This is a genomic window from Mesorhizobium sp. M8A.F.Ca.ET.165.01.1.1 (genome assembly GCF_004792065.1).
Classification (GTDB): Bacteria; Pseudomonadota; Alphaproteobacteria; order Rhizobiales; family Rhizobiaceae; genus Mesorhizobium.
In genome coordinates this window covers 458432-689117 of record NZ_SRTH01000001.1, presented here as the reverse complement: position 1 = coordinate 689117, position 230686 = coordinate 458432, and the positions used below count along the sequence as shown (strand labels likewise).

General features: G+C 62.8%; 208 protein-coding genes and 1 pseudogene (1 of these 209 only partly in view). 110 read left to right on the top strand and 99 right to left on the bottom strand.

Going from position 1 to position 230686, the window contains the following annotated elements:
- The 3 genes in view from EN808_RS03315 to EN808_RS03305 are tightly spaced (at most 54 nt apart) and all read left to right on the top strand, a layout consistent with a single transcriptional unit that may run on beyond the window.
- Positions 1 to 208, top strand: partial view of an NAD-dependent succinate-semialdehyde dehydrogenase gene (locus tag EN808_RS03315; protein ID WP_135915135.1) — the end only. It extends 1220 nt beyond the left edge of the window; 208 of the gene's 1428 nt are visible here — the last part of the coding sequence; the start codon falls outside the window, past its left edge; it ends in the stop codon at positions 206 to 208.
- 31 nt (positions 209 to 239) lie between these two features.
- A complete protein-coding gene (locus tag EN808_RS03310; RefSeq protein ID WP_135915134.1) occupies positions 240 to 983 on the top strand; it encodes an MBL fold metallo-hydrolase in 744 nt (247 codons plus the stop codon).
- Between the two features lie 54 nt (positions 984 to 1037).
- Positions 1038 to 1448: a RidA family protein gene (locus EN808_RS03305; RefSeq protein ID WP_135915133.1), complete on the top strand. Its 411-nt coding sequence runs from the start codon at positions 1038 to 1040 to the stop codon at positions 1446 to 1448.
- Between the two features lie 307 nt (positions 1449 to 1755).
- Here the strand turns inward: EN808_RS03305 and EN808_RS03300 are convergent, their stop codons facing one another.
- The 3 genes from EN808_RS03300 to EN808_RS03290 all read right to left on the bottom strand — a co-directional run bounded on the left by EN808_RS03300 (position 1756) and on the right by EN808_RS03290 (position 3990).
- Positions 1756 to 2487 (bottom strand): ABC transporter permease subunit, encoded by a 732-nt coding sequence (locus EN808_RS03300; RefSeq protein WP_135915132.1) that lies wholly within the window; start codon positions 2485 to 2487, stop codon positions 1756 to 1758.
- 1 nt (position 2488) lies between these two features.
- On the bottom strand, positions 2489 to 2977 hold the full coding sequence (locus EN808_RS03295) for an ABC transporter permease subunit (RefSeq protein WP_210235445.1): 489 nt from the start codon (positions 2975 to 2977) through the stop codon (positions 2489 to 2491).
- A 245-nt stretch (positions 2978 to 3222) separates the two neighbouring features.
- Positions 3223 to 3990: a transporter substrate-binding domain-containing protein gene (locus EN808_RS03290; RefSeq protein ID WP_135915131.1), complete on the bottom strand. Its 768-nt coding sequence runs from the start codon at positions 3988 to 3990 to the stop codon at positions 3223 to 3225.
- A gap of 289 nt (positions 3991 to 4279) precedes the next feature.
- On the opposite strand from EN808_RS03290, the gene EN808_RS03285 reads away from it, so the two are divergent.
- Positions 4280 to 5224: an ornithine cyclodeaminase family protein gene (locus EN808_RS03285; RefSeq protein ID WP_135915130.1), complete on the top strand. Its 945-nt coding sequence runs from the start codon at positions 4280 to 4282 to the stop codon at positions 5222 to 5224.
- A 50-nt stretch (positions 5225 to 5274) separates the two neighbouring features.
- Positions 5275 to 6618: a Zn-dependent hydrolase gene (locus EN808_RS03280; protein WP_245525026.1), complete on the top strand. Its 1344-nt coding sequence runs from the start codon at positions 5275 to 5277 to the stop codon at positions 6616 to 6618.
- Positions 6619 to 6843: 225 nt separating this feature from the next.
- Here the strand turns inward: EN808_RS03280 and EN808_RS03275 are convergent, their stop codons facing one another.
- Positions 6844 to 7755, bottom strand: coding sequence for an arginase family protein (locus EN808_RS03275; protein WP_135915260.1), 912 nt, complete (start codon positions 7753 to 7755; stop codon positions 6844 to 6846).
- Positions 7756 to 7949: 194 nt separating this feature from the next.
- Between EN808_RS03275 and EN808_RS36190 the strand changes: the two genes are divergently transcribed.
- Positions 7950 to 8417, top strand: coding sequence for a hypothetical protein (locus tag EN808_RS36190; protein WP_189524047.1), 468 nt, complete (start codon positions 7950 to 7952; stop codon positions 8415 to 8417).
- On the opposite strand, the gene EN808_RS03265 is transcribed toward EN808_RS36190, so the two are convergent.
- The 5 genes from EN808_RS03265 to EN808_RS03245 are packed head-to-tail and all read right to left on the bottom strand — an operon-like array spanning position 8414 to position 11970.
- The gene (locus EN808_RS03265) at positions 8414 to 8905 is read right to left on the bottom strand and encodes a succinylglutamate desuccinylase/aspartoacylase family protein (RefSeq protein ID WP_135915129.1); all 492 of its coding nucleotides are present in this window, start codon (positions 8903 to 8905) and stop codon (positions 8414 to 8416) included. The genes EN808_RS36190 and EN808_RS03265 overlap by 4 nt on opposite strands.
- A gap of 28 nt (positions 8906 to 8933) precedes the next feature.
- A complete protein-coding gene (locus EN808_RS03260; protein WP_135915128.1) occupies positions 8934 to 9686 on the bottom strand; it encodes an ABC transporter permease subunit in 753 nt (250 codons plus the stop codon).
- A 5-nt stretch (positions 9687 to 9691) separates the two neighbouring features.
- Complete coding sequence (locus tag EN808_RS03255) at positions 9692 to 10381, bottom strand: ABC transporter permease subunit (protein ID WP_135915127.1); 690 nt, start codon at positions 10379 to 10381, stop codon at positions 9692 to 9694.
- Positions 10382 to 10396: 15 nt separating this feature from the next.
- Positions 10397 to 11173: a transporter substrate-binding domain-containing protein gene (locus tag EN808_RS03250; protein ID WP_135915126.1), complete on the bottom strand. Its 777-nt coding sequence runs from the start codon at positions 11171 to 11173 to the stop codon at positions 10397 to 10399.
- A gap of 20 nt (positions 11174 to 11193) precedes the next feature.
- Complete coding sequence (locus EN808_RS03245) at positions 11194 to 11970, bottom strand: ATP-binding cassette domain-containing protein (RefSeq protein WP_135915258.1); 777 nt, start codon at positions 11968 to 11970, stop codon at positions 11194 to 11196.
- 83 nt (positions 11971 to 12053) lie between these two features.
- Between EN808_RS03245 and EN808_RS03240 the strand changes: the two genes are divergently transcribed.
- From EN808_RS03240 to EN808_RS03230, 3 genes are all read left to right on the top strand, one after another.
- Positions 12054 to 12962, top strand: a complete 909-nt coding sequence (locus EN808_RS03240) for a LuxR family transcriptional regulator (RefSeq protein WP_189524046.1) — start codon at positions 12054 to 12056, stop codon at positions 12960 to 12962.
- 74 nt (positions 12963 to 13036) lie between these two features.
- Complete coding sequence (locus EN808_RS03235) at positions 13037 to 13642, top strand: acyl-homoserine-lactone synthase (RefSeq protein ID WP_135915124.1); 606 nt, start codon at positions 13037 to 13039, stop codon at positions 13640 to 13642.
- A 35-nt stretch (positions 13643 to 13677) separates the two neighbouring features.
- Entirely contained in the window at positions 13678 to 14097 is a 420-nt protein-coding gene (locus tag EN808_RS03230; RefSeq protein WP_135915123.1) for a LysR family transcriptional regulator, read from the top strand.
- Here the strand turns inward: EN808_RS03230 and EN808_RS03225 are convergent.
- The 7 genes from EN808_RS03225 to EN808_RS03195 form a co-directional block, all read right to left on the bottom strand.
- Positions 14089 to 14316 carry a DUF2274 domain-containing protein gene (locus tag EN808_RS03225; RefSeq protein WP_135915122.1) on the bottom strand — a complete coding sequence of 76 codons (228 nt, stop codon included), beginning with the start codon at positions 14314 to 14316 and terminating at the stop codon, positions 14089 to 14091. The two genes, EN808_RS03230 and EN808_RS03225, sit on opposite strands and share 9 nt — an antisense overlap.
- On the bottom strand, positions 14313 to 15527 hold the full coding sequence (locus EN808_RS03220; protein ID WP_135915121.1) for a TrbI/VirB10 family protein: 1215 nt from the start codon (positions 15525 to 15527) through the stop codon (positions 14313 to 14315). The genes EN808_RS03225 and EN808_RS03220 overlap by 4 nt, the downstream gene beginning before the upstream one ends.
- Entirely contained in the window at positions 15524 to 16249 is a 726-nt protein-coding gene (locus EN808_RS03215) for a replication initiator protein A (protein ID WP_245525033.1), read from the bottom strand. Before EN808_RS03215 ends, EN808_RS03220 begins: the two co-directional genes overlap by 4 nt.
- A gap of 47 nt (positions 16250 to 16296) precedes the next feature.
- Positions 16297 to 16587 (bottom strand): helix-turn-helix domain-containing protein, encoded by a 291-nt coding sequence (locus EN808_RS03210; protein ID WP_135915119.1) that lies wholly within the window; start codon positions 16585 to 16587, stop codon positions 16297 to 16299.
- Between the two features lie 134 nt (positions 16588 to 16721).
- Positions 16722 to 17243 carry a DUF2285 domain-containing protein gene (locus EN808_RS03205; RefSeq protein WP_135915118.1) on the bottom strand — a complete coding sequence of 174 codons (522 nt, stop codon included), beginning with the start codon at positions 17241 to 17243 and terminating at the stop codon, positions 16722 to 16724.
- A gap of 70 nt (positions 17244 to 17313) precedes the next feature.
- Entirely contained in the window at positions 17314 to 17520 is a 207-nt protein-coding gene (locus tag EN808_RS03200) for a DUF6499 domain-containing protein (protein ID WP_135915117.1), read from the bottom strand.
- A gap of 140 nt (positions 17521 to 17660) precedes the next feature.
- Positions 17661 to 17939, bottom strand: a complete 279-nt coding sequence (locus EN808_RS03195; RefSeq protein WP_063170738.1) for a DUF2285 domain-containing protein — start codon at positions 17937 to 17939, stop codon at positions 17661 to 17663.
- 79 nt (positions 17940 to 18018) lie between these two features.
- Between EN808_RS03195 and EN808_RS03190 the strand changes: the two genes are divergently transcribed.
- Positions 18019 to 18246 carry a helix-turn-helix transcriptional regulator gene (locus EN808_RS03190; RefSeq protein ID WP_135915116.1) on the top strand — a complete coding sequence of 76 codons (228 nt, stop codon included), beginning with the start codon at positions 18019 to 18021 and terminating at the stop codon, positions 18244 to 18246.
- A gap of 221 nt (positions 18247 to 18467) precedes the next feature.
- Here the strand turns inward: EN808_RS03190 and EN808_RS03185 are convergent, their stop codons facing one another.
- On the bottom strand, positions 18468 to 19679 hold the full coding sequence (locus EN808_RS03185; RefSeq protein WP_135915115.1) for a DUF932 domain-containing protein: 1212 nt from the start codon (positions 19677 to 19679) through the stop codon (positions 18468 to 18470).
- Positions 19680 to 20084: 405 nt separating this feature from the next.
- Between EN808_RS03185 and EN808_RS03180 the strand changes: the two genes are divergently transcribed.
- On the top strand, positions 20085 to 20615 hold the full coding sequence (locus tag EN808_RS03180) for a MucR family transcriptional regulator (protein ID WP_135915114.1): 531 nt from the start codon (positions 20085 to 20087) through the stop codon (positions 20613 to 20615).
- Between the two features lie 87 nt (positions 20616 to 20702).
- On the opposite strand, the gene EN808_RS03175 is transcribed toward EN808_RS03180, so the two are convergent.
- The gene (locus tag EN808_RS03175) at positions 20703 to 21014 is read right to left on the bottom strand and encodes a DUF736 domain-containing protein (protein ID WP_135915113.1); all 312 of its coding nucleotides are present in this window, start codon (positions 21012 to 21014) and stop codon (positions 20703 to 20705) included.
- A gap of 867 nt (positions 21015 to 21881) precedes the next feature.
- A complete protein-coding gene (locus EN808_RS03170; protein ID WP_135915112.1) occupies positions 21882 to 23957 on the bottom strand; it encodes a ParB/Srx family N-terminal domain-containing protein in 2076 nt (691 codons plus the stop codon).
- Between the two features lie 793 nt (positions 23958 to 24750).
- Between EN808_RS03170 and EN808_RS03165 the strand changes: the two genes are divergently transcribed.
- The 5 genes from EN808_RS03165 to EN808_RS03145 all read left to right on the top strand — a co-directional run bounded on the left by EN808_RS03165 (position 24751) and on the right by EN808_RS03145 (position 31535).
- On the top strand, positions 24751 to 28458 hold the full coding sequence (locus tag EN808_RS03165) for a hypothetical protein (protein ID WP_135915111.1): 3708 nt from the start codon (positions 24751 to 24753) through the stop codon (positions 28456 to 28458).
- Positions 28442 to 29209 carry a hypothetical protein gene (locus EN808_RS03160; protein WP_135915110.1) on the top strand — a complete coding sequence of 256 codons (768 nt, stop codon included), beginning with the start codon at positions 28442 to 28444 and terminating at the stop codon, positions 29207 to 29209. The genes EN808_RS03165 and EN808_RS03160 overlap by 17 nt, the downstream gene beginning before the upstream one ends.
- 1 nt (position 29210) lies before the next feature.
- Positions 29211 to 29564 carry a MazG nucleotide pyrophosphohydrolase domain-containing protein gene (locus tag EN808_RS03155; protein ID WP_135915109.1) on the top strand — a complete coding sequence of 118 codons (354 nt, stop codon included), beginning with the start codon at positions 29211 to 29213 and terminating at the stop codon, positions 29562 to 29564.
- Positions 29554 to 30534: a hypothetical protein gene (locus tag EN808_RS03150; protein ID WP_189524045.1), complete on the top strand. Its 981-nt coding sequence runs from the start codon at positions 29554 to 29556 to the stop codon at positions 30532 to 30534. The genes EN808_RS03155 and EN808_RS03150 overlap by 11 nt, the downstream gene beginning before the upstream one ends.
- A 191-nt stretch (positions 30535 to 30725) precedes the next feature.
- Positions 30726 to 31535, top strand: coding sequence for a DUF3883 domain-containing protein (locus EN808_RS03145; protein ID WP_135915107.1), 810 nt, complete (start codon positions 30726 to 30728; stop codon positions 31533 to 31535).
- Here EN808_RS03145 and EN808_RS03140 read toward each other — a convergent pair whose 3' ends face one another.
- The 5 genes from EN808_RS03140 to EN808_RS03120 all read right to left on the bottom strand — a co-directional run bounded on the left by EN808_RS03140 (position 31536) and on the right by EN808_RS03120 (position 43181).
- Complete coding sequence (locus EN808_RS03140; protein ID WP_245525025.1) at positions 31536 to 32609, bottom strand: DNA cytosine methyltransferase; 1074 nt, start codon at positions 32607 to 32609, stop codon at positions 31536 to 31538.
- Positions 32610 to 32717: 108 nt separating this feature from the next.
- Positions 32718 to 34616 carry a DUF1998 domain-containing protein gene (locus EN808_RS03135; RefSeq protein WP_135915105.1) on the bottom strand — a complete coding sequence of 633 codons (1899 nt, stop codon included), beginning with the start codon at positions 34614 to 34616 and terminating at the stop codon, positions 32718 to 32720.
- On the bottom strand, positions 34617 to 38072 hold the full coding sequence (locus EN808_RS03130; protein WP_135915104.1) for a helicase-related protein: 3456 nt from the start codon (positions 38070 to 38072) through the stop codon (positions 34617 to 34619).
- Positions 38053 to 39786 carry an ATP-binding domain-containing protein gene (locus tag EN808_RS03125; protein ID WP_135915103.1) on the bottom strand — a complete coding sequence of 578 codons (1734 nt, stop codon included), beginning with the start codon at positions 39784 to 39786 and terminating at the stop codon, positions 38053 to 38055. The genes EN808_RS03130 and EN808_RS03125 overlap by 20 nt, the downstream gene beginning before the upstream one ends.
- Positions 39783 to 43181 carry a DrmE family protein gene (locus tag EN808_RS03120; protein WP_135915102.1) on the bottom strand — a complete coding sequence of 1133 codons (3399 nt, stop codon included), beginning with the start codon at positions 43179 to 43181 and terminating at the stop codon, positions 39783 to 39785. The genes EN808_RS03125 and EN808_RS03120 overlap by 4 nt, the downstream gene beginning before the upstream one ends.
- Before the next feature lie 339 nt (positions 43182 to 43520).
- Between EN808_RS03120 and vsr the strand changes: the two genes are divergently transcribed.
- The gene (vsr, locus tag EN808_RS03115; RefSeq protein ID WP_245525024.1) at positions 43521 to 43946 is read left to right on the top strand and encodes a DNA mismatch endonuclease Vsr; all 426 of its coding nucleotides are present in this window, start codon (positions 43521 to 43523) and stop codon (positions 43944 to 43946) included.
- Positions 43947 to 44628: 682 nt separating this feature from the next.
- On the opposite strand, the gene EN808_RS03110 is transcribed toward vsr, so the two are convergent.
- Positions 44629 to 45090 (bottom strand): hypothetical protein, encoded by a 462-nt coding sequence (locus EN808_RS03110; protein ID WP_135915101.1) that lies wholly within the window; start codon positions 45088 to 45090, stop codon positions 44629 to 44631.
- Positions 45091 to 45260: 170 nt separating this feature from the next.
- On the opposite strand from EN808_RS03110, the gene EN808_RS03105 reads away from it, so the two are divergent.
- Entirely contained in the window at positions 45261 to 46004 is a 744-nt protein-coding gene (locus tag EN808_RS03105) for a hypothetical protein (RefSeq protein WP_245525023.1), read from the top strand.
- Positions 46005 to 46108: 104 nt separating this feature from the next.
- A complete protein-coding gene (locus tag EN808_RS03100; protein ID WP_135915100.1) occupies positions 46109 to 46384 on the top strand; it encodes a hypothetical protein in 276 nt (91 codons plus the stop codon).
- Between the two features lies 1 nt (position 46385).
- Here the strand turns inward: EN808_RS03100 and EN808_RS03095 are convergent.
- Both EN808_RS03095 and EN808_RS03090 read right to left on the bottom strand, forming a co-directional pair.
- Positions 46386 to 46978 (bottom strand): annotated as a pseudogene (locus EN808_RS03095) (SOS response-associated peptidase).
- 102 nt (positions 46979 to 47080) lie between these two features.
- Positions 47081 to 47821 (bottom strand): DUF4145 domain-containing protein, encoded by a 741-nt coding sequence (locus EN808_RS03090; RefSeq protein ID WP_189524044.1) that lies wholly within the window; start codon positions 47819 to 47821, stop codon positions 47081 to 47083.
- A 707-nt stretch (positions 47822 to 48528) separates the two neighbouring features.
- Here EN808_RS03090 and EN808_RS03085 point away from each other — a divergent pair.
- Entirely contained in the window at positions 48529 to 49302 is a 774-nt protein-coding gene (locus EN808_RS03085) for an HAD-IIA family hydrolase (RefSeq protein WP_135915098.1), read from the top strand.
- 430 nt (positions 49303 to 49732) lie between these two features.
- Here the strand turns inward: EN808_RS03085 and EN808_RS03080 are convergent, their stop codons facing one another.
- Positions 49733 to 51778, bottom strand: coding sequence for a flotillin family protein (locus tag EN808_RS03080; RefSeq protein WP_135915097.1), 2046 nt, complete (start codon positions 51776 to 51778; stop codon positions 49733 to 49735).
- 650 nt (positions 51779 to 52428) lie between these two features.
- Between EN808_RS03080 and EN808_RS03070 the strand changes: the two genes are divergently transcribed.
- Positions 52429 to 53739 (top strand): Nramp family divalent metal transporter, encoded by a 1311-nt coding sequence (locus tag EN808_RS03070; RefSeq protein WP_135915096.1) that lies wholly within the window; start codon positions 52429 to 52431, stop codon positions 53737 to 53739.
- A 206-nt stretch (positions 53740 to 53945) separates the two neighbouring features.
- Here the strand turns inward: EN808_RS03070 and EN808_RS03065 are convergent, their stop codons facing one another.
- The 7 genes from EN808_RS03065 to EN808_RS03035 all read right to left on the bottom strand — a co-directional run bounded on the left by EN808_RS03065 (position 53946) and on the right by EN808_RS03035 (position 61495).
- Complete coding sequence (locus EN808_RS03065) at positions 53946 to 54692, bottom strand: SDR family NAD(P)-dependent oxidoreductase (RefSeq protein ID WP_135915095.1); 747 nt, start codon at positions 54690 to 54692, stop codon at positions 53946 to 53948.
- A 37-nt stretch (positions 54693 to 54729) separates the two neighbouring features.
- Positions 54730 to 55908 carry an alanine--glyoxylate aminotransferase family protein gene (locus EN808_RS03060; RefSeq protein ID WP_135915094.1) on the bottom strand — a complete coding sequence of 393 codons (1179 nt, stop codon included), beginning with the start codon at positions 55906 to 55908 and terminating at the stop codon, positions 54730 to 54732.
- 26 nt (positions 55909 to 55934) lie between these two features.
- The gene (locus tag EN808_RS03055; protein ID WP_127275679.1) at positions 55935 to 56741 is read right to left on the bottom strand and encodes a 4-pyridoxolactonase; all 807 of its coding nucleotides are present in this window, start codon (positions 56739 to 56741) and stop codon (positions 55935 to 55937) included.
- Positions 56742 to 56789: 48 nt separating this feature from the next.
- Positions 56790 to 57725 carry an ABC transporter permease gene (locus EN808_RS03050; protein WP_127869822.1) on the bottom strand — a complete coding sequence of 312 codons (936 nt, stop codon included), beginning with the start codon at positions 57723 to 57725 and terminating at the stop codon, positions 56790 to 56792.
- A 1-nt stretch (position 57726) separates the two neighbouring features.
- Positions 57727 to 58824, bottom strand: a complete 1098-nt coding sequence (locus EN808_RS03045; protein ID WP_127869823.1) for an ABC transporter permease — start codon at positions 58822 to 58824, stop codon at positions 57727 to 57729.
- Positions 58821 to 60389 (bottom strand): ABC transporter ATP-binding protein, encoded by a 1569-nt coding sequence (locus tag EN808_RS03040; RefSeq protein WP_135915093.1) that lies wholly within the window; start codon positions 60387 to 60389, stop codon positions 58821 to 58823. Before EN808_RS03040 ends, EN808_RS03045 begins: the two co-directional genes overlap by 4 nt.
- 77 nt (positions 60390 to 60466) lie before the next feature.
- The gene (locus EN808_RS03035) at positions 60467 to 61495 is read right to left on the bottom strand and encodes a BMP family protein (protein ID WP_127869825.1); all 1029 of its coding nucleotides are present in this window, start codon (positions 61493 to 61495) and stop codon (positions 60467 to 60469) included.
- A 100-nt stretch (positions 61496 to 61595) separates the two neighbouring features.
- On the opposite strand from EN808_RS03035, the gene EN808_RS03030 reads away from it, so the two are divergent.
- Positions 61596 to 62021 carry a hypothetical protein gene (locus EN808_RS03030; protein WP_135915092.1) on the top strand — a complete coding sequence of 142 codons (426 nt, stop codon included), beginning with the start codon at positions 61596 to 61598 and terminating at the stop codon, positions 62019 to 62021.
- A gap of 35 nt (positions 62022 to 62056) precedes the next feature.
- Here EN808_RS03030 and EN808_RS03025 read toward each other — a convergent pair whose 3' ends face one another.
- The 10 genes from EN808_RS03025 to EN808_RS02980 form a co-directional block, all read right to left on the bottom strand.
- Entirely contained in the window at positions 62057 to 63067 is a 1011-nt protein-coding gene (locus tag EN808_RS03025) for an ABC transporter substrate-binding protein (RefSeq protein ID WP_135915091.1), read from the bottom strand.
- A gap of 38 nt (positions 63068 to 63105) precedes the next feature.
- The gene (locus tag EN808_RS03020; protein WP_135915090.1) at positions 63106 to 63921 is read right to left on the bottom strand and encodes an ABC transporter permease; all 816 of its coding nucleotides are present in this window, start codon (positions 63919 to 63921) and stop codon (positions 63106 to 63108) included.
- Positions 63918 to 64748, bottom strand: coding sequence for an ABC transporter ATP-binding protein (locus EN808_RS03015; protein WP_135865500.1), 831 nt, complete (start codon positions 64746 to 64748; stop codon positions 63918 to 63920). Before EN808_RS03015 ends, EN808_RS03020 begins: the two co-directional genes overlap by 4 nt.
- 61 nt (positions 64749 to 64809) lie before the next feature.
- On the bottom strand, positions 64810 to 65739 hold the full coding sequence (gene fhmpcd1 / locus EN808_RS03010) for a 5-formyl-3-hydroxy-2-methylpyridine 4-carboxylate 5-dehydrogenase (RefSeq protein WP_135915089.1): 930 nt from the start codon (positions 65737 to 65739) through the stop codon (positions 64810 to 64812).
- Positions 65739 to 67376 carry a choline dehydrogenase gene (locus tag EN808_RS03005; RefSeq protein WP_135915088.1) on the bottom strand — a complete coding sequence of 546 codons (1638 nt, stop codon included), beginning with the start codon at positions 67374 to 67376 and terminating at the stop codon, positions 65739 to 65741. Before EN808_RS03005 ends, fhmpcd1 begins: the two co-directional genes overlap by 1 nt.
- A 101-nt stretch (positions 67377 to 67477) precedes the next feature.
- Positions 67478 to 68233, bottom strand: coding sequence for a class II aldolase/adducin family protein (locus tag EN808_RS03000; protein WP_245464240.1), 756 nt, complete (start codon positions 68231 to 68233; stop codon positions 67478 to 67480).
- Between the two features lie 36 nt (positions 68234 to 68269).
- Positions 68270 to 68728, bottom strand: a complete 459-nt coding sequence (locus tag EN808_RS02995; protein ID WP_127275690.1) for a YbhB/YbcL family Raf kinase inhibitor-like protein — start codon at positions 68726 to 68728, stop codon at positions 68270 to 68272.
- 30 nt (positions 68729 to 68758) lie between these two features.
- Complete coding sequence (locus tag EN808_RS02990; RefSeq protein ID WP_127275691.1) at positions 68759 to 69349, bottom strand: amino acid synthesis family protein; 591 nt, start codon at positions 69347 to 69349, stop codon at positions 68759 to 68761.
- Positions 69350 to 69417: 68 nt separating this feature from the next.
- A complete protein-coding gene (locus EN808_RS02985; protein ID WP_127869832.1) occupies positions 69418 to 70557 on the bottom strand; it encodes an NAD(P)/FAD-dependent oxidoreductase in 1140 nt (379 codons plus the stop codon).
- 44 nt (positions 70558 to 70601) lie between these two features.
- The gene (locus EN808_RS02980; protein ID WP_127870023.1) at positions 70602 to 71438 is read right to left on the bottom strand and encodes an alpha/beta hydrolase; all 837 of its coding nucleotides are present in this window, start codon (positions 71436 to 71438) and stop codon (positions 70602 to 70604) included.
- 64 nt (positions 71439 to 71502) lie between these two features.
- On the opposite strand from EN808_RS02980, the gene EN808_RS02975 reads away from it, so the two are divergent.
- Together EN808_RS02975 and EN808_RS02970 are read left to right on the top strand one after the other, a co-directional pair.
- Positions 71503 to 72279: a GntR family transcriptional regulator gene (locus tag EN808_RS02975; RefSeq protein WP_245525022.1), complete on the top strand. Its 777-nt coding sequence runs from the start codon at positions 71503 to 71505 to the stop codon at positions 72277 to 72279.
- 145 nt (positions 72280 to 72424) lie between these two features.
- Positions 72425 to 73981 (top strand): GMC family oxidoreductase, encoded by a 1557-nt coding sequence (locus EN808_RS02970; protein WP_135915087.1) that lies wholly within the window; start codon positions 72425 to 72427, stop codon positions 73979 to 73981.
- Between the two features lie 59 nt (positions 73982 to 74040).
- On the opposite strand, the gene EN808_RS02965 is transcribed toward EN808_RS02970, so the two are convergent.
- The 10 genes from EN808_RS02965 to EN808_RS02915 form a co-directional block, all read right to left on the bottom strand.
- Positions 74041 to 74589 carry an invasion associated locus B family protein gene (locus EN808_RS02965; RefSeq protein WP_135915086.1) on the bottom strand — a complete coding sequence of 183 codons (549 nt, stop codon included), beginning with the start codon at positions 74587 to 74589 and terminating at the stop codon, positions 74041 to 74043.
- 66 nt (positions 74590 to 74655) lie between these two features.
- The gene (locus EN808_RS02960) at positions 74656 to 75117 is read right to left on the bottom strand and encodes a DUF4189 domain-containing protein (RefSeq protein WP_027144313.1); all 462 of its coding nucleotides are present in this window, start codon (positions 75115 to 75117) and stop codon (positions 74656 to 74658) included.
- A gap of 46 nt (positions 75118 to 75163) precedes the next feature.
- Complete coding sequence (locus EN808_RS02955; RefSeq protein WP_135915085.1) at positions 75164 to 75856, bottom strand: hypothetical protein; 693 nt, start codon at positions 75854 to 75856, stop codon at positions 75164 to 75166.
- A 13-nt stretch (positions 75857 to 75869) separates the two neighbouring features.
- Positions 75870 to 76418, bottom strand: coding sequence for an invasion associated locus B family protein (locus tag EN808_RS02950; RefSeq protein ID WP_135915084.1), 549 nt, complete (start codon positions 76416 to 76418; stop codon positions 75870 to 75872).
- Positions 76419 to 76509: 91 nt separating this feature from the next.
- Positions 76510 to 81210, bottom strand: coding sequence for a YadA-like family protein (locus tag EN808_RS02945; RefSeq protein WP_135915083.1), 4701 nt, complete (start codon positions 81208 to 81210; stop codon positions 76510 to 76512).
- Between the two features lie 210 nt (positions 81211 to 81420).
- Positions 81421 to 81834: an AraC family transcriptional regulator gene (locus tag EN808_RS02940; RefSeq protein ID WP_245525021.1), complete on the bottom strand. Its 414-nt coding sequence runs from the start codon at positions 81832 to 81834 to the stop codon at positions 81421 to 81423.
- A gap of 1289 nt (positions 81835 to 83123) precedes the next feature.
- Complete coding sequence (locus tag EN808_RS02930; RefSeq protein WP_127869838.1) at positions 83124 to 83318, bottom strand: hypothetical protein; 195 nt, start codon at positions 83316 to 83318, stop codon at positions 83124 to 83126.
- A gap of 389 nt (positions 83319 to 83707) precedes the next feature.
- The gene (locus EN808_RS02925; RefSeq protein ID WP_127869839.1) at positions 83708 to 84670 is read right to left on the bottom strand and encodes a 3-keto-5-aminohexanoate cleavage protein; all 963 of its coding nucleotides are present in this window, start codon (positions 84668 to 84670) and stop codon (positions 83708 to 83710) included.
- Positions 84667 to 85614 carry a 3-hydroxyacyl-CoA dehydrogenase gene (locus EN808_RS02920; RefSeq protein ID WP_135915081.1) on the bottom strand — a complete coding sequence of 316 codons (948 nt, stop codon included), beginning with the start codon at positions 85612 to 85614 and terminating at the stop codon, positions 84667 to 84669. Before EN808_RS02920 ends, EN808_RS02925 begins: the two co-directional genes overlap by 4 nt.
- An 11-nt stretch (positions 85615 to 85625) precedes the next feature.
- Positions 85626 to 86432 carry an SDR family oxidoreductase gene (locus EN808_RS02915; RefSeq protein WP_135915080.1) on the bottom strand — a complete coding sequence of 269 codons (807 nt, stop codon included), beginning with the start codon at positions 86430 to 86432 and terminating at the stop codon, positions 85626 to 85628.
- Here EN808_RS02915 and EN808_RS02910 point away from each other — a divergent pair.
- From EN808_RS02910 to EN808_RS02845, 13 genes are all read left to right on the top strand, one after another.
- On the top strand, positions 86423 to 86638 hold the full coding sequence (locus EN808_RS02910; RefSeq protein ID WP_245525020.1) for an FCD domain-containing protein: 216 nt from the start codon (positions 86423 to 86425) through the stop codon (positions 86636 to 86638). The genes EN808_RS02915 and EN808_RS02910 overlap by 10 nt on opposite strands.
- Before the next feature lie 100 nt (positions 86639 to 86738).
- The gene (locus tag EN808_RS02905) at positions 86739 to 88202 is read left to right on the top strand and encodes a phosphatidylserine/phosphatidylglycerophosphate/cardiolipin synthase family protein (protein WP_135915079.1); all 1464 of its coding nucleotides are present in this window, start codon (positions 86739 to 86741) and stop codon (positions 88200 to 88202) included.
- Between the two features lie 121 nt (positions 88203 to 88323).
- Positions 88324 to 89124: an endonuclease/exonuclease/phosphatase family protein gene (locus EN808_RS02900; protein ID WP_135915078.1), complete on the top strand. Its 801-nt coding sequence runs from the start codon at positions 88324 to 88326 to the stop codon at positions 89122 to 89124.
- A 108-nt stretch (positions 89125 to 89232) separates the two neighbouring features.
- Positions 89233 to 89553: a hypothetical protein gene (locus EN808_RS02895; RefSeq protein WP_127275590.1), complete on the top strand. Its 321-nt coding sequence runs from the start codon at positions 89233 to 89235 to the stop codon at positions 89551 to 89553.
- A gap of 141 nt (positions 89554 to 89694) precedes the next feature.
- Complete coding sequence (locus EN808_RS02890; protein ID WP_135915077.1) at positions 89695 to 90294, top strand: ANTAR domain-containing response regulator; 600 nt, start codon at positions 89695 to 89697, stop codon at positions 90292 to 90294.
- Between the two features lie 2 nt (positions 90295 to 90296).
- Entirely contained in the window at positions 90297 to 91535 is a 1239-nt protein-coding gene (locus EN808_RS02885; protein ID WP_189524043.1) for a CmpA/NrtA family ABC transporter substrate-binding protein, read from the top strand.
- Between the two features lie 351 nt (positions 91536 to 91886).
- A complete protein-coding gene (locus EN808_RS02880; protein ID WP_135915075.1) occupies positions 91887 to 93203 on the top strand; it encodes a CmpA/NrtA family ABC transporter substrate-binding protein in 1317 nt (438 codons plus the stop codon).
- A gap of 67 nt (positions 93204 to 93270) precedes the next feature.
- Positions 93271 to 94161: a nitrate ABC transporter permease gene (gene ntrB / locus EN808_RS02875; RefSeq protein WP_127869845.1), complete on the top strand. Its 891-nt coding sequence runs from the start codon at positions 93271 to 93273 to the stop codon at positions 94159 to 94161.
- Positions 94162 to 94171: 10 nt separating this feature from the next.
- Positions 94172 to 94969, top strand: a complete 798-nt coding sequence (locus EN808_RS02870; RefSeq protein WP_127275595.1) for an ABC transporter ATP-binding protein — start codon at positions 94172 to 94174, stop codon at positions 94967 to 94969.
- Between the two features lie 4 nt (positions 94970 to 94973).
- On the top strand, positions 94974 to 97424 hold the full coding sequence (nirB, locus tag EN808_RS02865; RefSeq protein WP_127869847.1) for a nitrite reductase large subunit NirB: 2451 nt from the start codon (positions 94974 to 94976) through the stop codon (positions 97422 to 97424).
- A gap of 211 nt (positions 97425 to 97635) precedes the next feature.
- A complete protein-coding gene (gene nirD, locus EN808_RS02855) occupies positions 97636 to 97965 on the top strand; it encodes a nitrite reductase small subunit NirD (RefSeq protein ID WP_127275597.1) in 330 nt (109 codons plus the stop codon).
- Position 97966: 1 nt separating this feature from the next.
- Positions 97967 to 100675 carry a nitrate reductase gene (locus EN808_RS02850; RefSeq protein ID WP_135915074.1) on the top strand — a complete coding sequence of 903 codons (2709 nt, stop codon included), beginning with the start codon at positions 97967 to 97969 and terminating at the stop codon, positions 100673 to 100675.
- A 330-nt stretch (positions 100676 to 101005) separates the two neighbouring features.
- The gene (locus tag EN808_RS02845) at positions 101006 to 101920 is read left to right on the top strand and encodes a hypothetical protein (protein WP_127869850.1); all 915 of its coding nucleotides are present in this window, start codon (positions 101006 to 101008) and stop codon (positions 101918 to 101920) included.
- 271 nt (positions 101921 to 102191) lie between these two features.
- On the opposite strand, the gene EN808_RS02840 is transcribed toward EN808_RS02845, so the two are convergent.
- The 9 genes from EN808_RS02840 to EN808_RS02800 all read right to left on the bottom strand — a co-directional run bounded on the left by EN808_RS02840 (position 102192) and on the right by EN808_RS02800 (position 116032).
- A complete protein-coding gene (locus EN808_RS02840; RefSeq protein WP_135881278.1) occupies positions 102192 to 103706 on the bottom strand; it encodes an aldehyde dehydrogenase family protein in 1515 nt (504 codons plus the stop codon).
- A 200-nt stretch (positions 103707 to 103906) separates the two neighbouring features.
- Positions 103907 to 105181, bottom strand: a complete 1275-nt coding sequence (locus EN808_RS02835) for an RNA polymerase sigma factor (protein WP_135915073.1) — start codon at positions 105179 to 105181, stop codon at positions 103907 to 103909.
- On the bottom strand, positions 105178 to 105552 hold the full coding sequence (locus tag EN808_RS02830) for a YciI family protein (RefSeq protein ID WP_127275602.1): 375 nt from the start codon (positions 105550 to 105552) through the stop codon (positions 105178 to 105180). Before EN808_RS02830 ends, EN808_RS02835 begins: the two co-directional genes overlap by 4 nt.
- 107 nt (positions 105553 to 105659) lie before the next feature.
- Positions 105660 to 106751 carry a DNA topoisomerase IB gene (locus EN808_RS02825; RefSeq protein WP_135915072.1) on the bottom strand — a complete coding sequence of 364 codons (1092 nt, stop codon included), beginning with the start codon at positions 106749 to 106751 and terminating at the stop codon, positions 105660 to 105662.
- A 111-nt stretch (positions 106752 to 106862) separates the two neighbouring features.
- Positions 106863 to 107801 (bottom strand): glycosyltransferase family 2 protein, encoded by a 939-nt coding sequence (locus EN808_RS02820; protein ID WP_127275604.1) that lies wholly within the window; start codon positions 107799 to 107801, stop codon positions 106863 to 106865.
- Between the two features lie 245 nt (positions 107802 to 108046).
- Positions 108047 to 108931 (bottom strand): transglutaminase family protein, encoded by an 885-nt coding sequence (locus EN808_RS02815; protein WP_127275605.1) that lies wholly within the window; start codon positions 108929 to 108931, stop codon positions 108047 to 108049.
- Between the two features lie 12 nt (positions 108932 to 108943).
- The gene (locus EN808_RS02810; protein WP_135915071.1) at positions 108944 to 111355 is read right to left on the bottom strand and encodes a circularly permuted type 2 ATP-grasp protein; all 2412 of its coding nucleotides are present in this window, start codon (positions 111353 to 111355) and stop codon (positions 108944 to 108946) included.
- Between the two features lie 6 nt (positions 111356 to 111361).
- The gene (locus EN808_RS02805) at positions 111362 to 114721 is read right to left on the bottom strand and encodes a transglutaminase family protein (RefSeq protein ID WP_135915070.1); all 3360 of its coding nucleotides are present in this window, start codon (positions 114719 to 114721) and stop codon (positions 111362 to 111364) included.
- A 114-nt stretch (positions 114722 to 114835) separates the two neighbouring features.
- Positions 114836 to 116032, bottom strand: a complete 1197-nt coding sequence (locus EN808_RS02800; protein ID WP_135915069.1) for an acyl-CoA dehydrogenase — start codon at positions 116030 to 116032, stop codon at positions 114836 to 114838.
- A gap of 102 nt (positions 116033 to 116134) precedes the next feature.
- Here EN808_RS02800 and EN808_RS02795 point away from each other — a divergent pair, with 102 nt between their 5' ends.
- Complete coding sequence (locus EN808_RS02795; RefSeq protein WP_135915068.1) at positions 116135 to 117046, top strand: LysR family transcriptional regulator; 912 nt, start codon at positions 116135 to 116137, stop codon at positions 117044 to 117046.
- Here EN808_RS02795 and EN808_RS02790 read toward each other — a convergent pair whose 3' ends face one another.
- The 8 genes from EN808_RS02790 to EN808_RS02750 form a co-directional block, all read right to left on the bottom strand.
- Positions 117047 to 119371, bottom strand: a complete 2325-nt coding sequence (locus EN808_RS02790; RefSeq protein WP_135915067.1) for a Tex family protein — start codon at positions 119369 to 119371, stop codon at positions 117047 to 117049.
- Positions 119372 to 119703: 332 nt separating this feature from the next.
- Entirely contained in the window at positions 119704 to 120885 is a 1182-nt protein-coding gene (locus EN808_RS02780) for a serine hydrolase (protein ID WP_135915066.1), read from the bottom strand.
- Positions 120886 to 120918: 33 nt separating this feature from the next.
- Positions 120919 to 122115 (bottom strand): serine hydrolase, encoded by a 1197-nt coding sequence (locus tag EN808_RS02775; RefSeq protein WP_135915065.1) that lies wholly within the window; start codon positions 122113 to 122115, stop codon positions 120919 to 120921.
- A gap of 63 nt (positions 122116 to 122178) precedes the next feature.
- Positions 122179 to 123213: an extracellular solute-binding protein gene (locus EN808_RS02770; protein WP_127275697.1), complete on the bottom strand. Its 1035-nt coding sequence runs from the start codon at positions 123211 to 123213 to the stop codon at positions 122179 to 122181.
- 22 nt (positions 123214 to 123235) lie between these two features.
- Positions 123236 to 124036 (bottom strand): ABC transporter permease, encoded by an 801-nt coding sequence (locus tag EN808_RS02765; protein ID WP_127275698.1) that lies wholly within the window; start codon positions 124034 to 124036, stop codon positions 123236 to 123238.
- Positions 124029 to 124949 (bottom strand): ABC transporter permease, encoded by a 921-nt coding sequence (locus EN808_RS02760; RefSeq protein ID WP_127869861.1) that lies wholly within the window; start codon positions 124947 to 124949, stop codon positions 124029 to 124031. Before EN808_RS02760 ends, EN808_RS02765 begins: the two co-directional genes overlap by 8 nt.
- Positions 124949 to 126043 (bottom strand): ABC transporter ATP-binding protein, encoded by a 1095-nt coding sequence (locus tag EN808_RS02755; protein ID WP_127869862.1) that lies wholly within the window; start codon positions 126041 to 126043, stop codon positions 124949 to 124951. The genes EN808_RS02760 and EN808_RS02755 overlap by 1 nt, the downstream gene beginning before the upstream one ends.
- Before the next feature lie 139 nt (positions 126044 to 126182).
- On the bottom strand, positions 126183 to 127862 hold the full coding sequence (locus EN808_RS02750) for an amidohydrolase (protein ID WP_135915064.1): 1680 nt from the start codon (positions 127860 to 127862) through the stop codon (positions 126183 to 126185).
- A gap of 261 nt (positions 127863 to 128123) precedes the next feature.
- Between EN808_RS02750 and EN808_RS02745 the strand changes: the two genes are divergently transcribed.
- From EN808_RS02745 to EN808_RS02730, 4 genes are all read left to right on the top strand, one after another.
- Positions 128124 to 128777, top strand: a complete 654-nt coding sequence (locus EN808_RS02745; protein WP_127869864.1) for a TetR/AcrR family transcriptional regulator — start codon at positions 128124 to 128126, stop codon at positions 128775 to 128777.
- A gap of 23 nt (positions 128778 to 128800) precedes the next feature.
- The gene (locus EN808_RS02740) at positions 128801 to 129832 is read left to right on the top strand and encodes a histone deacetylase family protein (protein ID WP_135915063.1); all 1032 of its coding nucleotides are present in this window, start codon (positions 128801 to 128803) and stop codon (positions 129830 to 129832) included.
- A gap of 470 nt (positions 129833 to 130302) precedes the next feature.
- Positions 130303 to 131013, top strand: a complete 711-nt coding sequence (locus EN808_RS02735; protein ID WP_135915062.1) for a helix-turn-helix transcriptional regulator — start codon at positions 130303 to 130305, stop codon at positions 131011 to 131013.
- Entirely contained in the window at positions 131010 to 131780 is a 771-nt protein-coding gene (locus tag EN808_RS02730; RefSeq protein ID WP_127275705.1) for a helix-turn-helix transcriptional regulator, read from the top strand. Before EN808_RS02735 ends, EN808_RS02730 begins: the two co-directional genes overlap by 4 nt.
- On the opposite strand, the gene EN808_RS02725 is transcribed toward EN808_RS02730, so the two are convergent.
- Genes EN808_RS02725 through motA form a run of 6 tightly spaced genes read right to left on the bottom strand, consistent with a single transcriptional unit; the run spans position 131770 to position 136603 of the window.
- Positions 131770 to 132204: a hypothetical protein gene (locus EN808_RS02725; RefSeq protein WP_127275706.1), complete on the bottom strand. Its 435-nt coding sequence runs from the start codon at positions 132202 to 132204 to the stop codon at positions 131770 to 131772. The two genes, EN808_RS02730 and EN808_RS02725, sit on opposite strands and share 11 nt — an antisense overlap.
- Positions 132201 to 133283: a flagellar biosynthesis protein FlhB gene (flhB, locus tag EN808_RS02720; protein ID WP_127275707.1), complete on the bottom strand. Its 1083-nt coding sequence runs from the start codon at positions 133281 to 133283 to the stop codon at positions 132201 to 132203. Before flhB ends, EN808_RS02725 begins: the two co-directional genes overlap by 4 nt.
- 3 nt (positions 133284 to 133286) lie before the next feature.
- The gene (locus tag EN808_RS02715; protein WP_127275708.1) at positions 133287 to 134300 is read right to left on the bottom strand and encodes a flagellar motor switch protein FliG; all 1014 of its coding nucleotides are present in this window, start codon (positions 134298 to 134300) and stop codon (positions 133287 to 133289) included.
- Between the two features lie 43 nt (positions 134301 to 134343).
- Positions 134344 to 134730 carry a flagellar motor switch protein FliN gene (gene fliN / locus EN808_RS02710; RefSeq protein WP_127275709.1) on the bottom strand — a complete coding sequence of 129 codons (387 nt, stop codon included), beginning with the start codon at positions 134728 to 134730 and terminating at the stop codon, positions 134344 to 134346.
- Between the two features lie 17 nt (positions 134731 to 134747).
- Positions 134748 to 135695: a FliM/FliN family flagellar motor switch protein gene (locus EN808_RS02705; RefSeq protein ID WP_127275710.1), complete on the bottom strand. Its 948-nt coding sequence runs from the start codon at positions 135693 to 135695 to the stop codon at positions 134748 to 134750.
- Positions 135696 to 135727: 32 nt separating this feature from the next.
- Positions 135728 to 136603, bottom strand: coding sequence for a flagellar motor stator protein MotA (gene motA / locus EN808_RS02700; RefSeq protein WP_015315920.1), 876 nt, complete (start codon positions 136601 to 136603; stop codon positions 135728 to 135730).
- Positions 136604 to 136759: 156 nt separating this feature from the next.
- Here motA and EN808_RS02695 point away from each other — a divergent pair, with 156 nt between their 5' ends.
- The 32 genes from EN808_RS02695 to EN808_RS02540 all read left to right on the top strand — a co-directional run bounded on the left by EN808_RS02695 (position 136760) and on the right by EN808_RS02540 (position 166953).
- Positions 136760 to 137881, top strand: a complete 1122-nt coding sequence (locus EN808_RS02695; RefSeq protein ID WP_127275711.1) for a DUF1217 domain-containing protein — start codon at positions 136760 to 136762, stop codon at positions 137879 to 137881.
- A 2-nt stretch (positions 137882 to 137883) separates the two neighbouring features.
- Positions 137884 to 138609 (top strand): flagellar basal-body rod protein FlgF, encoded by a 726-nt coding sequence (gene flgF, locus EN808_RS02690; RefSeq protein ID WP_027144745.1) that lies wholly within the window; start codon positions 137884 to 137886, stop codon positions 138607 to 138609.
- Between the two features lies 1 nt (position 138610).
- The gene (gene fliI / locus EN808_RS02685) at positions 138611 to 140011 is read left to right on the top strand and encodes a flagellar protein export ATPase FliI (protein ID WP_135915061.1); all 1401 of its coding nucleotides are present in this window, start codon (positions 138611 to 138613) and stop codon (positions 140009 to 140011) included.
- Complete coding sequence (locus EN808_RS02680) at positions 139992 to 140825, top strand: hypothetical protein (RefSeq protein WP_127275713.1); 834 nt, start codon at positions 139992 to 139994, stop codon at positions 140823 to 140825. The genes fliI and EN808_RS02680 overlap by 20 nt, the downstream gene beginning before the upstream one ends.
- A 155-nt stretch (positions 140826 to 140980) precedes the next feature.
- Positions 140981 to 141361, top strand: a complete 381-nt coding sequence (gene flgB, locus EN808_RS02675; protein ID WP_135915060.1) for a flagellar basal body rod protein FlgB — start codon at positions 140981 to 140983, stop codon at positions 141359 to 141361.
- A 2-nt stretch (positions 141362 to 141363) separates the two neighbouring features.
- The gene (flgC, locus tag EN808_RS02670) at positions 141364 to 141780 is read left to right on the top strand and encodes a flagellar basal body rod protein FlgC (RefSeq protein ID WP_127275715.1); all 417 of its coding nucleotides are present in this window, start codon (positions 141364 to 141366) and stop codon (positions 141778 to 141780) included.
- Positions 141777 to 142100 (top strand): flagellar hook-basal body complex protein FliE, encoded by a 324-nt coding sequence (locus EN808_RS02665; RefSeq protein WP_189343701.1) that lies wholly within the window; start codon positions 141777 to 141779, stop codon positions 142098 to 142100. The genes flgC and EN808_RS02665 overlap by 4 nt, the downstream gene beginning before the upstream one ends.
- Positions 142101 to 142110: 10 nt before the next feature.
- On the top strand, positions 142111 to 142899 hold the full coding sequence (gene flgG / locus EN808_RS02660) for a flagellar basal-body rod protein FlgG (protein WP_127275716.1): 789 nt from the start codon (positions 142111 to 142113) through the stop codon (positions 142897 to 142899).
- A gap of 6 nt (positions 142900 to 142905) precedes the next feature.
- Complete coding sequence (gene flgA, locus EN808_RS02655; RefSeq protein WP_189524042.1) at positions 142906 to 143454, top strand: flagellar basal body P-ring formation chaperone FlgA; 549 nt, start codon at positions 142906 to 142908, stop codon at positions 143452 to 143454.
- Positions 143451 to 144692, top strand: coding sequence for a flagellar basal body P-ring protein FlgI (locus tag EN808_RS02650; RefSeq protein WP_127275718.1), 1242 nt, complete (start codon positions 143451 to 143453; stop codon positions 144690 to 144692). The genes flgA and EN808_RS02650 overlap by 4 nt, the downstream gene beginning before the upstream one ends.
- A gap of 2 nt (positions 144693 to 144694) precedes the next feature.
- Positions 144695 to 145276, top strand: a complete 582-nt coding sequence (locus EN808_RS02645) for a MotE family protein (protein ID WP_189524041.1) — start codon at positions 144695 to 144697, stop codon at positions 145274 to 145276.
- Positions 145273 to 145977 (top strand): flagellar basal body L-ring protein FlgH, encoded by a 705-nt coding sequence (flgH, locus tag EN808_RS02640; RefSeq protein ID WP_127281130.1) that lies wholly within the window; start codon positions 145273 to 145275, stop codon positions 145975 to 145977. The genes EN808_RS02645 and flgH overlap by 4 nt, the downstream gene beginning before the upstream one ends.
- A gap of 35 nt (positions 145978 to 146012) precedes the next feature.
- On the top strand, positions 146013 to 146507 hold the full coding sequence (locus tag EN808_RS02635) for a flagellar basal body-associated FliL family protein (protein WP_135915057.1): 495 nt from the start codon (positions 146013 to 146015) through the stop codon (positions 146505 to 146507).
- Positions 146504 to 147235: a flagellar type III secretion system pore protein FliP gene (gene fliP, locus EN808_RS02630; protein ID WP_027144757.1), complete on the top strand. Its 732-nt coding sequence runs from the start codon at positions 146504 to 146506 to the stop codon at positions 147233 to 147235. Before EN808_RS02635 ends, fliP begins: the two co-directional genes overlap by 4 nt.
- A 242-nt stretch (positions 147236 to 147477) precedes the next feature.
- Positions 147478 to 148464 (top strand): flagellin, encoded by a 987-nt coding sequence (locus EN808_RS02625; protein ID WP_127869874.1) that lies wholly within the window; start codon positions 147478 to 147480, stop codon positions 148462 to 148464.
- 277 nt (positions 148465 to 148741) lie between these two features.
- Positions 148742 to 149806: a flagellin gene (locus tag EN808_RS02620; RefSeq protein ID WP_127277944.1), complete on the top strand. Its 1065-nt coding sequence runs from the start codon at positions 148742 to 148744 to the stop codon at positions 149804 to 149806.
- A gap of 131 nt (positions 149807 to 149937) precedes the next feature.
- Positions 149938 to 151587: a flagellar basal-body MS-ring/collar protein FliF gene (fliF, locus tag EN808_RS02615; protein WP_135865559.1), complete on the top strand. Its 1650-nt coding sequence runs from the start codon at positions 149938 to 149940 to the stop codon at positions 151585 to 151587.
- A gap of 3 nt (positions 151588 to 151590) precedes the next feature.
- Positions 151591 to 152211 (top strand): hypothetical protein, encoded by a 621-nt coding sequence (locus tag EN808_RS02610; protein WP_135915056.1) that lies wholly within the window; start codon positions 151591 to 151593, stop codon positions 152209 to 152211.
- On the top strand, positions 152208 to 153578 hold the full coding sequence (locus EN808_RS02605; RefSeq protein WP_135915055.1) for a MotB family protein: 1371 nt from the start codon (positions 152208 to 152210) through the stop codon (positions 153576 to 153578). Before EN808_RS02610 ends, EN808_RS02605 begins: the two co-directional genes overlap by 4 nt.
- Positions 153575 to 154945 (top strand): chemotaxis protein MotC, encoded by a 1371-nt coding sequence (locus tag EN808_RS02600; protein WP_135915054.1) that lies wholly within the window; start codon positions 153575 to 153577, stop codon positions 154943 to 154945. Before EN808_RS02605 ends, EN808_RS02600 begins: the two co-directional genes overlap by 4 nt.
- A gap of 278 nt (positions 154946 to 155223) precedes the next feature.
- Positions 155224 to 156321: a flagellar hook-length control protein FliK gene (locus EN808_RS02595; RefSeq protein WP_245525019.1), complete on the top strand. Its 1098-nt coding sequence runs from the start codon at positions 155224 to 155226 to the stop codon at positions 156319 to 156321.
- Complete coding sequence (locus EN808_RS02590) at positions 156251 to 156838, top strand: transglycosylase SLT domain-containing protein (protein WP_167531313.1); 588 nt, start codon at positions 156251 to 156253, stop codon at positions 156836 to 156838. Before EN808_RS02595 ends, EN808_RS02590 begins: the two co-directional genes overlap by 71 nt.
- 223 nt (positions 156839 to 157061) lie before the next feature.
- On the top strand, positions 157062 to 157730 hold the full coding sequence (locus EN808_RS02585) for a response regulator transcription factor (protein ID WP_015315897.1): 669 nt from the start codon (positions 157062 to 157064) through the stop codon (positions 157728 to 157730).
- A 79-nt stretch (positions 157731 to 157809) separates the two neighbouring features.
- Entirely contained in the window at positions 157810 to 159069 is a 1260-nt protein-coding gene (locus EN808_RS02580; RefSeq protein WP_135881293.1) for a flagellar hook protein FlgE, read from the top strand.
- Positions 159070 to 159095: 26 nt separating this feature from the next.
- Positions 159096 to 160550, top strand: coding sequence for a flagellar hook-associated protein FlgK (flgK, locus tag EN808_RS02575; RefSeq protein ID WP_135915052.1), 1455 nt, complete (start codon positions 159096 to 159098; stop codon positions 160548 to 160550).
- Positions 160551 to 160553: 3 nt separating this feature from the next.
- The gene (locus EN808_RS02570) at positions 160554 to 161597 is read left to right on the top strand and encodes a flagellar hook-associated family protein (RefSeq protein ID WP_135915051.1); all 1044 of its coding nucleotides are present in this window, start codon (positions 160554 to 160556) and stop codon (positions 161595 to 161597) included.
- Between the two features lie 32 nt (positions 161598 to 161629).
- Positions 161630 to 161977 (top strand): flagellar biosynthesis regulator FlaF, encoded by a 348-nt coding sequence (flaF, locus tag EN808_RS02565; RefSeq protein WP_127869879.1) that lies wholly within the window; start codon positions 161630 to 161632, stop codon positions 161975 to 161977.
- The gene (gene flbT, locus EN808_RS02560) at positions 161974 to 162417 is read left to right on the top strand and encodes a flagellar biosynthesis repressor FlbT (RefSeq protein ID WP_127869880.1); all 444 of its coding nucleotides are present in this window, start codon (positions 161974 to 161976) and stop codon (positions 162415 to 162417) included. The genes flaF and flbT overlap by 4 nt, the downstream gene beginning before the upstream one ends.
- The gene (flgD, locus tag EN808_RS02555) at positions 162417 to 162824 is read left to right on the top strand and encodes a flagellar hook assembly protein FlgD (RefSeq protein WP_127280391.1); all 408 of its coding nucleotides are present in this window, start codon (positions 162417 to 162419) and stop codon (positions 162822 to 162824) included. The genes flbT and flgD overlap by 1 nt, the downstream gene beginning before the upstream one ends.
- A 12-nt stretch (positions 162825 to 162836) precedes the next feature.
- Positions 162837 to 163103, top strand: a complete 267-nt coding sequence (fliQ, locus tag EN808_RS02550) for a flagellar biosynthesis protein FliQ (protein ID WP_013893193.1) — start codon at positions 162837 to 162839, stop codon at positions 163101 to 163103.
- Positions 163104 to 163279: 176 nt separating this feature from the next.
- On the top strand, positions 163280 to 165148 hold the full coding sequence (gene asnB, locus EN808_RS02545; RefSeq protein WP_135915050.1) for an asparagine synthase (glutamine-hydrolyzing): 1869 nt from the start codon (positions 163280 to 163282) through the stop codon (positions 165146 to 165148).
- A gap of 161 nt (positions 165149 to 165309) precedes the next feature.
- Positions 165310 to 166953, top strand: a complete 1644-nt coding sequence (locus EN808_RS02540; protein WP_135865573.1) for an MFS transporter — start codon at positions 165310 to 165312, stop codon at positions 166951 to 166953.
- 22 nt (positions 166954 to 166975) lie between these two features.
- Here the strand turns inward: EN808_RS02540 and EN808_RS02535 are convergent, their stop codons facing one another.
- The 3 genes from EN808_RS02535 to EN808_RS02525 form a co-directional block, all read right to left on the bottom strand.
- Positions 166976 to 168757 carry a chloride channel protein gene (locus tag EN808_RS02535; RefSeq protein ID WP_135915049.1) on the bottom strand — a complete coding sequence of 594 codons (1782 nt, stop codon included), beginning with the start codon at positions 168755 to 168757 and terminating at the stop codon, positions 166976 to 166978.
- 154 nt (positions 168758 to 168911) lie between these two features.
- Entirely contained in the window at positions 168912 to 169421 is a 510-nt protein-coding gene (locus EN808_RS02530) for a cupin domain-containing protein (RefSeq protein WP_127869884.1), read from the bottom strand.
- Positions 169422 to 169445: 24 nt separating this feature from the next.
- Positions 169446 to 170174, bottom strand: a complete 729-nt coding sequence (locus EN808_RS02525) for an NAD(P)-dependent oxidoreductase (protein ID WP_135881300.1) — start codon at positions 170172 to 170174, stop codon at positions 169446 to 169448.
- Positions 170175 to 170236: 62 nt separating this feature from the next.
- Between EN808_RS02525 and EN808_RS02520 the strand changes: the two genes are divergently transcribed.
- Complete coding sequence (locus EN808_RS02520) at positions 170237 to 170716, top strand: MarR family transcriptional regulator (protein WP_135915048.1); 480 nt, start codon at positions 170237 to 170239, stop codon at positions 170714 to 170716.
- Positions 170717 to 170750: 34 nt separating this feature from the next.
- On the opposite strand, the gene EN808_RS02515 is transcribed toward EN808_RS02520, so the two are convergent.
- Positions 170751 to 171050: a putative quinol monooxygenase gene (locus tag EN808_RS02515; RefSeq protein WP_135915047.1), complete on the bottom strand. Its 300-nt coding sequence runs from the start codon at positions 171048 to 171050 to the stop codon at positions 170751 to 170753.
- A 114-nt stretch (positions 171051 to 171164) separates the two neighbouring features.
- Here EN808_RS02515 and flhA point away from each other — a divergent pair, with 114 nt between their 5' ends.
- From flhA to EN808_RS02500, 3 genes are read left to right on the top strand one after another with little or no spacing between them, the layout of a single operon-like run.
- Positions 171165 to 173252: a flagellar biosynthesis protein FlhA gene (flhA, locus tag EN808_RS02510; protein ID WP_127869888.1), complete on the top strand. Its 2088-nt coding sequence runs from the start codon at positions 171165 to 171167 to the stop codon at positions 173250 to 173252.
- Entirely contained in the window at positions 173249 to 174001 is a 753-nt protein-coding gene (gene fliR / locus EN808_RS02505; RefSeq protein ID WP_127869889.1) for a flagellar biosynthetic protein FliR, read from the top strand. The genes flhA and fliR overlap by 4 nt, the downstream gene beginning before the upstream one ends.
- 1 nt (position 174002) lies before the next feature.
- Positions 174003 to 174383: a hypothetical protein gene (locus tag EN808_RS02500; protein WP_135915046.1), complete on the top strand. Its 381-nt coding sequence runs from the start codon at positions 174003 to 174005 to the stop codon at positions 174381 to 174383.
- A 167-nt stretch (positions 174384 to 174550) separates the two neighbouring features.
- Here EN808_RS02500 and EN808_RS02495 read toward each other — a convergent pair whose 3' ends face one another.
- Positions 174551 to 175456 (bottom strand): LysR family transcriptional regulator, encoded by a 906-nt coding sequence (locus tag EN808_RS02495; protein ID WP_135915045.1) that lies wholly within the window; start codon positions 175454 to 175456, stop codon positions 174551 to 174553.
- 114 nt (positions 175457 to 175570) lie between these two features.
- Between EN808_RS02495 and EN808_RS02490 the strand changes: the two genes are divergently transcribed.
- The 6 genes from EN808_RS02490 (at position 175571) to EN808_RS02465 (ending at position 179117) form a co-directional block, all read left to right on the top strand.
- Positions 175571 to 175993 carry a DoxX family protein gene (locus EN808_RS02490; protein ID WP_135915044.1) on the top strand — a complete coding sequence of 141 codons (423 nt, stop codon included), beginning with the start codon at positions 175571 to 175573 and terminating at the stop codon, positions 175991 to 175993.
- A gap of 98 nt (positions 175994 to 176091) precedes the next feature.
- Positions 176092 to 176910: an NmrA family NAD(P)-binding protein gene (locus EN808_RS02485; protein ID WP_245525018.1), complete on the top strand. Its 819-nt coding sequence runs from the start codon at positions 176092 to 176094 to the stop codon at positions 176908 to 176910.
- A 168-nt stretch (positions 176911 to 177078) separates the two neighbouring features.
- Entirely contained in the window at positions 177079 to 177651 is a 573-nt protein-coding gene (locus EN808_RS02480; RefSeq protein WP_189521835.1) for a rod-binding protein, read from the top strand.
- Between the two features lie 13 nt (positions 177652 to 177664).
- A complete protein-coding gene (locus tag EN808_RS02475; RefSeq protein ID WP_127869892.1) occupies positions 177665 to 178090 on the top strand; it encodes a hypothetical protein in 426 nt (141 codons plus the stop codon).
- 29 nt (positions 178091 to 178119) lie between these two features.
- Positions 178120 to 178641, top strand: a complete 522-nt coding sequence (locus EN808_RS02470; protein ID WP_127869893.1) for a hypothetical protein — start codon at positions 178120 to 178122, stop codon at positions 178639 to 178641.
- A 191-nt stretch (positions 178642 to 178832) separates the two neighbouring features.
- Positions 178833 to 179117: an SCP2 sterol-binding domain-containing protein gene (locus EN808_RS02465; RefSeq protein WP_027144782.1), complete on the top strand. Its 285-nt coding sequence runs from the start codon at positions 178833 to 178835 to the stop codon at positions 179115 to 179117.
- Positions 179118 to 179198: 81 nt separating this feature from the next.
- Here EN808_RS02465 and EN808_RS02460 read toward each other — a convergent pair whose 3' ends face one another.
- Positions 179199 to 179774, bottom strand: a complete 576-nt coding sequence (locus tag EN808_RS02460) for an N-acetyltransferase (protein WP_135881308.1) — start codon at positions 179772 to 179774, stop codon at positions 179199 to 179201.
- Between the two features lie 98 nt (positions 179775 to 179872).
- Complete coding sequence (gene odc2 / locus EN808_RS02455) at positions 179873 to 181006, bottom strand: ornithine/lysine decarboxylase (protein ID WP_127275858.1); 1134 nt, start codon at positions 181004 to 181006, stop codon at positions 179873 to 179875.
- Positions 181007 to 181548: 542 nt separating this feature from the next.
- Between odc2 and EN808_RS02450 the strand changes: the two genes are divergently transcribed.
- From EN808_RS02450 to EN808_RS02435, 4 genes are all read left to right on the top strand, one after another.
- Positions 181549 to 182745 carry an amidase gene (locus EN808_RS02450; protein ID WP_135915043.1) on the top strand — a complete coding sequence of 399 codons (1197 nt, stop codon included), beginning with the start codon at positions 181549 to 181551 and terminating at the stop codon, positions 182743 to 182745.
- Positions 182746 to 182849: 104 nt separating this feature from the next.
- The gene (locus EN808_RS02445) at positions 182850 to 183749 is read left to right on the top strand and encodes a LysR family transcriptional regulator (RefSeq protein ID WP_127275856.1); all 900 of its coding nucleotides are present in this window, start codon (positions 182850 to 182852) and stop codon (positions 183747 to 183749) included.
- Between the two features lie 180 nt (positions 183750 to 183929).
- Positions 183930 to 184598 (top strand): DUF1007 family protein, encoded by a 669-nt coding sequence (locus EN808_RS02440; RefSeq protein ID WP_127275855.1) that lies wholly within the window; start codon positions 183930 to 183932, stop codon positions 184596 to 184598.
- Entirely contained in the window at positions 184595 to 185815 is a 1221-nt protein-coding gene (locus tag EN808_RS02435) for a nickel/cobalt transporter (RefSeq protein WP_135915042.1), read from the top strand. Before EN808_RS02440 ends, EN808_RS02435 begins: the two co-directional genes overlap by 4 nt.
- Before the next feature lie 35 nt (positions 185816 to 185850).
- On the opposite strand, the gene denD is transcribed toward EN808_RS02435, so the two are convergent.
- The 4 genes from denD to EN808_RS02415 all read right to left on the bottom strand — a co-directional run bounded on the left by denD (position 185851) and on the right by EN808_RS02415 (position 188833).
- Positions 185851 to 186828: a D-erythronate dehydrogenase gene (denD, locus tag EN808_RS02430; RefSeq protein ID WP_127275853.1), complete on the bottom strand. Its 978-nt coding sequence runs from the start codon at positions 186826 to 186828 to the stop codon at positions 185851 to 185853.
- Positions 186829 to 186840: 12 nt separating this feature from the next.
- A complete protein-coding gene (locus tag EN808_RS02425; RefSeq protein ID WP_127869897.1) occupies positions 186841 to 187053 on the bottom strand; it encodes a hypothetical protein in 213 nt (70 codons plus the stop codon).
- 89 nt (positions 187054 to 187142) lie between these two features.
- Complete coding sequence (locus EN808_RS02420; RefSeq protein ID WP_135915041.1) at positions 187143 to 188132, bottom strand: cation diffusion facilitator family transporter; 990 nt, start codon at positions 188130 to 188132, stop codon at positions 187143 to 187145.
- Positions 188133 to 188146: 14 nt separating this feature from the next.
- Positions 188147 to 188833 (bottom strand): GNAT family protein, encoded by a 687-nt coding sequence (locus EN808_RS02415; protein WP_127275851.1) that lies wholly within the window; start codon positions 188831 to 188833, stop codon positions 188147 to 188149.
- Positions 188834 to 188915: 82 nt separating this feature from the next.
- On the opposite strand from EN808_RS02415, the gene EN808_RS02410 reads away from it, so the two are divergent.
- Together EN808_RS02410 and EN808_RS02405 are read left to right on the top strand one after the other, a co-directional pair.
- Positions 188916 to 190100, top strand: a complete 1185-nt coding sequence (locus EN808_RS02410) for a pyridoxal phosphate-dependent aminotransferase (RefSeq protein ID WP_135915040.1) — start codon at positions 188916 to 188918, stop codon at positions 190098 to 190100.
- 151 nt (positions 190101 to 190251) lie between these two features.
- Complete coding sequence (locus tag EN808_RS02405; protein WP_135881315.1) at positions 190252 to 190626, top strand: YciI family protein; 375 nt, start codon at positions 190252 to 190254, stop codon at positions 190624 to 190626.
- Between the two features lie 33 nt (positions 190627 to 190659).
- Here EN808_RS02405 and EN808_RS02400 read toward each other — a convergent pair whose 3' ends face one another.
- The 3 genes from EN808_RS02400 to EN808_RS02390 form a co-directional block, all read right to left on the bottom strand.
- The gene (locus tag EN808_RS02400) at positions 190660 to 191415 is read right to left on the bottom strand and encodes an SDR family oxidoreductase (protein WP_127275848.1); all 756 of its coding nucleotides are present in this window, start codon (positions 191413 to 191415) and stop codon (positions 190660 to 190662) included.
- A gap of 303 nt (positions 191416 to 191718) precedes the next feature.
- Positions 191719 to 192459: a tellurite resistance TerB family protein gene (locus EN808_RS02395; protein ID WP_127869901.1), complete on the bottom strand. Its 741-nt coding sequence runs from the start codon at positions 192457 to 192459 to the stop codon at positions 191719 to 191721.
- Positions 192460 to 192573: 114 nt separating this feature from the next.
- Positions 192574 to 193506: a rhodanese-related sulfurtransferase gene (locus EN808_RS02390; RefSeq protein WP_135915039.1), complete on the bottom strand. Its 933-nt coding sequence runs from the start codon at positions 193504 to 193506 to the stop codon at positions 192574 to 192576.
- Between the two features lie 202 nt (positions 193507 to 193708).
- Here EN808_RS02390 and EN808_RS02385 point away from each other — a divergent pair, with 202 nt between their 5' ends.
- Positions 193709 to 194347, top strand: coding sequence for a 2-dehydro-3-deoxy-phosphogluconate aldolase (locus EN808_RS02385; RefSeq protein WP_127276952.1), 639 nt, complete (start codon positions 193709 to 193711; stop codon positions 194345 to 194347).
- 556 nt (positions 194348 to 194903) lie between these two features.
- Here the strand turns inward: EN808_RS02385 and EN808_RS02375 are convergent.
- Entirely contained in the window at positions 194904 to 196718 is a 1815-nt protein-coding gene (locus tag EN808_RS02375) for a DUF882 domain-containing protein (RefSeq protein ID WP_245464298.1), read from the bottom strand.
- A 409-nt stretch (positions 196719 to 197127) separates the two neighbouring features.
- On the bottom strand, positions 197128 to 198663 hold the full coding sequence (locus EN808_RS02370) for a sigma-54 dependent transcriptional regulator (protein WP_127276956.1): 1536 nt from the start codon (positions 198661 to 198663) through the stop codon (positions 197128 to 197130).
- Positions 198664 to 198889: 226 nt separating this feature from the next.
- On the opposite strand from EN808_RS02370, the gene EN808_RS02365 reads away from it, so the two are divergent.
- The 12 genes from EN808_RS02365 to EN808_RS02310 all read left to right on the top strand — a co-directional run bounded on the left by EN808_RS02365 (position 198890) and on the right by EN808_RS02310 (position 213179).
- Positions 198890 to 200728: a M3 family oligoendopeptidase gene (locus EN808_RS02365; RefSeq protein WP_189524040.1), complete on the top strand. Its 1839-nt coding sequence runs from the start codon at positions 198890 to 198892 to the stop codon at positions 200726 to 200728.
- 358 nt (positions 200729 to 201086) lie between these two features.
- Positions 201087 to 201866, top strand: coding sequence for a proton-conducting membrane transporter (locus EN808_RS02360; RefSeq protein WP_135915038.1), 780 nt, complete (start codon positions 201087 to 201089; stop codon positions 201864 to 201866).
- A gap of 176 nt (positions 201867 to 202042) precedes the next feature.
- A complete protein-coding gene (locus EN808_RS02355; protein ID WP_135915037.1) occupies positions 202043 to 203185 on the top strand; it encodes an aminodeoxychorismate synthase component I in 1143 nt (380 codons plus the stop codon).
- Entirely contained in the window at positions 203134 to 203796 is a 663-nt protein-coding gene (locus EN808_RS02350) for an aminotransferase class IV family protein (protein WP_135915036.1), read from the top strand. Before EN808_RS02355 ends, EN808_RS02350 begins: the two co-directional genes overlap by 52 nt.
- A gap of 3 nt (positions 203797 to 203799) precedes the next feature.
- Complete coding sequence (locus tag EN808_RS02345; RefSeq protein WP_135915035.1) at positions 203800 to 204729, top strand: DUF3445 domain-containing protein; 930 nt, start codon at positions 203800 to 203802, stop codon at positions 204727 to 204729.
- A gap of 151 nt (positions 204730 to 204880) precedes the next feature.
- Positions 204881 to 206326: a homospermidine synthase gene (locus EN808_RS02340; protein ID WP_127276966.1), complete on the top strand. Its 1446-nt coding sequence runs from the start codon at positions 204881 to 204883 to the stop codon at positions 206324 to 206326.
- Positions 206327 to 206513: 187 nt separating this feature from the next.
- Positions 206514 to 206891, top strand: a complete 378-nt coding sequence (locus EN808_RS02335; RefSeq protein ID WP_127276968.1) for a hypothetical protein — start codon at positions 206514 to 206516, stop codon at positions 206889 to 206891.
- Positions 206892 to 207079: 188 nt separating this feature from the next.
- On the top strand, positions 207080 to 209161 hold the full coding sequence (locus EN808_RS02330; RefSeq protein WP_135915034.1) for a bifunctional UDP-sugar hydrolase/5'-nucleotidase: 2082 nt from the start codon (positions 207080 to 207082) through the stop codon (positions 209159 to 209161).
- 137 nt (positions 209162 to 209298) lie between these two features.
- Entirely contained in the window at positions 209299 to 210363 is a 1065-nt protein-coding gene (gene hemH / locus EN808_RS02325) for a ferrochelatase (RefSeq protein ID WP_135915033.1), read from the top strand.
- A gap of 53 nt (positions 210364 to 210416) precedes the next feature.
- Positions 210417 to 211628, top strand: coding sequence for an FAD-dependent oxidoreductase (locus tag EN808_RS02320; RefSeq protein ID WP_135915032.1), 1212 nt, complete (start codon positions 210417 to 210419; stop codon positions 211626 to 211628).
- Between the two features lie 121 nt (positions 211629 to 211749).
- On the top strand, positions 211750 to 212700 hold the full coding sequence (locus EN808_RS02315) for an SPFH domain-containing protein (protein ID WP_127278883.1): 951 nt from the start codon (positions 211750 to 211752) through the stop codon (positions 212698 to 212700).
- Between the two features lie 14 nt (positions 212701 to 212714).
- Entirely contained in the window at positions 212715 to 213179 is a 465-nt protein-coding gene (locus EN808_RS02310; RefSeq protein WP_127278884.1) for an NfeD family protein, read from the top strand.
- 203 nt (positions 213180 to 213382) lie between these two features.
- On the opposite strand, the gene EN808_RS02305 is transcribed toward EN808_RS02310, so the two are convergent.
- Positions 213383 to 214384 carry a KpsF/GutQ family sugar-phosphate isomerase gene (locus EN808_RS02305; RefSeq protein WP_127278885.1) on the bottom strand — a complete coding sequence of 334 codons (1002 nt, stop codon included), beginning with the start codon at positions 214382 to 214384 and terminating at the stop codon, positions 213383 to 213385.
- A 248-nt stretch (positions 214385 to 214632) separates the two neighbouring features.
- On the opposite strand from EN808_RS02305, the gene EN808_RS02300 reads away from it, so the two are divergent.
- Positions 214633 to 216417, top strand: coding sequence for an outer membrane beta-barrel protein (locus tag EN808_RS02300; protein WP_189524039.1), 1785 nt, complete (start codon positions 214633 to 214635; stop codon positions 216415 to 216417).
- A gap of 158 nt (positions 216418 to 216575) precedes the next feature.
- Here EN808_RS02300 and galU read toward each other — a convergent pair whose 3' ends face one another.
- A complete protein-coding gene (gene galU, locus EN808_RS02295) occupies positions 216576 to 217490 on the bottom strand; it encodes a UTP--glucose-1-phosphate uridylyltransferase GalU (RefSeq protein ID WP_189343710.1) in 915 nt (304 codons plus the stop codon).
- A gap of 201 nt (positions 217491 to 217691) precedes the next feature.
- Between galU and EN808_RS02290 the strand changes: the two genes are divergently transcribed.
- Complete coding sequence (locus EN808_RS02290) at positions 217692 to 218915, top strand: lytic murein transglycosylase (RefSeq protein WP_127869905.1); 1224 nt, start codon at positions 217692 to 217694, stop codon at positions 218913 to 218915.
- Positions 218916 to 218946: 31 nt separating this feature from the next.
- Positions 218947 to 220179 (top strand): DUF459 domain-containing protein, encoded by a 1233-nt coding sequence (locus EN808_RS02285; protein WP_127869906.1) that lies wholly within the window; start codon positions 218947 to 218949, stop codon positions 220177 to 220179.
- Here EN808_RS02285 and EN808_RS02280 read toward each other — a convergent pair.
- Both EN808_RS02280 and gltB read right to left on the bottom strand, forming a co-directional pair.
- Positions 220176 to 221630 (bottom strand): glutamate synthase subunit beta, encoded by a 1455-nt coding sequence (locus EN808_RS02280; RefSeq protein WP_127869907.1) that lies wholly within the window; start codon positions 221628 to 221630, stop codon positions 220176 to 220178. The two genes, EN808_RS02285 and EN808_RS02280, sit on opposite strands and share 4 nt — an antisense overlap.
- A 141-nt stretch (positions 221631 to 221771) precedes the next feature.
- Positions 221772 to 226505, bottom strand: coding sequence for a glutamate synthase large subunit (gene gltB / locus EN808_RS02275; protein ID WP_127869908.1), 4734 nt, complete (start codon positions 226503 to 226505; stop codon positions 221772 to 221774).
- A gap of 486 nt (positions 226506 to 226991) precedes the next feature.
- Between gltB and EN808_RS02270 the strand changes: the two genes are divergently transcribed.
- Entirely contained in the window at positions 226992 to 228044 is a 1053-nt protein-coding gene (locus tag EN808_RS02270; RefSeq protein WP_127278509.1) for a low specificity L-threonine aldolase, read from the top strand.
- Positions 228045 to 228115: 71 nt separating this feature from the next.
- Here the strand turns inward: EN808_RS02270 and EN808_RS02265 are convergent, their stop codons facing one another.
- On the bottom strand, positions 228116 to 228583 hold the full coding sequence (locus tag EN808_RS02265; RefSeq protein WP_027142918.1) for an Hsp20 family protein: 468 nt from the start codon (positions 228581 to 228583) through the stop codon (positions 228116 to 228118).
- 479 nt (positions 228584 to 229062) lie between these two features.
- Here EN808_RS02265 and EN808_RS02260 point away from each other — a divergent pair, with 479 nt between their 5' ends.
- The 3 genes from EN808_RS02260 (at position 229063) to EN808_RS02255 (ending at position 230595) form a co-directional block, all read left to right on the top strand.
- Positions 229063 to 230040 carry an alpha/beta hydrolase gene (locus EN808_RS02260; RefSeq protein WP_127278508.1) on the top strand — a complete coding sequence of 326 codons (978 nt, stop codon included), beginning with the start codon at positions 229063 to 229065 and terminating at the stop codon, positions 230038 to 230040.
- 165 nt (positions 230041 to 230205) lie between these two features.
- Positions 230206 to 230361 carry a hypothetical protein gene (locus EN808_RS36185; protein WP_167531297.1) on the top strand — a complete coding sequence of 52 codons (156 nt, stop codon included), beginning with the start codon at positions 230206 to 230208 and terminating at the stop codon, positions 230359 to 230361.
- Positions 230362 to 230364: 3 nt separating this feature from the next.
- Complete coding sequence (locus EN808_RS02255) at positions 230365 to 230595, top strand: DUF1127 domain-containing protein (protein ID WP_127278507.1); 231 nt, start codon at positions 230365 to 230367, stop codon at positions 230593 to 230595.
- Positions 230596 to 230686: the final 91 nt, after the last annotated feature.

Below are 230686 nucleotides of genomic sequence, written 5' to 3'. Positions count from 1 at the left end.
TCTAGCTGCCTATGCCTACACCCGCTCGGCAAAAACCGCGGCCGCCGTGGGAGCGGCCGTCGAAAGCGGAATGGTGTCGATCAATCACCTTGGCTTGAGCCTTCCGGAAACGCCTTTTGGCGGGATCAAGGATTCTGGCATCGGGTCGGAGGGGGGCACGGAGGGAATAGACGCCTATTTGTCCACCAAATTCATCTCGCAAATCTAGGACCTGAGACGTTGATCACGGAGTGGTTTTGATGTTTCGGCGTTTCTCTCAGTTCACAAGTCAGGAATGGTACAGCTCGGATCGCGTGCATGAAAACATATGGAAAATCCGTGAATCGTACATAGACGAAGGTCACGGCTGCAATATGTGGCTGGTGCGGGGGCGCGACCGAAATCTGCTTTTCGACACGGGGTTTGGATTTGTTTCCCTGCGCCGCTTTATCGGCGAGGAGGTCAGCCGGAATGTCGTGGCGGTTTCAAGCCACAGCCATTGCGACCACATCGGCTGCAATCACGAATTTGAGTGCCGTTGCGCCCACTCCGCCGAGGCCGACGTCTTGGCGGACCCCACCGGAGCCAACACGATCTACGAGCCCTATGCGGTGCCGGAGATGGTTGGCGTTCCGATCGATCCCCTGGAGATCAAGGAACATAGGATCGCTCCCGCTGCGCCGACAAGGACCCTGGAAGATGGAGATGTCATTGACCTTGGTGATCGGGCGTTTGAGGTGATCCACGTGCCTGGACATTCGCCAGGATCGATCATGTTGTACGATCGCCGAGACCAAATCCTGTTTAGCGGCGATGCCATCCACAACGGGTCTCGCGGAATTGGGCGCACCAGGTGGTACAGCTCAGATCATGACCAGTATCTAGCGTCTTGCGAGCGGATCCGTGACTTGCCCGTACAAGCCTGTCATGCCGGGCATTACCCAAGTTTCGACGGCAAACGATATTTGCAGATCGTCGAAGAGTTTCTCGCCCGGCAAGAGTGAGCCGCGGTATTTCGATTTCAAATCCTACGGCAGCCGTTCAAAGAGGAGGGAACATTGGCGCATTTATGCATAAACCCTGAAGGGATAGATGCTCCCAACAACTACACCCATGTCATAGTCGCGCGAGGGAGCCGAATGGTGTTCATTGCCGGACAATATCCGGAAGACCCCAGCGGCAAGCTTGTTGGTAAAGGTGACATGGCGAAACAGGCGGCCCAGGCTTTCGCAAATTTAGGCTTGGCTCTGCGCGCTGCTGGTGCAAAGCCAGAGGACGTAACGCGGCTTGGCATCTATGTCGCAAACTACAAGCATGAATATCTGGCGATGATTGATCCAGGTCGTCGGGCGGTGTTCGGAAGCCATCATCCAACAGACGTGCTCGTAGGCGTGGAAACGCTCGCATACCCGGAATACTTGATTGAGGTGGAAGCGATTGCAGTGATCCAGGACGACGCGGCGCCATAACGACGTAGACCTCGCGCTCAGGTGCTAAGAACTCTGCATTTCTGCTGACATCTGCACGGCTTCTTTAGATTCGCAATGTCAGCAGGCTCAGCGTGCGGGAGCTGCGTAGTTGCCGCGTCGAGTTCGCCGAACGATTCTGACCTCGGCTTCCTTGCCCAAGGTTGTCACCGTCCTGCTACCGGCGAGCGGTCGGCGTTTGGTGGCCTCGGTCGCCGCCTTGCGCGTCGAAGCCCGACCGGTGCCGCGTCTTGATGGACATAGAATTCGTGCCGGCAAGAGGAGCTTCATTGACGCAAGCCCGGCTCTTTCACGATCGCGGTGATTGCAGATGTAAGAGATATTTGCGCTCAACCCGGCGGAAAACCGCGGTTATCAGAAAAGTGAGCGCCAGGTAGATGACGGCAGCGGTCAACAGGCCTTCGGAGGCGAGGTAATATTTATTGTTGAGCATCCTGCCTGCGCCGAGGATATCGATAATGGTGATCGTGCTCGCAACGACACTGCTATGCAGCGCGAAGATCACCTCGTTGGACAGAGACGGGAGAGACTGGCGCCAGGCTGAAGGGAAAACGATCAGCCGGAATTGTTGCAGGCCGGACAAGCCTAGTGCTTTGGCTGCTTCCACTTGGCCCTGCGGGACGTTCTCAATGGCCCCCCTTAGGATTTCCGTCAGATAGGCGGCCGAACAGGTCGCAATGGAAATAAAGGCACACCACCACGCCTCGCGGAGCACCGGCCAAAGAAAGGAGTGGCGCACGGCATCAAACTGGGCGGCGCCGTAGTAGAGAAGATATAGCTGAAGGAGCAGCGGAGTTCCGCGGAAGAAATAGGTATAACAAAACACCAGCGGGCTGAGGATGCGAACCTGCCGCGCCCGGATCACCGCCAGGGGAATGGCGAGCGCGGTAGCAAGCAGCAGCGGTATCGAAACAAGCAGAAGCGTGTTGACCAGGCCTCGAGCAAACAGCTGCCAATTGTCAAGGATCACTCTGAAGTCGATAGGCGAGACAGCTTGGAAGCGGGACCACGCATCTTCCATATCAGACGGCGCCCCAAACACGCAGCCGCCTCGTCAGGATACCCAGCCCCAGATCCGAGGCTGCTGTCATAGCCAGATAGACGACGAGGACGATAACGATGAACGAAAAAGGCTGATGCGTTGCCCGCCCGGCAGCGTTGGCTTTGTTGACGATGTCCTCCAGTCCCATCACCGAAGCCAGGGCCGTTGTTTTCATAAGGCTCAACCAATTGTTGGAAAAGCTCGGCAATGCGTAGCGAACGAGCTGCGGCCAGATAACCAGCCTGAAGAGTTGCCATCTGCTTAGGCCGAGAGCTTTGCCGCCTTCGCTTTGACCCCGCGGGATTGCCAGATAGGCGCCTCTAAAGGTCTCGGTCATGTAAGAGCCAAAGATCACGCCAATCGCCACAACGGCCACCGTAAATGGGTCGAGGTTCATCCGCGCCCACAGGCCCGTAGTGATGCCAATCCAGTTCGCGACCGCCTGCCCGCCATAATAGAGAAGCAGCATCAAGAGAGGTCCGGTACACCCCGGACCAGCGTTGTGTATGTCTCGGCCGTCCTTCGCAGAGCCGTGACCGGCGATGACTTGCCCCATGCGCCGACCAGTCCCAATACTGTCGCAACCACGAGCGAGCAGACGCTCAATGCGACTGTGACGTAGATGCCTCGCAGAACGAAAGGCAGGTAGTCGCCCGCGTTAGCCACGGTCGATCACCTTGCCCGCATGTTTAGCGCGTCGGAGTGCGGCTTGGTTCACTTGCCGTAGATGTCGTAGCTGAAGTATTTGTCGTTAATGGCTTTGTAGGTGCCGTCATCGCGGACTTCCTTGATGGCCTTGTTCAAGGCCTCGCGAAGCTCCTTGTCCTCTTTCCTGAGGCCGATACCGACGCCTTCGCCAAAACAACCCGGGTCGCTGATGGAATCGCCCTGGAAGCTGAACCCTTTGCCGCGCTCGGTTTTCAAAAGGCCAAAGTCGAGCTGGATCCTGTCTGAGAAGACGGCATCCAGCCGGCCCGAGCTGACGTCAAGGAACATCTCTTCGGAGTTCTGATAGACTTGGATGGAGGCGTTCGGGTAGGTCTTTTCGAGATAGCACTCCGACACTCCCGGAACCGTGCCAACCTTCAGCCCGCCTAGAGCCTTGTCGGAAAAATCGATCTTCGTCGCATCGGACGCAACAAAGGATGCGGCGGTTTGGTAGTATGCATCGGTGAAGTCGATCTGCTTCTTGCGTTCCTCGGTGATGGACATGGAGGCGAAGATGCCGTCAAACTTTTTCACCAGCAGCCCCGGGATCATGCCGTCCCAGTTCTGTGCTACGAATGTGCAGGTGCGATTCATCTTCTTGCACAGAGCCTGCCCAAGATCGATTTCAAAGCCCGCGATCGATCCGTCCGCGGCTCGGAAATTGAACGGCGGATACGCAGCCTCCGTGGCGAACGTTATGTCCGCGGCCGCTGCCACGATTGGGGTGAGAGCGATTCCGACAGCAGCGATGAGCCCGAGCAGTTTGTTTTTCATATCTTGTTCCCCTTAGGTTTAGGACCATTGCAGCAAGTCGGCGGTAGCGATTTTCTGCGCCGTCCCTTGAGTCCACCCGACGATTATCAGGCCGAATGCGTGCCTCCCTCTGCCTCGAAGGCTACTGGGCCGCTTCGGTCCCTATGCGGCTCCGAAGTTAGCCCAGCCCGCGTCGCGTGCGTTGACTAAATCCTGAAGCCAGGTTTCCAAACTGGGCAACTAACTGGCTAGGCCTTGTGCTAGGGCCGTGCGGGCCGACCGAATTGCGGTCTTGCCCGGGGAGACGAAGTTGACAAAGGTCGTGCCGCTTGAGCAGATTCTGGAAGCGCTGCCACACATCGATGTCGTGGCCGAAATCGAGCGTGGGTTTGTCGCCTTTACTGAGGGAAAGGTCGAAGTACCTCCTGTCGGCGAACTTCTCTTCCCGGATGAAAACGGCGAACTTCATATCAAATACGGCGCCGTGCGCGGTGACGACATTTTTGTCGTGAAGCTTGCAACGGGATTTTTCAACAATCCGCAACTGGGACTGCCGCCCTTCTCCGGCTGTATGCTGGTGCTCTCCGCAAAGACCGGGCAAGTCGTCTGTGTCCTGCTCGAAGAAGGCGAGCTGACCAATCATCGGACCGCGGCCGCGGGCGCCGTCGTAGCACGTCATCTTGCCCCGCCTGATCTGCAGACCATCGGCATTTGCGGCTCAGGCGTCCAGGCGCGCCTGCAGGCCGATTACCTACGCCGGGTGACGGATTGCCGAAACCTCGTTCTGTGGGGGCGCGACGACGCGAGAGCGGCAGAAGCAGTGCGCGACATCGGGCGAATGGGCTACACAGCGCGCGCCGTAGCAAGTCCGGCAGAAGTTGCCTCCTGCGCGCAGCTGATCGTCACGACAACCGCGTCCCGTCAGCCTTACCTGCTCGCCAGCTTCGTGAAGCCGGGCACCCATATCACCGCGATGGGTTCGGATACACCGGAAAAGAGCGAGCTCGATCCGATGCTTCTGAGAAATGCCAGCATGGTGGTTGCTGACAGCATACAGCAGTGTCTGCTCCGCGGAGAGATCCATACAGCGATAGCAGCCGGCGCCATAGACGGCGACCGCGTCGTCGAGCTCGGGAATGTCATTTCCGGAAAGGCTGGCCGGCGCTCGCGCGCGGACATCACGGTCGCCGATCTGACGGGTGTGGCGGTCCAGGACATCATGATCGCCAAAGCGGTTGTCGCCCGTACAGTCTAAATGGCCCGTATGAGAAGTCCGACTTTCGCCCCCCGAAAGAAGCAGACACGTTGCGAAAACGGCGTCGCTGTATTGATAGCGGGGGTTGGACCAATGGAAACGACGCACGTGCTAGCGGCATTCAGGGTTCATCGACAGCGAGGGAGAACGACATGGTAGAACTGATTCACATCGACCCTGAGCACATCGAACGATTGATCCTCGACCTAGGCAGGTTCGGTGCGCATGGCGGAACCGGTGTCTGGCGCACGGTTTATTCGCCAGAGTGGATCGAGGCCGCCAATCATTTCTCCGGCTGGTGCCGGGAATCAGGTCTTGCCGTGCATCAGGACGCCGTTGGCAATGTCTGGGGAAGGCTGGAGGGCAAGGAAGCCGGGCCTTCCATTGTATCGGGATCGCACATCGACAGCCAGACGCCCGGCGGGCGCTACGACGGCGCCCTGGGTGCGATTGCGGCGCTGGTCGCGATCGATGCGCTGAACAAGCAATTCGGCAAGCCTCGTCGCACTCTGGAGGTGCTTGCGCTTTGCGAGGAGGAGGGAAGCCGCTTCGCCGCCGCCAGCCTGTGGGGTTCGCGCGCTATAACCGGCTGCATCAAGCCGCGCGAGCTCGACGAACTGGTCGATGACGACGACGTCTCGATCGGCCAGGCCATGAAGGATGCCGGCCTGGATCCGAATGCCTTGGCGACCGCCGAGCGTAATGACATCGGCGCCTTCATCGAGCTGCATATCGAGCAGGGCCCCGTGCTCGAAGCCGAAGGCCTTGCGGTCGGTCTCGTCACAGCGATCAACGGCCTTCGCCACTACCGAATAGAATTGACCGGAGAAGCCAATCACGCAGGCGCCTTTCCGATGGATTCGCGCCGCGACCCGATGGCGGGGTTCGCCGAAATAGCAAGCGGCGTCATTTCAACTGCGGAGCGCTGGGGACGACCTGCCGTGACAACCGTGGGGCAAATCCGGGCGGAGCCGAACCTACCGGCCATCATCCCAGCGAAGATAACCTTCATGATTGACGCCCGGCATCCTGATCCTGAAGCCTTGAAGAGGCTTTATGCCTTGCACGAAACCCTGATCCATGAAGTCGCCAACCGCCGCGGCCTGGATGTCAAGATTTCGGTGGTTGAAGACCAGGTGCCCCTCGTCTGCCATCCTGAAATCGTCACGGCGATCAAGGCCGCCGCCGAGGATCAAGGCGTCCAGCTGGGCGCGCTGTCAAGCGGCGGCAGCCACGACACACAGCAGATGTCGAAGCTCGCTCGCGCTGGGATGATTTTCGTTCGTAGCAAAGACGGTAGAAGCCACACCCCGGAGGAATTTTCCTCGATTCCCGACATCGTCGCCAGCATCAAGGTTCTGGCAGGAACGCTCTACAGGCTTGCATATTTATAGAGCGGTTCGAATGAGAATTCCTTCGACATCTGAGGCGTTTTTCCGGCCACGAGCTATTCCGGCTTTTCGAGTGTTGCTTGCTCACCCCTCATTCTAGGTGACTGGGTCTCCTGCCGGTAATTGCATCGTCAGGACCAGACTTGAGCGCGTTGCCCCGCTACCTGCGTTCTGCGACCAATGAAAAGGATGGAGCGAGGGATCGGGCTTCAACGCGAAGTCTCGGTATCAAGCTTGCCGAACGATAGAACCGATGACATTGGTGACAATGCGCGCGGCCATGATGGCCGAAATCCCGTCAACATCGGCCGGGGGGTAGAATTCAACGAGATTGAACCCGGCGATTTTCGTTCGGCGCCTAAGGCCTGCGATCAGGTCGATAATCTGAATGTAAGTGAGGCCGCCGGGCGTGCGCGCCACGACGCCCGGCATGTCACCGGGGTCGATGCTGTCGCAATCAAGCGTGACAACGACGTGCGCTCCATCCGGAATGCATTGCAGAGCGGTTTCGACGCCGCTCGCGTGAACGTCACGAGACGTCACAAACCGGCTTCCGTATTGAAGCGCGTCTTCGACGTCGGCGGTGCGCGCGCTACCGACGCTCCGCAATCCAACCTGCACCATGCCGGCGACATGTGGCATCTCACTCGCCCGGCGCATGGGACTTGAAGACCCGTAGCGTTCCCCGTCAATCTCGTCGCGCCAGTCTATGTGGGCGTCGATTTGCAATACCCAGATCGGCCCGTGGTCTTTAAAGCCGGCAAGGAAGGGGATCGTTACCGAACAGTCGCCGCCGATCACAACCGGTACGGCCTGCTGCGCCAGTACAGCTCTCGTCTTCGCCTCGATCCCGAACCGGTTTGCTGCATTGTCATGCATGGTGGTCTGGACGTCGCCAGCGTCGATGCAGCATCCGGGCTCACCGTTGAAGAGAGGCCCTCCAAGATCGAAATCCCAGTTCTCGACATCCCGGGCGCCATCCTTGCTTGCGGCGCGAATGGCGCCGGCCGCCAACGCGTACCCTATGGTATCCGTCCCTCTATACGAGCTGCCGTTACCGACACCGAACAGGATGATTCGAGGCGAATGTTGGTTTGCAAGTCGTGCGGGCAAACCAAGAAACGAGGGTGATGCACTCATCAAACCAATCCCCGTGAGGCACGCATTTTCGCAGTCCTTATCTTTCAGCGATTCAAAAATCAAAGCTGCGCCGGCTGCCCGATAACGAAGAGCCAGTCGCTTGGTGATGATTTGGCTCGCGCCCGACTTGCCATTACAATGCCGTCGCAACGCGCACGGACAAAAGTGGCCGGTTGTGCTGGTCTGTCAGGCCGATGCATCCGCGCGACAGGGGAACCGGATCTGACGTATTCCCCAAGCCTAACCAAGGGTTCGAACAGCCCTTCGCGCTCAGCGACCACATAACATTCGTCGGCGCGAACATCCACCAACTTCGGAAGGACTACCGTTGGTGGAGTTTCAGGCTTCGTTATCCCGACATGAGAAAGCAGTCTGTGCAAACCCTGCCGGCAAAGTTCAAGCGTCGCAATGCTCAGTTCGGCCGACCCGCCATACTCCCCGCTGATTCCCACGACGTTCTGCCGCAGCATCGCCGCATCTATTCCCACTTCCACGCCCATCGTCTTGAACCCAAACAGCATGCAGTGGTGAGCTCCGAATGCTGCGGCGAGATCCATCCTCCTCTGATCACCGGCGGCGTCACCGGTGACGACAAAAAGCGTGGAAGGCAGAAAATGGACCCCACCACAATGAAAATCGGCGGCATAGTCAGCGCGTGCTAATAGTTCGGCTTCATAAAATGGGCCAGTCGACTTGTGAAAGTTCCGTTGGTGGTACCAGGGAAGGCACGGTTTAAATTCATGCCATCCAGTGGTGTATTGCGCTGCCCCGCGAAGCAGGCGGGACCATTCACGGTTGGCATGATAATGACTTGGCCGCTTACACGGTTTATATCAAGCGAGCGGCCAAGCTCCGCTAGCGCGACCTGCCCCTCATATTCGTCCCCGTGGACTCCGGCGGTCAGCACCAATGTTGGCCCGACGCCAGGGCGCACCGAAATGATGGGCATCGCTATATTCTGAGGCTCGCATCCGTCAGCCGGGTCCAGAGATACGGAAACTGTACCGATTTGCCGCCCTGGCGCGTCGAGATCGATGTCAAGCCGAATGCACATCCTGCCTGCACCACAGCTTGCGAGCCGGGCCTCTCCTTCTTTAGGTGAAACGATGTCGGCCGTTAGAACAGCATCGATGGTGCCAAGATGTTCCATCAAATCCTGAAACTCCAATCTGCAATCATCAGGAATGATGTGGCCGAGATAGGTGGCGATGCCATTTGGCTTCCCAGAAAGCAAAGCCACGGCTGATAATGAAGACCAACGACATGTAGAGGGCTGCGGCAATAAAAAAGCCGTCAAAGGCGAGATAATATTTATTGTTGAACTGCTTAGCCGCGCCGAGAATATCGATGATCGTAACCGTACTTGCGATCACGGTCGCGTGGACCGAAAAAATGACCTCATTCGCATAAGCCGGAAGAGCATTTCTCAGTGCGCTTGGCAGCGTGATACGACGAAAAACCGTGAAGCCCGACATGCCGCAAGCCTTGGCGGCCTCGATCTCTCCCCGGGGTACGGCTTCGATGGCTCCCCGAAAAACTTCGGTGATGTAAGCGCCGCTACACAAGGTGATGGAAATGAAGGCGCACCACCAAGCCTCACGCAGGATAACCCACAGATATGAGTCTCGAACGAAGGAGAACTGCGCCGCACCGTAGTATAGCAGATAGACTTGGACCAGCAGTGGCGTACCCCGAAACAGATAGGTGTAGGCAAACACCAATGTGCTCAAGACCGGCGTGCGCATCGCCCTGGCGACCGCAAGCGGAATAGCCAGAAGGCTCGCGAGACACAGGGAGCCGACCAGCAGTATGATCGTGTTCCGCAGGCCCAGCAGGAAGAGGTCGACATGCTTTGCTGCCAACATGAAATCGACGGGCGACCATGTCTCGCTTATTCTGGTAAGTTCTGCGGTGATATCGGCGACGGTCATGATGCTTACGCCTGGTGCAGGTGAGAGCTATAGCGCCGATCGAGCCAACGAAGCCCCATGTCCGAGATCGACGTCAGGATCAGGTAGGTTACCAGCACAACGAACATGAAGGTGAAGGGTTGATGTGCGGTCTTGCCGGCGGCATAGCCGTTGTAGACGAGATCTTCGAGTCCCATCACCGACACGAGGGCAGTCGTCTTCATGAGACTGAGCCAGATGTTGGTGAAGCTTGGCAAGGCGTACCGGACCAATTGCGGCCATATTATACGACGAAAGAGCGTCAACCGGCCCATTCCAACCGCGATACCTGCTTCGATCTGACCACGCGGTATTGCCAATAGGGCTCCTCGAAAAGTTTCCGTCATGTAGGATCCGAAAATGAACCCGATGGCCAGGAAGCCAGCGGTGAAGGCATCGAGTTCGACATAGCCCCACAAGCCTGTGGCGGCGCCGATCCGGTTCAATGCCATTTGCCCACCGAAGTAGAGCAACAACATGAGAACGAGATCAGGCACGCCGCGCACGAGCGTCGTATAGAGTTCTGCGATCCGCCGAGCTCTCCTTGAACCTGAAAGCTTCGCCCAGGCGCCAAGGAGGCCCAGGGCAACGGCCACCATGACCGACAGAATGCTCAAGGCGATTGTCACCCTGAGGCCGGCCAACAGGAACGGGGAGAACTGCAGAACTGCTTCCACGACTATATGGTCCGATCAGTTGCCGTAGATGTCGTAGCCGAAGTACTTCTTCGCGATCTTGTCGTAGGTTCCATCCTGACGGACCTCGGTGATCGCCTTGTTGAGTTCCTCGCGCAGTTGGGCGTCCTCCTTCCGGAGTCCAATGCCGGCTCCCTCTCCGAAGCAGCCGCGATCGGTTACGATCTTGGACGCGAACGCCATGTTCTTGCCGGCGTCGGTCTTGAGCAGACCGAAATCCGAAGCGACAGCGTCGGCAAAGATGGCGTCGAGACGGCCGGACGTCAGGTCGAGATAGAGGGCGTCGGCGTTGGGGTACGTGACGACTTTCGCCGTTGGATAGGTCTTTTCGAGATAGCAGAGATAGGTGCTCCCGGAGAGTGTCCCCACCGTCTTGGCCTTGAGCTGCTTGTCCGCAACATCGATGGTCACGCCAACCGGGGCCACGAAAACACCGCCGGACTCATAGTATTTGTTGGAAAAGTCGATCTTTTTCTTTCTCTCCTCGGTGATCGCCATGGACGCGAAAATGCCGTCATACTTGTGAGCGAGCAGGCCAGGGATCATACCGTCCCACTCTTGAGCGATGAATTCGCAGTGACGGCCCATCCTCGCGCACATGGCCATGCCGAGATCGATCTCGAAGCCCGCAAGGGATCCGTCCGGAGCCCGTTCATTGAATGGGGGGAAAGCTCCTTCGGTGGCGAAATGAATAGTCTGATCAGCCTCGGCTTCGCCCACCATGAGAAGAATGGCGGCCGCCGTCAGAAGAGCACCTGCAAATCGAGGTATCATAGTAGTCCTCCCTTGGTTTATCACCGATGCGTTCGCGCGAGGAAGCGCTGGAAGTGGGGTGACGATGGGCGCGTCATGATCGTCCGAGGGTCACCCTCCTCTTCGATCTGACCATCCCGCAAAAAGATGACGCGACTGGAGGCGTCGCGCGCGAAAGCCATTTCATGCGTAACGATGATCATTGTTCGGCCTTCCTCTGCCAGAGCGCGAATGATGGACAGAACTTCGCCCACAAGCTCCGGGTCCAGGGCTGAAGTCGGTTCGTCGAACAGCAGAACTTCGGGATCCATCGCGAGCGCCCGCGCAATCGCGGCGCGCTGCTGCTGGCCGCCAGAGAGAAAGGCTGGGTAGTAGTTCTTGCGATCGGTTAGCCCTACCTTGTCGAGCAAGCTTTCGGCGGTTGCGATCGCCCGAGCTCGCTCGATGCCCAGCACCTGGATAGGCCCCTCAATGACGTTCTCGAGCACCGTCATGTGAGACCACAGGTTGAAGCTTTGAAAAACCATGGCCAGTTTTGCTCGGAAGCGCTGCAACTGCTTTGGGTCCGCGGGATGTTGATTACCGTTCGGGCCGACCTTGGTCCTAATCGGCTCATTGTTAAGTGTGATCGTTCCGCTAGTCGGGGACTCTAGGAAGTTTATGCAGCGCAAGAATGTGCTTTTCCCCGAGCCGCTTGCGCCCAAGATCGAGATGACATCGTGCTCGTTCGCGTCAAGCGAGACGCCTTTTAAAACCTCCAAATTTCCGAAAAGTTTGCGGAGGTCGCGGACCTGAAGCTTGAGCCCGCCCTTGCGCATGGTGTCGGCGAGTTGGATCGGCGGTCTCTGATCGTCCACGATTAAAAACCTTCCCCACCCAAGTTTGCATGACCATCTTACAAATGAGCGCCAAGGTCGTTTTTGAAACTGGCAAACGAAGTTTCCAAATATTGAGACTTGCCCCTGGCGGAACTGCGCAAACTTACGTCCGCTCATGGCGAGTCATGCGCGCCGGCACGGTAGTAGCAATGACCCGTTCTCGATCTGGAACGATACCAATTGTAGGAGCAACCGCGGTTTGGCGGCGGCGCCTCTATGACACATTCGAATTTCTGAATGACTTCCGGAAGAGCTCAACCCAACAACAACTTTGTCGGTCCTTACTTGGTTATGCGAAGAGGTTTGGCGCGACCAATCTTCTGGCAGGACCAATTCCGCCGCCTCATGCCTTGAGACATGAACAGGTCTCCCATGTTTTGCTCGACGCTTGGCCAGAACAATGGTCCGCGCGCTACTTCTCCAAGGGCTATCTTTTTCGCGACCCGACCATTCAACTTGTAAATCGCGGCAACGCGCCATTCCTCTGGAGCGAGATCGATAAAGTGTCCAGGGTGGGCCCCTTCGGTCGTCGGGTCATGGAGGAGGCGACCGAATTCAAGCTATGCGAAGGTCTGACGATACCGTTCGCGACGTTGGAGGGGCAGCCGGTCGGATTCTCCATTGCAGGCGAAAAGCTGGATCCAGATCCTCACGACCGCCTCGCTTTTCAGTTCGTTGCCGCTTGTGCTTTCGGCTGCGCGGCTAATCTCGCCGATAGAAAATGGGACTCGAAACCGGTACGTCTGTCTCCGCGACAAAGGGACGTTCTCAGCTGGGCCTCCGAGGGTTTCACCGTGGACGAAATCGCTGATCGCCTTGGCATCAGTCGCAATACGGCAGACACTCACCTGCGATCGGCGCGGGAGAGACTCGGGGTGGCAAACACCGTACATGCTGTCGCGGAAGCGTTTCGCCACGGTCTGATCGCCTAACTCACGCAATTGCGTGATGCCGCCATCCTCCGGAAGCGACCATTGGTTGACCTCGAAACCGGAGGACAACCAAGATGCTTCTTATCGTTACAGCGCAGAACGCGGTAAACCATCAGAGAGAAATGGACCAGGCTTTCCATCTTCGACACAAAGTGTTCGTCGAAGAAAAGGGCTGGACGGATCTACGGCGCGAAGATGGTCGCGAAATTGATCGCTTCGACGATGAGCATGCAGTCCATATGCTCTTTACTGTCGAGGAGCGCGTCGTCGGCTACCAACGGATGCTCCCTTCGACGCGACCCCACTTGCTGTCGGAGGTGTTGCCGGACCTGTGCGATGGCGCCAGGCCGAGCGGAGACAACATCTGGGAATGGACGCGATACTGTGTCGAGCCACAGTATCGCGAACGCGGAAGAATGCTCAGTCCTGTCGCGAATGCGCTTTTGTCCGGTATTGTCGAGTGGGGCTTGGGCGACGGCGTCGACACGATCATCATCGAAATGAACCCGCTTTGGCTGCTGCGCCTGGTTCAGTTGCATTTCAGGGTGACGCCGCTGGGGCTGCCGAAGATCATAGGCGGTGAAGAGACAGTGGCGGTGACAGCGAGCTTCGATGAACGCACGCTCCAAAGGCTTCGCGAGACGCGAAGTGCAAGCAAAACCACAAAATCCATTTCGTGATTGCGGCCATATTGTCACCTCACAACGGTACAGCAATGCGGCGACGCGTCCAGCTCATTACGCTTGATTACGCACTTGTCATTGCTGATGAAGGCAGCTTCCTCGGCGCCTCTCGACGCATGGGGATCCACCATTCTGCTCTGAGCCGGCGCGTCCGTGACCTTGAGCACTCACTTGGAGCGGTTCTGTTCGAACGTCACACAGGCGGTGTCCGACCAACCCTGGCCGGCGCCGAATTCCTGCGCAACCTTCGTCGCGTTCTGACTGACCTCGACGGTACACTCGCCATGGTCAAGACGGCCCGAGAAGGACAAGCCGGCAGGGTGTCGATCGGCTTCGACGCGTCCTTACACGCAACGGAGTTTCTGGATGCAGTTGCCGACTTCATTCGGGGCAGGCCGGATATCGCCCTGCGCTTCGTGCAAGAGAAACGTGCCGCGACCCGTTTACCCTGACTTAGAGTCGCGCCGGGCTCGGCCGAACGCCCGATCGGTCGTCATGAATCGTGCCAGCATCGGCGCGATCAGCTTTGCCGGGTCGGCAACTTTCTGGTCCGTCTCGCGTCCGAGCACTTCGGCGTAGGCGACAAGATCGCGGTGAACGGCGGCGGGCAGCTCGACCGTGATCTTAATGGGCCGGTCGTCGGGAATGGCGGAGAGCTTTAGCTTGGTCATGACGGATCCTTCGGCGCGACATATGGCGAAAGAACAATGTCGCGGTTGACGATCACGCGGACCGGGAAACCCGGCCGGATTGTCAGCGTTGGCTGGACATCGAGTTGGCGACCCACGATCTGCTGACCGACATTACTCACCGAATTCTGCGTGCTTTCGCGGATCGCTTTAGCGATGGCGCTCTCGTTGTTGTTGGAACCGAGGCTGCCGCCGACGCCCAACAACGTCGAGAGCGCAGCAGCCCGAAGCAGCTGTCCCCAATGATGGTCGATCTCGTCCTCCAACCCGGAAAACCCTTCTGCGTCGGTGCCTTGCTGGCGCTCCAGCACGATCGAGGCGCCGTCTGGCGTGATGAGACGGTTCCAAACCAGCAGCACGCGCGACTGGCCGAAGGCGACCTGGCTGTCGTACTGGCCGATCAGTTTTGCGCCCTGCGGAATCAGCAGGTGCGCTCCTGATGGGCTGTCGTAAACATTCTCGGTTACCTGAGCAGTGATCTGACCGGGAAGATCGGAACGGATGCCGGTAATGAGTGCAGCCGGAATGACCGTGCCGGCCTGCACGACATAGGGCGAGGCCTTCTCCGCGAGACGGTCAGAACTGACGGTGCGGCGATCCGGTTCGGCGTTGACGAAGGCGGCTTTGCGGTCCTGCATGTTTTGCGCAGCGCCAGGATCGAGCGGCGGCTGTTCGGTCGGTGGTGTCAAGCCGGACATGGCGTTCGCCACGGCATTTCCTGCACCAGTATCCTGCCGCCCCAGATTCGCTCGCGCGTTGGTGTCGGTAAAGAGCTTTGCGACACGCGCGGCCTCGATCTCCGCCATGCGGCGCTGCTCGTCCGGATCGGCGCGCGGCGTACTGATGTTGGGCGCCTCGATTGACTGGCTGCGCTCCTGTGCACGCAGGATTGGCCGGCCGAGATCGCCGGGCAAAGGCGGCCCGAGTTTTGGAATGCCGGCATAATCCTTCGGCAGGGTTTGTAGCCCGTCGGCGGTAGATCGATTTTCAGTGGTGAAGAGTTCGGACGGCTCATCGTTGCCGCGCCGCCTAGTGTCGAGCGCCCAGATCAGTGTGCCAAGGATCGCAGCGCTGGCCGCTCCACCTAGACCGATCAGCACCTTGCGCGAAAGGCGCGTGACCCTGGCGGGCTCGGGCCTCAGACGTAGTTCGGCCCTGATGTCCACGTTCGGGGGATTTGCAACGTCGCTCATCGGAACAGCCCCGCGCTGCGCTGCGGTTTTTTCCCGTCAGTGCGCACGATTCTAACACGCTTCTCGCTCGTCTTGTCGCCGAGCCTCAGTTCAGCCGCGGCGAAGAGACGGTCGACCACATAGTAGTTTTGCCGAGCGCGGTAGTTGACCAGTTCCGAGCCGCCCGATGGGCCGATGACGAAGAGCGGCGGCATCTCACCCTGAGCGATGCCGGACGGAAACTCGATGAGGACGCCGGCATAGAACCAGTCGGGCAGGATAAGCTCGATGCCAAGCGGGCGCCCGCTGGCGTCCATTCGCTCTTTCCACTCGTTGATCCAGGAGAAGCGATGCCGCCGACGTTCGGCAGGCTGTCGGATCGAAGTGGCAACCGTGGTCGACTGCAGGCGATCAAGTGCAGCCTTCAGCCTGTCGTAGCTACGGGCGGAATCGCCTCGGCCGATGAAGGCAAGTATCTCGTAGGGTGTGGTCGCCATAAGACGCGATGTGCGAAGGCCATTGTCTCGTGCGTCGACGATCTGGCTGGCAGCCCAGATCAGAATGTCGGCGTCCCAGATGGTCGCCATGCCATGTTCGACCGTCGCCTCGACGCGGATCGATACGTCGCCCATGCGAAAATCGATCGGTGTCACGCGGCGGGATTTGGCGAGCGAGAAGAACGGCCACGACATCAGATCCTGCGCGTCGCGCGGCGTGACTACACTGGCGCGAGCGTGAAACAGATCAAGCTGGCCTTCGGAGCGGTACTGCACTGACGCCGCCCCAGCGGTTAGGAAGCGCGATCGCGTCTGCCAGCATAGGCAGGTGCGCGGGCGGCATGTGGCTTGGCCGGCGGAACAAAGGTCGCGTCCGCATCACTGGTGGAGGTGCGCGCGCCGAGTTCAATCCAGGCATGAAGGTCATTGATGTCATAGAGCACGCGCCCACCGACTTTCCGGTACTTTGGTCCGGTGCCGTAAGTTCGGTGCTTTTCCAGCGTGCGGGCACAAAGGCCGACGATCGGTGCTGCCTCCTTGGTTCGCAGGTATTTTTGGGGCGCGTCCGCGGGACCCTTCGACATCGCTCGATCTCCATCCGGTTTTGCTGTCATCCTGGCCTGCCGGGACGCGCGAAACGGACGATGGTCGAATTGAGGAAAAGCGAGGGAGGGCAAACATAGGGGGATGTGTTTTTGCTCCCCTGCGAAGAAGGACTTCACCGATCGGATTTTCGGCGGCGGCTGTGCGGATAGAAAAGAAGGTCGCGGTAGCCGCCGGCGACCAGGCGATCCGCTCTTCGCAGGACGGCCCGTACCTTGTGCCTGAGGTGATGGTCGCGCCAATCCCGTGGCACGATTGGATCTCGTGACAGCAGCACCTCCGCGATCGTGCGATAGGAGGCCGCTGCGCGGCGGGCGTCGTGAGCGCGCAGATTGAGGATATGCCTGGTCTTCGTCTGCTGGGGCAGCGCGCCATAGACTGGGCCGCCGGGCAACCGACCGTTCAGCGCCCTCCAGAATTGGCGTGCGGCGTCCAGTCTTGTTTCGAAGGCTTCGTCGAGCGGGAGAATGATGGCATCGATGCCAAGTGAACCGTCGTAACTCTCGGCAATCAGGCGATGCGTTGCGGTAGATGCCGACCAAAGAGCCTCAAGGTCTTCGCCCTGCTCCCAAACGCTAGCGTTGCGGAGCTCGCGAGGAAGCACGCTCTTATGCGAAGAGTCGATCGAGGCAGGCATCCGCGTGGCCCGGAGAACGCGCGGCGAGGCCTGTTCCGTCCAGACGATGTTCTCGGCATATGGAAGTCCGTCACCGGTGACAGTGAAATCGCGCGCCCCACCGTGCGGCGAAGTCAGGTTGTCCCAGCAGGTCTCCGGTATTTGCGCCCTGCAACGCAAGCTGACTGCACTCGACGATGAAGGTGTCGTTCCGGATCAGGTATTCGGCAGCGAACTCCTGCGCTTCGTAGTCGCGCATGTGCGCATAGGCCGCTGGATTGGTCCAATCGCCTTGCAATTTGCCAGATCCTCTCCCGATGCCAGCACTAGGCTGCGAGCTTCGGCATCAGCATCGAGGTCGATGCGCGGGCTGGGTAGTTGGAGAGTCAGCAAACCGCTGTGCTGATTCAGCAAAGCGTGGAGGGTGGTAGTCTGCGCCTAGTGGGGCGCACCGCCCGCCAGAAGATACCGATAGCCACTCGTCGTCATCCACCGCGCGCGGGCAAGATGGGTCTCCCACGATTTGAACGCTCGCTCCGGCTCCTGCTCAGGATCGATGTGCAGGACGATCCTGGCGACCTCGCGCCAGTCCGCGTCTTCGGCCGCCGCGTCGAGCAGGCGGATGTAGGTGAGCAGCCGCTCCTCGTCGTATCCGGTCAAGATCGAGGAGTCTGGAGCAACGTCGGCAACATCGGGATCAAGCAGTGGTTTGAGCAAACGCGATTTCCATCCTTGAAGTCATTTTGTAGAGAATACTCCGTGGTTGAATACTCGACAAGACGCTGCACTCGCGGGCATGGAAATACGCGAGGTGTTTGCACGCAATCTGAGGCGGCATCGGCAGGCGGCTGGGCTTTCGCAAGAAGAGCTGGCTCACCGCGCGGAAGTCGATCGCACCTACATCAGCGCGTTGGAGCGCAGCGTCTACGGCGCGACGATCGACGTTGTCGACAAGTTGGCAAATGTTCTCGGGATTGAGGCCGCGGACCTTCTAAGGCGCCCTCCATCGCGCGTCACAAAATAGCGAGTCATTCGGCCGCATTTGTCTTGTTGGCCTCCATGACAGCAGTAGCATCGCGAGCCGGGCGGAGCCCGGCGAGCGGCCGCCGTGTTTCATAAAAGCGGCCGCACGCGCCGACCCCGATGATCTGGTCGCTAGATATTCTTATGATATGACAATCCGGTTGATGTGGCGGACCAGAAAGGCCGCGCGGCGAGACGTTCGCCGTGCGGCCTTTCGTTCGTTCACGCCGCCTTTTCCAACAGTGCCTTCGCCTTTCCTTCAAGCTCCAGCCGGCTATCCTGATGCGGCCTGGCGCGGGCATGCGCTGTCATGCCTTGAACAAAATCGAAGATGCTTTCGGGTGGGTGACCTTCTTCCTGCAACACAGTCTCGATGATCTTGCCCGTTTCGCCCTTGGAGAAACCGCGCTTGCGCAGGAAGCTTTCGCGGTCCTCGGCGGTGCGGGCTACGATCTTCTCACGCGCGGCCTTGATGCCAGCGATGAACGGCGCCGGGCTTGAGTTCGCAAACCTAGTTAAAGCCGGCGCTGCCTCATGGGCAAAACGCTGCGCGGCAAACTTCGAATGCCGGATCGTGACTTCCTCGAAACCTTCCACGCCCCAGAGATTGCGGTTCATGCAGACGGCGCGGAGATAGAAACTCGCAATGCCTAGAGTCTTCGAACCGACTTCCGAATTCCAGCAATAGAAGCCTCGGAAATACAAATCCGGCTCACCATTCGGCAGGCGCCCGGCTTCGATCGGATGCGTGTCATCCACCAGAAACAGGAACACGTCGCGGTCGCTGGCGTAAAGCGTGGTCGTGTCCTTTGTGATGTCCACGAAAGGATTGTGGGTCATGGTGGCCCAATCAAGAACGCCCGGCACCTTCCACATGGTGTCGCCGGTGCCATTGCCCGCGAAGTTCATCACGGCAGCGACAAGCTCATGGTCCCAGATGCGGCCATAGTCCGGCCCTGTCACGGCGCGAAGCTCAATGCGTCCGTCTTCCGTCTCGAGCGTCTTCATCAATTCCGCCCGATGGTTCAAAAGGCCATGCTGCAAATTGATGCCTGCCAGCGGTGCGGGTAGCTGGCGCATGTAGTTGGCCGGTGCACTGACAAGGCTGCAAAGCTGGCCGAAGCTCCAATGCGTTGGCGCTATCGGTTGCTCCTGTCCGGGAACAATGAGCGAAAGTCGCTCTGCATTGTCGCGGGTGGCTTCCACGCGCACGGCGCGGCTCTCAACGGTGCGGGCGGTCGCTCGGTCCGCGCGCTGCTTCACTGCATCATAAAGCTCGGTAAGGCTCAGATAGCGCTCGTCATCGGGACGCGAAAACCATTCGGAGGAAACTCGTCCGATCCTCTCGCCGCGAGAGATATCCACGCGAAAGCCGCTGGAAATCGCCTGCTGCTGGGTGTTGCTCTCGCCGTTGATGATGGTGGTGATGTTCATTTCGCTCACTCCTTTTCCTCAATGCCGAAGGCATGTCCCCCGGCATGCCTTCCGGGGGCGCGAGAGCGCGCGGGAGTGATGGGGGCCAGTGCCGGCGCGCGGAGCCGGGTTGCATGGTTGAGCGAAGCGGATGGAAAGCGATCGAGATTATTGCCGTGGTAGCCGCTTTGCGAGCCAGCGACCCTGCTCTGCACAGCCGGAACTGGCGGGGAAGCGAGGGGAAGCTCCTTGCTTCCCATGGGATCGGCAAGGGCATCCGCAGCCGATCAGGATGATAAAAGCGAAGCTTACTCTTATAATGTTGCGGAAAGACGTGGATTTTACAAAGAAACGTACTATTTGCCTCGTTGGTGGGGGGCGAAATCAAACGTCGCTCAATTCATCCGATAGAAAAAGGGAAATTATATGAGCACTGCTCTCGAACAAGGCAACCAACTGGACACCGTGTCGATAACGGCTGACATTGTCGCCGCCTATGTATCGAACAATCCAGTACCGGTTGGCGAGTTGCCGAAGTTGATCGGCGATATCCATGCCGCTCTGAACGGCATCGGGACGCCAGCGGTAGAACCGGTGGTCAAGCAGGAGCCGGCAGTATCGATCAAGAAGTCGGTGACGCCGGACTTCATCATCTGTCTGGAAGATGGAAAGAAATTCAAATCGCTAAAGCGGCATCTTCAGCACTTTGACCTGACCCCCGACCAATATCGGCAGAAATGGAACCTGCCGGCCGATTACCCGATGGTGGCGCCGAACTATGCGGCGACCCGATCGGCCCTGGCGAAATCAATTGGACTCGGGCGCAAAGCGCCGGCGCCCACATCTACCGCGGCAGAAAAGCGCAAACCGGTTGTGCGCGCGGCGGCAGCGCGAACAACTGTGGCAGCAGTCAAGTCGCCGGCGAAGAAGCCGCGCAAGGCGGCTGCAAAGGCTTAATCTGGCGCGTCTGACAAGAGGTCGCGCTCAGGCGGACCTGAACATGAGGAAGCCCCGCCTTGCGGCGGGGCTTCCTGCTTTGTCGGATCACTCCGCCGCGCGGCGGGACCAGATGAGCGAGAAGTCGCCCTCGGTGTCGGTCTCGACCAGGCTCGCATAGATCGGAGCGGGGAAGCTGGGATCGTCGAGCTTGACGGAGTGGTAGTCGCGGCCCTCGCGCGAGGTCTTCTTCCAGGCGGCCCCGAACTCGGTGGCGCCGGCAAAGATGCGGAAATCGGGTCCCTTTTCATTTTCGCCATCGGCCGGAGAGAAAGTCACCGTCTTGACGTTGAGGTTGAGGGTCTTGACCGAGCCGGAGAAGCCCTTCGCGGTGCGGGAGAAAGTGCCGATCGTAGCCATTGTGGTGGTTCCTTCTGTTTTTCTCGGGCCGCGCCCATCGCGGCCTCGATGGTGGTCGTGAGACCGGAGACGATCGGTCCGCACCCTGAAGGGGCTGGAACGAAGTGAAAGACGGCGGCGCGAGGCTTTCTTGGATCGCGAGGAATGGACGCGCAGCGGACAGGGGAAGAAAACGCAGCGCCGTCGTTGCGGGAAGACGATCGAGACTGAGTGAAGCGAAGGCGGTCTTCGGTCAGACCCAATCCATTCGAGGACGCCGTGGGCGCAGCTTAGAGTTGGCGGAAGGAACCACAACCAGGCTGCGATCTGTCACAGCTGGTGTCGTCCGTGCCGTGGCGCTTCTCCCCTGTCAAAGAACTGGCCAAAACGCCCGGAGAGTGCGGTCCGTCCTCCAACTGATGAAAAAGAACGACCGATTTCCTTCGTGTTGGGCTGACCCGCCATCGAGTTTCGGGCAGCTCCGAAGACGACCGACTGATCGCTCAACGCAACGGCTTCCAAGCCACCATCCCTCATGACGATTTTCGCGTTTCAGTCGACTGGATGCGAGCCCGGTTGAGATCGATGGCAGGAACATTTCATCACACCGGGTGCTCCGCCGCATCGCCGAATGACCCGACTATGCCGACTTCCGCGCACGGTGAGGCATTGCCGGGAATGGGACGCATCCGCATAGGCACCTCATGCAGAATATCGCGTCACATGGCTGGGCGATGGCACGCCGGGGAGACATTCGTGTCGGGGACGTTCTGGTTCCACCGCTTGCAAAACTTCGTGCTGTCGAGGTTTCCGGCCGCGCCAATGGCGCGGCCGAAAAATTCGTGAAAGGCATGCCGGAGCCGCGTGGCGGCTCCGGCCCGCTATGGGTCATTCGGCGGCGACGTTGAAGGCCTCGGCGTCCTCGATCGAGTCAGGCTGAAAGGGGTTCGTGTCCAGCCCGGAAACGTCCGCCGATCTGGCATCTGCTGCCTCGTCCCGCCGTTCAGCTGACATCGCAAGCTGCTCGGTGCGCAAGACCGCAGGTAGCCATCCGGTCCCGGCGAGCAACTGCTCGGCGGCTTCCGCCATTGGCTGCTTTTTCAGGTCCAAGAGCCTTTCCGCCGCCTCTTCGCTGGCAGCTTCTCGCACGGCGTCGAGGATATGTGCCTTCGTGATGCGACCGAGATACGTCTCGACGGTCGGCATCCAATGTGCCGTCATGTCGAGGTTGACCGCTGTCGCCAGCCTGTTCGCAGTCTCGTGGGCGCGAGGCTTGCGCTCCCAAGGCTGCTTTACGGCATTGACGGTGAGCGAGGCGCAATGGGCGAACAACGCCATGACGCTGGCATGGTCGAGCGAGGCGACAAAGCCCCACAGGTCAGCCACATCGCGCGGCATGTCAGCCGCCCATCCCGCATGCCTATCTGCCAGCGCCTTGCCCGCTGCCGTGTCCTCGATGCCGTCCGCGTGACCGGCGAGATAGACACTGCTGGGGCGGATTTCGAGGCAGTGGGCCTCAGCACCCTGATAGAACGTCTGCGCGGCAAGCGTATGGGTCACCGCGACAAGCGCGATGTCCGGCTGTTCGCCAAGCGCAAGGCGAAGCCCAAGCGTCCGATGAGCGGTCAAGTCGCGAATGAGAAGGTCCGACAACGGCTTGCCGTCATCCTCCGCTTCTTCGTCGCTGCCGCTGCCGTCTTCGATGATCTCGCCATCGTCGTTGACGGCGTAGTCCTCGCCGTCTGGCCGCGTTTCCGCTTCCGGCCCCGCCTGCTCATCCTCGGCGCGGATGAAGCCACGTTCGATGCGCGCCGCTCCGTCATGGGAAAGCACGACGAACACGCCACCACGCGAAACAATATCAGGATCGAAGGCGTGACGCAGAGCGTCGATGCGCTCGATTTCGGCTTCAAGCTTACCGAAACGCTGATCGACATCGGTGGGCAGTTCCTCGGCGCTATCCCATTCTACCGTGAGTCGGTTGAACTCGTCGGATGCCGTTGCGTAGGCGGCTTCGTCTTCCACCGACAATTCCACTGGTTCCGGGTAGGTGCGGCGCAACCCGTTTGCGTGGGGGTAGTCGATATGAACATCTGTCCATTTCCAGCCTTCGGCCTGCCTGACGGTTTCGGAGATGCCTTGCAGCTTCTCGATCACCAAGCGGTCAAGCAACGCGGCATCTTCGTAGAAGCCGCCACGATCCTCGGTGAAGAGGTCGCGCAGGATGGCGCCACCAGCTTCCATATAGGCTTCCGCGCCGATGAAGACGGCTCGCCGGTCGTTCGCTGCAACATGCGTCCGCGTCAGTTCGCGGCGGATGATGTAGGGCTCTCGATTGTAGGTGAGGCTTTCGAAAACCTGCTCCTGCCGGGCGTGATCGTCAGTGATGGCGAAGGCCATCAACTGGTCGAGGCTCAGCTCGCCGTCGCGATAGACCTGCATCAGCTTGGAGCTGACCGCGCCGAGACGCAGGCGCTGCCGCACGACATGCGCGGTAATGCCGAAGCGAGCGGCGATTTCCTCAGCACCCCATCCACGTTCCTCGTGAAGCTCGCGGAACGCCTCGAACTGATCTGCGGGGTGCATCGCCTCGCGGGTGATGTTTTCGTCCAGGCTGATCTCGCGCGCATCGTTGATGGTGTCGATGATGCAGCGGACCGGTTCGGTCTTCTTGATCTGCTTGCGCTTCACCCGCAGCAACTGCGCCAGCCTGCGGCCTTCGCCGATGCTGACGAAATAGAAGCCGGTTTCCGCGCCCTCGCCGTCAAGTTCCGGCTCAACCACAAGGTTTTGCAGGATGCCCTTGGCGGCGATGCTCGCCGCATAGGCCTCGATGATCGCCTCGCTGTGCGGGATTTTGCGCGCATTGCGGGGCGACTTTTTCAGCCTGTTCAGTGGGATGAAAACCTCTTTGCCTCTCTCGCCGGCAGTTGTGGTCTTCGCATTTGTCACGTTGATCGTCATGGTTCTGATCCTTTCCCGTTGGATGCCGAAGGCATGCCCCTCGGCATGCCTTCCGGGGGCGCGTGAGCGCGCGGCAGAGAGGGGGGCGAATGCCGGCGAGCGGAGCTGGGCTGCGCGTCGAGCGGGGCGGATCGGATCAGGCCATGCGGTGAGGATCATTCACCGCCTTGCGAGCGAGCGGCCCCCGCTCTGCGCAGGCGGCATTCGCGGGGGAGAGATGGTCAAGACCATCTCTCCCCTTTTGAAACGTGTCCATATTGTGGACTTCGGGCTACGGTGCCGGCTCCTTAGTCCCAGCGTTTTCAAGTTCCAGATTGGAACCATGCAAAATTTCAGCGCTCTATGTTCCGAAGCTTACTCTGATCGCCAACGGGTTTACGGGACGATATACTGTTCTCATAAGAGTCTTTGTGGCTATAGCTAAGAATTAATATGCGTTCCCAAGGTTGGATTCTTCCTGAGTCGAAGCGTGGCGGAGGGTCGAAGGCGTCTCCGTTTTTCTTTGCCCCTCACCTCTGTGTCCTCACCTCGATGGAATTTGGCTTCGGCAGTTATGGGTGGGTTCGAGACGCGATCGTCGCTGTTCAAAAACAGTCGATACTGTTGCTCTCCCGATGGTGCTAGCGTGAACTCATATAGGATTCGCGCGAAAGTCGCCTATTGTGCGCTGACGGCTACTCGGTGCGCCGATGTGCGCCCTGGCCTAGTTGGTAAAATGGCTTGCCGCCTTATTAAGCGTTGAGCAGGAAGCGCAAGCCGCGCTGCAGCGACCATGAGATTTTGGAGGTACTAAGTGTCTGAGGTGGGTCGCTACTGCTGCTTCAACTGTCCTGCACCGGACAACCGCCTGAAGCGGCTTTCCGATGTCTGTCCGGATTGCGGACTGGAGTATGGCTTTCCGTTGACGCGCGCGCCTTCGACCATTGCCAAATTTGCGGTAGAGCGTCCACTCGGACGCGGCTTCTACGGAGCAGCGTTCGTGGCTCGGCGCCAAGGGCCTGTCCGGGCTCTTCGCGTCCTGAAGGTCTCACCCAAGGCGATGTATGAGCGATTCGATAAGTCATTCGCGGAGGAGATTCGCCGGCATGCTGAGGTAGCAGAGGGCGCAGAATTTGTGGTCGGTGTTGAGGACATGTTCGATACGGATGTGTCATTCGGTGACGTGGTAATTCCCTGTCACGTTGCTGAACTGCAGTTTATCGAGGGAGAACCTCTCCAGGACTATGTTGAAGGCAAGCTGCCCCTGAGCGCTGCTGAGGCGGCACAAATTGTCTGCGATCTTTTTCGCATGCGAGAGGAATTCGAGCTTCGCCTTCGGCACCATAACGATTTGCACGCGGCAAATATTGTCGTGCAGCGGTTGCCAAAGCCCGCATGGCGGCGAGGCGACACTATTGAACCCGCGATACGGGCGGTAGCGATAGACCTCGGTTCAGCTGCGGGTGACCGGCGGTCAGGCGACGGGTACGTCGGGGATCTACATTGGATCGGAAGGCATGTTAAGGCGATAGCCGATCGCCTGCTCAAGGACGGAGACGGGGCAGCGGATCTTGAAAAGCGAATGGCGCTCAAGTTGCTGTCAATTGCGCAGTCTGTCGCTGGAACGACGGAGAACCAGCGAACGCCCTCCGCCGAGGACATGGTCCGGCAAATCAGGGATGAGTATCACCAAGTGGCGGAGCCATGGCGACCGTGGCGCAACAATCTGATCTTGCGGCGTTTTGAAGAGTCGTACAACGCCCAGACGATGGAAGCTTGGTACGTGCCGCGACTACTCGTCGACCCAGATGGCAACTGGGTCAAACGGGTGAGCGCCCCGGGACCTCTCGTGATGACCGGAATGCGGGGGTGCGGGAAGACTATGCTTCTCCAGTCCGTACAATTCCACGCTAGGGCTGCGACCCGCGCCCAGGAAAGTGACGGGGATGCCCTGAAACGCGTGAGTGCCGACGGCTATATCGGGTTGTTCGTCTCGGCACAGCGGTTGATCCCCGTCGGGACCGGAGATCGGCAGCCATCCGCTGATGAGCTCTACGCGCGCCTCTTGGTCGCATACGCTGCCGCGGCCGCGCGGGCGATGGCCCATCTCGCGGACTTGGACTCCACCGCAGTCGAGCCGGACGCGCCTACAAGAATAGCGCGTGCAGTAGCGGAGGTTGTAACGCCGGAGCCCAATATGCCGGAGCCAGCTACAATTGAGCAGCTGGAGCGGTACATGATCGAGCTACTCGTCCGGGTCAGCCGCACCGACAGTTGCCATACGCTGGCGACCACCCCCGCTACGGCCTTTCCGCACTTGGCGGAGGCCATACGCGGCGCGGCGCGGATTTGGCGTGGAGCGCAAATCCTCTTTCTGCTCGATGACGTCTCGACGCGCTACCTGGACAAAAACAGGATCGAGGAGTTGCTCTCGGCGCTCATTTTTCAACACCAAGTTTGCGCATTCAAACTAACATCCGAGGCCCAGACCATCTTCCTAACGCTTAAGTCGCCGGGTCAGGTGCATCCTGCATCTGCAGGCCGGGATTTTCAGACTTTTGACCTCGGGGCAGAGGTCTATGAGCAGCTGAAACGGCCGGGCGGCGGCAAAGCTTTCATAAATGAGATCCTTCGCGCGCGAGCGCGTTTTTATTCTGGGCACCCTAATGCTCTTCCGAAGGACGTGCTCGGGGATGTCGACCTCGAGACAATCGCGCGTGCAATCGTTTCTACGCAGCCGACCTCAACCGATAGGAAAAGGCTCTACCGCGGGCTGAGCGCACTTGCGGGTGTTTGCGTGGGCGATATTGGCAGCGTGATACAGATCTACCAGCAGATTCTTGCTCGGGGCGGGAGGACCTTGCCGGTACTGGCGCAGGTGCAAAACGACGCCTTTCAGGATTTCTGCGCCCGCTACCTGTACCATTTGGATAGGCGCGGCAGCGACCTCAAGTCGGTGGCGATGAGCTTTGCGGACGCGTCCTATCAATTGCTGATGCAATCGGGCAAGGATCCTCTTTCCAAAAGGCTGCGCCAGTACACGTCCATCTACATCCGGATCACCTCTGGGGACGTAGAGGGGCAGATGGAGCGGCTCAGAGAGCTGGTCGATGCCGGCGTGTTTGTATTTACAGGCGCGGCCCCACGCACGAAAACTCGCGATTCCAATCCCACGCAGCAGTTCCAGCTTACCTACAGAAAAATTTACGGGCTGGTGAACTTCATCGGTTTGTCCGAGCGTGATCGTTTTGAGCTTTCTGGAGAGGGTCTTCAGGATTGGCTCTCTAACCCGGCGGGAGGGAGAGAGATACTCCTCAGGAATCTAGCCAAGCCGGGCGCATGGCGCGATGAGGAGTTCGACGAGCTGCCTGTAGAGAAACCCCGCGAGTTTGATCGCGCGCTGCCCGTGCAACTGTTACTTCCCGAGAATGCCCCAGCCGTAGCGGCGCCATTGGTGCCGGGCGGGCATACTTCCGTCATCGCACTGCCGATGGTCTCACGGCTGGATGCAAATGTACTGCCCCAATCCATCCGCACCCTGGTAGTCGGCTTGGGGTTTGAGGACAGGACACCAGTCTCTTTGGAGAGACTCCTGGAGCGTATGCGTCCGTCGCGGATCGTGGCCGTACGCTACTCAGACCCAGGTCACACAGATCGAATGCTCCAGATGGCCTCGTCGCGTGGCATCCCGGTCGAGGACATTGCTTATGAGCAATTGCATGCGGGCGTCCTTCCAAATTTTGTCGGTGAAGTAGCAATCGACATTACCGGGCTTGCGAAGCCAGCGCTTTTTCGAATGGTCAAGAGCGCCGTGTCAAGCGACGCGGATGTGATCCTCGCCTACACGGGTGCCGAGCTTTACTCGCCGCGCGAAGCCGATCTGACAGCGGTTCTTGAGGCCCACGCCTCCTATAACAGGCACGACACGCTGGCGGCCCTCAAACATGTGTTGACTGGCGAACAGGGACCCTATGCGCCGGTCTCGCTGCTCACCACGGAAACGGACGGCACGCGGAATCGTGGACTTTGTGCCTTCGCCTCCGCGAAACACGAACGAATCCTGCATCTGATCGGGCAACGCGAGTACGACACCGTCGAGATTATGGTGGACAAGGCGGATACGGCCCGAGCGAAAGTCGCTGAGATGGCGGCCAGAGTAGCCCTGGAGGAGTGCCGGGCGGGCGACGTTGTCGCAGCGGACGCAACTGATCTCCAAGCAGTACTCGCGATCCTAGGAAAGCGTCACCAAGAGTGGTACGTCGAGGGCGGGCTGAACTTCGAACTCGGGCTGACGGGGAACAAAATCCAAGCCGCTGCGGCAGCCATCCTTAGTGCGGTCCTGCCTGTGAATGAAGTTTGGTACGTTGCTCCCTCAACCTTTGACGTGAGCCGATTTACTGTCGGTGTCGGATCGTCAACCTATTACCGAATCGCTGGTGCGTCGCAATTGAATACGACCTGGCCTCAGCCGACTGCCATCACCTCCGGGTCTTTAGGAGCTACAAATGACAACCCTAATTGACTCTGAAATCAATACTGAGATGGAGCTTGGCCGACTTATTAGGAATGGCGATGCGGGGCAGGCCAGCGGTGCATGCTATGAGTTGCGGCTCGGAAACGTGTACTACGACCTGACGGAGAGTGACCGGCCAATCCACGTTGCCGTGGGTCAGGACATCCTCATCAAGCCCGGACACCGTGTTGTCCTCATCACACACGAGGAACTCGAAGTCCCGAAAAACGTATTGACCCGGATAGTCAGTAAGGGATCGTTGTTCAGTGTAGGCCTGAGCCCCGTCGCCACCTATGCTGACCCCGGCTTTTCTGGAAACTTGGGCATAGTGACCCAGAACATCAGCGACAAATATATCGTGCTGCCGCAGCTTGTGCCAATAGCCAAAGCGGACTTCACACGACTGACGGGCAATGTGAATCATCCCTACAGTGGCCAGCATGGCTTCCGCACGCAGATCTGGCCGATCAAACACCAGCTTCAAAAGTCCCATGCGGAAGTGGCTGCTGATCCTCGAGTCGGAACTGAAAAGGAGGAGGGCTACCGCCTTCTTCCGGAAGCCACCGCGAACGTGCTCCGGAAACTGGAGCGCCGCCAGCTGTTGACTGATGCAGCCATCGTGCTCGCAGTAGTACTCAACGCCGCTGCCATCTTTTTAGTGGGAAATAATTTTCTCGACAACTTCCAAGGTCTCGTGGGAAATCTCGTCGCCAGTGTGTTGGTGGGTATTGTCGTAATCTACACGAACAGGAAGGGATGACATGGAGCTTGCGGCGCTTGTTGAGAGCCAGATCGCCGCAGACAGGCGTCGCGGTTTTCCAGTCGACTTCGACAGCGAGGCAGGGCGTCTCGCCCAGCTTGAAAAAGATCTTATCGGTCTTATGGGTGAAGTGGGAGAGTTCGCCAACGTCCTTAAGAAGGTGCGTCTCGCGGTTGCTCACAAGGACTATAGGGGACCATCCCTGGGAGAGGTTGCGCCAGATCTCCGCGAGGAACTCGCTGACGTGCTCATCTATCTTATCCGCCTTTCGGTCATCCTTGGAGGCAACCTGGAGAACGACCTTATCCGCAAGATGAGAATAAATGACGGTAGGTACGGTCCACTTGAGCAGTGAACGACTGAAGTTCTTTGTCGGCGTCAACACTGGATATGTGACCGATGGTAAGCTTGAGCAACGATTCGTCGATTTCTACCGTCGCCGAAGCTCGCCAGCGTTGCACTGCGCGATTGTTGGGAACGTTGTCATACCAGGTGGGCATGGAAGCAATTCCCGCACGCCCACGATCTCGTGCGCATCCGATTGGGCCAAACTAGCTGGCGAGATCGCCAGAAAGGGATCGCTGCCCGGCATCCAACTGTCGACGACATGGGAAGGCTACTCCGGATCGAGGAGCTTTCGCTCGCCTGCGGCGCGTGAGACGATCGGGCGGGCACGTGAGCTAGTCAGAGAGCTGGGTCCCGCAAGGATCGCAGCAGCACTTAGGGCTCTAGACAAAGCGTCTGACATCGCAGTAGAGGCTGGCTTCCGCCATCTGCAGGTGCACGCGGCTCATGGCTATCTCTTCAGTCTGCTGGTGGATGAGCGCCTTAATGAACACGCATCCAGGGTGCTGAAACGGCTGAGCGAGTGGGCGGAGCGGCATACCGCGGTCGGCATCGAAACTTCGATCCGCATCTCCCTCCGGACAGGCGATAGCGACTTTGACGCGCACGGCCGAAATCGCTTTCTTGCACAGATGGCGACCCTACCGTTTGACTTCGTCGACGTCTCCTCGGGTTTCTACGACATCGACAAGCGACTTATCTACCCCGGGCGACCGGACGTGCTCAAGACCCGCCGCACCGAGACGATTGAGTTCGCCCGTAACTTTCCCGAGCGCCGCTTCATCCTCTCAGGCAGGGCTTTGATGCAGCCTGATCACGATCTCCCACCGAACCTCCATCTCGGATTCTGCCGCGATCTTGTGGCTAATCCTGACTATCTGACGGATCAAAGCAGAGGCTGCGCCAACTCGGGCAAGTGTCATTACTTCTCTCGGGGCGGCGATCACATCACATGCTCGCAATGGGCAAATCAGGCCTGAGATGCGACATCCTGGCTATCCGCCTGCAGTCTCGCGTTGATATACCCATCTTCAAGCGTGAGCGCGGTACCGGTGCAACGGTATTATGGCCAACTCTCCACTCTGATGAACGAGCATGATCTGCCTGGACTTCTTGCGTCGTCCCGTGCTTCGATCGCGTTATGGACGGAGCCCCAACCGGAACAGATTGGATGCCGGGCGAGATCGACTTGATCGTTGCCGACTATTTCGCCATGCTCGGATTGGAGCTGCGGGGCGAGCCGTTCATAAAGGCGCAACGCAACGCCGCACTTCAGGGTTTGACCGGACGCTCGAAGGGGTCGATTGAGTTCAAGCACCAGAACATCAGCGCCGTGCTCCTCCGACTGGGCATACCGTGGATCGTCGGCTACAAGCCGATGGCGAATTTCCAGAAGGCCCTGGTCGACGGCGTCGAGCGCTTCCTAGACGCGCGACCTACGTTCATCGAAAGCGATCTGTTGACGATCGCCCCGCAATTTGCTGAGAGCGGGACGATCTTCCTTGAACCCGCGCCGCAACCATCAACTGGGCAGTCCGACTCGCCAGCGTTCGTTGAACGCCTCGTTCGAAAATTCGATCCGGCGGCTCGCGACGCCAGCAACCGAGCGCTTGGCAGACGCGGCGAAGAGCGAGCCTTCTTCTCCGAACAGGTGGTCCTTCGAGCCAACGGACGCGACGACCTCGCCCGGAAAGTGCGTTGGGTTTCGGTGGAAGACGGCGACGGTGCCGGCTACGACATACGCTCCTTCGACCCATCCGGTGCTGAACGTCTCATTGAGGTCAAGACGACCACGGGCCACAAGACCACACCCTTCTACCTCTCGGAGAACGAGCGTGCCCTCTCGGAAGAACAACCAGATGCATTTCGCCTGGTGCGGCTGTACGATTTTGCGCACGAGCTCCGTGGGTTCGAACTTTTGCCACCGCTGGCGGACAGCATCCTACTCAGGCCGTTGAACTGGACGGCATCGTTTGGTTGACTATGCGACCCGCCTGGTCCGCTCCAACGCGGCGACCGACATTTCGACGAGCGGCTGAATAAGAGCCTTGGCCATCTGCACCGGAACGGCGTTTCCCACTTGGACGCCGCCGGCCATAAGGCCGCCCTCGAAGACGAACCAGTCCGGAAAGCTCTGAAACCTGGCCGCCTGCCTCAATGTAATTCCATGATTCTCGGTTGGATGGACGAACCGTCCCTTAGACGGATTAATACATGCGGTAGTCATCGTTGGGCCGGGACGACTCGGGTCTATGCGGCCATAGACATCAAAATGGCCGCGATGGTTTTGATGACACGCCAATTGGCGTCCTGAGTCGGTTCGCGAGCCGCCGTTATGCGGCGTCTTGGCAAATGCCGCAGTCAAAGCGGCGCCGTGATTCATGTGAATGTCATTAGGATCATCCGGAGCCGCAAGTCTCGCAAATATCTCCGAAGCTGACCGCCAAGCCGGACGTCCATCGTCCAACGCGACTGCAGGATCTACATGAGTCTGCTCGGGAGGCCATGCCGGGATGTCGACCCGCTTCTTATCATAGCCCAATAGGAACACGCGACGGCGATTTTGAGGAACCCCATAGTCACGGGCATTCAGAACAACGGGCTCGAGCATACCATAACCCGCAGCGGCAGCCATCGAGTAGAACCCTTCCAGAAACGCACTGTGCCGGGGCCAGAGGAGGCCTGGTACGTTCTCGACCAAGAAAAAAGACGGCCGCAGCGCGCGGACGTACTCGAAATAGCGCAAAAGGAGTCGGTTGCGCGGATCCCCGACACCGGCGTTCCGCAGTCGATGCGCGGAGAAACCCTGGCATGGCGGGCCTCCAAGCATGAGATCACAGTCGCCTGGCATTAATCCAGCCTGCGTCATGAACGTTTGATGATCCAGCTTGAGAATATCGTCCTCAAAGAGCAGGCCTTTCGTCTGCCCGCGGTCTACGAGGTTTCGTCGATAGGATTGCGCTGCATAGCGGTTATTCTCAATGGCGGCGGCAATGTCTGCGCCCGCCAGGGTCGCACCCAGCGAAAAACCGCCGGCACCGGCGAACAAATCCACAGCTACGGGGCGCCGAACCGATGGCCATGGTCCTGCGACTTGGGAATCAGTTGTCTGCATATATTGGATCGCCCCCTCAAAGCCTACCACGCTTCAGAAATGCCGTCGTTAGATTAAGAAATCTGAAAAGTAGCCGAGATCCGGCTCGTCGGGTGTGCCAACTGCAAGAGCCCGATCCAACAGCAGGTTTCCTTCTTCGCAGCTGGTTTCGGGCAGTAGGCTGCAGGCGTGACAAGCCGCAAGGTTGAGGCTGAAGAGACCTTGTCCTTCACTTTCAATGCAGAGCGGATCAGATGAGCAAATCACCGCGTTACGCATGCCCGATTGGACTGTGCCCTGAAGCCGGTCAGGCTCGCCCTGTCGGACCAATCCTCCAAGCGTACCTTCTGAGTCGCCGCTAGCGGTGTAGAGTAACAGTCCCGCCATCTTGGTCTCAGAACCGTCGAAAACGTAAAGGCGCTCTCGGATACTGGAGGTATCATAGCCGCATTCAAATGCCAGCTGACGGATCAGCAGGTGGGAGAAAGTGTGAATCAACAACGTTGCTGGAGACAGAGGCTTCGTTGGAAGGCCACGGTCGCGCTGCACCGCGTTGGAGCGTGACGCGATCGCTTGAAACCGCCTCTGCACGCTGTCCTTTTTTGCCCAGGCGTCGATACCGCTTCGCCGAAACTGCAGGAAGATCCCCTCACCGCGAACCGAGAATCCTGGCAGCCAAGCTTTCGGATTTATGGATAGCTTCGCGGGTGCACCCTTCAACGCCTCGGGTGGAATGACTCGAGAGAAGCCGGTCAGCACCCGTGTTTCCCTAAGTTTGGGAACGAGCACTACCCGCTCAAACAAGCGCCCAAAGATGGCTCCGTATACATCGCTGTCATGACTGACGGTATCAAAGTCATGCCGTTCCTGGTGTGGGGGACGCGGGCCCAGATAGGCCTTATATTCATCGAAACGATATTTGATTTCGCCGCCCGCTTCGGATCCCGCCGTAGCAACTTTGGCGCCGAGCCGCTCGTGGACAGCCTTGATGAAGCTCTCGGCATCCACACCCAAATTCTTGGCTCTGGCGCGGAGGAACTGTTCGGAGACGGCTCCATCCACAGTCGTCGAGATGATTTCTTCCCAAGTGTCCGGGCGGTCCAAGAGTTGACGGATCTTTGCGGAGTAAGGTGGGATTAAGATCGAGCTTACGACCTTGGCGAAGTAGGCATTTGAGGCACCTCTCTGAATGGTCTGTGGAATGTTCGCACAATCTTCTGCAGCTTGAGGACCAAGCCAGGGACGGTGGCCTGGGCACCGTTGTCCAAATACCTCCATCAGCACGTCTTCACGAAAAGCACCGGCCATAGAATTACTGACGTTGCACTTCACGCACATCACCCGAACTCCTGCCAACCCCGCTGCGGGAGTAGAGTAGAGGTACAAGTTTCCGGGATCTGCCGGGCAAGATTGACCAGCGTCCTTGTGAGCCCATCGGCTCCAGGGAAAGTCCATAATGTGGCCGTTCTCACAGGCGGCGACGAACCTCACCGGGGCAAGCGTGGGACGGCGCTTCTGGTGAAGTTTTCCACAAGGCTCGCCTTTTCCCTCAACCCGACGACCCATATTTGAACATCTCAATATATCGCCGTTGGATTGAGCGTTCCACGGGATCTCCTTGAGTATCCGACACCTGGGGCAAAAGTACCAATTGGGGAAGCGGACGAACGGCATTGGCGCGCGGTCGAGTCGCGTTGAGGCTCCAACGGCCGCTCTCTCCTGTGCTTCCGCCGGTGACATGAAGTATCGGATAGGATGCCCAAGCTCTGCAGTCAGACGATCCGCCAGTCGCCCATCGACGACCTGACAAGCCTCAATCAATGCTGCCCGCTGTTCGCCACTGGTCAGTTCCATGGGCCAAACATCAAGACCGGCTGACATCAACGATTCTTCTTTAAAGTCGATCACAGCTCCGACGCCGAACGGCACAACGCCTTGAGATCTACGCAGTTCGGATCGTGCGGACACTCAGGCCTCCTCGAGATTATCTTGGTCGGCTTCGTAAACGTTCAGCACCTTCGCTTCAGAGGTGCCGTCCACATTTCGCATGGATGTTGGAATTGGCCATGCGTCGCGCTGAAAGTTTTCATCGCGATATCCGCCGAATGGGTACGCGAGTGTAGTGTCGCTAACCTTTCCACCCATGCGACCATACTCTACCGGCAAGTACTTCCTCCAAAAATTCAGCCATTCGGCGATCTCTTCAGAAGCCGCATCGACCTCTTTCGGATCTATTTTATGGATGCGCTCTAGGATCGCTTCCACCTCTACCTCTACAGCCTCATCGTGGTCGTTGACATCACTTGGCGCAGCGACGCCTGCAAGATGTCTGACCAGTGCGATAAGGACGCCCCGAAGTCCCCTTTCGCGAGCCTGGGGGGAAAAAGGCGTGACGCTGGTCGGCTCTACGTGTCGGTAAAGGCTTTGGTGATAGGCGACGAAACGCTCATAATGAGAACGATCTCGACTCTTGGTTTGAGTGTAAACGGTGACGACCAGACCTGGGAAACTGCGGCCTACACGGCTGGTGGCTTGAATGTACTCCGAGGTGCTCTTTGGCTGGCCCGACATCACGAACAATCCGAGCCGCGGAACATCCACACCCACTGCGATCATGTTGGTCGCCAAGAGAATGTCAACCGGGGGTTGCCCCTGCGGATTCCGCCGCCAAGGTATCTTCAGCTGTTTCAATATCTCTGGTATCTCATCCGCTTCACATCTGCTGGTAAGCTCAACGATCTCGCGAATGTAGCGGCTATCCTGGTAGCCAATATTGAGGCGGTGGCGCAACCCCTTCAAGAATTCTGGGATGTCGCCGACAGATAGCGTAGCCGCGTGCCCAAGCTCACGCAGCGAGTTGAAGTACCAAACCAAAGTACCATAGGGGTCCACGATCCGCCGTTTATCTTCTTCAGCGTCGGCAACCGGGATATTGGCACTCTGAAGGAGTGGCGCACAGACACGCACCAACGCTGTCTGATGTGACTTTACCGCGCTGCCGAGAAAACCGACATACAGCCGACCCGGCGCGTCGTTGTCCTCGTAAGCAAAATACGACTCGCCGGCTCTTACCGCCTGAGGTGGAAACTCAAAGGCCCCGCGGGCGTAGAGATCATGGCATTGCTGAGCCGCTCGTCTAATCGTTGCGGTCGATGCGACCACCTTGTGGATATGGCCATCTCGAGTGCAGAGTCTGTCAATCGCGGTCTCGTAGAGCCCGACGATGGTACCCAGCGGACCAGATATGAGGTGCAATTCGTCCTGAATAACAAGCGATGGCGGCGGTGCGTCGCAGTTGAGTCCGAATAGCCGCCCGACGCTATCGCTCCAAGCGATCTGAGCAAATTTATCCACGGTGCCGATCAATAGTGTCGGAGGCGACACGTAGATTTCCTCGTCAACTACGAGGATCGGCATGCCCTCGCCGGCCGAGAACGCACAGCCCTCGTCGGGGCATTTGAAGCGTACCGTCCGCTCTGATGAGTCTTTCGCGCGAACGGCCACGTAACCGAGTTTGTCAGGATTATCGAGCTCGACAGCGCACCAAGGACACTGCAGTACTTGGAAAGGATTCGTGGCGTATCTGTCGCGCTGTTTCAGCTTGTCCAGAGCGCGCTTGGCGTCGGATCTATGGTTAGGAGACAAGCTTTCGCCGACCCAAAGACCAATTGAAATCTCCTCAAGACCGAGGTTTGCTCCGAGGTAGCGGCTTCGCCGAATATCCTCCAGTGCAAGGATGAGGGAAGAGGCCCGCTGGAACTGCTGTGCTGTCAGCAGTCGCAGCGTGTAGCGCATCAGCACCATCACACCGGCAGAAGCGCCTCGCATCCGTTCGAGGCAAATTGTAAAGGCGGACAGCCCCAGATATGCCTCCGTCTTGCCACCGCCGGTCGGGAACCAGATTAGATCAACCAACTTCCGCTCCGGATGATCCGGCTTGGCCATGCCCGCGATGTTCATCAGAACAAACGCGAGCTGAAAGGGCCGCCAGTTGCCTTTGCCTTTCGATAGGCCGCGATATCCTGGGGGCGGATCTACTCGTGGGGAGCCCAACCTGCGGTCATCCAACGAGGAATGAAACTGCTGAACGAGCATAGCCCTATTCATCAGGCGGAAGGCCAACATATTCCTGGGATCTTCCTCGAGAACCCCGATACCCTCTAGCATCCGCTCGTGGCAACGGCGGCAATTGGCTAGGTTCGTGTTAGCCGCCGCCAAAAGGGTGGCAGAAAGATCATGGCTTAAGCTTCGTTGCGTGTTGTCGATCCACAGTAGGTAGTCTGCAGCCATAGCGCGCAACGCGTCGATAATGGCTTGATTCGCTTCCTCGCCCTGATTGTCGCCCGACAGGAACGACATAGACAGCCGAAGCGGCTCGTCACCATAGCCCCCTTCTCGGGCTTTGATCGGTTGAAGTTCATAGGTCGGCAGCGCAGCAGTGCTGACACAATCCGTGTGCCCAGCTTCCGACAATGACTCTTTGCGGTTCCAATTGCCAGCGACGCCGTGACCGAGCGCAAACGCTCGCCGGTGCCGATAAAGTAACTCGAGCGAAGCCATCTCGCCGTCTTCGTGCTCGCCCATGTCTCGGTCAATCGGCAAAAATGCGGGTTCGCCTTCGGCACCGCGCACCTCCAGGCCTACCTGGAAGTAGCAGTCATCGTTAGCAGGCGCTCCCTTCCCGAGCGATCGATGGTTCACAATCATTGCCGAGACGACCAAGCTGTTTTGGGCCCCTCGCCGGATTGTGACATGCAGCTTCAACTCCGGATCAGCCGGGTCGATCGTGAGCGGCGCCGTTTTGCCTAATTGCGCACCCACACTGATTGCTACCGTGTGACTGTGATGTGTGCGGCGATAAGCTGGAATTTCTCGAGTGGCCGGGATCGGACGGCCGTCCAACCCGGTCTCGCCCGCCCGCTCGCGGGGTTCAACACGCTTGGTCGCCGAATAAGTCCCGAATGTTACCACCGCGCTTAGCGAAATTGGGGCGGCTACTCGAAAAGAGATCCCGCACGCCGAAGGACTAAATTCGTTGGCCAGATTCAGGGGCTCCCTTTCGGATGAACCTGCACCTGCGTCCGATGTGCGGCCCTTGGAGCGCTTACCTTCACGTAGTTGCGCTTCGTTCAAAGCACCTCCGGCGTCTTCTGCAGCCTCGCCGACTTCTGCCTCCTGATCATCTTCCAGAAGAGCTTGAACCGTTCGCTGGGGGAACAGCACTCCGGTGGCGTACAACTGAAGCGGAGAGACGAACATCAACTCGGTCATGTCGTCAGGGCTATCCGCCTTGCTCGGCCCGAACAGTTGACGCCTCAGATCATCGACCATGGCATCCCGGAATGCCCGGTGATCCTTGAAACGCGCCTCGCATAGGAGGTCGGGCGCAACAGAAGGGACAGCGTCAGCAGCGTGTTCGAGCATCGATGTATGCCTTGTCAACGAGCATGTAGAGTTTAGCGCGAGCGCGGGTCATGCCGACGTAAAGTGCTGACCGGGTCCAGTCGGACATCGGCTCCAGCGACGGGACATCGGTCAAGATGATGACGTCGTTCTCCAAGCCTTTGAATGCAGATATGCTGGCAGCGGATATCGAATCTGAGGGGCAACGCCCTGCCTCGTCCTCTACAAAGCAGATCGGCTTGCCAACATCGGGAGGATGTCGACTGACACATGCATCCGGTCGCGCTTTGGCGGATAAGATCGAGATTGATCCTGGGGCGACCCCATCGTGTAGGAGTTCTACAAGTAGAGCCCTGAGCTTGCGGCCCTCTTCGCGGGTGTCATTGAAAGGTCGGTAGTCAACATTCGAAGGCAGCATGCGGCGGCAGATTGGACGTTCAGTTCCTGTGACCTGGCACATTTCAGTCACAACTGCCTTGGGATTTCGATAGTTATCACGAAGAATAAACTCGGCAGGCTTTCGGTCACGAAGATATGCGAGGACCTCAGCGCTCATGCGGCCATAGACTTTTGATTGCAGGCCGCTATCAAGGAACAGAAGCCATTGCCCATTCTTGAACCCATTTAGCAATACAAGGTCGATGCAGTTCATGATCGACGCATTTAGAACGTCTTGCGCCTCATCGAGGATTATCACATCGTAGAGTGGTAGCTCGTTCTCCTCAATCAGGGCATAGGCGGCTTTCTCAAACAGGTCCGGCATCACCTCGGCGAAGTATGTCGCGTCCGACGAATGGGCGCCCCGCAGCTGCGGTTCGAATCCTCCCTTCCTGATGAGATCAGACATCAACTTATGGACGGTCGTGATCGTAATTGCTTCTCCCACCTCCGAAGCATCCATCGCGAGGAAACGGCGGAGCTGAGCGTTGAAACAAAGGAGCAGGACCTTCTTTCCCTCGTGCGCAAGCCGGCGGGCCGCCTCCATAGCGATGAGAGTTTTCCCGGTGCCGGCTGCGCCATCGCAGATGATTTGAGGGTTGCGGTCGTTAAGCGCGAAATCCAATATGGCGAACTGTGCTGCACTTAGCGAGGCTAGCTCTCGCTTGCTGTCGACCAGCAGCCCTCGAACGGTGGGGACCAACTCAAAGTCCCCGCGCAGAGCCGACGCGATTTGTTTCACTCGGGCAGGACTTAGCCTTGGCGGTACAGGTCTACCGAGCTTTTGTCGGCGAACGGAAAAGTGTTTGGCCAGGCGCTTGATATATTCTACGAATGATTTTGCTTTGTCGCGCTCGTCGTAGACAACGTCCAGGTCCCATTCAGTGCTGCGCATTCCGAACGCGATGTGCGGAAATGCGACGCCCCACCCCAGCAGAAAGTCATCTCGCTTTAGACCAAGTTCTCGATCAAGGTACACGCGAAGTGGGTGAGTCGTGCTCTCGGATTGAGCGAACGGCCCTTCGTCTGAAGTGTATGTTTGTCCCTTTGGTCCGACAGTCCAGACGCCGTTGGCGCGCGTCACGTCCCCGCCCTTTGCTTCAACACAGAATACGCCGAATGGCCCTACTATGACGAAATCCGCCTCGGCATATTCCTTCCGATTATGTCCGGTGATGCCAAGAGAGTGCAGGCATACATAGTCGTCGGATCCTTCCGCCTGCTGGATTAGCAAAAACATGTCGGTTTCGCCGCGCGGGATGCCTGCAGGCACGCGGCCCGGATACATCAACGTCATGGAAGTAAAGGTTCCGCCGCATTCGGCCGGCTCGAATCGTTGAAGGTCATCGTGATGCCGAGGGTGCGGGCGCGACCGATTACCTCGTAAGGAACATCACGGAGGCCCTCGATACTGCGCACCCGGTGCAGGGCGAAGCGCACAATCGAGCCATTGAGGTCAAACGCGAGTTCTTCGGCATCCAGGTCGATTTCGCCGGCAAACAGTTCCCGGACGATGGCATCGGCGGCCCGGGCCCTGGCTCGATAAATCAGATCGATCGCTTGAACCACCTTTGGGAGAGCATCATTGAGCTCCGGATCGTTGGTGAGTTTTGCGATCACCGGGATGACATCGCGATAGCCGCGAGGCGCTATGGTTGAGCTGCTGAGGACCCACGATCGAACCGTTGCAGCGTCCCTCGTCACGCCCGCTTCGGCCAGACGTCGGACGATGACTGACGTCTCAATGCCGGTAATTTCAACGAGTCGTCGGAGCGCCATTTTCCAAAGTGCCGATATTTGGCGGATCTGCGGCGCTTCGTCCATGAACTGATCTGCCCTAGCATCAATCAAGTCTCGGTCGGTACCCGTCGGAAGGGCCAGCAAACACCCCGGCTCAAGAGATGCCACGCTCCGGAAGAGCAACTTCTCTGCGTCGCTGGTTCCGGCTGCAGAGTGCGCCACTGGTCCATCGGGTCCCGCCAACACAATCACCTTGCCTCCGGGCGCGAGGAAGGCAAAAGCACCGGGCTCATCGAACATCACCAATTGAGCCTTCGCGGTAGGATGGTGGTCGCGACCCTGCATAATAGATCGATGCACAGCATCGATGGACCGAGCTTCAAGCTTCTCGAACTCCGGTGCATCAACCTCATCGACAATCTCAGGAGCAGCGCCGGCCGATCGGCTTGTACTAAGCCTGGCCTTAGTCTGCTCACCCCAAAGCTTTGAGGCCCGGCCAGCCGCCATCAGCCGATCCGCCACATCCCCTAACGCCTTCAGGCTCTTTTCCTCAATACGTCGCTCCCAGGTGGCGTTCGCGACCATTGTTCGTTCGAACCACCGTTGCTCGAAGGGATAGAGGAGGAGGTCCAATCGGGACCCGTAACCGTTGTTGGCAAGTTCCCTCATACTCAGGCGATCGAGCCAGCCGGGAACGATGATGCGGTCAAACGGAGCCTCGCGTCTGACGCCTTCCAAGTTGGTCCAGAGGAGATTGGCGAGCTTGGAGTCTTGTCGCGAAGCCTCCGCACAAGCCGATGCTATCTGGGCGGAACGGCACACGACAGCAACCGCTTCTCCGGCCGTGAACTCTTCTACAATCGACGCCAACTCGCTCCGGCGTTCGAACTTCGGCGTCCGCCCATTTAGCATCGGGGCGAACAGGTCATGGAGGCTGCCTGCTAAGGGGCTGTAAACTCGGTAGGTCGCGGCCTGCATTGCGATAGTATGAGCAAGATTGTGCAAGAGCTTGTCAGACTGGGGCGTCACCATTGGGCGCGCCAAGGCCGTTCGCATGAAAGCCGAAACGAGTAGTTCAAGGTTACGAACGCCCTCATCACGGCCCTTATCCGCTTCAGCGCTGCGCATCCAGCCGTCGACTGCTTCGAGAAAATCTTGGGGGGACGAGTGCACCTGCTGGACCGCTACCCAGTGATTGCCTTGTCGAGCCAGCGTCCGAGACAGGATGTCATCTCCCGGCTGCTTCCTGCGCATCGATAGCGGCGGTAGTTCGACATCCTGGTCCTCAAGATACCAGATGGCGAATCCTTGCTGCGCGAGGTCAGATACCGCTTCGCGGTCATGCAGTTCAGTGACTACGCACAGTGGTGGGACGAGACTCTGGCCGTCCGTCATCAGAGCTGCATGCAATGCGCGCATTTGGCGAGCGCCGTCCACAATGACGCGCCAGCTCCGAACATGCTGGGGAGGGTTTCGGATCAGATCGTACGCAGTGTCGGCGTCACTGCAAGTGTAGATGTACGGGGTGTCGGTGGCCGATGAACACAGATCCTCAATCCGGCCGTCCGTCTTGACGTAGCGCATGCCCAGAAGTGCGCCAAGGCTGGACCCGAGCGGGCGGACGTATGAAGCGAAGTCATCCAATTTGTGTCTTGGGCCAAGTAAAAGCACGCACTCCTGATCCGCTGCGCGTTTACGGCCAGCACCGGTGAGGTTCACCAGTGGATCAGCATGCCTGGCCTTTAACCAAGCTCCGAATTCGTTCCCTCGCGTGAGCTGCTTGTGGGGAGTAGACGAAGCAGCGATATAAGGCGCAAGATCAAGCGGCGCCGTCAGCGTCGCTCGGTCGCGTACGCCAAGCTTGAAACGGCGTCCTGAGCCAACCTCTACTTCGCCATAGAAGATCGTTTTGAAGGCGACTGAACCGTCTGTGATGAACACATGTTGTCCAGGAGGCCATTCAGTCAAGCGTTCGCGTTCCACCGTCGCCTGACGCCTTGCAGCCTCGACGGCCGCGAAAAACGCGCTAAGGACACAGAAGGGGCCCGTCTCGCGAAGCACGAGGAGTGTTGCCTGTTCAGCTCCGTACAGCGAATCCAACACGGCACAGGACACATATTGACTGTACAAGTCGAGCGGTCGGAGCGGCGTCCCGGTGAGTGCGAGATCCGCTACATATGGATAGCTCTCCAAAAGTCCCTGCAGCATCGGGAGACAGCGCGTCTGCTGCTCGACAGTCGCGTATGCCCAATCGATGACATATACGTCGTCGAGCAAGCCCAAGAACCCCGCGGAGTCGCAAACAGCGTCATCTTCTTCAGCTAGGTAGAGCAGCGCGGCGCGCGCAGCTGCCCCGTCTTTGCCATCGCGCTTAGAAGCCGCGAACAGAGCGTCGACTTTGTCCGTCAAGTTGGTCAAATGACCGGCAGCGGAAACCGCCTGCAGCTCTAACAGCTGACGTTGAACCCGCTGACGCACCGAGTGTTCGTCAAACAACGATGAGGCTTGGTGAACAGTAAGCCGCTCTTCGATCCTAACCAGTTCATCGGCGCTGAGGCAGGAACGTATAGCGCTCGCATCCAGCAAGTCACATAGCTTTTGGACTGTGCTTTCCAGCACCCAGTTCAGATCTTGTATATCATCTTCCGTCAGCTTTCGATTGATACGCTTGCCGAGGAACGCAAGCGCTGCACCCGCTAGGCCGGCAGTCCGTCCACCCGTTTGAGCGTGAAGTCTATACTGTGATCCAAGCCAGACCCATTGATGCAACTGACGGGTTGGAAATCCTTCAGCGCGAGCGGCCTGGGTCAACATACCGGACACAGCTGGAGTAGTCTCCGTGACATCATCTGCCGGCCGGAGAGCAAATTGCTCAAGCGTCTTCAACTCAGACTCGAGTTCGTCCACCCGCGTTTGCGCTGGATACCAATACCCCAAAAAACCGCCTCCCAAGCATTGTGATAGTCGTAACTCTTCATCACGACGGTAGGCAAGTTTTTGTTTTTAATCTGGTTAAACGCGATCAGCCGAGTTTTTTTCAACGCAGCAGTCACGAGGTGAACTTATAGAGAAAAAACAGCGCCTCCTTTGTTGAAATGCGTCGTTGTTGGAAGAGCCTCCGGCCAGCACTGCTTCGGAAAGACGTTTGCTTCCGCAGATTTCATATAAGGGCGAATCCTGGTTTCAAAGTTCCCTTGAAATTGTTACCTACTGAAGCGACTTTCATACGATATCATCCTCGGCTGCCCCTGAGCAGAAGCACCCAAATCGCGAAGTAGGCGTCGGCGGTGGATGCAGGTGAAAGAAGGCATGGATCACCTAGATACGGCCAAGCGCAGCGCCAACATGGCCAGGATCGGCGGCAAGGACACCGCTCCCGAACTTCGAGTGCGGGGCGTCGCACATCGTTTGGGGCTCAGATTTCGGCTACATCGGAGAGACCTACCTGGTTGCCCCGATTTAGTTTTTCCAAAACATCGTCTCGTTGTGTTCGTGCACGGCTGCTTTTGGCATCGGCATGAAGGATGCAAGCGGGCAACGACGCCGCAGGTTCGGGGCGACTTTTGGGAAGCCAAGTTTGCCGCCACCGTCGAACGAGATGCTCGCCAGAGAGACGCGCTGCACACACTTGGTTGGCGCGTGCTCATCGTCTGGGAATGCGAGCTCAAGGATGATACCGCGCTGAAAGCGCTGCTGGCGCTGGCTTGCGGCCGTTAGCGCGGGGTGTTGCCATACTGGCTTGAAACCGCCGGACCTTACGCGCTGGATACCGCGATCCCTGCAAATCCGAGAAGGTGCCGTAGTCGGCCTGGGGGCGGGGCCGGCCCTTCAGCCGTCGCAATTTCCGAGTATCGCCAACGTCGAAAAATATACGCTATCCAATGCTTCCGCCGTGCTTCCGCGCCAAGGGCGCGGTGGTTTTGCCGGCATGGCGTGGCACCATTGCGAAAGAAATGCTGCCTGAACCTCGCGCCGAACGCACTGGTGTAGAAGCTCGGCGACAGCCAGATGCGGCATGCCATCGATTTTCGCGCTGGCGACCATCTGCGCTCTGGTGAAGAACGGCGTATAAACCGCAGTCCTGTGCGCGTCCGCAACAGCGGACAATTGTCGCGCGTGGGACGGAGGAAATTCGCCCCCGCCGCGGGCGGTGAACGGGACAGCCGTAGGAGCGTCAGCATAGCGCCGGCCGCAGGACGGGACGCGGGACCGACTGTCCCCGTCCGCAGCGGTCCGTATGTTTTTGCGTCAGGACGGAAGCTGACCGGCCGAAATCGCGCGCAGTTCCCCTTCTCGACAGTCCGGCCGCCGATCGGCGACGATGTGATAGGGTTGGCCAGTACAGCGCCGAATTCGCCTGAAAGAAATCGATCAGGTGTTGCGCCTTTTTGGTCTCCCCTCAATTGCGCGGCAGCTTGTGAATTTCCAGCCTAACCGGCCCGCCCCTGTCACAACTCGTGCAAAAAAGTGCTCGCTCGACCGAACTGAACAGAGCGCCTTTGCCATAGCGTTTAATGAGGCCGCCTGGCTTCACCGTTGCATGATGCGAACAGGATCTGCACCAAGCCCGCAACACATGCCACTCGCGTAGATCGCCGAGCGCCACATCGAGGCCGGCGTGAACGCTGCCGTCAATGATGGTCTGCGGTGGGATCTTCGCCTCGCCTGGTGTCAAGATCTTCTCCATCACATGCCGACTGTTGTAGTGGATTAGCAACATGCCTGGGCGGCGCCGGATTGCAGCTTGCCAGGCTGCCTGGCTCACCGTTGAATCGGGGGAACGCGAAATGGTTTCTGCCAAAACCTGCTCCTCGCGATCCCAGACCTCGATCCGAAAATTGTCTTCCGCTGTTTTCGCCATAGCTTCGCCGGCCAGCGCGATTGACGCCGAGCCATGGTCCTTTGCTGCTCAAGATCACGCTGAAATAAGGAACATATTCCTCTCTCGTCAAGGGGCATACTTGACTCGTCGTTCTCTTTTTGTTCTCTTTGGCAGAGATAGGCCATAGGAGGCGAACCATGGAACTTCGCTTGAACATCGAGAACGCAACACCCGAAGAGCTCGCACGCGGCATCGCCGCAGCCGAAGCCGTGTTTGCACGCGCCGGCATTACGGCTTTGGAGGGCGCGGAAGGACTGTTTGCGTTGGAAGGGTGGGATATCAAAGGCTTTCCAGAAGACGACAAGCCTACCGAAGACGAGGACCAGGCCGCCACAGTCTGGCTGGAGGCCGACGAGGCTGCGACGACTGCTTGTTGTGCGGGCTGGCCGGAGGACAAAATTCCGCGCCATCAGGTCATGGAACTGATCAACGTTCCCCGCACGAAGTTGCAGGCCGAGGCTCTTCCGGACACGTGGCCGGCGCGCAAACAGCTCTATCCTGACGTCGTGAAACGGCTGGAGATTACAGCTGGCCCAGACCGCCAGATCGATTTCGACATTGCCTTCGTTCTGGGTTGGGTGCCCGAGCGGCCGACGCTAGATCGGGTTGAGCCGCTTTCCGAAGAGGGAGACCGTATCCCCTTCTTCACCAGCGACCTTGCCCAGGTCGAAGAGATGGCCCGCAAGGCGCTCAAGGACTGGACAATCGAGATCGACCGGGATCCCTGCGATGCCCACGTTTTCGACCCGGCGGCCAGTGATGACGATGATGAATTGCGCATGGCGGCATGGCGTGATTTCGACGGCTCCCTGCATATGGAGAAGCCACCGGCAAATCCTGCAATCGCGCTGACGCTGGCCATGATGCGTGGCCAGTCGATGCATTTCGAATAGTGATCAAACGCAGTCGGGGTTCACCAACGCCATCGGTCATCGACCGCGACTGGCCTCACCAGGTTGCGCTGCCAGATGACCTTTGCACCGACCGGAACTTCACCTTGATCGCGAAGTTCTGCCAGGAACGAGGGCTTAAGCACCAGACGCGGCATGTGCAGGCGATATGGCCGAACGGCAAATATGAAACCTATCGGCTCCATTGCTTCAGCGATGCCGCATCTGCAGAGGCCTTTCTGGATCACTTCGACGGGCTGAGATTCGATCCGAGGCAGGATCGGGAGAATGGAAAGGTGCGAGGCGTCTGGCGCCGCACGGGCGAATACAGGCCGGTTCTCGATCTCGGGCCGCTCAGCGTACCAGAGATCCTGCGCAGCTAAGTTATGAGCTTTCAGGACGAACTGTCTCGACCGAGAGCGATCCGGCTGGAAGCGGCCGCAAGAGCTCGGCCTCAGGCTTTGTCAAATTGATCCAGGCCGCTCAATTCTCGGGCTGAAGGACCACAACCTGCCGATTGTGATACGGCGCGACATCCGGTCCGGGGTCAGTCGTCAGCATTGTGAAGGTCGGAGGTTTGTTACCGACGGCTTCTCGCCAAAGCCCCGCGACGACCATGAAGGGAGAGCCGTTGAGTGTGAAACGATGTTTGGCCTTCGGATATTTCGTGCCTGTGAATTCGAAGAACGCGGATGCAGGAACGAGGCAGCGGTTGCTGTTTCCGAATTGCCGGCCCTCGGAGCGGAAGTTGAACACAGGCCCACCTTTTGGTCCGGTCGGCGGAAATCCGAACGTCATCGATGCCAGTTCGATCGTGTCACAGCGGCACGCACTATTGGCGCCGGATCACTGATGCGGACGTCATCTGCCTGGGGCAAGTCAAGTTCGGTTTGGTGGCTGGGGATTTTGAGCGCCAGTGACGCCATCATCCGGCAATATTCAGCCCAGAGTACATGCTGTTCGTAATCGTTGCACATGGGAGGCTCCGGACCTGGGCGACCTGTTTACAGTAAGGCTATCGAGGGCACGATGAAAAGCGGATCGGCGCTCAACTGGACGATCCCTTTGAGAGTCAGTATTTAGAAATCGCCGCCCTTAACCAGTAGTGCCGCTGTCATCTTCTCCAGTCGGCTCTTTCGACCGTCGACCAGATCCTTGAGCATCTCCTCGAGGATTTCGAAGCAGTCGATCAGGGTATCGAACTTTGCCTTTCCTTGGTGGCTGCCATAGTTTCCGACGTTGCGCATCGCGTCGAATGCATCCTTATGACCCGGTTTCTGACCTTCGAGAAACTCGATGCGCTGGGCCAGGTTCATGTCGTAGTCGTCGCCCTTTTTGTTGACGCCGACACAAGGAACCCCAAACTGGTCCAGCAGGCGCTCGACAAAAATGCGGATGCGGTTGGCGCACGAAGCTGGGTCCACCCACAGCAACTCAAATGCTTTTCGCAAATGGGCGGCGCAGTCCTTGTTCAACTTCTTCGAAACTGCGAACACTGGCGGCGCCGGGTGGATTAGAGATGGCGAATAATAGGTGTTGTCGAAGCTGACCTCCCCACCAAGAGCCTCCTCGTATTGCTCATGATGCTGGCGGTGAACACTCCCGCAGACAGTGACAATTTCGCCGCAAAACTTATTTCCACACTCCAAGAAGCCGATGAATCGTTCGGTTAACCAATGCAATTCCCATTCCGGGTCGTTCTGCTCCTTCTTGGAATACCCGGTCTCCCAGATTTGAAGGGTGTCCTTCATCAGGCTAGACGGCCCGTCGCGCATCGTGCGCAGGGCAGCTTTGGAAAGGCGCTGTATGAAGTCCGCCAAAGATTTCGTTCCACGGGTCACCAAAAGCTGTTTGACCACTTTGCATAGAGCAGTTGGCATTCGGCAGCTAGCTTCACGCCATCGACGGCTCAAGACAGGCTATAGTCACGGCAAATTTAGATGACAGGCTTCACTGGCAGGGGCATTTTTCGACTCTTGATCATTGCTGGCATTGGGAGGCACAGACATGATTGACCCCATGAACATTGACCCCGCCCTGTATCCGTCCGACCTGGAAGCCCTGAAACGGATTTTCATCCAAGTGTGCCTGGACGGTTCAGCACGTTGTGCCCGATCGACAGCCTCACATCCGACAGAAAGTGCCGGAGGTCATCGCCATCGCGGGCACCGCGGCTCCACAGTCGGCTGCCCTCCGAGTCGCCCTCCTCCGTCCCCAAAATTGGAAAATTTCGACTAGGTCGCGTGCCGGCGTAACCCACATCAACCATACCAAACCTGAGAGCCGAAGCGTCTGATCCGTCCCGAAAAGGCCGGCCATCGGTCACCGCGTCATCTTCGAGCGAACTACAATGGACCCTTTTGCACGCTGCAATGTCCTAATTGCCGAACCAGCGATCGGTTGCCATTCCCACGTTGCTCTCGGTGCGTACATTGCCCGCGCAAGCACCTAGAAAGGGAACAACGCACGTGACCCACAACGGAATTAAGCCACGCGTCCATCCAAAGACATCAAGGGTTGAAGTCTTATGATCGTAGCGCACCTGCTCGACATGGACGGGGTTTTGGTCCGCGGCGGCCAGCCGATTGCAGGCTCGATCGACTATGTCGCCAGGCTGGTCTGCAACCGCAAACCTTTTCAGATCTTCACCAATAACTCCCGCTTCACGCCGGAGGATCATGCCGAACGTTTGAGGGCGGTTGGCTTCCTCGTTCAGCCTGAGCACATCTACACACCGGCGCTCGCCACTGCGCGATTCGTGGAGCTGCAAAAGCCCGGATCATCCGCGTATGTCATCGGCGACAATGGACTGGTCGAGGCCCTGCGGCACGCAGGCTGTAGGATCACGCAGTTTGCCCCAGATTTCGTCGTCCTCGGCGACACCACTTCGTACCACTACGAGCAGATCGCCATTGGCGCTGGGCTTGTGTCAAAGGGCGCGTGGTTTCTTGCCACCAATCCGGATGCTACAGGTCCGACAGAGCGTGGCTTCCATCCGGCCTGCGGCTCGGTCGCAGCCCTGATCGAAAAGGCTACCGGCCGTCAGCCCTATTTCGTCGGCAAACCGAACCCATTCATGATGCGAAGCGCGCTCGACCGCCTAGGAGTTAGTGCAGCCGACACGATCATGGTCGGAGACAGAATGGATACCGACGTTGTCGCCGGATTGGAATCGGGTCTGAAGACAGCCCTTGTTCTTACTGGGGTGAGCACGCGGGCTGACATGGAGAGGTTTCCATTCAGACCGGACCACGTGATCGAGCGCCTCGCCGATCTTGGCGAGATCGTCATGAAGGAATGAACATGTGGAAACTACGAGCATTGGTGCCCAGTGGGTCGGCCGCAATCTCTTTGTGGGCTTCCGTTGTCCCGAACCCGTCGAGCGCACCCGACAGGATTCGCACCTGTAAACTCTGCCTTCGGACGGCATCGGCTAACCTCTGTACCCAAATTGGAAAGTTTTTGGACTAAGCCGCGTGCCTCCGATAGCAGAAGAACGCCTCTTTTATAGTGGGTGTTGCGATGTAGCGGTCTCCCGCTACCACTTCAAACCCACTATCGCACGCAATGTTTGTATTGCGGCGGCCGATTGATGCGGCCCTCTTTTCGGCATGCGGGGTCGCTGGGTGGAGAGCCACGGTCGAGGGCGGCCCAAGATCGCAGGCGCCGCCCCCATCCCGGCATGTTTTCGGCAGAGCGCAAAATGGCCGGTACAACCGGCCCATCCTCGATCAATCCTCCTCAACGGGTGCCGGGACCTCATCCGGTAGGATTTGCGGTCCAACCCGGTCGGCAACGAGCATCGAAAGCATCATCTCGACAAGGCCGTTGGCGGCCCCCTTCTCGCCACCGGTAGCGCCGATCTGGATCTGCGGCACGAGCGGTAGCCTGCCATTTTCGATCGCCTCGGCGAAGCGCATGAGAACCTGCGAGTTGAGCTGATAGTCCGGGCCGCCGAAGGCCGCGACCTTCTTCTCGGTGGCTTCGGCCTCCGCCAGACCGATGGCGCGAACCCTCTCGGCATCCGCAAAACCGGTCGCCTTGATGCGTTCGGCATCGGCAAGCGCGATAGCCTTGATCATGTCGGCCTCGCCCTGGCCGCCGAGGCGCACCTTCTCGGCCTCTGCCTTGGCCGTGACCTGAATGGTTTCCGCCTGCTGGCGGGTGCGGGCGAGTTGTGCCTTGCCCTCGTTCTCGCTGATCTCGATGGTAAGCGCCGAAGTCGTGATCTTGGCTTGCTGTTCGGCGAGCGCCTCCTTCTCACGCAACGTGCGTTCCTGGATGGCCGCCTTCTCCTGCAATTTATAAGTCTCGACCTTTTCGACCGCAATCTGGCGCTCGCGCAGCTGGATAAGGATCTGCTCTATGCTGTTCTGGCCATTGCCGGCACGTGGCGTACCAATCAACACTTCCTGCAGCTCGAGGCTGTAGGAATTGAATTTCTCGCGCATCTCCTCGCCCGATTTACGCTGGATATCGCTACGCTCCTGCAAAAGCTGGATCAGCGTCTTGGTCTGGGCGATATTCTTGAAATAAGCAGAAACCATCGGATCGAGCGTTTGTTCGACAAGCCGCTTGATGTCGCCGAAACGCTGCACCACGAGTGGCGCCTTCATATAGTCGATGTGCACGACGACGGACAGCGGCAGCACAGGCTCGAACGCATCCTTGGTGATCAACGACACTTCAGACAGGTTCTCGTCCAGCCTGTGTTCGCCAAACTGCTCCTTCGTCCATTTGAGCACGAAGTTGGTGGTCGGCACGGTGATGATATTGCCGGCATAGGTATTGAACGCATACTTGCCTGGCAGCAGCGGCGTCGACCAGACACCGCGTGCGCCGATTTCGACCAGCTCGCCGTGACGGTATGCCTGCCCGGAAATATCCGTGCCGTGGCGGCCGTTATAGGAGACGACGACACCCACCGTGCCGACGTCAATGATCGTCTTCTCGACCAGTTCGACAGTCGCGAAAATGCGATTGAGGAAGTAGCTGCCGTCGGCCAGCACCTGCAACTGGCGGCCACGGTAACCACCGGCATCGAGAAACTTCTCCGGGTCCTGGAAATTGTTGTGGAAGTTCGGGTCGTTCGGATCGTTGGCGACGGTCGGTGCGATGATCTCGCCGTCCGGCAGGGCCGGACCGTCATGGATGGTGACGATACCGATCATGTCCTCGGCATTGTGGATGACGACTGGCTCAAAGCCGCCCCGCTCCGAGATCATGCTGGACATATTGGCAAAAAGGTTTTGTTCCGACGAGCTCAGATTAACGGAATGGATCGACTGGGCGGTGAGCACGATGAACTGTGCGAGATTGATGGCATAGGTGCCTTCACGCAAGATCTTGCGTTGCGGCCCTTTCTGTCCGCCTTTTTCGAGAAAGCCGCGCACATCCTGGAAATCATCGGCGTCGGTGTTGGAAGCAAGTGTCTGCGTCGGAGGCAGCGGCTTGCCATCTCGGGCAAAGACATAGCCGATCTGGCCCTGCGGGATGGTGACAAGATTGGCGCGATGCATCGAATACTGGAACGGCATGAAGAAATGCAGGCCGCCGCGCACGACTTCCGGCTGATAGCCTGCCTCACGGTTGAGCGCGATGAAGCCATTGCTGACCGAGCCGCGAAAACTCCATAGTTTTTCCAAGATGCCGAGCCTGTCGTTCGGGATGTAGCGGACCACGCCGCTCCACCAGAACAGGATCGCCAGCACGATGACGAGCACGGCCACCTCGACAGCCATCCATTCCATCGGGCCGAGATATTGCAGGGCTTCCATCTTTTCTCTCCTATGGGCGCGCGGGTTCGTTCACCCGACGGTCACCCGGTTGGTGTTGATTTATGAAGCGGGGAGATTGCGCACCGACGCGCTCGACGCACTAAGGGCGTGTCGAACGTTTGGGCTGCTCATTGTATGGGAAAATGACCGCGCATCCCGAGTCCCCAGTGAGGGCAGGCGTGGCCGTGAGCGATGTTACATCGGTGTTGCCTTGATAGACATAACAGAGAATGACGTAGGGATCGCGCCTACAGGTTTAAAGATATTCCGCGCGAAAATCGTATAAATCGCTGAAACAGCATCTCGCTTACACTACTACGGACTCACTCTAGATGAATATCGCTAGAAGTGGGGTTTGAAGCCGGATTACGCGATGGTTGCGCCGAACTGCGCGGCTCAAATGTCCACGCTCGCGAAGGGCGGCGGTACTCGAACGCAAACCGCGGTTGCCCCCCGCCAAAAAAGCTTCTCCCAAGCGGCCGTTGGTATCTTGTCGCTTGGAGTGTGCCTCCTTTGCTGGTGACATGATATTTCTCGCGCGCTGAGGGGCTACTGCCGGGCGTTTCAGCAATGGCTAAAGGAACCGAACGGCGATCGCCGAATTTTGCTTCAAGCGGATCTCGAAGGATCCGCGTTTCTGGAGCACCTGCATGAGCAACACGAGCGTCGACGTCTCGGAGAAACAGAGCAACATTCGGGCAAAAGGGCCAGTCCAGCGATTCCTGCGCACAATCGGACCTGGTTTCATCACAGGCGCTTCGGACGACGACCCTTCGGGCATCGGCACGTACAGCCAAGCGGGCGCCCAGCTGGGGTTCAATGTCGGTTGGACCATGGTATTCACTTTTCCGCTCATGGTCGCGATCCAGGAGATAGCCGCGCGGATAGGGCGGACGACAGGTCGAGGTATTTCCGGCAATCTCTCCCGATACTACCCGCCTGCCTTGATGTATTTTGTAGCCTTGCTTTTGTTCGCCGCCAACGTGATCAACATCGGGGCGGACCTGAGCGCGATGGCTGATGCGCTGCGACTGCTGGTGGGCGGCCCAAGCTCGCTTTACGTCCTTGCGTTCGGCATGGCATGCGTTCTGGCGATCGTCTTTCTCGACTACAGCCGATACGTCACGGTCCTGAAATGGACAACGCTGAGCCTCTTTGCCTATGTGGTGGCTGCGTTTCTGGCTGATATCCCATGGGGGGAGGCCCTCAAGGGGGTCGTTCTCCCGCACATGGAATGGAACCGAGCGTTTTTCACGACGCTTCTGGCCATACTCGGCACCACGATTTCTCCCTACCTGTTCTTCTGGCAGGCGTCGCAAGAGGTCGAAGAGGAGAAGATCGACCCGAAGGCCAAGCCGCTGAGATGGGCACCGTGGCAGGCGTCGGGCGCCTTCCAGCGCATTCGCGCCGACACCTTGGTGGGCATGGCTTTTTCGAACCTGATAGCCATTGCAATCATCGTCACGACCGCCGCCACCTTGCACAAGGCCGGAGTGACCGACATTAATTCCTCCACCGATGCGGCCAAGGCGCTGGAGCCGGTCGCAGGCAAATTCGCATTTGCGATCTTTGCAATGGGGATAATCGGCACCGGCCTTCTCGCGGTTCCGGTTCTGGCGGGCTCGGCCGCCTTCGCCGTGGGTGAGGCGCGCCGTTGGCCAGTGGGACTGGAGCGCAAGCCGAAGGAAGCCATGGCATTTTATGCGACCTTGGCGGCCGCCGTGGCGCTGGGCATGGGGATCATGTTCACGCCGATCGATCCCATAAAGGCGCTTTACTGGAGCGCCGTCATCAACGGCATATGCGCCGTCCCCGTAATGGTCGTCATGATGCTGATGACCGGGCGTTCCGACATCATGGGCGAATTCCCCGTCGAGGGTTGGCTGCGCTTTCTCGGATGGCTTGCGACAGTCACAATGGGACTGTCCGTGGTCGGCCTTGCGCTGCAGTGGGTCTTTTGAATGCCGCGAGTCCCAACCGGGTTGGGGAAGCCTACCGCAACACCGTCATCAGCAGGGGCGTGTGGGGCCGTTCGGCCGATCTAGCCCCACTTAGCCTGCGAACGAGTACGGAAAGCCCCGCTTTCGTCGAGTCGATCCACATAGCCTCAGGCGGGTCCCTGCCGCCCGCAACCTGCCGGCCGTGGCTGTCGATGTGTCGATGGCCTCTAATGCCGGATCATGCCCGCATCGACGTTGAGCGTCTGGCCGGTGATCCAGCGCGCGTCATCGGATGCGAGAAATGCCACGACATCGGCGATGTGTTCGGGCTGGCCCTTGCCCTTCATCGCCTGCAGCATCTCGACGAAGCCGAACGCCTCGTTGTGCGGGCTGGCCTTGACGCCATCGCTCTCGATCAGACCGGGCGTCACCGCATTGGCGGTGATGTTGTACTTGCCAAGCTCGGTGGCCAGCGCCCGGGTGAAACCGATGACGCCGCCCTTGGCCGCGACATAGGCGGCCATGTTCGGCGTGCCGGCGAAGAAGGTGTTGGAGGCGATGCTGATCACGCGTCCGGCCTTGCCCGCCGCCCGCATCTGGTCCGTCGCCGCCCGGGTGACGATGAACGTCCCTGTCAGGTTGACGTCGATGATCTTGCGCCAATGGTCGAGGTCGACATCGTCCCAGGCGACGAACGGCACGATGCTGGCATTGTTGACCAGGATCTCGACGCCGCCGGTCAGCGCCTGGATCTCGCCGAACAGCGCCTTGACCGAGGCCGGATCGGAAATATCGGCGGCGACAGCCTTCGCCTTGCCGCCGATCGCGGTGGCCGCGGCCTTCGCACCCTCGGCATTGATGTCGCTGACGATGACGGTCGCGCCGTCGGCCGCCAGCCGCGCCGCGATCGCCTTGCCGATGCCCTGTGCGGCGCCCGTCACCAGCGCCGCCTTTCCCGCAAGCCGTTCAGTCATGAAATTTCTCCTCAATGCGCAATCTGGTGATGTCTGTTCAGGCGTCGGCGTCGATCACGGCCAGCGCCGCGTCGATGCCCTTGCCGACCGCAAGCTTGCGGCCTGCCGCATTCATGGCGCCGCCAAGCGCCGCCAGTGCCGCGATCGCGTAGATCGGCTGCGCCGTCGGGCCCATATGGCCGATGCGGGTCAGCTTGCCCAAGGTTTCGCCGCGGCCCGACGAAAACACCACGCCGTAGCGGGCGCGCGCTGCCTGGCGAAGTGCTTTCTCATCGACACCATCCGGCGTGCGGACAGCGGTCGTCGTCGGCGAGGCGATCTTGTCGCAGGCGGCCCAGATCGACAGGCCCATCGCGGTGGCGCCCGCACGCATGGCCTTGGCGGTCAGGGCATGGCGCGCCCACACCGCTTCCGGCCCCTCGTTGAGATAGAGGTCGAGCGCGACATCGAGCCCGTTGATTTCCGAGACCGATGGCGTGAACGGAAACGGCTTTTCCCTCGACCAGGCATTTTCCCAATCGACGATGCTCAGCATCGATGCGCGCGGCGCCAGCGGATTGGCCTTCATCTTGGCCCAGGCCCGCTCGCTGACGCCCATCATGGTCAGGCCGGGAGGTGCGCCGAGGCACTTGTTCGGCCCGGTGACATAGATGTCGGCCTTGCAGTCCTCCGGATGCGTCTTCATGCCCCCGAACGACGACACGGCATCGACGATCAGGTAGCCGCCATGCGCCGATACCAGCGCGCCGATAGCATCGATCGGATTGATCGTGCCCGACGGGGTGTCGTGATGGCAGACGGAGACGACCGTGATTTCCGGATGCGCCTTCAGCATGTCGGCAACCGCCTGCGGGTCGATCGCCTCATTGTAGGGCACCTCGATCTCGAGCAGATGCGGCGAATAGCGTTTCGCCCAGTAGCCGAACCCCTTGCCGTAGACACCCGAGGCAAGGTTGAGCACCACGTCGTCGGGCGTGATCAGCGACGCTGCCGCCGCTTCCAGGCCCAGCACCGGCTCGCCATGCAGGATGACCGGCTTGTTGGAAAGCCGCATCGCCTTCTGCGCCTTGTCGACGACCTTCTCGTAGAAGAGCTGGAAGGCCGGGTCGTAATCGTAAAGCACGGTGCGGCCGAGGCCCCGCAGCACCTCGGCATAAGCGTTCACCGGTCCAGCGGTCAGGGTGATGACCGGATCGGCGTGTTCGAGATAGCGCATGGTCTTGGTCTCCGGATTGGCGGCGGTCAGCCGTAGAACTGCGTGCCGGTTTTGTAGGTTTTGAAGTTGTCCATGTCGTGCGAGTACATCAGCTCGGCGCCGTGATCCTCGGCAAGTTTCTTCACCTTGCGCATCGAATTGACGCCCGCGACCGGGTCGATATGGAAGGCTGCCTGGCAAAGCGTTTCAAGGCTCTTCTGCGTATAGGCGGCGTCGATCGTGAACATGATCGGCTTGCGCTTGGGAAACTCGACCAGGAGGCTGTAATGACCGATCGAGTGCCCGGGGGTCGAGATCAGCTTGACGCCCTTGGCGAGGTCGACGTCACCGTCAATGCCCTCGAAGGTCGAGTTGGCGCGCGTCGTGCCCTCCAGCAACTGGGCGGTCGCGCCACGCGCTTCGGCCGCCTCGGCCGAGAAGCTCAAGTCGGAATAGCCGAGATGTTCGAAGGGCTGCGGATTGCAGGCCTGCGGGACCTCCGTGCGATGGCAGATCTTCTTGGCGTGCGGAAAATACTTGTTGCCGCCGCAATGGTCGAAATGGAAATGCGAGTTGACGACGACGTCGATATCCCTGGGCTCCAGCCCGAGCAGCGCCAGCGCGCCGGGAATGGTCTGGTGCTTTTCCTGGATCGGCTTCTCGAAGGGCAGCACCTTCATGACGTGGTCATAGTCGTAGCCGGTGTCGATGAGGAAGCGGCCCTCGGCATGCTCGATCAGGATCGAGTAGACGGGGAAGCGCACTTCGCCGCCCGGGCCGCGATTCCAGAAGACATGATAGCCGTCGAGGACGAGCGAGCCGCCGTCGAGCAGGTAGACCTTGGTATCCGACATTGTTGCCTCCGTTTCCGGCGCGGGTCCCATCCGCGCATCTGGTTTCTGTCAGCGCGCGCCGCGCTCGTATGGGATGCCGAGCGCCGCCGGCAGGCTGGCCCGCCGCCCGAACAGCACCAGCATGATCATCACCGCCAGGAAAGGCAGCATCTGGATGACGTCGGTCGGGATGTTGATGCCCGCCACCTGCATGGCCGTGGTCAGCGACAGGCAGACGCCGAACAAAAGCGCCCCGAAGAGCACCCAGACCGGACGCCCGCGCGCCAGCATGGCCAGCACGATGCCGAGAAAGCCGGCGCCATTGGTGATGAACGGAATGAACAGGCCCGCCCCGACATTGGCGAGATAGGCGCCGCCGAGCCCGGCCAGCGCGCCGGTCGTCAGCACGGCGATGGTTCGGGTCCTGATGACGTCGATGCCGGCAACGTCGAGCGCGGCCGGCTTGTCGCCGGCGGCCTGCAGATTGAGGCCGAGCTGCGTGCGCCGGTAGAGGTAGCCCATGCCGAACACAAGGGCGACCGCCAGATAGACGATCAGATGATGCTTGAAGAAGGCCGGGCCGATGATCGGAATGTCCGACAGCAGCGGAATGACGGTTGCGTCCGCCGCCGGCAGGCGGGGATAACTGCGCGAGAACTGGAAATGGTGAAGCAGCGCCGTCAGGCCTTCGAGACCAAGCGTCAGCGCGATGCCGATGACGATCTGGTTCAGCCCGATGCGCACGCAAAGCAGCGCCATGATCAGCGCCACCGCAATGCCGCCGGCCGCACCCGTGAGGAAGCCCAGCCACAGCGATCCCGAATAGAAGGCGCCGACGAAGCCGAGATAGGCGCCGGCCAGCATCATGCCTTCGATGCCGATGTTGAGCACGCCGGCCTTTTCCGACATCTGTTCGCCGAGGCCGGCAAGCAACAACGGGATGGCCGCCGTGACGGCGCCAAACAGCAACGCGCTGAGAAAGACTTCGCTGAACAGCCCGGTCATGTCAGGCCTTTCTCGACTGGTGATAGCGGTGGTCGACATACTCGGCGAGAGCGAGCACGATCAGCACGATGGAGACCAGCACCAGCGTGAAATGATTGGGCACGCCAAGTCGCCGCGCCGCGCTCTCGCCGCCGATCGACAGCACCGAAAGCAGGAACACGAAGCCTATCGCGGCAAAGCCGTTCATGCGGGCGAGAAACACGGCCGGAATGACCGCCAGCCCATAGGCGGGGTTCCAGTCGGCGCGGACATTGCCCTGCACGCCGATGATGTCGACAGCGCCGGCAAGACCCGCGAGTCCGGCCGAAATGGCAAAGACCGCAATGGTCAGCCCGGGCACGCCCAGCCCCGCATGAACCGCGGCGCGCGGATTGGCGCCGACGATGCGCAATTTCAACCCGAAAGCCGTGCGCGTCATCACCAGATGCACGATGATGATTGCCGCCAGGCCGAGCAGCAGGCCACTGGTGATCGTGGTTTCAAACAGGCGCGGCAGCCGGTCTTCCACCGGCAGCGTGCGGGTCTGTGGCACGGTCGTGCCTGGATCGCGAAACACCAGCTTGACCAGCACATTGGCGAGCGACGTGCCGAGGAACGTCATCATCAGCGTGGTGATGATCTCGTTGACGCCCTGATAGGCGCGCAGCAGCGCCGGCACCAGCGACCAGATCATGGCCACCAGCATGGCGATCAGGAACGAACAGAAGAGCGCCAGCCAGGCGGGCAATATCTGCACCAGCACCGGAGCGCTCGCGGCCGCGGTGACCGCGCCGAGCAGGAACTGGCCGTCGCCGCCCAGATTCCACATGCCGGCGCGAAAGGCCACGATCAGGCCGGCGGCGAGAAACAGCAGCGGCGCCATGCGCGTCAGCGTCTGCTGGATGCCGAGCGGCGAGAACAGGCCCTTTTCCAGCACATAGCCATAGTAGGCGAGCGGGTCGACGCCCACGGCAAGCAGGATGCAGCCGGCGATGACGAGAGCGGCAAGGATCGGACCAATCGTCATCAGCAGCCGATGCAGAATGTCACGGCGCGTGGCCGCCCCGCTCGTGGCATCGAGTGCGGTGGCGCTGGCGGCGGGTGCGGTGTCGATGCTCATGCGGCAAGTCCGATCATCAGGCGGCCGACCCTGGTGCGGGCGTCGTCGGCATTGGCGACGGTGCCGACCAGCGCGCCATTGGCGATCACCGCGATGCGGTCGCACATGCTGAGCAGTTCCTCGAGGTCGGTGGAGATCAGGAGTACGGCGAGGCCGCGTGCCGCCGTGTCGCGGATGCGCTGGCGCGAGGCCAGCGTGTTGGCGAGATCGAGCCCGTAGGTCGGCTTGTTGAAGATCACCACCTTCGCGCCCTCGGCCAGTTCGCGCGCCAGTAGCACCTTCTGGATGTTGCCCCCCGAAAGCCGCGCGACCGGCGTCTTCAGGCTTGGCGTGCGCACATCGTATTCGCGCACGAGCTCGGCGGCGCGCTTGTCGATCTCGGCGCGCTGCTCGACGCCGCCGCGCCAGAAGGGCGCCGCGCCGACCTGCTTGAGGAAGAAATTGATGGAGACCGGGAACGTGCCGACAGTGCCCTCGCCCAGCCGGTCGTCGGTCAGGTAGCGAAGACCGCGCTGGCGGCGTTCGCCGACACTCAGGGTCTCGATGGAGACGCCCTCCAGCCGGACCGAACCACCGGTCGCCACACGCTGGCCGGCCAAGGCCTCCGCCAGCTGCTTCTGGCCGTTGCCGTCGATGCCGGCGATGCCGAGTATCTCGCCCGGACGGATGTCGAAGGAGATCGACGACAGGCCGGGCGCGTTGTCGGTCGGCGCGACCGTGAGATCCGCGACCTGAAGCAGCGGCGCGGCTTGCGCATCGACCGCGCGGGCCGGGCGTTCGATCGCTTCGGGATCATCCTTCTGCTTGCCGAACATCAACTCCACGATCTCGGAAATGATCTCCTGTTCGCCGAGCGCGCGAAACCGCTCGGGCGGAATCTCGCCGACCTTGCGGCCGAGCTTCAGCACCGAGATGCGGTCGCCGAAGGCGGCCGCCTCCTTGAGCTTGTGTGTGATGAAGACGATCGCCAATCCTTGCTCGACGAGGCGGCGCATCAGTGCGCCAAGTTCCTCGATGCCCTTCGGTGTCAGCATCGAGGTGGATTCGTCGAGGATCAGCAGGCGGCTGTTGCGCACCATGGCGCGCAGGATCTCGACCTGCTGCTGCTCGCCGAGCGAGAGTTCCGAAACCCTGGCATGCAATTTCACCGTGATGCCGAGGCTGCGGGTGATCTCGGCCACGCGGGCCTCGAGCTCCTCGGTCCTGGGACGCTGCCACCACGGCCCGCCAAGAAGCAGGTTCTCGGCGACCGTCAGGGTGGGTACCAGCATCATGTGCTGGAACACCGTGCCAATGCCGAGCGCCAGCGCATGGCGCGGCGATGTGATCGGCGTCGGCTTGCCGTCGACAAGGATGCGCCCCTCGTCCGGCTGCTGCAGGCCCGACAGCATGCCGATCAAGGTGGATTTTCCCGCGCCGTTCTCGCCGAGCAGCACATGCACCTCGCCAGGGCGGATCGACAGGTCGATGCCGTCATTGGCGACAATGCCGGGAAAGCGTTTGGTCACGCCTTCAAGCGCGACGATGTCGCTGATATCGACGGGCGATGAAGAAAGACTGCTCATGAAAGCCCAGCACCAGAAAATGGGAACGGTCCGGAGGAGCGAACCGATCGCCCCTCCGGCAGCCGACTTTGATCGCCTTACTGGGCGACGCTTGTCATCAGCGCCCTGACGGCGGCCGCGTCATAGACCGGCTCGACCTTGATCTTGCCGGAAATGACGTCCTCGCGCAGCGCCTGGATTTCGCCCCAGACCTTGTCCGGGATGGCGGCGGTCTTCAGCAACTGCACGGAATCGTCCTTGAGGCCGATCGAATAGTGCTTGGTACCGAACGTGTCGGCCTTCAGGTCGGCGATCATCGCCGCGTAGACCGGTTCGATGTTCCACACCACCGACGACAGCAGGAAGCCCTTGTCGATCGGCGACTTGTCGCCGATGACGTCGATGAAATAGACCTTGCCGCCATCGGCGGCCTTGGTCGTCTCGACCGCCTGCAGCATGCCGAAGCTGGAGCCGTTGCCCTGGCCGAAGATGATGTCGGCGCCCGAGGCGATAACGCTTTCGGTGACGCGCTTGCCGCCTGCGGCGTCACTGTAGGCGGCCGGCCCGATCACCGCATAGGTGATCTTGACGTCCGGGTTCTCCGCCTTCACGCCCTGCGCGAACGCCGCCGACTGCGAGTTCCACGATGGCGGTTCGCCGGAGACGACGATGCCGACCGACTTCGAGCGCGACATCTTGGCGGCGAGACGGCCGGCCAGATAAGCGCCCTGGTGACCGCTCAGCGTGTAATCGGCGACGAGGCCCTTCTCCAGGCCGTTCGGCGTGTCGACGATCGCCACCGGAACCTTCAGTTCCTTGGCGATCTCGGGCGCCGAGGTGTTGTAGCCGCTGGCATGCGCGATCAGCAGGCTGGCGCCGTCGGACGCGAGCTCGCGCAGCGTCGGACGGACATCGCCATAGCCGAGGCCCTGGGCCACCACCACCTCGACACCGGCGGCCTTGCCAGCTGCCTTGGCGGCATCAATGCCCTGCTGGTTCCAGCCATAATCCGTGCCCTCTTCGGGCGTCAGGATGGCGATCGACTTGACTTCGCCGGCAAGCGCGCCGCCCATCAAGACACCGCACAATATAAATGCACTTACACTGCTCTTAAGAATCTTAAACATATTACCCTCTCTGTTTGATTTTCCAATCAATATTCTTGTTGTTATTGCGCCGAAGCGAGATAGACTGCCTGAGAAAACTACCCCATGGAGCTCAGGCAAAGTGAAAATCCGTTATGCCCTTCCCGTGATTTTGGCGTTCACATCGCTCGCCAACGCGGTTGAGTTGCACCATGTGATTGTCCGCAAGGGCACCGACGGGCTCGACATGGTGCCGTTGACGATTTCGAATGCGGGCACGGAAGGCGTGTCCTGCAACGCCGACTTTGCCCACTGGTATTCGGAAGGGATCGCCACGATCGAGCCGGGCAAGAGCGCTCGCATCGAACTCTGGTTCGACCCCAAGACCGGCACCTTCACCATTCTCAACGACAAGCGCGAGAACCTGCCGGTCGAGCGGCTGTGGTGCGGCCTGGCTGGCCGCGCATACGCCACCCGCGCGCAGATCGCGCTCGACCGGACCGACGCCGCCAAGGGCGCGCGCGCGGTGTCCTGCAGCATGCTGCAGGACGGCCTGGCGTGCCGGTAGGCGCTCATTGATGCGTCCGCCCGGGACATCGTGTCCTATTCCTTCGACAGGAACTTGTCGGTGAAGACGTCGTCGGCCGACAGGGCCGTCTTGAGCACGCCCTGGTCGGTGAGCGTCTTCAGGGTTTCCTCCCACTGCGTCTTCGTCATCCAGCCGAGGCCATGGTCCTTGGTGTCGGGGCTGGTGAAGGTCGAGGCGATGTCGGCCTTGATCTGCGCCAGCAGCACATCCTTCTTGTCCGCATAGCCCGGAGCAGCCTTCGCCGTGATCTCGGCGGCTTCTTCCGGATGGGCGACGACATAGTCGAAGGCTTCCCTGTATGCTTTGACGAAGCGGGCGGCGACGTCGGGCTTGTCCTTGATCATCGCCTCCGAGGTGAACAGGCCAGAGCCATAAGCCTTCCAGCCATGGTCGGCGCCCATCATGATGCTGAGCGAACCCGGACCGCCCGCCTTGGCCTCCAGTTCGGGCACCTCGGCGTCGACATAGCCGACCACCGTCTGCACCCGGCCCAGAAGCAGATAGCTCTCATAGGGCGGCGAGACGCTGTTCAGCGTCATGTCCTTTTCGGTCAGGCCATTGGCCGCCAGGAAGCCCTTGAAGAAGATGTATGTCGAGCCCGCCGGATGGATGCCGATGGTCAGGCCCTTGAGATCAGCCGGCTTGGCGAGCTTCACCGTCTTTGCGAGCGACATGATCGCCAGCGGCGAGTGCTGGTTGACGGCGGCCACCGCCACCACCGGAACGTTCTGCGAGCGCGCGACGGCAAGCGTGGGAAGATCGCCGAAACCGAAATCCGCGTTCCCGTTGCCCACCAGCCGCATGGCATCCGGCGAACCCGAACCCTTGCGGATTTCGGCGACGTCGATGTCGTTCTTGGCGAAGAAGCCTTTTTCCTTGCCGACGAAGAACATGGCGTGGTTGCCACGAACGACCCAGTCGAGCTGGACAGTGACCTTGTCCGCCGCCAGCGCCGCGTTCGAGAAGCCAAGCGCCCCGGCAAATGCCGCAAGCGTGGCTACCTTGATAAGTGAGCGTCTCAGCATTTTTGTTCCCTTTTATTGTCGGTGGTTGATCGAGAGGCCTAGGCCTGGCTGAATTTGGGTGCCCAGGGCACCACGATGCGTTCGAGGATTTCGGCCGCGTAGTAGAAGGCGATGCCGAGCACGGAGACGAGCAGCAGCGCCGCGAAGACCAGCGCGGTGTCGAGCTGGGTCGAGGCGAACTGGATGACGTAGCCCAACCCGTCCGAGGCGCCGGCGAATTCGCCGACGATGGCGCCGATCACGCTTAGCGTGGCCGCGATCTTGGTTCCCGCCATCAGGCTCGGCAGCGAATGCGGGACGCGGATCCTGAACAGGATCTGCGTCGGGCTGGCGCCGACCGAATTCATCAGCGACAGCAGCGAGCGGTCGACTGCCTGCATGCCGGCCAGCATCGACAATGTCACGGGGAAGAAGGCGATGACAAGGATCAGCCCGATCTTGGGCGCGAGCCCATAGCCGAACCAGAGGATGAAGATCGGCGCCAGCGCCACCTTGGGCACGTTCTGGAACAGCACCACCAGCGGATAGAGCGCTCGCCCCAGCCAGTCGAAGCGCACGATGACCAGCGCAATGGCGACGCCGACCACGACGGAGACAAGGAAACCAAACAGGATCTCGCCCGCCGTCACCAGGGTCGCCTGCATCAGCGTTGCCCATTGCGCGACCAGCGACTGCGCGATCTCGGACGGGGCGGGAATGATGTAGGCGGAGATGGCGAAGATCCGCACCACGGCTTCCCATACGACGATCGTCGCCAGCAGAAGTATGACCGCCGGGAGCCAGCTGCCCGTAGCCGCACTCCAGCTGGAAGCAGGCCGCGTCTCGGAGAGGTTGGTGATGGGTTGATCGCTCATGACGCGCCTCCCGGTTGATGGCTGGCGCGCAGCATGGTGCGCAGTTGAACCACCAGCCTGACGAACTCCGGATCTTCCGTCACCGACAGATCGCGTGGATAGGGCAGGCCAATGTCGAGGCTCTCGGTGATCCGGCCGGGCTTGATCCCAAGTACATGGACATGGCGGGACAAATGAATGGCCTCGTCGATCGAATGCGTGACGAGAACGATGGTCTTGCCGGTGCGTTGCCAGATCTCCAGCAGCGACTGGCCCATCGAATCGCGGGTAATGGCGTCGAGCGCGCCGAACGGCTCGTCCATCAGCAGCACCGCCGGATCGAGCGCCAGGGCCCGCGCGATGGCGACGCGCTGGCGCATGCCACCCGACAATTCGTTTGGACGCTTGTGGGCGGAATCGCCCAGGCCCACCAGCTCGAGCATCTCCTGTCCGCGTGCCCGCAGCTCCGCGCGCGACAGCGACTTGTCGGCGATGCCGAGCAGCATGGATGCGTTGTCGACGGCATTCTTCCACGGCAGCAGGTTGGCGTCCTGGAAGACGAGACCAATCATGCGCTTGCGCGCCGCCTCGACTGGCGAAAGCCCGGCGATCGAAACGCTGCCGCTTGTCGGATTTACCAGCCCGGCCAGAACCTTGAGCAAGGTGCTCTTGCCGCAACCGGAAGGACCAATGAGAGAAACAAACGATCCCTTCGGCACCGAAAGATCGATGTTCTGCAGAACCAGTTGCCTCGCCATGACCACCGAAACGCCCTTGGCGGAGATCAGGTCGTCGTGACGGATATGGGCCGGCCGGCCGCCGGCTGCACGAATGGTCTCAACGCGCATGGTTTGGTCCTCCATGCGGCGCCCCAATCCAACCGGCCTTGTGAGCACGATGTGTCATTGGCTACTCCCGGCCTTCCAGGATGCGCCGCACGGCGACGAGTTTGCCCGCCCGCTCGCCTTGCAGCGCCTTGATCTGCTCGGGCGTATAGGAGAACATGCCCTCCCCCGACTTGATGCCGAGCTTCGACGCATTCGTCTTTTCCAGCACCATCGGCGCGACGTCGTCGCGATTGGAAAGATCGGCGTTGAGGAAGGACGAGACGGATTTGTAGATATCGAGGCCCGCCATATCGAGCAGTGCCATCGGCCCGATCACGGCGATCTTGTAACCGATGCCCCAGGACACGCAGGTGTCGAGATCTTCCGGCTCGATGACACCGCGCTCGACGAGGTCGACCGCCTCGCGGAGCAGCGCATAGAGCACGCGGTTCTCGACGAAGCCCGGAACGTCCTTCTTGACCACCACCGGCAAGAGGCCGATCGAGCGGATCAGGTCGCGGATAACGGCCACGGTCCGCGGCGCCGTCTTCTCGCCGGCGATCACCTCGATCATCGGGATGATGTGCGGCGGGTTCGACCAGTGCATGCCCACCATCCGCTCGGGATGCGAGATATGCGCCTGCAGCTTGGTGATCGGGATGCCCGACGTGTCGGACGCGACGATCGTGTCCGATGCGATCAGGCTGTCGATCGTGCGATAGACATCGGCCTTGATCGAGATGTTTTCAGGAACGTTCTCGATGACGAGGTCGGCGCCCGATACCGCGTCCGCGATATCATCCGTGAAGCGGACCGTTCCGGCGCCGGCCGGAGGCACCGCGATACCCAGGGAATCCAGAACGGTCTCGGCGACGCCCAGCATGGCCCCCGCGCGCTCGATCGCCGCCGGGGCAACATCGTAGGCGACGACCTGCAGGCCGCCCCTGGCAAGCCGGGCGGCCATGCCTGGCCCCATCGTACCCAGACCGATGATGGCGATACGTTGGATCATCACGCTGCCCTGCTTTCCGTTGCTGCTTTTGATGCCGCGATGAGGTCGGCGGCTTTCTCGGCAATCATGATCACCGCCGCATTGATGTTTCCGCAGACCAGGTCGGGCATGACGGACGCGTCCACCACCCTAAGGCCGTCGACGCCGCGAAGGCGCAATTGCGGGTCGACGACCGAGGCCGTATCGGCCCCCATCCGGCATGTCCCGGCCGGATGATGCACGGTGATGGAGGTCTTGCGGATATGCTCGTCGATCTCCTCGTCGCTCTGGCATTTGGGACCGGGAAAGAACTCCGCATCGATGAAGGGCTGCATGGAGGGCTGCGCCGCGAGATCCCTCGCCACCCGGAAACCGGCCCGAAGGGATTCCCAGTCTTTCGGCGAAGCGAGGAAATTCTGATGGATCAGCGGCGCCGCGAGAGGATCGGCCGAGGCCAGTTTCACCGCCCCCCGGCTTTCAGGCTGCGTCGCCACGATCCGCGTGGCGAAACCGTCCGGAAATGGCGCCTTGAACGGCTTGAGGTATGGCCACGCGGCAAGCGGAGCCGCCGTGAACAGCAGTTGCACATCGGGTAACGGCCGTTCCGGACCGCTTTTCAGGAAGGCGACAACGCCGCCGGGAACATCGCCCGAGAAACCCCGACCCGTGAAGTAGGTCTTGGCGAAATCGAACCCGATCCGATCGGCACGCATGTTGCGAAGGAAAGGGCCGCCCGGAGCCCGGCGTCGGTACATGAGGATGACCGAGACGTGATCCTGCAGGTTCTTGCCCACCGCCGGCAGATCGACCCGCGTCTGGATACCGTGCGCCGCGAGTTCCTCTGGCGCCCCGATACCGGACAGCATCAGGAGTTGCGGCGTGTTGATGACGCCGCCCGAGAGCAGGACTTCCTTGCGGGCGACGACCGTCCGTTCGCCGCCACCATGGTTTATCACCACCCCGGTGGCGCGCGTGCCCTCCAAGGTGATCTTCGTCGCCGTCGCTCCGGTCAGGACGGTCAGATTGGGCCGCTTCAGGGCCGGCCGCAGATAGGCGGACGCGGTCGAGCTGCGCCGGCCTTTCGAAATCGTCATCTGGAGGCGGCCGAACCCTTCCTGCCGCTCGCCATTATAGTCGTCCGTCTGCGGATAACCGGCCTCCACGCTGGCCTGAGCAAAGGCGTCGATCAGCGGGTCCTTGTAGCGGCAGAACTGGGTGCTGACCGGACCATTGCCACCACGAAAACGGTTGCCGCCCCCTTCCCAGCTTTCCTGCTTCTGGAAATACGGCAGGACCTTCTCGTACGACCAGTCACCGAGCCCGCTCGCCGCCCAACGGTCGTAGTCGCCGCGATTGCCCCGCACATAGGCCATGGCGTTGGTCGATGACGACCCGCCGATCACCTTGCCGCGCGCGCACTCGACCCTGCGGCCTCCGACATTGTCTTCCGGCTCGCAGAAATACATCCAGTCATGGCGGCGCTCCGTCAGGATCTTACCCCAGCCAAGCGGTATGTGGATCATGGGGTCGCGATCCCAGCCGCCGGCCTCCAGCAACAGCACCGAACATCCGGGGTCGGCGCTCAGCCGGTTGGCGAGCACGCAACCGGCCGATCCGGCCCCAACGATGATGTAGTCGTAACTTTCCGCATGCGGCATGGTTTTGTTGCTTTCGCCTGACGCTCGGGCGCCAGAGAATTATCGAGATCGAGGCCGGAGAGCTTGGTTCGGACCATGCTCTTCCAGGCCATGTTCAAGGATCAGGCAAGGCCCACTTGCCTGAGACGCTGCGACCAGTGATTCCATCCTCGGTCGATCTGGGCGCCGACGAGTTTTCCTGCCGTCTTTATCTCGCCCGGCGACAGATATTTGACATTGCCGATCCGCAGGCCGGCCGTCAGCGCTGCCGCTTCCTGCTCGAGATAAAAGGCGCGGAAGACGACCTCCCGCACGGAGTTGCCGACATTGACGACGCCGTGCCGCGCCATGAGGACCACGGTCTGGTTGCCGAGACTTTCGGCGATATCCGCGCAGACCCCGGGGCTGCCGCCGAAGAGATCGGTCTCGTCGCCATTCTTGTCGCGAATCTCGTAGACCGGGACCGACTCGCCGATGAATGCTCCCATGTGGGTGACCGGCCGAAGCGGCGTATCGACGAAGCAGTACGGCAGGACAGCCGGAGAATGGGTGTGGAGCACACACTGAACGTCGGGCCGCGCCTTATAGATCTCGCTGTGGATGTAGCGCTCAAGATAGGAGGGTCTGTTATCCGACGTCTCGCCGTCGAGATTGAAACGCTGGATGTCGTCGACGGTAATCAGGCTCGGAGCAAGCTTCTGGGCCAGGAAGAAGCTTTCGGGATCCTCCGGGTCACGGGCGCTGATGTGCCCGAACGTATCCATAATGCCTTCGTTCAGAAGGATCTTCGTCGCTGTGACCAGCTCTTCGAAGACCTTCTGGTGCACGGGGCCGTTGTCTCTCATTTCCAATTCTCCCATTGCGGTGACAGCGACCATTCTTGTTGTTGTTATCGGTCGCCGGCGCCGCGGATTTCACTTGTTTTCGTAGATGCCGACGATCCGATTCTGCTCGATGATGTTGCCGGCATATTTCTGGAGGAACTCCTCCCTGGTGGGTGTCCCTTCGACGTGGGTGTCCAAGGCATAGACCCAGAAGTAGTAGTGATGTTCGCCATGGCCAGCGGGCGGCTGAGGCCCGTAATACTGCTTGCCGCCGGCGCCGTTGGGGCCGACGCGGAATTTTTCCTGCGCGTCCGAAAGATCGGTGGTCGACGGATCGATGCCGTAGACGACCCAGTGCGTGAAGCCGTTGGGCAACGGCGCGTCGGGATCATGGCAGATGACCGCGAGTTCCTTCGCGCCTGCCGGCACGCCGCTGACCGTAAGCCTGGGCAACACATTGCCTTTGTCGCCGGCATGCTCGTCGCGCAATTTCCCGAGCGGCTTGAAATCAGCCGATGTAATCTTGAGGTCCTTGATGTTCAGGGGCATGGAATTCGTCCTTCGCCAATTTCGATCGAACTAGACACCGACCTTGAGGTCGGCGACGGTTTTGCCTCCGACGCGCTGATGCACGCGCGGACCCGATGCGACGGCGACGCAGATCAAAAGCTCATCGGGGCGCGGGCCATCCGGCACGGAAAAGGTGACCGCATCATAGTGGGAACGGATGTAGAGCTCGTCCTTGTGGGCAAGCGGGATATCGATGGATGTGCCGGCGGCGGCGACCTTGCTGACCGACGAAATCCAGGCCTTGCCGCCCCCGACCTGCTGCCGCAGCGGATCTCCGAACACCGTGGTGATGCAGGCGACGACATGCTCCTGTTCGCCTGATGTGCCCGCGATACCGCCCTTGCCATAGCTTTCGACCGGCCTGTTGCCGAGCAGCGCCACGGCCCGCTCACCGAGCGCATGACCGATGGCTGAGCTCGGATTCGTCAGCTCGGACAGTTCGGCGACGAACTTTCCGGCATACGGATTGCGTATGACGACGCCAGTCGCGACTTTGACGAGGGTCTCGCCAGGCTGGCCGCCGTCATGCCGGCTTTCCTGGACCGAGGCGTACCAACCCCTGACGTCATAGTCCCGTTCGACTTCACTGGAATAGTTCATCTTTATCTCCTGAAGGGTGCGCACGGTTTCCGCACGCGCCGATTAATTCGTTGACCGCTGGTCCGAGCTTACTGCGGCCATGAGAAGACGCCGCGCAGCGGGTCGTAGCGGGCCGCTTCCAAAGCTGCCGGCGTGAACATGTTTCCCTTCGAGAGCGAGCGGTTCGCCGCGTAGTCGCCGGACAGCGCCTGGCAGCGATCGGTGATCGGGCGAATGCGCTTTTCCCACGCGACGAGCGCGTCCTCGACCGAAGAGCCCGCCTCCAGGTCCTGCGAGAGGCTGAAGGCATTGACCATCGCGCAACCGGCGCCCTGGGCAAGAGCCGGGCACATCGCATGAGCGGCATCGCCCACGAGGGCGACCTTGCCTCTTGTCCAGCTGTCCAGCTTGGTCGTTTCGTACTTGTCGTACCTGGCGGTTTTCAGCTTCGCCGCCTCGATCAGGCAGGGCTCCAGGAAAGGAAACATCTCGACCCAGACTTCAAGGTCGATCGGAACCTGCGATCCGCGCGGGTCGGCGGCCGGTGCCATGAGGCCGAGATAGAGCTCATTCTCGTTGCAGGGCGAATAGAGGATGCGCTGAACCCGTGGCCAGAAGTTCCACATGTCGATGGTGTTGTCCCACTCGCCGTGGCCGAGTTCCTTCTTCTTGCGAGGAACGATCAGCCGGATGAGGCCATCTTTGGAAACCCATCGGTCCTGTTTGAAGCCGATGGAATCCCTGACCTTCGAGCCGACGCCGTCGGCGCCGACGATCAGGTCGGCTTCGAGCACCTCGCCGGTTTGAAGTGTCAGGCGGCCTTCCGGATCGGCGGCGACCGCCTCCGAATTGACCGATATGTCGACGCCCAGCGCACGGGCGCGGTTGACCAGGGCATCATGCAGATGGCTGCGGGTCATGATGCGCCAGGGCAGACCGTTGAACGTCTCCTTGGAAACCGACTTGTTGTGCATCCAGGTCTCGTAGGTGGGAGGCGTGTGCGAACCTTGGAGAACATCATCCAGGGCGCCCAGTCCCTCCAGCACGCGAAGGCCATTGTGCCAGAGATAGATACCCGCGCCGAATGCCCGGAGCTCCGAGCTCTTTTCGTGCAGCCTGACGTCCCAGCCGTTTTGCCTGAGAGCGATGGCGGCTGTCAGGCCGGCAAAGCCGCCGCCAGCGACCTCGGCACGGCGCGCCTTACCCTGGGTTCTGTTTACATTGGCCATTTTCTATCCTGATGCTGCGTACAAGAAGACGGCGTGCTGGGCCGTCAGGCGTCGATGAAATTCGTGATGGCTTTCAACGTGATCTCGGGAGAAACCTCGTTGACGTAATGGTCGGCGCCCGGAACGACGACCACGGGCAGATCCGGCCGCAACCGGCTTGTTTTTGCAAGCGCCGCCGCCGAAACCAATTTGCTCGCCTCGCCCCGAACGATGAGGACGGGCTTCGTCACGTCCCGATAGGCGGGCGCCAGGTCTGATCGCAGGCCCTTGGCTGTCCGGGCCATGGCCTCGGGCGACGCCAATGGCCGCAGCCCGCCGTCGACCCGATGATAGCCGCTCTCGGCTCGGATCTTGATGGCAGCGGCGGGAATGTTGGTATAGCGGCCGGCAAGATAGGCTTCGACGGCATCGATATCCTGGAAAAGCTGGCTTCCCGCATTCACGCGGGCTTCCAGCGCATCAAGCGCCTCGGTCTCGATATATGGCGTGAAATCGATTGCGACGACCGAGCGCACCAGATCCGGATATCTCACGGCGGCGGTGACGGAGTTCCTCGCGCCAAGCGAATGTCCGACGAGGATGGCAGGACCCCGGTCGAGCGTGCGGATCAGGCCGGCAATGTCGTCAGCATAGTCATTCGCCTCGTAGCCGCTTTCCGGCTTGTCGCTGAGGCCATGCCCCCTCTGGTCGACAGCTACGGTCGTGAAACGATCCGAGAGCCGAGCCATCAACGGCGTGAAGACCGCCGAGTTGGAGGTTATGCCGTGGAAAAACAGCATCAACGGGCCGTTGCCCGTCTCGCGCACGTTCAAGGCGATGCTGCCGGTGTCGATGCGTCGCGAGCCAAATGGGTCGCAAGCTATCTCTGCCGCCATGTTCATGATCCTCACCATCACTGCCCGTCTCCTTCAAAAGGATCATACAGCCGGGAGCACGTCAAGAAGATTGTCTGACATTCTTGCAATCTTCAGATTTGACAATCTGGCTATTTTCCACCGCGTCGCGTATGGTGCCGCGGAGATTGCGACTCAAACCTATGAGACGTTGCCCATGCCTCCAGATTTGAATTTGCGGATTTCGCCACGGACGGTGCAGCGGGAGACCGTCGACAAGTTACGGCTCGCTATCTTCTCCGGAGTGTTCCAGCCGGGAAGCCGCCTCATCGAAAGTCAGCTGTGCACACAGCTCGGCATCAGTCGCCCGTCGCTGAGGGAAGCTTTGCGCAGTCTCGAGGCCGAGCGCCTGATCGAGATTGTACCCAACCGCGGGCCATCAATACCGTCACTTTCGTGGGAGGTGGCAACCGCCATCTACGAGGTTCGAGAGCTGCTGGAAGTCGAGGCGGCGGGACGATGCGCGTCGAGAATTTCCCCGGAGCAGTTGCTTGAACTCGAGAAGTCTCTTTCCGCGTTCGAAGAGGCGGCATCCAGCAATGACAGCCTGGCGCAGGTCACGACCGCCGCGGACTTCTATTCGATCATACTCTCGAATTGCGGGAATCCCATTCTTGAGGAAGTCCATCGCGGCCTGGTGGCCAGGATCAGCTTCTTTCGAGGACGATCGATGTCATTGGAAGGCCGGGCACAAAGCAGCCTGGCGGAGATGAAGGAGATATTCGAATCCATCGCCGCCGGCGATGAGAAGGCCGCGCGCAAAGCCTCGAAGAATCACCTGTTGAAGGCGAAAGCGGCAGCGAAGATGTCCATGGACAGCGCGATTTGAGTTTTTCGGAAGGCGGTTGCTCCGTCTGAAAACTCGAAATCCTTCATGACGTTGCGGATCGAGGGTCCGCCGAACGCGAATCAGGCGGGGCTCACCCCGTCGGGGTTAGACATGCCGGCCGTCGAAGCCGGCAGATGGAGTGATGATGACCAGTGCCAATGTCGAGCGCAGAGCGGATGCCGATATCGTCATCGTCGGCGGCGGGTCGGCTGGCGCGTTGCTTGCAGCACGACTGAGTGAAGAGCCGGACAGTCGCGTTCTGCTGATCGAGGCGGGCGAAGAGGCGGCGGACCCCGACATCTGGAACCCCGCCGCCTGGCCGGCGCTTCAGGGGCGCAGCTACGATTGGGACTATCGCACGGAGCCGCAAACCGGGACTGCGGGCCGGGTGCATCACTGGGCGCGCGGGCGGTTGGTGGGCGGCTCGAGTTGCCTGCATGCGATGGGCTACATGCGCGGCCATCCCCTCGACTTCCAGGCATGGGTCGACGCGACCGGCGATGACAGGTGGAGCTGGGATGGATTGCTGCCCGCGTTTCAGGCTATCGAGGATCACCCGCTCGGTGGCAACGGCCTTTACGGCAAGGGCGGGCCGATGCCCGTCCATTTGCCAACGGACGAGGTAAGTCCGGTCGCACGCGCGTTCATCGAAGCCGGCGCTTCGCTCGGCCTGCCGCGTCTCGAAGGTCACAACAGCGGGCAGATGATCGGCGTCACCCCGAACTCCTTGAACATTCGAGACGGTCAGCGGGTCACGGTGGCCGACGCCTGGCTCACGCCGGCGGTTCGAAGCCGCAAGAACCTGACCATTCTTACGGGATCGCGGGTGCGGCGGCTCAAGTTGGAGGGCAATCAGGTCCGCGGCCTCGAGGTCGTGGGGCGGCAGGGTCGGGTCGAAATCCTTGCGGATCAAATCGTGCTTTGCGCCGGCGCGCTGGAAAGTCCGGCCTTGCTGATGCGCTCGGGCATCGGCCCGCACGATATACTCGACGCCGCGGGCGTCAGCTGCGTGATCGATATGCCGGAGATCGGCCGAAACCTTCAGGACCACCTGCTTGGTGCCGGCAACCTCTATGCGGCCCGCAAACCTGTTCCTCCCTCGCGCCTCCAGCACTCGGAGTCGATGGCCTATATGAGGGCCGAGGGGTTTACCGGTACGGGCCGGCCCGAAATTGTCGTTGGTTGCGGCGTCGCGCCGATCGTGTCCGAACGCTTTCTGGCGCCGGCCGCTGGCACGGCATATTCGCTGCTGTTCGGGATCACCCATCCGACGAGCCGCGGCAGCCTGCGCATAAGCGGGCCGGAACTCGACGATCGATTGATCATCGACCCCGCATACCTGCAAAGCGATCGGGACCGCGCGCTGTTTCGCCAGGCGCTCGAGGCAGCCCGGGCAATCGGACATCGAGATGAACTCGCCGGCTGGCGAGAGCGCGAGCTCCTGCCAGGCACCCTGAACAGTACGGCTGAAATGGACGACTTCATCGCGCGGTCGGTCATTACACACCACCATCCCTGTGGCACTTGCAGGATGGGCAAGGACCCGGACGCCGTCGTCGATGCGGATCTGCGGCTCAAGGCGCTCGACAATCTTTTTGTCGTTGACGCGTCGGTCATGCCCAGTCTCACCGCGGGACCGATACACGCCGCGGCTCTCGCGATCGCCGAGACCTTCGCTCGCCGGAAAATCCTGCCGTCTTGATCCGAGGGCTGCGCGTTCGTTCCTTCGCTACAAGGCTCGGGCCGCTGTCGCCATGCTCCTCAACGCGCGCTGAGCGCAACCATGCGGTCGAGGGCGGCGCCAAGGCCTTTCAGCGACACCGGAAAACTCAGCGTGGTCTCGGCCGCGGTGGTGACGTCGAGCTTGAGCTCGCTGCCTGCCTTGAGCTTCTGCATCAGCGCCCGGTCGATCGGAAACAGCGCCACGCAGCCATTCGGCAGGCAGGTCCTGAACTTCAACGGCCCGACGGGCGGCTGGTCGTCGATCTGGGCCGCCACGCCGGGATCGAACAGGATGCCGAAGGGCAGCAGCAAGGTTCCGATCAATCCGCCCTTCTGCGCCGCGCGCAACTCCACGGCCAGAAGCCTCTGGCCGTTTTTCTGCGTCTGGTCCTGCGTGACCGTGCAGACTCGGGCATTGTCCTGTATGACGCAGGCCAGCTGCCAGTCCTGATAGGTTTCCTGGAGCGACGACGCGCCATTCGGAAGCGACCCAGCCTGCTGCTGTTGGGCGAAAGCAGCCGGTAGCGAAGCGGAGAAGGTCGCCGCGCAGATGGCGGCTGCCTTCAGCGAAAAATGTCTACGAACCAATGAATGCGGCCTTCTCTTCGGTGCCGGGCAAATGCCCAAAGTGTCGGCTTCGAGACGCCGTTATTCTCACGTACAGACCCATTCGCGGATCTTGCATTGGATCCCCCCTGCCTCGCAGGCCTGCAGCGCGAGGTCCTCCGCCTCCCGGCGGGTCTCGGCCGAGTTCACGCCCCAGGGAGTGAACCGGTGCTCCACCTTGTCGGCCACGGCGAGCGCGCCGCAATGCTTGTAGGGAAATCCGGTCTCGTCGTCGTCCGTCCAATGGCGGTGATTGCGGAACACGGCAACGACATTGCAGGCTTTTCCACCGGCATTCTCGCAATATTTCTGCGCAATGTCCTTCGCTTCCTGCCGCTTGTCGGCGCCCCAGAAGAAGCCGTACTTGGTATCGGTCTGGGAGTAGGCGATTGCCGCCCAGATGCCTTTCTCCTCCTGTGGCGGCTCGGACGGCTCCACCAGATCGGCCGAGACCACCTGCCCGCTCCACAGCAAGGCCATGCACAAGACTGTCAAACGTCGCGACTTCATGGTCCGCAATCCTTTCCAGGGCGTCTCGCCCATTCGCCTGACATCCTCACTTGGCCGCCGATGCGATGGAAATCACCACGCATGTGTTGCCCGTCGGCAGCAGAAGCGCTTCGCCCGTGTTGCCGCCAAGCTCGTACACTTCGACCTGTCCGAGATGATCCGTGATCTTGCTGCCTTGCGGAAGAATGGACGGAATGTCGGCGCACGGACTTGCGAACGGCGCCACCCGCACCATGGCGCCCTCGCAACCCGAAGCGGTGGGTGACGCGAAGACCACGCCGGCGGCCGGCCCGCTGTAACGGTCGGTGGCATAGTCCATGCCGACAAAGGCCTGGACGGCGTGCTTGTCGGCGGCCTGGTCGTTCCACAGGGATTTGACGCTGTACTTCGCGCCGGTCGTCAAAAGCTGTCCGAGCACCGGAAAGATGGTCGAGCAGGCCTGCACGCCGGCCTGCTTGACGTGCTGGAGGAAGGGCGAGTCCGGCAGTGCGGGAGCGGCGGCCGCCTCGGCCTGAGCGGCCGTCGGGCTGCCGACCAGACCGGCGATCGCGGCATAGTTCGCGCCGGCGAAGCCAATGCCCATCATGGCCAGCCCCAGCAGCGAAAATCCAATTACGCGCGGCCACCGCCGCGGCGGCTCGACGGTTCTCTTGCGGTCCGGCTCGACGACCCGTCGCCGATCCGGCTCGACGGTCGGATTGCTGCGCGTCGCGGAGATGAACGGGTCTTGCTGGCTCACGGTGCTGCCTCGGCTATTTGATTGGCGCAAGGGCCTCGGACAGCCCCTTGAGCGTTGCGGTGACGGTAATGGTCTGGCCATCGACGGTCGGATAGGAAATCGCCGGCGTCGCCTTCTGCGCTATCTCCTGGCGCATCAGGGGTCCCACCGGCAGCATGCCGACGCAGACCATTTCGTTGCAGCCGTTCAGATGCACGTCGATCGGCTCGGCGCGCCCATCGAACTTCAGCGACACAAGCCCATCGCTCCTGGCGTTCGGCGCGGTGCGCAGGATCATGTAGGGCTTGCCGTCCTGGGTGGCGGCGAGCGACCAGCTGAACGCCATCTTGCCGGCGCCGTCCTCGATCACCTGCGAGACATTGCAGACTTTCTTGCGCGCCTTGAGGTTCTCGTCGCAGATCAGCGTCCAGTTCTCGAAGGGACGGATGGTGCGCTGGTATTGTCCGAGCTTCACGTCGGGAGGCACGACCACCTCGGAGGGCTTGATCCTGTAGGGCGAAGCCACCTGCCCGGCAGCCGGCGCCAGCCCGCCGGCAAGCGCCAGGCAGGTCAGGCATGCCATGGCAAATCCGGGAAAGCCAAACGGCTTTCCCGAGTCTGCGTCTAGCCTGTCATGGCCGGTTCGCCTTTTCATTGCCGCCCTGTTGTCCGCCTCAGTTCAAGGTGAAGCTCAGGCCGGCGCCTACACCGACATTTCCACCCGCCGCCGTGCCCGACAAATTGCCGCGGATGCGGCCATCCTCGCTGGTGTAGCCGGCGCCGAAGGCAAAGGCGCTCGAATCCCTCCAGAAGCCGCCGCCGGCCGCCACGCTCAGCTTGCCGGGACGGTCGTCGTAGCGCAGCGAGGCTGCCGCCAGTCCGATTGCCGCCGCCTGCCGTGCTTCGTCCCTGATGCCGCTGATGTCGGAATTCAGCTGGCTGAGCTTCTGGTCGGTATAATTGTTGGCCTGCTGCAACGTCGTGACCGCTACCTGGTCGGTATAGGTCTTGCTCTGAGCCAGGTTCAGGTTCAGCTGGTTGACGTTGACCGCGTCGGTGCCGGTAACGCCGGGGCCGACATTGGAGATGACGACAGGTGCATTTGGGTCGCCGCCCTGCAGCGTTATCTTGTTGGTCTTGGTCGTCGATCCGTCCGGATTGTTCACGGTGTCGTATTGCACGGTGTTCTGGACGGTGCCGCCGATGCCGCCGATCGTCTTGGTCAGGTCCTCGATCGCCGTGTTGGTGGCGTAGAGCTGCGACCCGTTGATCGCATCGGTGCTGCCGGAGGAAACGCGCCCGGCGGCGACATTGGTGATCGTCCGCTCGGTTCCGGCATCGCCGACGCTGACGGTCCCGGTCGGGGTCGTGCCGGCGAAGGCGTAGGTCTTGCCGTTGATAACCGTGCTGGACGTGCCGACGGCGGTCTGCGACACCGAACCCGAACCGAGCGCCACATCGCTGGCGTTGTTGGCCTTGGCGCCTTGGCCGAGCGCGACGGCGCCCTGCCCCGTGGCTGTCGAGCCATTGCCGGCGGCAAGGCTGTTGGTGCCGCTGGCCACGCTGGCCGGCCCGATCGCAACGCTGTCGGTGCCGCTGGCGGTGGAGTCGGCCAGCGTCGAATTGGCGTGGAAATACTTGATGCCACCGCCATTGTTGATGTTGGTCAGCGCATTGTCGACGGCAGTGAAACCATCAAAGACGGTCGAATAATTGTTGCCCTGGATGGTGTAGGTCGGGCCGGTGATCGAGCCGTCGGGATTGACCGTGGTGCCGCCGCCGAACAGGTTGGAAACGTTTTGCGAGACGCCGCGCAACTGCGAGACGTTGACGGCATCGGTCTCGGCCGAGCCCGCCGCGACATTGGTGAGCTTGCGCTCGGCGCCCGCGGCGCCGATCGACACTTCGCCGGCCGAAGTCTGCGGAGCGGTCAGGCCAAAGGCGGCGTAGCCGGCCTGCGCGCCAACCGTGGTGGTTGACGACGCACCCAATGCGACGCTGTTGGCGAAGGTGCTCTGGGCGCCGGCGCCGAGCGCCACCGACTGGATGCCCGATGCGGTCGAGTCGGTGCCGAGCGCGATGCCGTCGGCCAGCATCACATGAGCGTTCTGGCCGATGGCCGTGCCGCCTGGCGCCGTCTGGTCGACGATGGCGCCATTGCCGATGCCGACGCCATTGTCTCCGTTGACGACCGTGGTCGGACCGACCGCGACCGATTCCGCTCCGACCGCCAGCGAATCGCCAGCGGTCGAATTGGCATGGAAATACTTCGTCGAGGTAGCAGAGACAGCCGCGATGGCCCCCGCCAGCTGGCGCACGGTCACGGCGTCCTGGTCCTGCGTGCCGTCGGCGACGTTGGTGATCTGCCGGTAGGAGGTGGCGGTACCGACCGAAACGGCGCCGAGCAGCACTTTGTCGGTGGTGTTGTACTGGATGAAGTTCGACGGACCGGCGGCGATCTGACCGGAAGCGGGAGCGATCGCGCGATCGGACACCGAGCCCGAACCGAGTGCCACGCTGCCGTCGATACTGGCCGCGCTGTCGCGGCCGAGCGCCAGCCCGCTGACGCCGGTCGCGGTCGCCTGGTAGCCGACGGCCGTGGAGCCGACGCCCTGTGCGAAGGAGTCCGTTTGCGCCAGCCCGGCCTCGTTGGTGCGGGCGTAGCGGATACCGATGCCGTTGGCATCGGTATAGGCGGTCGAGGTATCGCCGGCGATGTTGTTGATCGTGTTGCCGAGATTGGTCACGCCGCTGCCGATATTGGCAATGTCGGTCGTGTTCTGCGTCACCTGCTGGTTCGTGGCGAAGAGCTGCGAACCATTGACGGCGTCGGTCGAACCGCCGTTCAACTGACCGGCCGCGACATTCTGGATCTGGCGCTCGGCGCCGGCCGAACCGACAGAGAAGGCGCCGGCCGGCGCGCCACCGGCGAAGGTGTAGTTGACGCCGCCGATCGTGGTGCCGCCGACATTGGTTGTCGCGCCGGACGTCGAATTCAGGCCGATCGCGACGTCGCCGGCGTTGTTGGCCACCGCATTGGGGCCGACGGCGACAGAATCCGTTCCAAGGGCCTGGGAATCCGCCAAGGTCGAGTTGGCATGGAAATATTTGACGCCGCCGCCGACGTTGATGTTGTTGAGCGTGGTGCCGATAGCGTCGACCGCCTGGTTGGTGGCGAAGAGCTGCGAGCCGTTGACCGCGTCGGTCGAGGTCAAACTGATGCGCCCCGCCGCCAGATTGGTGAGCGTTCGCTCCGCGCCGACCGCGCCTATGCTGACCGTCGAGGTCGGATTGATGCCCTGGAATGCATAGGTCGTGCCGTTGATCACGGCGCTGGCCGTGCCGACTGCGGCCACGGTCACCGAACCCGAGCCGAGCGCCACGTCGCCGGAGCTTGCCGCCGCCGCCGCACCGTTGCCGAGCGCGACATTGCCGGCGAGGCCGGCGGCACCCGCAGTGGAGCCGTTGCCCAGCGCGACGGAGCCTTGCCCGATCGCCTTGTTGCTGTTGCCGATGGCGACAGCACCGTTGGCCGTATTGGCCGCGGTGGCGGTTGCCGTGCCGTCGCTGTTGGCGATGTTGTTGGCGCCGCCGGTAAAGGCGCCGGTGCCGCTGGCGAAGCTAGGATCGCCGATGGCCACCGCGCCGTCGCCGTAAGCAACGTTGTCTGCGCCGATTGCGACAGCCTTCCCCCCGGTCGCGATCGCCCTGGTGCCGATGGCGACGGAGTCGGCGGTATCAGCGGAAGACTGGAGACCGACCGCGATGGCGTTGGTTGCAGTCGCCGCGCTTTCACGCCCCATCGCAAGGGCGTCGTCCCCGGATGACGTCACGTCCGTGCCGACGGCGATGGCGCTCTGTCCGCTGGCGCTCGTCGCAAAACTGGTCTGGCCGATATAGACGGAGTTTATCCCGGACGCGCTCGTCCCAGCGCCGACAGCGACGGCATTCACGGCGGTGGTTCGGGCACCACTGCCGAGAGCGGTACTGCCGGCTCCGCTGGCACCGGCGTTGACGCCGGCGGCGAGGGTATTATTTGCCGTCGCGCTGGCCAGGACGCCGAATGAGGAGGCGTTTGCGCCGCTGGCAACGGCCCCATTGCCGACTGCCGTGCTAAAGTCGGCAGTGGCCTGAGTGGCCTGGCCGAGCGCGACGCCGAAGCCGCCGGAAGCAAGCGAATTGGTGCCGATCGCGATGCTGTTGGGCAGGGCCGTGTTGGCCTGAACGCCTGCCTGCGCGTTCACGCCGAATGCGATGGACTGGTTGCCCCAGGCCTTGGCTGCATCACCCATCGCCGTGGCGCTTGTGCCGATCGCGGCGGCCTGACGTCCTACGGCAGTGGAATTGGCACCGCTGGCGACAGATCCCCAGCCTCCGGCGAACGAATTGGCGCCGCTGGCGGTGGAACTGGTGCCGACCGCCGTGGAGTTACCTCCCGAAGCGACTGAGAAGGTACCCAAAGCATTGGCGCCGGCCAAGGTGGCACTGGCCTGAACGCCGATCGCAACCGAATTGGTGCCACTCGAGATCGTGCCCTGGCCCAGCGCCATCGCGCCGCCGGCGCCGGTGGCTTTTGCGCTCAGGCCGAGAGCCACCGAATATTGAGCCGACGCAACGGATGAACGTCCGACCGCGATGGCGTCGACCTGGGATGCTGTAACATCCGTGCCGATGCCGATGGCGCTCTGTGCCAGCGCTCCTGTTCCAGCAACGGTGCGCGAACCGAGATAGACCGAATTTAGCTGCGTGGCTTGTGCCTGGAAGCCGAGAGCCACTGCGTTCTGGGCGCCAGCGGCGGCGAAGCTGCCTTGGGCGAGAGAATCCAATCCGGACGCAACGGTGTTTGTGCCGAAAGCGCTCGCGCGCAGCCCGCTCGCAGCAGCGAAGTTGCCTACGGCAGTCGAATTCTGCGCGGTCGCCGCGGATCCTTGACCCATGGCGACAGCCCCGCCGCCTTGGGTTTGCGCATCGACTCCGATCGCAACTGAATTATTCCCGTTGGAAATCGCTCGGCAGCCGATGGCCATGCCTCCCGTCGGCGCTCCGACGGTGGCCGTATATCCTGTGCAACCGATCGCGATGCCGTTGGCACCACTCGCCGTTCCGGCGCCCGCTGTATAGTTACCGCCTGGAATAACTTGGCCAAATGCCTGAGGCGCAATAACCAGCCCCAAGACGCCGAAAACAGCCCCAATCGCACCGATACCCCGATCTTTACGACGCATGCCTAGAACGCGGGACGCCATGCGCAGTACAGCCATCAGGCGGCGCCGGGCCGAGCGGGAGCGAGGATCGGCATTCGCGATCCAGTGACTGGCGAAAAGCGCGGCGCGATGCTGGACAAACGAGTGACGTGAGATGCAATTGTCGGTCATGGTCCCTCTCAGCGCGCCAGTCGGCATGAAAATGTCAGACAATTCCCCCAAGCGGCAGAAAGACATGATTCTTGTGCGCGGTATTTCACGATCTTGCTGTGTCGTAAGAAAAAATCGCGGAACAACTCGGCAGAGGTTAACGGCTTATTACTTTAGCCGGAACTTTAATAGGTATCACCTATATTTCCAAGATATGCCGCAGCCTATCCGTCACCTGGTCTTCGAGATAAGCTTGTTCGAGCGCGACCGCAGTGGCGTTACATGCCGGTATTTCTTCATCATGGTGGTGAAATGGCTCTGGCTCGAGAAACCGCTGAGATGGGCAATGTCGGCGATCGCCAGGCTGCTCTCGGCAAGCAGTCTCTCCGCAAAATCCAGCCGCAGATCGAGAATATACTGATGCGGCGGCATCCCGAACGTCCGCGAGAAGGCCCGCACGAAGTGATAGGATGAAAGCCCGCAGACCGCGGCCATCTCGGAAATCGCCAGCTTGCGCGAGAAGTTCTCATCCAGGAAGCCCCGCACCTTGCCCGCACTGCTGGCGGAAAGCCCGCCTTTTACATTCGCCAGCGGCTGTCTCACCACATCCGCAATCCATCTTGGGGGGGCATCATCGCGCCGCACCGTTTCGGCCTCCTGAGGGGTCCCTGCGCAAGCCAAACCTTGGCGGCGTCCACGCGGTTCCCGGAAAAATAAATCGTGATGGACCAGTCTGGACCGCCATTACCGGGGGAATTGTCCGGGCCGGTGGAATTGTTCGAACAAGCCGGACGGACGGTGGTGAGGGCGAGCCGGCAAGAGATATCCCACTCCCCTCGACATCCATGCCGGTGGCAATCCTCGAAGCATCCGGGCGCATCGATCAATTTCTCGCCTCGACCATGGGCGCATTCGCGATGGACGTATTTTGCAGAACACCGATTTCCTTGCAGGAAATCCCGGTCTCCGAGCCCCGGGCACCTGATGGGGCGGCTTTGCCATACCGCGCGGCGCGGCTCTCCCGGCGAAGCCGTCCGGTTTTCTCTTGGACTCCTGGCCGTAATCGTTTCCGGTTGCAGGCGCAGAAGCGCCTCAGTTTCTGGCGGAAGCATAACCGGTTGGTGTCCTTCCCCTGTGTTTCTTCATGGCGGCGGCTAAATGACTTTGATCCGAAAACCCGGCGAGGATCGCCGATGTCGAACTCATGAGCAGCCAAAGCCGACAGCGCTTCGGGAGAGATGGAGACCAGGGCATTTTCCCTGGTCGCGGACTAGGCAAGATTGCTGTCCACGCCGGCGGGATTGATGACGAGACACCCGACCGGCGCATCGTATTGCTGGAGCTTGTCGCTGCCGAGCGAGGCCCTCAACTTGCGTATGGGCGCAAGCACGAATGCCTACGGAGTGTTCCTTGGCCGGGAATGCCTGCGAGCCTGGCCCGCGAACGGAATAGATCACGCTTCCTTGCGCGGTGGCCCTTCGCGGACCGGCACTTTCAGGAATGATGTCCAGGACGTATCGAGCTGTCCGCTCCCGATCGATGCCTCGGGAAACGCCGCTTTCCCGAGCCTCGTCCGCATTGTTCATTCGCGCTGCCTCAGCCGTATCGACGCTACTTCGAATACCCTTTTCCCGACCCGAACGCAGCGTAACGCACACACCTTGGCTTGGGAAGAACTCCCACGCGCAAAGAAAAATCTTTATTCGAGGAAAGAAAGAAAAAATGGCCAGCGAATAGGAGTTGACGAGCGTTCATTTTCGCCTGGTGCGACGCCTCGTCATCCGGAGTTTCGCCGATCGGTCCCGACACGATCGGTCATGCGATCCTGTATTCTCGTCAACGACTGATTGAGGCCGTTGGCGCAGCCTGCGCGGATCATAACCTGTCCGCGAGATCGACGCCTGCGGTGTGGATCCGGTTATCGGCGGCCGCTGCTACAGATCACCGCGCCGTTTCTCGTACAGATCCCAGGCGAGTTCCACGAAAGCCAGAAGAACGTCGTCCCGATTCCAGCCGGCGGCCACCGCCGCCTGGACGATCTCATTGATGAGAGGCAGCAACTGGTCCTGGCATTCGGCCGACATATCGCCGTCGCCCGCGGGTGGCCCCCGGAAGTTGAAAGTCATCATTCGGCGCCCCCCTCGCCTTCAATCGAAGTGTTACATCGGTAATTTCATTCCCTCTGATATACAATAGATGTGGTACCAAAGAACAGGAAGCCCCAGCGAACCAAGGCAGCACAGGACGATGCCGGATCACCCCGGATCTATGCTTTCCCACGGGTCAGGGTGGGCTTTCCAAAGGGAACTCTGTCGACGCTTGATCGACCAATTGCTGAACGCTCGAATGACCGCCCGCTGTAACGGGAGAGCAATGCTTCGCGGCGGAGACTCTCGCGATCAACGACGCGCTTGCTGCCGCGCGTCGCCTCGTGACGGTCGACGACGCCCAAGGCCGGTGATGGCGAATAGGCTGCCGCGCAGGACGCCGTCCCGGGAAAGCGCGGCAGCGGGCCGCGTCAGAAGGCGACCTGGTCGCCGCCCTTCAATGACAGGATTTCGCGCGCCTCGTCCGGTGTCGCCACTTCCATGCCAAGCCCTTCGATGATCTTGCGCGCCAGCACGACCTGCTCGGCATTCGATTTGGCGAGTTTGCCCTTGCCGGCCCACAGGCTGTCCTCCAGCCCGACGCGGATGTTGCCGCCAAGCGCCGCCGACTGCGCGGCGATGCGCAACTGGCTGGCGCCGGCGCCGAGCACCGACCAGCGAAACTGGTCGCCAAACAAGCGGTCGGCGGTGCGCTTCATATGGGCGACATCCTCCGGATGCGTGCCGATGCCCCCAAGCAGGCCGAACACCGACTGCACGAAGAAGGGCGGCTTCACCAGCCCGCGATCGGCGAAATGGGAAAGGTTGTAGAGATGCGCGATGTCGTAGCACTCGAACTCGAAGCGCGTGCCGTTGTCGTAGCAAGTCGCCAGAATGTATTCGATGTCCTTGAACGAATTGCGGAAGACGAGATCGCGCGTCGCTTCCAGATGCGGCTTTTCCCAGTCGAATTTGAAGGTCTCGTATTTGTCGGCGAGATGGTAGAGCCCGAAATTGATCGAACCCATGTTGAGCGAGGCCACTTCCGGTTTGAACTGAGCGGCCGGCTTCACCCGCTCCTCGACCTTCATGTAGGGACTGCCGCCGGTGGTGATGTTGATGGCGGCATTGGTGCCTTGCTTGACGCGCGGCAGGAAGCGGGCAAACGCCTCCGGCGTCTGGTCGGGCCTGCCGGTCTCGGGATCGCGGGCATGCAGGTGCAGGATTGCCGCTCCCGCCTCGGCCGCCGCGATCGCTTCCGACGCGATCTGGTCCGGCGTGATCGGCAGATAGGGCGACATGGTCGGCGTGTGGATCGCTCCGGTCACCGCGCAGGTGATGATGACCTTGCCCCTGGCCACCGTGGCGCCGGGCTTGCGGCTGGTTTCTTTCATTGTCCGAACTCCTGATCCGATTTCTTCTTGTGCGCCGCCAGCGCCATCAGCCGGCGATCGCGCCACACTTGCCGCTCGCCTAGTTTTTCCCTCGGCAGGCGTTTGCCGCGCTCGGCCTCGACCGTCTCCATCACCTCGCCCGCCCAATCGACCCGGCGCAACATCTGCGGGAAGATGTTGGAATAGATGCCCTGGTAACGCTCGACATAGTCGCGCACGCCGCCGGGCGCGTTGAGGTCGATGGTCTCGAACGGTCCCATGAAGGACCAGCGCAGCGCCAGCCCGTCGCGGATGCCGATATCGACGTCCTCGACGCTGGCATATCCGTCGGCGACGAGCCGGAACGCTTCCTCCAGCAACGCGCCCTGCAGGCGGTTCATGATGAACCCGTCGAGTTCGCGCTTCATCACCAGCGGCGCATGGCCGGCCTCGATGAGGAAGGCGCGTGTTCTTTCGAGCGTCTCGGCCGATGTCCACGGCGCTGGCACGACCTCGGCGGCGGGAATGAGGTAGGGCGGATTGATCGGATGCATGACAAGGCAGCGATGCCGCCCTTGCAAATGGTCGGTGAATTTCGACGGCAACAGCGCCGAGCTGGAACTGGCGATCACCGCTCGCGGATCGGCAGCAGAGTCGATCAGCGAAAACACCTCACGCTTGACCTCGAGATTTTCCGGCGTGTTCTCCTGGACATGGACCGCGCCGGCCAGCGCCTCGCCGAGTTCGGCGGCAACAGTGATGCGATCGAGCACGGTGGCGGCGGACTGTCCCCGCAGCAGGTCGTTGGCAGCGAGATCGCCGAGCACACCGGCTATGTAGTCGCGCGCGCCGCCGGTCGCGGCGCGGGACTGGTCCCACATGCGGACGTCATGACCGGCGCGCGCGAAACTGATCGCCCAGGCCCGCCCGATGAATCCGCTGCCGACGATCGCAACCTGTGCCATGGATCTTGCCCTCAAAGTGTTTCGACATTGCCGTCGACGCCGAGCGACTGGCCGGAAATGTTTATCCCCGCATCCGAAAGCAGGAAGGCGACCATCGAGGCGACATCATAAGGGCTGGTCATGCGGCGCAGCGAGATGTTCTGCAGATAGCGCCCGGTCATTTCTTCGTGGCTGATGCCGATCTGCCTGGCGCGCGCCGAGATGACGCCCTCGATGCGGGGACCCTCGATGATGCCGGGCAGGATGGCATTGACCCTGATGCCGTGCGGCCCGAGTTCCTTGGCAAGGCTCTGTGTGAAGCCGATCACGCCGAACTTGGCGGCCGAGTAGGGCGTGCGGAAAGCATAGCCGTGGCGGCCGGCTGCCGACGACATCGAGACGATCGAGCCGCCTCCCGCCGCCTTGATCATCGGCACGGCGCGCCGCGCGCACAGGAACTGGCCGGTCAGGCAGACATCGAGACAGCGCCGCCAGTCGTCCGGCTCGATCTCGTCGACGCCGCCGGTCGGGCCGGCAATGCCGGCATTGTTGATCAGGGCATCGAGCCCGCCGAGCTTTTCGGCGACCGTCTCGAACAGCCGGTCGACGTCGTCTTCGCGTGAGACGTCGGCCTTGACCGCGGCCACCAGATCGATCTTGCCGGGAGCGGCAGCCAGCGCCTCGTCGGACACGTCGCAGACGACGATGCGCGCCCCGAGCCGCGACAGCGTGTCGGCGATGGCGAGACCAATGCCGCCGGCGCCTGCTGTCACCAGCACGCGCTGTCCATTGAGGCCGGCCAGAAATTCCGCCGCCGTTTCAGGTGCCTTTGTGCTCATCGTCCGTCCTTCCCATCGAGAACCTGTGGCTGCAGATCAGCCCCTATTTCAACATGCTGCACGATTCGGGAAACTATTCGACCGCCAACGAACATCATCAGGAGATGTTCGCGGCCCTGTGTGATCGCGACGGCGACGCCGTCAAGGCCGCGGTGCGCGCCGATATCGACGCCGCTTTCAATGTCCTGGTTGGCTTGCTCAAATAACCGTGCGCCGGCCGTTCTCTCACCGGCGGAGCCCAATGGGTGAGTGTGGAAATCGCCGGCTGCATTGCCTTCCGCGGGCGCTCGCTGGATAGTCCTGGCAATGTTCGAGACCCTGGCGATTCACTGGCCCCAAATACTGGCGATCATCTCGGTGGTGATGGCGACCATCGGCATTGCCCATGCCGTCATGACCAAGGAGGACGTCCGCGCCGCCACCGGCTGGGTCGGCATCATGGTGCTGTCGCCGATTCTCGGCGTGCTGATCTATGCCGTGGCCGGCATCAACCGCATCCGCCGCGCCACGATCAGCGCGCAGCGCCCGCTTGCCGAGGGCCTGGTGTCGGCCAAGCATGAGCGCGACGTCGCCGCCGAAGAGGCGCTGATCATCGAGCGCTATGGACAGCGGTTCACCGGCCTCAGAACGCTGGGCGACAGGGTGGCGCGGCGCGCGCTCAACCCGGGAAATGCAATCGACGTGCTGGAAAGCGGCGACGAGGCCTACCCCGCCATGTGCGCGGCGATCGACGGGGCCGAGCGCAGCGTCCTGCTCGAGACCTATATTTTCGACAATGACGCGGTCGGCCTGCTTTTCGTCGAAGCGCTGGCCGGCGCTGTCCAGCGCGGCGTCACCGTGCGTGTGCTGATCGATGCCGTCGGCGCCCGCTACTCCGTCCCCAGCATCCTGGGGCATCTGCGCCGCGCCAACATCACGGCGGATGTTTTCAACGGCAACATCGTCATGGGCCTGCGCTTGCCCTATGCCAATCTGCGGACCCACCGCAAGATCCTGGTGGTCGACGGCACGGTTGCCTTTACCGGCGGCATGAACATCCGCAAGGGTTTTTCAGCGGAGTTCGCCGGGTCGAACAGCGCCAAGGACACGCATTTCCAGGTCACCGGACCCGTTGTCGCCGATCTCTTCTCGGTCGCCGCGGAAGACTGGCGCTTCGCCACCAAGGAGGCGCTGAAGGGCGATGCCTGGCGGATCACACCGGTTTCACCGCCCGCTGGCCAGCCGATGCTGGTGCGTGCGGTTGCATCCGGGCCGGACGCCAGCAACGAAACCAACCACAAACTGCTGATCGGCGCCTTCTCGGTCGCGCGCAAGTCGATACGCCTGATGTCGCCCTATTTCCTGCCGGACCGGGAACTGATCAGCGCCCTGGTTACCGCGGCCAGGCGCGGCGTCGAGATCGATGTCGTGGTGCCGGCGGTGAACAACCTCTTCCTCGTCGACCGCGCCATGACCGCCCAATTCGACCAGATCCTGAAGAATTATTGCCGCATATGGCGCACGGAAGGCCCCTTCGATCATTCCAAGCTGCTTTCGATCGACGGCGTATGGGCTTATGTCGGGTCCTCCAACCTCGATGCACGTTCGCTGCGGCTCAACTTCGAGATCGATCTGGAGGTCCTCGACGCGGGTTTTGCCACCGAGATCGAGACCCGGATCGGATCGACGATCGAAACGGCCGTTCCAGTGACGCTGGCCTCCTTGCGCGCGCGGCCCTTCATCATCCGCCTGTTTGACCGCATCCTCTGGCTGGGATCGCCCTATCTCTGAGAAATCCTGTCTTTAACAAAATGACGTGTTTGCCCGATAACGTGTCGCCAACCATGGAACATCGGCCGAATGACTCTATTTCTAGGTGCATGATGAGAACGGCAGGGATGATGGGCACGCTATGCGAATGAATGGGCGCAGCCTGCCGGCCAGCATGCTCCTGTCCATTCGCGACAGGCGGATGCGCAAGGCCAACGCCTTGTCGCCGAAGAAGGACGGCGTCACCGGGACGCTGGTTGCTTCCTACAACGTCCACAAATGCATCGGCGTCGACCGCAAGTTCGATCCCGACCGCACCAGCCGCGTCATCCGCGAGATCGCCCCCGACGTCATCGCCCTACAGGAGGCCGACAATCGCTTCGGCGACCGCGACGGGCTCCTCGACCTGCACCGTCTCGAACTGGAAACCGGCCTCGTGCCGGTGCCCATTTCCGCCACGGGCAAAGGCCATGGCTGGCACGGCAATGTCCTGCTGTTCAAAAGGGGCGTCGTTCGCGACGTGCATCAGATCAGGCTTCCAGGTATCGAACCCCGCGGTGCCGTGGTGGCCGAGATCGATCTCGACGGGAACCAGTCGTTGCGCATCATCGCGGCCCATCTCGGGTTGCTGCGCCGCTCCCGCTCGCAGCAGGCCCAGGTCGTGCTTGATATCATGAACAGCCCCGACGAGAAGCCGACGCTCCTGCTCGGCGATCTGAACGAATGGCGGCTCGGAAACCGCTCCGCGCTGAACACGCTGCACGCAACCTTCGGCCCGCAGCCGCCAGCAGTCCCCACCTTCCCGTCCAACCTGCCGCTGCTGGCACTCGACCGGATCATGGCCAACCGGCACGGCATGATCGCGACCGTCGAAGCGCATGACACGCCGCTGTCGCGCGTGGCCTCCGACCATCTGCCGCTGACCGCCTTCGTTCGCCTGTAGCATGTGGCCGATAACACCTTGATGTCGCCGGCGTCGCAAAGCGTGTGGATTCGAGCGGAACACCCGGTTCTTCAGCGAGTTTATGTGTTGAATATACAGGAGGATGGAATGAAAAAGTTGATTTTGGCCTCGGTGCTGGCATTCGCCGCGACAGCGGCAGCGATGGCGCCAACCCAAGCCGCCAGCCTGACTATCCAGTCCGACGACGGCGGCCAATATTCCTCGGATGACGATTCCGGAATCGTCGTTCGCCGTCATCATATGCGCCACTATGACAACGAGTATGACGGCGACCAGAACGCTCAGTACGATGACTACGACAATGGCGGCTACCGCTGGCGCCACCACCATCACCGCTGCCACACGGAAACGATTGTGCATTGGCGCCACCACCACAGAGTGTTCGAGGACGTTCGCGTCTGCGGCTGAGGTCGCTCCGTCTCCTGATCCAACCGTCTCCTGATCCAACCCTTGGCGGGTTGCCGCCAAGGATAGCCGTTGACAGCCGTCGCCTCCCGCCGACGCCATTGCCGCATTGCACAAATTTCCGAGCATGCCCACAATGCGGGCATGATCCGAACTTCACTCGCCGTCCTGGTGATCGACGAAAACCGCATCCGTGCTTCGATAATCGAGGCTGGCTTGCGCGAGGCGGGCCATCAGCGGGTCACCGTCATCCATGACGTCAGTGGCATTGCGCGCCGCATCGCCGAGATCGAACCCGACGTCATCGTCATCGACCTGGAAAACCCCAACCGCGACATGCTGGAAAACATGTTCCAGCTGTCACGTGCGGTAAAGCGGCCGATCGCCATGTTCGTCGACCGCTCCGACCAGGCCTCGATCGAGGCCGCGGTCGATGCCGGCGTTTCGGCCTATGTCGTCGACGGGTTGAGGCAGGAGCGCGTCAAGCCGATCCTCGACATGGCGGTGAGCCGCTTCAACGCTTTCTCGCGCATGGCGCGCGAACTGGACGAGGCGCGCAGCGAGCTCGAGAGCCGCAAGGTGATCGACCGCGCCAAGGGCATCCTGATGAAATCGCGCGGCCTGAGCGAAGAGGCCGCCTATACGCTGCTGCGCAAGACGGCGATGAACCAGAACCGCAAGATCAGCGATATCGCCCAGAGCCTGGTGACTGCCGCCGGGCTTCTCGGACCGGAGGACGAATAGACATGGGCGCCGAGCACCAGATCACCGCCGGCTTCATGCCGCTTTTCGATAGCGCCGTCCTGGCGGCAGCCGGCGAACTGGGCTTTGCCGCGCGCGAAGGCATCGATCTGGCGCTGCACCGCGAGACGTCCTGGGCCAACATCCGCGACCGCATCGCCATCGGCCATTTCGACCTTGCGCACATGCTGGGACCGATGCCGCTTGCCTGCAATCTTGGCCTCACCCCCCTCGCCTCCGAGACCATCGTGCCCTTTTCGCTGGGGCTCGGTGGCAACTGCGTCACCATCTCCAACGCCGTCTGGGCCGGCATGGCGGCGCACGGCGCCGTACCCGATCTCGATCCGGCTCGCGCCGGCGCGGCCCTCGGTGCGTTCATCCGCGAGCGGGCGGCCGCCGGCCGCGAGGCGCTGCGCTTTGCCGTCGTGCACCCGCATTCCGGGCACAATTACGAACTGCGCTACTGGCTTGCCGCCTGCGGCATCGATCCAGAGCGGCAGATCGAGATCGTGATTGTGCCGCCGCCCTTCATGGCCGACGCGCTGGCCACTGGGCGCATCGACGGCTATTGCGTCGGCGAACCCTGGAACAGCGCCGCGGTGGCGGCCGGCACCGGCCATATCGTCACCGTGAAGGCGCTGCTCTGGCGCAACAGCCCGGAAAAGGTCATCGGCGCGCGCAAGGCCTGGGCCGAGCAAAATCCCGAGGCCCTGGCTGCACTGCTGCGCGCATTGCATCACTCGGCGCGCTGGTGCCAGGACCCGGCAAATCGTGGTGAACTGGCGGCGCTGATGGCGCAGCCCGGCTTCCTTGGCCAGGAGGCGGCCGTTCAGATGCCGATCCTGACCGGGCATCTGCAGCTCGGCGGCGGCGCACAGCGGGCCGTCGAGGACTTCTTCGTGCCTTTCGACAAGGCCGCCAATTTCCCCTGGAAGAGCCATGCGCTGTGGTTCTACACCCAGATGGTGCGCTGGGGTCATGTCGCGCACACGCCGGAGAATCTCGCCATCGCCCGCGACTGCTACCGGCCCGACCTTTACCGGTCGGCGCTGAAGCCGCTCGGCGTCGCGCTGCCGGGCGCCAATGCCAAGGTCGAGGGTGCGCTGAAGGTGGCGACCCCGGTGGGCTCGGCGGGCGCCAGCCTGGTGCTCGGCCCGGACGGCTTCTTCAACGGCCAGATCTTCGATCCGGACGAGATCGACGCCTATGTCGACAGCCAAAAAACGACCCTCGGAGAAGCCTGATCATTTCTGCGCCATCCTTTTGCATTGCACAAAAATTATGCGCCCCTGTAGGCAAGGTGATCAATGTTTGACCCCAATCGCGGTGGATCGAGTTGCCGCGTGATGCTCCGATCCCACTGAATTCATTTGATGTTTTCTTCCAGAGGGAAACTGGCACGGTTCCTGCTTTGAAATGAACGAGCCCTTCTCGGGCAACGGAACAGGCGTCCAATGGCGGGCGCCACAGGCAAAGCTGCCGCTCAGGTCACTGCGCAATCCCCAGGGATGCGCGAAGGCCTGGACGGCGGCTTTTTTGTTTTTGGCCGAACACGCAATCGACGGCGCTTCCAAGGCGCTCAACCGGAGACGACGATGACGAAACGGATTGGAACTGGCACGTCCCTCAAGGATTTCACCCGCCGTGATTTTCTGGCCAGCAGCGCGCTGACGGCGGGACTGTTTATTGCCGCAAGGACATTGTTTCCCGCTGGCGCCCATGCCGAAGGCAAAGGTCCCGAAGTGACCGGCGCCAAGCTCGGCTTCATCGCGCTGACCGATGCCGCGCCTCTGATCATCGCCAAGGAGAAAGGCCTGTTCGCGAAATTCGGCATGCCTGATGTCGAGGTGCTCAAGCAGGCCTCCTGGGGTGCGACGCGAGACAATCTGATGCTCGGAGGCGAAGCCAACGGCATCGACGGCGCCCACATCCTGACGCCGATGCCTTATCTCATGCACACCGGCAAGGTGACGCAGAACAACCAGCCGCTGCCGATGGCAATCGTCGCTCGCCTCAACTACGATTGCCAGGGCATTTCAGTAGCCCAGGAGTATGCCGCCACCGGCGTCGGCCTCGATGCCTCCAAGCTGAAGGACGCCTTCGCCGCCAAGAAGGCGGCAGGCAAGGAGGTCAAGGCCGCCATGACCTTCCCGGGCGGCACACATGATCTGTGGCTGCGCTACTGGCTGGCCGCCGGCGGCATCAACCCCGACAAGGACGTCTCGACCATCGTCGTGCCGCCGCCGCAGATGGTGGCCAACATGAAGGTCGGCAACATGGACGTGTTCTGCGTCGGCGAACCGTGGAACGAACAGCTCGTCCACCAGGGCGTCGGCTTCACCGCCGCCACGACCGGCGAGATCTGGAAGGGTCATCCGGAAAAGGCGCTCGGCCTGCGCGCCGCCTTCATCGAGAAATATCCGAACGCCACCAAGGCGATCGTCATGGCGGTGATGGCGGCACAGCAATGGTGCGACGCCAAGGAGAACAAGGACGAGATGGCCGCCATCATCGGCAAGCGGCAATGGATGAACGTGCCTGTCGCCGACATCGTCGGCCGCCTCAAGGGCGACATCAACTACGGCAACGGCCGGGTCGCCACCGCCACCGACCTCTACATGAAATTCTGGAAGGGCGGCGTCTCCTATCCATTCAAGAGCCACGACAGCTGGTTCCTCGCCGAGAACATCCGCTGGGGCAAGTTCGCGCCGACCACAGACATCAAGGCGCTGGTCGACCAGGTCAACCGCGAGGATATCTGGCGCGAGGCAGCCAAGGAACTCGGTGTCGCGGCAAGCGACATCCCGGCCTCGTCTTCGCGCGGCGTCGAGACTTTCTTCGACGGCAAGACTTTCGATCCGGCCAACCCCTCGGCTTATCTCGACAGCCTGACGATCAAGGCATCGGCCTAGTCAGGCCAAACGGCATTTCGCCGTCTCTCGTTCAGTTCGACCAGACGCCACGGAGTTTTCCCAGGACATGTCCATCCAAGTCATCGAGGACACCAAGGTAAAAGCATTCCCGGCCAAGCCGGCCGAGGTGGTCGCCTTCACCGCCAAGACGCGGCGGCGCATTGATCTGGTATCGATCGCAGGCAAGGTCGCCAGCGCCCTCGTCCCGCCCGCCATCGTCATCGCCCTTCTGCTCGTCGTCTGGCAGGTCGCCTGCTCGTCGCCGACGGCAAGCCTGCCGCCGCCGAGCCAGGTATGGAACGAAGCCTATGACCTGATCGCGCATCCGTTCTTCGACAACGGCCCCCAGGACATCGGTCTTGCCTGGCGGGTGCTGATCTCGCTGCAGCGCGTCGCCATCGGCTTCGGCATGGCGGCGGTGGTCGGCGTCGCGCTCGGCGCGCTGGTCGGTCAGTCGGTCTGGGCGATGCGCGGCCTCGATCCGGTGTTCCAGATCCTGCGCACCGTGCCGCCGCTCGCCTGGCTGCCACTGTCGCTCGCCGCCTTCCGCGACTCCAATCCATCGGCGCTGTTCGTGATCTTCATCACCTCGATCTGGCCGGTCATCATCAACACCGCCGTCGGCGTGCGCAACATCCCGCAGGACTACCGCAACGTCGCCCGCATCCTGCGGCTGAACCAGCTCGAATTCTTCGTCAAGATCATGGTGCCGGCCGCGGCGCCTTACATCTTCACCGGCTTGAGGATCGGCATCGGCCTATCCTGGCTTGCCATCGTCGCAGCCGAAATGCTGACCGGCGGCGTCGGCATCGGCTTCTTCATCTGGGACGCGTGGAACTCGTCACGGCTGCCCGACATCATCGTCGCGCTCGCCTATATCGGCGTCACCGGCTTCTGCCTCGACCGCCTGGTCGCGGCGGTCGGCGCCTTTGTCACCCGCGGCACGACGGCAAAGTGAGGACAGCGCCATGACCGCCTATCTCAAACTCGACCACATCGACAAATCCTTCGCGCGTGGCGGCCAGGTCAGCGAGGTGCTGAGGGACATCAGGCTGACCATCCACAAGGGTGAATTCGTCTCCATCATAGGTCATTCGGGTTGCGGCAAGTCGACCTTGCTCAACCTGATCGCCGGCTTGACCAAGATTTCCGCCGGCGCCGTGCTTTTGGAAGACAAGGAAGTCGACAGCCCCGGCCCCGAACGTGCCGTGGTGTTCCAGAACCATTCGCTGTTGCCGTGGCTGACCGTCTACGAAAACATCAACCTGGCGGTGTCGAAAGTCTTCGGCCGTTCGAAGAGCAAGGCCGAGCGGCATGACTGGATCATGCGCAATCTCGACCTCGTGCAGATGGCGCATGCAAGCGACAAGCGCCCGGCCGAAATCTCCGGCGGCATGAAGCAGCGCGTCGGCATCGCACGGGCGTTGGCCATGGAGCCCAAGATCCTGCTGCTCGACGAGCCGTTCGGAGCTCTCGACGCGCTGACGCGCGCCCATCTGCAGGACGCCGTGATGGATATCCATTCCAGGCTCGGCTCGACGACGATCATGATCACCCATGACGTCGACGAGGCGGTGCTGCTGTCCGACCGCATCGTCATGATGACCAACGGTCCGGCCGCGACCATCGGCGAAGTGCTTCCCGTGCCGCTGGCGCGGCCACGCCGGCGCATCGAACTTGCTTCCGACCGCACCTTCCTGCGCTGCCGCGAGGCGGTGCTGAAATTCCTCTACGAACGCCACCGCTTCGTCGAAGCCGCGGAGTAACGCCATGACCGAAAAACTCGTCATCATCGGCAACGGCATGGCCCCCGGGCGCATGCTGGAGCATCTGCTGGAGCAGGCGCCGGGCCGCTACGCCGTCACCATCTTCAACGCCGAGCCGCGCGTGAACTACGACCGCATCATGCTGTCACCGGTTCTCTCCGGCGAGAAGGCCTATGAGGAAATCATCATCCATGGCGACGGATGGTACATCAAGCACGGCATCACCCTCTACAAAGGCCACAAGATCGTGGCCATCGACCGGACGGCGAAGACGATCACCTCCGATCATGGCGTCACCGAGCCCTACGACAAGCTCGTCATCGCCACCGGCTCGGTGCCGTTCATCATCCCGGTGCCGGGCCACAATCTGCCGGGCGTACTGACCTATCGCGACCTGGACGACGTCCAGGCAATGATGCTCGCCGCCCAGTCGCGGGCCAAGGCCGTGGTCATCGGCGGCGGCCTGCTCGGATTGGAGGCGGCGGCCGGCCTCAACGCGCAAGGCATGGACGTCACCGTGCTGCATGTCATGCCGACGCTGATGGAGCGCCAACTCGATCCGGCCGCCGGCTATCTCCTGCAGCGCGCGGTGGAGGAGCGCGGCATCAAGGTCATCACCAAGGCCAACACCCAGGCGATTACGGGCAATGGCAAGGTCGAGCAGGTGGAACTCGCCGACGGCACCATCATCCCGGCGACGCTGGTGGTGATGGCGGTCGGCATCAGGCCAAACGCCGCGCTGGCCAAGGATGCAGGCGTCGCCGTCAACAGAGGCATCGTCGTCGATGCCGGCATGCGCAGCAACGACCCCGACATCTTCGCGCTCGGCGAATGCGCCGAGGTGGGCGGTATGGTTTATGGGCTGGTGGCGCCGCTCTACGAGATGGCGCGTGTTGCCGCTCATCAGCTTGCCGGCGACGAGACCGCCGCCTTCGTCCACATGGACACGCCGACCAAGCTCAAGGTCACCGGCATCGACCTCTTTTCGCTCGGCGACTTCGCCGACGGCGACGACCGCCAGGAGATCGTGCTGCGCGATGCTTCCGCCGGCGTCTACAAACGCCTGGTGCTCAAGGACGACCGCATCATCGGCACGGTGCTTTATGGCGAGACATCGGACGGCGCCTGGTTCAACGACCTGAAGAAGAAACAGACCGACATATCGCAAATGCGCGATACGTTGATCTTCGGCCAGTCCTACCAGGGGGGTGCCCCGCTGGACCCTATGGCGGCCGTTGCAGCCTTGCCGGATGATGCGGAAATCTGCGGCTGCAACGGCGTTTGCAAGGGCAAGATCACGGGCGCGATCACGGGCAAGGGCCTGACTTCGCTCGACGACGTGCGCGCCCACACCAAGGCGTCGGCCTCCTGCGGCTCCTGCACCGGGCTGGTCGAAAAGCTGATGGTGTTGACCCTCGGCGACACCTACAACCCGGCCGCCGTACAGCCCATGTGCTCCTGCACCACGTTCGGCCATGACGAGGTGCGCCGGCTGATCAAGGCCAAGGCGCTGAAGACCATTCCGGCGGTCATGCAGGAACTGGAATGGAAGACCTCCTGCGGCTGCGCCAAATGCCGGCCGGCGCTCAACTACTACCTCGTCTGCGACTGGCCTGACGACTACGCCGACGACTACCAGTCGCGCTTCATCAACGAGCGCGTCCACGCCAACATCCAGAAGGACGGCACCTATTCGGTGGTGCCGCGCATGTGGGGCGGCGTGACCAACGCCGCCGAACTGCGCGCCATCGCCGACGTCGTCGACAAGTTCGAGATCCCGATGGTCAAGGTCACTGGCGGCCAGCGCATCGACATGCTCGGCATCCGCAAGGAGGATTTGCCGGCGGTGTGGGCCGATCTCGGCCAGGCCGGCTTCGTTTCCGGCCATGCTTACGCCAAGGGGCTGCGCACGGTGAAGACCTGCGTCGGCTCGGACTGGTGCCGCTTCGGGACGCAGGATTCGACCGGTCTCGGCATTCGCATCGAGAAATTCATGTGGGGCTCGTGGACCCCCGCCAAGGTCAAGATGGCGGTGTCGGGTTGTCCGCGCAACTGCGCCGAGGCGACGTGCAAGGATGTCGGCGTGATCTGCGTCGACAGCGGCTACGAGATCCACTTCGCCGGTGCCGCCGGTCTCGATATCAAGGGCACGGAAGTGCTCGGCCTGGTCAGGACCGAGGACGAGGCGCTGGAGCACATCGTGGCGCTGACGCAGATGTATCGCGAGCAAGGCCGATACCTCGAGCGCATCTACAAATGGGCCAAGCGCATCGGCATAGCCGAGGTCAAGCGCCAGATCATGGACGATGGCGAGAAGCGTCGAGCCTATTACGAGCGCTTCGTCTTTTCGCAGAAGTTTGCCCAGGTCGATCCGTGGTCCGAGCGCGTCTCCGGCAAGGACAAGCACGAGTTCCGGCCGATGGCTTCGGTCGGGTTTGCGCAGGCGGCGGAGTGATGGAGATGTCAGCGCGAGCCACCCCCCTCTGGCCTGCCGGCCATCTCCCCCTCAAGGGGGGAGATCGATCACCATGGCGGCCTTCGCCAATTGTCGACGTTGCAGAATGGGCGGTGAGCCTGAAGCTGCCAATCTCCCCCCTTGAGGGGGAGATGTCCGGCAGGACAGAGGGGGGCGCCTGGGCGCGATCCTATCAAGCAAAGGCAGTGCTATGAACTGGATCGCCATCGGCACCCTCTCCGACATTCCCCGGCGGGGCGCGCGTTGCGTCGCCACACCACAAGGCAAGATCGCCGTCTTCCGCACAGCGGACGACGCGGTCTTCGCCATCGAGGACCACTGCCCTCACAAGGGCGGACCGCTGAGCCAGGGCATCATCCATGGCGCGGCCGTGACGTGCCCTCTGCACAATTGGGTCATCTCGCTGGAGACGGGCAAGGCGCTTGGCGCCGACGAAGGCGCCGTGCGCACCATTCCCGTGAAGCGGGAAGGCGAGCGCCTGTTCATCGCGCTGGAAGCGCTGGCCAGCCGCGCCGCCTGACATGGAGATCGTTGAAGCGCGAGAGGTGAGGACCACCTGCCCCTATTGCGGGGTGGGCTGCGGCGTGCTGGCAAAGGTCGCCACGGACGGGCAGGTGTCCGTCCGTGGCGACCCCGATCATCCGGCGAATTTCGGCCGGCTATGCTCGAAGGGCTCCGCGCTCGCCGAGACCATCGGCCTCGACGGCCGGTTGCTCGGTCCGCAAATCCACGGCCGGGGCTCCTCTTGGGACGAGGCGCTCGACCTCGTCGCCTCGACCTTCTCGCAAGTCGTTACCGACCATGGTCCCGACGCGGTCGCCTTCTACGTCTCCGGCCAGTTGCTGACCGAGGATTACTACCTCGCCAACAAGCTGATGAAGGGCTTTGTCGGCTCGGCCAACATCGACACCAATTCGCGGCTCTGCATGGCTTCGTCCGTCGCCGGCCACCGCCGCGCCTTCGGCTCCGACACGGTGCCGGGAAGCTACGAGGATCTGGAACTGGCTGATCTGGTCGTGCTGGTCGGATCCAACCTCGCCTGGTGCCATCCGGTGCTTTATCAGCGCATCGCGGCTGCCCGCGAAAAACGGCCCGAGATGAAGGTGGTGCTGGTCGACCCGCGCCGCACCATGACATCTGATATCGCCGACATGCACCTGGCGATCGCGCCGGATGGCGACGTCGCCCTGTTCACCGGCCTGCTGGCATGGCTCGGTCAGCACAATGCGCTCGACCGTGCCTATATCACGGCGCATACGTCCGGCTTTGGACAGGCACTGTTCGCCGCCTCGGCGCTCGACCTTGCCGGCGTCGCTGCCGCCACGGGGCTCAGCGAAGACGAGATCGGCCGTTTCTACAGCCTGTTTGCCAGGACCGAAAAGACCGTCACCGTCTACAGCCAGGGCGTCAACCAGTCGTCCCAGGGCACCGACAAGGTCAACGCCATCATCAACTGCCATCTTGCCACTGGCCGTATCGGAAAGCCCGGCGCCGGACCGTTCTCGGTCACCGGCCAGCCCAATGCCATGGGCGGCCGCGAGGTCGGCGGCATGGCCAACATGCTCGCCGCCCATATGGAGATCGAAAATCTCGAGCATCGCGAACGCGTGCGTCGCTTCTGGAAGACACCGGAGATTGCAGGCAAGCCCGGCCTCAAGGCGGTCGAGATGTTCAAGGCGGTTGCCGACGGGCGCGTGAAAGCACTGTGGATCATGGCCACCAACCCGGTCGATTCGATGCCGGATGCAGGCGCCGTCGAAGCGGCGATCAAGGCCTGCCCCTTCGTGGTGGTGTCGGACGTGCTGGCCGAGACCGACACGGTCCGCCATGCCCATGTCCGGCTGCCGGCGACGGCCTGGGGCGAGAAGGACGGCACCGTCACCAATTCCGAGCGCTGCATCTCGCGCCAGCGCGCGTTCTTGCCGGCCCCCGGCGAGGCGCGGCCCGACTGGTGGATCATTGCCGAGGTGGCGCGGCGCATGGGCTTTGACGACGCGTTTGCGCATGAAACGCCAGCGGAGATTTTTGCTGAGCACGCCGCGTTGTCAGGATTCGAGAATGACGGCGCGCGGGATTTTGACATCGGGGCCTATGCTGATGTTGACGCCGATGGGTATGAAGCGCTTGCGCCGTTTCAGTGGCCAGCACTTCAGCCAGGCGGAAGTACTCAAGCTGAACCTCCGCCCGACGCGGTCAACTCGACCGGGCACCAGCCCACTCGCTTCTTCGCCAACGGCAACTTCTACACGCCCGACCGCAAGGCGCGCTTCATCGCCATCCGCCCGACCGTCGAAACCCGCACCACCCCCGACTTCCCGCTCATCCTCAACACTGGCCGCATCCGCGACCACTGGCATACCATGACCCGCACCGGCAAAAGCCCGCGCCTGTCCCAGCACATCGCCGAGCCCTTCGTCGAAATCCACCCGGTGGATGCGCAACGCCACGGCGTTGGCGATGCTGACATCGCACGCGTCTCGACTCCGCGCGGCGAAGTGCTGGTCCGCGCGCTGGTGACCACGCGCCAGCGTCAGGGCAGCCTGTTCGCGCCGATGCACTGGACCGATCAATTCGCCGCCAGGGGTCGGCTCGACACGCTCACCACATCGCTTACCGATCCGGTGTCGGGCCAGCCGGCGCTGAAGCATGTCGCGGCCCGCATCGAGAAATTCACCGCTCGGGCATTCGGCTTTGCCGTGACACGCAAAAGGCCCGTGGCGATGGCCGACTATTGGGCGGTAGCCAGATGCCGGGGCGGCTGGCGGGTCGAGCTCGCCTTTGCCCACGACGATGTCGACTGGACGGCCTTCGCCGGTTCGCTCTTCGATGCTGCGGATGGCGAAATGCTTGCCTATCACGACCGCGAGGCCGGCCAGCACCGCATCGCCGCCTTCGACGGCGAGCATCTGGCGGGTGCCTTGTTCATCGCGCCCGGTCCGGTCGCGGTGTCGCGCGGCTGGGCGGCCGAGCAACTCGATGAGGTCCACGCCAGCCAGCGGCAGCGTTTCAGGATCGTCGCCGGCCGCGCCGGTGCCGAGCGGCCAGATGCCGGCGCGACCGTCTGCTCCTGTTTCAACGTTGGGGTCAACCAGATCACGGCTGCCGTGGCGGCTGGCTGCACCAGCGTCGACGCCATCGGCGCCACGCTGAAGGCGGGCACCAATTGCGGCTCCTGCCGGTCCGAGATCCGGGCGATCATCGCGGCCAATCGGGTCCAGGCCGCCGAGTGAAGGCGACATGCCCCCCGCCGGGCCGGCCTGAACTCCGGTCGGAAGGTGGGATCGAACCTGTCCAACAGTTAATTCGACTTCGCCGGGGGTGATGGGGGTGAAAGATGCCTCCATGGACCAGCAAAAGGAAATGCCCCTGCGGACAACCGTCGCACCACGCCGCTCGCTTGGCTGGATTCCACCGTTCGGCTGACCATAGTTGGGAGGCGTTTTCCAAGCCATGGCAAGCGGTTGGCGGAATGCGCATGTAACCGTGCCGTGGATCTGTGGCTCGGCTGGCCCTGTCCTTCGCAATTGGTACGTCTGGACACGCGTGGTGAAGACTGGAAAATGGGGAACGCAACCTCGCCATCCGAGGTGATTCAAAGCATCGGGAGATCAGCGCTGAATCTGGAAGACATAGCCGGCCATCCGGCCTTGCACCGCTACGTTCAGGAACAGTCGCAGTCCCTGATCCGTATCTACGAGGAAAGCCCGCGGCTGGCTTCCATCTTTGCCACCCAGCAGCGTTGGCTGTTGGGTCATGTCGGCCTTGCCATGCACTTCAGGCGCGACCCGAATGACCGCCGCAAGGAACTGACCGTATCGCGTTTCATCGAGGTCGTGCACAAGAACGCGGTGGCCAGCCGCAATACCGCGGACGCCTTCATCAAGGAGATGCTGCACTACAACATCGCCGAGTATGTGGCGGGCGGGGACGGTCGCACGCATCCCCTGCAGCCGACAGCGGCGACCATCGAGCGATTCACCGGCTGGGTAACAGCCCATCTGCGCACGCTTGACCATATCGACGGCGGCGACCGGCTGGCCAGATATTTGGAGCGTCCCGAGATGCTTGCCACACTGCAGCCCCTGGTGGCTGACGGACTGCTTGCGTCCAAGCCGGTGCGCGAACCCAACCAGACCTTTTCCCTGTTCATCTGGCTCAACAATGGCGGCATCGTCATGGACTGGCTGATGTCGGGCATCGACCCCGCCCACGCCGGCCTGGAGCGGATTCCGACCAGCGTGGTTTCGATCGGTGACTTCGCCAAATGGCTCAAGCTGTCGCGGACCCATCTCGGCCGCAAACTGCGCACGGCAGAGGAGCTCGGCAGCATTGGCTGGCTTGGTCAGCGCGGCCATTCGGTGATGTGGGTGTCGCACCGATTTTACGAGGAATACATGACCGTCCAGGCGGCCAAGCTGGCCGTCGTCGACACGGCCTTCAAGGCCTGCTTCCCGCCATCGCAAGGCGACGGCTGAGCAGCGGCACACGAGAGCCATTTCAGCCGTGATACGTTTCCGTCCGGAATTGTGCCAGAACAGGTGGATTGACCGGTTCCGCGTTTGCGTGGCTGCGCGACGCCGACGACCTCGGCAGCGTCGGCAGGCTCTGCCAGCGCCCAGTTACGAAAAAGCCGACGCTGGACAAGTGTCGGAAGCTGTCCAGCGTTACAGCCGCGTGTACACCCTCCACCTGTGTCGATTGATGCTCGCGCAGCTGATCGACCTGACGGGGGCACCCCTGGCATTCTCAATCGATGTCGAACGAGACGCCTTGGGCGAGCGGCAGCGCCTTGGAATAGTTCACCGTGTTGGTGGCGCGGCGCATATAGGCCTTCCACGCATCGGAGCCGCTCTCGCGGCCGCCCCCAGTTTCCTTTTCACCACCGAACGCGCCGCCGATTTCGGCCCCGGAGGTGCCGATGTTGACGTTGGCGATGCCGCAATCCGAGCCGTCCACACCGAGGAAACGCTCGGATTCCTGCAGGTCACGGGTGAAGATCGACGACGACAGGCCGGCGCCGACAGCATTGTGCTCGTCGAGGACGGCATCGAAGTCGGAATACTTCATCACATAGAGGATCGGCGCGAAGGTCTCTTCCGTCACCGGTGCAACCTGTTTCGGCATTTCGACCAGCGCCGGATGGACATAATAGGCATCGGGATGGCCGTTCTCGACACGCGTCCCGCCGGTCACCTTGCCGCCATGGGCGGTCGCTTCGCTCAGGGCCTTCTGCATGGCATCGAACGCGGCCTTGTCGATCAACGGCCCGACCAGCGAGGAGGTCTCCAGCGGATTGCCGACCGAAACGCTCTGATAGGCTTTCTTCAGGCGCGGCACCAAGGCATCGTAGACGCTGTCATGGACGAACAGGCGGCGCAGCGTCGTGCAGCGCTGGCCGGCCGTGCCCATGGCGCCGAAGGCGATGGCGCGCAGCGCCATGTCGAGATCGGCCGTCGGGCAGACGATGCCGGCATTGTTGCCGCCCAGTTCCAGCACTGCGCGTGCAAAACGCTTGGCCAGGCGAGGACCGACATCCCGGCCCATGCGGGTCGAGCCGGTGGCCGAAACCAGCGGCACCTTGGGATGATCGACCAGGATCTCGCCGACCGCGCGGTCGCCGATCAGCACCGGCGCCAGGCCTTGCGGTGCGTCGGGGCCGAAACGCTTGACGGCACGCTTGAAGATCGCTTCGCAGGCAAGCGCCGTCAGCGGCGTCTTCTCGGAGGGTTTCCATACCACGGCATCGCCGCAGACCAGGGCAAGCGCCGCGTTCCACGACCACACCGCGACCGGGAAGTTGAAAGCCGAGATGACACCGACGACGCCCAGCGGATGCCAGGTTTCCATCATACGGTGGCCGGGACGCTCGGTGGCGATGGTCAGCCCGTACAATTGACGGGACAGACCGACGGCGAAATCGCAGATGTCGATCATTTCCTGCACTTCGCCGAGCCCTTCGGAGGGGATCTTGCCGACCTCGATCGACACCAGCCGGCCAAGCTCAGCCTTGTGCGCGCGCAGTTCCTCGCCCAGCAGCCGCACCAGTTCGCCGCGCTTGGGACCTGGCACCAGCCGCCAGGACTGGAATGCCTTGTGCGCTCCGTCGATGGTCTTTGCCGCATCGGCCGGCGAGATCGTCTTCAGCGCCGCGATCTGCTCACCCGTCACCGGGCTGCGCACGATCAGGTCGCCGCCGTCAAGCGCCTCCTTGGCCACGCCCAGTTTCGCCAGAAGCTCGGCCGTTTCCTTCGCTATCGTCATTTTTGTTCCTTTCAGATCCCGCCGCTCATATGGCTGGGGTCAACGCCTTGCGCCATGCCTTCCCGGCGCCGTCGCGGCTGGAAGGGGCTGTCATGGCGTGCCATTACCTGTTTCAGGGGAAAATCGCCACCCCGGCATGGTCCAAGCCCAAGCCGCACGATTGAGCCAGACGATGCCTGGGCTGAACGGGCAGAGGGGGCTCAGTTTGCCTTTGTCGCCGGCGCGCGCACGGCGCCGTCCTTGATCAGGCGGTCGATATGCATGCGGATATGGGCCGCTTCCGCCGCCGTGTTGGCCAGCGCGATGGCGCGGTCGAAGGCAATGCGTGCCTCCTCGCCCCGGTCGAGCTGCATCAGAAGCCCGCCCTTGAGGCCGAAGAAATGGAAATAGCCGGAAAGCCTCGGCTCGAGCGGCTCGATCATCGCCAGTGCCGCTTCCGGTCCACGCACCTTGGCGACCGCGACCGCACGGTTGAGGGTGATGACCGGCGACGGCTGCATCTGTTCGAGCAGGCCGTAAAGCAGGTCGATCTCCACCCAGTCCGTGTCCTCGGCTTTCGCCGCCCGCGCATGGAGTGCGGCGATCGCCGCTTGCACCTGATAAGGACCGGGCTTGCGGTGGCGCAGGGCCTTGTCGACCAGCGCCAGCCCTTCCTCGATCATCTTGCGGCTCCACAGGCGCCGATCCTGGTCCTCGAGCAGCACGATCTCGCCGTCGCCGTCGAAACGGGCCGGTGCGCGCGCATGCTGCAGCAGAAGCAATGCCGTCAGCCCCATGATCTCCGGCTCGGTCTGGAACAGCCTCAGCAGCAGCCGGGCCAGCCGGATCGCCTCCTCGCACAGCGGCGAGCGGGCCGGCGCTTCGCCGCTGTTGGTCGAGTATCCCTCGTTGAAGATCAGGTAGACCATCGCGGCGACCGCAGCGAGCCGTTCGGAGCGCTCGACCGCGCCTGGCGTCTCGAACGGTACGCCGGCATCGGCAATGCGCGCCTTGGCGCGGGTGATGCGCTGTTCCATGGCGCTCTCGCCGACCAGGAAGGCGCGCGCGATCTGCTTGACGGTGAGGCCGGAGACGATGCGCAGCGCGACCGCGATCTGCTGCGTCGCGGGCAAATCAGGGTGACAGCAGATGAACAGCAGCCGCAATATGTCGTCGCGGTAATGCGCGCCATCGAGTCGCTCGGCGATATCGCTCTCGGCGTCTTCCAGGTCGGAAATCTGGTCTTCCTCCGGCATCGGCGCCTGCTTGGCGCGCTTGCGCACCGCGTCGATGCCGCTGTTGCGGCCCACAAAGATCAGCCAGGCCGCTGGATCGCGTGGCGGTCCATTCTGCGGCCAGTTCTTGAGCGCCCTGAGGCAGGCATCCTGGAAAGCTTCTTCCGCGGTGTCGAGGTCGCGGAAATAGCGCAGCAGCGCGCCCATCGCCTGCGGACGGGCGGCACTGATGGCCGAGCTTATCCAGGCAAGTTCGGTCATACGGCAACCCCGGTGGGATTGAAGACGGACACCGGCCGGATCTCATACGAGCCGCCGCTGGGGTTGACCTCGGAGAGTTCGCGGGCGAATTCCACGGCCTCGTCGAGATCGGCGCATTCGAGCGTGTAGAAGCCAAGGAATTGTTCCTTGGTCTCGGCGAACGGCCCGTCGATGACAACGGATTCGCCCTTGACCTTCCGCAGTGTCGTCGCCGCTGTCGTCGGCAAAAGCCGCGCCACCGGGCCGAGCCGGCCGGCCTTGGCATATTTGTCCTGGACGTTGAGGAGATTGGCCATCACTTCGTCGTCCTGCGCCTTGCTCCAGGAGCTGACGACGTCTTCGGAAGCATAGCACAGGATGGCGTAGAGCATGATCGGTCCTTTCTGTATCAAAGGACGAAACAGTAGGACCGATCCCGACACGGCGTCGATAAAAAAATCCGGCAGCTGCGGATTCGGTGTTCGTCAGTCGCGCCGGGTTAGCTTTCGTGTGTTTCCAGCCATCTCAGCACAAGCGCCTCCTCCTCATCGAGACCGTCTATGGTCCGCTTGCGCTTGTTGGCTTCCGCCATTTCGGCAAGCAGCCGTCCCTGCGACCAGGCCTCGAAAACCTGCGGATGGATATAGCATTTGCGGCAGACCGCACGCGTGTTGCCCAGCCGCTCGGCCACCTTGTCGATGACGCTGTTCATCACCCGCTTTTGCTGCGCCTGGCTTTCGGGCAGTTCCGTCTGCGCAAACAGCGAGGCGGCGTGGATGGTGCCGCCCCACGTGCGGAAATGCTTCGAACTGAACGCGTCGCCGACCGCTTCGCGTATATAGTGGTTGACGTCGTCGGAGCGCACAGGGCGCCTGTTGCCGTCCTCGTCGAGATATTGGAACAGCTTCTGCCCCGGCAGGTCCTGCGCGCCCCGAACGATCCCGGCGATGCGGCGGTCGACCAGCTTCAATCTCCATTCCTTGCCGGACTTGCCCTTGAAGGCAAAGCGCAGGCTTGATCCCTTGATGTCGACATGCCGGTCCCGCAATGTCGTCAGGCCGAAGCTCTTGTTGTCGCGTGCATAGGCGGCATTGCCGACACGGATCATCGTGTTGTCGAGCAGCCAGACCACCGCGGCGACGACCCGTTCGAGCGGCAGGCTGCGACGGCGCAGGTCGCTGTCGATCCTGCGCCGAAGGTCCGGCAGGCTTTGGGCGAAAGCGACGAGGCTCGAATATTTGGCGCCGTCGCGCTCCTCGGCCCATTGCGGATGATAGCGATACTGCTTGCGCCCCCGCTGATCCCTCCCGGTCGCCTGGATATGCCCGTTCGGATCGGGCGAAATCCAGACATCGGTCCAGGCCGGCGGAATGACGATCGCCGCGATGCGCGCCCTGGCGGCATCGGACACCGCTTTCCCCTTCGGTCCTCTGTAAGTAAATCCCTTGCCAGCCTTCAGCCGGCGGATACCGGGCTCGGCATCGCTGACATAGGTCAGCGCGGCATGCTCGGCTGAGCTTTGCGCCCCGTTCCGCGGCGATGCATCTGTCTCCGCCGACGGGCTGAGCGACAGTCCTGATCTCTGCAGCATGTAAGCTCCACGCAAATACGCGTAGATAAGCTGCTGGTTGACTGCTGGTTCCACACGCCGTCTGCAAAGCAGGCGATCCTGCTGGCGTCGGCGCCTGGCGCGGCGCGAGGCCTACAACGCGCCCTGCATCTGGGTCAGCGGAAAGGACAGCCGGCGCCGCACCTTGAGCTTGAGCGTGTAGCGCAGGCAGCGCCAGGCTTCCGAACGCCGCTTCGGTGCGGCCGCGGCCACCGCCAGGAAGCGCGACGCGGTCTCCAGGTCGCCCCGCGCATAGTGGACGCGGGCGATCTTGAGCGCGACAAGGCCCTCCCTGGCTTTCAGTGCCGAAATCGGGATGCCGCAATCGGTGAGCTTCCGCAACTCCCGGCGCCAATCCAGGAAGCGGCGCGCCGGGTTGACCGTGAAGCGATCATCGGAGCGCTCCGCTGAAACTTCGTAAATCATGACGGGACGCTGAACCATGGCCAGCGACGCCTTGCTCATCAGCCGCGCCCAGAACAGCGTGTCCTCATCGAAGGCGAGCCCGACCGGGAACCGGGTCTCGCCGATGAGACGCCGGGAAGCCAGCACGCTGCCCACCGCCACCGAGCGTATATCCCCCTTCACATAGGCGGAGGCATTGGTGAGGCAGGCCGCGGTATATCCGTTTGGCACCTTGATCTGCCGGTCCTCGCCGTTCACCCTGCGCCGGAAGGCGCCGACGATCATGTCGGCCTTGGGCTGGCTTTCCGCTTGCGACAGCAAGGAGCGCAAGCCACCCTGAAGATGCAGGTCGTCGGCATCGATCAGGTAGACCCATGGATGGATCGCCTCATCGAGCGCCAGGTTGCGGGCGCCGCCGGCGTCGCGGCAATTGGCCGGCAGTACACGGAGCGGCAGGGAGGATCGCGCGGCCGCCTGCCGCGCAGCATCGGCCGTGCCATCGGTCGATTGATCGTCGACCAGCAGAATCTCGCCGATAAACCCGGCCTCTCCGCCAAGCGACGCCAGCGTTTTGGCAATCGTTGCCGCCGCATTGTGCGCGGGTATGACGACGCTGACAGTTTTCAATGACAAACCCGCACCTGTACGCAGCCGCTTAAGACTATTCTCCCTCGGAACGAATACAGACTAAAGCAATTCCAGGTAAAGTGCGAAACGGTTTTTCCGTTCGGAATTGCGCCAAATCAAGGGGTTAGAGCGGCTCGCCGTTTCCGTGAAACGGTGAACTGCTCCAATGGCCTCATCGATGTTTGAGAAGTCTACTCCATCTATCGCGGGCACTCGCGGCGCCGGGCAAGTCGGCGCGCCCGTTTTCACGCCTTTTCGAGCACCACCGGGATGACGTCCACGGCCTGCTCCCCGACCTGGCCGCCGGTCGTCTTCAGCACACCGACGATGGGCGCCACATCCGAATAGTCGCGCCCGTAACCGACAGTGATATGGTCGTTGGAAGCCCGCATGCCGTTGGTCGGGTCGAACTCCTGCCAGCCGGCATCACGCCCGCACCAGACCTTGACCCAGGCATGCATGGCATCCGCACCTTCCAGCCGGGGCTTGCCCTTGGGCGGAATGGTGCGCAGGAAGCCGCTGACATAGCCGGCCGGAATGCCGAGACCGCGCAGCCCGGCGATCATGATGTGGGAGAAATCCTGGCAGACCCCGCGCTTCAGCCGGAAGGCATCGCTGGCCCGGGTCCGCACCGTGGTCGCTTCGCCATCATAGGTGAAATCGCGATGGATGCGGTTACACAGGTCCGTCGCCGTCCCAGCGGCCGAGTTTCCGACGCTGTCTTGCGCGAATGCGGTGATCGCCGCATCGATACCCGCATGGCTGCTGGCGGCCAGGAAATGGTGCGGCGAGGCGGGCGCCAGCGACCGCACGGCGGCCAGTTCCCGCCTGAGCCGGCCGATATCGGGCGACACGTCGAGCCCGGGCTCGGGCCGCGACACCGCCACGCGCGCGCTCATCCTTATGTCGAGCGCTTCATGCGCGTCGCGAAACGCGATCGAAGTGACGTTGTTGCCGAAAAAATCGGTGAAGTCGGATCGTTCATTGGGCGCCGGCTCGAAGGAGAGCGAAGCGGCGATGACCCGTTGCACGCCGCTGATGGTCGGCGGCAGCACCCGCACCTGATGCCGGCCGCCGCCGGCAGCGGCGGCGTAGTCGTAATGAAGCAGAAGCCGGATGTCGTACAGCATGGCCATTGCTTTCTAGCCGAAATAGGCTCTGGCGAGGCTGTTGTAGAGGCCGCCGATTTCGCTGGCGAGTTCGTTCAGCGCCTTCGTCGTCATGTCAGCCGGTTCCTTGATGGCGATGGCCGTGTTGAGCTGCAGGATCTCCTTGGCCGCTGCCGACATATGCCCCTCGCCGCCTGTCGTCGGCAACAGCCCGATCTCGGCCTTCAGCCTTTCCAACTGGAACAGGATGGAGCGTGGATTGAGCGGATCGAGCGCCAGGAGATCGATCACCGTGCGCCGGCCGGCCTGCACCGGATATTGCCGGCGATGGGTCATGACGCTGTCGCCGATCTCCAGCATCATATCCAGCGCGCCATCCGGCGCCTTGCTGCCGGTCAGTCGGGCCAGCGTGCCGGCGATCTGGATGCCGCGCTCCAGCCGCCGGCCGATCTCGAGGAAGCGCCAGCCCGCGAACCGGTACATGTTCTCATGCAAAAGGCCTGAGAATCCGGCAAGCTTGCGCAGGATGACGGTCATGGCCCGCGTCGCGTCGTCGCCGGGCGCCACGGTGGTAGCGAACTGATGGATGGTCTTCGACAAATCCTTGAGCGCCAGCCAGCCATCCGGCGAGAAACGATCGCGGATCTGGCCGGCGCTGTAGACGGCGCTGTCGAGCGTACCGATCAATCCTGACGGGATCGCCGTCTCGACATCGATGCCGAACGGTTCGAGATAGTCCCTGATGTCGGCCAACAGCGGCATATCGGGATCGGATGTTTCGGCGAGCCGCACATGATAGGCGCGCAGGATGCGCACGGTGTCTTCCGAACGTTCGATGTAGCGGCCGAGCCAGGTCAGGTTTTCCGCCGCGCGGCTGGGCAGGCTGCCCGGCTTGGTGCGGTTGAAGCTGTCACCCTCTTGCGGCAGCAGCGTCTCGCGCTCGACCGGTTTGTCACTGACCACCCAGACATCGGCCGCCTGGCCGCCGCGCTGCATGGCGATCGCCGTCGGGTCGAGCGACAGGCCGACACGGGCGAAACCGCCCGGCATAACCGTCCAGCCCTCGGGCGTGCGCGCCAGATAGACGCGCAGGCTCGCCGGCCGGGGCTCCAGCCAGCCGCCGACATAGACGGGCGTCGTCGAAAGCGTCACCGCTTCCTGGCCAACGAAGGCCTCGCCATCGCGTTCGATGCGCGCCACCAGCTCCGCCCGTTCCCCGACCGACAGCGCCGAGCCGAGCTTTGTCTGTCCGTCATCCTCAAAGGCAAGTCTTGTCGACAGCGCCGGGCCGACCACCATGCGATCGATATTGGCGAGCACATGGGCGCGCTCCGTCTCCTGCCCGCACCACCATGTCGCCACACTGGGCAAAAGCAGCTCCTCGCCCCACAATTCGCGCGCGATCTTGGGCAGGAAGGCAAGCAGCGCACGCGTCTCCATCAGGCCAGAGCCAAGCGCATTGACGGTGGACACCGTGCCTTGCCGGATCGCTTCGACCAGGCCCGGCGTGCCGATCTGCGAATCCGGGCGCAGTTCGAGCGGATCGGCGAAGGCGGCGTCGAGCCGCCGCCACAGCACGCTGATCGGCATCAGGCCGGACACGGTGCGCACCATCAGCCTGCCGCCGGAAACGGTCAGATCCTCGCCTTCGAGCAGCATGATGCCGAGGTAGCGGGCGATATAGGCGTGTTCGTAGTAGGTTTCGTTGAGGGGGCCCGGCGTCAGGATGGCGACGCGGCCGTCGCTCTCCTTTGCCATGCCGATCAGCGCATCGCGGAAGCGACGGAAGAAGCCGGCGAGCCGGTGCACATGCATCTCGCCATAGATGTCGGACAAGGCGCGCGTGGTGGCGACGCGGTTCTCCAGCGCGAAACCGGCGCCTGAAGGCGCCTGGGTGCGGTCGCCCAGCACCCACCAGCGGCCGTCAGGGCCCCGGCCGAGTTCGAAGGCGCAGAAGTGCAGGAAATGCCCCCCCGCCGGCGTGGTGCCAACCACGGGTCGCAAATATTCGGGGCTCGCCGCGATCAGCCCTGCCGGCAGGATGCCTTTGTCGACCAGCCGGTTCTGTCCATGGATATCGGCGACAATTTCCTCGAACAGGTCGGCGCGCTGCACCAGGCCGGCGCTGATCGCCTGCCACTCGCTGTCCTCGATGAGCAGGGGAATATGCGCCAGCGGCCATTCGCGCTCGTTGGCACCCGCCTTGTCATAGACGCGGTAGTAGACACCGGCATCACGCAGATACTGGTCGGCGCGGGCGAAGCGCTGGCCGAGCTTTTCGGCTCCGAGTTCGTCCAGCGCCTCGACAAAATGCTTCCAGACCGGACGGGGATTGCCCGAAGCGTCGACCATCTCGTCGACGACGCCGTCGATCGGCTGGTAGTGCTCCAGCAGGCTGTGGGCCTGCGGCTTGCCGCGTACCCTTTTGTGATTCCCCTTTGCCATGTCAGATCACAGTCTTGGTGGACGCCTGAGGTCAAGGGTCATCGGGAAATCTTCCGCCGGCTGTTCCTCGCGCAACACATAGCCGGACGGCGTATGACCGCGTGGTTCGAAGCGGGCGAGTCGCCGTGCCTCCGCCTCGTTGCCGTTGACCGGGAACGTGTCGTAGTTGCGCCCACCGGGATGCGCGACATGGTAGACGCAGCCGCCAACCGCCCTGCCGGACCAGCGATCATAGATGTCGAACACCAGCGGTGTGTTGACCGGCAGCGCGGGATGCAGCCCCGAGGCCGGCTGCCAGGCCTTGAAGCGCACGCCCGCCACCGCGACCTCCCTGTCGTCGGTAACCCTCATCGGCACGATGCGGCCGTTGCAGACGATCGCATGGCGCTCCGGATTGAGACCTTCGGTCTTGACCTGCAGCCGTTCGACCGAGGAATCGACGAAGCGCACCGTGCCGCCGATCGCGCCCTGCTCGCCCATCACATGCCACGGCTCCAGCGCTTGCCTGAGCTCCAGTTTGATGCCGGCATGCTGGACTTCGCCGCAGAAGGGAAAGCGGAATTCGAGCTGGGCGTCGAACCATTCGGGCCGAAACTCGAAGCCGTTGAGCTTGAGGTCGTCGAGCACGTCGAGAAAATCCGCCCAGACATAGTGCGGCAGCATGAAACGGTCATGCAGCGAAGTGCCCCAGCGCACGAAGCGCCCGTCGAGCGGGTTCTTCCAGGCGCGCGCGATGATCGCCCTGACCAGCAATTGCTGCGCCAGAGACATGCGCGCATTGGGGGGCATCTCGAATCCACGGAATTCGACAAGGCCAAGCCGGCCGGTCGGTCCATCCGGAGAGAACAGCTTGTCGATGCAGATTTCCGAGCGGTGCGTGTTGCCGGTGACATCGGTCAACAGATTGCGGAACAGGCGGTCGACCAGCCATGGCAAGGGTGCGGCCCCCTGGTCGGGATGCGGCACCTGCGCCATCGCGATTTCGAGTTCATAGAGCGAATCGTGCCGCGCCTCGTCGAAGCGCGGCGCCTGGCTGGTCGGGCCGATGAACAGGCCGGAGAACAGATAGGACAGCGAGGGACGCCGCTGCCATTGCAGCACCAGGCTTTTCAGCAGATCGGGCCGGCGCAGGAACGGGCTGTCATTGGGCGTGGCGCCACCGACCACGACATGGTTGCCGCCGCCGGTACCGGTGTGGCGGCCGTCGATCATGAACTTGTCGGCGCCAAGCCGCGTCTGCCGCGCCTCCTCGTAGATCGCCGTCGTGGTCGCCACGCAATCCTGCCAATTCGAGGCGGGATGGATGTTGACCTCGATGACGCCGGGATCGGGTGCCACGCGGATGACATTGAGGCGCGGATCGTGCGGCGGGCCGTAGCCCTCGATATGCACGGGCAGACCAATCGCCTTTGCCGCGTTCTCGGCAGCGGCCACGAGTTCGAGATAGTCTTCCAGCGCCTCGACCGGCGGCATGAAAACGCACAGCCTTCCGTCACGCGGTTCGACCGAAAGTGCCGTGCGCACCGCGCCACCGATCTCGGTGATCTCCTGCTCGACGCGGTCCTGCTGACCACTGACAGCGGTGAAGGATACCGCCTGCTGGCGGCGGGCCATTTCGTCGGCGCCTTCCAGTTCGGCCGGAGCGGCCATCGGCAAGATCGCTTCCCGCACGGGCAGCGGGCCACGCGGCAACGACGGATCGACAGGCACGATATAGGGGAATTGCGCCGGCGGCACATAGGGCAACGTTCCCAACGGCAGGCGATAGCCGACCGGGGAATCGCCGGGCACCAGGAACAACCGGCCGCGCCGCGTCGTCCATTTTTCCGACCGCCAGCGCTGGCCGGACGCCTGGCTGTTCCAGCGCTGAACCGGCAGCACGTAACCCGAAGGCTTGGTCAGCCCGCGCTCGAACACCTTCGCCATGCGGCTGCGCTCTTCCGGGTCTTCCAGCTTGGAGTTGGACGGGTCGACATTCTCGGGCAGCTTGCCTTCCTTGAGCAGCCATTCGGCTGGGTCCTCATAGGCTTCGCTGACCATGGAGGTATCGATGCCGAGCTCGCCGGCGATCGCCGTCAGCAGGCTTTCGGCCTGTTTCGGCCCGATATCGGCCGAGCTTTTCTCCCGCGCGATCAGCGACGGGTCGCTCCATACCGGCTCGCCGTCGGCGCGCCAGTGGAGCGAAAAAGTCCAGCGCGGCAGGCTTTCGCCGGGATACCATTTGCCCTGGCCGTAGTGCAGAAAACCGCCCGGCGCGAAGCGCTCGCGCAGCCGGCGGATCAGCGCATCGGCCTTTTCACGCTTGGTCGGCCCGACGGCAGCCGTGTTCCACTCGGCGGATTCGAAATCGTCGATCGAGACGAAGGTCGGTTCGCCGCCCATCGTCAGCCGCACATCCCCGGCCGCGAGCGCGGCATCGACCTTGTTGCCGAGCGCGTCGAGCGCCTGCCAGCTTTCATCCGAGAACGGCTTGGTGATACGCGGATGTTCGGCGATGCGATCGACCCGCATGTCGAAGCCGAACTCGACATTGGCAAAGCTCGCCATGCCGGAAATTGGTGCCGCATTGCGGAAATGCGGCGTGGCGGCCAGCGGCACATGGCTTTCGCCGGTGAGCAGGCCGGAGGTCGGGTCGAAGCCGATCCACCCGGCGCCGGGAAGATAGACCTCGCACCAGGCATGCAGATCGGTGAAATCGACCGATGTGCCGGCCGGCCCATCCAGCGCGACAAGGTCGGGCTTGAGCTGGATCAGGTAGCCCGAGACGAAGCGCGCGGCGATGCCGAGATTGCGCAGGATCTGCACCAGCAGCCAGCTCGAATCGCGGCACGAGCCCTTGCCCGCGGCCAGCGTTTCCTCCGGCGAGAACACGCCGGTCTCCATGCGCACGATATAGGCAATCTCGCGCTGCAGCCTTGCATTGAGGTCGACGAGGAAATTGACCGTGTTGGGCGCACTGCGGTCGACGGATTCCAGGAAAGCCTGGAGAAGCGGCCCCGCCGGCTCCGGCGTCCGGTAGATGGCGAGATCATCCCTGATTTCCTCGGGATAATCGAACGGGAACGCCTCCGCCGACGGTTCGACGAAGAAGTCGAACGGATTGTAGACCGTCATGTCGGCGACGAGGTCGACCTCGATCTTCAGCTCCGTCACCGGCTCGGGAAAGACGAACCGGGCGAGGAAATTGCCGTAGGGGTCCTGCTGCAGATTGACGAAATGGTTCGCCGGCTCGACCTTCAGCGAATGGCTCAACACCTTGGTGCGGGAATGCGGTGCAGGCTGAAGCCTGATGATTTGAGGGCCGAGCACCACCGGCCGGTCATATTTGTAGTGGGTCAGGTGGTAGACGGCTGCCAGAATTGCCATGGGGCCCCGGGATCGGCGTTTAGCTTGCAGAACCCTGACACATCTGGCCGCCATTCTCCAAGCGGATGTTGCGGCGCACCTAAATTAAAGAACCCGTTGCCGGCTTAAAGTCGCTCAAAAGAACGCCTGTATCCCCGTCTGCGCCCGTCCAAGGATCAGCGCGTGCACGTCATGCGTGCCCTCATAGGTGTTGACGGTCTCGAGGTTCTGCGCGTGGCGCATGACGTGGTAGCCGATCTGGATGCCGTTGCCGCCATGCATGTCGCGGGCCTGGCGGGCGATGTCGAGCGCCTTGCCGCAATTGTTGCGCTTGACGATCGAGATCATCTCCGGTGCCATCTTGCCCTCGTCGAGCAGGCGCCCGACGCGCAAGGATGCCTGCAGCCCAAGCGCGATCTCGGTCTGCATGTCGGCGAGCTTCTTCTGGTAAAGCTGGGTGCCGGCCAGAGGCTTGCCGAACTGCTTGCGGTCGAGGCCATACTGGCGAGCGCGATGCCAGCAATCTTCCGCCGCCCCCATCGAGCCCCAGGAAATGCCGAAGCGGGCCCGGTTGAGGCAACCGAACGGTCCGCCGAGGCCCTTGGCGTTGGGCAGCAGTGCATCCTCGCCGACCTCGACGCCTTCCATCACCACTTCGCCGGTAATCGAAGCCCGCAGTGACAGCTTGCCGCCGATCTTCGGCGCCGAAAGCCCCTTCATGCCCTTTTCCAGCACGAAACCGCGGATCTCGTCCTTGCCGTTCTCGCCCTTCACCTTCGCCCAGACGACGAACACGTCGGCGACCGGCGCATTTGAAATCCACATCTTGGAGCCGGTCAGCTTGTAGCCGCTGGCGGTCTTTTCGGCGCGGGTCTTCATGCCGCCGGGGTCGGAGCCGGCATCCGGCTCGGTCAGGCCGAAACAGCCGATCCATTCGCCGCTGGCGAGCTTCGGCAGGTATTTCTTGCGCTGTTCATCCGAGCCATAGGCATAGATCGGATACATCACCAGCGACGACTGCACCGACATCATCGAGCGGTAGCCGGAATCGACGCGTTCGACTTCCCGCGCCACCAGCCCATAGGTGACATAGTTTGCGCCGAGGCCGCCGAACTCCTCCGGGATGTTGATGCCGAGCAGGCCGGCCTCGCCCATCTCGCGGAAGATCGCCGTGTCGAAAGTCTCGTTGAGATACGCTTCCTCGATGCGCGGCGCGAGCTTGTCGGCGGCAAAGGCGGCAGCGCCGTCGCGCACCATGCGCTCGTCTTCCGAAAGCTGGTCCTCGATCAGGAAGGGGTCTTCCCAGACGAATGCATTCTTGTCGGCGGCCATGGCTTTTCGATCCTTCGAAGGGTGAAGCCCGGCTTATCGGCCCGTAGCTTGAGAAAATCAAACGAAATTGCTTCACCGATCAATGAGCGTTAGGAATGGATCATGAGTGTCCAGCGCCGCCTTTTGCCCAACATCAGTGCCCTCGCCGCCTTCGAGGCGGTGGCCCGGCTCGGCTCCTTCACCGCCGCTGCCCAGGAGCTGGATTTGACCCAGGGTGCGGTTAGCCGGCAGATAAGGCTGTTGGAGGATCAGTTCGGCCGCCGATTGTTCGAGCGCGACAGCCGCAACGTCCGCCTGTCGACGGCAGGCGAAATCTATGCCGAGACGGTGCGTTCCGCGCTTGGCCAATTGCGCGACGCGGCGCTCGGATTGATGAGCAATCAGCATAGCGGCATCCTGAACCTGGCCATATTGCCGACCTTCGGCACGCGCTGGCTGATGCCGATGATCCCCGATTTCGTCGAAAGCAATCCCGACATAACCATCAATTTCGCCACCCGTGTCGGCCGCTTCGACTTCGCCAGGGAGAGGCTGGATGCGGCCATCCACTACGGCCTGCCGGACTGGCCGGAAGCCGACTCGACGCTTCTGGTGCGCGAAACGGTGGCGCCGGTGGTGTCGCCCGAATTCCTCGCCGGCCGCGCCATCGCCACGCCGGCCGACATCGGCCGTTTGCCGCTCCTGCACATGACGACACGCCCCGGCGCCTGGACGGAATGGTTCGAGCATCAGGGCCTGAGCGCCCCGACCGGACCCGGAATGCAATTCGAACAGTTCGGCACCGCCGCCCAGGCCTGCATGGCGGGGCTCGGCGTGGCGCTGTTGCCGCTGCTCCTTATCGAGGGTGAATTACAGCGCGGCCAGCTTGTGCCAGCGCCCGGCCAGCCGATGCAGAGCCGCAGCGCCTATTACCTCGTCGTTCCCCACGAGAAGCGCGGCTATCCACCGGTTGCCAGTTTTCGAGACTGGCTGCTGGGCCGGCTCGAGAAGGAGCCGGCTGTTCTGGCGTGGTAGCTACTTCCGCTTCAGCGCGTCCGCCAGCGCCGCGCCAAACGCACCTTGCTGTGCCGGCCGCTCCGGCTGGCGCTGCGGCGCCGGCGAACGTGGCGCCGGCCTGCCGCCGCCGTTGTCGCGCGGTCCGCCCTTCGATGCGCCGCCCTCACCGCCATCCCGGCGCATGGAGAGCGCGATGCGCTTGCGCTTGATGTCGACATCGACGACGCGCACCTTGACCACGTCGCCGGCCTTGACCACCTCATGCGCGTCCTTGATGAAACGGTCGGCAAGCTGCGAGACATGCACCAGCCCGTCCTGGTGGACGCCTATATCGACGAAGGCGCCAAACGCCGCGACGTTGGTCACCGTCCCTTCCAGGAGCATGCCGGGCTTCAGATCCTTGATGTCGTCGATGCCGTCGGCGAAAGTCGCGGTCTTGAAGCCGGGGCGCGGGTCGCGGCCGGGCTTTTCCAGTTCCGTCAGGATATCGCGCACCGTCGGCAGGCCGAAACGCTCGTCGACGAAGACGCGCGGGTCGAGGGCCTTGAGCGCCGCGCTGTCGCCCATCAGCGAACGCACGTCGCGGCTGCAGGCGGCGACGATCTTCTTGGCCACGCCATAGGCTTCCGGATGCACCGACGAGGCATCGAGCGGCTCGCTGCCATTGGCAATGCGCAGGAAGCCGGCAGACTGTTCGAACGCGCGCGGTCCAAGCCGCGCCACCTTGAGCAGTTCCTTGCGGCTGGCGAATGGTCCGGTCGCGTCGCGATGCGCGACAATGGCTTCAGCGAGAGACGCGCCGAGACCCGAGACGCGCGCCAGCAACGGCGCCGAGGCGGTGTTGAGATCGACGCCGACCGCGTTGACGGCGTCCTCCACGACCGCTTCCAGCGAGCGGCCGAGCCGGTACTGGTCGACATCGTGCTGATACTGGCCGACACCGATGGATTTCGGCTCGATCTTGACCAGCTCGGCCAGCGGGTCCTGCAAGCGCCGAGCGATCGACACCGCGCCGCGCAGCGACACGTCGAGGCCGGGAAACTCGGCCGCCGCCGCCGCCGAGGCCGAATAGACCGAGGCACCCGCCTCGCTGACGATCACCTTGAGCGGCTTCGGACCTGCCCCCGCGGGCATGTCGGACAGCATGTCGGCCACCAGCTTTTCCGTTTCTCTGCTGCCGGTGCCGTTGCCGATCGAGATCAGTTCCACCTTGTGCTGGCGGATCAGCGCGGCAAGCTCGGCCTGCGTGCCACGCACATCGTTCCTCGGCGGGAACGGATAGACCGTTGTCGTCGCCACCAGCTTGCCGGTGCCATCCACCACCGCCACCTTGACGCCGGTGCGGATGCCGGGATCGAGCCCCATCGTCGGCCGCGAGCCGGCGGGTGCCGCCAGCAGCAGATCCTTCAGGTTGCGGGCAAAGACGTGGATCGCCTCTTCCTCGGCCCGTTCGCGCAGGTCGCGCATCAGATCGAGCGTCAGGTGCAGCGACAGTTTTATCCGCCAGGTCCAGCCGGCGACCTCCATCAGCCAGCGGTCGCCCGGCAGGCTGCCGCCGATGGCATAGGCGTTGGCGATCATCCGCTCGACCGGCTTCACCGGCGAGGTGTCATCCGCGTCGACCTCGATGTCCAGCGACAGCACTTCCTCGTTGCGGCCGCGCAGCATGGCCAGCGCGCGGTGGCTTGGCGCCGTGGACCATCGCTCGACGTGGTCGAAATAGTCCGAGAATTTCGCGCCGGCTTCCTGCTTGCCATCGACCACCCTGGCGCGCAGGAAGGCGCGCTCCTTCATGTAGGTCCGCAGCTTGCCGACCAGATCGGCATTTTCCGCGAACTGCTCCGACAGGATGTCGCGCGCGCCCTCGAGCGCCGCCTTGGCGTCGGCCACCTCCTCGGTCACATACGCCAGCGCCACCTCAGCGGGCACCAGCGAGCGGTCTGCGAGGATTGCCTCCGCCAAAGGCCCCAGGCCTCGCTCGCGGGCGATCTCGGCCTTGGTGCGGCGCTTCGGCTTGTAGGGGAGATAGATGTCTTCCAGCTCCGCCTTGGTGACCGCCGCCGCGATCTTGGTTTCAAGCTCTTCGGTCAGCTTGCCCTGTTCGCGGATCGAGCCAAGGATGGTGTCGCGGCGCGCATCGAGCTCGCGCAGATAGGCGAGCCGCTCGGCAAGGTCGCGCAGCTGCGTGTCGTCCAGCCCGCCGGTCACTTCCTTGCGGTAGCGCGCCACGAACGGCACCGTCGCACCCTCATCGAGCAGTCCGATCGCTGCGGCCGCCTGTTCGGGCCGCGCCTTGATTTCGGCTGCGATGATGGCTGCGATGCGCTTGATGTCGGATGCCATGTTATTCCCACTCTTTTCGAAAAGAGCGGCGACCATAGGCGCCGACGTTCACATCGCCAACTGCTGAGCGCTTCGCCGGTGCGCGAGGTCCACAGGAAAGCATGTCTGCTATCGAACGTCAGCGTTGCCCCTCACCTGCCTGCCGGCATCCTCTCCCCGTATAGTGACGGGGAGAGGGGGCTGTCTCACTGGCTTCGCCAATCACCAACGTCGCAAGAAGTGAGCCGACATTGCCGCCAGCTCCTTCTCCCCGTCCCTATACGGGGAGAAGTGCCCGGCAGGGCGATGAGGGGCGGCGCTACCGTTTGATAAACCGGCTCACCACCCCCAACTCAAATCATCCGGCTCAGCGCCTCGAAGAACGCGACGATCTCGACATCCAGCGGATCGTCGACCGGCTCCGGCTGCGACGACATCTTGGCGATCACCACTTCGGTCCTGGGATCGACATAAAGCCACTGGCCATGGATGCCGATGCCGCAATAAGCGCCATTTTCGAAGCCGGTCTGATACCATTTGTTGCGGTAGCGGCCCTTCGGGAACAACGGCAGCATCGCACCGCGCTGCCAGGCTTCCGAGCTGCCGCCGGTGACCGTGGTGTCGCGCACCCAGGCCTCGGGCACGATGCGGCGGCCATTGGCCGTGCCGCCTTGCCGCATCATCTCGCCGATGCGCGCCAGGTCACGCGGCGTCACCGAAATGCCGCCTGCGGTGCGTGCCGTGCCTTCCATGTCGACGCCGATCGAGGCTTCGCTGACGGCGCCGAGCGGCAGCCACAGTTTCTCGCGCATCAGATCGGGGAAGCGCTGTCCCGACGCCCGCTCCAACAGCAGGCCGAGCAGGTCGGAATTGGGCGAGCGGTAGCGGAAGGTCTGGCCATGCGGCTCGGCGAGCCGCTGCAGGGTCAGGATGAATTCGCGCAGGCTTTCGGTGCCGCCGCCGGGATTCCACAGCGTGGCGCGACGATAGCGGGCAAAGGCGCTTTCCGGATCGAGATAGGCCTCCTCGAAATCGAGGCTGACGCTCATGTCGAGCACATGCCGCGCGCTGGCATCACCATAGGCTGAACCGACGGCTTCGGGGACGTATTGCGTCACCGGCGCCTTGGGGTCGAACACCCCCTCGCCTTCCAGTATGCCGGCGATGATGGCGGTCACCGATTTGCTGATCGAGAAGATGATGTGGCGAGCGCCGAAATCCATATGCGGGGCGAACCAGTCGCCTACGACCTTGCCGCCTTTCATCACCGTCAGCGCGTCGGTGCTGGAGCGCAAGAGGAATGCGGCCACCGTCTCTGGCGCACCGGCAATCGAAACCTTTTCGCCGAGCAAGCCGGCCAAGTCGCGCACCGGAGCTTCGACGACGCCCGGTGACGCGGATACGCGAGCCGTCGGCACCAGTTCGCCGAGATTCTGGAATGACCAGCGGTTGAACGGGTTCTCGCGCCAGTTGCCGAGCAGCACCTCGTTGCGGCGGAAGCCGTAGCGGGTCTCGAACGCGGTCTTGCCGGTCATGGCGTTTCCTCCCAGTCTTTTCTTTCTTGAGGTTCAGGCGAGCGCCGCGGCGATGGCGTGCACGGCCTTCAGCGTTGCCACGGAATAGGCCATGTTGCTGAAATCCGGGTAGGTCGACAGCTTCACCACCACCATTCCGGTGTTCCAGTCGATGTGGATCAACTGCCCGAACACACCCCGGCACATCAGTGCCCGCGACCTGGAATTCTCGATCCAGAACTGGTTGCGGTAGCTGCCATCGGGCAGGCTGGCGGAGAAATCCGGACCATACTTGCCAGTGCGCGTCGCCTCGATCCAGTCGGCAGGCACGATGCCGCCGCCATTGTCGAGGATCAACTGGCCAAAGCGGGCGTAGTCGCGCAGCGTCGCGTTGAAGCCGCCATCGGCCAGCGCATAGCCGGCGCTGTCGACGGTGAAGCAGGCGCTTTCGTCGGCGCCGAGCTTTTGCCAGAGTTCCTCGGAAACCAGTTGCGCCAGCCGCTTGCCGGTCACCCGTTCCATGATGAAGGCGAGCACATCCGTCTCGATCGAGCGGTATTCGAACTGAGCGCCGTGCGGGCGCACCGTCTCTTTCAAGCCCAGGATCAGCTCGAACATGTGTGAGGGCCAGCGGAAATCCGGATCGCTGCCCGGTGGCACCGGCTTCCAGCCGGTGGCGACATCGACCTGGCCGATGTCGGAATAGCGGTCGGTATATTCCTCGGAGAACCGCACGCCGGTGGTCATGTCCAGCACATGCTGGACGCTGGCGCCGGCCCAGCCGGTGGCGCCAAGCTCCGGCAAATAATCGGTGACCGGCCTGGCCGGATCGATCAGGCCGCGTCCGGCCAGTATGCCGAACACCGAGCCGGTGACCGATTTGGCCATCGACTGCGACAGATGCAGCGTACGCTCGTCCATGCCATTGAAATAGCGCTCATAGGCAATCCTGCCGTGCTTGAGCACCAGGAAGCCGTCCGTATAGGTCTCGTCTAGCAAGCCGGCGAGCGTCGAAGGCCTGCCCCCGCTGTCCTCGACCGCCAACCTGTCGAGATCGACCTCGGCGCGTTCGAGACGGTGACGGTGACCAGTGCCGCGCCAGACTTCAACGGTCGGCAGAATCTCCCTGATGTGCTGGAAGGCCCAGCGGTTCCATGGCGGCCTGTCCCAATCGAGCTTCGGCGGCACCATTGCGGGCGGCGAGCCCTGCATGATCGGCGGCCGCGGATCGCTGTTGCGATAGGAGTGCATGAAAGGCCATTCCCGGAAAGAAAAAGCCCGGCGGCATCCGCCGCCGGGTTCGTCATGCAGCGATTACTTCTGCAGTTCGGTCCAGATCTTGGTGTAGAGCTCCTGCGTCTCTGGCGCGCACATCTGCTGCAGTTCACCAAGCGGCTTGGCGTCTGCCGGGATGACGACTTCCGGAGCGTCCTTCATGTCGGCCGGCATATACTTGTCCGAACCGGTGATGGCATTGGCGTAACGGTGGAAGGCCGACAGGCCCGCCGCGTTTTCCGGATCCATGATGAAGTTCTGGAACAGCTTGGCGTTCTCGACGTTCTTGGCTTCCTTCAGGACGACGACGTTGTCGCTCCACAGGCCGTAGCCTTCCTTCGGATAGTTGAAGTGGATGGCCGGATTGGCCAGGCGCTGGCGCAGCGCCGAGCCGTTCCAGTCGCTGGTTGCCTTGAAGTCGCCGGCGCCCATCTTCTCGATGGTGTTGTATTCCATGGCGATCCAGTTCGGCTTGGCCGCCACCAGGAGATCACGCACCTTCTTCAGCACCGCCTTGTCGTTGGTGCACTGCTGGCCGCCGACATACTTGATCGCGGCGAACATCACGTCGCCCATCTCCGGCACGACGTTGGTCTTGCCCTTCAGTTCGTCAGGCGTGTTGAAGATGATGCCCCAGGTGTTGGCCGGGCCCTTGTAGGCATCGGTATTGACGACGACGCCGATCGTGCCCCAGGCCCACGGAACAGTGTATTTACGGCCGGGGTCGAAGTCGGGATTGGCCCATTCGGGCGCGATGTTCTTGGCGTTCTCCATCTGGCCCGGGTCGGTCTCCTGGACGAGGCCCTCCTTGATCCAGATCGGCACGTAGGTCTGCGATGGCACGGCAATGTCGAAGCCGGTGCCGCCCTGGCGGACCTTGGCCAGCGCCGTATCGTTGGAATCGTAGTCGGTGATCGTGACCTTGACGTTGTATTTAGCTTCGAACTTCTTGATCACGTCGGGACTGGTGTAGTTGCCCCAATTGTAGATGTTGAGCACGCCATCGGCGCGGGCAAGGCCCGTCGAAGCGAGCAGCGCCAACCCCATGGCGCTCGCCGTTGTCTTCCAGTTCATCGTTCTAACTCCCATTTCAGGTTCAGTCTCGTTTCCTGCTGACGAAGAAAAACAACGTGACGATCGCGACCGAAAGCAGCAGGAAAGCGGTCGATATCGCGTTGATCTCGGGTGTTATGCCGCGGCGGATCTGGCCGAGCATGTAGGTGGGTAGCGTGTCCTGGCCGCCCGATTTGACGAATTCGGTGATGACGACGTCGTCGAGCGAGATGACGAAGGCCAGCATCAGCCCGGCCAGGATGCCGGGCCACAAAAGCGGCAGCGTGATGCGGCGGAAGGTCTTCCATGGCGTGGCGTAGAGATCTGCCGCGGCGCGTTCCAGCGTCAGGTCCATGTTCTCCAGCCGCGCCCGGATCGGCAGATAGGCAAAGGGAATGCAGAACGCCGTATGCGCGGCGACCAGATAGCCGATGCCGGAATAGCCGGTGAAGATCTTGATGCGCGAGAAGAAGATCAGCAGCGCCACGCCGGTGACGATCTCGGGCACCATCAGCGGCTGGTTGATCGCCGCGTATTTGAAGGTAAGGCCGGGATAGGACGCCGTGCGCGTGGTGGCGAGCGCGGCCATGGTGGCGAAGATGGTCGACAGCACCGCCGCGATGGCGCCGATCTGGAACGAGCGCAGCGTCGCATCGATGACTTGCGTGTTCTGGTATGCCGACTGGAACCATTTCAGCGAAAAGCCGCCCCACTCCGAGGTCGAGCTTGCCGCATTGAAGGCATAGACCACCAGCACGAAAATCGGCAGGTAGAGCACGATGAAGCATGTCGCCGCGATCGCGGTGAAGCCCGGCTGGTGCTTGATGGAGAAGTTGCTAGCCATGCCGCACCCCTGACTTGCCGGCATTGCGCACATAGGCAAGCAGCGCCGCCATGACGATGATCATCACCGTGATCGACAGGGCCGAGCCGAGCGGCCAGTTGCGGCCCTGTCCGAACTGCAATTCGATCAGGTTGGACAGCATCATGTTCTTGCCGCCGCCGAGGACGCTCGGCGTCACATAGGCGCCGAGCGCCGGAATGAAGACCAGGATCGAGCCGGCGATGACGCCGGGTTTGACCAGCGGAAAAATGATCTTGCGCAGCACCTTGAAGCGCGTCGCGTAGAGATCGTAACCCGCCTCGACCAGCCGGAAGTCGAGCTTCTCCATGCTGGCGTAGATCGGCAGCACCATCAGCGGCAGATAGACATAGGCCATGCCGATCAGGATCGCCGTGTCGGTATAGAGGATCTGGATCGGCGCCGAGACGATGCCGAGCTTCAGAAGGATGGTGTTGACGATGCCTTCGTTGCGGATGATCTGCAGCACGGCGAAGGTCCGGATCAACAGGTTCGTCCAGAACGGGATGGTGATCAGGAACAGCCAGAGGTCGCGTGTTTTCTCACTACGCGTGGCCATGAAATAGGCGGTCGGGAAACCGAGCGCCAAGGTGGCGAGCGTCGTCACCACCGCCAGCTTGATCGAGCGCCAGAAGATGGTGACATGCGCCGCCGCGAGCGATAGCGTATCGTCGAAAATATCGCGTTCCAGGAATACCGACGTCCAGGCATCGCCCGAGAACAGCCATTTCACGTCGCCATAGGCGCCGGGCGTCAGGAACGAATAGACCAGCACGATCAGCAACGGGCCGGTGGCGGCAAACAGGATGACCAGCAGCGCCGGCGCTGACAAAAGCCAGCGGTCACGGACATCGCGCCGTTCCGCTGCCTTGGCGACTTCTTCCGCGGTCGCCATCAGTCCCTCAGCACTTGCGCGGCGTCGTTGCCGACGATGATGCCGACCTTGTCGCCGCGCTCGAAACCGCAGCCGGCGCTGCGCGTGTTCTGCTGGCGCACGGTGAAGGCCTCGCCGCTGTCGAGATGGACATGAATATGCGTGTCGGTGCCGAAATAGACGATGTTCTCGACCGTGCCCGACAGGTCGCCCTTGTCCTTGGTCAGCTTGGCATGCTCGGGCCTCACCACCACGGTGGCGTTGTCCTTCGGCTGAAAGCCTTCGGCAACGGTTGCCTCGATGGTGGTACCGGATTTGAGCGTCGCGCGCGCCTTGCCACTGCCGACGCCCGAGATGGCGGCGGTGAGGAAATTGGTTTCGCCGATGAAGTCGGCCACGAAGCGTTCCGCCGGCTTGTCGTAGATGTCCCAAGGCGAGCCGACCTGCAGGATCTTGCCCGACGACATCACCGCGATGCGGTCCGACATGGTCAACGCTTCTTCCTGGTCGTGGGTGACGAAGATGAAGGTGATGCCGGTCTCGTGCTGCAGCCGCTTCAGCTCGATCTGCATCTCCTTGCGCAGCTTGTAGTCGAGCGCCGAGAGTGGTTCGTCGAGCAACAGCACCTTCGGCTGCGGCGCCAGCGCCCGGGCCAGCGCCACGCGCTGCTGCTGGCCGCCGGAAATCTGGCCGGTGCGACGACCGGCCAGCGCTTCCATCTTGACCAGCTTCAACATCTCGGCGACGCGCGCCTTGATCTCGGCCCTCGGCTTGCCCAGCATTTCAAGGCCAAAGCCGATATTGTCGGCGACCGTCATGTGCGGGAACAGCGCGTAGGACTGGAAGACGGTGTTGACCGGCCGCTTGAAGGGCGGCAATGGCGCGATGTCCTGGCCGTAGAGCAGGATCTCGCCGGCGGTTGGAAAGTCGAAGCCGGCAATCAGCCGCAGCAAGGTGGTCTTGCCGCAGCCGGACGGTCCCAGCAGCGTGAAGAACTCGTTTTCGCGGATGGACACCGAGACCTTGTCGAGGGCAGCGACCTGCCCTTCACCCGATCCGAAAATTTTGCTGACGTTTACTACTTCAATCGCATTCCGATCCGGTTTGTCCGGCACGATTACGCCTCACTGTTGACCCCGCTCTTGCTGGCGGAGTTTGTCCCCTGTTGGATGTGACCACATGGCCGGAAGGATGGCAAGCCCGGCATTGAATCACAGTTCAGTCAGTCCTTAGACAGCAAGCCTCATGCCATTGTCAGGCCTGATAGGTGATCTTGCCGCCGCAGATCGTCGTCACCGGCCGCAGCTTGTGCAGATCGGCTGGCGCCGTCTTCTCGATATCGGCCGACAACACCACCAGATCCGCCATGTAGCCTGATTTCAGCATGCCCTTGCGATGCTCGGCGAATTCCGCGTAGGCGCCCTCGACCGTGTAGGCGGCGATCGATTCATGCAGCGAGAAGCTCTGGTCGGGATCGTTTTCTGCCCACGGTTTGCGCAGCACTGCCGCCTTGATGCCCAGGATCGGATCGATCGGCGATACCGGCCAGTCCGACGCGAACACGACATGGGCGCCGGCATCCTTCAACGTCCGCCAGGCATAGCTGAGCGGCCAGCGGGCCGGCCCGATGCGCGATACGGTCGGCTCCAGCGGGAAATCCATGGCGCCGGGCGGATGCGGCGGCTGCATGGAAGCGATGACGCCGAGTTCGGCAAAACGTGGTACGTCCGCGGTGGTGGCAACCTCGATATGTTCGACGCGATGCCGGCTGTCACGCTTGCCATTGGCCTTCTGCGCCGCCTCGTAGCCGTCGAGCACGGCGCGCACCGCGCCGTCACCGATCGAGTGCACCGCGATCTGCAGCCCGCGCCTGTCGATGGCGACTGCCAGATCGATGAACTGCTGCGGCGTGAACAATGGCTCGCCGACCCAGTCGGGCCGATCGGCATAAGGCTCGATCATGACCGCCGTCCAGGAATCGAGCACTCCGTCGTAGAACACCTTGACCATGCCCGATGACAGCCACTCGCTGTCGTAGCGTTCGGCCATGACGGAGGCCTTGCCGAGCATGTCGAGCGTCATGAAATTCTTGTAGTGGAAAGGCATCCGCACGCGGCATGGCAGGCCTTCCTCGGCCTCGATCTCGGCCAGCAGTTCGAGCTGGTAGAGGTTGCCGTCCATGTTCTGGATCGAGGTGATGCCGTGGCGCGCGCACCAGGCAAGCCCGCGCCGCATGATGTCGCGGTCGAAAGCCCGTTCTTCCGCCGACGGCATCGGGTCGGGCTCGCCGCCGGTCGCCAGGCCCAGCCGCACGCGGCCTTCGCCGGCGAGGTCGAGAACCGGGCCGAAGGCCTCGCCTTCGCGCAATTCGCCCGCTGCCAGGCCATCGTCGCCCATGACGATTTCATTGCCCGGCCCAAGCGTGCGCCCATTGAGGATGCCGGCCAGTTCAAGCGCCTTGGTGTTGGCCCACATCGTATGGTGGTCGGGGGCGGCCATGACGAAAGGCCGGTCCGGCAGGATCGCGTCGAGATGGTGGCGCGTCACCCGCTCGTCGTCGAGCACGGTGTAGTCGACGCTCTGCCCAACCAGCATCCGCGCGTCGGGATGCGTCGCTGCATAGTCGCGGATCGCCTTCTGCAGCGCCTCGAACCCATGCACGCCAGCCAGTTGCAGATGGGCGAGCTCGGCGGCGCCGGAAAACAGATGCATGTGGGCTTCGATGAAGCCGGGCAGGACTGATCCGCCATGCGCATCGATGACCTTGGTAGCCGGTCCCTTGAACTCTTCGATGGAGGTGCTGCTGCCGATGGCGATGATGGCGCCGTCCTTGACGGCAACGGCTTCGGCGGCGGGATTGTCATTGTCCATGGTCAGCACACGACCGTTGAGGACAATCAGATCCGCACTATGACCCGCACCCGTGACCGACATCGCGACTCCGCGCTTTTGACGACTGACTGAGACCGGCAAAGCTCGTGCCCAACGACCCGCCACACCACGGAGCGTGGGCTATCGGACAACGAATGATGCCGGCGCGCTGTCTTCGAGATTCCCCTTGTTATCCCGAGAGACAGTGTGGATAAAAGAATGCGACTGATTATTCGCGTTTGTCAACATGCCGGATTTAGAATGTATTGTGGACAGCACGCTCCGCCTGTGTTGGGACCAGGCTGGGAACGAGGGCATCAAGCAGTGAAGCGCAGTCTCGACCGCAAAACCAGGATAGCGCTTGAACCGCGCAAGCAGCCGCGGCAACAACGGTCCAGCAAGGTGGTCGACAGGATTCTCGACGCCGCGCTGATCCTGACGCGGGAGCAAGGAACCAAGACGCCGACGACGCTCGCCATCGCGCAGCGCGCCGGCCTGTCGGTCGGTTCGGTCTACCAGTACTTTCCCAACAAGGAAGCCATTCTTCTGGACCTCGCCAGGCGCTGGCTGTCATCCTTTCCCGAAGTGATCGCGCGGCGCATCAAGGTCGCCCCGCCGACCAACCGGGAAGAGTTTCGGCGTGAAGTGCGCAAGCTCTTCATCGACACCTCGAAGCTCTACCTCGAAAACGCCACCCTGATGCCGGTGATCGAGGCCATTTCGGGCAATGCCGACCTGCGGCCGATCCAGAACGAATATGACGACCAGATCATCGCCCTCTATGCCGCATGGCTCCAGCATGTGAATCCGGCGCTCGAAGGCAAGATCGCCAGCCGGCTCGGCGTTGTGATGATGGAGGTCGGGCATGCCTGCCGGCTCGTGGGGCTGAAGAAGGACCGCAGGACATTCGACCTCATCGAGGACGATGTCGAAACCATGTGGCTCGCTCTGCTGAGCCCCTATCTCAATCTTGGCTGATTTTGTACTTCGAGAGGAATTTCATGAAGACTGTCTATTCGCCGCTTCACGCCGGCCATGCCGGCCAGATGGAACTGGTTACTTCAGCCATCGTGCCCGGCTTCGAGAAGCCCTCGCGGGCGGAGTTCATCAAGGCGCGGGTCGAAAGCGAGAAGCTCGGCGCGATCATCGCACCGGTCGAGCACGACCTTTCCGCGGCCAAGCGCGTCCACAGGTCAGACTATATCGACTTCCTGCCGACCGTCTGGCCGCAATGGATCGCCGAGGGCCACACGGGTACGGCGATGCCCTTCACCTGGCCGACGCGCGGCCTGCGTGGCGACGTGCCGCCCAAGCGCATCGACGCCCTGCTCGGCTATTATTCCTTCGACGGCGGCGCCACCTTCGTCGAGGGCACCTGGGCCGCGATCAAATCATCCTATGACGTGGCGCGGACCGCCGCCGGCCTGGTCAAGGACGGCGAGAGAGCGGCCTTTGCGCTCTGCCGACCGCCCGGCCACCATGCCGGGGCCGGCTTCATGGGCGGCTACTGCTACATCAACAACGCGGCGGTCGCCGCGCAATGGTTCCGCGACCAGGGCGCCAAACGCGTCTCGATCCTCGACGTCGACTATCACCACGGCAACGGGACGCAGGAGATCTTCTATGACCGCGCCGACGTGCAGGTGATCAACCTGCACGGCGATCCGATGGTCGAGTACCCGTTCTTCCTCGGCCATGCCGACGAGCGTGGCGCCGGCGCCGGCGAAGGCTTCAATATCAACTATCCCATGCCGTTCGGCACCGGCTGGGACGCCTGGAACGTCTCACTGGAAGACGCCTGCGCCAGGCTCGCCGCCTACGCGCCCGACATCGTCGTCGTCTCGCTCGGCGTCGACACTTTCGAGAAGGACCCGATCAGCCAGTTCAAGCTGAAGACATCAGACTATCCCAAGATCGGCCGGCGCATCGCCAAGCTCGGCCTGCCGACGCTGTTCGTCCAGGAAGGCGGCTATGCCGTCGAGGAGATCGGCATCAATGCCGTCGGCGTGCTGACCGGCTTCGAGGACCGGTAGATCGTCGTCCAGGGAACGCAGCCGGCTGCGCGGAAGACGGACAAAGGAAGGGTGGCGTCAGCCGCCCTTTTTTGCATCCACCGGCACCCCATGAGGCCATCGCAAACGCCATGGCCGGCCCGTGCGGCTCGACGTTCCCGCCATGGAAAGGCACGGAAACCGGCCGCTGAGTCGCAGGCAGAGTCCCCCAGATTCGATTTTGTCAAATCGCGTTTGATGTCAGATTCATCTGCGGGTAGATTAGACCCGAATCAGCCGGTCCTCGGGGGGCGCGGCGACCACCCAAAGTCTCACGTTCCGGATTTTTCCGGCGCCAGACGCGGACGTCTTCGCGTTCCCTGAATGGATTCCGTCTGGTTGGGCGCGGCCCCGCGCCTCGTGTGTGTCTCGTAAAAGTAACGCGTTTTCGAGTTCGGCGGCTGGCTCTCCAGCAACCGGACATCAGAACCGATTCCGGCCAAAAGCAGCAGATGAGCAGTCCCGCCGCGCCTCTTCAATCCGACACATTAGGCTCGCGCCTGACGTCGCGCGGTGATCTCACCAGCTTCTTCATGGAGCTGACCGCCGAGATCGGCGCCGACAGCTACATGCTGGTCGCCATCGTCCATGACCAGGACCGCAACGATGCGCGTATCGTCTCCTCGAACTGGATCTTCGACGTCATCGAGCTGATCGGCAAGCGGCTGATCGCCGGCCTTGCCCAGGGACCGCTCACCACGACACCCGGTATCCGTCCGACACCGCTGGTGGCGGCCCAGGCGCCGGAGGCCGACGGGCTGGTCTCGGGCGAAGAAGCCCGGCTCCTCGACGTGCTCGGCCATGCCGAGATCTATTCACTGCGGCTGAATGTCGGCCGTCAGCGCCTGTTCGCCTTGTTCTCGGCGGCGGCCGCCGGCCGGATCGACCAGCCGGCGCTGATGAGGGCGCAGCTGAAATGCTGCTACGCGCTCTCGCATATTCCGCAGTTGATCGCCGCCGCCGCCATGCAGGATCCGCTGTCGGACCGCGAGCGCGAATGCCTGTTCTGGGTTTCGGAAGGCAAGACCACCGACGAGGTGGCGGTCATCCTTGGCGTCTCCTCCAACACTGTCAACAGCTACATCACCCACGCCATCCAGAAATTCGCGGCCTCGAACCGTGCGATGGCCATCGCCACGGCGATCAGGAGTGGCATCATTTGAAACACGCCGACATCAAGGACGCCGCGGAAGCCCTTTTCAACGAGCAGCGCAGCCCTTTCGGCGCCTTCTCGCTTGGCTCCGAAACGCATCACGCCGTCACCATTCCCGATGCGGTGCGCCGCTGCCGCTGGATATCAGTCGACATCAACGCCTCGGCCTTCGGCCTGTTCTTCGTCAGCCCGTCGCCCGAGCGCGCCCGGCTGGTCCCGTGCTTTGATTCCGATTATCCCGGCACCGCGGTGGCGACGAAGTTCATTTCGGGCGCCAATGGCGAGGAGATCGTGCGCCATAGCCGGATTTCGACCGAGCCGCGCTGGTGGACGGATGATGGCGTGGCGGCCATGGCCGGCATGTTCGGCAGTCTCGCCTGGACCGGACAGATGGCGCCGCTGACACCCGGATCGAGCGGCATTGCCTTTCCCGTCCATGCCGATCGCGGCCAATGCGGGCTCGTCGTCTTCCTGGGATCGGAGATCGCGCTGCCGCAGGATGCGCTCTACGAAATCCACGCTCGCTGCTTCTCGCTGTTCGCCGCCGTCGCGCGCATGCGTCCGGGCGATGCCGGAAGAATGCGCTCGATCTCCAAGCGCGAGCTCGAATGCCTGAAGCTGACCGCCAACGGCAACACCAGCGAGGAGATCGCGCGGCTGCTGAAACTATCGGTGCATACCGCCAACCAATACCTCACCCAGTCGACCCAGAAGCTCAATGCCGTCAACCGCAACCAGGCGGTCGCCAAGGCGCTGCGGCTGGGGCTTATCGAGTAAGAGCTTCGACCTTGCGGATGCGGGCCTGTTCAATCACAGCCTCCAGCAGCGCCGTATTATGCTGGGGGTCTTCGCCCGGTTTTTCAAACGACACGTAGTTGACCACGACCGTGTTGCCGGTCTCGCTCAGCGTCAGCTGGAAATAGACGGTCACGCCGGGTGGCCTGAGCTCCAGGTCGAGCACGATGCGCGGGCTGCCGCTCCAGTCGACATGCGCTTCGCCGCCATGGCCGAGCCTCAGCGTACCCGGCATGAAGAACAGCTCCGCCGCTGAATCGACCAGATCCGACAGGCAGGCGAAATGCTCCAGCCGGATGAAGGCGATATAGTCGGCGACGTCGATCAGTCTGAGTTCCACCACCACCTGTTCGATGGCGCTGGCGACGATGATCTCGCGGGATTTTGCGTGCGGTTGGCGGTTCATGAAATCTGTCTGCGCTCAGCCTTTTTCGAGTAGACGATCCGCACCAGTTCGGCGACGGCCTGGTAGAATTGCGACGGGATCACATTATCGACCGAAACTTGCTTGTACATGGAGCGGGCGAGCGCCACGTCCTCGAAGATCGGGATGTTATGTTCCTTGGCGATTTCGCGAATTTTGAGCGCCACGAGATCCTGCCCCTTCGCCACCACCAGCGGCGCCGAATCCTCGTCGCGCACATATTTCAGCGCGATCGAGAAGTGGGTCGGGTTGGCGATGACAAGCGTCGCGCGCGGCACTGCCGTCATCATCCGCTTGCGCGCCCGGTCGCGGGCCAATGAACGCAGCCGCGACTTGACGATCGGGTCGCCCTCTGACTGCTTGAACTCGTCCTTGACCTCCTGCTTGCTCATGCGCAGGTCCTGCCTCCAGTGGAAGCGCGACCAGACGATGTCGACCGCCGCGATCAGTCCCATGACGAAGACGATCGCCACCAGTATGTCGACGGCGATGCCGCGGATGACGAGGCCGAAAGCGACCGGATTGGTGATCATCCCGGCAAGCAGCTTGCGGTGATCCTCCGACAGCGTGAAGGCGAGCACGGCGATGGCAAAACCGACTTTTGCAAGGGACTTCAGGAATTCGACCCAGCCCTGGGCGCCGAACATCCGGTTCCAGCCCTTGACGATCGAGATGCGTGACATCTGCGGCCTGATCCGCTCACCGACGAATTGCGGGATGTTCTGCAGCACCGAGGCGCCGATGCCGGCAACGGTCAGCAGCACCAGCAGGCTGAGCACGGCGCGGCCGACTTCCAGCATCACGATCTTGTAGAGGTCGATGACATCGGTCTCGGTGTCCATCGGCCAGGCCTCGGGCTTCTCGAGAAACATCGACAGGAACATGCCGAGCTCGACGATGGCGTCCTTGGCATAGAAGACGGTAAACACCAGTATGGCGACAAAGGAGGCCAGGATCGCGGTTTCCCTCGAATGGGGCAACTTGCCCTGTTCGATGGTGTCGCGGATCTTCTTTTCCGTCGCCTCTTCGGTTTTCGAATCCTTGTCGACGGCGTCGGACATGCCTTAGGCGGCGTTCTGCGTCGAGGGAAGTTCGAATGCGCCTTCGCGCGACAGCCGGATGGTGGTGGTCACGATCGTCTTGCGTGCCGCCATGATGTCGGCGGCGGGGACACCCTCCGACCCTTGCCCGAGTTCGGCCTCGATCATGCGCCGGGAGCGGGCGCCGATCGCCGACAGCACCGCTTCGGCCAGTGCCGCCGACGTGCCGCGCAGCGCCAGCGTGACAAGCTCGGTCGACAGCCCGTCGAACAAAAGCACGCGCGCCTTCTGGGTGAGCAGCGGCAGGTCGTCGAAAGCGAACAGCCGGGCCCGAACACCGTCGAGGTCGGGCGTGCCGGCGGCTTCGAGATCCTGCATGACCTCGTCGAGCAGGGGCTTTTCCAACTCGTTGAGCACGCTGGCGACGCGCGCCTGCCCGGCCGACGTGTCCTTGGTCGAGGTGTCCGACAGCACGCTGGCGCGCAGCCTGTTCTCGACGATCCTGGTGGCGGCGGCCGGAACGTTGGCCATCGTCACCATGCGCTTGATGATTTCGCCGCGCATTGGCTTCGTCAGCGTCAAAAGCACGCTTGCCGCCGCCTGCGGCGCCAGTTTCGACAGCACCATGGCCGCCGTCTGCGGATGTTCGCCCGCGAGGAAGGCGCCGAGCCGCGCGGGTTCGAGCTTTTCGAGATCGGGCCAGATCGGCGGCGGCCCTTCGGGCGCAGCCTCCGGCTTCTTGTTGCCCATGATGGCGCTCATCTCTTCGGGCGAGAGCGACTCGTTGAGGATGGTGTCCATCCTGTCGGCGGAATCGAGCAGGCCCGCGCCTTCGGTGAACTCGGCCTCGAATTCGGCGACGATACGCTCGAGATCGCTCTGCGGAATGGTCCTGAGCAGCCGGGCGCCCTCGATCAGCGCCTTCAGCTCTTCCTGCTTGAAGAATTTCAGCAGGCGGCTGGCGGACGGTTTGCCCATCGCCACCAGTATGGCGGCCGCCTTCTGTGCGCGTGTCAGGGTCGTCAGCGGCGTTGTCATGCCTTTCGCCTCCGCTGCCATCGGCAAGCCCTGCCAGCCATGTCTAGGCGCCCTTCGTGCCGGCGATGATTTCGGTCAGCCTGATGCCGAAGCGCGAAGGGTCGCTTTCGAGCACGGTGATCTCGCCGCGCGCTATCTTGCGGCCATTCACCACGACATCGACCGGTTCGCCGATGCGGCGGTTGAGCGCGACCGTCGAACCCTTCTGCAGCGCCATCAGATCGGCAACCGCCATCTCGGTGCTGCCGAGGATGATCTGGACATCGACGGGGATATTCATGATGACGCTGGAATTGGCCGATGCCGCGGCCCTGGCTGCCATCTCGGGGCGCTGCTCTTCCTCATGCAGGACCCCGCGCAATTCCTCGATGGCGCGATCGAGTTGCTCGTCCGGCTGGTCGAGCTCTGGTTCTACCTTGGTCTTGGCCATGCGTCGTCTCCAAAAGCTCAGGCGCGCCCGGCACCGGCCGGCATGAGCCCATCGATGAAGTCCTGCCCGGCATCGAAAGGATGCCTGATTCGGACGGTGTAATTCTGCCCCAGTTTGCCGAACTCGCATACGAACAGCGTCTGGCCGCGCGCGCCGAGGCGAGCCCGTGATTGCGCCGTCTCATCGAAATCGATGACCTGGCCCACTTCGAGATTGGCGAGGTCCCCAAGCGTCAGCCGCGTCAGCGGCATGGTGGCTTCGAGCGCCACGGTCGAGCGCATCACCTCTTCCGAAAAGCGAGCCCGCCAGCTGGTGCCGTGATCGTCTTCGCTGACGCCGGCCGTACCGTCGCGGCCGGCCAGCACGATACGCTGCGGCATCATCACCGTGATCGAGCCGCTGTCGACCGGCGTCGAGATGCCGAGGACGATGCGGATCGCGGCGCCGTCGCGCAACACGTGCCGCCTGGCCTCGAGGCCCGACATTGCGCGCGGCGCGGGCAGCCGCAGTTCGAGCGAGCGCTGCCCCGATCCGTTCAGCGCCTGCGCAACCTCCTGGAACACCATGGACGAGACATCGGCTTCGATCTGCGACAGGTCGCGCTCGATCGGCGACACCGGCATGTCCGGGTCGCCGCCGAACAGCGTCGAGACGATGATCGCGATCGCGGCAGCGTCGATGACGAGGGTCATCGCATCGGAGGATGCCGGTGAGCCGACAACGGTCATGGCGAACGTCTCGCCGGCGCGCGAACGCGCCTCGGGGACACGGCTGATTTCCACGGTCCTGAGGTCGACGCTCACGGGAGTTCCAAGCTCGCTCGAGAGCGCCTTCTGCAGCAGCGGTACGGCCCGTTCGGCCATGGCGCGGCCGGCGTCGATGACCTGGTCGGCCTCGCCGCTGTCGCCGACCAGGCGCTCGATGATCAGCGAACGCGCTTGCGAGGGACTGCCCGGACTCGTCATGACAGTTTTGGCACCGGTCTGTCGCGCATCGCTCAGGCGGCCTTCTTCTCGGCGCTGCCGGTGTTCATCGTGCTCTGCTCGACGGCGTCGATGGTCGGCCGCTCATAGGAGGAGATGGTCTTGCGGCCGAACTCGATCGCCACCTGCGGCAGCGCGCCGTTCATGTAGGCGAGCAGCGTCTGCTTGACGATGATGTAGAGGCGGTTCTTCTTCTCGCGCACCGTCTTGATCTTGGTGGCGACAGGCCCGACCACCGCATAGGACAGGAAGATGCCGAGGAAGGTGCCGACCAGCGCGGCGCCGATCAGGCCGCCGAGGATTTCCGGCGACTGGTCGAGCGCTCCCATCGCCTTGACCACGCCGAGCACGGCGGCGACGATGCCGAGTGCCGGCAGGCCGTCGCCGACCGCGACCAGCGCGTGATAGGCCTTCATCTTGTCGGACTTGATGGTCTGGATTTCCTCGTCCATCAGCGCCTCGATCTCGTGCGAGCGGGCATTGCCGATGATGATGATGCGGCAGTAGTCGCAGATGAAATTCATCAGGTCGTGATTCTTGAGCACGGTCGGAAAGGCCTGGAAGATCGCCGACTCCTCCGGATTGTCGATATGCGCCTCGACCTCGCTGCGCGACTTGGAGCGCAGCTCGCGCATCAGGCTGTGCAGCACGCCAAGCGTTTCCAGATAGTCCTGCTCCTTCGGCACAGCCTGCTTGAAAGCTTCGAGAATGCCCTTGCCGGTATCCTTGACCGTCTTCATCGGATTGGCGACCAGGAAGGTGCCGAGCGCGGCGCCGCAGATGACCACGGCTTCCCATGGCTGCACCAGCACGTGCAGATGCCCGCCCATGGCCATGAAGCCGCCAAGGACGCAGCCGAGCGTCACCACAAGTCCAATCAGAATGCCCACGACCGGTCCTTCCGCATTTCACGTCGGACAAGGGATAGCCCCCGTGCCTTGTGTGAGGCTTGAATCGGAGCCGCCATGGGCCGAATGTTGGCGATTCAGTTTCGCGCAAGGAAGTGCGCTTATTGTGCTGGCATAGCTTCGGCCGGAGGCGCGTCCTTGCTCAGTACCTATACCAGCTACCAGTTGATCACCAAAGACATCAACAAGTCGATCGACCGTATCGAGCAACAGCCGACGGTCGATCGCGATACCAAATATTATCTCGCCAACATCACCAAGGTGAAATCGATCGACGATTTCGTCAACAACGACCGCTTGTTCAAATATGCCATGAAGGCCTACGGGCTGGGGGACATGGACTACGCCAAGGCGTTCATGGTCAAGGCGCTCAAGGAAGGCGTTTCCAACCCCAACAGTTTCGCCAACAAGCTCACCGACAAGCGCTACGCCGCGTTCGTCACCGCCTTCAACTTCGCCGCCAACGGTGCCGATGCGACCATCTACAACAAGGCGCAGCAGCTGGTGGCGAAGAACTACGCCACGCAGGCGCAAATCGCCGGCCTCGATCCGAATTCCGCCTATGTGAAGGGCGAGACGACCTACTATCTTGCCAACATCACCAAGGTGAAGTCGGTCGACGATCTGATGTCGAACAGCCGGCTCTACACCTACGCGCTGGCGGCGTACGGCCTCGATTCGGCGACGGAGAACAAGGACCTTATCAAGCAGGTCCTGCAGGGTGGCGTGCGCGACCCCAACAGTGTCGCCAACAAGCAGACGAACCCGGCTTACGCGGGACTGGCCACGGCCCTCAACTTCGAACAATACGGCGAAAATGCCACCACCATCAATCCGGCGCAGCAGCCGACCGTCGACAAATACATGCGCCAGACGCTGGAAGAGGATGCCGGCCAAACCAATGAGGGCGTGCGGCTGGCGCTCTATTTCAACCGTAAGGCGCCCGACATCACCAGTTGGTACGACGTGTTGGCCGACACCGCGCTGGCCAGCGTGGTGCGCACCGCGCTGGGGCTGCCTGATTCCTTCGCCACCGCCGACATCGACAAGCAGGCGCAACTGTTCGAGCAGAAGCTCGACATCTCGGATTTCACGGATCCCGTGAAACTGAACAAGTTCCTGACCCGCTTCACCAGCATGTACGAGATCAACAACCCGACCTCGACGGCCGTGACATCGATCAGCGTGCTCTTCGCCAAACCGGTCACATCGGGCATCTCCACCGACCTGATGATGGCCATGCAGAAACTGAAGTTCTGATCATGCGAGACAGTCTTTACGTCGCCCTCTCCGCGCAGATGGCCCTCGAGCGGCGGCTCGATACGATCGCCGACAATGTCGCCAACGCCAGCACCGTCGGCTTTCGCGCCACCGGCGTGAAATTCGAGGATGTGGTGTCGGGTGCAGGGCAGAAGTCGGTATCGTTCGCTTCCTCCGGCAAGACCTATCTGTCGGGGGCTCACGGCGCCATGACAGAAACCGGCAACCCATTCGATTTCGCCATCCAGGGCGACGCCTGGTTCGCCATCGACACGCCGGCCGGCACCGTCATGACTCGCGACGGCCGCTTCTCCATGAACGAGAATGGCGAGCTGATGTCGGTCGAGGGCCACCCGGTGCTCGACGCCGGCGGCGCGCCGATCCAGCTCGATCCCCGCAACGGCCCGCCCAAGGCGGGCGCCGACGGCTCGCTGCGCCAGAACGAACAGCTCGTCGGCTCGATCGGCCTCTACAATTTCGACCCGGGCCAGAATTTCGTGCGCTACGGCAATTCCGGCATTGTGCCCGCACGCACGCCCGAACCGGTCACCGACCGTTCCGATGTCGGCATAGCGCAAGGTTTCGTCGAGGAATCCAACGTCAATCCGGTGCTGGAAATGACTCGGCTGATCATGGTCCAGCGCGCCTTCGAGAACACCGCCGCGCTGATGCGGCAGACCGATTCCTCCACCGATGAGGCGATAAAGACGCTCGGCTCGAAGTCGTAGCATGTCGTCAGAGCAGCCATCCATCCGCGCACCCGAAAGACAGCTCCAGCCGGCGCCGAAAGATCGGCTTGCCGCTTTGGAGCGGGTCATCAGACGCTTCGGCGATGGTGACGGGCTGGTCAAGCGCGGCGGCCTCGTCACCGAAGTCACGCCCACGCACTACAAGGCGCGCGGCCTTTCCGATTTCACCCGGCTGGGCGACATTGTCGAGCAGCGCGGCCAGGCCGGCGCGCGTCGCGGCGAGATCGTCAAGATCAGCCGTGACGAGGTTGTGATCGCCCCCTTCGAACGCAGTGCCGACGCCGGCATCGGCGATGCCGTGTTCCGCAGGGGTCCGCTCGCGGTGGCGCCGCATGCCTCGTGGCGCGGCCGCGCCATCGACGCGCTCACTCGGGCGATCGATGGTGGTCCGCCCTTGATGAGGGGCGACGACATGGCGGCGATAGCCGCGACGCCCGGCGCCATGGCGCGGCAGCGTGTCGGCACAGCCTTCATGACCGGCGTCAAGGTCATCGACATTTTCACGCCGCTCTGCTTTGGCCAGCGCATGGGCGTTTTCGCCGGCTCCGGCGTCGGCAAGTCGACGCTGTTAGCCATGCTCGCCGGCGCCGACGCGTTCGACACCGTCGTCGTGGCGCTGATCGGGGAACGTGGCCGCGAGGTCCGCGAATTCCTCGAGGACACGATCGGCGACAGCATGGCCAAGACCGTCGCCGTCGTCGCCACCAGCGACGAGAGCGCCATGATGCGCCGGCGCGCGCCCGACACCGCCATGCGTGTGGCCGAGCATTTTCGCGACCAGGGCCACCGTGTGCTTCTGGTGCTGGATTCGATCACCCGCTTCGCTCACGCGCTGCGCGAGGTGGCGACGGGAACCGGCGAGCCGCCGGTCGCGCGCGGCTATCCCGCCTCGGTCTTCACCGAACTGCCCAAGCTGCTCGAGCGCGCCGGCCCCGGGGCCGAAGGTAAAGGCTCTATAACCGCCATCATTTCCGTGCTGGTCGACGGCGACGACCACAATGATCCGGTCGCCGATTCCGTGCGCGGCATTCTCGACGGCCATGTCGTGCTCGACCGCGCGATCGCCGAACAGGGCCGCTATCCGCCCGTCAATCCGCTGTCGTCCATATCGCGGCTGGCAGGCAAGGCCTGGAGCATCGAGCAGCGAGCCTTGGTGACGCGGCTGAAGTCGATGATCTCCCGCTTCGAGGACACCCGCGACATCCGCCTGCTCGGCGCCTATCAGGGCGGCGTCGACGCCGAACTCGACATGGCGGTGCGCCAGGTGCCCCTGATCTATGAGGCGCTGACGCAATCACCCAGGGACCGTCCGTCCGCCGATCCGTTCTCCGACCTTGCCCGCCATCTCAAGGGAAAGCAGAATGTCGAACCAGGAGACTGAACGCCAGTACACGGAGCGCCTCCTGAACGAGATGATCGCCGAGGCGAACGCCGCGGAGCAGGCTCGAGCGGAGGAGGCCAGGGTCGCCAAAGCAAACGCCGCCGGCGCCATTGCTGCCAGGACCGCGGCTGTTCTGGCCAGGGCCGTCAAACCGGCTCTCCCCAGATCCGAACCTGTTCTGGGCCGGACCGCCCTTTCATCAACGCATGTGGCTCCCGGCGTCGATGCTCCGGAGATGATGCAGGCCAGCCGCGAATTGCTGATCGAAGACCTTTTTCCGGTCGCCGAATGGCCGCAACCGCCAAAGGCGCAATTTCCAAAATTGCGAAAGAAGGCGGACCGTCGCAGCGACGTCGTCATCGCCGCGCTCGGCATCACGCTCGGCCTGATCTGCGCTCTGTTTCCCTGGTACATTTTCTTCAACCAGGACCAGTTCGGCGTTCAGGCGATCAAGTTCGGCGGCACCGGCACCAATTCAGGACGCGTGGGCGGCGGCGTGGTCGCGGCACGCAGCGCGCCGCTGACCGCCAAGGACGTTCCCAACGCAGGTGTCGACCTGCTCGCCACCGGCGCGGTGCAGGACGATGCCAAAACGGAGCCGCCCGGCGACCAGCCCTTCCCCGCCGATATCGCGAAGTTCCGCATGGTCCATGTCGCCAACGGCCGCGCCATGATCGAGGACGACACCGGCCTGTGGATGGTCCAACGCGGTTCAACGCTGCCGGATTCCAGCAAGGTCTCGGCGATCGAACAGCGCAACGGCAAATGGGTCATGCTCACCAGCGCCAACCAGGTGATCGAGCTTTCCAGGTAAGGCCGTCTCGGCCTTGCCCAGAGCCGGATCCAAGATAGAGCAGAATATCGTCCGAAAACCGCTTCACACTTTTCGGCATCCTGCTCTAGCGACCGTCCGCAAGGTCCACGCAAGACTGGCGGCCTAGTCTTTTGGGCACATGCCCGGAGATTCCCATGGAGCCTGTTTCCCTTTTCGATCTCGCCGCCAAGCAAGCGCAGTGGCTGTCCGTGCGTCAGTCGGCCGTGGCCGGCAACATCGCCAATGCCAACACGCCGGGCTACACGGCAAACGATGTCGAGCCTTTCGAGAAGGTGCTCGACCGTACCGCGGTGTCGCTTGAGATCACCGAGCCCGGCCATCTTGGCAGCGCTGCCACCAATGCTGGCTTCGCCATCAAGCCGCAGGACGACGACGGCGTGCTCTTGCCGTCCAAGAACACGGTCGTGCTTGAAGACCAGCTTCTCAAGGCCGGCGAGGTGCGCCGCTCCTTCGAGCTCAACACGGCCATCGTCAAGGCATTTCATTCAATGATGATGATGGCGGTGAAGAGCTGACCATGGACGCGCTGACCGCAGCCCTCAAAGTCGCAGCATCAGGCCTCGGCGCCCAGTCCGAGCGCTTGCGCGTGGTTTCGGAAAACCTCGCCAACGCCCAGTCGACGGGAACCACGCCGGGCGCCGACCCTTATCGCCGCAAGACCATCAGCTTCGTCTCCGAACTCGACCGGGCCTCCGGCAGCTCGACCGTTGAGGTGAACTCGATCGACCGCGACCCGAGCGACTTTCCCGTCGAATTCCAGCCCGGCAACGAGGCCGCCGACGACAAGGGCTATGTCAAGATGCCCAATGTGAACGTGCTGATCGAAATGGCCGACATGACCGAGGCCAACCGCTCCTACGAGGCCAACCTGCAAGTCGTGAAGCAGGCGCGCGACCTCATTTCAATGACCATCGACCTGATGAGGAACCAATGATCGTCAACGGCATCGGCGCGCTTAACCTGAAGCCTGGGCTGGGCGACACGGCCACCGACCTGCTGCAGGGTGGCGTTGCGCCGGCGGCATCGGGAAACCTCGGCACCTCCTTTGCCGAGGCGGTGAGCCAGGCAGCCTCCAAGACCGTCAGCACCATGCAGAATGCCGAGCAGGTGTCGCTGCAGGCGCTCAAGGGCGACGCCGACACCCGCCAGGTGGTCGATGCCGTGATGAGCGCCCAGCAGGCGCTGCAGACCGCCGTTGCTATCCGCGACAAGGTCGTTTCGGCATATCTCGAAGTCAGTCGTATGGGCATCTGAGGAGCAGGCCATGAAAGCACTCGCCATCGCCGCCACCGGCATGAATGCCCAGCAGACCAATCTGGAAGTCATCGCCAACAACATCGCCAACATCAACACCACCGGCTACAAGCGCGCGCGCGCCGAATTCTCCGACCTGCTCTACCAGGTCGATCGCACGCAAGGTGTGCCGAACCGTTCCAACGCATCGCTGGTGCCGGAAGGCGTTTCGATCGGTCTCGGCGTCAAGACGACCGCGGTGCGCAACGTCCACACACAGGGCGAGCTGACCAGCACCGGCAACAGTTTCGACATGGCGCTCACCGGCAGGGGCTGGTTCCAGATCGAAGGTGCGGATGGCGGCACGCTCTATACGCGCGCCGGCGCCTTCAACACCAACGCCACCGGCCAGCTGGTGACGGTCGACGGCGCCAACGTCATTCCGGCCATCACCGTGCCGGTCGACGCGGTCGAGGTCATCGTCAACAAGACCGGCCAGGTCTTTGCCCGCATCGACGGTCAGACCGACCTGCAGAATCTCGGCCAGCTCCAGATCGTCAACTTCGCCAACGAGGCAGGCCTGGCACCGCTCGGCGACAATCTGTTCCAGGAAACGACAGCCTCCGGTCCCGCCAATGTCGGCGTGCCCGGCGATCCAGGCTTCGCCACCATCCAGCAAGGCTATCTCGAGGCTTCCAACGTCGATCCGGTCAAGGAAATCACCGAACTGATCTCGGCGCAGCGCGCCTATGAGATGAATTCCAAGGTCATCCAGGCCGCCGACGACATGGCCTCCGTTGTGTCCAAGAACATCAGGTAACGGATGATGGCCATGCCGATCTCCCGCTCCGCATTCCGCCGCGCCGCGCTGACCCTTGCGCTGGTGGCCGGCGGCATGCCGGCTTTCGCCCAGGAATCGACGAGTCAATCGGCAAGCCAATCGACGGGCCAGTCGGCCAACCAGCTTGCCACCAATCAGCCCGCCGGCGAGGTCGTGCTGATTCCCAACCGCGTCATCTATCCCGGTGAGACCATCGAACTCGCCGCGCTGAAACAGATCACCCTCATCACGGGCAAGCACAAGCCCGATGCGGTGGCGACCCGTTCCGAGGAACTCCAGGGCAAGATCGCCAAGCGCACGCTGCTGCCGGGCCGCTACATTCCTTCCGCCGCCATCCGCGAGGCCTGGCTGGTCGAACAGGGTGCGGCCGTGCAGGTCTTCTTCATCGCCGGCGGGCTGACGATCACGGCCACCGCCGTGACCTTGCAACCGGGCTCGGCCGGCGACTTCATCAAGGTTCGCAACAGCGACAGCGGCAAGATCCTCTCCGGCACGGTGATGGCCGACGGCACCATCCAGGTCGGCGCTTCATGATGCGGCCGTTTGCCCTTCTGCTCGCGGCGGCACTTGGCCTGCAGCCGGCGCTGGCCGATGGCTTGACGCCCAAGGCCAAGCGCGAGCTCGCCGCCAAGAATGGCGGTGTCTACGACGATCCGGAATATGATCCGGCCACCACCACGCGCATGTTCCGCGTTTCGCCCGGGCCGAGTTCGCTGCCGCCAGGCCAGGTCGCCTCGCGCATCAAGGACATCGCGCAGCTGCAGAGCTCGCGCGACAACCAGCTCGTCGGCTACGGCCTCGTCATCGGGCTCGCCGGATCCGGCGACAGCCTGCGCAACTCGCCGTTCACCGAACAGTCGATCCGCGCCATGCTCGAAAATCTCGGCATCGCCACCGAAGGCGGCAGCGCGCGCGCCAAGAACGTCGCCGCCGTCATCGTCACCGCCAACATGCCACCCTATGTGCAGTCGGGCGCACGCATCGACATCGACGTCTCCTCGATGGGCGACGCCACCTCGCTTGCCGGCGGCACGCTGATCATGACGCCGCTCAAGGCGGCGGACGGCGAGATTTACGCCGTCGGCCAGGGCGCGGTCATCGTTTCCGGTTTCACTGCGCAGGGCCAGGCCGAGCAGTTGACGCAAGGCGTGCCGACCGCCGGCCGCGTGCCGAACGGCGCCATCGTCGAGCGGCAGGTGAAGGCCGAATTCGACGACCAGTCGACGCTGACGCTGCAATTGCGCAATCCAGATTTTTCGACCGCCATCCGCATCGCCGATGCGATCAACGACTACACCGCCCAGCGCTTCGGCATGCGCGTGGCGGCCGAGCGCGATTCCCGCACCGTGCAGATCAGGCGGCCGAAGAGCGTGTCGGCGGCCCGCTTCTATGCCGAGATCGAGAATCTGGTGGTCGAGTCCGACACGCCGGCTCGCGTCGTCATCGACGAGCGCACCGGCACCATCGTCATCGGCAACGACGTCAAGATCTCGCGTGTCGCCATCAGCCACGGCACGCTGACGGTGCGCATCACGGAAGCGCCGCGCGTCGTGCAGCCGGAACCCTTCTCCAAGGGTGAAACCGCCGTCGAGCCGTTCACCGCCATCGATGCCAGCCGGCCCGACGCCCGCGTTGCCGTGCTCGATGGACCCGACCTGCAAACCCTCGTTTCCGGCCTCAATCGTCTCGGCGTCAAGCCGGACGGCATCATTGCCATCCTGCAAGGCATCAAGTCGGCCGGCGCCCTGCAAGCCGATCTGGTTCTCCAATAGCGATGCCGATGATCTCCTCCCTCTCGTCCCGTGAAAGACGCCGCTCCCGCATCTTCCTGTTGGCGGCCGCGATGGCGGCCATGCCTGTCCTTGGCGGCGCACACGCGGACGATGCCGTGCGGCAGGTTCTGCCCGGTGGGCAGCCCACGGTCGCGCCGCAGCAATTGACGCGGGAGAAAGCGCCGGACCAAAGCGAGATAGAGCGCTTCTGCTCCAACATCGCCGACGCCGCCCGCGACCGCCGCTATGCCTTGCAGGCGGAGGAGTTGAAGCAGCTGCAGGCCGGCATTGACGAGCGCATGAAGGCGCTGGACGCAAAGAAAGCCGAATACGAGACCTGGCTGAAGCGGCGCGAAGTGTTCCTGGCCAGGGCCGAGGACGGCGTCGTCAAGATCTATGCCGGCATGAAGCCCGATGCGGCTGCCGAACGCCTGGCAATCGTCAATGCGGAGCTCGCCGCGGCCATCCTGATGAAGCTCGATTCACGCAAGGCCGGCGTCATCCTCAACGAAATGGACCAGAAGGCGGCGGCGACGCTCACCGGCATCATGGCCAGCGCAGCCCGAAGGGTAGATCCGTCATGATCCGCAAAATGCTCATCCTGTGCGCGGCCGCAGCGCTGTCGGGCTGCGGAACCAACTTCAAGGAGATCGGCAGGGAACCGACCATGTCGCCGGTCGGGTCGGGCATCGGCAGCGACGGGGCAGCGCCCTACAGCTATCCTCAGCCGCCCGCCACGCCGGTCAAGAAGTTCTCTCTGTGGGACGATCGTCAGAGCCGGCTGTTCACCGATCCCAGGGCGCTGCGCGAAGGCGACATCCTGACCGTCAGGATCAAGCTCAACGACAAGGCCAACTTCAAGAACCAGAACGACAGGAGCCGGACTGCCGCGCGCAAGCTGGGCTATGACGTCACGCTGGGATGGGAAGGCAACAGCACGAGCGGCAAGGGCGACGCCGGCTTGAGCTCCAGCACCGAGACCAACGCCGACGGCGAAATCAAGCGCTCGGAGAACCTTGAGCTCAACGTCGCCGCCGTCGTCACCGAGGTCCTGCCCAACGGCAATTTGATGATCAGGGGTTCGCAGGAAGTGCGCGTCAACTACGAACTCAGGGTGCTCACCATCGCCGGCATGGTGCGTCCGTCGGACATCGGCGCGGAGAACACCATCTCCTATGAACGCATCGCCGAGGCGCGGATCTCCTACGGCGGGCGCGGTCGCGTCAGTGAGGTCCAGCAGCCGGCCTACGGCCAGCAGGTCCTCGACCAGGTTCTTCCGTTCTAGTTCTTGGCCTTCTGGGGATTGGAGAGCAACGCACCGTGGCCAATGTCGAACAGGTTCAGCCTCGCAAGGGTCCTTCCCTTGCCATCCAGGGCGCCATGCTGCTCGTGGTGACGGCCGCCGCCATCGGCATGGGCTGGATGTCGGGTGGCTATCTCAAAGGCGTCGGCGCACCATCATCGGTGCCGGTTGCGCCTGAAAATGAAGGCAAGGTCGCGCAGCCCGCCGCCACCCAACAGCCGGGCACGGGCCCGACCCTTGTCGCGCTGGCGCCGATCACCACCAATATCGCCTCGCCTGCCGATACATGGATCAGGATGGAAGTATCCGTGGTCTATGACGCGCCGCAGCCGCCGGCCATGGCGGAGGATATTCAACAGGATCTTCTGGCTTTCGTGCGCACCCTGAAAATGCACCAGATCGAAGGCGCCAGTGGCTACCAGCACCTGAAGGCCGATCTCGACGAACGCGCCTCGATCCGCAGTCAGGGGCACGTCAAACAGGTTCTTGTCAGGACATTGCTGCTCGAATGAGAAAATTCCTTCTTGCCGCGGTACTGATCGGTGCCGCCACCTCCGTCGCGGCGGCCCAGCAACTCGACCTTGGCGGCATCGGCAAGGCCGACGGCACCACCGTCGGCTACATCATTCAGATGTTCGGCCTGCTTACCGTCTTGTCGGTGGCGCCGGGGCTGCTGATCATGGTGACGAGCTTCACCCGCTTCGTCATCGCCTTCTCGATCCTGCGTGCCGGCATCGGCCTGCAATCGACGCCGGCGAACCTCATCCTCATTTCGCTGTCGCTGTTCATGACCTTCTATGTCATGGCGCCGACCTTCGATCAGGCGTGGAACACCGGCGTCAAGCCGTTGATGGACAATCAGATCAGCCAGACCGAGGCCTTCGAGAAGATTTCCGATCCCTTCCGCACCTTCATGCTGCACAATGTGCGCGACAAGGACTTCGACCTTTTCGCCGACCTCGCCCGCGAGCGCGGCCAGGTCGTTGCCAAGGAGACGGTCGACCTGCGCATCCTGGTGCCTGCCTTCATGATCTCCGAGATTCGCCGCGGCTTCGAGATCGGCTTCCTGATCGTGCTGCCATTCCTGGTCATCGACCTGATCGTGGCCACCATCACCATGGCGATGGGCATGATGATGCTGCCGCCAACAGTGGTGTCGCTGCCGTTCAAGATCCTGTTCTTCGTCCTGATCGACGGCTGGAACCTGCTCGTCGGCAGCCTGGTGCGCTCTTTCACCTGATCGTCCGCGCTCGACATCAGGCATCGCGCGCCCGAGGAACCGGGCGGCGCGAGCATCATCGAATTTTCTCCGAATTATTTTCGATTAACCGTCCGATTTAGTCCTTTGGTAGGGACTCGCCGCCATAGTCGCTCGCAGATGGCGGGTGACCCAAACGCAACGGTCATTGGCATGATGCCGCTCCGTCATACCGGACAAACCGGTATGCAAAAAACACCTGTAAAAACAAGGTACGAGTAGCCATGGCCAGTATCATGACCAACGCCGCAGCGTTGACCGCGCTGCAGAGCTTGAACGCCACCCAGAAGAGCCTCGACACCACCCAGTCCCGCATCTCGACGGGCTATCGCGTCTCCCAGGCTTCGGACAATGCCGCCTACTGGTCGATCGCCACCACGATGCGCTCCGACAACCAGGCCATGTCCACCGTTTCGGACTCGCTCGGCCTCGGCGCTTCGAAGGTCGACACCGCCTACACTGGCATGAACAGCGCGATCACCACCATCAACTCGATCCAGCAGAAGCTGACCGCGTCCTACGGTCAGACCGACGCCGCCAAGGAAAAGACCCAGGTCGAAATCGCCGCCCTTCAGGCACAGCTCAAGGGTTACGCCGACTCCGCCACCTTCTCCGGCACCAACATGCTGTCGGTGTCCACCGCCTCGGGCACGGCAGCCGACGTCAAGGTCGTTTCGGCTTTCAACCGCACCTCCGCCGGCGCGGTTTCGATCTCGACGATCGACGTCAAAGTCGAAAGCATCAAGCTCTATGACTCCGGCGCCGCGCCGACCGCCAAGGGTATCCTCGACACAGCCCGCCTTGGCACCACTGGCGCTGCAACCACCACAGCACAGGCCCCGACCCTTGGTGGCCCTATCGTTGCCGGCGATACCTATTCGGTCGCCAGCCTGGCCATCTTCTCAGGCACCACGGCCGCCAGCGACGCTCAGATCTCGCAGATGATGACCGTCGTCGACGCCGCGCTCAAGGACATGACGACCGCCGCTACCAAGCTCGGCGCCGCCAAGAGCTCCATCGACCTGCAGAAGACCTTCACGCAGAGCCTGATGGACTCCATCGATCGCGGCGTGGGCCAGCTCGTTGATGCCGACATGAACAAGGAATCGACCCGCCTCCAGGCTCTGCAGGTTCAGCAGCAGCTCGGCGTCCAGGCGCTGTCGATCGCCAACGGCTCCTCGCAGTCGATCCTGTCGCTCTTCCGCGGCTGATCCCTCTCGACCGACCAAACCAGGCAAACGGGCCGCGCCAAAAGCGCGGCCCGTTTTGCGTTTGCTCCAGCCCCGCGCAACCCTCGTTCCTTAACCCTCTGAAGCTGGCTTTTAACAGGCCATTAACCATAACGAGCTAGTCATGGTTAACCAATGACTACAACGGATTGCCGAATCGGCCCGATCGGGGTGGCGGCAATCCAGGGGCGGGTCGAGCGGCTCGCGAGGGCAACGCCGGTCTTTGAGAAAGACCGGTCTGAAAAAAGGAGCGAGTTTCTTGGCGAGCATCATGACAAACGCCGCGGCGTTGACCGCACTTCAAAGCCTTAACGCCACCAACAAGTCGCTCGAGCAGACCCAGGCCAGGATCTCGACCGGTTACAGGGTCTCCGAAGCATCCGACAACGCCGCCTACTGGTCGATCGCCACGACGATGCGCTCCGACAACCAGGCGCTGTCGACAGTGCAGGACGCGCTCGGCCTCGGCGCCTCGAAAGTGGACATTGCCTATACCGGCATGAACAATGCGCTGGATACGATCGGCAAGATCAAGACCAAGTTGCTTTCGACCATTGGCCAGACGGCAGCCGCCAAGGCAAAGACGCAGACCGAGATCACGACGCTTCAGGCGCAGATGAAGTCCTTCGCCGACGCCGCCACCTTTTCGGGTTCGAATTATCTTTCGGTGACGTCCAACGCCGCCAATGGTGGCGTCCAATCTGACGCCAAGATCGTCTCGTCCTTCAATCGCTCCTCCTCGGGCGCCATCTCGCTCGGAACGATCGACATCAATTTGGAGAGCACCAAGCTGTTCGATTCCGGCCTTCCTGCCGTCGTCAAGAACCAGGGCACGCTCGACCGCCAGACCTCGGTCTACTCCACCGCCGCCGCCCAGGCCTTGTATGACGCCGCCTATGCGACAGCACTCGCTGGCGGCGGCACGGACGCCGCCGCCAACACCGCTGGCCAGACCGCGGCCGCGGCGAGCACGGCCACGAAGATCGACAACGTCTCCGCGTTCAATCTCGACATCACCGCGGCCGGCGTGACCGACGACATCATCACCCAGATGATCGGCAAGATCGACAACGTCATGGCTCAGTTGACCGACCAGGCCACCATCCTCGGTTCGGCCAAGAGCAGCATCGATCTGCAGAAGACCTTCACGCAGAGCCTGATGGACTCCATCGACCGCGGCGTCGGCCAGCTCGTCGATGCCGACATGAACAAGGAATCGACCCGCCTCCAGGCGCTGCAGGTGCAGCAGCAGCTCGGCATCCAGTCGCTGTCTATCGCCAACAGCTCCTCGCAGTCGATCCTGTCGCTGTTCAAGAACGGCTAGTTCAGCCTTAGCCGACGGATACTTCGACTTCCAACTCACGGGCCGCGCCGCAAGCGCGGCCCGATTTCATTTTCGCACAAGCTTCGAGGCTTAGTGTTCCGGCGGACAGTCATGCTGGGAGTCGCTCAACCGTGCCGCAACAGATCCAGAGCATCATCTCGAATCTCCGCGGCTTTGGCGTCAGGCGCCTCGCCATGCTGGCGGGCATCGCTGTCCTGGTGATGGGCGTCATCGGCATTGCCTCGGTCTACCTCAACCGCCCGGCCTATGACACGCTCTATGTCGGGCTCGACCGCTCCGACGTGAACCAGATCGGCCTCGTGCTGGGCGAGGCTGGCATCGGCTTCGACGTCGGCTCCGACGGAACCTCCGTGCTGGTGCCGGCCGGCACCACGGCGCAGGCCCGCATGCTGCTTGCCGAGAAGGGCCTGCCGACCAGCGCCAATGCCGGCTACGAGCTGTTCGACAATGTCGGCGCGATGGGCCTCACCTCCTTCATGCAGCAGATTACCCGCGTGCGTGCGCTCGAAGGCGAGATCGCCCGCACCATCCAGTCCATCGCCGGCATCAAGGCGGCACGCGTCCACATCGTCATGTCCGAGCGCGCCAATTTCCGCCGCGATGAACAGCAGCCATCCGCCTCGGTCGTCATTCGCTACTCCGGCATCGACGCGGAGAAGAGCGCCATGTCGATCCGCCACCTCGTCGCCGCCGCCGTCCCTGGCCTGTCGGCCGACAAGGTGACGGTGCTCGATTCCAACGGCAATCTGCTGGCCGCGGGCGATGATCCCTCCAACACCAGCGCCGCCCGCACCCTCGGCGTCGAGCAGACCGTGGAGGCGCAGATCGGCGACAACATCCGCCGCGCGCTGACGCCTTATCTCGGGCCTGACAATTTCCGCGCCAGCGTCAAGGCCGACGTCAACACCGACACCCGCCAGACCGAAGAGACGATCTTCGATCCGGAGTCCCGCGTCGAACGCTCGGTGCAGTCGGTGCGCGCCAACGAGAACAGCAATCAGAAACAGGCCTCCACCCCGGCCAGCGTCGAGCAGAACCTGCCCGAGACCCAGGCGACCAGCACCGAGGGTCCGCAGACCTCCTCGGCGAACGACCGCAAGGAGGAAATCACCAATTACGAGATCAACTCCAAGAAGATCGCCACCGTCTCCAATGGCTACAGCGTCACCAAGATGTCGATCGCAGTCGTCGTCAACCAGGACCGGCTGAAGGCGATCCTGGGCAAGGACGCGACGCCCGACCAGATCGCCAAGCGCGTCGCCGAAATCCAGAAGATGGTGAGTTCCGCCACCGGCTTCGACGACAAGCGTGGCGACGTCATCGACGTCTCGGCGGTCGAGTTCATCGACGGGCTGGACGGCGAGGCGATCCCGCAGGGGGGAATGCTCGATTCCATCGGCCAGCATGCCGGCACGTTGATCAATGCCGGCGCCTTCATTGTCGTGGTGTTCCTGGTCGCCTTCTTCGGCTTGCGGCCGATGGCGGCCGCGCTGACGGCCAAGGCGACGCCCGCCATAGCAGGCCCCAATTTCGATGAAGTCCAACGCTCTCTGCCGACCCCGGAGGCAGCCGCTTCGGCCGATGCGGGTGCCGCCGTCGGCGCCTTGCCCGGCACGCGTGCCGGCGCCACCCCGCTCGACGATTTGCGCCAGAAGATCAGGCCGGCCCCGCAGGAGCGGCTTGCCCGCATGGTCGACATCAACGAGGAACGCACCGCGCAGATCCTGCGCAAATGGGCGGCCCAGGAAGTCGCGGCGTAGACCATGCCCTCCGCAGCCCTCTTCGATCTTCTTCCGGACTTCGGCACGCGCGCGCAACGCGCCAGCCAGCCCCAGCCCGCCGCCGAGCACAAGCCCGAGGCGGCGGCACCGCCGGCCGATATCGGCACGCTGATCGCCGAGGCGGTTGCCCAGGCGGAGGCGGCGCTCGGCGAACGGCTTGCCGCGACCCATCAAGCAGCGCTGGAAGCGGAACGGCAGGCAAATGCCGAGGAAGCGAGGGCGTTTCTCGACAGGTTCGGTGGCGATGTCGCTAAGGCGGTTTCGTCGCGGCTCGACGCCATGGAGGCGCGCGTGACGGATCTTGTCGGCGCCACGGTCGCCCGCGTCATCGGCGGCGTTGTCAGCGACGATCTGCGCAAGCGCTCGCTTGAAGCGCTCGCCGGCGCGATCCGCGAAGCCGTTCGCGATGGCGAAGCCGTGCGCATCGCCGTCCGCGGGCCGCTCTCGCTGTTCGAAACGCTGAAGGCATCGCTTGGGCCGCGCGCCGAAAATCTCGACTTCATCGAGGCGCCCGGCTTCGACCTGACGGTCACCATCGACGAGGCCGTGTTCGAGACGCGCATGGCCGAATGGTCGGCAACCCTTTCCGAGGTCCTGTCATGAGCGTCGCCGATGCCGATCACGGCAGGCACGAGATCATCATCGTGCGGCGCGGGCATGACGACCACGACGAAGGTCATCATGGCGGCGTCTGGAAGATCGCCTTCGCCGACTTCATGACCGCGATGATGTGCTTCTTCCTGGTCATGTGGCTGATCAATGCCGCCAACGAACAAACCAAGGCGGCCGTCGCCAGCTACTTCAATCCCGTCAAGCTGGTCGACCGTGAGTCGAGCCGTAAGGGCCTCCAGGATCTCGGCAATGGGCCGCGCTCGGTCGGGCTGATGGCAGACAAACCGCAGGAAGCGACAACCAAGGCCGGGCAGGACGGCAGCGGCGCCGCGGGCTCATCCAACCGCAAGCAAGACAAGCAGGAACCGCAGCAGTCGCAACAGTCCGACGAGCATCTCTTCGCCGACCCCTATGCGGTGCTCTCGGAGATCGCCACGGAGACCGGCGTCATGCAGAATGTCAGCCAGAAAGGCGACGGCGGCGCGCAGAATTCTGGTCCGGCGACGGGCGCCTCGGGCGGCGCGTCCTACCGCGATCCCTTCGAGCCTGACTTCTGGTCGCAGCAGGTCGCCGCACCTGGCGCCGAGGCGAGTGCCCAGCGCCCCAGGGTCGAGGGCGATCCGCTCAAGCCCGGCGACAAGGCTGCCGAGACACAGATCGCCAAGGTCAAGGCCGTGCCGCCGGCACCACCGATCAAGGACGCACCGCTGGAGCCCTTGGCCGGGGATGGCAAGGATGCCGCCGCGGCAACGGCCAAGGCCGGTGATGTGAAAGCCGGGGATGCCAAGGCGGGCAACGCCAAGGCTGGAGACAGCAAGGCTGCGGATACGCCCAAGGCCGTCGCGCAGCAGGAGGCCGCAAAGCCCGAGGCGGCGGACAAGGCTCCGACCCCCGCCGTGGTGAAAGCGGCTGCCGACGTCAAGCAGCAGCTTGCCGATGCCTTCAAGCCCGGCGACAAGCTGCATGACGGTGTCTCGGTCGAAGCCACTGACAAGGGTGTCGTCATCTCCATCACCGATCAGCTCGACTTCGGCATGTTCGAGGTCGGATCGGCGGTGCCGAGCCGTGAACTGGTGCTGGCGATGGAAAAGATCGGTCGCATCGTCAACAGCCAGAAGGGCACCATCAGCATCAACGGCCACACCGATGCGCGCCCTTTCCGCAGCGACAGCTACGACAATTGGCGGCTGTCGACGGCGCGCGCGCATTCGGCCTACTACATGCTCGTGCGTGGTGGCGTCGATGAACGCCGTATCACCGAGGTTGCCGGCTTCGCGGATCGCCAGCCCAAGGATCCGGCAGACCCGATGTCGGCGGCCAACCGCCGCATCGAGATCCTGATGGCGACCGGCGGATGAAGAGGGGGGCGCTGACCAGCCGCCTGACAGGCCTGTTGCTGCTGGCCGCGGCGTGTCCGTCCACGGGCCTCGCCCAGGATACGCTGCAGCCCTATCAGCTGGTGCGCTCGTTGCAGCTCGTCCAGGACCGTATCGCGGCCGGCGATCATGCCGCGATGCCGATGCAGGCCAAATTGCTCGAGATGACCGATGCCCGGTTGCGCGCCGCGGATGCCGAGGATTTCAAGGATCCCAAGAATTTTCGCGCGCTGCTGGTCTACGGCATGAGCGGCGGCAATCCGGTGACCGTCGACGCGGCCGTATCGCGCGCCGCCTCCGATCCGCGGAACCTTGCCATCGCCAAAGGCGTGATCGGCTATCTGAACGGCCGGCCCGGCGAGGCGATCGAAGCCTTGAGGCCGATCGACCCGATGACCCAGCCAAGCGATCTCGGCGCGTTCCTCGCTTTGGTCAAAGGGTCACTGCTCGCCACGGACCAGCCGGCCGCCGCGCTGATGCTGCTCGATGAGGCCAAGCTGCTCAGCCCCGGCACTCTGGTCGAGGAAGCAGCCTTGCGGCGCTCGGTCGGCATTGCGGTGACGCAAGGCGACGCGGCACGGTTCGCGCTTGCCTCGACCCAATATGTCGAGCGCTATCTCTATTCGCCTTACGCCAGCCAGTTCGCCGACTCCTTCGTCTCCGGCGTCATCGCACTGCACATGTCGATCAGCCAGGACAAGCTTGCCGACATCACCTCGATGATGGATCCCGAGCGCGAGAAAGTGATCTATCTGCGCATCGCCCGCCGCGCCGCGATTGACGGCATGAGCGACTTGTCGGCCTTCGCCTCGGCACGGGCCGAACAGGGTCGCGACGGCAACACCAATCAGGGCGATCCGCGCGCGCTGCTCTATTCCAGCCTGTCCACGGTGACCTCCGATACCATCGAGGACGTGCGCGCCAAACTGGGCAAGATCGACCGCGGCAAATTGTCGGACAGCGACCGCGCCTTGCTCGACGCGGCCCAGGCCATCGCCGGCGAAGTGGTGGCGCCGCCTGCCTCACTTGCGGCCGCAAACCCGGCGCCCGCACCAGTGGTGCCGGCACCCGAACCGGAGGTTGCGGCGGTGCCGACCACTGATGCCGCCGGATTGCCCCCCGTCGAGGGCGCCGTCTCCGAACGGCCGGCCGTGGCGCCATCCCTGGCCGCCGCGCCTGCTGCGCCGAACGCATCCGCGCCGGCAACCGACGCGGCAACCGCCCTGCCGGCATCGGCGCCGGCGGCCTCGGCCAGCGCCGACACGACAGACCCGACCGACGCCGCCATGACAAAAACCCGTCGACAGCTCGACCTGATCGACCAGATGCTTGGAGCCGCCCCGAAATGACCCCCAGCCTCGGCCCGGCCCTGCCAGGATTTACCGCCGCGCGCACGGCCGAGCAGCCGGCCGCGCCTGGAAAGAAGGACGACACCGGTTTCGGCAAGATGGTGCACGGCGGCGCGAGCCCTGCCAATTCGGAAAAGCAGCCACCGGCCGAGGCCGGCTCTCGCGATCCGCGCTGGAGCAGGCTTGCGGCAGACCTTGCGGCGAAGACTGGCGAGGATGAGCCGATGCCCGCAGGCAAGGCAAGGACCACGCCGAGTGGATCATCTGCCGCGAAATCCATGAAGGACGGCAAGGACACCGGGACGGACAAGGATGCCGATGCCGACGCGTCGGCCATCGAACCGCGTGCAACCGCGCTCGACGAGCATCTGCCGCTGCTGATGGCGTTTCATGACCTGCGCCATTTCTCGACGTCAGCCAAGTCGACCGACTCGAGCGCGGGCGAAACAGGACAGGACGCCGCTGTCGTTGGACAGCTTCCCTCGAAGGGCTATCGGCAGAAATCCGCCGCCGCGAGTGACGGTCTCGACCCCATCTCCAAGCCTGAGCGGGTATCGCTCGCAGACGGGCCGTTGACCAAACTCGACGGTCAGCTCGTCCGCGATGCCGCCGGCGCGCCAAGACACGACGGCATGATCGAGGCCGGCCCCCTGCCCGAGACATCCGCGGAGGTGCCGGGCGTGGAGACGAAGCAGGCGGCGCCGCAGCTGAAATCCATCGCCGACCTTCAGTCTTCATTGCGGTCCGAACCAGGAAAACAGCAGTCGGCGGCGGCACGCATCGACGTCGTTTCCGAGCGCAGCTTCCCCGCGCCGCCGCAGGCCCCGATGAGCCAGGCGGCCCTCAACGTGATCGGCGCTATTTCAGCCGACGGCGGCCCGAACCAGGCGCTCGCCACGGCGTCCGCGACCGCTCAGCTGGCGGGCTCTGTTGCCGTTCCGACACATGTCTTGAAGATCGAACTTCACCCGGCCGAACTGGGCATGGTCACGGCCCATCTTCGGCTCTCCGGAGAACAACTGTCGATTGAGTTGAAGCCCGAAACACACGATGCCTATCGCCGGCTTTCCAGCGACAGCGAAGCGATCGTCAAGTCGCTGCGCGGGCTCGGTTTCGAGGTTGACAAGGTGACCATCCTGCAACCATCGATTGCAGTCACCTCCACAACCCGGACGGATACAACCGCCTCCGTGAGCGCGGCACCCGGCCGCGATCCATCATCCTTCCAGCCCGGAAACTCCGGCGGCGGCAATAATGGGGCCGGTGGCCAGCAGTCGGGTCAGCATTCCGCAAGGGGTAGCCATGATGATGCGCAAACACACGGCCGCGTCGCTTCGCCTTCTCGCGAGCGCGCTGGCGGCGATATATTTATCTAGCCTCGCGAGCAGCGCCGGCGCCGCCACCAATCCCTGCGAACCCGAGATCCTGCGTGCCGCCGACCGCTATGGCGTGCCCGCCGGCATCCTCTATGCCGTCGGGTTGACGGAAACCGGCAACAAGGGCAGTCTTCAGCCCAACGCATTGAATATAGAAGGAAAAGCAGTCTTTCCGAGAAGCCGAACCGAAGCGCTTGCCGCCTTCGCCAACGCCCAGCGCGAGGGCAAGACGCTGATCGATCTCGGCTGCATGCAGATCAACCATCACTACCACGCCTCGCATTTCCGCAGCGTCGAGGACATGCTCGACCCACGCCAGAACGTCGACTACGCGGCGCGCTTCCTGGCCAGCCTCCATGCCCGCCACGAGACCTGGTCGATGGCCGTCGCCCGCTATCATGCCGGTCCCGACAACGACCCGGCGCAGAAGGTCTATGTCTGCAGGGTGATCGCCAACATGGTTGCCACCGGCTTTGGCAAATGGACCACGAATGCGCGGACCTTCTGCAACCCGTAAGCGCATTTTCTGCTTCTAATACATCAATCCCCGACTGCGGAGCGGTTCGGCACGACTTGGTCAAGACTTGCACCCGCAAGCATATCTGGCTGCACGCTAATGCAACCGATCCGATTCCAGACTCCCAAGAAACTAGTTATAAGAAATGACGGTTGTTCAGGATTCCCGGCAGCGGATACGCCTTTCCCCACGGGGCAAATGTGCTGATTCGGAGGCGGGGCCGATGATCGTTATCGTTGACGAGCGAGAGCTCGTGACAGAGGGCTACAATTCACTTTTCGACCGCGAGGGGATCGCCTGCGCCGGTTTCGCACCGGGCGAATTCGGCGAGTGGGTCAACTCGGCCGCCGACACCGATCTGCGCTCGGTCCGGGCCTTCCTGATCGGCGATTGCCGTGACGGCGCGATCTCGCCGCGCCAGATCCGCGACCGCACCGGGGCTCCGGTCATTGCGCTCAGCGAGCAGCATTCGCTGGAAAACACGCTGCGGTTGTTCGAGAGCGGCGTCGACGACGTCATCCGCAAGCCGGTGCACATCCGCGAAATCCTGGCCCGCATCACCGCCATCCGCCGACGCGCCAGCGAGGACGTCGCCTATACCGAGATCGGCGCCATGCGCATCTTCATGGACGGCCGCGATCCCGAGATCGACGGCCAGCCTTTGCCCTTGCCGCGCCGCGAGCGCCGTATCCTGGAATATCTGGCGAGCAACCGCGGCCGCCGCGTCACCAAGACCCAGGTGTTCAACGCCATCTACGGCATCTTCGACGAAGAGGTCGAGGAGAACGTGGTGGAGAGCCACATCAGCAAGTTGCGCAAGAAACTGCGCGAGAAGCTGGGCACCGACCCTATCGATTCCAAGCGGTTCCTCGGCTACCGGCTCGTGTTCTGATGCGCCGCCGCGCCAGCCTCGCGCAAGACAGGACGCGTAGCCTCGAAGCCAGTGGCATGGATATTGCGGAGACATCTCGATGAGCCTCTACGGAATGATGCGGACCGGCGTTTCCGGCATGAACGCACAGGCAAACCGCTTGTCGACGACAGCCGACAACATCGCCAACTCCGACACCACCGGCTACAAGCGGTCCTCGGCTGAATTTTCGACGCTGATCATGCCGTCGACAGGCGGCGCCTATAATTCCGGCGGCGTCACCACGACGATCCGCCAGGCGGTCAGCGATCCGGGCGTGCTTCAATACACGACATCGGTTTCCGACCTTGCCGTCAGCGGCGATGGCTTCTTCGTCGTCCAGGATCCCAGCGGCACGCCTTTCCTGACCCGCGCCGGCGCCTTCGTGCCCGACGCACAGGGCCGGCTGGTCAATGCCGCCGGCTTTCAGCTGATGGCCTACAGCTACGCCAATGGCACGCCGGCGGCGACAGTGAACGGCTTCGAAGGTCTCGAGCCGGTCGTCATCTCCGACCAGGGACTGACCGCGACACCGAGCACCGAGGGTAATTTCAGTGGCAATCTGCCGGCGGGCGCGACACCGGTCGCTGCCGCCAACCTGCCCAGCGCCAACGCCGCCACCGCACAGTACACTCAGAAAACGTCGATGGTCGCCTATGACAATCTCGGCAACAAGAAGCTGCTCGACGTCTATTTCACCAACACCGGCACCGGCACCTGGGAGGTAGCAGTCTTCGATCAGTCGAAGGCAACGCCTGGAACCGGTTTTCCCTACGCCGCCGGCGGCGCGCTCGGCTCAGCCAACCTGACCTTCGATACCACGACGGGCAAGCTGACCGGCACACCCACAGGCATTTCATTCACCGTGCCGGGTGGCGCCAGCCTCAATCTCGACTTGTCGAAGCTGACCCAGCTCGGGACCGGATTCACCGTTTCCGATGCCCAGGTCAACGGCAATGCGCCGAGCACCATCGACAAGATCCAGATCAGCAAGGATGGCACCATCTACGCTCAGTACAAGGATGGCACCTCCAAGCCGCTCTACAAGATTCCGCTGGCCGACGTGCAGAGCCCCGACCAGCTCAAGGCGCTGCCTGGCAACGTCTACGCGCAAGGCACTGAGTCCGGCGCGGTCCGTGTCGGCTTTGCCAATGAAGGCAAGGCCGGCTCGATCATCTCCGGCGCGCTCGAGAATTCCAACGTCGATATCGCCGAGGAATTGACCGACATGATCGCGGCCCAGCGCAGCTACACCGCCAATTCGAAAGTCTTCCAGACCGGTTCCGATCTGATGGACGTCCTTGTCAACCTGAAGAGATAACCGGGCTCCGCCCGTGAAAGACCAGCATGTCGCTTTCCACCGCACTGAGCATCGCCCAATCGGCGCTTCTGGCCACCTCGCGGCAGACAAGCGTCGTCACGCGCAATGTGGCAGACGCCGACAATCCGAACTATTCGCGCCGCATCGCGCTCGTCACCAGCACGAGCCCCGGCGCACGTTCGGTTGATGTCCAGCGTGCAGCCAACGACCTGCTGTTTCGCCAGAACCTCGGCGCCCTGTCCGCCTACGCCGGCCAGAGCGCGCTTTACAGCGGCATGGATCAGCTCGACGTTTCAGTGAATGGCGTCGACAACGCCTCCTCACCATCGACTGCGATCGGCAACCTGCAGCAGGCGCTGCAACTATACGCGACCTCGCCGTCCAACCAGAATCTTGGCGCGAGCGTCATCGACGCGGCCAAACAGGTCGTGCGGTCCCTGAATGAAGGCTCCAAGGCCATTCAGGACTTTCGTACCCAAACCGACGGCCAGATCGATACCGCCGTCAAAGATCTCAACTCGCTGCTCAACCAGTTCCAGGATGCCAACACGGCGGTCATGTCCGGAACCCGTTCCGGCACCGACGTTTCCGATGCGCTAGACCAACGCGACGCATTGTTGAAGAAGATCGCCAATTACATTCCGGTATCGACCTTCACGCGTGGCGACAATGACATGGTCATCACCACGGGTGACGGCACGACATTGTTCGAGACGATCCCACGCACCGTCAGCTTCGCCCCATCTTCGGGCTATGCGGCGGGTGCGGCCGGCAACACCGTCTATATCGACAACGTACCGGTCTCGGCGGGCAGCGGCGGCAACACCACCGCCAGCGGCACGATTGCCGGCCTGCTGCAATTGCGTGACGGCGTCGCCTCGACAATGCAGGGCCAGCTCGACGAAACCGCGCGCGGCCTGATCACCGCCTTTGCCGAAACCGCACCGTCCATGCCCAACGCGGCCGGCCTGTTCACCTGGCCGGGCGCACCGGCGGTGCCAGCCGCAGGCACGCTCGTCGATGGCCTTGCTGGAACGATCAAGATCAATGCCGCGATGGACCCCAGCGCCGGCGGCAACCCGACATTGCTGCGCGATGGGGGCGCCAACGGCGCCGCCTACGTCGCCAACACCACTGGCGGGCCTTCATACTCCAATCTTCTGGTCGCCTATGGCGACCAGCTCGACAAGCCGATGACGTTCGATCCCTCGGCCGGGATTTCGGCAACCTCCAGCGTTGCCGACTACGCCGCCAATTCGATCGGCTGGTTGCAGGGCATTCGTCAGCAGGCTTCGACCGCCGCCGACGCCAAGGAAGCCCTGGCACAGCGCAGTGCCGATGCCTTGTCCAACGCAACCGGCGTCAATGTCGATCAGGAAATGTCGCTGATGCTCGATCTCGAGCACACCTATCAGGCATCCGCCCGGATGATGAAGACCGTCGACGAAATGATGACGGCGCTGTTGAACGCGGTGGGATAAGCCATGACCTTCGTCTCCTCTGCTGCCCTTACGAATGCCATGCGCTATCAGCAGATGCGCATGCAAGCCGATCTCGTCAAAGCCACGAAGGAGTCCTCGACCGGCAAGGTCGCCGATGTCGGTCTGGCACTTGGTGGACGTACCGCCCAGTCCGTTACCTTTTCGCGCGACCTCGACCGGCTCAACGTCATTGTCGATTCCAACGGACTGGTGGCCGCCCGGCTCTCGTCGACCCAGACTTCGCTCGGCCAGCTCTCCAACGTCGCGCAGACTTTCCTGTCCAGCCTGACCACCGCATCGTCGGGCGACAACTCAGACAGCCTGACCCAATCGACCGGCCAGACAACTATCCAGCAGCTTACGTCGATCCTCAACACGAGCGTCAACGGCGAATATCTGTTCGCTGGCACCAACACCGACGTCAAGCCGATCAACGATTTCACCGCCGCCGGCTCTCCCGCCAAGGCTGCCTTCGACGCCTCCTTCGTCGCCAAATTCGGCTTCACGCCCGCTGACCCGCTCGCGGCCAACATCACCGCGGCCCAGATGGACGATTTCATCACCAACTATGTCACGCCGCAGTTCCTCGGCCCGGGCTGGCAGACCAACATGTCGAATGCCACCGACCAGCAGATCGTCAGCCGCATCGCGCTCAACGAAACCACCGAGACCTCGACCGGCGCCAACAACGACGGCATCAGGAAGCTCGCCATGGCGGCGGCCATGGTCTCCAGCCTGATGTCCACCAATATCAGCCAGGCGGCAAAGGACAGCATCATCGACCACTCGCAGAAACTGGTCGGCGAGGCGCTGAGCGGCATCGCGCAGGTCCAATCCCAGACCGGTATCGTCCAGAAGCGCGTGTCCGACGCCAGCGACCGTATGAAAACGCAGATCGACCTGTTCGAACGGCACATTCTGGATCTCGAAGCAGTCGATCCGGCGGAAGCCGCGACCCGCGTCGCCGACCTGACGCAGCATATCGAGACGTCTTTCGCTCTGACGGCGCGCCTGCAGCAGCTCAGCCTGTTGAATTACCTGACCTGAAAGCACTCTGAACCGGAACGGTAGAGCCAACGATGTACCAATTCTCCTACGCCGACGTCCAAAGCACCTCCGTCACGGACGCCAAGGACCGCGAGCGCGAGCTGCTGACTCGCTCGATCGACATGCTGTCGGCTGCTGCGGCGGCCGGCCGGGATTCGATGGAGGCCGTGGAGGCACTGAATTTCACCAACCGTATCTGGACTGTCTTCGTCGAAGACCTCGGCTCCAGCGACAATGCGCTCCCCAAGGAATTGCGCGCCAACCTGATTTCCATCGGCCTGTGGCTGCTGCGCGAGGCGGAGGACATCCGCCAGGGCCGCACCGACAATTTCGAGGGGCTGATCGAAGTATCCCAGATCATCCGCGACGGCATTCAATGACCAACACGCTGAAGATATCACTGAAGCCCAACGAGAAGATCTACATCAACGGTGCGGTCATCCGCGTCGACCGCAAGGTCACCGTCGAGCTGATGAACGACGTGCAGTTCCTGCTCGAGAGCCACGTGATCCAGGCCGACGAGGCGTCGACGCCATTGCGGCAGCTCTACTTCATCGTGCAGGTCATGCTGATGAACCCCGCTGGTGCCGATGAAGCGCGCGAGATGTTCCGCCGCTCGCTGCCGCTGCTCATTGCAAGCTTCGAAGACGCCGAGATCGGCAACGCGCTGAAACAGGTCGACCGCATGGTCGGCGAGGATCACATCTACGAGGCCTTGAAGGCGATCCGTTCGCTTTATCCTCTCGAACGCCGCGCGCTTGGCGGCAATGACGACGTTCCGGGCGCCGCGCGCCCGCTGGCCGTGGGAGCACGATACTAATGACCGTGGACATGACGACTTCGATACCGGTTGGCGCCAACCAGACCACCACGCAGACCGCCAAGACCGCCGTCGACTATAACTCGTTCCTGAAACTTCTGATCGCCGAGATGAAGAACCAGGATCCGACCAAGCCGATGGATTCGACGCAGTACGTCGCCCAGCTCGCCACCTTCTCGCAGGTCGAGCAGTCAGTGCAGACCAACACCAAGCTCGACCAGATCATGCAGTCGTCGGCGCTGTCGCAAGCCGACGCTCTCATAGGCCGCAACATCACCTCGGCCGATGGCAAGACCACGGGCACGGTGGCGTCGGTGACGCTTGGCAGCAACGGACTGATCGCGGTGCTGCAGGATGGCACCACGGTCCCCGTCGGCGCGGGCGTATCGATCAAGCCGGCGAGCTAGGCCAACCGCCACATGAATGAGGCCGACGCTCTCGACATCGTCCAGTATGCGGTGTGGACGGTGCTGACCGCCTCCGCGCCGGTGGTGCTGGTCGCAATGGCGGTCGGCATCGGCATCGCGCTCATCCAGGCACTGACGCAGGTCCAGGAGATCACCTTGACCTTCGTGCCGAAGATCGTCGCCATCATGCTGGTGGTGGCGCTTACGGGTCCCTTCATCGGCGGCCAGATATCGGCTTTCACCAATGTCATCTTCGAGCGCATCCAGAACGGTTTCTGATCTGGAACCTTCCGGGACGGTACGGCTTCCATTCGGAATGCCCTGAAAGCGGCGGCCCGCTTGCGGTTGACCCGGTTCCGGCTAGATTGCCGTGTTGGCCACTCCCGGCCAGGCGATCGTTTTGTCCCAATGGCTTCTCGCAGAACCCCGGACCAGCCCAGACCGGCCGGCACGCCATGTGCGGCATAGCCGGCGTCTGGCGCAAACGCGATCCGATCAGCGGCGGCGACATCGCCGACGTCAACAGCATGATGCAGGCGCTGGCCCATCGCGGGCCCGACGACCATGCCAGCTGGAACGACAGCCGGCTGGCGCTCGGTCACCGGCGGCTGTCGATCATCGATCTGTCCGCGCAGGCGCGCGAGCCCATGCTCACGGCCTGTGGCAAGGGCGTGCTGGTCTACAATGGCGAGGTCTACAATTATCGCTCGCTGCGGGACGCGCTGGAGGCTGATGGCAGGCGGTTCCGGACGGTCTCGGATACAGAGGTGGTTCTCGAAGCGCTGCATCACTGGGGGCCGGACAAGGCGATCCCGATGTTCGACGGCATGTTCGCCATCGCCTATTTCGACGCGCGTGCCGGCGCCCTGTGGCTCGCGCGCGATCGTCTCGGCATCAAGCCGATGTCGGTGGCCGAGACGGGTGAGCGAATCCTGTTCGCCTCCGAGGACAAGGCGATCCTGGCCTGCGATGGCGTTGCACGGAGCGTGGATGCGCGCGAGATCACCTTGCGCCTTGCCTGGCAGAGCCGTGACTCCTGTTCCAGCCTGTTCCAGGGCATAGAGCGGCTGCCGCCGGCAGGCCTGTGGAAGATCAGCGATGCCGGCATTGAGAAGCGCTGTTTCTGGCATGTCCTCGATGCGCTCGTCCCCGCCCGCATCGTTGGCGATACGGCCAGCGACGCCGAGCACATGGCAACGCTGGAAGCGCTGATCAAGGACAGCGTCGAGCTCCATTGCATCGCCGATACCAGCCTGGCCGCGGCCTGCAGCGGCGGTGTCGATTCTGGTCTCGTCACCACGCTGGCCAAACGGTTCAGGCCGGAGATGACGGCCTATGTCGTCGATCCCGGCATTGGCCACAGCGAAGCCGATGACGCCGAGCGCACCGCCAGCCAAGCCCATGTGCCGCTGAACAGGGTGCCGGTCGACAAGGACCGGTTCCTCGACCTATGGCCGAAGACCATCTGGCATCTGGAAAGCGACGGTTGGCATGCAAGCCATGTCTGCCTGCTCGCGCTCGCCGAGCAGTGCCGGGCCGATGGCATCAAGGTGCTGCTGACCGGTGAAGGCGCCGACGAACTCTTTGGCGGCTACGACTGGCAGGAAGCCAGCCTGAAATTGTGGCGGCCCTGGTCCTGGCCGAGGCGGCTGTTTCTTTCGAAGCGAAGCCTGACCCGCAAATTCGAGCGCCAGCGTCATGCCCCGTTCCGCACATCGATCGCGGGTGGCCATGCCTGGGATCGCAACATCGTGCTCAGGGCGCTTTCGCCGGAATTGAATTTCCTTCAAGCGAAGATCTTCGACCGGCTGGAGCCGGTGACGCCGCTTGGCGACCGCGCCTTGCTCGGATGCTGCCTTCACGACATGTATTCGCATCTGCAGGATCTGCTGAACCGGCATGACCGGCTCAGCATGGCGGCCTCGGTTGAACTCAGGGTACCATTCCTCGAAAACCGGCTGATCGACTTCGCGATCCATCTGCCTCGGCGACACAAATATCGCCAGAAGCAAGGAAAATGGCTTTTGAAGAAAGTCGCGGAAAAACACATTCCACTTCAGAACGTGAGGGCCAGGAAGAACGGTTTCCAGGTATCGGCGAACTTCACAGCCGGCACCGAGTCCCTGTTGCATGGCGGCTTTCTGCGCGATGCGATGAAGTGGCCGGCATCTTCGGTCGCGGACCTGATCGACCTCGCCAGGCGCGATCAGGCCTCGAGGCTTCGGCTGGTGGGAATGGAGCTTTTCCTTCGTCTCCATGCCGGCGGCCAATCCACCGGCCACCTGACCGAGGCACTGCACGCGGCCGTCGCCGAGGCGCGCTGAAACGTCAGGTTGGAGGCGTGTGGCCCTTCGCTATCCCCTTGTTGGACCATGATCTTCCCCGCAAGGCATTCGCCCTTTGCGCCGCGATGCCATAGTTTCGGCAAATCATGCGGGGAAACGGATCACCGCAAGGATCAGCGCGCCGTGGCAGGAACCCACCGATGATTGACGAAAAGCCGGATAGCGAAAGCGTCTCGGCGCTGGCGCCGTTCCGGCACGGCATCTTCCGCGCCGTCTGGGGCGCAAGTCTCGTCTCCAATTTCGGCGGCTTGATCCAGGGCGTCGGCGCCGCCTGGATGATGACCACCATCGCCACCTCGCCCTATCAGGTCGCCCTGGTCCAGGCCTCGACCACCTTGCCGATCATGCTGTTCGCGCTTGTCGCCGGCGCCATCGCCGACAGCTTCGACCGCCGCAAGGTGATGCTGGTCGCCCAGACCTTCATGCTGGTCGTTTCGGTGCTTCTGACCGCGTTCACCTATCTGGACCTGATCACGCCGTGGACGCTGCTGGCCTTTACCTTCCTGATCGACAGCGGCACGGCGCTCAACAGCCCGTCATGGCAGGCCTCCGTCGGCGACATCGTTCCGCGCAACAAGGTGCCTGCCGCCGTGGCGCTGAATTCCATGGGGTTCAACCTGACCCGCAGCGTCGGCCCGGCGATCGGCGGCATCATCGTCGCGGCCGCCGGCGCGGCCGCCGCCTTCGCGGCGAACGCGGTGAGCTATATCGGCCTCATCGTCGTGCTGGCACGCTGGAAACCGGATCTACCGGTCTCGACCTTGCCGCGCGAGTCATTGGGGGCCGCCATGGGCGCCGGCCTGCGTTACGTCGCCATGTCGCCCAACATCGGCAAGGTGCTGGTCAGGGGCGCGGCCTTTGGCTTCAGCGCCGGCGCGGTGCTGGCGCTGCTGCCGCTGGTGGCGCGCGACGTCGTCAAGGGCGACGCGCTGACCTACGGCATCATGCTGGGCGCCTTCGGCATCGGTGCTGTCGGCGGCGCGCTGATCAGCGTGCGGCTGCGGCAGTTGCTCTCCAGCGAGACGATGGTGCGCTGTGCCTTCGCCGGCTTCGCTGCCTGCGCCTTCAACGCCGCCATCAGCCAGCATGCCTGGCAGACCTCGCTCGGCCTGCTGGTCGGCGGTGCCTGCTGGGTGATCGCGCTGTCCCATTTCAACGTCACCGTGCAGATGGCGACACCGCGCTGGGTGGTCGGCCGGGTCCTGTCTGTCTACCAGACCGCCACCTTCGGCGGCATCGCGCTGGGCAGCTGGATCTGGGGTGTCGTTGCCGATGCGCATGGCGCCGAGACGGCGCTGATCGCCGCGGCCATCGCCATGCTGGCCGGCGGCGCCATCGGCCTCGTGCTGCCGCTGCCGCAGCAGCAGGTGCTCAACCTCGACCCGCTCAACCGCTTCAAGGAACCGCACCTCGCGCTCGACCTCAAGCCGCGCAGCGGCCCGATCGCCATCATGATCGAATATGTGATCCGGCGCGAGGACGAGGCGGAATTCCTCGCCACCATGGCCGAGCGCGGCCGCATCCGCCGCCGTGACGGCGCCCGCAACTGGACGCTGGCGCGCGATCTCGAAAATCCGTCGATCTGGATCGAGCATTACCACACGCCGACCTGGCTCGAATATGTCAGGCATAACGGCCGCATCACCCATGCCGATGCCATGGTCGGCGAACGCTTGCGGGCGCTGCACTCGGGCGACGAGCCGCCGCGCGTGCGCCGCGTCATCGAGCGCCCGACGACAGCCGGAACGGCTCTGGTGCCGGCCAAGGGACCGATCGAGCACTGACGACTCGGAGAACGCAGGCGGCTTATCCCTCCCCCGACAGGTCCCGGCGCGCCTTTTCGAGTTCCTCGGCATAGCGCCGCATCAAATGGCCCTCGGTCAGCAGCCCGAGCACGATGTGGTCGGCGAAGTCCTCGACCACGGCCAATTCCTCGGCGCCGGCGCGCTGGAAGGTCTCGGCGGCGGCCTGCACGTTCATGCTCGGCACCAGCACGGCATCCTTGTACTGGGCAAGATCGCGCACCGGCGCCTCGCCTCCGGAGGGATCGCTGTGCAGTTCGGCCACGATCAGCACGCCGACATACTCATCCCCCGGATCGACGGCGATTACGCGCTGGGCCGACCCCAGCGGGAATTCCTTGCGGAAGGCGGCCAGCGTCGTCGACGCATCGATGGTCTTGATATCCTTGCGCATCATCGAGCCGACGGTCAGGCTGCGCATCCAGCCGACATCGTGGGCGCTGCGGATCGTCTCGCCGCGCAGGTGGAAGCGCCAGGTGGAGAACGAATAGCCGAAGGTCTCGCGCACCAGGATCGCCGCCATGATCGAGGCGGCCAGCACCACGCCGGTGAGCGTCAGGTCGCGTGTCGATTCCAGCGCCAGGAAGGTCATGGTCAGCGGACCGCCGACGACACCGACGGCAAGCGACGTCATGCCGACGACGGCGGCGACGGAGGGGTCGATGCCAGTGGCCGGCGAGACGAGCGCCATGACACCGGCAAACGCCTTGCCGAGCAGCGCGCCGAGGAACAGCGAGGCGAAGAACAGGCCGCCGCGAAAGCCCGAGCCCAGCGAGATGGCCGACGCCGCCAGCTTCAGCACGAAGACGCTCGCCACCACCGCCAGCCCGTAATTCATGGCGAACTCGCGATGCAGCGCGCCGTGGCCGCTGGACAGGACCTGCGGCGTGATCAGCCCCAGGAGCCCGACCAGGACACCGCCGATGACGGGGCGCAGCGAGGCATCGACCGACAGCCTGTTGAAACCGCGTTCGATCAGCGTGACCAGTTGCATGATGGCGATCGAGGCCGCCCCGCCAAGCAGGCCGAGCAGCAGGAACGGCACATATTGGCTGGCGGTGAGTTGCGGCAACCCTGAGAGCTCGAGCGGAAACGGCACGCCGCCGAACACTTCCGCCGTCAGCGAGGCGGAGATCGCCGCGGTCATGACCGGCGCGACATTGGCGACCGAGTAGATGCCGATGACCAGTTCGAAACCGTAGAAGGCGCCGGTCAGCGGCGCATCGAAGGCGGCGGCTATGGCGCCGGCGGCGCCGCAGCCGACCAGGATGCGGACATCGTTGCGGCGCAACCGGAAGGCGCGCGCCAGCCGCGAGGCGACGCCGGAGCCGACCTGCGTATAGCCGGCCTCCAGGCCGACCGAAGCGCCGAAGCCGCTGGAAATCATCGTCTGGACGACGATGATGAAGGTATCGGTCAGTGACATGCGCCCACCATAGAGCGCGTTGGCCTCGATCGGGTCGACCGGCGTGCGGAATTTCCGAAGCCTGAGCCAGACCACCGATATCCCGAGCAGGATGCCGCCGATCGCCGGGATCAGTGCCTGCATCGGATCGGCAAGCGAGAACATGCCGGACAGCCGGCCGCCGGGCTGGACGCCGAACAGAAGCCCGTGCAGATCCTGCACGATCTGGCTCATCGCGGTGACCAGCATGCCCGCCATGACGCCGACAACGCCCGCCAGGATGACCACGGCAATGCCGCGCGCCTCCAGCAGAGGGATTGACCTCAGAAGCACCGCGCGCAGCCGGCGGGCGTAGACTTGGGGTTGGTTTCTGGAAAGCACGGGGCGGCTCGCCGATATCAAAGGCAAAGGAAGACCCGCCTGATACGCCGGGCGGCACGTCGTGACAACCACAATGCCGACATCGAAGGCGCCAATATGGCCGCGATGCCGCCAGCCTTTCCAGCCCTGGATCGGAAAGCCACCGGCGCGGTGGTCAATCCGGGATCGTCAGCGGGCCGCAATCGTCGTCGGCAATGAAGGTCGCCAGCAGTTCGGCCGGCTCCGTCGTGCTGGCATTCTCGGCGAAGAGATGGATCGCCCCGGGCGGCTCGAACCATGTTTGTCCCTGCGCATAGGTGCCGACGGGGCCGCCCGCCAGTTGTGAACGCAGCGTACCCTTCAGCACGAAGGCGCTGACCGAGCCCGGATGCCGATGGCGGGGCGTATAAGCATTTGGAGGAAATGCGACGACGACCGTGGTGATCGACTTGCCCGGTACGTTGGGTAGCCTTTCACAGGAGACAGGCGTGACGACCGTCTTGGGCCGTGCGGCGGAGCTACCCTCGGCAGCGCCTTCCATGTTCATGTGCGTTTCCATGCCGACCGGCTCGACAGCCATCAAACCCGGACCGGTCCACTTGGCCGCCAGCGCGAACAGAACCGCGACGGCACTGACGGCGATCAGGGACTGGCCGGTCCGCAAACGAGCTTGATGGGTGATCATGTCGATGTCTCCGAGCGGATTGGTTCAGGCGGGCAAGCGGAAATCGGCGCGCCAGCCGAGTTCCTCGGCCGCCTTTCGCGTCGAGACGGCCTCATTGGGTTCGGCAATGTTGAAGATGCCTGGCGCGCCCTTGTCCAGTGCAAGCAGCGCCGCATAGGCAGCCGCATCGACATGCAGCGGCGACGCGCCGGCGGGCGTGTCCGCTCCTGTTCCGGGGCCGTAGAGCTGGCCATAGCGCAGGACGATGCCGGCGAATGGTGCATTGAGCACGGCCGTTTCGAGCGCGATGACCCCGCCGACGCTGATTCCGCGATTGCCGCTCGCGCCGCTATCCAGCGGATCGGCCTCGGCATGCGGCTCGGAGCCTGGCGCGAAGGCCCAGGCGATGCTTTGCGCCACCATGCGCCTGACGCCGGATGCGACGGCCGCGGCGACCAGATTGCGTGTGCCCTCCTCGCGGATGCGGGCGTTGCCCACGACAGCTTCGGCCATGCGGCTCGGGTCCAGGCCTGCCGGCAGGTCGGTCAATTGGTGGACGACGATGTCGGGGCGGGCAGCACGCATCGCCCGCGACAGTGCGTCGGCATCGAACACGTCCACAACCGCTGGCTCGACGCCAAGGGTCCCTAATTTGGCGGCTCTGTCGGCATTGCGCGTAGTGCCCGTCACCTGATGGCCGGCGGCCAGGAGTTGCGGGATCAGCCGCTGCCCGATGGCGCCCGAAGCGCCGGCGAGAAAAATCCGATAGGCCATCGTCATCGTCCTTGCTCTGCTTTAATATCAGGGTTCGAACAACATATAAGAGCTCTTACATCATGCGCAAGCCAGATCAACATGCCTCGGTTCCGGCTCCGGGCGAAGGCAAACGCGGCGAGCAAGGCTATCTCGGCTATCTCCTGCGGCAGGCCGCCGGGGCGCATCGGCTGAGGGTCGACCGGGCGCTGGCCGACCTCGGCGTGACGCAGCCGCAATTCGTCACGCTGACCATGCTGGCGGCCTATCCCGGCCTCTCCAACGCCGATCTTGCCCGGCTGGCGCTGCTCACCCCGCAAACGCTCAGCGTCATCGTCACCAATCTGGAGCGCGCCGGCTCGCTGGTGCGCAAGCCCCACGCCGTACATGGGCGCATCCAGCATATCGAGCTCAGCCCCAGTGGACAGGCGCTGCTGCGGCGATGCCGGGACCGTGTGCATGCGATCGAGACCGAACTGGCCACCGGTCTGTCGGCGTCGGAGGAACGAGCCGTCAGGCGGTGGCTGGTCGGCGTTGCCACCGCCGATACCGCCGAAACCTGATTGCTTGCTGGCGGCTGGCGAGGCGCCGGACCGTTCAGGTCGGCATGGGTTCGCCGGCCTCGTAGAGCACCAGATTGCGCTCGCCGATGCCGAGCCCCAGCCAGCTCGCGCGCCAGTCGGCGATGTGCGGCGAGCGGAAATGCGCATCGAGTGCCGGCCGGTCGCGCCATACCTCGGTGACCCGGATCAAGCCGGGATCAAGCACATCCTGCGCGTAGGAATATTCAAGGCATCCGTCCTCGGCGCGGCTGGCGCGAACCATGCGCTCCATCACCGGCCTTGCCTCGTCGAGCCTGCCGAGCGGCAGGCGGATCGTACCGATGATCAGCAGCATGGATAGTCCTTCGCGAGAGTCGATCCGGCCACTCTCCCACCCTCGCGCAAGCTTGGCCAGCTACCCTCGCCGGGCTGTCGCATGCTCGGCAGCCCTATGGGTTCGAGGACGAGAATGGCGATCAGCGAAAGCATCCAGCCCGGCGCGGTGGCCAAGAACGGCCGCGACATCTTTTTCGCGCTCGGCATCGTCATCATCCTGGCCGTGCTGTTCCTGCCGATCCCGGCCTTTCTCATCGACATCGGGCTGGCCTTCTCGATCGCGCTTTCGGTGCTGATCCTGATGGTGGCGCTGTGGATCCAGCGGCCGCTCGACTTCTCCTCGTTCCCGACCGTGCTGCTCATCGCCACCATGCTGCGCCTGTCGCTCAACATCGCCACCACGCGCATGATCCTGTCGCATGGCAATGAGGGCACGCACGCCGCCGGCTATGTCATCGCCGGCTTCTCCAAGCTGGTCATGGCCAGCGACTTCGTCATCGGCCTCATCGTCTTCATGATCCTGATCGTGGTGAACTTCATCGTCATCACCAAGGGTGCCACCCGTATCGCCGAGGTGGGCGCCCGCTTCACCCTCGACGCCATCCCCGGCAAGCAGATGTCGATCGACGCCGATCTCTCCGCCGGCATGATCGACGACAAGACCGCGCAGCTGCGCCGCCGCGAACTGGAAGAGGAATCCTCCTTCTTCGGCTCGATGGACGGTGCCTCGAAATTCGTGCGCGGCGACGCCATTGCCGGCCTCATCATCACCGCCATCAACATCGTCGGCGGCATCGCCATCGGCTACATCAGGCACGGCATGGGCATGGGCGAGGCCGCCGACGTGTTCATCAAGCTGTCGGTTGGCGATGGTCTCGTCACCCAGATCCCGGCGCTGATCGTCTCGCTCGCCGCCGGCCTCTTGGTTTCCAAGGGCGGCACGCGCGGCTCCACAAACCAGGCCGTGTTCGGCCAACTCGGTGCCCATCCGCGCGCGCTCTATGTGGCGGCGGCGCTGCTGGTTCTGCTCGGCCTGATGCCCGGCCTGCCACTGTTCCCGTTCTTCGCGCTGGCCGCCGGCATGGCTGGCCTCGGCTATGTCATTCCGATGCGCCACAACCGCGCGGTCGCCGAGGCCGAGGCATTGAAGAGCCAGGAGAAGGCGACCAAGGCCGAGGAAGAGAAGAACTCGGTCAAGGCCTCGCTCGCCACCGCCGAGATCGAACTCCTGATCGGCAAGCAGCTTTCGACCCGGCTCCTGGTTTCGCATCAGGAACTGGTCTTCCGCATGTCCAAGATGCGCAAGAAATTCGCGCAGCAATACGGCTTCGTCGTTCCGGAAGTCCGTGTCGCCGACGACTTCGCCATCCCGCCGAAAAGTTACCAGATCAAGGTGCACGGCACCGTGGTTGCCGAATATTCGATGCGCGTCGGCGAGATCATGGTGCTGCTCGGCAACCGCGACATACCCGAAATCCCCGGCGAGGAAATTCGCGAGCCAGCCTTCGGCATGCGCGCCTATTCCGTCATGGAAACCTTCGCCGAGGACCTGAAGCGCGAGAACTTCACCTTCGCCGACAACATGTCGGTGCTGCTCACCCATCTCTCGGAAGTCATCCGCAACAACCTGCCGCAGCTGCTCTCCTACAAGGACATGAAGGCGTTGCTCGAACGCCAGGACCAGGAATACCGCAAGCTCGCCGACGAGATCTGCACCACCCACATCTCCTATCCCGGCCTGCAGGCAGTGCTGAAGCTTCTGCTTGCCGAGCGCGTCTCGATCCGCAATCTGCATTTGATCATCGAGGCCATAGCCGAGATCGCGCCGCATGTGCGCCGCACCGAGCAGATCGTCGAGCATGTGCGCATCCGAATGGCCCAGCAGATCTGCGGCGACCTGTCGGAAGGCGGCGTGCTCAAGGTGCTGCGCCTCGGCAACCGCTGGGATCTTGCCTTCCACCAGAGCCTCAAGCGCGACGCCAAGGGCGAGGTGCGCGAGTTCGACATCGATCCGCGCCAGTTGGAGGAGTTCGGCCAGGACGCCACCAAGGCGATCAAGAAACATCTGGAAGCAGGCGAGCGCTTCGTGCTGGTCACCGCGCCCGACGCTCGCCCCTATGTACGCATGATCATCGAACGCCTGTTCACCACGCTGCCGGTGCTCTCCCACGTCGAAATCGCCAAGGGCGTCGAGATCAGGGTGCTCGGGACCATATCGTGAGCGTTCTCTCGCAGGCCGTCGTCATCGCGGCGTTCCTCGCCTTCTGCCGCATCGGCGCCTGCTTCATGCTGATGCCGGGCCTGTCCAGCGCCCGCGTGCCCGTCCAGGTCAGGCTGTTCGTGGCGGTCGCCGCCACCGGCGGCCTGCTCGCCTTCCTGTGGGACAAGATCTTTCCCTTCGTCGATCCGCGTCCGCAGGTCCTGGTGCCGATGATCATTTCGGAACTGCTGGTCGGCGGGCTGATCGGCGCCATGACCAGGCTCTACATGGAAGCGCTGCGCTTCATGGGCTCGGCTATCGCCATGCTGATCGGCTATGGCGGCTCCGGCGGACCGGCGATCGAGGAGCCGGAGCCGCAGGCGGCGCTCGCCGCCATCATTTCGTTCTCGGCGCTGCTGATGCTGTTCGTCTTCGACTTCGACCACGAGATCGTCCGTGCCCTGGTGACGTCCTACACGGTCGCGCCGGTCAACGTCTTCTTCAACCCGCAGGCAGCGCTGGTCGACATCACCGACACCGTGTCGGACACGTTCTTCCTGGTCATCCGCCTCGGCAGCCCCTTCGTCGCCTATGCCATTCTCGTCAACCTGACGATCGGCTTCGTCAACAAGCTGACGCCGCAGATCCCGATCTATTTCATTTCCCAGCCCTTCGTCATCGCCGGCGGCATGCTGATCTTCTATTTCGCCGTCGGCACCATGCTGTCGCTGTTCGTCGACGGCTTCGTCGACCTCACACTGGCGAGGTGACATGAGCACGCGCAAGGATCGCTTGAAGAAACTGGTCAAGGTGCAGGCGCAGCTGAAGGCCCTGCACGAGACCCGCCACGCCACCTTCGTCGCCGCGGCAAACGCCGCCGAGACCGAGGCCCGTGAATTGATCGGCCATTTCGACCAGGACAATTCCCTCTCCGGCCTGTTCCCCGATCTCTATCATCGCCGCATCGCCCAGGCTGTCGTGCGCCAGGAGGAGAACCTGGAAAGCGCCAGGCAGGAGGCCGGCCTCATCGCCGCGGCAAGCGCCCGCACCAACATGGTCGAGCGCGCCTACAAGGACGTACGCAACCGCGACGAGCGCGAGAGATCGGACCGCGAGCGGCTGGACCTAATCGCGCAGAAGCGGCAGGAATAGCGGCGAGTTTTGTTGATCCAGAGACGTGTCCGCCGAAGGCGTGGACATCCGCTTTGCGTCTCATGTCAGCCGATTTCAATGCCCCATTCTGGTGGGCCGCCTGGCCGACACGGCGGACGTTACTTCAGAATGTTGATTTCGAGGGACGGACGAAGATGTTCGGCTCGCTATTCCAGATACGGCCTCAGCACGTCTTCGATCCATGCCATGAATGCGCGGACCCGGCGCGACAGATTGCTCCGATGAGCCACGACGAGGGACACAGCGATCGCCCGTCGACGAAAATCGGGTAGGACCTCCACAAGCGTTCCGCTCTCCAGGTATTGGCCAATCCCCAGGAGTGGCGCCTGAATCAGGCCAAGGCCGGCGAGCGCAGCGGCGTCGTAGGTCTGCGCGCTGTTGACGTGTAGCGTACCTGGCAACTGAAGCGTCGCGTAGCTGTCGCCTTCCGGATATTCCCATCCCAAGGGTCTTGCGCCCAGCACCGTCGAAAAATGAATTGTCCGATGTTCCTGACGCTGCAGATCTTCCAGCGATAGAGGGACGCCGTGGCGCGCCAGATAGGCGGGACTGGCGGCGTTGACCATGCGCAACAGGCCCAGAGGGCGGGCAATCAGCGTTTCGTCCCGGATGGCTCCAAGCCGCAATACACAGTCGAACCCCTCTTGAACCAGATCGACTTGCCGATCCGTACTCGACATCTCCAGCTCCAACTCGGGGTGAGCCGCCATGAAGGCCGGCAAGGCCGGCACGATCGTTGTGCGCGCAACCTCGGTCGGAAGATCGACCCTCAGACGCCCGCGAAGTGCCACGCGATCGCCTGCGAACATCGAGTGTAAGTCATCGACCTCAGCAAGCAGATCGCGGGCACGGGCATGAAATGCGCGTCCGTCTTCCGTCAACTGCACGCTGCGCGTCGTCCGGTGCAGGAGCCTGACACCGATATCTTCTTCCAGCTTGCGGACCGCCATTGAGGCCCTTCCCTTTTGAATGCCCAAGCTGTCGGCTGCGTGAGTGAAGCTCCCCATTTCCGCTACCGTTATGAAGATGAGGATGGGTTCGAGATTCTGCATTTTCGCGCCTCGGTATTGTTCCCCGCAGAGAGAACAGTGAGTTCTCAACCTCGGCGTTTATCATATCTAAGAGACACAGTAAGCTCCGAATATATTCCAATCGGAGAATGACAGGTGCCCGAAACAATGAACCTTCATCAGGCGCCTGAAACCATCACCTTGCAGCGCGCCGTGTGGGCCGGCCGGATAATGAGCGCGTTTGTCGTGATTGCTCTGGTGGCTGACGGCACTGTTCAGCTTTTCGCGCCGGCACGGATCGCGAGCATATTGCAGGAAACCGGGTTCGCGATGGAGCTGACCCGTGTCGTGGGCCCTATCATACTCGCCTGCGCCATCCTTTACGCCATCCCGGCCACCGCCGTCCTCGGCGCGATCCTGGTGACGGGCTTTCTGGGCGGCGCCATCTGCGCCCATGTCCGCATTGGTGAGTTGGGGTCGCCGCCGGAAGTCATTTCCCTGCTTCTGGGTGCGATGACATGGGGCGGCCTCTATCTGCGCGATCCCCGTATCCGGGCCATTCTGCCGCTCATCCTTTGAACCCGCGGAACAGGGTTCTGTGCCTCAAGATCAGGAGAAAACCCATGTTTTTAGTAATGGGAATTACGGGAAAAGTTGGCGGCGCGACGGCAAGGCATTTGCTGGCGCAAGGCAAGAAAGTACGCGCGCTGGTCCGCGACCGCGCGAAGGCGGCTAGCTGGACAGACCAGGGCGTCGAACTGGTCGACGGCGACTGGAACAATGCGGCGGCGATCGAGCGGGCACTCGCAAGCGTCGAAGGCGCGTTTGTCATGTTGCCTCCCATCTGGGCCCCCACGCCGGATTTCAACGAAGCCAAGGGCATCATCGCGAACTATGTCAAGGCGCTCGCCAAAGCGCCGGCGCCGCGGATCGTGGCGCTTTCGTCGATGGGCGCGGACAGAACCAGCGGGATGGGGCTGATCACGGACCTGTCGCTTCTGGAGCAGGGCTTTGGCAACCTGAAATTGCCGATCGCATATGTGCGAGCCGGCGGGTTTTTCGAAAACTTCCTTTATGGCTTGCAAGTCGCCCAGGGCGGCGCGTTGCCGGTCTTCTACAACCCAACCAATCGGCAATCGACCATGGTCGCGACCGACGACATCGGCGCCGAGGTCGCAACGCTTCTGGGCGGGCCGGCATGGTCGGGGCATCGGGTCATCGAACTCGGTTCGATGGTGAGCGCGGATGAAGTCGCCGCGCAATTGGGTGAAGTCATGAAGCTCGACGTTAAAGCCTTTGCTGTCCCGAGGGCCGGGTGGCCGGCGACGTTCGAACAGTTCGGCATTCCAAAGGGCCAGTCTGGCCCGGCCGAAGCGATGTATGAGGCCGTCAACGCCGGAGGGATGGACCTCGGAGTCGAGGGTACGGAGCACGTGGCGGGCACGACGTCCGCACGCGATGTATTCGAGGCTGCACAGAAGGCCCCAAACGTGTAAGTCCGGGACGGATCAGGCATGAGACGGAGGCTGCCCGCTTCTGCGAGGAGAATCGGACGCGGCAGACTTCCACCCATCCCTGCGTTCCACCTCCAACCTCCGCAAGCCTGCCACAAGCTTGTTGAGGCATGGTCCTGGCTAAGGAAACCCGGCAAAAGGCGGACTTTCTTGGCGATTTCTCCACCCAGCGACATCGTGATGGATGTCGCCCGAGCTGCCGATCCGATGGATATCGAGGCTGCCCGCGCCGCGCTGACCAAGCGCGCCGGCGGCGTCGCTGCCACGTTTTCGGTCGACACCGCGGCTTCTGTCGATGCCGGCTCGATCCTGTCACGCGCGACGGCCGACAAGGCCGCCGCCACGGCCGATCCTGCCAAGAAGTTCAAGAAGTTCGAGGCGATGGTCTTGCAGACCTTCATCCAGAACATGCTGCCCAAGGACACCGAGGGCGTCTACGGCACGGGTCTCGCCGGCGACATGTGGAAATCACAGCTCGCCGAGCGCGTCGCCGACGTCATGGCCGATCGCGGCGGCATCGGCATCGCCAAGTCGCTGCTCGCCGACCACTACATGGACGGCAAGCGCAAGGTGCCGATCGGCCCGGTCTCGAATGGACCGGAAAAGACCGAGATCGACCAGCAAACCCGTCTGTCCACCTCGCTCGTCCAGGAATTGCAGCGCAAGGCCGCCAGGTCGATGACCGGCGACGAGACAACCATAAAAACAGACATCAAGATCTAGACTGGGAAACACCATGGCCGACTCTTCCGAATTCACCGCCAACCTGCCAGCACGAGCGACCGCGCCGGACACACCGGCCCCGTTCGCTCGGCCTGGAAACCTTGCCGCCATCATCGGCCGCATCGAGGAAGTGGTCGAGGAAGAGACCGCCGGCATCCGCAGCGATACAAGCTATGACCTCAAGGCGTCGAACGCCCGCAAGAGCCGTTATCTCTACGAGCTCACCCGCGCCATGAAGGGCGGTAGCGAGGCCGAATTCCTCGAGCAGCATCGCGAGGGCCTGACCCGGCTGCGCCAGAAGCTGGCGAAGAACGAGGCCGCCATCCTGGCCCATCTGAGCGCCGTCAACGAGGTCGCCGGCCTGCTGCGCAGCGCCATCCAGCGCGCCGAAACCGACGGCACCTACTCCGCCGGCGAATTCGGCAGGCTGAAAGGGTAGAGCGCGGCGATGCCGGGCTCGGATTCAAAATGATCAAGGTCATCGCCATAGCGGTCTGGATCTGCGCCGCCACGCTCGGCGCGGTGTTCTATTCGTTCCAGGCCGCCGGCGAACGCGGCGTCGGCGAGAAACCCAAGCCGATGCTGGGCGGGCTGGACTACGTCAAGACCGACGTCATTTCGGTGCCGCTGATCCACGATTCAAAGATCGATGGCTACTTCCTGGCCAAGCTCGTCTACACCGTCGAGCCCGAGCAGATAAAGAAGCTGTCGATCCCGGCCGAGGCGCTGATTACAGACGAGGTCTACAGTTATCTCTACGCCCATCCCCAGATCGACTTCACCAAGAAGGCGACGGTCGACCTCGATGCCTTTCGCGCCGCCATCCGCGACACGATCAACACACGTGTCGGCGCAACCCTGGTGCATGAGGTCCTGATCGATCAGGTCAATTTCCTGAGCAAGGACGAGATCCGCGACAACTGGCTGCGCCGGCGGCAGGATGCCAGCACCCCCGCGACCGAGACGCCTAAGCCGGTCAGCGCGCATTGAGCCATCGGCCGTCGGGCCGGCGCCAGCGGTCCCGATAGCAGTCGGCGCCGGGGCCGATGCCCGCAATTTGCGTTGACGTAAACGTCAATCCAAAGCTATATGCGGCAGCGATTGTAATCGCCTCAGAGGCATGGGCTTCGGCCGGACCGAAATGCCCTGCGCGACAGAATGCAACCAGACAGGAGAACAGCGTGAGCGTTCAGGAGATTGCCGAGAAGATCAAGTCGCGCGTGGCCAGCAGCGGGTTCGATCGTTCCGTGAAATTCGACACCGGCAGCGACGGCGTCATCGTCATCGACGGCGCAACCGTCTCGACCACGGACGCCCCCGCCGACTGCACCATCAAGCTCTCGCTCGACGATCTGGATTCGCTGATCGCGGGAGACCTGAATCCGACCATGGCCTTCATGACCGGCAAGATAAAGGTCGAAGGCGACATGACCGTCGCCATGGCGCTGAGCCAGTTGATCGGCTGAACGGACGTGGCCGCCAGAGCGGCTTTGAGATGACAAAACGCCGCCTTTTCAGGCGGCGTTTGTTTTGAAGGGCAGTCGCGCTTAAGCCTCAAGCGCCAGGATCGGCGCCTGTGCCTTGAGCTTGCGGCCGGACGCCTTCAGCGTACCCTCGGCGCCATCGAGCGCGCCCTCCACCAGTTCCAGCGCCAGCAGGCGGTGCCGCTCATAAGGTCCCGGCATGGCGAGCGCACCGGTCCTGGCGGCCGAAAAGCCGAAGCGACCATAGTAGGGCTCGTCGCCGACCAGCAGGATCGCCGCATGGCCGAGGCGCGCGGCTTCCGCGATGGCATGCCGCATCAGCGCCGAACCGATGCCGGCACTCTTGAGCGAGGGGTCGACGGCGAGCGGGCCAAGCAGCAGCGCCGACGAACCGCCCTCGCCCAAGGTGACATCCCATAGCCGCACCGTGCCGGCCACGCCGCCCGAGGCATCGCGCGCGACGAAGGCAAGACCCTCCGAGGGCCGACGGCCACGCCGCAGCTTTTCCGACGATTTGGTCTTGCGCTTCGGCCCCATGGCGCGATCGAGCAAGGCTTCGCGCGCCGCCACGTCGGCAACGGTTTCGGCGACCACGGCGAAGGCCGGCGCATGAGCTACGATTTCAACTGACATTTCCATTTCCGCGATCCCTTCACGAGCGGAGATCTGTTCCACAGGCGAGCCCAAGCGGGCGACGGGCGCCCACCTGGGATGATCTGATCGGTTCTTTCGAACCGTCAGATCACGTAGGATCGGAGAGGCTCGAAGCCGTTGAAGGCGACCGCCGAATAGGTGGTCGTGTAGGCGCCGGTGCCTTCGATCAGCACCTCGTCGCCGATGGTCAGCGACAAAGGCAGCGGATACGGCGTCTTCTCGTACATCACGTCGGCCGAATCGCAGGTCGGGCCGGCGAGCACGCAAGGCGCGGTCTCGGTGCCGTCATGCGCGGTGACGATCGGGTAGCGGATCGCCTCGTCCATCGTCTCGGCTAGGCCGCCGAACTTGCCAATGTCGAGGAACACCCAGCGTACATTGTCGTTGTCGGCCTTCTTCGAGATCAGCACGACTTCCGACTTGATGACGCCGGCATTGCCGACCATGCCGCGGCCCGGCTCGATGATCGTCTCGGGAATGGCGTTGCCGAAATGCTTGCGCAGCGCCGAGAAGATCGCCTGGCCATAGGCCTGCGCCGCCGGCACGTCACGCAAATAGCGGGTCGGGAAGCCGCCGCCCATATTGACCATCTTGAGCACGATGCCTTCCTCGGCGAGCGTCGCGAACACCTTCTTGGCGTCGGCCAGCGCACGGTCCCATGCGGTCAGGTCGGTCTGCTGCGAGCCGACATGGAACGACACGCCATAGGCGTCGAGGCCGAGGCCCTTGGCATGGCGCAGCACATCGACGGCCATGGCCGGCACGCAGCCGAACTTGCGCGACAGCGGCCATTCGGCGCCTTCGCCATCGGTCAAAACGCGGCAGAAGACGCGTGCGCCGGGAGCGACGCGGGCGATCTTCTCGACCTCCTCGACGCAATCGACCGCGAACAGCTTGATGCCGAGCTGGTAGGCGCGTGCGATGTCACGCTCCTTCTTGATGGTGTTGCCGAAGGAGATGCGGTCCGCCGGCGCACCGGCGTCCATCGCCATCTCGACTTCGGCAACGGAAGCGGTGTCGAAGGACGAGCCCATCGCAGCAAGCAGGCGCAGGATTTCCGGCGCCGGGTTTGCTTTCACCGCATAGTAGATCTTGGAATCGGGCAGCGCCTTCTCGAAGGCGCGGAAATTGTCGCGCACGACATCGAGGTCGACGACGAGGCAGGGGCCGGACGGACGTCGGGTGGCGAGGAAGTCGAGAATGCGCTGGGTGGCCATCGGGTTTCTCCATCGCGCCTTTCGGCGCGCACAAGGGTGCGGGCGCGGGCTGTCGGCCTCGCGAACACGCGGTCAAACAAAGGCGGGACGGAAAATCCATGGAACCAGCCGGTGGAGACCCCGGAACCATGAAACGCCGTCTCGCGGCGATGAACCTTGGCCTTGCCCGGCTTCGGTTCGCTTTGTCTGCCTTGGCTTGGATTGGGAGAACCCCGTTCCGCACTGCCGGCAATGAAGGTGTGCCTCTTCAGTAACCCCGGTCTTTGGACAACCGGCAGAGAACCAGAAAGGCCCGCACCGTCGTTGCTTCAAGGTGTCCTCGGTCTGGCGGTTGGCCGCTAAACCGACTGGAGGGGTTGGCTCCAGTTACCTTACCGATTTCCCTCACCATTCGAGGATCGGCGGACACCCACAGGCACGTGCGACTTTGGGCAAGCGCGATATAAGAGCGAAGTATTTCACAATCAATAAAAATCGTATCCCAGGTTGTAAAATTTCTGGCATCGAACAATGTTGGCGCAACCGTATCCGGATATCGAACGATGACAGGCACACACGGCCCCTTCAACGCCTTTCTCGATCTCCGCCAGATGCCGGTGGCGCATGCCGAGCTTGGGCCGCTGGCCGGGCTGCGGCTGGCGGTCAAGGACATTTACGACGTCGCTGGCTACCGCACCGGTTGCGGCAATTTGCAGAAATTCGCCGGAGGCCACGCCGCTTCGCGCACGGCAGGCGCCGTGCAGATGATTCTCGACGCGGGCGCGCGTTTCGTCGGCAAGACCCAGACCGACGAACTCGCCTTCGCTCTGTTCGGCCAGAACGCGCATTTTCCGTTTCCGGTGAACCCGGCGGCTCTCGACCGCGTCACCGGCGGTTCGTCTTCGGGGTCGGCCGCGGCGGTGGCGGGCGGGCTGGCCGACATCGCAACGGGGTCCGACACAGGTGGTTCGATCCGCGCGCCGGCGAGTTTCTGCGGGCTGATTGGCCTCCGCACCACGCATGGCCGCATTTCCCTCGACGGCACCATGCAGTTGGCGCCGAGTTTCGACACGTTCGGCTGGTTCGCCGACGACATCGAAACCTACGAGACCGTCGGCAAGCTGCTGCTTGGCCGCGATCCGCATCAACATTCCCTGGATCGGCCGCTGACGCTCGGCTGGCTGGACGAAATGATCGCCCGGCCGGCGCTCGCCGAATTTGCAGGAATGAAGGCGCTGGCGAGCGCGGTGTTCGGTACGCCGGCGACGCCGATGTCGCGCTTCAGTTCTTCTCCGGATGAACTCTACTGGTGCTTTCGCCGGCTGCAGGCCAGGGAGGCCTGGACGGTGCATGGCGAATGGATCACCAGCGGCGAGCGCGACCTTGGGCCTGGGGTCGAGGAGCGGTTCGGCTTCGGCCGTGCCGTCGACGATCGGACGGCACAGGCCGAAAAAGTGCGCCGGCTGACTTTTCGCGGTGAATTGAGCGCCCTGCTCGGAAAGGACGGTTTCCTTATTCTGCCGACGGTGCCGGGTCCGGCGCCTTATGTCGACAGCACACCCGAGCAGTTCCAGGCCTATCGCGAGCGCGCCTTGCACCTTCTGTGCCTGGCCGGGCTCTCCGGCTTTCCCCAAATCACCTTGCCGATCGGCTCGGTTGCCGGCGCACCGTTTGGACTTTCGCTGCTTGGCCCTTCCGGCAGCGACATTGCCCTGATACGGCTCGGTCGAAAACTTCTAATGCATGTCGCGCAAAAGTGACCTCGGTTTTGCGACGACGAGATGCATCAAACAACACTCAAAGCGCGTCGCGTGAATTCATTTCGACGCGACGCGCTTTGGACGCAGCACAAAGGGCCTGAATAATGGACACACTGACCCGCATGCGCGCCTTCATCGACGTCGTCGAGGCCGAGGGCTTTTCGGCGGCGGCGCGCAAGATCGGCCGCTCCAAGGCGCTGCTGTCGAAATATGTGCGCGAGCTGGAGGACGAACTCGGCGCGCTGCTGCTGAACCGCACGACGCGCCAGTTCTCGATGACCGAGGCCGGCCACACCTACTACCGTCGCGCCTCCGAGATCGTGCGCGAAGTCGACAGCCTGGCCGACGCCGTGCGCGAGTCCTCCGGCGATGTGCGCGGCCGCATCAAGCTGTCGGCGCCGCGCACCTTCGCCGACGCGCCGATCGGCCAGTCGCTGATCGACTTTGCCAAGCAGTATCCCGACATCGTGCTCGACATCCAGCTCGACGACCGCTTCGTCGATCTCGTCGAGGAAGGCTTCGACCTCGCGGTGCGCATCTCGCGGCTGGAGAATTCGTCGCTGATCGCAAGGCGCCTGGCGCCGTTCTCGATCAAGCTCTGCGGTTCTCCCGAACTGATCGCCAAGCATGGCATGCCGACACGGCCGCAGGATCTCAGCCACATGCCCTGCATCGTCGACACCAATGGCCGCGGACTGAACAACTGGCCGTTCAAGGGCGACAATGGCGACCCGGTGAGCATTGCCGTGTCGGGCCCGATCGAGGTCAACAGCCCGATGGCGGCGCGCGCCGCGGCCCTGTCGGGTCTTGGATTTTGCATCCTGCCGGATTTCATCGCCGCGCCTGACCTCAAGAGCGGCCAATTGGTGGCGGTGCTCGACGACCGCATCCTATCGGGCGGCGGCATCTTCGCCGTCTACCCGCATCGCCGCTATCTGCCGGCGAAGGTGCGCGTTTTCGTCGACTTCCTGGTGCAGTGGTTCAGGACGCGTGAGAGCGCCTGACCTGCCTCAGGCCTCGAGGCGCGTCGCGCCGCGATGCGCTTTGAGTTCTCGTTGCGTGCGTGCCGTTGTCCCTGAACCGCCGCGCACTTTTGGGTGACATGCGCCGACAGTCCCAATTTCGCCCCCTTTCTGGTAACCTTCGGCAACTCTTTCCGAAAGCCAAGGGAATCGCGACCGCGAATGTATTTGAAACGGCACGCAATCACGCTGGCTTCGGCCTTGGCGGCGACTTTCGCCGCGACGGGACCGGCCGAGGTGCATCCGCACGTCTTCGCCGAGGCACGCCTCGACGTGATCCTGGCCCCCGATCACCAAAGTGTGAAAGCGCTGCGCCATCTCTGGCGCTTCGACGATCTGTTTTCGAGTACGGTGATGATGGAGTTCGACAAGAATTCCGACCTGAAGCTTGACGACAAGGAGCTGAAGGAGGTCGCCGACACGGTCCACGCCTCGCTGGCCGAGTTCAATTACTTCCAGCTCGTCACGCAGGACGGCAAGGACGTGGCGATGACGCCGCCGCCCCACCTGATGGCCAATTTCGACAACGACCAGTTGATCATCCTGTTCGAGTCCGAGCCGAAGGCGCCGATCAAGCTGACCGGCAAGATCGACATCGGCGTCTATGATCCGACGTTCTACACCGCGATCGACTTCACCGAGGATTCCAACATCACGGTCGAGGGCCTGCCCTCGAACTGTGCCAGCAAGGTGGTCCGTCCTGATCCGGACGAAGCGATCAAGGAAAACCAGAAGACCCTGACGGATGCCTTCTTCAACGATCCGACAGGCACCGACATGAGCAAGATCTTCGCCACCAAGCTTGAACTGACCTGTCAGCCAGAAGGATGAACCCGGTGACGAAACCGTCCCTGCGTTTGGCATTCGGCCTGTTGGCCATCGCTTTTGCCACGATGCATTTCGCCAATGCCGCGCACGCCCAGAGTTCGCTCGGCATCGGCGTCAATGATGGCATGGCGCCCAGCACCGGTCCGTTCGCCCACATCCTGATGTGGATCAACCTCAGGCAGCAGGAATTCTATCGCGCGCTGGCGACGGCCATGAAGGCGATGCGCCAGGACAATAGCAAGCTCTGGGTGCTCATCGGCCTGTCCTTCGCCTATGGCATTTTCCACGCCGCCGGCCCCGGTCACGGCAAGGCTGTCATCTCGTCCTATATGGTGGCCAATGAAGTGGCGCTGCGGCGCGGCATCCTTTTGTCCTTCGTCTCGGCGCTGTTGCAGGGCCTGACCGCGGTCGCGGTGATGGCGGTCGCCTATTTCGTCCTGCGCGGCACCGCCGTCTCGATGACCGACGCCGCCTGGTTCATGGAGATCATGAGCTTTGTCTTCGTCACCCTGTTCGGTGCGTGGCTGCTATGGCGCAAGCTCGGACCTTCGGTCCTGCGCCTGTTCGGGCGAGGCCCGGCCTACAGCCTGTCCGCGGCGCACGCGGGTCATTCGCACGCGGGCCATTCGCATGCGGGTCATTCGCATGGCGCCCATTCCCATTCGCATGCCGGCCACGCGCATGCCGTCCACAGCCACGCCGCGCATTCGCACGCGCATGATGATCACGAGCATGCCCATGGCCATGCGCACGATCATCACGACCATGGCGACCATGACCATCATCACGACCACGCGCACCATGATCATGCGCATCACGATCATGGGGCGAGCGAGGTCTGCGAAACCTGCGGCCACTCGCATGCGCCCGATCCGGCGCTGCTGTCGGGCGACCGCTTCGACTGGCGCACCGCCTGGACGGCGGTGGCCGCCGTCGGCATCCGCCCCTGCTCGGGCGCGCTGATCGTGCTGAGCTTCGCGCTGCTCAACGGGCTCTGGCTCGGCGGCTTGCTGTCGGTGCTGGCGATGTCGATCGGCACCGCCATCACCGTCTCGGCGCTGGCGACGATGGCCGTGACCGCTAAGAACTGGGCGGTCTATTTCGCCGGCGACGGCCGCATGGGCAACCGCATCCACTCGATCGTCGAGATCGGCGGCGCGGCCTTCGTGTTCCTGTTTGGACTGCTGCTGCTGTCGGCGAGCCTGACAGGCGGCGTCTAGGCCTCCACCACGATCGAACGGGTGGCTGCGGACCTCTAATTGGGTATCTTGCCGCCCAGCTCATCCTCGATATGGGCGCGGATGATCTCGTCGAAACTCTTCTCGGCGCTGAAGCCAAGCTCGCGTGACCGCCGCGCCTCGAACCGGGTCGGCCAGCCCTTGACGATCGTCCAGATCGTCTCGTCGGGCACCTCGCGGATCAGCTTTGCCGTCTTCGATCCGGCGATGCGTTCCAGCGCCTCGATTTGCTCGCCAACGCTGACGGCGACGCCCGGCATCGTCAGGTTGCGGCGCGGCCCGACGGCGGCACCGTCGATGCCAGCCGCATGGATCAGGAAATTCACCGCCGAGCGCGGGCTGGCATGGGTATGCACGACCGAGCGCGGCACCGGCAGGATCGCCTCCTGCCCGCTCAGCGGCTCGCGGATGATACCGGAGAAGAAGCCGGAGGCCGCCTTGTTCGGCTTGCCCGGCCGCACGCAGATCGTCGGCAGCCTTATGCCGATCCCGTCGAAGAAACCGCGCCTGGAATAGTCGGCGAGCAGCGCTTCGCTCATCTGCTTCTGAGTGCCGTAGGAGGTCAGCGGCGTCGGATGGAAGTCGTCCGGTATGACATCCGGGAACGGCGCGCCGAACACCGCGATCGACGAGGTGAAGACGACGCGCGGCGCGAATCCGCCCAGGCGGATGGCGTCGAACAGCGCGCGCGTGCCGTCGAGGTTGACGCGGTAGCCGAGGTCGAAATTCGCTTCCGCCTCACCCGACACGACGCCGGCGAGATGAAAGACGACATCGGGACGTGATGCGACAAGGCTCTCGGCGGCGCCTGCTTCGGCTAGGTCACCCGTGTGCAGTGCGACGCTGACGCCGTCCATGGCCGGCGCCTGCGGTGGCACGATGTCGTGCAGATCGAGCGCGGTGATCTTCTTGCCCCGCAGCGTGCCGTCCTTGGCCAGCCGGGCGATGAGCTTGCGGCCGACCATGCCTGCGGCGCCAGTGATCAGAATGCGCATGTCCGATATCCCTTACTTGTCCCGGTTATTACGCTGGGTGCGCGCGCGCAGCCAGAACACCAAGAAAAACGCCAGCACGAAGACGGTGCCGAAGATACCCGCCAGCACGGTCGAAAAACTGCCGAGTGCCAACATCATGGTCGGCAGGTAGAAGGCTGCAATGCCGAACACAAGCATGATCCAGACCGCCGCGATGGCCGCATTGCGCGTGTCACGGTCCATCATGCCGCACCGGAGCGGCGGTCGTTGATCGGGCTGAGTTTCAAAGCTGGAGAACTCCTGAGGCAGGTCCGATCGATGGTCATCGGTCGGACCTAGTGATAGTGGCCGTGATGCGCAGCCGCATCGTGCTGATGCTCATGCTCATGATCGTGGTCGTCACCATCGTCGGCGCACTGGCCGAATTCCGGTTCCACGGTGGCATGGCTGATGCCGTGTTCGCTGGCAAGCCGCTTCTTGATGGCGCTGACGGCCTGATGCGCATCGACGCCCTCGTTGAGGCACGCATGCAGCGTCGCCATGCTGCTTGTCCCGTCGATCGACCAGATATGCATATGGTGCACTTCGCGCACGCCCTGGACCGTTGCCTGGATGTCCCCGGCGATCAGGTCGCGGTCGAGGCGTGGCGGTACGCCTTCGAGCAGGACGTGAGCGGCGGCACGCATCAGCGACCAGGCGGTGGACAGGATCAGCAGCGAGACCAGCACGGACAGGATCGGGTCGATCGGCGTCCAGCCGGTCGCCAGGATGACCAGTGCCGCCACGATCGCGGCTGCCGAGCCGAGCAGATCGCCAAGCACATGCAGGATGGCGCCGCGCATGTTGAGGTTGTCTCGATCGCCGCCATGCAGCACCAGGAAGGAGCCTATGTTGACCAACAGGCCAAGGATCGCCACCACCAGCATCGGTCCACCCAGCACCGGCGCCGGTGTCTGCAGGCGATCCCAAGCCTCGTAGACGATCCACAGCGCGATGACGAAGATGGCGATGCCGTTGGTGTAGGCCACCAGCGTCTTGACCCGGCCGAAACCGTAGGTGAGCTGGCCGGTCGCCGGGCGGCTTGCCAGATGAAAGGCATACCAGGCCAGGCCGAGCGCGATGGCGTCGGCGAGCATGTGGCCGGCATCGGCCAGCAGCGCCAGTGACCCCGTAAACAGACCGCCGAGCGCCTCGGCGACCATGAAGCCGGCGGTAAGGCAGGCCGCGATCAGGACGCGCTTCTTGTCGGTCGAGCCATGCACATGGCCGGCGCCATGGTCATGCCCGCCGTGATCCTGCCCGCCGTGATCGTGGGTATGCGACAAATGGCAAACTCCCGTTAGGCGCCGAATTCCGCGCGAAAATCCTCGAGCCGCCTCTTCTGCTGGCCGTCGCCATCGAAATTGGCCGGATCGAGCCAAGCTTCATAAGCCTTGCGCAGAGCCGGCCATTCCTTGTCGATGACCGAATACCACGCGGTGTCGCGGTTTTCACCCTTGACGATGAGATGCTGGCGAAAAATGCCCTCGAACTTGAAGCCGAACCGTTCCGCCGCGCGCTTCGACGGCTCGTTGCGGTTGTTGCACTTCCATTCGTAACGGCGATAGCCGAGTTCGTCGAAGATGTATTTCATGAACAGGAACTGGGCTTCCGTCGCCGCCGGCTTGCGCGAGATGAGCGGTCCCCAATAGATATTGCCGATCTCGATGACGCCATAGGTCGGATCGATGCGCATCAGCGTCTGGCGTCCCGCGATCTTGCCGCTGGCCTTGTCGATGACGGCGAAGAACAGCGGATCCTCGCTCGCCTCCACCTTATCCAGCCATGGCTGGAAGGCAGCGCGGGTTTCCGGCGGATAGTCGGGCAACCAGGCAAAGCGGCCACCGACGTCGGATACGGACGAGGCTTCGTAGAGACCGTCGCCGTGCTTCGCGGCGTTCAGCGGCTCGAGCCTGACGGTCCGTCCCTCCAGCACCTTGCGCTCGGGCCGAGGACGTGGCTGCCAGTTTTCAAGATTTTCCGTCACCAGAATCTCCAATCCGTTGACTTTTGCGAGCGGACGCTCACAAAAACGCTGCCGCAGTGTAAGAACCACAGGGACGGGAAAAATGCTCCACACGATTTCGGCCTTCGACCGTCTCGGCGAGGAAAATGCATTCGCGGTGCTGGCGCGAGCAACGGCACTTGCCCAACAGGGCCGCGACATCGTCAACCTCGGCATCGGCCAGCCAGATTTCAAGACGCCGCAGCACATCGTCGAGGCGGCGATCAAGGCACTGCGTGACGGTCACCATGGCTACACGCCGGCCAACGGCCTCTTGGCAACGCGCGAGGCGGTGGTGCGCCGCACGCTGACCACCACCGGCGTCGAGGTCTCGCCCGAGGCGGTGATGATCATGCCCGGCGGCAAGCCGACCATGTTCGCCGCCATCCTGATGTTTGGCGAACCGGGCGCCGAGATCCTCTATCCCGACCCCGGCTTTCCCATCTACCGCTCGATGATCGAATTCACCGGTGCGACCCCCATTCCCGTGCCGATGCGCGAGGAGAACGGCTTCGCCTTCTCGGCGCAAGAGACGCTGGCGCTGATCACCTCGAAGACCAGGCTGTTGATCCTCAACTCGCCGGCCAATCCGACCGGTGGCGTCACGCCCCGGGCCGAGATCGAAAAACTGGTAAAGGGGCTGGAGAAGCACCCCGATGTCGCGATCCTCTCCGACGAGATCTACGACGTCATGACCTATGACGGCGAGACGCATTGTTCGTTGCTCGGCTTTCCCGAGATCCGCGACAGGCTGATCGTGCTCAACGGCTGGTCGAAGACCTGGGCGATGACCGGCTGGCGCATGGGCTGGTCGATCTGGCCGAACGGCGACAAGGGCGCCCATCTCTACGACAAGGTGCGCAAGCTGGCGGTCAACTGCTGGTCCTGCGTCAACGCGCCGAGCCAGTTCGCCGGCATCGCGGCCATTGACGGTCCGCAGGACGATGTCGACAAGATGATGCGCGCCTTCGACAACCGCCGGAAGATAGTGGTCGAAGGCCTGAATGCCTTGCCAAACATCTCCTGCATCACGCCCAAGGGCGCCTTCTATGCCTTCCCCAACGTCTCGAAGACCGGCTGGAAGGCCAAGAAGCTCGCCTCGGCCCTGCTCGACGAGGCCGGTGTGGCGCTGATCGGCGGCCCCGATTTCGGCATTCTGGGCGAAGGCTATATCAGGCTGTCCTACGCCAACTCCGAGGAGAACATCCTGCGCGCGCTGGAGCGGATCGGGGCGTTCCTCGCCAAGTGAGCTTCAAAGCGGCCCGCTGCCCTTCCGGATTATTTGCGGCTGGCCGCCATGGCGGTGTCATGAGCCGTCGGGAGACGCGTGGTCAAGGCTGGGCGCAAATGCCGAGAACAGCTACGGTTTTGGGATCAAGATCCAACCGAGGTGCCCCTCAATGTTCTATGCAATCCTTGCCTATCACGTGGAAGATGCGATCAAGGCGCTGACGCCGCAAGAGGATGCGGCACTGATGGCTGAGTTGCTGAAGATCAACACCCGGCTTCGTGACGAGGGCACCCTTGGACCGTCCGCGCGTTTGGGGGCGACACAGGATGCCTGCACCTTGCGCGGCCCGGGCGACGGCGTGATCATCGACGGCCCTTTCGCCGAGACCAAGGAACAGTTGCTCGGCCTCTATGTCGTCGACTGCGCCACGAGGGACGCGGCCATCGCGATCGCCCGTGACCTTCGCAGTGTCAATCCCACCGCCGTCTACGAGATCAGGCCGATTCTACTCTTCAAGCCCGGCGTGCCGTTGGCGGGCAAATGAGCCGGCGGCGAAAGCCATGCCGGTGCCCGTCGTTCACCCACGCCCAACGAATGGCATCTTGGTCGCCATCACAGTCATGAACAGCACGTTGGCGTCGAGCGGCAGGCTGGCCATGTGCACCACCGCATCGGCGACGCGCTGGACATCCATCACCGCTTCGGCTGATATCGAGCCATTGGCCTGCGGCACGCCGACGGTCATCGGCTGTGCCATGTCGGTCAGCGCATTGCCGATGTCGATCTGGCCGCAGGCGATGTCATAGGGGCGGCCATCCAACGCCAGCGTCTTGGTCAACCCCGTAATCGCATGCTTGGTCGCCGTATAGGGCACGGAGCCCGGACGGGGCGCATAGGCCGATACCGAGCCGTTGTTGATGATGCGGCCGCCCATCGGCTTCTGCTTGCGCATGGCGCCGAAGGCGGCGCGCGCGCACAGGAACGAACCGGTGAGATTGACGCCGACAATATCGTTCCACACCTCGACCGGGATCTCGTCGATCGGTGTCGACTTGTATCCCATGCCGGCATTGTTGAAGAGCAGGTCGACACGGCCGAAAGCCTCCACCACCGTCTCGAACAGATCGTCGACTTCACCGGCCTTGCTGATGTCGCAGGCAACCGCCAATGCCTTGGCCTCGGTCGGGCCGATCTCGGCGATCGCGGCATCCAGCACCGGCTTGCGGCGCCCGCAGAACACCGTGTTCCAGCCAGCCTTGAGCAATGCCGTGGCGACGCTCTTGCCGATCCCGGTGCCAGCGCCGGTGACGATGGCGGTTTTTTGCTCGGTCATGGCAGATGTCCTCCGGCAGCGCCGCGCGTGCCTGTCTGATTGTCAGTGTTTTGGCTCAAGACAGGAAGGCATCGCAAATGACGGCGGCGATGGCAAGCGCGGCCACCGGGCGACGCGCTCGAAAGGTACGACCTGTTTTTCGGAGAAATCCCGGCAAGGGCCGACAAAAAGGGCGGTCATTGGCGACCGCCCCGATCTGAACCGGGCTTGGGAGGAGGAAAGCCGATCCGACTGTGTAAAATCATGCGCTTCCTGAGTTAACGAAAAGTTAACGCCGGAAAGGCCCCGCCTGTCCGTTTTGGCCTACCAGCGCGGGTTGGGCGAGGTCCCAGCCTTTGCCGCCGGCACCTTGGCCGCCGAAACCGTCGCCTCGACATGGTCGACCAGCGCGTCCGGCAGGCCAAGCCGGCCGGCGAGCAGGTCGAGATAACCGCGCTCGGCGCGCGTGTCGGGATCGATGGTGAGGCGCGACGCGGTATAGAGCTCGAGCTTCTGCGCGTCGGTGTGGGCGCCCGCCACCAGCGCGTCGAGGTCGAGCGGGCGCTCCAGCTCCGCCATCAGGAATTTTTCCGCATCGGTGCCGATGCCGGCGAGGCTGAGCTTGCCGGCGATCTTCTGGCGCTCCTCGTCGTCGACATGGCCGTCGGCCTTGGCCGCCGAGATCATCGCCCGCACCAGGGTCAGTGTGAACTCATCCTCGCCTTGCGGCGCCTGCGACGGGTGGAAGGCGGTGTCCTTGGGGGGCGGCAGCAATTCCGGCTCGCTGGCGGCGGGCGCCTGCTCCGGTGCGTTGCCGGCCTTGTAGTTCTGATAGGCCTTGTAGGCGAGGCCACCGATGGCGGCCAGGCCACCGAGCTTCACTGCGGCACCCGTCACCTGCCGGCCGGCACCCGTTCCAAGCAGCACGGCGGCCAGCGCACCGGCGGCCAGCGGATTGTCCTTGGCCATCTGCACGGCTTGCCCGGCCTTGTCGCGGACGGTGCCGCTGGTGCCGGGAACCTGCGAGCCGAGCAGATCGTCGAGAAGCTTCTTGGGATCGAACATCAATGCCTCCAGGATTTGCCCGGCCGAACGGGCGGGTTTCGAACGCCGAAGACGTAGGTCCCGAAGCTTGACATTGCAATGACAGGTGGCCGCTTTGCCCGGCCCGGCCCCTCATCAGGATCCGATGTGCGGTCCCCTGCCCCGGGCTTGCGCGAGCTCGACCTGCCGCTGGCGCTCCGCGTAACGCTTGCGGTCTTCATCCGAGCGGGCATCGAAGCAGTGCGGGCACGAAACCCCGGCGGCATGTTTCGGCGACATCAGGTCGCTCTCCGTCAGCGGATGGCGGCACGCGCGGCACAATTCCGCACCGCCCTCCGAGAGGCCATGCGACACCGAAACCCGCTCGTCGAAGACGAAGCATTCGCCCTGCCACAGGCTCTGCTCCGCCGGCACCTGTTCGAGATATTTGAGGATGCCGCCCTTGAGGTGGAACACGTCCTCGAAACCGAGCGACTTCACATAGGCGGTCGCCTTTTCGCAGCGTATGCCGCCGGTGCAAAACATCGCCACCTTGCGGCCTTCGAGATCCGCCCGGTGCGCTTCCACCCAAGCCGGAAATTCGCGGAAGCTCGCCGTCGCCGGATCGACGGCGCCCTTGAAGGTGCCGATCGAGACTTCATAGGCGTTGCGCGTATCGATGACGATTGTGTCGGGCTGCGAGATCAGCGCATTCCAGTCGCCCGGCTCCACATAGGTGCCCGCGCTTGTCGCCGGGTCGATGGTCTCGACACCCATGGTGACGATCTCGCGCTTCAGCCGCACCTTCATGCGGTGGAACGGCATGGCCGCGGCGCTGCTGTACTTGACCTCGAGGCCCGACAGGCCGTCGATCGTTTCGATGTGCTCGATCAGCGCGGCGATCGCTTCATCGCTGCCGGCGACGGTACCGTTGATGCCCTCATGCGCCAGGAGCAGCGTGCCCTTGATGCCGCGTCCGCAGCAGAAGGCCGCAAGCGGCGCGCGCAACGCCTCGAAAGCGTCGAGCCGGGCAAAGCGGTAGAGCGCGGCGACGCGGACTGGCTGGGATGGCGCGGGCAGTGTTGTCATTGCCAGAGCAACTAGACGCTCGCGGAAGCCGATTCAAGGTGAAACGGGTTCGGGCCGCCTGTCATGGCCTTGTCGGGAAAGAACCTCTAAGCTCGGCGGCAACGCGTGACATCGCGCCGCGACCGGTTCCGTGGACAGGGCAATACCCGTCTGCTAATCGGTTGAAATTCGCCTCGATGCGGCCCTCGACAAGGAAAGACAGATGCCCAGCAAGACCGAGAAACTCCTGTCGCTCCTCAATGGCCAGCCGGTCATTCCGGTGTTGAAGATCGCCAATGTGGCGGATGCGGTGCCGCTGGCCCGTGCTCTGGCGCGTGGCGGCTTGCCGGCGATCGAGATCACGCTCAGGACCGCGGATGCGCTCGAAGCGATCCGTCGCGTGGCGGGCGAGGTCGAGGAAGCCATAGTCGGCGCCGGCACCATTCTGGACAGCAAGCAGTTCGACGAGGCGGCCGGTGCCGGTTCGCGCTTCATCGTCAGCCCAGGCATCACCCGCGAGCTTCTGGCGGCCGCCGCCGACAGCCAGGTTCCGTTGCTGCCCGGCGCCATCACGCCGGGCGAGATCATGGCGGCGCGCGAAGCTGGCCTGCGCTTCCTGAAATTCTTCCCGGCCGAACAGTCCGGCGGCATCGCTTCGCTCAAGGCTTTTGCCTCGCCGCTGGCCGACGTCAAATTCTGCCCGACCGGCGGCATCACCGGCAAGAACGCGGCCGACTATCTCAGCCTGTCCAATGTCATCTGCGTCGGCGGTTCGTGGGTGGCGCCCGACGACATGGTCAAGGCCGGCAAGTGGGACGAGATCGAAGCTCTCGCACGCGCTGCCAGCAAACTCGCGAAATAGCCTTTCCGGACGGCACGAAAAAACCCGGATGACTCGCGTCGACCGGGCTCTTTGACTGGCTGGAGCAATTCCAGGAAAAGTGCGTAGCCGTTTTCCCGGGAGAAGCGCGTAGCGCTTCCCCTTGGGAATTGCGTAAAAACAAAAAGTTAGAGCGGGTCAGAGATTCTATCAAACTCAGGGCCGCTCTAGACGCGGTTAGTTGCAGACCTTGACCGTCTCGGTCACCTTGCGATGATGCCGCCAGTGCGTCACCATCCTGGTCCGGCAGTGCTTCTTCATGTGCATATGATTGTCGGCCTGACGACAACTGTCTCCGCCTGTGACGGAGCGAGCGCGGCCAATGCCGCCGCCAGTGCCAGAACTGACGCCAGTAGAATTTTTTTCATGAAGATCCCCAGGTTGGAACGGACCCACCTCAACCCGGAAACGGCTGGGCTGTTCCGGCTTCACGAGAAGTTCAGCCGATCCTGCAGGATCAAGGCGCCGCGCGTGTCGTGCCTAGCAAAAAGCCGCGCGGGTTGCCCGGCGCGGCTTCGGCAATATTGTGGCCTGTTCGCTACTTCGTCTGGAAGCGCGCGACCGACATGAACTTGACGGCATTGCCGGTAAAGCGGCTGGCGTCGGCCATCTGGTTGCTCGGCTGGAAGCCGGCCGTATAGACCTCGCTCGGCGGCGTATGCACGATGCTGTAGGCGTAGCCCGGCGCGGTCGTCGCGCTCGAAACGGTGGCGACGTTCTCGCCGCTGGTCAGCGCCCAGCGGGCGGCCTGCGGCGCCGCGGCCACAACCACGGCCCTGGGGCCAGGCTTCTGATCGCGGGCGGTGGCCCTGGCTTCCTTGCGGGTCGTCTTCACGCCGGCGCCGATCGCGGCGGCCGGGTCGGAACCGGCAGGTCGGGCGGCAACAGCCTGGCGCGGCGACGCCGCATCGACACCAGACGGATCGTTGAACGCCGAACGCGGTTCTTCGGACAACGAGGCCACCTGATATTCGTCGGCGGTGCCGACCTGGGCGTTGGCCTCGTCGAGCACGGCCTTGACGGCATCCGGCTTGGTCGGCTCGGGACGCGCTGTCGGCACCACGGAGAAGGCGTCCGTCGCGGTCTTGCCCTGGTCAGCCGTTTCGGCCAGCGCCATCAGCACATCCTTGCTGGGCGGCGGTGCGAGATCGGCCGGCAGCGAGCGCTCGGGGCGCCATGTCGGCAGTGGGATGTTGTTGAGGGCAACCTGCGCTGGATCGGCAGCCGCGGCTTCCGCGATCGCTGCCGGATCGGACTTGCCGAAAGGCATGTTCGCCGGTGCCTGCGCGGTCGCCACTGCCTGTTCGGTGGTGGCCGTGGCGTCCGCCATGGCGAAGGGAACATTCTCAGGTGGCTGTGCGCCCACATCGGCCTTCGGCCGCGGCGCGAAATCGGGCAGCGGGATTTCCTTGGCCGGCAGCGCCGCGATAATCGTCTCCGGCGTGTTCTTCTCCGGTTCCGGAGCCTGCTCGTCGGCAACCTGCGGAATCTCGGCGCGCTGGGCATTCTCGGGGGCGACGATGGCGATACCGGGCAGGTCGCTGCTCTTGGCGGTCGCGGCCGGCTTCAGATTTCCAGCCTTGGGCGCAGGCGCGGCCGAGGCGGTCTCCACGTCGGCACTGTCGTCGGCCTCGTCGGCGCCACCGCCGCCGAAGAAGGCCGCGAGGAATCCGCCGGATTTCTTGCCGCTGCCGCCAGCGCTGGCCATTTCGATATTCGGTGTGCCGGAACCCTTGCGCGACTTGTAGGAGGCGAGCGCCTGTTCATAGCCGGGCAGCGGCCGGCCGTCGCTCGGCACATGCAGCGTCTTGCCATTGGGGAACAGGCTGACCAGTTCCTGGCGGCTGATGCCGGGCCAGTGGCGCACATTGCCGACATCCATGTGGACGAATGGCGACCCGGAGGTCGGGTAATAGCCGACGCCGCCGCCCTGCATCTTGAGGCCGATGTTGCGCAGCTTCTTCAGCGGCACGCCGGGAATATAGAAATCCATCGCCTTGCCGAGCATATGCTGGCTCTTCTCGGCGACACCACGGCTGCGGCTGCGCAGCATCGAATTGGTCGACGGCGAACGGTAGCCGCAGACGACCTGGATATAGTCGGTGGCGCCGCTTTCGCGATACGCCTCCCAGACCAGATCCAGCAGACGCGGGTCCATCTTGGTCGGCTCGTTGCGGCGCCAATCGCGCAGGATGATGTTGATCTTCCTCAGGCCCTCGGGAACGTAGCGGCCATTGCGCTTGTAGACGATCTCGGCCTTCTCGTGCGTGTGGAGGTGGTAGAGCTTCAGCGAACGAACTTCGGCCTGGGCGCCCGTGGCGGCCGCGGCAACAAAACCAAATGCGACAATCACCGCCGCCAACCATCTCGGCCAGACGCTCAAATGATAGTGCCGCCCGTTTGTGAGTCGTTCGATTCTGTTCAAATCAAAAGGCCTTGCAGGCTGCCGTTTGTCCCCGGATTTGCCCAAACGGACGTGTCGTTTTCACATCCGAATATCGATCCTAATGGTTAATCATCGCTTATTGAAGCCAAAATGCGGTAACACCGTGGCGATATCCCGTCAAAAATTGTCCGCACGGTTTCTTGGTAAACCGCTGGTTTAGATCAGGATTCCGGCTTTGGCCGAACACGATCTGTTACCATTGGCCTCAATGCGTGAACAACACCCCATCGAGTGCCGCCTCCGACTCGCCATAGTCCGGGGAAGGCACTCTGTCAGCCCCTATAATGACGAGGGAAACTGGTCCCGGCCTTGCGGTTCAGGAAGCAAGCCTGTCGACGCGGCCGGTTTCCGGGTCGATGCCGTATTCCTTGAGCTTGCGGTAAAGCGTCGAGCGGCCGATGCCGAGCCGGCGGGCGACCTCGCTCATCTGGCCGTTGTAGTGATCGATGGCGAGCTTGATCATTTCGAGTTCGACATCGGCCAGCGCACGCACATTGCCGCGCTCGTCGAGCGCCCGCAGCGTGCCGAAGCGGGGCTGCGCCCCGGCCGGATGCACAGGTGCCGGAGCGGCCTCGTCGGGGACAACGTCTTCATCGCGCGGCGCCAGCGCGGGGGCAGCCCCGCTTGCTTCTAACGTGTCGTCCGCTTCGAGTTTGACGGTGCCTTCCACCTGCGCCCGGATCTGCGGAAAGTCATCCGCGCTCAACACATCGCCTTCGCACAGCACCGAGGCGCGGAAGACGGCGTTTTCGAGCTGCCGGATGTTGCCGGGCCAGTCATAGGCTTGCAGCACGCCAAGCGCCGCCGCCGAAATGCCCTTCAGCCGATGGCGCGGGTCGGCCGGCGCCACCTTTTCCATGAAATGCGTGACCAGATGGGGAATGTCGTCGCGGCGGTCGCGCAACGGCGGCACGAAAATCGGGTAGACGTTCAGCCGGTAGAACAGGTCCTCGCGGAACTTGCCGTCCTTGACCTGCTGCAGGAGGTTGCGGTGCGTCGCCGAAATCAGCCGGATGTCGACCTTGACGGTCGAGCGGCCGCCGACCGGATCGACCTCGCCCTCCTGGACGGCGCGCAGCAGCTTGACCTGCACGTCGAGCGGCAGGTCGCCGATCTCGTCGAGGAACAGCGTGCCCGTATGCGCCTCGACGAATTTGCCGGTGTGCTTGTCGGTGGCGCCGGTGAACGAGCCTTTCTCGTGTCCGAACAGGATGGATTCCACCAGATTGTCGGGAATGGCGCCGCAATTGACCGTAACGAAGGGTTTCGAGCGGCGGTCGCCGCTGCCCTGGATCGCACGCGCCACCAGCTCCTTGCCGACGCCGGATTCGCCCTCGATCAGGATCGGAATGTGGGAAGCCGCCGCTTTCTGGCCGAGGCGTATCACCCTGTCCATGGCCGGACTATGGGTGATCATGTCCCTGAAGGTCAGCAGCCCGCCGCGTTTGCGCGACGTGCGCTTGACCTCGCCCTCGATCGCTTCGACCTTGAGCGCATTGGAGATCGAGGCCTGCAGCCTGTCGGGCGAAGCCGGCTTGACGACGAAATCGAAAGCGCCGTGGCGCATCGCCGAAACCACGGTTTCGATGCCGCCCTGCGCTGTCTGCACGATGACCGGCACGCTGATGTCGCGCTCGCGCATCGCCTTCAGCACGCCGATGCCGTCGAGACCGGGCATGACAAGGTCGAGGATCACAACCGAGACATCGCGGGCGCCAGGCCCGTCGAGAACTTCGAGGCCGGCGGCACCGCCATCGGCGACGATCGCGGTATGGCCGAACCGCGTCACCGCCGCCTCGAGCAGCCGGCGCTGCACGGGATCGTCATCGACTATGAGTATGGAACCTGTCATGACTGTCTTGGTCTGCCCGCGCCCGAATTCCCCATGGATCATCTTGGCACAGGGTTCTAAATAAGGTTTCAAAAAACCCGGTGAACGAATTCCTTAGGATTTGACCGGCTTCTCCATTCCCGTTGAGTCTGGCTCCCTAATTCCGGCCACTTGATTCAAAGCGGCCAGTCGATTCAAACAAGGCCGGTTGATTCAAAAGGCCAGTTGATTCAAAGAAGGTATGTCGATGCGCATGATGTTTGATCGGCGGATTGCGGCGCCAGCGTCCGGTCAGGGCGCGGCCGGGCTTGGCGATCTGCCGGAATGGAATCTCGCCGACCTTTATGCCGGCATGGAGGCGCCGGAACTGAAGCGCGACATTGCCGAAGCGGCCGCCGACGCCATCGCATTCGAGGCCCGCTGGAAAGGCACGCTCGCCGCCGAGGCCGGGCGCGGCAGTGCCGGCCGACTGGGCGAGGCGCTGGTCGCCTACGAGACGCTCGAGGAACTGATCGGCCGCATCGTCTCCTATGCCGGCCTCGTCTATGCCGGCAACACCGCCGATCCGCAGCGCGCCAAGCTCTATGGCGACATCCAGGAGAAGATGACCGACGCCAGCGCGCATCTGCTGTTCTTCGCGCTCGAGCTGAACCTGATCGACGATGCGGCGATCGAAGGCGCGCTGGCCAGCGACCCCGCCTTTGCGCATTACCGCCCGTGGGTGCTCGATCTGCGCATGGACAAGCCCTATCAGCTCGAGGATCGCGTCGAGCAGCTTTTCCACGAAAAATCGATCACCGGACGCGGCGCCTGGAATCGCCTGTTCGACGAGACGATGACCGATCTTCGCTTCGATATCGACGGCGAGGAACTCACGCTGGAGCCGGCCCTCAACCGCCTGCAGGATGCCGACGGCGAGGTCCGCCGGCGCGCCTCGGAGGCGCTAGCCACCACCTTCCGCAAGAACCTGCGCACCTTCACGCTGATCACCAACACGCTTGCCAAGGACAAGGAAATTTCCGATCGCTGGCGGGGCTTCGAGGACATCGCCGATTCACGCCACCTCGCCAATCGCGTCGAACGCGGCGTGGTCGATGCGCTGGCCACCGCCGTGCGCGAGGCCTATCCGCGCCTGTCGCACCGCTACTACGCCATGAAGGCGCGCTGGCTCGGCATGGAGGTGATGAACCACTGGGACCGCAACGCGCCGCTGCCGGAGACGCCGCAGGCGGTGATCGGCTGGGACGAGGCCAGGAACACGGTGCTGTCGGCCTATCACCGCTTCTCGCCCGAGATGGCCGAGATCGCGCGCACCTTTTTCGACCGCAACTGGATCGACGCGCCGGTGCGCCCGGGCAAGTCACCCGGCGCCTTTGCCCACCCGACCGTGCCATCGGCTCACCCCTATGTGCTGCTCAACTACATGGGCAAGCCGCGCGACGTGATGACGCTGGCGCATGAACTCGGGCACGGCGTGCATCAGGTGCTGGCCGCCGGCCAAGGCGCGCTGATGGCCTCGACGCCGCTGACGCTGGCGGAGACGGCATCTGTCTTCGGCGAGATGCTGACCTTCCGTTCGCTGCTCGAGCGGACCACCGACCGGCGCGAGCGCAAGGCCATGCTCGCCCAGAAGGTCGAGGACATGATCAACACGGTGGTGCGCCAGATCGCCTTCTATGAATTCGAGCGCAAGGTGCATGCCGAGCGCCGCAACGGCGAACTGACATCCGACAGGCTCGGCCAGTTCTGGCTGGAGGTTCAGGCCGAAAGCCTGGGACCGGCGATCAAATTGCGCGAGGGCTACGAGGTGTTCTGGGCCTACATCCCTCATTTCATCCACTCGCCCTTCTACGTCTATGCCTATGCGTTCGGCGACTGCCTGGTGAACTCGCTCTATGCTGTCTACCAGAATGCCGAGCGCGGCTTTCAGGACAAGTATTTCGAGATGCTGCGTGCCGGCGGCACCAAGCATCATTCGCAGCTTCTGGCGCCATTCGGCCTCGACGCAACCGACCCCGCCTTCTGGCAGATCGGGCTCGGCGTGATCAGCGGCCTGATCGACGAACTGGAAACGCTGGACGATTGAGACGCCCTCTGGCCGGCCAAGAACAGTTTAGCCGGAATGCATGTTTGGGCCTCGCTATTCTTGCCCTAAATATTTGTTCTTGAAGACTCTCCACGGACGTTTTCCCATAGCTTTCCGCAAGCTCTATGGTAGCTTTCCTTTAAGCTCAGCCGGAGCGCATGCGGATCGGCGAGGGAAAGTCTCCGCCAGCCGTGCGCTCAGGCGAACGCGACAAGGCCGTTGGCCATGGGCAAGCAAAGCCGATCGCCGACAGCTCGAACCGAAGCCGGCTGTTCCGTGTATCAGCGGAACCATCATCGAGTAGTCCCTCGCCGAAGGTCATGACCCCGCGGCAGACGGATCTGACTGGAGAGAGACAATGGGCACTTTTTTCTACGTGGTCCTGGCGTTCCTGGTAGGCGTGTTGGTCGGCTGGTTCATCTGGGGGCGTCTGCGCGGAGAACTCGACAGCCTGCGCGGCGACCTCGATCGCACCCGCAGCGAGCGCGACAAGCTGCGCGCCGACAGCGACCGCCTGACCGGCGAACTCAATGCATGCGGCAAGACCCGCTCCGACCTCGAGCGCCAGCTGCGCGAAGCACAGGCCTCGTCGGGCGCCGGCGGAGCAAAGGCGTCAAGTCAGCCACCGGCAGCCCTGATGTCGACGCCTGCCGTTGGTAAATCCGCTCCGGCGACAGCCAAGCCAGCCGCGGCGAAGGCCGCGCCGGCAAAAGCGGCGCCGAAGCCCGCCGCGGCCAAATCCGCAACCGCTTCGGCACCGGCGGCCAAGGCACCGGCGGCCAAAGCTCCGGCGGCCAAGGCTCCGGCGAAGACCTCGGCCGCGCCCAAGGCAGCGCCCGCCGCCAAAAAAACGGCACCGGCAGCTGCCAAGCCGGCGTCGGGCAAGCCCGACAATCTGCGCCGGCTGATCGGCATTGGCCCGGTCAACGAAAAGCTGCTCAAGGCGCAAGGCGTCACCACCTTCGCCCAGATCGCCGCCTGGACATCCGCCGACATCAAGCGGATCGAGGACGTGATGAACTTCGACGGCCGCATCGCGCGCGAACGCTGGATCGACCAGGCCAAGCTGCTTGCCGCCGGCAACGAGGCCGAATTCGCCAAGCAGTTTCCGACGGCCGGAACCGCCAGTAACACCTGAGCGGTGGATCCAGGGATCATGTGAGCGGCGGCGCCAAGGGCGCCGCCGCTTTCTTTTTTGCCGGCAAGGTTCGATCCGGCAAAAGTCGGCTTTGAGGGACAGGGTGCCGTTCCCTCGATTGCGCGCGCACGCCCCCCCATATAGAGCGATCGTCGGCTACATCGATCCCGGTTCCCATGTCCCTGCCCGCCGCAATTTTCCGCAACGACGAAAGCGCGCGCCAGCTCGTTTTCGAGCGGCCGGCCGATATCATCGTCGCGCATCAGGCCAAGGACTTTCCGGCGGCGTTGCAAGCGGCGCAGGCCGCGCACGACGCCGGCAAATGGCTGGCCGGCTATTTCTCCTATGAGGCCGGTTACCTGCTCGAGCCGAAACTCGTTCCCCTGCTGCCGGGCCGGCGCCGAGCCCCGCTGGTCTGCCTCGGGGTCTTCGATGCTCCTGATGAAGAAGCCGTGCCGCCGCCAAGCCCGCCCACCAATGGCCCGATCTTCGATGCAAGGGCGACGTGGTCGTTCGAGGATTACGAGAAGCGGTTCTCGCGGCTGCACCGGCACATCAGGCAAGGCGATTGCTACCAAGGCAACCTCACCTTTCCGGTGCACGCGCAATGGTCGGGCGACCCGCTCGCCGCCTTCGACGCGCTGACCGAACGCCAGCCTGTGAAATATGGCGCGCTGGTCGCGCTCGGCGATCCCATCGTTCTGTCGCGCTCGCCCGAACTGTTCTTCGAGATCGATGCGGCGGGGACGATCGAGACGCATCCGATGAAAGGTACCGCACCGCGCGGCGCAACCAGGGACGAGGACGAGCGGCAGAAGAATTTCCTGCGTAACGACGAGAAGAACCAGGCCGAAAACCGGATGATCGTCGACCTGCTGCGCAACGACATATCGCTGATCAGCGAGGTCGGCACGCTGGAGGTGCCGGAATTGTTCCGCATCGAGACCTACCCGACCGTCCACCAGATGGTGAGCGACGTCAGGGCCAAGCTGCTGCCCGGCCTCGGCATACGCCAGATCTTCGCGGCGCTGTTTCCCTGCGGCTCGATCACCGGCGCACCGAAGATCCGCGCCATGGAGATCCTGCACGATCTGGAGGGCACGCCGCGCGACGTCTATTGCGGCGCCATCGGCTGGATCGCACCCGGCGGCACGATGCGCTTTTCCGTGGCGATCCGTACCATCTCGCTCTTTGCCAGCGGCGAGGCCATCTACAATGTCGGCGGCGGCATCGTCTTCGATTCGGTCGCGGAAGAGGAGTACCAGGAGTGTCTGCTCAAAGCCCGCTTCGCGACGGGGACACCGCCGGTTTCGAGCTGATCGAGACCATGCGCTGGGAACCCGCCTCGGGCTTCCTGCGCCTCGATCGCCATCTTGCGCGCCTTTATGACTCGGCGGTGGAACTGGGCTTCAGCTATGATCCGCAAAAGGTCGGCGAGGCCCTGAGCGGCGCGGTCGATCGATCGCCCATCGCCATGCGCACGCGGCTCGCTCTGTCGCGCAATGGCGAGACCAACGCCTCTGCGCAACCCTATGAACCCCTTGCCGCCGACAAGGTGTGGACGCTGCGGCCGGCACGGACGAGACTCGATTCGAGCAATATGCTGCTGCGCCACAAAACCAGCCGGCGGCAGCTCTTCACCCAAGCCCGCTCCGAATATCTCATCACCCAGGCCGATGAGGTGCTGCTCGCCAATGAGCGCGGCGAGATCTGCGAAGGCACGATCACCAATGTCTTCGCCGATTTCGGCAACGGCATCCTGGCGACGCCCCGACTCGATTGCGGCCTGCTGCCTGGCGTATTGCGAGCCGTGCTTCTGGATGAAGGCCGCGCCAGTGAAGCGATCTACAGCTTGGATGACCTGAAATCCGCCAAGGCGCTGTTCGTCGGCAATTCGCTGCGCGGACTGATCCCGGCAAGACTGATCTGAGGCATGACGTCCCTACCCGCCCACACGCCCTATGATGGCTCGTCGAAACTCTTCACCATCGGGCTGAAGCCGCTCGACCCCGCGAACTGGATCGAGGTCGACGGTCACCTGCTACCCTATCTCGCCGAGAAGCGCCGGCTCTATGCCGAGATCCCCGAGCGGGTTTTCGTCGAGGAGGACGGCACGCGCGCCGCCCAGCAGGAGGTGCTCGAATTGCTCGGCGCCTACCTGCCGGAAAGATTCCCCGATATCCACCGGCGCGGCGACGCGGGCGTTGCGGTCGTGGGCGTGACGAGCCATCCCGCCATCTCTTCCAGCCTCGCCGGCGCGCCCTTGGTCGCGGCCTCGCTGCTTGTCCAGGAAGACCTCATCCTCATGCGCCGCGACGACAGCGGCTGGCGTCTGGCCGCGGGTTCGCTGTGCTTCCCCTCGTCCTGGGCGCTCACCGAAAAATTCGGTAAGCCGCTGCAGCAGATCCACGAGCCGGTGCCGGGCTTCGGCCCGGGCACAAGGCCGGCCGACCTCATCAACCGGATGTTCGATGGCCTGCAGGGCCAGGCGGTCGAGCGTTACAATTGGTCGATCCAGTCAGGGGACGCGCTCTACCATCCGCTGTCCAATGTCGAGCGCATCGACCGCGCTACCAGCCGGCCGACACGTTTCCCCGACGGTGACGTCAAGGCGCACGCCTTCATTCGGGTGGAGCGCCAGACGCTGCGCAAACTGCCCGCCTCGCGCGATATCCTGTTCACCATCCGCATCCATCTCGACCCGCTCGCCGTGCTGGCGCGGCACCCGGACCGGGCGACGCTGGCGGCGTCCTTCGCCGCCCAACTCGAAGCGCTCGATATCGCCCAGCTCGACTACAAGGGCCTGACATCGGATCGCGATCGGCTGATCGCTGTCCTTAACCACATGGCCAAGGACGCGTAGTCGCGGGTTGGCGCTTTTCGCTGGTTTATGACAATGATCTGTGATGTAGCGCATGGCCGTTGGGCGAAAATGCCCGGCTTTTGCACGGGGTTGCTCGGCTTTTGCACGGAGTTGCCCGGCTTTGCACGCAGTTGAAGGAGTGCTCGATAAAATGGCGAATGAAAACTGGCCCGTTTACGGTGAGATTACCGGCCCCGTGGTGATGATCGGCTTTGGCTCGATCGGACGCGGAACGCTGCCGCTCATCGAACGCCATTTCAAGTTCGACAAGTCGCGCATGACGGTCCTCGACCCGCGCGATACCGATCGCAAGCTGCTCGACGAGCGCGGCATCGCCTTCGTCCAGGAAGCGGTAACCGAGAAGAACTACAGGAAGCTTTTGACGCCGCTTCTGACGAATGGCGCAGGCCAAGGCTTTTGCGTCAACCTGTCGGTCGACACCGGCTCGGTGGACCTGATGCGGCTCTGCCGCAAGCTCGGCGTGCTTTACATCGACACCGTCGTCGAGCCCTGGCTTGGCTTCTATTTCGACGCCAAGGCCGACAATGCCAGCCGCACCAACTATGCGCTGCGCGAAGCTCTGATCAAGGAAAAGCACGACAAGCCCGGCGGCGCGACGGCAATCTCCACCTGCGGCGCCAACCCCGGCATGGTGTCCTGGTTCGTCAAGCAGGCGCTGGTCAATTTGGCCACCGATCTCGGCATGGAATTCTCCGAGCCCGCGCAGGACGACCGGGAGGGCTGGGCGAAACTCATGAAGAAGGCCGGCGTCAAGGGCATCCACATCGCCGAGCGCGACACCCAGCGCACCAAGAAGCCCAAGCCGATGGATGTGTTCTGGAACACCTGGTCTGTCGAGGGCTTCATCTCCGAAGGATTGCAGCCGGCCGAGCTCGGCTGGGGCACGCACGAGACCTGGATGCCGAAGAACGGCAAGAAGCACAAGCACGGCTCCAAGGCCGCGATCTACCTGGAGCAACCGGGCGCCAACACGCGCGTGCGCTCCTGGTGCCCGACGCCGGGCCCGCAGTATGGCCTGCTGGTGACGCACAATGAGGCGATCTCGATCGCCGATTTCTTCACCGTGCGCTCCAAGAAGGGCAAGGTTCAATACCGCCCGACCTGCCACTACGCCTACCATCCCTGCAACGATGCGATGCTGTCGCTGGACGAGATGTTCGGTGCCGCCGGCAAGCCGCAGCCGGTGCACCATGTGCTGGACGAGAACGAACTGGTCGACGGTGTCGACGAACTCGGCGTCCTGCTCTACGGCCACGACAAGAATGCCTACTGGTACGGTTCGCAGCTGTCGCTCGCCGAGGCGCGCAAGCTGGCCCCCTATCAGAACGCCACCGGCATGCAGGTCACCTCGGCGGTTCTGGCCGGCATGGTCTGGGCGCTGGAAAATCCGGCCGCCGGCATCGTCGAGGCCGACGAGATGGACTACAAGCGCTGCCTCGACGTGCAGTCGCCCTATCTCGGACCGGTCAAGGGCTATTATACCGACTGGACGCCGCTCGACAGGCGCCCGGGCCTCTTCCCGGAGGACCTCGACCGCAGCGACCCGTGGCAATTCCGCAACATCCTCGTCCGATAGCATCGCGCGGACCCTATGCCATTGCCTTGCAATCGCCCGGAAATCGGGCGATTGAAGGGATGCGGCCTGGAGTGGCGAGTGCGTCCCGTTGGACGCATAAGCACACCCCAGCACTTTGGACGTTCGCGTCGCGCTTTCCAGAAATCGGCCCGATTTTTGGACCCGACGCGTTTGGAGAGGATTTTATATGACTATTGCGCGCAAAGTTCTTTCTATGGGCGTGGCGGGCGCCGTTGTCTCGATGCTCGCTGCCTGTACCACCAGCGGCCCCGGCGAGCCGCCGATGGCAACCACGCCGAAAGGCGTCGAGGGGTCCTGGATCGATGCCAAGGGCACCGGCCTGTCGACCTTCAACGGCGGCAAGTTCACGACCGTCGCTACCGACACCGGCCAGAAGCTGGCCGATGGCAGCTACACGATGACCGGCGCCACTTCGGTGCAGATCAACGGCACCTCGCTGATCCGCCAGACCGGCGTCAGCTTCAACTGCCTGCTGGTGTCGACCAGCCAGCTCAACTGCACCAGTTCGGGCGGCCAGAATTTCGTGCTGACGCGACGCACCTGAACCCCGCGAACATCCGCTTGCTCAAGGACGGCGGCCATTGGCCGCCGTTCTTTTTATGCCGGCAAAGCTCACCTGGATTTCTGCTTGCGTCGGCCAGAACGCGATGGGAACATGATCGAAACGCTGGCTGTTATATCCAGTCAAGCAAGGGCGTTAGACGCCTCGGATCAGCCTGCCGGGAGACGAAGATGAAGAAGCTTGCCGCCATTGCCGCCCTTTCCGCGTCGACGCTTGGCCTGTCGGCCGGCGTATCCTTTGCCGACTACACACTGAACATCCTGCACATCAATGACTGGCACAGCCGCATCGAAGGCAACAACAAATATGAATCGACCTGCTCGGCCGAGGAGGAGACCAAGGGTGAGTGCATCGGCGGCGCCGGTCGGCTGATCACCGCGATCGCCCAGGAACGCAAGAAGCTGGAAGGCCAGAACGTGCTGTTGCTCAGCGCCGGCGACAATTTCCAGGGTTCGCTGTTCTACACCACCTACAAGGGCAAGGTCGAAGGCGAGTTCCTCAACGACATGAAGTTCGACACCATGGCGCTCGGCAACCATGAATTCGACGATGGCGAAACGGCGTTGGCGCCGTTCCTCGACATGATCAAGTTCCCCGTGCTCGGCGCCAACGTCAAGGCCAACGCCCAGTCCAAGCTCGGCGACCGCGTCAAGCCGTCGATCGTCGTCGAGGTCGGCGGCCAGAAGATCGGCATCATCGGCGCCGTCACCAACGACACGCCCGAACTCGCCTCCCCCGGCCCCAACATCACCATCGAGGACGACGTGAAGTCGATCACGGCGGAGGTCGACAAGCTCAAGGGCGAAGGCGTCAACAAGATCATCGCCGTGACCCATATCGGCTATAACAGGGAGCGCGACGTCATTGCCAAGATTCCCGGCATCGATGTCGTCGTCGGCGGCCACAGCCACACGCTTCTTTCCAACACCGACCCGAAGGCGGCTGGACCCTACCCGACGATGGTCGACAACCCCGGCGGCTACAAGGTGCCTGTGGTGCAGGCGGCGTCCTATTCGAAATATCTCGGCGAGTTCAAGGTCGTGTTTGACGACAATGGCGTCGTCAAATCGGCGAGCGGCGACCCGATCCATCTCGACAAGTCGATCACGCCCGATCCCGCGGTGCTCGCCCGCATCAAGGAGCTGGGCGCGCCGATCGAGGCCTTGAAGAACAAGGAAGTGGCCGAGACCACCGACGTGATCGACGGCAGCCGTGAGAACTGCCGCGCCAAGGAATGCGCGATGGGCAACCTCGTCTCCGACGCCATCCTCGACCGCGTCAAGGGACAGGGCGTCGAGATCGTCATCTCCAACGGTGGCGGCCTGCGCGCCTCGATCGACAAGGGCACCGTCACCATGGGTGAGGTGCTGACCGTGCTGCCGTTCCAGAACACGCTGGCGACCTTCCAGATTTCCGGCAAGGACCTGGTCGCCGGGCTCGAAGGCGGGCTCAGCCAGATCGAGGACGGCGCCGGCCGCTTCCCGCAGGTGGCGGGCCTCAAATATTCCTTCGACAGGTCGGTCGCGCCCAATGCCGGCCGCGTCAAGTCGGTGGAAGTGATGGAAAACGGCGCCTGGACGCCGATCAATCCCGACAAGGATTATCTGGTCGCCACCAACAACTATGTCCGCCAGGGCGGCGACGGCTACAAGGTCTTCGCCGAAAAGGCCAAGAACGCTTATGATTACGGCCCCGGTCTCGAACAGGTGGTTGCCGACTATCTCGGCGCCCACCGGCCCTATACGCCGAAGCTCGACGGCCGCATCACCGAGATCGCGGCGACGGTCGCGGCGGCGCCTGCCGCCGAGCCGGCAAAGCCTGCCGAACCAGCAAAGCCCGCGACGCCGGCACCGGCCGCGCCCGCCAAACCGGCTGAACCGGCAAAGCCCGCCGATGTCGCACCGGCGATGCCTGAACTGCCCGCCAACTCAGGCGATATCGCCAACACGCCGCCAGCCATATCGACGGAAAACGCGCCTCCCCCGCCGGCCCCGCCGACACCTGCCGAACCGGCAAAGCCTGCCGAGGCCGCCCCAGCCCCGGCGGCACCCGCGCCCGCCGAGCCGGCAAAGCCCGCTGAAGCCGCGCCGGCCACCGGCAGCCATGTCATCGTTACGGGCGACACCTACTGGGAGCTGGCGAAGAAGGCCTATGGCGACGCGACCAAATGGAAACTCATCTATGAGGCGAACAAGGGGCAGAAGCCTCACCGGCTTCCGATTGGCGACACGCTGACCATCCCGCCGAAATAGCCTTCGCTTCGAAGCCTGGAATACACCACCCGCCCGGGAAACCGGGCGGGTGTCGCTTTTTAAGGCTAAGGTGCGGCCAGACGCAGCATTGAAAGCCTGCGCAAGATGGTTAGGTTCGCGCCATCCGGAGAACCCTTATGACGCTTTCTTCCTCGATAGATGCCGACGCCGCAAAGGCGGTTGGCCCGCTGCCGCCAGGCCATCCACCGGTCAGGACGGGCAAGGTTGGCGTCATGCTGGTCAATCTCGGTACGCCCGACGGCACCGATTTCAAGCCGATGTGGCGTTATCTCAGGGAATTCCTGTCCGATCCGCGCGTCATCGAGCTCAACAAGGCGATCTGGTATCCAATCCTCTACGGCCTGGTGCTGACGTCGCGGCCGAAAAAGTCCGGCGCCAACTACGCCAGGATCTGGAACCGGGAGAAAAACGAGTCGCCGCTGCGCACCTATACCCGCGCGCAAGGCGAAAAACTGGCCGCGGCGCTGCGCGACCTGCCCAACGTCACCGTCGACTGGGCGATGCGCTACGGCAATCCGTCGACGGCAAGCGTGGCTGAGCGGCTGGTCGCGCAAGGTTGCGACCGCATCCTGTCGCTTCCGCTCTACCCGCAATATTCGGCCACCACCACGGCAACCGCCAACGACCAGCTGTTTCGCGCGCTGATGAAGATGCGCCGCGCGCCGGCGATCCGTAGCGTGCCGCCCTACTATGACGAGCCGGTCTACATCGAGGCGCTGGCAGCTTCTATAGAGCAACATCTGGCAACGCTGGATTTCGAGCCGGAGGTGGTCATCACCTCCTATCACGGCATCCCGAAACCCTATTTCGAGAAGGGCGATCCCTATCATTGCCACTGCCTCAAGACGACGCGGCTGCTGCGCGAACGGCTGGGCTGGGGCGAGAACAAGCTGATCACCACCTTCCAGTCGCGCTTCGGCGCGCAGGAATGGCTGCAGCCCTACACCGACAAGACGGTGGAGAAACTGGCCAAGGACGGCGTCAAGTCGATCGCCATCGTCAATCCCGGCTTTTCCGTCGACTGCATCGAGACGCTGGACGAGATCGGCCGCGAAGCTGCCGAGACCTTCCATCATGCGGGTGGCGAAAAATTCGCCCATATTCCTTGCCTCAACGACAGTCCGGAAGGCATGGCGGTGATCGAAGCGATGGTACGGCGCGAGCTGTCCGGCTGGGCCTGAAGCCGGAACCACCGCCACTCCGGGGCGTTGAGGCGCACCTTCCGGAGACGTGGATGCCGCGCAAACTCGACCTCAGAACCGGCCAGCCCGTCTGGTCGGCCTATCGCGCGCCCACGGTGCCGACCGACAGTCTGACCCGGGACGTCAAGACCGATGTGCTGATCATCGGCATGGGGATCAGCGGCGCCATGATGGCCGAGGCGCTGACAGCAGACGGTCACTCCGTGGCGTGCATCGACCGCCGCGGACCGCTGAAAGGCTCGACGGCGGCAACCACGGCGCTGGTGCAGTTCGAAATCGACCAGCCGCTTTCAATTCTGTCGAGAATGATTGGCAAGGCCGAGGCACGGCAGGCCTGGCGACGCTCGCGGCTGGCCGTTTCCAATCTCGCCGCCCGCGTCACCGAACTCGGCATCACCTGCGGCATGAGCCGAACCCAATCGCTCTATCTGGCCGGCACCGCGCTCGGCCCCTCGGAACTGCGTGAGGAGGCCGAAGCGCGCCGGCAAGCTGGCATCGCCGCGACCTACTTGACCCCTCGGCCGCTCGCCGAGGCGTTCGGCATCGACCGCGATGGCGCCATCCTCAGCCATGGCAACATCGCGCTCGACCCGCGCAAGCTGACAGCAGGACTGCTGCTCGAGGCGCTCGGGCGCAAGGCTCGTCTCTACATGCCCGTCGAAGCGACGGCGATCAAGGACAGTGCCGACGAGGTGGTCGTGGCAACCAGGGACGGCCCCACCATTACGGCGCGGCATGTCGTCCTGGCCACCGGTTACGAACTGGTCGACATCGTGCCGGCGGCGGCCCACCAGATCATCTCGACCTGGGCGATCGCGACGCGCCCACAGCCACGAAAGCTCTGGCCGGGTGCGACGTTCATCTGGGAGGCGTCGGATCCCTACCTCTATGTCAGGGCGACCACCGACGGCCGGGTCGTATGCGGCGGTGAGGACGAGGATTTCGTCGACGAGACACAGCGAGACGAACTCATCCCCGACAAGAGCGAACGGATTGCCGAAAAGCTTGGCAGGCTGTTGCCGCATCTCGACACCAGGCCCGAATTTGCCTGGACCGGCTCCTTCGGCACGACGACCACTGGCCTCCCTTGCATCGGCGCCATTCCCAGGCATCCGCGCATCCATGCCGTGATGGGTTATGGCGGCAACGGCATCACCTTCTCGCGCATCGCTGCCGAGATCGTTCCGGCCTCGATCCGCGGGCTTGAAGACACGGATGCAAGCCTGTTTGCCTTCAACCGCTGAGTGTATACTCGCAAACAATCCCTCATCACCTAATTGTAACGTTGCTGAAACACACTTAAGTCTTTGGTGAAGTCGGCTGCGTGGGAATGGCTCGCGCGGCCTGCCTCTGAGGGAGAACCAAATGGATTTCAGTGGTTTCGATATTGCGGTCGTTGTTCTGGTCGCGCTTGTCGTGCTGGTGCTGTTCAAGGGCATCAAAACAATTCCGCAGGGATACAACTATACCGTCGAACGCTTTGGTCGTTACACCAAGACACTGAGCCCCGGCCTCAACCTCATCACACCATTCGTTGACCGCATCGGCGCCAAGATGAACATGATGGAACAGGTGCTCGACGTTCCGAGCCAGGAGATCATCACCCGCGACAACGCCATCGTCGGCGTCGACGGCATCGCTTTCTACCAGATCCTCAACGCGGCACAGGCCGCCTATCAGGTTGCCGGCCTGCAGAACGCCATCCTCAACCTGACGATGACCAACATCCGTACTGTAATGGGCTCGATGGACCTCGATGAGCTGTTGTCCAACCGCGACGCCATCAACGAGCGCCTGCTGCGCGTCGTCGACGAAGCGGCGCATCCGTGGGGCATCAAGATCACCCGCGTCGAGATCAAGGACATCAACCCGCCGGCGAACCTGATCGAATCGATGGGCCGCCAGATGACCGCCGAGCGCAACAAGCGCGCGCAAATCCTGGCCGCCGAAGGCCTCAAACAGTCGCAGATCCTCGAAGCCGAGGGCCGCAAGGAAGCCGCCTTCCGCGACGCCGAGGCGCGCGAACGCTCCGCCGAAGCCGAAGCCCGCGCCACCCAGGTGGTGTCGGAAGCGATTTCCAAGGGCGACGTGCAAGCGCTGAACTACTTCGTCGCCCAGAAATACACCGAGGCCTTGACCAGGATCGGTTCGGCCACCAACAGCAAGGTCGTGCTGATGCCCCTGGAAGCCTCCTCGCTGATCGGCACGCTCGGCGGTATCGGCGAGATCGCCAAGGAAGTCTTCCGCAGCGAAGGCACGACCGGTGCGCAAAGGCAGGCAGCGCGTCCGCCTGTCGTCAGGCCCTCCGAAAACTGAGATAGGCCACGCTCATGATCGACCGCATCGTTTCTGAACTCGGCCCGTGGAACTGGATGGTTCTGGGCTTCGTGCTGCTGGTTGTAGAGGTCATCGCGCCGGGTTTCTTCATGCTTTGGATCGGCATCGCCGCCCTGATCGTCGGCGCGGTGTCGCTGCTGATCTGGGATGCCGCCATCTGGACATGGCAGGTCCAGGTGCTGCTGTTCCTCGTGCTGTCGCTGGTTTCAGCCTTTGTCGGCAAGAAACTCATGGGCGGACGCGACCAGCCGACCGACCAGCCCCTGCTCAACCGCCGTGGTGCGCAGATGATCGGCAGGATGGCGACACTTGCCGAACCGATCCGCGACGGCCGTGGCCGCATCAAGCTCGGCGACACGCTGTGGCGCGTTTCCGGCCCGGACCTGCCCGCCGGCACCCAAGTCCGCGTCACCGCCGCCGCCGACACCGATCTGGAATTGACGGTGGAGCAGGTCTGAATTTCAGCTCGCCATTACCTGAATGCCGCCGACGCGCAGGTGTGCTGAGATTCAGGTCAGGGCGAGTCGAAAATGGCTGATGCCGAGAACCGGAGCGGAGCGTACTTTTCGTACGCGAGCTCAGTTCTACTGCGACGCAGTAGAACGGGGAAGCCCAGGAATCAGCCATTTGCAGGCCGACCTCACCTGAATATCAGCGCACCTCAGGCTGCGCCGATGCGCAGCAGGTCGTGAAAATGCACCACGCCCAGCGGCATGTTGTTCCTGGTCACCACCAGTGCGCCGATATTGTGCTCGTTGAGCAGCGCGATGGCCGTACCTGCTAGCGTCTGCGGGTCGACCGTCTTGGGTGTGCGGGTCATCACCTCGTCGACGATGACATCGGCCAGGTTACGGTGCAGGTTGCGCGCCACATCGCCGTCGGTGATGATCCCGGCCAATTCGCCATTCGCGTCGACGATCAGGACGCAGCCGACCTTCTTCTGCGACAACGTCATCACCGCTTCCGGCATCTTGGTGCCGACGACGGCCAGCGGCATCTGGTCGCCGACCCGCATGATCTCGGAGACCATGGTCAGGTTGGCGCCAAGCTGGCCGCCGGGATGGAAGGTGCGAAAATGGTCCGGCGTGAAGCCGCGCGCCTCGAGCAGCGCGATCGCCAGCGCGTCGCCGACGACCAGCTGCAGCAGCGTCGATGTTGTCGGCGCCAGGCCATGCGGGCAGGCCTCGGGGGTGCGTGGCAACAAAAGCACGACGTCGGCCGCGCGCGCCAGCGCCGACGTCTCTCCAGAGGTGACGGCGATGAGCGGAATGGAAAACCGCCGGGAATAGGCGACGATACCCATCATCTCCTTGCTCTCGCCCGACCACGAGATTGCGATGATGGCATCGTCCTTGGCGATCATGCCGAGATCACCATGATTGGCCTCGGCGGGATGGACGAAGAAGGCAGGCGTGCCGGTCGAGGCCAGCGTCGCCGCGATCTTCGAACCGATATGCCCGCTTTTGCCGACACCGGTGACGATGAGCCGGCCCTCGATCTTCGAGATCATGTCGACGGCATGGGCAAAGGGCGCCGCCAGTCCGTTCTCGAGCGCCTCGGCAAGGGCCGCGATCCCGGCCTGCTCGGTTGCCACCGTTCTCAGCGCCGATTCGATCGACGCTTGCCTGTCCAGGGGCTTCTTATCGAGAGGTCTCGCATGCATGGCTGATGCGATTAGCGCTTTGCCGCCCGCCTGTCCAACAGAAATGGCCTTCCGCATGACGGCTGAATGTGTGCGGCAATTTGGGACAACGACAAGGATCAAAACGGAAGGCACGACGCGGACCCGCATTGTCGCCCGCGGAAATCGCGTTTGAACCGGGGACGCGCGCGGCCTCAACCCTCCGTTAACCATCCCCATTTACGGTTCGGTAAGTATGGCGCGCATGCGCCGCGCGAGCAGTGGTGGCGATGTCCGGGGTCCAGCCAGAAAAATCGAGAGGACGACGGGGCAACGCGGTCTGCGCCTTGCTGCTTGCGACCAGCGTCCTTGCCTTGCTGCGTCCTGCGCCACTCCAGGCCCAGGAAGCGGAACTGCGTGGAGAACTGTCGGAATCGGCGATCCTGTCCGACCAGCAGCGCAAGGCAAGAAACCTTGTTCTTGCCCAGCAAGCGGCGGCCAATGCTGCCGCGCAGGACGATGCGTCGGCGCGCACCTATCTGCCGGCCAGCGCCGGTGCCGTGCCTGACGATACCGACGCCGCGAACTCGACCAACAGCGTCTTCGACCCGCCCCAGGCCAGTGACGATATCTCCGCCGACGCACCGACGCCGCCCAAGCCGCGCCGCACTTCGGCCGCCAGGCAGAACGCGGCCGACAAGGCAAAGGACAAGGCTGCCGACAAGTCCAAGAAGAAAAAGGGCACCACGGCGGCCACGGATCCAACCACCACCGCCACGGCGACCACCACGGCGACGACTGACGATACCGACAACACCGCGACGGACCAGGAAGCGGCCAACCGCCGCGCACTCACCATCGACAGTGTGGACAGGCAGAAACTCGACGCCGGCGCCGAGCGCACCGCTGCGATCGAAGGCCAGAACAAGAAGCCCGAGGACGATCCGTTCGCCGCCACCGGTGTCAAATGGGGCTCCTTCGTCATCCGGCCGACCATCGAACAGGGGCTGACGGCGACGACGAACGGCGATTCGAGCAGTGCCGGCACGTCGGCGCTGCTGTCCGAGACGGCGCTGCGCTTTACCGCCGCTTCCGACTGGCGCGAAAACTCCGCGACCATCGACGGCTATGGCAATTTCCGCGAAACCGTGTCGGGCTACCCGGTTCACGATGGGCAGGGCCGCATCGAAGGCCAACTCAATGTCGACCTCGACAAGGAATTGCGCGCCATCGCCAAGCTCGGCTACGAAGCCGTGCCGGAATCGGCGTCTTCGCCCGATGCCATTGCCGGCGTCAGCACCCAGCCGCTGCGGCAGACGATCGATGGCAGCATCGGCGTCGAGAAGGCCGTCGGCAAGATGCAGTACAGGTTGACCGGGGCGGTCTCACACGACTTCTACGGTGACGCCAAGCTCGCCGACGGCACCTCGCTGTCGCAGAAGGATCAAGACAACACGCTCTACACGGCAACCTTGCGCACCGGCTACGAGATTTCCCCGGCGCTCACGCCCTTCACCGAAATCGAGGTCGGCCGCCGGGCCTATGACCAGCGCATCGACGATGAAGGCTTCGAGCGCTCCTCGACGCGCCTCGGCGCCCGCGCGGGCCTGCAAGTCGACATGGGCGAGAAGCTGTCGGGTGAATTCTCGGCCGGCTGGCTCAGGGAAGCGATCGACGACAAAAGCCTTGAAGCGATTTCGGGTGCCACCGTCAATGCCGATCTAAAATGGTCGCCCGAACGCGGCAGCACGATCGGCCTGACTGGCAAGACCACTGTCGAGACCACGACCACATCAGGCGAAAGCGGCGATATCCTCTACTCCGGACGCCTGACGGGCGAACGCGTGATCCGATCCAATCTCACCGCGAATGCGGCACTGGGCCTGGACTGGCGCGACTATGTCGGCATCGACGGCCATGACAGGATCTTGAGCGCCGAGGCCGGCCTGACCTGGTGGCTGAACCGCTATGCCGGCCTCACCACCCGCGTAAGAACCGAAAAGCTGACCAGCAACCTGCCCGGCCGCGACTACACCGCCAACAGCATCTACCTCGGCATGAAAGTGCAGCGCTGAACGCGTATGCACTTCGTCATCCTGGGGCGTAGCAAGGAGCGAAGCGACCCGGCGCAGACCCCAGGATCCATGCAGCGACTTATGGGTCGCCTCTGCGGTGATAGGCCTGGAGCATCTCTCTGGCTCCTGCTTCGCCGAGGATGACGAAAGTATGGGGCTTAAAACGCTGCTCCGCGCCGTTCTGATGGCTTCATCTCGTCGAGAAGCGTGCGGATCACGCCGGCCATGCTCTGGTTCATGTCGTTGCGCCACAGCGCGAAGGCGACATTGGCCTCGACAAAACCTTCCGGCGAGCCGCAATCGAAGGTGCGGCCCTGATAATGATAGCCGTAGAAGGCTTGCTGCTTTTCCAGCTTCAGCATCGCGTCGGTGAGCTGGATTTCGTTGCCGGCGCCCTTCTCCTGGCCTTCGAGAATTTTGAAGATCTCCGGCTGCAGGATGTAGCGGCCGTTGATGTAGAGGTTGGAGGGCGCTGTGCCGGTCTTCGGCTTTTCCACCATCTCGGTGATGCGGAAGCCGTGATGGGTGTCTTCGCCGCGGCCGACAATGCCGTATTTGTGAGCCTCCGCCGGGTCGCATTCCTGCACGGCGATGATGTTGTTGCCGGTTTCCTCGTAGAGTTCGACCATCGCCTTCGTGCAGCTCTTCTCCGACTGCATGATCATGTCGGGCAACAACAGCGCGAACGGCTCGTCGCCGACCAGTTCGCGCGCGCACCAGACAGCATGGCCGAGACCCATCGGCACCTGCTGGCGGGTGAAGCTGGTCTGGCCCGGCGCCGGCTGCAGCCGCTGCAGGCGGGCAAGCTGCTCGTCCTTGCCGCGCTGTGCCAGCGTGTCATAGAGCTCGAACTGGATATCGAAATGGTCCTCGATGACCGCCTTGTTGCGGCCGGTGACGAAGATGAAATGCTCGATGCCCGCCTCGCGCGCCTCATCGACGACATACTGGATGACCGGCCTGTCGACGACGGTCAGCATTTCCTTGGGAACGGCCTTGGTGGCCGGGAGAAACCGGGTGCCGAGGCCGGCGACCGGGAAAACTGCCTTGCGAACTCTCTTCATGCTTCCAATTATCCGTTTGCTGGCCGGCTCCGCAATCCCGTCTCGCGACATTTTCACGCCGGAATTGAAGATTACTGGAGCGGCTGAGGGAAACTTCCACCGGTTAAAGCATCGAGGTGTCTTTTCGTTCCAGGCGACGCCTATGGTAAACTAATTCCTAACCCGGTTCGGCGATGAATGGTCTTTCCTGAGACAAAGAAGGAGGAAAAGATGTCCGTTCGCAATGCCGCAAAACGTTTCAGCAGCGTCATGACGGCCGCAAGCCTCTCGCTCGCTTTGCTCATTCCCACCGGGCCGGCCTTCGCCGACGCCGGGTTCCGGCAATGGGTCGCCGGCTTCCGCGCCACCGCCGTGGCCGGCGGCGTTTCCGCCGCCGTCTACGACCAGGCCTTCCGGGGGATCAACGAGCCCGATCCGGTGGTGCTGGAAAAGGCCCGCACCCAGCCCGAATTCACCGCACCCGCCTGGGATTATTTCGACAACCGCGTCCATGACCAGTCCGTCGCCGTCGGGCAGCAGATGGCGAAAAAGTGGAAACCTTGGCTGGACAGGATCGAGGCGAGGTTCGGTGTCGACCGCTACGTGCTGTTGGCCATCTGGTCGATGGAATCGAACTATGGCGAGATCCTCAAGCGCGACGACATCATGCGCAATGTCGTCCGTTCGCTGGCGACTTTGGGATATGGCGACCCGAAACGTTCGAAATACGCCCGCACCCAGTTGGTCGCGGCGCTGAAGATCCTGCAGAGCGGCGACATCGACGAAAGCCACCTGATGGGCTCCTGGGCGGGTGCCATGGGCCAGACCCAGTTCATCCCGACCAGCTACCAGCATTATGCCGTCGACATGGACGGTAACGGCAAGCGCGACATCTGGAATTCCATTCCCGATGCGTTGGCGACATCGGCTAACCTGCTCAAGAAGAATGGCTGGCAGGCTGGCAAGACCTGGGGCTACGAAGTCACCTTGCCGGCAGGCAAATTGCCGGGCGGATCGAAGACGCTGGCGCAATGGCAGGCGCTCGGCGTCGCCAGGGCCAGCGGCAAACCGTTCAAGACCCTTACCGACAAGGCGACGCTGAAAGTGCCGGACGGCCGCGGCGGACCGGCCTTCCTGATGATCAGGAATTTCTCGGTCATCAAGGCCTACAACAATGCCGACAAATACGCGCTCGCTGTCGGTCTGCTTGCCGATGAGATCGCTGGCGGCAACGGCCTGGTGCAGGACTGGCAGCGACCTTTCACCAAGCTCAGCTTCGAGGAAAGGCAGGAGTTGCAGAAGCGACTTTCCCAGCATGGCCTTTATGATGGCAAATTCGACGGCAAGATCGGTGACGGCTCGAAGACGGCCATCATGGCTTATCAGGCGAAGGTTGGCTTGGCCCAGGATGGCTATCCGAGCTTGGAAGTGCTGAAATGGCTCAGGCAAAAATAAAACCTGGCGTAGTTGAGTAGGGAGGGGGCGATTGGTTTGGCCTGCGCGCATCGGGACGGTCGTTCGTCGCACGCCGGTGCTGATTCTGGCCTTCGCCGTGCTCGCCATCGCTGTGGCCGGCGCCGTCCACGCCCCAGCCATGGCGCAGGAGCAGCCGCAGCAGAGCCGCGGCTGGTCGTTGCGCGACCTTCTGTTTCCGCGCCGCAGCGAGCGGGTAGAGCCGCCACTGGACATCCAGAAGGCGATACCCAAGCCGAAGAAGAAACCTCGTGCGCCTCGCCCACCCGAGGAGCCTGCAACGCCCGTGGCCGAAAAAGCGCCGGACGCCCGCACCGTCCTTGTGGTCGGCGACTTCATGGCGGCGGGTCTGGCCGAGGGTCTGGACGAAGCCTTCGCCGAGAATACCGGCGTCAGGATCGTTGACCGCAGCAATGGCTCGTCAGGCTTCGTGCGCGATGATTTCTACAACTGGCCCGAACAGATCAAATCGCTGATCGAAACCGAAAAGCCCGCCGCGGTGGTCGTCATGCTAGGGTCTAACGACCGCCAGCAGATGAAGGTCGGGGACGTACGCGAGCAGCCTCGTTCCGAAAACTGGACCAAGGAGTACGAACACCGTACCGATGAGTTCGGCAAGGCAATCGCCACCGCCAAGGTGCCTTTCCTATGGGTGGGCATGCCGGCCTTCCGGGTGCCGAAGATGACCTCGGACATGCTGGCCTTCAACGACATCTACCACAAGGCGGCCGAAAGCCACGGCGGCGAATTCGTCGATGTCTGGGACGGTTTCGTCGACGAGAACGGGGCCTTCATTACCAGCGGCCCCGACATGAATGGCCAGCCCGTGCGGCTGCGCGCCGATGACGGCATCAACGTGTCCAAGGCAGGCAAGCGCAAACTCGCCTTCTACACCGAAAAGTCGCTGGTGAAGATCCTTGGACTGGCCGCGCCGGGAAGCGTGGCACCGACGGCGGCGCCGGCGGGCGCACCGGTCGAGGCGCCCGGTTCGGCCGCCGCCCCCATCGTCATCGATCGCACCCAACCCATGCTGCTCAGCGATCCCGCGCTCGACGGCGGCACCGAATTGCTCGGCGCCGCCCCACTGCCGAAGGCCGATCCAGCTCTTCCCGGGGAAAGGTTGGTGATCGAGGGCAAGGCGCCGGAAGCTTCGCCCGGACGCGCCGACGACTTTTCCTGGCCGCCGAAGGCAAGTCCGGCAGCCGCGGCCGCGGCCGCCGATACCACGACGGCGATTACCCCTTAACGCGGCAGGACGGTCGTCCCCATCAGCGCCTCGTCGATCGAGCGTGCCGCCTGGCGGCCTTCGCGGATCGCCCAGACGACCAGCGACTGGCCACGGCGCACGTCGCCCGCCGCGTAGAGCCGGTCGACGCTGGTCCTGTAGTCGCGGTCATTGGCCTCGACATTCCTGGAACGGCGGCTGTCGGTGGTGATCTTCATCTCACCCTCCAGTTCCGCCGCAACGCCTGCCGTCGCCGGTCCGGCAAAGCCGATGGCGATGAAGGCGAGATCGGCGCGGATGACGAATTCGGTGCCGGCGATCGGCTTGCGCTTCTCGTCGACCTCGCAGCATTTGACGCCCGTAAGCTGGCCTTCCTCGCCGATGAATTCGAGCGTCGCCACCTGGAATTCGCGCTCCGCGCCCTCGGCCTGCGAGGACGAGGTGCGCATCTTGGTTGCCCAGTAGGGCCAGACGGCGAGCTTGTCTTCCTTCTCGGGCGGCTGCGGGCGGATGTCGAGCTGGGTGACGCGCACGGCGCCCTGGCGGAAGGCGGTGCCGACGCAGTCGGAGGCGGTATCGCCACCACCGACGACAACGACATGCTGGCCACCGGCGATGATCGGATGCGACGGCCATGCCACGGACTGGATCGGCTCACCGCCGACGCGGCGGTTCTGCTGCACCAGATAGGGCATCGCGTCATGCACACCGCCGAGATCATCGCCGGGTATCCCGGCGGCGCGCGGCGTTTCCGAACCGCCGCAATAGAGCACGGCATCATGTTCTGCGAGGAGTTCAGCCACGGGCTTGTCGACGCCGACATTGACGCCACAGTGGAAGGTCACCCCCTCGCCCTGCATCTGTTCGATGCGCCGGTCGATATAGTGCTTCTCGATCTTGAAGTCGGGAATGCCGTAACGCATCAGCCCGCCTGGCCGGCTCTCTCGCTCATAGACATGCACGTCGTGGCCGGCGCGGCCGAGTTGCTGGGCGGCCGCCATGCCGGCCGGGCCGGACCCGATGATGGCGACCCGCTTGCCGGTCTTCCTTTCCGGCGGATAGGGCCTGATGTGGCCGGTCTCATAAGCCTTGTCCGCGATCGCCTGCTCCACCGTCTTGATGGCGACAGGAATGTCCTCGAGGTTCAGCGTGCAGGCTTCCTCGCAAGGTGCCGGACAGATGCGGCCGGTGAACTCCGGGAAGTTGTTGGTCGAGTGCAGGTTGCGGATCGCGTTGTCCCAGTCCCTGTTGTAGACGAGGTCGTTCCAGTCGGGGATCTGGTTGTGGATCGGGCAGCCGGTCGGCCCGTGGCAGAACGGAATGCCGCAATCCATGCAGCGCGCGGCCTGTTTCTCGACCTCCTTGTCCGACATCGGCAGCGTGAATTCGCGGAAATGCCGGATGCGGTCGGAGGCCGGCTGGTACTTGTGCACCTGCCGGTCGATTTCGAGAAAGCCTGTTACCTTGCCCATAGTCCAGTTCCTGCTGTCCAGATGGTGCGGTTTTCGCCGCACCCGTTAACCTCTTGAGGCAGCCATGGCAACCTTGAGCCCGAGGTCAAACTGTCGATGAAGGGGCCGGGAAGCCTGGGCTCCCCGGCAATTCTCAATAATCTATTCGGCCGCGACGCCCATGCGCATGCGTTCCATCTCGATCAGCGCGCGGCGGTATTCGACCGGCATGATCTTGCGGAATTTCGGCCGGAACGTCGCCCAGTCGTCGAGGATCTCGCGGCCGCGCACCGAACCCGTATAGTGCACGTGGTTCGAGATCAGCTGGTAGAGCCGTTCCTCGTCATGGCTGGTCATGTCGCCGGAGACGTCGACGCGGCCCTTGTGGTCGAGGTCGCCGCCATGGTGCAGCAGCTTTTCCATCAGGTCGTCTTCTTCCGGAACCGGCTCCAGCTCGACCATGGCCATGTTGCAGCGCTCGGCGAAATCGCCCGCCTCGTCCAGCACGTAGGCGACGCCGCCCGACATGCCGGCGGCGAAGTTGCGGCCGGTCTTGCCGATGACGACGACGACGCCGCCCGTCATGTATTCGCAGCCATGATCGCCGACGCCTTCGACGACGGCCGCCACGCCCGAATTGCGCACCGCGAAGCGCTCGCCGGCGACCCCGGCGAAATAGGCCTCGCCCTCGGTCGCGCCATAGAGCACCGTATTGCCGACGATGATGGAGTCGGCCGCGACGATCCTGGCTTCTTGCGGCGGCCGGATGACGATGCGGCCGCCCGACAGGCCCTTGCCGACATAGTCGTTGCCGGCACCGACCAACTCGAAGGAAACGCCGCGTGCCAGGAAGGCGCCGAAGGACTGGCCGGCGGTTCCGGTGAGCTTGACCTGGATCGTGTCCTCGCGCAGCCCCTTGTGCTTGAAGCGCTTGGCCACCTCACCCGACAGCATGGCGCCCGTGGAACGGTCGACATTGCGGATGTCCACCTCGATCTTGACCGGTTGCTTGGCCTCCAATGCGGGCTTGGCCAGTTCGATCAGCTTGCGGTCGAGCACATCGTCGATCGGGTGCTTCTGCCGTTCCGTCCAATGCACTGCTTCATGCGGCGCATCCGGCTTGTAGAACATCTTCGAGAAGTCGAGCCCGCGCGCCTTCCAGTGCTGGATCACGTCGCGCTTTTCCAGAAGGTCGGCGTCGCCGATGATCTGGTCGATATGGGTAAAGCCCATTTCGGCGAGCAGCGCCCGCACCTCTTCCGCCACGTAGAAGAAGAAGTTGATGACGTGCTCGGGCGTGCCCTTGAAGCGCTTGCGCAGCACCGGGTCCTGCGTCGCCACACCGACCGGACAGGTGTTGAGATGGCACTTGCGCATCATGATGCAGCCGGCCGCGATCAGCGGCGCGGTCGAGAAGCCGAACTCGTCGGCGCCGAGCAGCGCGCCGATGATGACGTCGCGCCCGGTGCGCAGGCCGCCGTCGACCTGCAGCGCCACGCGTGAACGCAGGCCGTTCAACACCAGCGTCTGATGCGTCTCGGCAAGACCCATCTCCCACGGGCTGCCGGCATGCTTGAGCGAGGTCAGCGGCGAGGCGCCGGTGCCGCCATCATAACCCGAGATGGTGATGTGGTCGGCGCGCGCCTTGGCGACGCCGGCGGCAACCGTGCCGACACCGACTTCCGACACCAGCTTGACCGACACGTCGGCCGCCGGATTGACGTTCTTCAGATCGTAGATCAGCTGCGCCAAATCCTCGATCGAATAGATGTCGTGATGCGGCGGCGGCGAGATCAGGCCGACGCCCGGCGTCGAGTGCCTCACCTTGGCAATGGTCGCGTCGACCTTGTGGCCGGGCAATTGGCCGCCCTCGCCGGGCTTGGCGCCCTGCGCCACCTTGATCTGCATGACATCGGAATTGACGAGATACTCGGCCGTCACGCCGAACCGTCCCGAGGCGACCTGCTTGATCGCCGAGCGTTCCGGGTTCTTGCCGCCGCCAGGCAGCGGCAGATAGCGGTCGGCCTCTTCGCCGCCCTCGCCGGTGTTCGACTTGCCGCCGATCTGGTTCATGGCGCGCGCCAGCGTGGTGTGCGCTTCCCTGGAGATCGAACCGAACGACATCGCCCCGGTCGAGAAGCGCTTGACGATCTCGGCTGCCGGCATGACGTCGTCGAGCGCGACCTTCTTGCGCCCGCTCTCATCCGCCAGCTTGATCTTGAACAGGCCGCGGATGGTCTGGGCGCGGGCCGTCTGGCTGTCGATCTGCGTCGAATACTCCTTGAACGTGTCCCACGAACCCTGGCGCACGGCGTGCTGCAAGGTGGCGACCGCGTCGGGCGACCACATATGCGCCTCGCCGCGCATGCGGAACAGATACTCGCCGCCGACCTCCAGGCTGTTGCGCAGCACCGGATCGCTGCCGAAACCGTCCGTGTGGCGGCTGACGGTTTCGCCTGCGACCTCATCAAGTCCGACGCCTTCGATCAGCGTCGCGGTGCCGGTGAAGTACTGCTGCACGAAATCGGTCTTCAGCCCGATGGCATCGAAGATCTGCGCGCCGCAATAGGACTGATAGGTCGAGATGCCCATCTTGGACATCACCTTGAGGATGCCCTTGCCGATCGACTTGATGTAGCGCGACACCACTTCATAGGCGTCGACCTCTTCCGGCAGCTCGCCGCGCTTGTGCATGTCGAGCAGCGTGTCGAAGGCCAGATAGGGATTAATCGCTTCCGCGCCATAGCCGGCAAGGCAGCAGAAATGATGCACCTCGCGCGGCTCGCCGGATTCCACGACCAGGCCGACCGCGGTGCGCAGGCCCTTGCGGATCAGATGGTGGTGCACGGCGGCCGTCGCCAGCAGTGCCGGAATGGCGATGCGGTCCGGCCCAAGCTGGCGGTCGGACAGGATGATGATGTTGTAGCCGCCGGCGACCGCTGCTTCGGCCCGCTCGCACAGACGTTCGACGGCGCCCTGCATGCCGGCAGCACCCTCGCTCGACCCATAGGTGATGTCGATCGTCTTGGTGTCGAAACGGTCCTCGGTATGGCCGATGGAGCGGATCTTTTCGAGATCGCCGTTGGTCAGGATCGGCTGGCGCACCTCGAGCCGCTTGCGGCGCGAATTGCCGACCAGGTCGAAGATGTTCGGCCGCGGTCCGATGAAGGACACCAGGCTCATCACCAGCTCCTCGCGGATCGGGTCGATCGGCGGGTTGGTGACCTGGGCGAAATTCTGCTTGAAATAGGTGTAGAGCAGCTTCGACTTGTCCGACATCGCCGAGATCGGCGTGTCGGTGCCCATCGAGCCCACTGCTTCCTGGCCCGTGGTCGCCATCGGCGACATCAACAGCTTGGTGTCTTCCTGGGTGTAGCCGAATGCCTGCTGGCGATCGAGCAGGCTGACGTCCTTGCGCAGCGCGCGCGGCTCCACCGGCTTCAAATCTTCCAGGATGAGCTGCGTGTTGGAGAGCCAGGTCTTGTAGGGGTGCCTGGTCGCGATCTCCGACTTGATCTCCTCGTCGGGGACGATGCGGCCCTTGGCCAGGTCGATCAGAAGCATGCGGCCGGGCTGCAGCCGCCACTTCTGCACGATCTTCTCCTCCGGCACCGGCAGCACGCCGGCTTCCGAAGCCATGATGACGCGGTCGTCATCGGTGACGATGTAGCGTGCCGGACGCAATCCGTTGCGGTCGAGTGTAGCGCCAATCTGGCGGCCATCGGTGAAGGCGACCGCCGCTGGCCCATCCCACGGCTCCATCAACGCCGCATGATACTCGTAGAAAGCTTTGCGGTCGGCATCCATGAGCTTGTTGCCGGCCCAGGCTTCCGGGATCAGCATCATCATGGCGTGGCTGAGGCTGTAGCCGCCCTGGAACAGGAACTCGAGTGCATTGTCGAAGCACGCCGTATCCGACTGGCCATCGTAGGAGATCGGCCAAAGCTTCGAGATGTTGTTGCCGAACAGTTCGGAATCGACCGACGCCTGGCGCGCCGCCATCCAGTTGTTGTTGCCGCGCACCGTGTTGATCTCGCCATTGTGGGCGACCATGCGATAGGGATGCGCCAGCTTCCACGACGGGAAGGTGTTGGTCGAGAAGCGCTGGTGGACGAGGATCAGCGCGGTTTCGAAACGCGGGTCCTTGAGGTCCTTGTAGTAGGCGCCGACCTGATAGGCCAGGAACATGCCCTTGTAGACGATGGTGCGCGCCGACAGCGACACGCAATAGGCGCCGATGTCCTTGTTGTCGTTCTCGGCGTAGATGCGGCCCGAGATGACCTTGCGTAGCAGATAGAGCCTGGCCTCGTATTCCTCGTCATCGATGATATCGGCCGTGCGGCCGATGAAGACCTGGCGGTGGAACGGCTCGGACGCGACGATGTCAGGCGCCTTCGACAGCGACGAATTGTCGACCGGCACGTCACGGAATCCGAGCAGCGGCAGCCCCTCGGACTGCGCCGATTCGGCGATGATCTCTTCGATATGGGCACGAAGGATGGCATCCTGCGGCATGAACCAGTGTCCGACGCCATACTGACCGACCGGTGGCAGTTCGATACCTTGGGCCGCCATCTCCTCACGGAAAAAAAGATCCGGAAGCTGTACCAGCACGCCGGCGCCATCGCCGACCAGCGGATCGGCGCCGACGGCGCCGCGATGCGTCAGGTTCTCGAGCACGGCAAGCCCGTCCTTGACGATCTGATGCGACTTCACGCCCTTCATGTTGACGATGAAGCCGACGCCGCAGGCGTCATGCTCGTTGCGCGGATCGTAGAGCCCCTGAGCGGTGAGGCCGCCGGTAGTCGCGCGATTTTTGATGGAGGTATTTTTGACGGCGGCCGCTTTCGTCTGCGCGGCCTGGCCGTTCGTCGCAGAGAGCGTCAATTCCGTCATCGTTCTATCCTCCGTTCCGCGCCACGTGGCATTGGCCTGCGGGCGCTGGTTTGCCTTGGCGAGCACTTGGGCTCGCCCTTCATTCTTGCGGCACGTCTTGCGAAATCGCCGAACCAGGCGGCGCGCCGCTGGTTCCTATCCGGTATCGTACAGGCCAGAGCTGGTCCGTCCACCTGTCGCTCGCGGCAAAAGCCGGAGTGGCCTAAACGATACGCCAATCCAGCCAGTTTTGTGCGACAAAATAAGACAGCACTACTGTCCTAAATTTTTATGACAGAAATCCAGAACCCATACAAGACCGATTCACAAAAAACTTGGCCGCGTCGCGACACAAAATTTCGTGAGGTGGCTGCAAAACGTAAGCTTCGGTCTGTGAGGGCGCCGCCGGCCCGACACTGGCTTTACCCGTTTTCTGGTGGCTGGCTCTTGCGGGCGGACCATGAAACCGGTCAAGGTCCCGGCGATTTTCCCAACACAGGCAGACGCATGTTCTTCGCTTCCGACAATTGGGCAGGCGCCCACCCAAGCATTGCAGCCGGCCTCTCGGCCCATACCGCCGGCTTTTCGACCGCCTATGGCGACGGTGCGCTCGACCAGGCCGTCTACCGGCGCTTCAGCGAGATTTTCGAACGCGAGGTGGCCGTGTTCTTCGTGGCGACCGGCACCGCCGCCAATTCGCTGTCGCTGACGACCTATAACAAGCCAGGCGGCATTTCCTTCGCGCACCGCGAATCGCATGTTATCGAGGACGAGTGCGGCGCGCCGGAATATTTTTCCGGCGGTGCGCGGCTACACGCGGTCGACGGCGCCCTGGGCAAGATCGAACCACACAATCTGGACAGGGCTATCGGCCGTTTCGCCGGCGAGGTGGTCCATTGGGGCCGGCCGATGGCCGTTTCGATCACCCAGTCGACCGAGGTCGGCACAATCTATGGCCTGGCCGAGATCGAAGCGATCTCGGCGATCGCCAAGCGCCATTCTGTGCCGCTGCACATGGACGGCGCCCGCTTTGCCAATGCGCTGGCCGCGCTCGACACCACGCCAGCCGAAATGACGTGGAAACGCGGCGTCGACATCCTGTCCTTCGGCGGCACCAAGAACGGCTGCTGGTGCGCCGAGGCGATCGTGCTGTTCGATCTCGACCGCGCTGGGGAATTGGCCTTTCTGCGCAAGCGAGCGGCACAGCTGTTTTCGAAGTCGCGTTTCGTCGCGGCGCAGTTCGAAGCCTATTTCAAAGACGGGCTGTGGCTCGACACCGCAAGGCATGCCAACGCCATGGCAGCGCGCCTCGCGGCGGCGATCGAGGATTCGGCCTCGGCCAAGCTGGCGTGGCTGCCGCAGGCCAACGAAGTCTTCGCTGTGATCAAGAAAACGCAAGCCGAGAAACTGCAAGCGGCCGGCGCGGCCTTCTACGACTGGCACAGGCCGCACGGCTTCGACGGTCATATCGGCGAGGACGAGCTGCTCTATCGCTTCGTCACCAGTTTTGCGACGACCTCGGAGGAAGTCGACCGCTTCGGCCAGTTGATCGCCGGCTAACCGGTGTCCCGGGCAACAAAAAAGCGGCGCCTTTCGGCGCCGCTTTCCGTCTCGGGAGGAGACTTTAGACTTTAGGCAGCGGTCTTGGCCTCGATCTGCTTGGCCTTGGCCGGAGCCGAGGTGATCGCGATCTTGCGCGGCTTCAGCTCTTCGGGAATGTTGCGCTTGAGGTCGACGAAGAGCAGGCCGTTCTTCAGCGCGGCGCCGACGACTTCAACGTGATCGGCAAGCTGGAAGCGGCGCTCGAAGGCCCTGGAGGCAATGCCGCGATAGAGCAGCTCGGAGCCTTCGCCGGTGCCCTCGTCCTTGCGCTCACCCTTTACGGTCAGCACGTTGCGGTGGGCTTCGATCGAGATCTCGTCATCCGAGAAGCCGGCAACCGCCATCGAGATGCGGTAGGAATCCTCACCAGTGCGCTCGATGTTGTAGGGCGGATAGGTCTGCGCGCCATCGGGCTGGGCGAGCGAATCAAGCATCGTGAAGAGACGGTCGAAGCCGACGGTCGAACGATAAAGCGGGGAAAAATCAACGTGACGCATGAGGTGTTCTCCTGTTGAGCAACATGGTTTGCGTATGGCCGGTGCGAAACCCGTGAGCGGCGTTTCGGGAGGACCAGCGGCCCCGACATTGGCGGCCGCAATCCACATCTGGGGAGCGCTTGAAAGCATTTCAAGTTTCGTTTGACCGGAAAAGAATGAGGCGGCCAGCCTTTGATGAACGGCAGATGAACCGGCGCTTCGGCGCCCGTTCAGACAGCCGCCGCTAAAGTGGCTCTCAAGATCAAGGATTGGCGGCGCCGGTTTTCCAGAGGTGCCGCAACGAGGCCGAACCGGGTGTTAACGTCCCTTCCTCCCGGATCGACAGGGGCCGGAAGCGCGCTCAAAGCCGCTTCCGGCCTTCCCCGTTGCGGTCCTCCACAAGCCGGATTTGCTTTGCTTTTGACGTATTGGCGTCTATCACCTTGACGAGGCCAGCCGCGACAGGCTGGCGCGCAAAGACGCCGAGCACAAAGCGCCGAATGACGGATCTTTTCCACGACGCCCCTCTTTTTCACGAAGTTGAAGGCAATCCGCGACCGGAAAACGCCACAGGCGGCTTTTTCACCACGCGCGACGGCAAGAAGATACGTTACGGCCTGTTCGCAGCGGTGGCGCGTCCAATGCGCGGCACCGTTGTGCTGCTTGGCGGCCGCAACGAGTGCATCGAGAAATATTTCGAGACCATCCGCGACCTTGCCGCGCGCGGCTTCGGTGTCGCCACCCTCGACTGGCGCGGCCAGGGCGATTCCGACCGGTTGATCCGCGATCGTCAGCGCGGCTATGTCAGGTCGTTCCGCGACTATACGGCCGACCTGGAGCAGTTCTTCGAGGAGATCGTGCTGCCGGACTGCCGCGGACCCTACTACATCCTTGCCCATTCCGCCGGCGCTGTGATCACGCTGCTTGCCGCGCCGTCGATGGTCAACCGCGTGCGGCGCATGGTGCTGATCGCGCCATTCCTGACATTGCCCGACCTGCCGGTCTCGATACGGACGGTGCGCCGGGTCTGTTCGCTTTTCTGCGCCCTGGGGCTCGGCAGGCTCTATGCCGCGTGGGGTCCACGGCCGAGACACACCCTACCCTTCGAAGTCAACAAGGTGACGTCGGATCCACAGCGCTATCGCCGCAACACGCGCATCTATGAAGAATATCCGCAACTGGCGCTTGGCGGGCCGACGATCCGCTGGCTGCAGGCGGCGGCGAAGGCCTCTGAAGCCATCAGCGACCCCGACTTCATGGCCCGCATCCAAGTGCCTCTGCTGATCATCGCCGCCGGCGCCGACCAGGTCGTCTCGACCAAGGCGGTGGAAAAATACGCCAGAAGCCTGAGGCTCGGTTCGCTGTTGATGATCGACGGCGCCAAGCACGAGATCCTGCAGGAAGTCGACCTCTACCGCGAACAATTCCTCGCCGCCTTCGACGCCTTCGTCCCCGGCTCGGACGATCCGACGGCCTGACCAGTGCCTTAGGTCTCTTCGAGATAGCCTAGCTGACACCCCGTTGTCAGGAGGAGCGCACAGGCCAGGTCCCCAGTAGGCAAACTGCTAAAGATTCTGACAGTCCGCGGCAGCTCCGGAATGCTCATCTGCATGCGTGGAATTGAACGCTATGGAGATGAGATCATGACCGAGAAAACCTGCGCCGCCTGCGATTGCCAACTGGACGCCAACCCGATCCGCGTGAAGGTCGGCGGCAAGACCGTCGAGGTCTGCTGCGAGGAATGCGCGCAGGCGCTGAACGAAGCCGGCGCCTCGGCGGCCGGCACGGGCGAGGATTGAGCGATGCGCCCCGACCACACAACCGTACACGGCCTTGCCGGCCGGGCGCCGGCAGTCCGCGCAGCGACCACCAAGCAGTCATTGCGTGCCCACTGTATTGCGGCGGCAAGATGGTTCGGCCGCCAGATGGAGAAACGAAGGAGCCGCCTTGCCTTGCTCGAAATGAGCGACGAACAGCTCAAGGACATCGGTCTTTCGCGTGGCCAGGCCTATGCGGAATTCAGGCGCCGCTAAGCGCCTGTCGAAAGTCTCCTGACAGGACTGGGCAGTCCGTCTGCGTAAAGTGGTCTCCGCAATTCCGGACTCGTTTCCGGCGCGAGGAAAG

What these genes read in the sequence shown, in the direction of transcription:
- EN808_RS03190 (WP_135915116.1), top strand. Translation starts at nt 18,019, where the DNA reads ATGGAAATACGCGAGGTGTTTGCACGCAATCTGAGGCGGCATCGGCAG.
- EN808_RS02760 (WP_127869861.1), bottom strand. Translation starts at nt 124,949, where the DNA reads ATGGCGACCGCGGAAGAAGTCGCCAAGGCAGCGGAACGGCGCGATGTC.
- EN808_RS02435 (WP_135915042.1), top strand. Translation starts at nt 184,595, where the DNA reads ATGAACCCGGTGACGAAACCGTCCCTGCGTTTGGCATTCGGCCTGTTG.
- EN808_RS02850 (WP_135915074.1), top strand. Translation starts at nt 97,967, where the DNA reads ATGGAGATCGTTGAAGCGCGAGAGGTGAGGACCACCTGCCCCTATTGC.
- EN808_RS03290 (WP_135915131.1), bottom strand. Translation starts at nt 3,990, where the DNA reads ATGAAAAACAAACTGCTCGGGCTCATCGCTGCTGTCGGAATCGCTCTC.
- EN808_RS02515 (WP_135915047.1), bottom strand. Translation starts at nt 171,050, where the DNA reads ATGCTGCTGATCATCGGTACGATCCGCCTGCCGCTCGGCAGGCTCGAC.
- EN808_RS02900 (WP_135915078.1), top strand. Translation starts at nt 88,324, where the DNA reads ATGCGAATGAATGGGCGCAGCCTGCCGGCCAGCATGCTCCTGTCCATT.
- EN808_RS02925 (WP_127869839.1), bottom strand. Translation starts at nt 84,670, where the DNA reads ATGAAAGAAACCAGCCGCAAGCCCGGCGCCACGGTGGCCAGGGGCAAG.
- EN808_RS02845 (WP_127869850.1), top strand. Translation starts at nt 101,006, where the DNA reads ATGGGGAACGCAACCTCGCCATCCGAGGTGATTCAAAGCATCGGGAGA.
- flbT (WP_127869880.1), top strand. Translation starts at nt 161,974, where the DNA reads ATGACCAACACGCTGAAGATATCACTGAAGCCCAACGAGAAGATCTAC.
- EN808_RS02830 (WP_127275602.1), bottom strand. Translation starts at nt 105,552, where the DNA reads ATGCTCTACGCCATCCTGTGCTATGCTTCCGAAGACGTCGTCAGCTCC.
- EN808_RS02625 (WP_127869874.1), top strand. Translation starts at nt 147,478, where the DNA reads ATGGCCAGTATCATGACCAACGCCGCAGCGTTGACCGCGCTGCAGAGC.
- gltB (WP_127869908.1), bottom strand. Translation starts at nt 226,505, where the DNA reads ATGACGGAATTGACGCTCTCTGCGACGAACGGCCAGGCCGCGCAGACG.
- EN808_RS03205 (WP_135915118.1), bottom strand. Translation starts at nt 17,243, where the DNA reads ATGCCTGCCTCGATCGACTCTTCGCATAAGAGCGTGCTTCCTCGCGAG.
- EN808_RS02340 (WP_127276966.1), top strand. Translation starts at nt 204,881, where the DNA reads ATGGCGAATGAAAACTGGCCCGTTTACGGTGAGATTACCGGCCCCGTG.
- flaF (WP_127869879.1), top strand. Translation starts at nt 161,630, where the DNA reads ATGTACCAATTCTCCTACGCCGACGTCCAAAGCACCTCCGTCACGGAC.
- EN808_RS02985 (WP_127869832.1), bottom strand. Translation starts at nt 70,557, where the DNA reads ATGGCCAATGTAAACAGAACCCAGGGTAAGGCGCGCCGTGCCGAGGTC.
- EN808_RS02440 (WP_127275855.1), top strand. Translation starts at nt 183,930, where the DNA reads ATGTATTTGAAACGGCACGCAATCACGCTGGCTTCGGCCTTGGCGGCG.
- fliN (WP_127275709.1), bottom strand. Translation starts at nt 134,730, where the DNA reads ATGGCCAAGACCAAGGTAGAACCAGAGCTCGACCAGCCGGACGAGCAA.
- EN808_RS02260 (WP_127278508.1), top strand. Translation starts at nt 229,063, where the DNA reads ATGACGGATCTTTTCCACGACGCCCCTCTTTTTCACGAAGTTGAAGGC.
- EN808_RS02570 (WP_135915051.1), top strand. Translation starts at nt 160,554, where the DNA reads ATGACCTTCGTCTCCTCTGCTGCCCTTACGAATGCCATGCGCTATCAG.
- fliP (WP_027144757.1), top strand. Translation starts at nt 146,504, where the DNA reads ATGAGAAAATTCCTTCTTGCCGCGGTACTGATCGGTGCCGCCACCTCC.
- EN808_RS02665 (WP_189343701.1), top strand. Translation starts at nt 141,777, where the DNA reads ATGATCGTCAACGGCATCGGCGCGCTTAACCTGAAGCCTGGGCTGGGC.
- EN808_RS02870 (WP_127275595.1), top strand. Translation starts at nt 94,172, where the DNA reads ATGACCGCCTATCTCAAACTCGACCACATCGACAAATCCTTCGCGCGT.
- EN808_RS02355 (WP_135915037.1), top strand. Translation starts at nt 202,043, where the DNA reads ATGTCCCTGCCCGCCGCAATTTTCCGCAACGACGAAAGCGCGCGCCAG.
- EN808_RS02840 (WP_135881278.1), bottom strand. Translation starts at nt 103,706, where the DNA reads ATGACGATAGCGAAGGAAACGGCCGAGCTTCTGGCGAAACTGGGCGTG.
- EN808_RS02300 (WP_189524039.1), top strand. Translation starts at nt 214,633, where the DNA reads ATGTCCGGGGTCCAGCCAGAAAAATCGAGAGGACGACGGGGCAACGCG.
- EN808_RS03020 (WP_135915090.1), bottom strand. Translation starts at nt 63,921, where the DNA reads ATGAGCGATCAACCCATCACCAACCTCTCCGAGACGCGGCCTGCTTCC.
- EN808_RS03230 (WP_135915123.1), top strand. Translation starts at nt 13,678, where the DNA reads ATGCGGCGACGCGTCCAGCTCATTACGCTTGATTACGCACTTGTCATT.
- EN808_RS03000 (WP_245464240.1), bottom strand. Translation starts at nt 68,233, where the DNA reads ATGGTCGCTGTCACCGCAATGGGAGAATTGGAAATGAGAGACAACGGC.
- EN808_RS03265 (WP_135915129.1), bottom strand. Translation starts at nt 8,905, where the DNA reads ATGGAACATCTTGGCACCATCGATGCTGTTCTAACGGCCGACATCGTT.
- EN808_RS03235 (WP_135915124.1), top strand. Translation starts at nt 13,037, where the DNA reads ATGCTTCTTATCGTTACAGCGCAGAACGCGGTAAACCATCAGAGAGAA.
- EN808_RS02580 (WP_135881293.1), top strand. Translation starts at nt 157,810, where the DNA reads ATGAGCCTCTACGGAATGATGCGGACCGGCGTTTCCGGCATGAACGCA.
- EN808_RS02680 (WP_127275713.1), top strand. Translation starts at nt 139,992, where the DNA reads ATGTCGAACCAGGAGACTGAACGCCAGTACACGGAGCGCCTCCTGAAC.
- EN808_RS03245 (WP_135915258.1), bottom strand. Translation starts at nt 11,970, where the DNA reads ATGCGCAAGGGCGGGCTCAAGCTTCAGGTCCGCGACCTCCGCAAACTT.
- EN808_RS03125 (WP_135915103.1), bottom strand. Translation starts at nt 39,786, where the DNA reads ATGACGTTGATGTATCCGGGCCGCGTGCCTGCAGGCATCCCGCGCGGC.
- EN808_RS03080 (WP_135915097.1), bottom strand. Translation starts at nt 51,778, where the DNA reads ATGGAAGCCCTGCAATATCTCGGCCCGATGGAATGGATGGCTGTCGAG.
- flgB (WP_135915060.1), top strand. Translation starts at nt 140,981, where the DNA reads ATGGAGCCTGTTTCCCTTTTCGATCTCGCCGCCAAGCAAGCGCAGTGG.
- EN808_RS02470 (WP_127869893.1), top strand. Translation starts at nt 178,120, where the DNA reads ATGATCAAGGTCATCGCCATAGCGGTCTGGATCTGCGCCGCCACGCTC.
- EN808_RS02500 (WP_135915046.1), top strand. Translation starts at nt 174,003, where the DNA reads ATGAGCACGCGCAAGGATCGCTTGAAGAAACTGGTCAAGGTGCAGGCG.
- EN808_RS02280 (WP_127869907.1), bottom strand. Translation starts at nt 221,630, where the DNA reads ATGGGCAAGGTAACAGGCTTTCTCGAAATCGACCGGCAGGTGCACAAG.
- EN808_RS02360 (WP_135915038.1), top strand. Translation starts at nt 201,087, where the DNA reads ATGGGCACTTTTTTCTACGTGGTCCTGGCGTTCCTGGTAGGCGTGTTG.
- denD (WP_127275853.1), bottom strand. Translation starts at nt 186,828, where the DNA reads ATGCGCATTCTGATCACTGGCGCCGCAGGCATGGTCGGCCGCAAGCTC.
- vsr (WP_245525024.1), top strand. Translation starts at nt 43,521, where the DNA reads ATGCAGGTGAAAGAAGGCATGGATCACCTAGATACGGCCAAGCGCAGC.
- EN808_RS02585 (WP_015315897.1), top strand. Translation starts at nt 157,062, where the DNA reads ATGATCGTTATCGTTGACGAGCGAGAGCTCGTGACAGAGGGCTACAAT.
- EN808_RS03295 (WP_210235445.1), bottom strand. Translation starts at nt 2,977, where the DNA reads ATGCTGCTTCTCTATTATGGCGGGCAGGCGGTCGCGAACTGGATTGGC.
- flgG (WP_127275716.1), top strand. Translation starts at nt 142,111, where the DNA reads ATGAAAGCACTCGCCATCGCCGCCACCGGCATGAATGCCCAGCAGACC.
- EN808_RS02525 (WP_135881300.1), bottom strand. Translation starts at nt 170,174, where the DNA reads ATGGCCTATCGGATTTTTCTCGCCGGCGCTTCGGGCGCCATCGGGCAG.
- EN808_RS02775 (WP_135915065.1), bottom strand. Translation starts at nt 122,115, where the DNA reads ATGCACTCCTATCGCAACAGCGATCCGCGGCCGCCGATCATGCAGGGC.
- EN808_RS02825 (WP_135915072.1), bottom strand. Translation starts at nt 106,751, where the DNA reads ATGCTGCAGAGATCAGGACTGTCGCTCAGCCCGTCGGCGGAGACAGAT.
- EN808_RS03225 (WP_135915122.1), bottom strand. Translation starts at nt 14,316, where the DNA reads ATGACCAAGCTAAAGCTCTCCGCCATTCCCGACGACCGGCCCATTAAG.
- EN808_RS02895 (WP_127275590.1), top strand. Translation starts at nt 89,233, where the DNA reads ATGAAAAAGTTGATTTTGGCCTCGGTGCTGGCATTCGCCGCGACAGCG.
- EN808_RS02945 (WP_135915083.1), bottom strand. Translation starts at nt 81,210, where the DNA reads ATGACCGACAATTGCATCTCACGTCACTCGTTTGTCCAGCATCGCGCC.
- EN808_RS02800 (WP_135915069.1), bottom strand. Translation starts at nt 116,032, where the DNA reads ATGGCCGCCGACAAGAATGCATTCGTCTGGGAAGACCCCTTCCTGATC.
- EN808_RS02600 (WP_135915054.1), top strand. Translation starts at nt 153,575, where the DNA reads ATGAAGAGGGGGGCGCTGACCAGCCGCCTGACAGGCCTGTTGCTGCTG.
- EN808_RS02950 (WP_135915084.1), bottom strand. Translation starts at nt 76,418, where the DNA reads ATGGCATGCCTGACCTGCCTGGCGCTTGCCGGCGGGCTGGCGCCGGCT.
- EN808_RS03175 (WP_135915113.1), bottom strand. Translation starts at nt 21,014, where the DNA reads ATGGCTACGATCGGCACTTTCTCCCGCACCGCGAAGGGCTTCTCCGGC.
- EN808_RS02735 (WP_135915062.1), top strand. Translation starts at nt 130,303, where the DNA reads ATGAGCAGTCCCGCCGCGCCTCTTCAATCCGACACATTAGGCTCGCGC.
- EN808_RS02835 (WP_135915073.1), bottom strand. Translation starts at nt 105,181, where the DNA reads ATGACCGAACTTGCCTGGATAAGCTCGGCCATCAGTGCCGCCCGTCCG.
- EN808_RS02650 (WP_127275718.1), top strand. Translation starts at nt 143,451, where the DNA reads ATGATGCGGCCGTTTGCCCTTCTGCTCGCGGCGGCACTTGGCCTGCAG.
- odc2 (WP_127275858.1), bottom strand. Translation starts at nt 181,006, where the DNA reads ATGGCCACCCAGCGCATTCTCGACTTCCTCGCCACCCGACGTCCGTCC.
- EN808_RS02765 (WP_127275698.1), bottom strand. Translation starts at nt 124,036, where the DNA reads ATGGCTAGCAACTTCTCCATCAAGCACCAGCCGGGCTTCACCGCGATC.
- EN808_RS02930 (WP_127869838.1), bottom strand. Translation starts at nt 83,318, where the DNA reads ATGATGACTTTCAACTTCCGGGGGCCACCCGCGGGCGACGGCGATATG.
- EN808_RS03155 (WP_135915109.1), top strand. Translation starts at nt 29,211, where the DNA reads ATGGAGCTTGCGGCGCTTGTTGAGAGCCAGATCGCCGCAGACAGGCGT.
- EN808_RS03130 (WP_135915104.1), bottom strand. Translation starts at nt 38,072, where the DNA reads ATGCTCGAACACGCTGCTGACGCTGTCCCTTCTGTTGCGCCCGACCTC.
- EN808_RS02445 (WP_127275856.1), top strand. Translation starts at nt 182,850, where the DNA reads ATGGACACACTGACCCGCATGCGCGCCTTCATCGACGTCGTCGAGGCC.
- flgA (WP_189524042.1), top strand. Translation starts at nt 142,906, where the DNA reads ATGGCCATGCCGATCTCCCGCTCCGCATTCCGCCGCGCCGCGCTGACC.
- flhB (WP_127275707.1), bottom strand. Translation starts at nt 133,283, where the DNA reads ATGTCCGACGCCGTCGACAAGGATTCGAAAACCGAAGAGGCGACGGAA.
- EN808_RS02790 (WP_135915067.1), bottom strand. Translation starts at nt 119,371, where the DNA reads ATGGCATCCGACATCAAGCGCATCGCAGCCATCATCGCAGCCGAAATC.
- EN808_RS02815 (WP_127275605.1), bottom strand. Translation starts at nt 108,931, where the DNA reads ATGCTGTACGACATCCGGCTTCTGCTTCATTACGACTACGCCGCCGCT.
- EN808_RS02590 (WP_167531313.1), top strand. Translation starts at nt 156,251, where the DNA reads ATGATGCGCAAACACACGGCCGCGTCGCTTCGCCTTCTCGCGAGCGCG.
- EN808_RS02475 (WP_127869892.1), top strand. Translation starts at nt 177,665, where the DNA reads ATGGCCGACTCTTCCGAATTCACCGCCAACCTGCCAGCACGAGCGACC.
- EN808_RS02345 (WP_135915035.1), top strand. Translation starts at nt 203,800, where the DNA reads ATGACGTCCCTACCCGCCCACACGCCCTATGATGGCTCGTCGAAACTC.
- EN808_RS02705 (WP_127275710.1), bottom strand. Translation starts at nt 135,695, where the DNA reads ATGACGAGTCCGGGCAGTCCCTCGCAAGCGCGTTCGCTGATCATCGAG.
- EN808_RS02390 (WP_135915039.1), bottom strand. Translation starts at nt 193,506, where the DNA reads ATGACAACACTGCCCGCGCCATCCCAGCCAGTCCGCGTCGCCGCGCTC.
- EN808_RS03180 (WP_135915114.1), top strand. Translation starts at nt 20,085, where the DNA reads ATGAGCACTGCTCTCGAACAAGGCAACCAACTGGACACCGTGTCGATA.
- EN808_RS02920 (WP_135915081.1), bottom strand. Translation starts at nt 85,614, where the DNA reads ATGGCACAGGTTGCGATCGTCGGCAGCGGATTCATCGGGCGGGCCTGG.
- EN808_RS03065 (WP_135915095.1), bottom strand. Translation starts at nt 54,692, where the DNA reads ATGACTGAACGGCTTGCGGGAAAGGCGGCGCTGGTGACGGGCGCCGCA.
- fliQ (WP_013893193.1), top strand. Translation starts at nt 162,837, where the DNA reads ATGAATGAGGCCGACGCTCTCGACATCGTCCAGTATGCGGTGTGGACG.
- EN808_RS03050 (WP_127869822.1), bottom strand. Translation starts at nt 57,725, where the DNA reads ATGACCGGGCTGTTCAGCGAAGTCTTTCTCAGCGCGTTGCTGTTTGGC.
- EN808_RS03015 (WP_135865500.1), bottom strand. Translation starts at nt 64,748, where the DNA reads ATGCGCGTTGAGACCATTCGTGCAGCCGGCGGCCGGCCGGCCCATATC.
- EN808_RS02450 (WP_135915043.1), top strand. Translation starts at nt 181,549, where the DNA reads ATGACAGGCACACACGGCCCCTTCAACGCCTTTCTCGATCTCCGCCAG.
- EN808_RS02370 (WP_127276956.1), bottom strand. Translation starts at nt 198,663, where the DNA reads ATGACAGGTTCCATACTCATAGTCGATGACGATCCCGTGCAGCGCCGG.
- EN808_RS03220 (WP_135915121.1), bottom strand. Translation starts at nt 15,527, where the DNA reads ATGAGCGACGTTGCAAATCCCCCGAACGTGGACATCAGGGCCGAACTA.
- EN808_RS02385 (WP_127276952.1), top strand. Translation starts at nt 193,709, where the DNA reads ATGCCCAGCAAGACCGAGAAACTCCTGTCGCTCCTCAATGGCCAGCCG.
- EN808_RS02425 (WP_127869897.1), bottom strand. Translation starts at nt 187,053, where the DNA reads ATGATGGACCGTGACACGCGCAATGCGGCCATCGCGGCGGTCTGGATC.
- flgF (WP_027144745.1), top strand. Translation starts at nt 137,884, where the DNA reads ATGCGAGACAGTCTTTACGTCGCCCTCTCCGCGCAGATGGCCCTCGAG.
- EN808_RS02715 (WP_127275708.1), bottom strand. Translation starts at nt 134,300, where the DNA reads ATGACAACGCCGCTGACGACCCTGACACGCGCACAGAAGGCGGCCGCC.
- flgK (WP_135915052.1), top strand. Translation starts at nt 159,096, where the DNA reads ATGTCGCTTTCCACCGCACTGAGCATCGCCCAATCGGCGCTTCTGGCC.
- EN808_RS02610 (WP_135915056.1), top strand. Translation starts at nt 151,591, where the DNA reads ATGCCCTCCGCAGCCCTCTTCGATCTTCTTCCGGACTTCGGCACGCGC.
- EN808_RS02980 (WP_127870023.1), bottom strand. Translation starts at nt 71,438, where the DNA reads ATGAACATGGCGGCAGAGATAGCTTGCGACCCATTTGGCTCGCGACGC.
- EN808_RS02740 (WP_135915063.1), top strand. Translation starts at nt 128,801, where the DNA reads ATGAAGACTGTCTATTCGCCGCTTCACGCCGGCCATGCCGGCCAGATG.
- EN808_RS03185 (WP_135915115.1), bottom strand. Translation starts at nt 19,679, where the DNA reads ATGAACATCACCACCATCATCAACGGCGAGAGCAACACCCAGCAGCAG.
- EN808_RS02970 (WP_135915087.1), top strand. Translation starts at nt 72,425, where the DNA reads ATGACCAGTGCCAATGTCGAGCGCAGAGCGGATGCCGATATCGTCATC.
- EN808_RS02770 (WP_127275697.1), bottom strand. Translation starts at nt 123,213, where the DNA reads ATGAACTGGAAGACAACGGCGAGCGCCATGGGGTTGGCGCTGCTCGCT.
- EN808_RS02795 (WP_135915068.1), top strand. Translation starts at nt 116,135, where the DNA reads ATGAGTGTCCAGCGCCGCCTTTTGCCCAACATCAGTGCCCTCGCCGCC.
- EN808_RS02885 (WP_189524043.1), top strand. Translation starts at nt 90,297, where the DNA reads ATGGGCGCCGAGCACCAGATCACCGCCGGCTTCATGCCGCTTTTCGAT.
- EN808_RS02605 (WP_135915055.1), top strand. Translation starts at nt 152,208, where the DNA reads ATGAGCGTCGCCGATGCCGATCACGGCAGGCACGAGATCATCATCGTG.
- ntrB (WP_127869845.1), top strand. Translation starts at nt 93,271, where the DNA reads ATGTCCATCCAAGTCATCGAGGACACCAAGGTAAAAGCATTCCCGGCC.
- EN808_RS02395 (WP_127869901.1), bottom strand. Translation starts at nt 192,459, where the DNA reads ATGTTCGATCCCAAGAAGCTTCTCGACGATCTGCTCGGCTCGCAGGTT.
- EN808_RS02460 (WP_135881308.1), bottom strand. Translation starts at nt 179,774, where the DNA reads ATGGAAATGTCAGTTGAAATCGTAGCTCATGCGCCGGCCTTCGCCGTG.
- EN808_RS02725 (WP_127275706.1), bottom strand. Translation starts at nt 132,204, where the DNA reads ATGAACCGCCAACCGCACGCAAAATCCCGCGAGATCATCGTCGCCAGC.
- EN808_RS03260 (WP_135915128.1), bottom strand. Translation starts at nt 9,686, where the DNA reads ATGACCGTCGCCGATATCACCGCAGAACTTACCAGAATAAGCGAGACA.
- asnB (WP_135915050.1), top strand. Translation starts at nt 163,280, where the DNA reads ATGTGCGGCATAGCCGGCGTCTGGCGCAAACGCGATCCGATCAGCGGC.
- EN808_RS03310 (WP_135915134.1), top strand. Translation starts at nt 240, where the DNA reads ATGTTTCGGCGTTTCTCTCAGTTCACAAGTCAGGAATGGTACAGCTCG.
- EN808_RS02305 (WP_127278885.1), bottom strand. Translation starts at nt 214,384, where the DNA reads ATGCATGCGAGACCTCTCGATAAGAAGCCCCTGGACAGGCAAGCGTCG.
- EN808_RS03070 (WP_135915096.1), top strand. Translation starts at nt 52,429, where the DNA reads ATGAGCAACACGAGCGTCGACGTCTCGGAGAAACAGAGCAACATTCGG.
- EN808_RS02290 (WP_127869905.1), top strand. Translation starts at nt 217,692, where the DNA reads ATGTCCGTTCGCAATGCCGCAAAACGTTTCAGCAGCGTCATGACGGCC.
- flgC (WP_127275715.1), top strand. Translation starts at nt 141,364, where the DNA reads ATGGACGCGCTGACCGCAGCCCTCAAAGTCGCAGCATCAGGCCTCGGC.
- EN808_RS36185 (WP_167531297.1), top strand. Translation starts at nt 230,206, where the DNA reads ATGACCGAGAAAACCTGCGCCGCCTGCGATTGCCAACTGGACGCCAAC.
- nirB (WP_127869847.1), top strand. Translation starts at nt 94,974, where the DNA reads ATGACCGAAAAACTCGTCATCATCGGCAACGGCATGGCCCCCGGGCGC.
- EN808_RS03110 (WP_135915101.1), bottom strand. Translation starts at nt 45,090, where the DNA reads ATGGCGAAAACAGCGGAAGACAATTTTCGGATCGAGGTCTGGGATCGC.
- EN808_RS02750 (WP_135915064.1), bottom strand. Translation starts at nt 127,862, where the DNA reads ATGTCGGTCACGGGTGCGGGTCATAGTGCGGATCTGATTGTCCTCAAC.
- EN808_RS02880 (WP_135915075.1), top strand. Translation starts at nt 91,887, where the DNA reads ATGACGAAACGGATTGGAACTGGCACGTCCCTCAAGGATTTCACCCGC.
- EN808_RS03045 (WP_127869823.1), bottom strand. Translation starts at nt 58,824, where the DNA reads ATGAGCATCGACACCGCACCCGCCGCCAGCGCCACCGCACTCGATGCC.
- EN808_RS02315 (WP_127278883.1), top strand. Translation starts at nt 211,750, where the DNA reads ATGGATTTCAGTGGTTTCGATATTGCGGTCGTTGTTCTGGTCGCGCTT.
- EN808_RS03035 (WP_127869825.1), bottom strand. Translation starts at nt 61,495, where the DNA reads ATGTTTAAGATTCTTAAGAGCAGTGTAAGTGCATTTATATTGTGCGGT.
- EN808_RS02530 (WP_127869884.1), bottom strand. Translation starts at nt 169,421, where the DNA reads ATGATCACCCATCAAGCTCGTTTGCGGACCGGCCAGTCCCTGATCGCC.
- EN808_RS02960 (WP_027144313.1), bottom strand. Translation starts at nt 75,117, where the DNA reads ATGAAGTCGCGACGTTTGACAGTCTTGTGCATGGCCTTGCTGTGGAGC.
- EN808_RS02400 (WP_127275848.1), bottom strand. Translation starts at nt 191,415, where the DNA reads ATGACCGAGCAAAAAACCGCCATCGTCACCGGCGCTGGCACCGGGATC.
- EN808_RS02595 (WP_245525019.1), top strand. Translation starts at nt 155,224, where the DNA reads ATGAAGGACGGCAAGGACACCGGGACGGACAAGGATGCCGATGCCGAC.
- fliI (WP_135915061.1), top strand. Translation starts at nt 138,611, where the DNA reads ATGTCGTCAGAGCAGCCATCCATCCGCGCACCCGAAAGACAGCTCCAG.
- nirD (WP_127275597.1), top strand. Translation starts at nt 97,636, where the DNA reads ATGAACTGGATCGCCATCGGCACCCTCTCCGACATTCCCCGGCGGGGC.
- EN808_RS03060 (WP_135915094.1), bottom strand. Translation starts at nt 55,908, where the DNA reads ATGCGCTATCTCGAACACGCCGATCCGGTCATCACCCTGACCGCTGGA.
- flgH (WP_127281130.1), top strand. Translation starts at nt 145,273, where the DNA reads ATGATCCGCAAAATGCTCATCCTGTGCGCGGCCGCAGCGCTGTCGGGC.
- EN808_RS02265 (WP_027142918.1), bottom strand. Translation starts at nt 228,583, where the DNA reads ATGCGTCACGTTGATTTTTCCCCGCTTTATCGTTCGACCGTCGGCTTC.
- EN808_RS03040 (WP_135915093.1), bottom strand. Translation starts at nt 60,389, where the DNA reads ATGAGCAGTCTTTCTTCATCGCCCGTCGATATCAGCGACATCGTCGCG.
- flhA (WP_127869888.1), top strand. Translation starts at nt 171,165, where the DNA reads ATGGCGATCAGCGAAAGCATCCAGCCCGGCGCGGTGGCCAAGAACGGC.
- EN808_RS03055 (WP_127275679.1), bottom strand. Translation starts at nt 56,741, where the DNA reads ATGTCGGATACCAAGGTCTACCTGCTCGACGGCGGCTCGCTCGTCCTC.
- EN808_RS03085 (WP_135915098.1), top strand. Translation starts at nt 48,529, where the DNA reads ATGATCGTAGCGCACCTGCTCGACATGGACGGGGTTTTGGTCCGCGGC.
- EN808_RS02255 (WP_127278507.1), top strand. Translation starts at nt 230,365, where the DNA reads ATGCGCCCCGACCACACAACCGTACACGGCCTTGCCGGCCGGGCGCCG.
- EN808_RS02805 (WP_135915070.1), bottom strand. Translation starts at nt 114,721, where the DNA reads ATGGCAATTCTGGCAGCCGTCTACCACCTGACCCACTACAAATATGAC.
- EN808_RS02810 (WP_135915071.1), bottom strand. Translation starts at nt 111,355, where the DNA reads ATGGCAAAGGGGAATCACAAAAGGGTACGCGGCAAGCCGCAGGCCCAC.
- EN808_RS03250 (WP_135915126.1), bottom strand. Translation starts at nt 11,173, where the DNA reads ATGATACCTCGATTTGCAGGTGCTCTTCTGACGGCGGCCGCCATTCTT.
- fhmpcd1 (WP_135915089.1), bottom strand. Translation starts at nt 65,739, where the DNA reads ATGATCCAACGTATCGCCATCATCGGTCTGGGTACGATGGGGCCAGGC.
- EN808_RS03005 (WP_135915088.1), bottom strand. Translation starts at nt 67,376, where the DNA reads ATGCCGCATGCGGAAAGTTACGACTACATCATCGTTGGGGCCGGATCG.
- EN808_RS02645 (WP_189524041.1), top strand. Translation starts at nt 144,695, where the DNA reads ATGCCGATGATCTCCTCCCTCTCGTCCCGTGAAAGACGCCGCTCCCGC.
- EN808_RS02365 (WP_189524040.1), top strand. Translation starts at nt 198,890, where the DNA reads ATGCGCATGATGTTTGATCGGCGGATTGCGGCGCCAGCGTCCGGTCAG.
- EN808_RS02520 (WP_135915048.1), top strand. Translation starts at nt 170,237, where the DNA reads ATGCGCAAGCCAGATCAACATGCCTCGGTTCCGGCTCCGGGCGAAGGC.
- hemH (WP_135915033.1), top strand. Translation starts at nt 209,299, where the DNA reads ATGACGCTTTCTTCCTCGATAGATGCCGACGCCGCAAAGGCGGTTGGC.
- EN808_RS02995 (WP_127275690.1), bottom strand. Translation starts at nt 68,728, where the DNA reads ATGCCCCTGAACATCAAGGACCTCAAGATTACATCGGCTGATTTCAAG.
- EN808_RS02405 (WP_135881315.1), top strand. Translation starts at nt 190,252, where the DNA reads ATGTTCTATGCAATCCTTGCCTATCACGTGGAAGATGCGATCAAGGCG.
- EN808_RS02990 (WP_127275691.1), bottom strand. Translation starts at nt 69,349, where the DNA reads ATGAACTATTCCAGTGAAGTCGAACGGGACTATGACGTCAGGGGTTGG.
- EN808_RS03240 (WP_189524046.1), top strand. Translation starts at nt 12,054, where the DNA reads ATGAGCGCCAAGGTCGTTTTTGAAACTGGCAAACGAAGTTTCCAAATA.
- EN808_RS03160 (WP_135915110.1), top strand. Translation starts at nt 28,442, where the DNA reads ATGACAACCCTAATTGACTCTGAAATCAATACTGAGATGGAGCTTGGC.
- EN808_RS02540 (WP_135865573.1), top strand. Translation starts at nt 165,310, where the DNA reads ATGATTGACGAAAAGCCGGATAGCGAAAGCGTCTCGGCGCTGGCGCCG.
- EN808_RS02330 (WP_135915034.1), top strand. Translation starts at nt 207,080, where the DNA reads ATGAAGAAGCTTGCCGCCATTGCCGCCCTTTCCGCGTCGACGCTTGGC.
- EN808_RS02270 (WP_127278509.1), top strand. Translation starts at nt 226,992, where the DNA reads ATGTTCTTCGCTTCCGACAATTGGGCAGGCGCCCACCCAAGCATTGCA.
- EN808_RS03210 (WP_135915119.1), bottom strand. Translation starts at nt 16,587, where the DNA reads ATGTCGAAGGGTCCCGCGGACGCGCCCCAAAAATACCTGCGAACCAAG.
- EN808_RS02310 (WP_127278884.1), top strand. Translation starts at nt 212,715, where the DNA reads ATGATCGACCGCATCGTTTCTGAACTCGGCCCGTGGAACTGGATGGTT.
- EN808_RS02780 (WP_135915066.1), bottom strand. Translation starts at nt 120,885, where the DNA reads ATGACCGGCAAGACCGCGTTCGAGACCCGCTACGGCTTCCGCCGCAAC.
- EN808_RS02410 (WP_135915040.1), top strand. Translation starts at nt 188,916, where the DNA reads ATGCTCCACACGATTTCGGCCTTCGACCGTCTCGGCGAGGAAAATGCA.
- EN808_RS03300 (WP_135915132.1), bottom strand. Translation starts at nt 2,487, where the DNA reads ATGGAAGATGCGTGGTCCCGCTTCCAAGCTGTCTCGCCTATCGACTTC.
- EN808_RS02495 (WP_135915045.1), bottom strand. Translation starts at nt 175,456, where the DNA reads ATGCAGAATCTCGAACCCATCCTCATCTTCATAACGGTAGCGGAAATG.
- EN808_RS02905 (WP_135915079.1), top strand. Translation starts at nt 86,739, where the DNA reads ATGTTCGAGACCCTGGCGATTCACTGGCCCCAAATACTGGCGATCATC.
- EN808_RS03275 (WP_135915260.1), bottom strand. Translation starts at nt 7,755, where the DNA reads ATGAGTGCATCACCCTCGTTTCTTGGTTTGCCCGCACGACTTGCAAAC.
- EN808_RS02890 (WP_135915077.1), top strand. Translation starts at nt 89,695, where the DNA reads ATGATCCGAACTTCACTCGCCGTCCTGGTGATCGACGAAAACCGCATC.
- EN808_RS36190 (WP_189524047.1), top strand. Translation starts at nt 7,950, where the DNA reads ATGCATCCGCGCGACAGGGGAACCGGATCTGACGTATTCCCCAAGCCT.
- EN808_RS03025 (WP_135915091.1), bottom strand. Translation starts at nt 63,067, where the DNA reads ATGCTGAGACGCTCACTTATCAAGGTAGCCACGCTTGCGGCATTTGCC.
- EN808_RS02335 (WP_127276968.1), top strand. Translation starts at nt 206,514, where the DNA reads ATGACTATTGCGCGCAAAGTTCTTTCTATGGGCGTGGCGGGCGCCGTT.
- EN808_RS03145 (WP_135915107.1), top strand. Translation starts at nt 30,726, where the DNA reads ATGCCGGGCGAGATCGACTTGATCGTTGCCGACTATTTCGCCATGCTC.
- EN808_RS02320 (WP_135915032.1), top strand. Translation starts at nt 210,417, where the DNA reads ATGCCGCGCAAACTCGACCTCAGAACCGGCCAGCCCGTCTGGTCGGCC.
- EN808_RS03170 (WP_135915112.1), bottom strand. Translation starts at nt 23,957, where the DNA reads ATGACGATCAACGTGACAAATGCGAAGACCACAACTGCCGGCGAGAGA.
- flgD (WP_127280391.1), top strand. Translation starts at nt 162,417, where the DNA reads ATGACCGTGGACATGACGACTTCGATACCGGTTGGCGCCAACCAGACC.
- EN808_RS02915 (WP_135915080.1), bottom strand. Translation starts at nt 86,432, where the DNA reads ATGAGCACAAAGGCACCTGAAACGGCGGCGGAATTTCTGGCCGGCCTC.